Origin of the sequence: Nesterenkonia sandarakina (assembly GCF_013410215.1) — a bacterium.
GTDB lineage: Bacteria > Actinomycetota > Actinomycetes > Actinomycetales > Micrococcaceae > Nesterenkonia > Nesterenkonia sandarakina.
Window position 1 is genome coordinate 2,213,346 of record NZ_JACCFQ010000001.1, and the last position, 225,016, is coordinate 2,438,361.

At 67.9% G+C, this 225,016-nt stretch carries 209 protein-coding genes and 2 tRNA genes (1 of these 211 running past the window's edge); 138 read left to right on the top strand and 73 right to left on the bottom strand.

Annotation, left to right across the window (positions count from 1 at the left end; all coding sequences use genetic code 11):
* Positions 1-136: 136 nt before the first annotated feature.
* Positions 137-355, bottom strand: coding sequence for a DUF5703 family protein (locus HNR11_RS10180; protein WP_058889504.1), 219 nt, complete (start codon positions 353-355; stop codon positions 137-139).
* Between the two features lie 143 nt (positions 356-498).
* Between HNR11_RS10180 and HNR11_RS10185 the strand changes: the two genes are divergently transcribed.
* From HNR11_RS10185 to mshC, 3 genes are all read left to right on the top strand, one after another.
* Positions 499-810, top strand: coding sequence for a primosomal protein (locus HNR11_RS10185; RefSeq protein WP_179442176.1), 312 nt, complete (start codon positions 499-501; stop codon positions 808-810).
* 143 nt (positions 811-953) lie between these two features.
* Positions 954-1,781 (top strand): undecaprenyl-diphosphate phosphatase, encoded by an 828-nt coding sequence (locus HNR11_RS10190; RefSeq protein WP_058889386.1) that lies wholly within the window; start codon positions 954-956, stop codon positions 1,779-1,781.
* Between the two features lie 114 nt (positions 1,782-1,895).
* Entirely contained in the window at positions 1,896-3,266 is a 1,371-nt protein-coding gene (gene mshC / locus HNR11_RS10195; RefSeq protein ID WP_179442177.1) for a cysteine--1-D-myo-inosityl 2-amino-2-deoxy-alpha-D-glucopyranoside ligase, read from the top strand.
* A gap of 126 nt (positions 3,267-3,392) precedes the next feature.
* Here the strand turns inward: mshC and HNR11_RS10200 are convergent, their stop codons facing one another.
* Positions 3,393-4,376, bottom strand: a complete 984-nt coding sequence (locus HNR11_RS10200; protein ID WP_232301809.1) for a PAC2 family protein — start codon at positions 4,374-4,376, stop codon at positions 3,393-3,395.
* 52 nt (positions 4,377-4,428) lie between these two features.
* Here HNR11_RS10200 and HNR11_RS10205 point away from each other — a divergent pair, with 52 nt between their 5' ends.
* The 12 genes from HNR11_RS10205 to tatC all read left to right on the top strand — a co-directional run bounded on the left by HNR11_RS10205 (position 4,429) and on the right by tatC (position 17,341).
* Positions 4,429-5,178: an HAD family hydrolase gene (locus HNR11_RS10205; protein ID WP_246310382.1), complete on the top strand. Its 750-nt coding sequence runs from the start codon at positions 4,429-4,431 to the stop codon at positions 5,176-5,178.
* Positions 5,175-5,933, top strand: a complete 759-nt coding sequence (locus HNR11_RS10210) for a site-2 protease family protein (RefSeq protein WP_179442178.1) — start codon at positions 5,175-5,177, stop codon at positions 5,931-5,933. The genes HNR11_RS10205 and HNR11_RS10210 overlap by 4 nt, the downstream gene beginning before the upstream one ends.
* Before the next feature lie 179 nt (positions 5,934-6,112).
* The gene (locus tag HNR11_RS10215) at positions 6,113-7,117 is read left to right on the top strand and encodes a tRNA (adenine-N1)-methyltransferase (protein ID WP_083505008.1); all 1,005 of its coding nucleotides are present in this window, start codon (positions 6,113-6,115) and stop codon (positions 7,115-7,117) included.
* A complete protein-coding gene (gene arc, locus HNR11_RS10220) occupies positions 7,110-9,014 on the top strand; it encodes a proteasome ATPase (RefSeq protein ID WP_343050649.1) in 1,905 nt (634 codons plus the stop codon). The genes HNR11_RS10215 and arc overlap by 8 nt, the downstream gene beginning before the upstream one ends.
* A complete protein-coding gene (dop, locus tag HNR11_RS10225) occupies positions 9,011-10,750 on the top strand; it encodes a depupylase/deamidase Dop (protein WP_179442179.1) in 1,740 nt (579 codons plus the stop codon). Before arc ends, dop begins: the two co-directional genes overlap by 4 nt.
* Positions 10,751-10,793: 43 nt before the next feature.
* Positions 10,794-10,991 carry a ubiquitin-like protein Pup gene (locus tag HNR11_RS10230; RefSeq protein ID WP_058889380.1) on the top strand — a complete coding sequence of 66 codons (198 nt, stop codon included), beginning with the start codon at positions 10,794-10,796 and terminating at the stop codon, positions 10,989-10,991.
* Between the two features lie 6 nt (positions 10,992-10,997).
* Complete coding sequence (gene pafA, locus HNR11_RS10235) at positions 10,998-12,491, top strand: Pup--protein ligase (protein ID WP_179442180.1); 1,494 nt, start codon at positions 10,998-11,000, stop codon at positions 12,489-12,491.
* Positions 12,492-12,569: 78 nt separating this feature from the next.
* Positions 12,570-13,709 (top strand): FKBP-type peptidyl-prolyl cis-trans isomerase, encoded by a 1,140-nt coding sequence (locus HNR11_RS10240; RefSeq protein ID WP_179442181.1) that lies wholly within the window; start codon positions 12,570-12,572, stop codon positions 13,707-13,709.
* A complete protein-coding gene (locus tag HNR11_RS10245) occupies positions 13,709-14,113 on the top strand; it encodes an FKBP-type peptidyl-prolyl cis-trans isomerase (protein WP_058889377.1) in 405 nt (134 codons plus the stop codon). The genes HNR11_RS10240 and HNR11_RS10245 overlap by 1 nt, the downstream gene beginning before the upstream one ends.
* Positions 14,114-14,122: 9 nt before the next feature.
* On the top strand, positions 14,123-16,180 hold the full coding sequence (locus HNR11_RS10250) for a WYL domain-containing protein (protein ID WP_179442182.1): 2,058 nt from the start codon (positions 14,123-14,125) through the stop codon (positions 16,178-16,180).
* A gap of 37 nt (positions 16,181-16,217) precedes the next feature.
* Entirely contained in the window at positions 16,218-16,532 is a 315-nt protein-coding gene (gene tatA, locus HNR11_RS10255) for a Sec-independent protein translocase subunit TatA (RefSeq protein ID WP_058889375.1), read from the top strand.
* Positions 16,533-16,537: 5 nt separating this feature from the next.
* On the top strand, positions 16,538-17,341 hold the full coding sequence (tatC, locus tag HNR11_RS10260) for a twin-arginine translocase subunit TatC (RefSeq protein ID WP_246310383.1): 804 nt from the start codon (positions 16,538-16,540) through the stop codon (positions 17,339-17,341).
* A gap of 21 nt (positions 17,342-17,362) precedes the next feature.
* On the opposite strand, the gene HNR11_RS10265 is transcribed toward tatC, so the two are convergent.
* The 3 genes from HNR11_RS10265 to HNR11_RS10275 form a co-directional block, all read right to left on the bottom strand.
* A complete protein-coding gene (locus HNR11_RS10265; protein ID WP_179442183.1) occupies positions 17,363-18,436 on the bottom strand; it encodes a sugar-transfer associated ATP-grasp domain-containing protein in 1,074 nt (357 codons plus the stop codon).
* 281 nt (positions 18,437-18,717) lie between these two features.
* Positions 18,718-21,420: an aminopeptidase N gene (gene pepN, locus HNR11_RS10270; RefSeq protein ID WP_179442184.1), complete on the bottom strand. Its 2,703-nt coding sequence runs from the start codon at positions 21,418-21,420 to the stop codon at positions 18,718-18,720.
* Between the two features lie 108 nt (positions 21,421-21,528).
* Positions 21,529-23,592: an acyl-CoA dehydrogenase family protein gene (locus tag HNR11_RS10275; protein WP_179442185.1), complete on the bottom strand. Its 2,064-nt coding sequence runs from the start codon at positions 23,590-23,592 to the stop codon at positions 21,529-21,531.
* 196 nt (positions 23,593-23,788) lie between these two features.
* Between HNR11_RS10275 and HNR11_RS10280 the strand changes: the two genes are divergently transcribed.
* The 8 genes from HNR11_RS10280 to hemW all read left to right on the top strand — a co-directional run bounded on the left by HNR11_RS10280 (position 23,789) and on the right by hemW (position 32,864).
* Positions 23,789-25,081 (top strand): acetyl-CoA C-acetyltransferase, encoded by a 1,293-nt coding sequence (locus HNR11_RS10280; RefSeq protein WP_179442186.1) that lies wholly within the window; start codon positions 23,789-23,791, stop codon positions 25,079-25,081.
* A gap of 7 nt (positions 25,082-25,088) precedes the next feature.
* Positions 25,089-26,450 (top strand): 3-oxoacyl-ACP reductase, encoded by a 1,362-nt coding sequence (locus HNR11_RS10285; RefSeq protein WP_179442187.1) that lies wholly within the window; start codon positions 25,089-25,091, stop codon positions 26,448-26,450.
* Positions 26,451-26,453: 3 nt separating this feature from the next.
* Positions 26,454-27,452 carry a MaoC/PaaZ C-terminal domain-containing protein gene (locus tag HNR11_RS10290; protein WP_179442188.1) on the top strand — a complete coding sequence of 333 codons (999 nt, stop codon included), beginning with the start codon at positions 26,454-26,456 and terminating at the stop codon, positions 27,450-27,452.
* 124 nt (positions 27,453-27,576) lie between these two features.
* The gene (locus HNR11_RS10295; protein WP_179442189.1) at positions 27,577-27,864 is read left to right on the top strand and encodes a hypothetical protein; all 288 of its coding nucleotides are present in this window, start codon (positions 27,577-27,579) and stop codon (positions 27,862-27,864) included.
* Positions 27,865-27,951: 87 nt separating this feature from the next.
* Positions 27,952-28,980 carry a DNA polymerase III subunit delta gene (gene holA, locus HNR11_RS10300; RefSeq protein ID WP_179442190.1) on the top strand — a complete coding sequence of 343 codons (1,029 nt, stop codon included), beginning with the start codon at positions 27,952-27,954 and terminating at the stop codon, positions 28,978-28,980.
* A gap of 286 nt (positions 28,981-29,266) precedes the next feature.
* Positions 29,267-29,527 (top strand): 30S ribosomal protein S20, encoded by a 261-nt coding sequence (gene rpsT / locus HNR11_RS10305; protein WP_036475968.1) that lies wholly within the window; start codon positions 29,267-29,269, stop codon positions 29,525-29,527.
* A gap of 184 nt (positions 29,528-29,711) precedes the next feature.
* Positions 29,712-31,574, top strand: coding sequence for a translation elongation factor 4 (lepA, locus tag HNR11_RS10310; RefSeq protein ID WP_179442191.1), 1,863 nt, complete (start codon positions 29,712-29,714; stop codon positions 31,572-31,574).
* Between the two features lie 3 nt (positions 31,575-31,577).
* Complete coding sequence (gene hemW, locus HNR11_RS10315) at positions 31,578-32,864, top strand: radical SAM family heme chaperone HemW (protein ID WP_179442192.1); 1,287 nt, start codon at positions 31,578-31,580, stop codon at positions 32,862-32,864.
* Positions 32,865-32,996: 132 nt separating this feature from the next.
* Here hemW and HNR11_RS10320 read toward each other — a convergent pair whose 3' ends face one another.
* The gene (locus HNR11_RS10320) at positions 32,997-33,377 is read right to left on the bottom strand and encodes a DUF4870 domain-containing protein (protein WP_179442976.1); all 381 of its coding nucleotides are present in this window, start codon (positions 33,375-33,377) and stop codon (positions 32,997-32,999) included.
* Between the two features lie 222 nt (positions 33,378-33,599).
* Positions 33,600-34,490 (bottom strand): DUF3097 domain-containing protein, encoded by an 891-nt coding sequence (locus HNR11_RS10325; RefSeq protein ID WP_179442193.1) that lies wholly within the window; start codon positions 34,488-34,490, stop codon positions 33,600-33,602.
* A 68-nt stretch (positions 34,491-34,558) separates the two neighbouring features.
* On the opposite strand from HNR11_RS10325, the gene hrcA reads away from it, so the two are divergent.
* The 9 genes from hrcA to HNR11_RS10370 all read left to right on the top strand — a co-directional run bounded on the left by hrcA (position 34,559) and on the right by HNR11_RS10370 (position 44,219).
* Positions 34,559-35,584, top strand: coding sequence for a heat-inducible transcriptional repressor HrcA (gene hrcA, locus HNR11_RS10330; protein ID WP_179442194.1), 1,026 nt, complete (start codon positions 34,559-34,561; stop codon positions 35,582-35,584).
* 12 nt (positions 35,585-35,596) lie between these two features.
* Complete coding sequence (dnaJ, locus tag HNR11_RS10335; RefSeq protein ID WP_179442195.1) at positions 35,597-36,718, top strand: molecular chaperone DnaJ; 1,122 nt, start codon at positions 35,597-35,599, stop codon at positions 36,716-36,718.
* A gap of 30 nt (positions 36,719-36,748) precedes the next feature.
* Positions 36,749-37,576: a 16S rRNA (uracil(1498)-N(3))-methyltransferase gene (locus tag HNR11_RS10340; protein ID WP_179442196.1), complete on the top strand. Its 828-nt coding sequence runs from the start codon at positions 36,749-36,751 to the stop codon at positions 37,574-37,576.
* An 11-nt stretch (positions 37,577-37,587) separates the two neighbouring features.
* Entirely contained in the window at positions 37,588-38,655 is a 1,068-nt protein-coding gene (locus tag HNR11_RS10345; protein WP_058889359.1) for a PhoH family protein, read from the top strand.
* The gene (gene ybeY, locus HNR11_RS10350) at positions 38,652-39,143 is read left to right on the top strand and encodes an rRNA maturation RNase YbeY (protein WP_179442197.1); all 492 of its coding nucleotides are present in this window, start codon (positions 38,652-38,654) and stop codon (positions 39,141-39,143) included. Before HNR11_RS10345 ends, ybeY begins: the two co-directional genes overlap by 4 nt.
* 110 nt (positions 39,144-39,253) lie before the next feature.
* On the top strand, positions 39,254-40,240 hold the full coding sequence (gene era, locus HNR11_RS10355; protein ID WP_058889357.1) for a GTPase Era: 987 nt from the start codon (positions 39,254-39,256) through the stop codon (positions 40,238-40,240).
* 318 nt (positions 40,241-40,558) lie between these two features.
* Positions 40,559-42,319 carry a 2-isopropylmalate synthase gene (gene leuA / locus HNR11_RS10360; RefSeq protein ID WP_179442198.1) on the top strand — a complete coding sequence of 587 codons (1,761 nt, stop codon included), beginning with the start codon at positions 40,559-40,561 and terminating at the stop codon, positions 42,317-42,319.
* Positions 42,320-42,483: 164 nt separating this feature from the next.
* Positions 42,484-43,230: a DNA repair protein RecO gene (gene recO, locus HNR11_RS10365; RefSeq protein ID WP_179442199.1), complete on the top strand. Its 747-nt coding sequence runs from the start codon at positions 42,484-42,486 to the stop codon at positions 43,228-43,230.
* A 173-nt stretch (positions 43,231-43,403) separates the two neighbouring features.
* Positions 43,404-44,219, top strand: coding sequence for an isoprenyl transferase (locus HNR11_RS10370; protein WP_179442200.1), 816 nt, complete (start codon positions 43,404-43,406; stop codon positions 44,217-44,219).
* Here the strand turns inward: HNR11_RS10370 and HNR11_RS10375 are convergent.
* Positions 44,165-45,268 (bottom strand): alpha/beta hydrolase, encoded by a 1,104-nt coding sequence (locus tag HNR11_RS10375; protein WP_179442201.1) that lies wholly within the window; start codon positions 45,266-45,268, stop codon positions 44,165-44,167. The genes HNR11_RS10370 and HNR11_RS10375 overlap by 55 nt on opposite strands.
* Before the next feature lie 54 nt (positions 45,269-45,322).
* Between HNR11_RS10375 and HNR11_RS10380 the strand changes: the two genes are divergently transcribed.
* Positions 45,323-46,396 carry a quinone-dependent dihydroorotate dehydrogenase gene (locus tag HNR11_RS10380; RefSeq protein ID WP_179442202.1) on the top strand — a complete coding sequence of 358 codons (1,074 nt, stop codon included), beginning with the start codon at positions 45,323-45,325 and terminating at the stop codon, positions 46,394-46,396.
* A gap of 179 nt (positions 46,397-46,575) precedes the next feature.
* On the opposite strand, the gene HNR11_RS10385 is transcribed toward HNR11_RS10380, so the two are convergent.
* Positions 46,576-47,190, bottom strand: a complete 615-nt coding sequence (locus HNR11_RS10385) for a DUF3043 domain-containing protein (RefSeq protein WP_058889351.1) — start codon at positions 47,188-47,190, stop codon at positions 46,576-46,578.
* Between the two features lie 130 nt (positions 47,191-47,320).
* Here HNR11_RS10385 and HNR11_RS10390 point away from each other — a divergent pair, with 130 nt between their 5' ends.
* The 5 genes from HNR11_RS10390 (at position 47,321) to def (ending at position 51,905) form a co-directional block, all read left to right on the top strand.
* Positions 47,321-47,737 (top strand): HesB/IscA family protein, encoded by a 417-nt coding sequence (locus HNR11_RS10390; protein ID WP_058889350.1) that lies wholly within the window; start codon positions 47,321-47,323, stop codon positions 47,735-47,737.
* 423 nt (positions 47,738-48,160) lie between these two features.
* The gene (gene ctaC, locus HNR11_RS10395) at positions 48,161-49,036 is read left to right on the top strand and encodes an aa3-type cytochrome oxidase subunit II (RefSeq protein WP_343050651.1); all 876 of its coding nucleotides are present in this window, start codon (positions 48,161-48,163) and stop codon (positions 49,034-49,036) included.
* A 2-nt stretch (positions 49,037-49,038) separates the two neighbouring features.
* Positions 49,039-50,763, top strand: coding sequence for an aa3-type cytochrome oxidase subunit I (ctaD, locus tag HNR11_RS10400; protein ID WP_179442204.1), 1,725 nt, complete (start codon positions 49,039-49,041; stop codon positions 50,761-50,763).
* On the top strand, positions 50,763-51,164 hold the full coding sequence (gene ctaF / locus HNR11_RS10405; protein ID WP_179442205.1) for an aa3-type cytochrome oxidase subunit IV: 402 nt from the start codon (positions 50,763-50,765) through the stop codon (positions 51,162-51,164). Before ctaD ends, ctaF begins: the two co-directional genes overlap by 1 nt.
* 117 nt (positions 51,165-51,281) lie before the next feature.
* A complete protein-coding gene (gene def / locus HNR11_RS10410; RefSeq protein ID WP_179442206.1) occupies positions 51,282-51,905 on the top strand; it encodes a peptide deformylase in 624 nt (207 codons plus the stop codon).
* A 36-nt stretch (positions 51,906-51,941) separates the two neighbouring features.
* Here def and trpD read toward each other — a convergent pair whose 3' ends face one another.
* Entirely contained in the window at positions 51,942-53,024 is a 1,083-nt protein-coding gene (gene trpD, locus HNR11_RS10415) for an anthranilate phosphoribosyltransferase (RefSeq protein ID WP_179442207.1), read from the bottom strand.
* 200 nt (positions 53,025-53,224) lie between these two features.
* Here trpD and ctaE point away from each other — a divergent pair, with 200 nt between their 5' ends.
* The 4 genes from ctaE (at position 53,225) to qcrB (ending at position 57,577) form a co-directional block, all read left to right on the top strand.
* On the top strand, positions 53,225-53,872 hold the full coding sequence (gene ctaE / locus HNR11_RS10420) for an aa3-type cytochrome oxidase subunit III (RefSeq protein ID WP_425488263.1): 648 nt from the start codon (positions 53,225-53,227) through the stop codon (positions 53,870-53,872).
* A gap of 59 nt (positions 53,873-53,931) precedes the next feature.
* Entirely contained in the window at positions 53,932-54,729 is a 798-nt protein-coding gene (gene qcrC, locus HNR11_RS10425) for a cytochrome bc1 complex diheme cytochrome c subunit (RefSeq protein WP_179442208.1), read from the top strand.
* 62 nt (positions 54,730-54,791) lie between these two features.
* Entirely contained in the window at positions 54,792-55,844 is a 1,053-nt protein-coding gene (gene qcrA / locus HNR11_RS10430; RefSeq protein WP_058889342.1) for a cytochrome bc1 complex Rieske iron-sulfur subunit, read from the top strand.
* A gap of 5 nt (positions 55,845-55,849) precedes the next feature.
* Entirely contained in the window at positions 55,850-57,577 is a 1,728-nt protein-coding gene (gene qcrB / locus HNR11_RS10435) for a cytochrome bc1 complex cytochrome b subunit (protein WP_179442209.1), read from the top strand.
* A 219-nt stretch (positions 57,578-57,796) separates the two neighbouring features.
* Here the strand turns inward: qcrB and HNR11_RS10440 are convergent, their stop codons facing one another.
* The 3 genes from HNR11_RS10440 to hisS all read right to left on the bottom strand — a co-directional run bounded on the left by HNR11_RS10440 (position 57,797) and on the right by hisS (position 62,617).
* A complete protein-coding gene (locus HNR11_RS10440) occupies positions 57,797-59,311 on the bottom strand; it encodes a replication-associated recombination protein A (protein WP_343050652.1) in 1,515 nt (504 codons plus the stop codon).
* A 67-nt stretch (positions 59,312-59,378) separates the two neighbouring features.
* Entirely contained in the window at positions 59,379-61,223 is a 1,845-nt protein-coding gene (gene aspS / locus HNR11_RS10445; RefSeq protein ID WP_179442210.1) for an aspartate--tRNA ligase, read from the bottom strand.
* A gap of 53 nt (positions 61,224-61,276) precedes the next feature.
* Entirely contained in the window at positions 61,277-62,617 is a 1,341-nt protein-coding gene (gene hisS / locus HNR11_RS10450; protein WP_179442211.1) for a histidine--tRNA ligase, read from the bottom strand.
* Between the two features lie 90 nt (positions 62,618-62,707).
* Here hisS and HNR11_RS10455 point away from each other — a divergent pair, with 90 nt between their 5' ends.
* From HNR11_RS10455 to metK, 20 genes are all read left to right on the top strand, one after another.
* Positions 62,708-64,138: a DUF349 domain-containing protein gene (locus HNR11_RS10455; protein ID WP_179442212.1), complete on the top strand. Its 1,431-nt coding sequence runs from the start codon at positions 62,708-62,710 to the stop codon at positions 64,136-64,138.
* A gap of 95 nt (positions 64,139-64,233) precedes the next feature.
* Entirely contained in the window at positions 64,234-66,159 is a 1,926-nt protein-coding gene (locus HNR11_RS10460; RefSeq protein WP_179442213.1) for an endolytic transglycosylase MltG, read from the top strand.
* A complete protein-coding gene (locus HNR11_RS10465; RefSeq protein WP_179442214.1) occupies positions 66,156-67,139 on the top strand; it encodes a shikimate dehydrogenase in 984 nt (327 codons plus the stop codon). The genes HNR11_RS10460 and HNR11_RS10465 overlap by 4 nt, the downstream gene beginning before the upstream one ends.
* Positions 67,140-67,147: 8 nt before the next feature.
* Positions 67,148-68,395 (top strand): chorismate synthase, encoded by a 1,248-nt coding sequence (aroC, locus tag HNR11_RS10470; RefSeq protein WP_179442215.1) that lies wholly within the window; start codon positions 67,148-67,150, stop codon positions 68,393-68,395.
* The gene (locus HNR11_RS10475; RefSeq protein ID WP_058889333.1) at positions 68,395-68,952 is read left to right on the top strand and encodes a shikimate kinase; all 558 of its coding nucleotides are present in this window, start codon (positions 68,395-68,397) and stop codon (positions 68,950-68,952) included. The genes aroC and HNR11_RS10475 overlap by 1 nt, the downstream gene beginning before the upstream one ends.
* The gene (gene aroB, locus HNR11_RS10480; protein WP_083504966.1) at positions 68,949-70,106 is read left to right on the top strand and encodes a 3-dehydroquinate synthase; all 1,158 of its coding nucleotides are present in this window, start codon (positions 68,949-68,951) and stop codon (positions 70,104-70,106) included. Before HNR11_RS10475 ends, aroB begins: the two co-directional genes overlap by 4 nt.
* Positions 70,107-70,215: 109 nt before the next feature.
* Entirely contained in the window at positions 70,216-70,779 is a 564-nt protein-coding gene (gene efp, locus HNR11_RS10485; RefSeq protein ID WP_058889332.1) for an elongation factor P, read from the top strand.
* 8 nt (positions 70,780-70,787) lie between these two features.
* Entirely contained in the window at positions 70,788-71,213 is a 426-nt protein-coding gene (gene nusB, locus HNR11_RS10490) for a transcription antitermination factor NusB (RefSeq protein ID WP_179442216.1), read from the top strand.
* Positions 71,214-71,352: 139 nt separating this feature from the next.
* Positions 71,353-71,949 (top strand): bifunctional pyr operon transcriptional regulator/uracil phosphoribosyltransferase PyrR, encoded by a 597-nt coding sequence (gene pyrR, locus HNR11_RS10495; protein ID WP_179442217.1) that lies wholly within the window; start codon positions 71,353-71,355, stop codon positions 71,947-71,949.
* Positions 71,949-72,944: an aspartate carbamoyltransferase catalytic subunit gene (locus tag HNR11_RS10500; protein ID WP_179442218.1), complete on the top strand. Its 996-nt coding sequence runs from the start codon at positions 71,949-71,951 to the stop codon at positions 72,942-72,944. Before pyrR ends, HNR11_RS10500 begins: the two co-directional genes overlap by 1 nt.
* Entirely contained in the window at positions 72,941-74,320 is a 1,380-nt protein-coding gene (locus tag HNR11_RS10505; RefSeq protein ID WP_179442219.1) for a dihydroorotase, read from the top strand. The genes HNR11_RS10500 and HNR11_RS10505 overlap by 4 nt, the downstream gene beginning before the upstream one ends.
* Positions 74,317-74,868 (top strand): PH-like domain-containing protein, encoded by a 552-nt coding sequence (locus tag HNR11_RS10510; protein ID WP_246310384.1) that lies wholly within the window; start codon positions 74,317-74,319, stop codon positions 74,866-74,868. The genes HNR11_RS10505 and HNR11_RS10510 overlap by 4 nt, the downstream gene beginning before the upstream one ends.
* The gene (gene carA, locus HNR11_RS10515) at positions 74,865-76,169 is read left to right on the top strand and encodes a glutamine-hydrolyzing carbamoyl-phosphate synthase small subunit (protein WP_179442220.1); all 1,305 of its coding nucleotides are present in this window, start codon (positions 74,865-74,867) and stop codon (positions 76,167-76,169) included. Before HNR11_RS10510 ends, carA begins: the two co-directional genes overlap by 4 nt.
* A complete protein-coding gene (carB, locus tag HNR11_RS10520; protein WP_179442221.1) occupies positions 76,162-79,539 on the top strand; it encodes a carbamoyl-phosphate synthase large subunit in 3,378 nt (1,125 codons plus the stop codon). The genes carA and carB overlap by 8 nt, the downstream gene beginning before the upstream one ends.
* Positions 79,536-80,483, top strand: a complete 948-nt coding sequence (gene pyrF / locus HNR11_RS10525) for an orotidine-5'-phosphate decarboxylase (RefSeq protein WP_179442222.1) — start codon at positions 79,536-79,538, stop codon at positions 80,481-80,483. Before carB ends, pyrF begins: the two co-directional genes overlap by 4 nt.
* A 125-nt stretch (positions 80,484-80,608) precedes the next feature.
* The gene (gene mihF / locus HNR11_RS10530) at positions 80,609-80,929 is read left to right on the top strand and encodes an integration host factor, actinobacterial type (protein WP_058889326.1); all 321 of its coding nucleotides are present in this window, start codon (positions 80,609-80,611) and stop codon (positions 80,927-80,929) included.
* A 25-nt stretch (positions 80,930-80,954) separates the two neighbouring features.
* Entirely contained in the window at positions 80,955-81,560 is a 606-nt protein-coding gene (gene gmk, locus HNR11_RS10535; RefSeq protein WP_058889325.1) for a guanylate kinase, read from the top strand.
* The gene (rpoZ, locus tag HNR11_RS10540) at positions 81,557-81,820 is read left to right on the top strand and encodes a DNA-directed RNA polymerase subunit omega (protein WP_058889324.1); all 264 of its coding nucleotides are present in this window, start codon (positions 81,557-81,559) and stop codon (positions 81,818-81,820) included. The genes gmk and rpoZ overlap by 4 nt, the downstream gene beginning before the upstream one ends.
* Positions 81,821-81,852: 32 nt before the next feature.
* Entirely contained in the window at positions 81,853-83,148 is a 1,296-nt protein-coding gene (locus HNR11_RS10545) for a bifunctional phosphopantothenoylcysteine decarboxylase/phosphopantothenate synthase (RefSeq protein WP_179442223.1), read from the top strand.
* A gap of 44 nt (positions 83,149-83,192) precedes the next feature.
* Complete coding sequence (gene metK, locus HNR11_RS10550; RefSeq protein WP_179442224.1) at positions 83,193-84,410, top strand: methionine adenosyltransferase; 1,218 nt, start codon at positions 83,193-83,195, stop codon at positions 84,408-84,410.
* A gap of 108 nt (positions 84,411-84,518) precedes the next feature.
* Here metK and HNR11_RS10555 read toward each other — a convergent pair whose 3' ends face one another.
* Positions 84,519-85,214: a TVP38/TMEM64 family protein gene (locus HNR11_RS10555; protein WP_232301808.1), complete on the bottom strand. Its 696-nt coding sequence runs from the start codon at positions 85,212-85,214 to the stop codon at positions 84,519-84,521.
* Positions 85,215-85,312: 98 nt separating this feature from the next.
* On the opposite strand from HNR11_RS10555, the gene HNR11_RS10560 reads away from it, so the two are divergent.
* The gene (locus HNR11_RS10560; RefSeq protein ID WP_179442225.1) at positions 85,313-87,331 is read left to right on the top strand and encodes a primosomal protein N' family DNA-binding protein; all 2,019 of its coding nucleotides are present in this window, start codon (positions 85,313-85,315) and stop codon (positions 87,329-87,331) included.
* A 39-nt stretch (positions 87,332-87,370) separates the two neighbouring features.
* On the opposite strand, the gene HNR11_RS10565 is transcribed toward HNR11_RS10560, so the two are convergent.
* The gene (locus HNR11_RS10565; protein ID WP_179442226.1) at positions 87,371-88,414 is read right to left on the bottom strand and encodes an alpha/beta fold hydrolase; all 1,044 of its coding nucleotides are present in this window, start codon (positions 88,412-88,414) and stop codon (positions 87,371-87,373) included.
* 77 nt (positions 88,415-88,491) lie between these two features.
* On the opposite strand from HNR11_RS10565, the gene leuS reads away from it, so the two are divergent.
* The 5 genes from leuS (at position 88,492) to HNR11_RS10590 (ending at position 97,093) form a co-directional block, all read left to right on the top strand.
* Positions 88,492-91,044 carry a leucine--tRNA ligase gene (gene leuS / locus HNR11_RS10570; protein WP_179442227.1) on the top strand — a complete coding sequence of 851 codons (2,553 nt, stop codon included), beginning with the start codon at positions 88,492-88,494 and terminating at the stop codon, positions 91,042-91,044.
* Complete coding sequence (locus tag HNR11_RS10575) at positions 91,044-92,045, top strand: DegV family protein (RefSeq protein WP_179442228.1); 1,002 nt, start codon at positions 91,044-91,046, stop codon at positions 92,043-92,045. Before leuS ends, HNR11_RS10575 begins: the two co-directional genes overlap by 1 nt.
* A gap of 167 nt (positions 92,046-92,212) precedes the next feature.
* Positions 92,213-93,163, top strand: a complete 951-nt coding sequence (locus tag HNR11_RS10580) for a ComEA family DNA-binding protein (RefSeq protein ID WP_179442229.1) — start codon at positions 92,213-92,215, stop codon at positions 93,161-93,163.
* The gene (locus HNR11_RS10585; protein ID WP_179442230.1) at positions 93,160-95,673 is read left to right on the top strand and encodes a ComEC/Rec2 family competence protein; all 2,514 of its coding nucleotides are present in this window, start codon (positions 93,160-93,162) and stop codon (positions 95,671-95,673) included. Before HNR11_RS10580 ends, HNR11_RS10585 begins: the two co-directional genes overlap by 4 nt.
* 430 nt (positions 95,674-96,103) lie before the next feature.
* On the top strand, positions 96,104-97,093 hold the full coding sequence (locus tag HNR11_RS10590; protein WP_179442231.1) for an NAD(P)-dependent alcohol dehydrogenase: 990 nt from the start codon (positions 96,104-96,106) through the stop codon (positions 97,091-97,093).
* A gap of 139 nt (positions 97,094-97,232) precedes the next feature.
* On the opposite strand, the gene HNR11_RS10595 is transcribed toward HNR11_RS10590, so the two are convergent.
* Positions 97,233-97,976 (bottom strand): LysM peptidoglycan-binding domain-containing protein, encoded by a 744-nt coding sequence (locus HNR11_RS10595; protein WP_179442232.1) that lies wholly within the window; start codon positions 97,974-97,976, stop codon positions 97,233-97,235.
* 463 nt (positions 97,977-98,439) lie between these two features.
* Here HNR11_RS10595 and HNR11_RS10600 point away from each other — a divergent pair, with 463 nt between their 5' ends.
* Both HNR11_RS10600 and HNR11_RS10605 read left to right on the top strand, forming a co-directional pair.
* Positions 98,440-98,913: an Lrp/AsnC family transcriptional regulator gene (locus tag HNR11_RS10600; protein WP_058889497.1), complete on the top strand. Its 474-nt coding sequence runs from the start codon at positions 98,440-98,442 to the stop codon at positions 98,911-98,913.
* Positions 98,914-98,920: 7 nt separating this feature from the next.
* Positions 98,921-100,282 (top strand): MFS transporter, encoded by a 1,362-nt coding sequence (locus HNR11_RS10605; protein WP_179442233.1) that lies wholly within the window; start codon positions 98,921-98,923, stop codon positions 100,280-100,282.
* 123 nt (positions 100,283-100,405) lie between these two features.
* Here HNR11_RS10605 and HNR11_RS10610 read toward each other — a convergent pair whose 3' ends face one another.
* Positions 100,406-101,944, bottom strand: a complete 1,539-nt coding sequence (locus HNR11_RS10610; RefSeq protein ID WP_179442234.1) for a CitMHS family transporter — start codon at positions 101,942-101,944, stop codon at positions 100,406-100,408.
* A 241-nt stretch (positions 101,945-102,185) separates the two neighbouring features.
* Between HNR11_RS10610 and HNR11_RS10615 the strand changes: the two genes are divergently transcribed.
* The 3 genes from HNR11_RS10615 to HNR11_RS10625 are packed head-to-tail and all read left to right on the top strand — an operon-like array spanning position 102,186 to position 105,493.
* A complete protein-coding gene (locus tag HNR11_RS10615; RefSeq protein WP_218849688.1) occupies positions 102,186-103,808 on the top strand; it encodes an ATP-binding protein in 1,623 nt (540 codons plus the stop codon).
* A complete protein-coding gene (locus HNR11_RS10620; RefSeq protein ID WP_179442235.1) occupies positions 103,805-104,539 on the top strand; it encodes a response regulator in 735 nt (244 codons plus the stop codon). The genes HNR11_RS10615 and HNR11_RS10620 overlap by 4 nt, the downstream gene beginning before the upstream one ends.
* Positions 104,540-104,599: 60 nt before the next feature.
* Positions 104,600-105,493: an oxidoreductase gene (locus HNR11_RS10625; protein WP_179442236.1), complete on the top strand. Its 894-nt coding sequence runs from the start codon at positions 104,600-104,602 to the stop codon at positions 105,491-105,493.
* A gap of 98 nt (positions 105,494-105,591) precedes the next feature.
* Here HNR11_RS10625 and HNR11_RS10630 read toward each other — a convergent pair whose 3' ends face one another.
* The 3 genes from HNR11_RS10630 to HNR11_RS10640 form a co-directional block, all read right to left on the bottom strand.
* The gene (locus HNR11_RS10630) at positions 105,592-105,897 is read right to left on the bottom strand and encodes a transcriptional regulator (protein ID WP_058889307.1); all 306 of its coding nucleotides are present in this window, start codon (positions 105,895-105,897) and stop codon (positions 105,592-105,594) included.
* On the bottom strand, positions 105,890-106,357 hold the full coding sequence (locus tag HNR11_RS10635; RefSeq protein WP_179442237.1) for a hypothetical protein: 468 nt from the start codon (positions 106,355-106,357) through the stop codon (positions 105,890-105,892). The genes HNR11_RS10630 and HNR11_RS10635 overlap by 8 nt, the downstream gene beginning before the upstream one ends.
* An 88-nt stretch (positions 106,358-106,445) precedes the next feature.
* Complete coding sequence (locus HNR11_RS10640; protein ID WP_179442238.1) at positions 106,446-107,714, bottom strand: phospholipase D-like domain-containing protein; 1,269 nt, start codon at positions 107,712-107,714, stop codon at positions 106,446-106,448.
* Between the two features lie 159 nt (positions 107,715-107,873).
* Between HNR11_RS10640 and HNR11_RS10645 the strand changes: the two genes are divergently transcribed.
* From HNR11_RS10645 to HNR11_RS10660, 4 genes are all read left to right on the top strand, one after another.
* Positions 107,874-108,278 (top strand): phage holin family protein, encoded by a 405-nt coding sequence (locus tag HNR11_RS10645; protein WP_218849690.1) that lies wholly within the window; start codon positions 107,874-107,876, stop codon positions 108,276-108,278.
* Between the two features lie 58 nt (positions 108,279-108,336).
* Positions 108,337-109,611 carry an ion channel protein gene (locus tag HNR11_RS10650; RefSeq protein WP_179442240.1) on the top strand — a complete coding sequence of 425 codons (1,275 nt, stop codon included), beginning with the start codon at positions 108,337-108,339 and terminating at the stop codon, positions 109,609-109,611.
* 64 nt (positions 109,612-109,675) lie between these two features.
* On the top strand, positions 109,676-111,166 hold the full coding sequence (locus HNR11_RS10655; RefSeq protein ID WP_179442241.1) for a solute carrier family 23 protein: 1,491 nt from the start codon (positions 109,676-109,678) through the stop codon (positions 111,164-111,166).
* Between the two features lie 80 nt (positions 111,167-111,246).
* A complete protein-coding gene (locus tag HNR11_RS10660; RefSeq protein WP_179442242.1) occupies positions 111,247-111,759 on the top strand; it encodes a flavodoxin family protein in 513 nt (170 codons plus the stop codon).
* 23 nt (positions 111,760-111,782) lie between these two features.
* Here HNR11_RS10660 and HNR11_RS10665 read toward each other — a convergent pair whose 3' ends face one another.
* Positions 111,783-112,292, bottom strand: coding sequence for a DUF805 domain-containing protein (locus HNR11_RS10665; protein WP_179442243.1), 510 nt, complete (start codon positions 112,290-112,292; stop codon positions 111,783-111,785).
* Positions 112,293-112,565: 273 nt separating this feature from the next.
* Here HNR11_RS10665 and HNR11_RS10670 point away from each other — a divergent pair, with 273 nt between their 5' ends.
* Positions 112,566-112,916 (top strand): hypothetical protein, encoded by a 351-nt coding sequence (locus tag HNR11_RS10670; RefSeq protein ID WP_058889299.1) that lies wholly within the window; start codon positions 112,566-112,568, stop codon positions 112,914-112,916.
* Entirely contained in the window at positions 112,799-116,317 is a 3,519-nt protein-coding gene (locus HNR11_RS10675; RefSeq protein WP_425488264.1) for a DNA polymerase III subunit alpha, read from the top strand. Before HNR11_RS10670 ends, HNR11_RS10675 begins: the two co-directional genes overlap by 118 nt.
* On the opposite strand, the gene HNR11_RS10680 is transcribed toward HNR11_RS10675, so the two are convergent.
* Together HNR11_RS10680 and HNR11_RS10685 are read right to left on the bottom strand one after the other, a co-directional pair.
* Positions 116,235-116,819, bottom strand: coding sequence for a methylated-DNA--[protein]-cysteine S-methyltransferase (locus tag HNR11_RS10680; RefSeq protein ID WP_179442245.1), 585 nt, complete (start codon positions 116,817-116,819; stop codon positions 116,235-116,237). The two genes, HNR11_RS10675 and HNR11_RS10680, sit on opposite strands and share 83 nt — an antisense overlap.
* Positions 116,816-118,561, bottom strand: coding sequence for a DNA-3-methyladenine glycosylase 2 family protein (locus HNR11_RS10685; protein ID WP_179442246.1), 1,746 nt, complete (start codon positions 118,559-118,561; stop codon positions 116,816-116,818). The genes HNR11_RS10680 and HNR11_RS10685 overlap by 4 nt, the downstream gene beginning before the upstream one ends.
* Before the next feature lie 208 nt (positions 118,562-118,769).
* On the opposite strand from HNR11_RS10685, the gene HNR11_RS10690 reads away from it, so the two are divergent.
* Positions 118,770-119,612 carry a formate/nitrite transporter family protein gene (locus tag HNR11_RS10690; protein ID WP_179442247.1) on the top strand — a complete coding sequence of 281 codons (843 nt, stop codon included), beginning with the start codon at positions 118,770-118,772 and terminating at the stop codon, positions 119,610-119,612.
* Positions 119,613-119,639: 27 nt separating this feature from the next.
* On the opposite strand, the gene HNR11_RS10695 is transcribed toward HNR11_RS10690, so the two are convergent.
* The 3 genes from HNR11_RS10695 to HNR11_RS10705 form a co-directional block, all read right to left on the bottom strand.
* A complete protein-coding gene (locus HNR11_RS10695) occupies positions 119,640-120,101 on the bottom strand; it encodes a hypothetical protein (RefSeq protein ID WP_179442248.1) in 462 nt (153 codons plus the stop codon).
* Between the two features lie 90 nt (positions 120,102-120,191).
* Positions 120,192-121,340, bottom strand: coding sequence for an ATP-grasp fold amidoligase family protein (locus HNR11_RS10700; RefSeq protein WP_179442249.1), 1,149 nt, complete (start codon positions 121,338-121,340; stop codon positions 120,192-120,194).
* A gap of 245 nt (positions 121,341-121,585) precedes the next feature.
* A complete protein-coding gene (locus HNR11_RS10705) occupies positions 121,586-121,945 on the bottom strand; it encodes a nuclear transport factor 2 family protein (protein ID WP_179442250.1) in 360 nt (119 codons plus the stop codon).
* 476 nt (positions 121,946-122,421) lie between these two features.
* Between HNR11_RS10705 and HNR11_RS10710 the strand changes: the two genes are divergently transcribed.
* The 3 genes from HNR11_RS10710 (at position 122,422) to HNR11_RS10720 (ending at position 124,111) form a co-directional block, all read left to right on the top strand.
* On the top strand, positions 122,422-122,637 hold the full coding sequence (locus HNR11_RS10710) for a hypothetical protein (RefSeq protein WP_179442251.1): 216 nt from the start codon (positions 122,422-122,424) through the stop codon (positions 122,635-122,637).
* Positions 122,638-122,710: 73 nt separating this feature from the next.
* Positions 122,711-123,487 carry an SOS response-associated peptidase gene (locus HNR11_RS10715; protein WP_179442252.1) on the top strand — a complete coding sequence of 259 codons (777 nt, stop codon included), beginning with the start codon at positions 122,711-122,713 and terminating at the stop codon, positions 123,485-123,487.
* Positions 123,488-123,559: 72 nt separating this feature from the next.
* Positions 123,560-124,111: an SgcJ/EcaC family oxidoreductase gene (locus HNR11_RS10720; RefSeq protein ID WP_246310387.1), complete on the top strand. Its 552-nt coding sequence runs from the start codon at positions 123,560-123,562 to the stop codon at positions 124,109-124,111.
* Here HNR11_RS10720 and HNR11_RS10725 read toward each other — a convergent pair.
* Entirely contained in the window at positions 124,089-124,895 is an 807-nt protein-coding gene (locus HNR11_RS10725; protein ID WP_343050653.1) for an ion transporter, read from the bottom strand. The genes HNR11_RS10720 and HNR11_RS10725 overlap by 23 nt on opposite strands.
* A 123-nt stretch (positions 124,896-125,018) precedes the next feature.
* On the opposite strand from HNR11_RS10725, the gene HNR11_RS10730 reads away from it, so the two are divergent.
* Both HNR11_RS10730 and map (HNR11_RS10735) read left to right on the top strand, forming a co-directional pair.
* Positions 125,019-125,327, top strand: a complete 309-nt coding sequence (locus tag HNR11_RS10730) for a hypothetical protein (RefSeq protein ID WP_179442253.1) — start codon at positions 125,019-125,021, stop codon at positions 125,325-125,327.
* Entirely contained in the window at positions 125,324-126,109 is a 786-nt protein-coding gene (gene map, locus HNR11_RS10735; protein ID WP_179442254.1) for a type I methionyl aminopeptidase, read from the top strand. The genes HNR11_RS10730 and map (HNR11_RS10735) overlap by 4 nt, the downstream gene beginning before the upstream one ends.
* Here the strand turns inward: map (HNR11_RS10735) and HNR11_RS10740 are convergent.
* Positions 126,106-126,732: a class I SAM-dependent methyltransferase gene (locus HNR11_RS10740; protein ID WP_343050654.1), complete on the bottom strand. Its 627-nt coding sequence runs from the start codon at positions 126,730-126,732 to the stop codon at positions 126,106-126,108. The two genes, map (HNR11_RS10735) and HNR11_RS10740, sit on opposite strands and share 4 nt — an antisense overlap.
* Positions 126,733-126,971: 239 nt before the next feature.
* Here HNR11_RS10740 and HNR11_RS10745 point away from each other — a divergent pair, with 239 nt between their 5' ends.
* On the top strand, positions 126,972-127,391 hold the full coding sequence (locus HNR11_RS10745; RefSeq protein ID WP_179442256.1) for a DUF302 domain-containing protein: 420 nt from the start codon (positions 126,972-126,974) through the stop codon (positions 127,389-127,391).
* Positions 127,392-127,504: 113 nt separating this feature from the next.
* Here HNR11_RS10745 and HNR11_RS10750 read toward each other — a convergent pair whose 3' ends face one another.
* Both HNR11_RS10750 and HNR11_RS10755 read right to left on the bottom strand, forming a co-directional pair.
* Positions 127,505-128,329, bottom strand: coding sequence for a cytochrome c oxidase assembly protein (locus HNR11_RS10750; RefSeq protein ID WP_179442257.1), 825 nt, complete (start codon positions 128,327-128,329; stop codon positions 127,505-127,507).
* A 31-nt stretch (positions 128,330-128,360) separates the two neighbouring features.
* Complete coding sequence (locus HNR11_RS10755; protein WP_343050655.1) at positions 128,361-128,825, bottom strand: DUF2243 domain-containing protein; 465 nt, start codon at positions 128,823-128,825, stop codon at positions 128,361-128,363.
* A 79-nt stretch (positions 128,826-128,904) separates the two neighbouring features.
* Here HNR11_RS10755 and heR point away from each other — a divergent pair, with 79 nt between their 5' ends.
* Complete coding sequence (gene heR, locus HNR11_RS10760) at positions 128,905-129,750, top strand: heliorhodopsin HeR (protein ID WP_179442258.1); 846 nt, start codon at positions 128,905-128,907, stop codon at positions 129,748-129,750.
* 79 nt (positions 129,751-129,829) lie between these two features.
* Here the strand turns inward: heR and HNR11_RS10765 are convergent, their stop codons facing one another.
* Together HNR11_RS10765 and HNR11_RS10770 are read right to left on the bottom strand one after the other, a co-directional pair.
* Positions 129,830-130,114, bottom strand: coding sequence for a DUF1540 domain-containing protein (locus HNR11_RS10765; RefSeq protein ID WP_179442259.1), 285 nt, complete (start codon positions 130,112-130,114; stop codon positions 129,830-129,832).
* A 100-nt stretch (positions 130,115-130,214) separates the two neighbouring features.
* On the bottom strand, positions 130,215-130,889 hold the full coding sequence (locus tag HNR11_RS10770; RefSeq protein ID WP_179442260.1) for a GyrI-like domain-containing protein: 675 nt from the start codon (positions 130,887-130,889) through the stop codon (positions 130,215-130,217).
* 297 nt (positions 130,890-131,186) lie between these two features.
* Here HNR11_RS10770 and HNR11_RS10775 point away from each other — a divergent pair, with 297 nt between their 5' ends.
* Positions 131,187-132,218: an aldo/keto reductase gene (locus tag HNR11_RS10775; protein WP_179442984.1), complete on the top strand. Its 1,032-nt coding sequence runs from the start codon at positions 131,187-131,189 to the stop codon at positions 132,216-132,218.
* Positions 132,219-132,248: 30 nt separating this feature from the next.
* On the opposite strand, the gene HNR11_RS14200 is transcribed toward HNR11_RS10775, so the two are convergent.
* Positions 132,249-132,383, bottom strand: a complete 135-nt coding sequence (locus HNR11_RS14200) for a hypothetical protein (protein WP_281366239.1) — start codon at positions 132,381-132,383, stop codon at positions 132,249-132,251.
* A gap of 268 nt (positions 132,384-132,651) precedes the next feature.
* On the opposite strand from HNR11_RS14200, the gene HNR11_RS10780 reads away from it, so the two are divergent.
* The 4 genes from HNR11_RS10780 (at position 132,652) to HNR11_RS10795 (ending at position 135,271) form a co-directional block, all read left to right on the top strand.
* Positions 132,652-133,164 (top strand): DUF805 domain-containing protein, encoded by a 513-nt coding sequence (locus HNR11_RS10780; RefSeq protein WP_179442261.1) that lies wholly within the window; start codon positions 132,652-132,654, stop codon positions 133,162-133,164.
* Between the two features lie 322 nt (positions 133,165-133,486).
* Complete coding sequence (locus HNR11_RS10785; RefSeq protein WP_179442262.1) at positions 133,487-134,059, top strand: GNAT family N-acetyltransferase; 573 nt, start codon at positions 133,487-133,489, stop codon at positions 134,057-134,059.
* 169 nt (positions 134,060-134,228) lie between these two features.
* Positions 134,229-134,741 carry an RES family NAD+ phosphorylase gene (locus HNR11_RS10790; RefSeq protein WP_179442985.1) on the top strand — a complete coding sequence of 171 codons (513 nt, stop codon included), beginning with the start codon at positions 134,229-134,231 and terminating at the stop codon, positions 134,739-134,741.
* Positions 134,702-135,271: a cysteine hydrolase family protein gene (locus tag HNR11_RS10795; protein WP_179442263.1), complete on the top strand. Its 570-nt coding sequence runs from the start codon at positions 134,702-134,704 to the stop codon at positions 135,269-135,271. The genes HNR11_RS10790 and HNR11_RS10795 overlap by 40 nt, the downstream gene beginning before the upstream one ends.
* Positions 135,272-135,321: 50 nt before the next feature.
* Here HNR11_RS10795 and HNR11_RS10800 read toward each other — a convergent pair whose 3' ends face one another.
* The 7 genes from HNR11_RS10800 to HNR11_RS10830 all read right to left on the bottom strand — a co-directional run bounded on the left by HNR11_RS10800 (position 135,322) and on the right by HNR11_RS10830 (position 140,361).
* A complete protein-coding gene (locus HNR11_RS10800; RefSeq protein ID WP_218849691.1) occupies positions 135,322-135,780 on the bottom strand; it encodes a pyridoxamine 5'-phosphate oxidase family protein in 459 nt (152 codons plus the stop codon).
* A gap of 151 nt (positions 135,781-135,931) precedes the next feature.
* Positions 135,932-136,333, bottom strand: coding sequence for a DoxX family protein (locus tag HNR11_RS10805; protein WP_179442264.1), 402 nt, complete (start codon positions 136,331-136,333; stop codon positions 135,932-135,934).
* A 35-nt stretch (positions 136,334-136,368) separates the two neighbouring features.
* Positions 136,369-137,022 carry a hypothetical protein gene (locus HNR11_RS10810; protein ID WP_179442265.1) on the bottom strand — a complete coding sequence of 218 codons (654 nt, stop codon included), beginning with the start codon at positions 137,020-137,022 and terminating at the stop codon, positions 136,369-136,371.
* 117 nt (positions 137,023-137,139) lie between these two features.
* Positions 137,140-137,215, bottom strand: a tRNA-Val gene (locus HNR11_RS10815).
* 67 nt (positions 137,216-137,282) lie between these two features.
* Complete coding sequence (gene ppgK / locus HNR11_RS10820; RefSeq protein ID WP_083504956.1) at positions 137,283-138,146, bottom strand: polyphosphate--glucose phosphotransferase; 864 nt, start codon at positions 138,144-138,146, stop codon at positions 137,283-137,285.
* A 41-nt stretch (positions 138,147-138,187) separates the two neighbouring features.
* Positions 138,188-139,090: a type I methionyl aminopeptidase gene (gene map / locus HNR11_RS10825; protein ID WP_179442266.1), complete on the bottom strand. Its 903-nt coding sequence runs from the start codon at positions 139,088-139,090 to the stop codon at positions 138,188-138,190.
* Positions 139,091-139,125: 35 nt separating this feature from the next.
* Entirely contained in the window at positions 139,126-140,361 is a 1,236-nt protein-coding gene (locus HNR11_RS10830; RefSeq protein WP_179442267.1) for an MFS transporter, read from the bottom strand.
* A 60-nt stretch (positions 140,362-140,421) separates the two neighbouring features.
* Between HNR11_RS10830 and HNR11_RS10835 the strand changes: the two genes are divergently transcribed.
* Positions 140,422-140,634 carry an SPOR domain-containing protein gene (locus HNR11_RS10835; protein WP_179442268.1) on the top strand — a complete coding sequence of 71 codons (213 nt, stop codon included), beginning with the start codon at positions 140,422-140,424 and terminating at the stop codon, positions 140,632-140,634.
* Between the two features lie 18 nt (positions 140,635-140,652).
* On the opposite strand, the gene panB is transcribed toward HNR11_RS10835, so the two are convergent.
* Positions 140,653-141,471 carry a 3-methyl-2-oxobutanoate hydroxymethyltransferase gene (gene panB / locus HNR11_RS10840; protein WP_179442269.1) on the bottom strand — a complete coding sequence of 273 codons (819 nt, stop codon included), beginning with the start codon at positions 141,469-141,471 and terminating at the stop codon, positions 140,653-140,655.
* A gap of 140 nt (positions 141,472-141,611) precedes the next feature.
* Between panB and glnA (HNR11_RS10845) the strand changes: the two genes are divergently transcribed.
* Positions 141,612-142,952, top strand: coding sequence for a type I glutamate--ammonia ligase (glnA, locus tag HNR11_RS10845; protein ID WP_058889273.1), 1,341 nt, complete (start codon positions 141,612-141,614; stop codon positions 142,950-142,952).
* A 2-nt stretch (positions 142,953-142,954) separates the two neighbouring features.
* Positions 142,955-146,071 (top strand): bifunctional [glutamine synthetase] adenylyltransferase/[glutamine synthetase]-adenylyl-L-tyrosine phosphorylase, encoded by a 3,117-nt coding sequence (locus tag HNR11_RS10850; RefSeq protein WP_343050656.1) that lies wholly within the window; start codon positions 142,955-142,957, stop codon positions 146,069-146,071.
* 94 nt (positions 146,072-146,165) lie between these two features.
* Here HNR11_RS10850 and HNR11_RS10855 read toward each other — a convergent pair whose 3' ends face one another.
* The 3 genes from HNR11_RS10855 to HNR11_RS10865 all read right to left on the bottom strand — a co-directional run bounded on the left by HNR11_RS10855 (position 146,166) and on the right by HNR11_RS10865 (position 148,472).
* Entirely contained in the window at positions 146,166-146,846 is a 681-nt protein-coding gene (locus tag HNR11_RS10855) for a type 1 glutamine amidotransferase domain-containing protein (RefSeq protein ID WP_179442271.1), read from the bottom strand.
* Positions 146,847-146,964: 118 nt separating this feature from the next.
* A complete protein-coding gene (locus HNR11_RS10860; RefSeq protein ID WP_179442272.1) occupies positions 146,965-148,011 on the bottom strand; it encodes an LLM class flavin-dependent oxidoreductase in 1,047 nt (348 codons plus the stop codon).
* Between the two features lie 29 nt (positions 148,012-148,040).
* A complete protein-coding gene (locus tag HNR11_RS10865; protein WP_179442273.1) occupies positions 148,041-148,472 on the bottom strand; it encodes a hypothetical protein in 432 nt (143 codons plus the stop codon).
* A 59-nt stretch (positions 148,473-148,531) separates the two neighbouring features.
* Between HNR11_RS10865 and HNR11_RS10870 the strand changes: the two genes are divergently transcribed.
* Positions 148,532-148,963: a VOC family protein gene (locus HNR11_RS10870; protein ID WP_179442274.1), complete on the top strand. Its 432-nt coding sequence runs from the start codon at positions 148,532-148,534 to the stop codon at positions 148,961-148,963.
* A 126-nt stretch (positions 148,964-149,089) separates the two neighbouring features.
* On the opposite strand, the gene glnA (HNR11_RS10875) is transcribed toward HNR11_RS10870, so the two are convergent.
* A complete protein-coding gene (glnA, locus tag HNR11_RS10875; RefSeq protein WP_058889266.1) occupies positions 149,090-150,514 on the bottom strand; it encodes a type I glutamate--ammonia ligase in 1,425 nt (474 codons plus the stop codon).
* 238 nt (positions 150,515-150,752) lie between these two features.
* Between glnA (HNR11_RS10875) and HNR11_RS10880 the strand changes: the two genes are divergently transcribed.
* Genes HNR11_RS10880 through HNR11_RS10895 form a run of 4 tightly spaced genes read left to right on the top strand, consistent with a single transcriptional unit; the run spans position 150,753 to position 153,158 of the window.
* On the top strand, positions 150,753-151,184 hold the full coding sequence (locus HNR11_RS10880; protein WP_179442275.1) for an RDD family protein: 432 nt from the start codon (positions 150,753-150,755) through the stop codon (positions 151,182-151,184).
* 20 nt (positions 151,185-151,204) lie between these two features.
* Positions 151,205-152,077, top strand: coding sequence for an EamA family transporter (locus HNR11_RS10885; protein WP_343050657.1), 873 nt, complete (start codon positions 151,205-151,207; stop codon positions 152,075-152,077).
* 56 nt (positions 152,078-152,133) lie between these two features.
* On the top strand, positions 152,134-152,778 hold the full coding sequence (locus HNR11_RS10890; RefSeq protein WP_058889264.1) for a hypothetical protein: 645 nt from the start codon (positions 152,134-152,136) through the stop codon (positions 152,776-152,778).
* Positions 152,779-152,783: 5 nt separating this feature from the next.
* Positions 152,784-153,158 (top strand): hypothetical protein, encoded by a 375-nt coding sequence (locus HNR11_RS10895; protein WP_179442276.1) that lies wholly within the window; start codon positions 152,784-152,786, stop codon positions 153,156-153,158.
* 25 nt (positions 153,159-153,183) lie between these two features.
* Here the strand turns inward: HNR11_RS10895 and HNR11_RS10900 are convergent, their stop codons facing one another.
* Entirely contained in the window at positions 153,184-154,518 is a 1,335-nt protein-coding gene (locus HNR11_RS10900) for an ASCH domain-containing protein (RefSeq protein ID WP_179442277.1), read from the bottom strand.
* Positions 154,515-156,038 carry a succinyl-CoA:acetate CoA-transferase ScpC gene (scpC, locus tag HNR11_RS10905; protein WP_179442278.1) on the bottom strand — a complete coding sequence of 508 codons (1,524 nt, stop codon included), beginning with the start codon at positions 156,036-156,038 and terminating at the stop codon, positions 154,515-154,517. The genes HNR11_RS10900 and scpC overlap by 4 nt, the downstream gene beginning before the upstream one ends.
* Before the next feature lie 107 nt (positions 156,039-156,145).
* Between scpC and HNR11_RS10910 the strand changes: the two genes are divergently transcribed.
* Entirely contained in the window at positions 156,146-156,703 is a 558-nt protein-coding gene (locus HNR11_RS10910) for a flavin reductase family protein (RefSeq protein ID WP_179442279.1), read from the top strand.
* Here HNR11_RS10910 and HNR11_RS10915 read toward each other — a convergent pair.
* Positions 156,700-157,929, bottom strand: a complete 1,230-nt coding sequence (locus tag HNR11_RS10915; RefSeq protein ID WP_179442280.1) for a saccharopine dehydrogenase family protein — start codon at positions 157,927-157,929, stop codon at positions 156,700-156,702. The genes HNR11_RS10910 and HNR11_RS10915 overlap by 4 nt on opposite strands.
* Entirely contained in the window at positions 157,929-159,488 is a 1,560-nt protein-coding gene (locus HNR11_RS10920) for an APC family permease (protein ID WP_179442281.1), read from the bottom strand. Before HNR11_RS10920 ends, HNR11_RS10915 begins: the two co-directional genes overlap by 1 nt.
* 107 nt (positions 159,489-159,595) lie before the next feature.
* Between HNR11_RS10920 and HNR11_RS10925 the strand changes: the two genes are divergently transcribed.
* The gene (locus tag HNR11_RS10925; protein ID WP_179442282.1) at positions 159,596-160,138 is read left to right on the top strand and encodes a TetR/AcrR family transcriptional regulator; all 543 of its coding nucleotides are present in this window, start codon (positions 159,596-159,598) and stop codon (positions 160,136-160,138) included.
* A gap of 5 nt (positions 160,139-160,143) precedes the next feature.
* On the opposite strand, the gene HNR11_RS10930 is transcribed toward HNR11_RS10925, so the two are convergent.
* The 3 genes from HNR11_RS10930 to HNR11_RS10940 all read right to left on the bottom strand — a co-directional run bounded on the left by HNR11_RS10930 (position 160,144) and on the right by HNR11_RS10940 (position 164,081).
* The gene (locus HNR11_RS10930) at positions 160,144-160,887 is read right to left on the bottom strand and encodes an MBL fold metallo-hydrolase (RefSeq protein WP_179442283.1); all 744 of its coding nucleotides are present in this window, start codon (positions 160,885-160,887) and stop codon (positions 160,144-160,146) included.
* A gap of 180 nt (positions 160,888-161,067) precedes the next feature.
* The gene (locus tag HNR11_RS10935) at positions 161,068-162,534 is read right to left on the bottom strand and encodes a DEAD/DEAH box helicase (protein ID WP_179442284.1); all 1,467 of its coding nucleotides are present in this window, start codon (positions 162,532-162,534) and stop codon (positions 161,068-161,070) included.
* A 161-nt stretch (positions 162,535-162,695) separates the two neighbouring features.
* Entirely contained in the window at positions 162,696-164,081 is a 1,386-nt protein-coding gene (locus HNR11_RS10940) for a cryptochrome/photolyase family protein (protein WP_179442285.1), read from the bottom strand.
* Between the two features lie 94 nt (positions 164,082-164,175).
* On the opposite strand from HNR11_RS10940, the gene HNR11_RS10945 reads away from it, so the two are divergent.
* From HNR11_RS10945 to HNR11_RS10955, 3 genes are read left to right on the top strand one after another with little or no spacing between them, the layout of a single operon-like run.
* Positions 164,176-164,520, top strand: coding sequence for a biopolymer transporter Tol (locus HNR11_RS10945; protein ID WP_179442286.1), 345 nt, complete (start codon positions 164,176-164,178; stop codon positions 164,518-164,520).
* A 40-nt stretch (positions 164,521-164,560) separates the two neighbouring features.
* Complete coding sequence (locus tag HNR11_RS10950) at positions 164,561-164,896, top strand: metalloregulator ArsR/SmtB family transcription factor (RefSeq protein WP_179442287.1); 336 nt, start codon at positions 164,561-164,563, stop codon at positions 164,894-164,896.
* Positions 164,893-165,060, top strand: coding sequence for a zinc transporter permease (locus tag HNR11_RS10955; RefSeq protein WP_179442288.1), 168 nt, complete (start codon positions 164,893-164,895; stop codon positions 165,058-165,060). Before HNR11_RS10950 ends, HNR11_RS10955 begins: the two co-directional genes overlap by 4 nt.
* A 42-nt stretch (positions 165,061-165,102) precedes the next feature.
* Here the strand turns inward: HNR11_RS10955 and HNR11_RS10960 are convergent, their stop codons facing one another.
* Positions 165,103-165,738, bottom strand: a complete 636-nt coding sequence (locus HNR11_RS10960; protein ID WP_179442289.1) for a hypothetical protein — start codon at positions 165,736-165,738, stop codon at positions 165,103-165,105.
* Positions 165,739-165,819: 81 nt separating this feature from the next.
* Here HNR11_RS10960 and HNR11_RS10965 point away from each other — a divergent pair, with 81 nt between their 5' ends.
* The gene (locus tag HNR11_RS10965) at positions 165,820-167,814 is read left to right on the top strand and encodes a primary-amine oxidase (protein WP_179442290.1); all 1,995 of its coding nucleotides are present in this window, start codon (positions 165,820-165,822) and stop codon (positions 167,812-167,814) included.
* Positions 167,815-167,948: 134 nt separating this feature from the next.
* On the opposite strand, the gene HNR11_RS10970 is transcribed toward HNR11_RS10965, so the two are convergent.
* Together HNR11_RS10970 and HNR11_RS10975 are read right to left on the bottom strand one after the other, a co-directional pair.
* Positions 167,949-168,566, bottom strand: a complete 618-nt coding sequence (locus HNR11_RS10970) for a TetR/AcrR family transcriptional regulator (RefSeq protein WP_179442291.1) — start codon at positions 168,564-168,566, stop codon at positions 167,949-167,951.
* A 27-nt stretch (positions 168,567-168,593) separates the two neighbouring features.
* Positions 168,594-169,592, bottom strand: a complete 999-nt coding sequence (locus tag HNR11_RS10975; protein ID WP_179442292.1) for an AraC-like ligand-binding domain-containing protein — start codon at positions 169,590-169,592, stop codon at positions 168,594-168,596.
* Between the two features lie 298 nt (positions 169,593-169,890).
* Here HNR11_RS10975 and HNR11_RS10980 point away from each other — a divergent pair, with 298 nt between their 5' ends.
* The 9 genes from HNR11_RS10980 to HNR11_RS11020 all read left to right on the top strand — a co-directional run bounded on the left by HNR11_RS10980 (position 169,891) and on the right by HNR11_RS11020 (position 181,435).
* The gene (locus HNR11_RS10980; RefSeq protein WP_179442293.1) at positions 169,891-171,372 is read left to right on the top strand and encodes an APC family permease; all 1,482 of its coding nucleotides are present in this window, start codon (positions 169,891-169,893) and stop codon (positions 171,370-171,372) included.
* Positions 171,373-171,608: 236 nt separating this feature from the next.
* Positions 171,609-173,096, top strand: a complete 1,488-nt coding sequence (locus tag HNR11_RS10985) for a fumarylacetoacetate hydrolase family protein (RefSeq protein WP_179442294.1) — start codon at positions 171,609-171,611, stop codon at positions 173,094-173,096.
* Positions 173,093-173,755 (top strand): GntR family transcriptional regulator, encoded by a 663-nt coding sequence (locus HNR11_RS10990; protein WP_343050658.1) that lies wholly within the window; start codon positions 173,093-173,095, stop codon positions 173,753-173,755. Before HNR11_RS10985 ends, HNR11_RS10990 begins: the two co-directional genes overlap by 4 nt.
* Positions 173,756-173,770: 15 nt before the next feature.
* On the top strand, positions 173,771-175,276 hold the full coding sequence (hpaE, locus tag HNR11_RS10995) for a 5-carboxymethyl-2-hydroxymuconate semialdehyde dehydrogenase (protein WP_179442295.1): 1,506 nt from the start codon (positions 173,771-173,773) through the stop codon (positions 175,274-175,276).
* Positions 175,277-175,328: 52 nt separating this feature from the next.
* Positions 175,329-176,438, top strand: a complete 1,110-nt coding sequence (gene hpaD / locus HNR11_RS11000; protein ID WP_179442296.1) for a 3,4-dihydroxyphenylacetate 2,3-dioxygenase — start codon at positions 175,329-175,331, stop codon at positions 176,436-176,438.
* Between the two features lie 31 nt (positions 176,439-176,469).
* Positions 176,470-177,255, top strand: coding sequence for a 2-oxo-hept-4-ene-1,7-dioate hydratase (gene hpaH / locus HNR11_RS11005; protein WP_179442297.1), 786 nt, complete (start codon positions 176,470-176,472; stop codon positions 177,253-177,255).
* Entirely contained in the window at positions 177,240-178,025 is a 786-nt protein-coding gene (locus tag HNR11_RS11010) for an HpcH/HpaI aldolase family protein (protein WP_179442298.1), read from the top strand. The genes hpaH and HNR11_RS11010 overlap by 16 nt, the downstream gene beginning before the upstream one ends.
* Positions 178,026-178,035: 10 nt before the next feature.
* Positions 178,036-179,970, top strand: a complete 1,935-nt coding sequence (locus HNR11_RS11015) for an FAD-binding monooxygenase (RefSeq protein ID WP_179442299.1) — start codon at positions 178,036-178,038, stop codon at positions 179,968-179,970.
* A complete protein-coding gene (locus HNR11_RS11020; RefSeq protein ID WP_179442300.1) occupies positions 179,960-181,435 on the top strand; it encodes an NAD-dependent succinate-semialdehyde dehydrogenase in 1,476 nt (491 codons plus the stop codon). Before HNR11_RS11015 ends, HNR11_RS11020 begins: the two co-directional genes overlap by 11 nt.
* Positions 181,436-181,507: 72 nt before the next feature.
* On the opposite strand, the gene HNR11_RS11025 is transcribed toward HNR11_RS11020, so the two are convergent.
* Positions 181,508-181,858 (bottom strand): DUF2200 domain-containing protein, encoded by a 351-nt coding sequence (locus HNR11_RS11025; RefSeq protein WP_179442301.1) that lies wholly within the window; start codon positions 181,856-181,858, stop codon positions 181,508-181,510.
* Between the two features lie 158 nt (positions 181,859-182,016).
* On the opposite strand from HNR11_RS11025, the gene HNR11_RS11030 reads away from it, so the two are divergent.
* Positions 182,017-182,472: a BON domain-containing protein gene (locus HNR11_RS11030; RefSeq protein WP_179442302.1), complete on the top strand. Its 456-nt coding sequence runs from the start codon at positions 182,017-182,019 to the stop codon at positions 182,470-182,472.
* 78 nt (positions 182,473-182,550) lie between these two features.
* Positions 182,551-182,808 (top strand): PLD nuclease N-terminal domain-containing protein, encoded by a 258-nt coding sequence (locus HNR11_RS11035; protein ID WP_179442303.1) that lies wholly within the window; start codon positions 182,551-182,553, stop codon positions 182,806-182,808.
* A gap of 22 nt (positions 182,809-182,830) precedes the next feature.
* On the opposite strand, the gene HNR11_RS11040 is transcribed toward HNR11_RS11035, so the two are convergent.
* Both HNR11_RS11040 and HNR11_RS11045 read right to left on the bottom strand, forming a co-directional pair.
* A complete protein-coding gene (locus tag HNR11_RS11040; protein WP_179442304.1) occupies positions 182,831-183,289 on the bottom strand; it encodes a pyridoxamine 5'-phosphate oxidase family protein in 459 nt (152 codons plus the stop codon).
* A gap of 13 nt (positions 183,290-183,302) precedes the next feature.
* Positions 183,303-184,370: a universal stress protein gene (locus HNR11_RS11045; protein WP_179442305.1), complete on the bottom strand. Its 1,068-nt coding sequence runs from the start codon at positions 184,368-184,370 to the stop codon at positions 183,303-183,305.
* 238 nt (positions 184,371-184,608) lie between these two features.
* Here HNR11_RS11045 and HNR11_RS11050 point away from each other — a divergent pair, with 238 nt between their 5' ends.
* From HNR11_RS11050 to HNR11_RS11060, 3 genes are all read left to right on the top strand, one after another.
* Positions 184,609-184,842, top strand: a complete 234-nt coding sequence (locus HNR11_RS11050; RefSeq protein WP_179442307.1) for a zinc-binding dehydrogenase — start codon at positions 184,609-184,611, stop codon at positions 184,840-184,842.
* 99 nt (positions 184,843-184,941) lie between these two features.
* Complete coding sequence (locus tag HNR11_RS11055) at positions 184,942-185,949, top strand: universal stress protein (protein WP_179442309.1); 1,008 nt, start codon at positions 184,942-184,944, stop codon at positions 185,947-185,949.
* A gap of 10 nt (positions 185,950-185,959) precedes the next feature.
* The gene (locus tag HNR11_RS11060) at positions 185,960-186,490 is read left to right on the top strand and encodes a DUF1697 domain-containing protein (RefSeq protein WP_179442311.1); all 531 of its coding nucleotides are present in this window, start codon (positions 185,960-185,962) and stop codon (positions 186,488-186,490) included.
* Between the two features lie 105 nt (positions 186,491-186,595).
* Here the strand turns inward: HNR11_RS11060 and HNR11_RS11065 are convergent, their stop codons facing one another.
* Positions 186,596-187,198: a response regulator gene (locus HNR11_RS11065; protein ID WP_179442313.1), complete on the bottom strand. Its 603-nt coding sequence runs from the start codon at positions 187,196-187,198 to the stop codon at positions 186,596-186,598.
* Positions 187,195-188,340, bottom strand: a complete 1,146-nt coding sequence (locus tag HNR11_RS11070; RefSeq protein ID WP_179442315.1) for a sensor histidine kinase — start codon at positions 188,338-188,340, stop codon at positions 187,195-187,197. Before HNR11_RS11070 ends, HNR11_RS11065 begins: the two co-directional genes overlap by 4 nt.
* A gap of 148 nt (positions 188,341-188,488) precedes the next feature.
* Here HNR11_RS11070 and HNR11_RS11075 point away from each other — a divergent pair, with 148 nt between their 5' ends.
* Together HNR11_RS11075 and HNR11_RS11080 are read left to right on the top strand one after the other, a co-directional pair.
* Positions 188,489-189,373 carry an ABC transporter ATP-binding protein gene (locus tag HNR11_RS11075; RefSeq protein ID WP_179442317.1) on the top strand — a complete coding sequence of 295 codons (885 nt, stop codon included), beginning with the start codon at positions 188,489-188,491 and terminating at the stop codon, positions 189,371-189,373.
* A gap of 64 nt (positions 189,374-189,437) precedes the next feature.
* The gene (locus HNR11_RS11080; protein WP_179442319.1) at positions 189,438-190,160 is read left to right on the top strand and encodes an ABC transporter permease; all 723 of its coding nucleotides are present in this window, start codon (positions 189,438-189,440) and stop codon (positions 190,158-190,160) included.
* Positions 190,161-190,364: 204 nt separating this feature from the next.
* On the opposite strand, the gene HNR11_RS11085 is transcribed toward HNR11_RS11080, so the two are convergent.
* The 4 genes from HNR11_RS11085 to HNR11_RS11100 all read right to left on the bottom strand — a co-directional run bounded on the left by HNR11_RS11085 (position 190,365) and on the right by HNR11_RS11100 (position 194,334).
* Positions 190,365-192,194 carry an AMP-binding protein gene (locus HNR11_RS11085; RefSeq protein ID WP_179442321.1) on the bottom strand — a complete coding sequence of 610 codons (1,830 nt, stop codon included), beginning with the start codon at positions 192,192-192,194 and terminating at the stop codon, positions 190,365-190,367.
* Between the two features lie 170 nt (positions 192,195-192,364).
* Positions 192,365-192,724 carry a hypothetical protein gene (locus tag HNR11_RS11090; RefSeq protein WP_179442323.1) on the bottom strand — a complete coding sequence of 120 codons (360 nt, stop codon included), beginning with the start codon at positions 192,722-192,724 and terminating at the stop codon, positions 192,365-192,367.
* Positions 192,725-192,947: 223 nt separating this feature from the next.
* On the bottom strand, positions 192,948-193,283 hold the full coding sequence (locus HNR11_RS11095; protein ID WP_179442325.1) for an MmcQ/YjbR family DNA-binding protein: 336 nt from the start codon (positions 193,281-193,283) through the stop codon (positions 192,948-192,950).
* A 145-nt stretch (positions 193,284-193,428) separates the two neighbouring features.
* On the bottom strand, positions 193,429-194,334 hold the full coding sequence (locus HNR11_RS11100; protein ID WP_179442327.1) for a DUF4190 domain-containing protein: 906 nt from the start codon (positions 194,332-194,334) through the stop codon (positions 193,429-193,431).
* Between the two features lie 493 nt (positions 194,335-194,827).
* Between HNR11_RS11100 and HNR11_RS11105 the strand changes: the two genes are divergently transcribed.
* Positions 194,828-195,046: a hypothetical protein gene (locus HNR11_RS11105; RefSeq protein ID WP_179442329.1), complete on the top strand. Its 219-nt coding sequence runs from the start codon at positions 194,828-194,830 to the stop codon at positions 195,044-195,046.
* A gap of 100 nt (positions 195,047-195,146) precedes the next feature.
* Here the strand turns inward: HNR11_RS11105 and HNR11_RS11110 are convergent.
* A tRNA-His gene (locus HNR11_RS11110) sits at positions 195,147-195,222 on the bottom strand.
* A gap of 105 nt (positions 195,223-195,327) precedes the next feature.
* Entirely contained in the window at positions 195,328-195,942 is a 615-nt protein-coding gene (orn, locus tag HNR11_RS11115) for an oligoribonuclease (RefSeq protein WP_343050659.1), read from the bottom strand.
* 70 nt (positions 195,943-196,012) lie between these two features.
* Between orn and mptB (HNR11_RS11120) the strand changes: the two genes are divergently transcribed.
* From mptB (HNR11_RS11120) to HNR11_RS11130, 4 genes are read left to right on the top strand one after another with little or no spacing between them, the layout of a single operon-like run.
* Positions 196,013-197,875: a polyprenol phosphomannose-dependent alpha 1,6 mannosyltransferase MptB gene (gene mptB, locus HNR11_RS11120; protein WP_179442331.1), complete on the top strand. Its 1,863-nt coding sequence runs from the start codon at positions 196,013-196,015 to the stop codon at positions 197,873-197,875.
* On the top strand, positions 197,865-199,508 hold the full coding sequence (gene mptB / locus HNR11_RS14105; RefSeq protein WP_343050660.1) for a polyprenol phosphomannose-dependent alpha 1,6 mannosyltransferase MptB: 1,644 nt from the start codon (positions 197,865-197,867) through the stop codon (positions 199,506-199,508). The genes mptB (HNR11_RS11120) and mptB (HNR11_RS14105) overlap by 11 nt, the downstream gene beginning before the upstream one ends.
* Positions 199,505-200,947 (top strand): glycosyltransferase family 87 protein, encoded by a 1,443-nt coding sequence (locus tag HNR11_RS11125; protein ID WP_343050661.1) that lies wholly within the window; start codon positions 199,505-199,507, stop codon positions 200,945-200,947. The genes mptB (HNR11_RS14105) and HNR11_RS11125 overlap by 4 nt, the downstream gene beginning before the upstream one ends.
* Positions 200,948-201,002: 55 nt before the next feature.
* Positions 201,003-202,040, top strand: coding sequence for an AEC family transporter (locus HNR11_RS11130; protein ID WP_179442335.1), 1,038 nt, complete (start codon positions 201,003-201,005; stop codon positions 202,038-202,040).
* On the opposite strand, the gene HNR11_RS11135 is transcribed toward HNR11_RS11130, so the two are convergent.
* From HNR11_RS11135 to HNR11_RS11145, 3 genes are read right to left on the bottom strand one after another with little or no spacing between them, the layout of a single operon-like run.
* Positions 202,006-203,688, bottom strand: a complete 1,683-nt coding sequence (locus HNR11_RS11135; protein WP_179442337.1) for an amino acid ABC transporter ATP-binding/permease protein — start codon at positions 203,686-203,688, stop codon at positions 202,006-202,008. The two genes, HNR11_RS11130 and HNR11_RS11135, sit on opposite strands and share 35 nt — an antisense overlap.
* Positions 203,685-205,526, bottom strand: a complete 1,842-nt coding sequence (locus HNR11_RS11140; protein WP_179442339.1) for an ABC transporter ATP-binding protein — start codon at positions 205,524-205,526, stop codon at positions 203,685-203,687. The genes HNR11_RS11135 and HNR11_RS11140 overlap by 4 nt, the downstream gene beginning before the upstream one ends.
* A 23-nt stretch (positions 205,527-205,549) precedes the next feature.
* Positions 205,550-206,713, bottom strand: a complete 1,164-nt coding sequence (locus HNR11_RS11145; protein ID WP_246310389.1) for an SGNH/GDSL hydrolase family protein — start codon at positions 206,711-206,713, stop codon at positions 205,550-205,552.
* 127 nt (positions 206,714-206,840) lie between these two features.
* On the opposite strand from HNR11_RS11145, the gene chrA reads away from it, so the two are divergent.
* The 4 genes from chrA (at position 206,841) to HNR11_RS11165 (ending at position 212,173) form a co-directional block, all read left to right on the top strand.
* The gene (chrA, locus tag HNR11_RS11150) at positions 206,841-208,085 is read left to right on the top strand and encodes a chromate efflux transporter (RefSeq protein ID WP_179442343.1); all 1,245 of its coding nucleotides are present in this window, start codon (positions 206,841-206,843) and stop codon (positions 208,083-208,085) included.
* A 98-nt stretch (positions 208,086-208,183) separates the two neighbouring features.
* Complete coding sequence (locus HNR11_RS11155; RefSeq protein WP_179442345.1) at positions 208,184-209,344, top strand: DUF418 domain-containing protein; 1,161 nt, start codon at positions 208,184-208,186, stop codon at positions 209,342-209,344.
* A 12-nt stretch (positions 209,345-209,356) separates the two neighbouring features.
* Positions 209,357-211,141, top strand: a complete 1,785-nt coding sequence (locus tag HNR11_RS11160) for a gamma-glutamyltransferase (protein WP_179442347.1) — start codon at positions 209,357-209,359, stop codon at positions 211,139-211,141.
* 96 nt (positions 211,142-211,237) lie between these two features.
* Positions 211,238-212,173, top strand: a complete 936-nt coding sequence (locus HNR11_RS11165) for a bifunctional hydroxymethylpyrimidine kinase/phosphomethylpyrimidine kinase (RefSeq protein ID WP_179442349.1) — start codon at positions 211,238-211,240, stop codon at positions 212,171-212,173.
* A gap of 1 nt (position 212,174) precedes the next feature.
* Here the strand turns inward: HNR11_RS11165 and HNR11_RS11170 are convergent, their stop codons facing one another.
* Complete coding sequence (locus tag HNR11_RS11170) at positions 212,175-213,170, bottom strand: GTP pyrophosphokinase (RefSeq protein WP_246310390.1); 996 nt, start codon at positions 213,168-213,170, stop codon at positions 212,175-212,177.
* Positions 213,171-213,675: 505 nt separating this feature from the next.
* On the opposite strand from HNR11_RS11170, the gene nrdH reads away from it, so the two are divergent.
* The 5 genes from nrdH to HNR11_RS11195 all read left to right on the top strand — a co-directional run bounded on the left by nrdH (position 213,676) and on the right by HNR11_RS11195 (position 218,414).
* A complete protein-coding gene (nrdH, locus tag HNR11_RS11175; protein ID WP_058889217.1) occupies positions 213,676-213,927 on the top strand; it encodes a glutaredoxin-like protein NrdH in 252 nt (83 codons plus the stop codon).
* A gap of 7 nt (positions 213,928-213,934) precedes the next feature.
* On the top strand, positions 213,935-214,363 hold the full coding sequence (gene nrdI, locus HNR11_RS11180) for a class Ib ribonucleoside-diphosphate reductase assembly flavoprotein NrdI (RefSeq protein WP_232301795.1): 429 nt from the start codon (positions 213,935-213,937) through the stop codon (positions 214,361-214,363).
* 41 nt (positions 214,364-214,404) lie between these two features.
* Complete coding sequence (gene nrdE / locus HNR11_RS11185; RefSeq protein ID WP_083505000.1) at positions 214,405-216,549, top strand: class 1b ribonucleoside-diphosphate reductase subunit alpha; 2,145 nt, start codon at positions 214,405-214,407, stop codon at positions 216,547-216,549.
* Positions 216,550-216,625: 76 nt separating this feature from the next.
* A complete protein-coding gene (nrdF, locus tag HNR11_RS11190; protein WP_058889215.1) occupies positions 216,626-217,600 on the top strand; it encodes a class 1b ribonucleoside-diphosphate reductase subunit beta in 975 nt (324 codons plus the stop codon).
* Positions 217,601-217,619: 19 nt separating this feature from the next.
* A complete protein-coding gene (locus HNR11_RS11195) occupies positions 217,620-218,414 on the top strand; it encodes a lipoate--protein ligase family protein (RefSeq protein ID WP_246310391.1) in 795 nt (264 codons plus the stop codon).
* A 101-nt stretch (positions 218,415-218,515) separates the two neighbouring features.
* Here HNR11_RS11195 and HNR11_RS11200 read toward each other — a convergent pair whose 3' ends face one another.
* From HNR11_RS11200 to HNR11_RS11210, 3 genes are all read right to left on the bottom strand, one after another.
* Positions 218,516-219,172, bottom strand: coding sequence for an MBL fold metallo-hydrolase (locus HNR11_RS11200; RefSeq protein ID WP_179442351.1), 657 nt, complete (start codon positions 219,170-219,172; stop codon positions 218,516-218,518).
* 8 nt (positions 219,173-219,180) lie between these two features.
* Complete coding sequence (locus HNR11_RS11205; RefSeq protein WP_179442353.1) at positions 219,181-220,290, bottom strand: S-(hydroxymethyl)mycothiol dehydrogenase; 1,110 nt, start codon at positions 220,288-220,290, stop codon at positions 219,181-219,183.
* Between the two features lie 86 nt (positions 220,291-220,376).
* The gene (locus tag HNR11_RS11210) at positions 220,377-220,988 is read right to left on the bottom strand and encodes a vitamin K epoxide reductase family protein (protein ID WP_058889211.1); all 612 of its coding nucleotides are present in this window, start codon (positions 220,986-220,988) and stop codon (positions 220,377-220,379) included.
* 382 nt (positions 220,989-221,370) lie between these two features.
* On the opposite strand from HNR11_RS11210, the gene HNR11_RS11215 reads away from it, so the two are divergent.
* Both HNR11_RS11215 and rplU read left to right on the top strand, forming a co-directional pair.
* On the top strand, positions 221,371-224,538 hold the full coding sequence (locus HNR11_RS11215) for an Rne/Rng family ribonuclease (RefSeq protein WP_179442355.1): 3,168 nt from the start codon (positions 221,371-221,373) through the stop codon (positions 224,536-224,538).
* Positions 224,539-224,747: 209 nt separating this feature from the next.
* A protein-coding gene (gene rplU / locus HNR11_RS11220) for a 50S ribosomal protein L21 (protein ID WP_058889479.1) crosses the window boundary here: on the top strand, positions 224,748-225,016 show its 5' portion. The gene runs 40 nt beyond the window's last position; 269 of the gene's 309 nt are visible here — the first part of the coding sequence; the start codon lies at positions 224,748-224,750; its stop codon lies off the right edge, out of view.

Genomic DNA, 225,016 nt, shown 5'->3' on the forward strand with positions numbered 1-225,016 from the left:
TACCTTGACTGCAATACAAGCTGTCGAGACGGTCTTGTGTCAAGGACGCGATACAAGCTGCTGGGGGCAGTCCCTCGGATCAGAGAGACGCAGCCCGCCCGGAAGACAGGTCTGATCGTCGCGCGCGCCGGATGAGCTACAGCGTCCGCTGGACCCGCATCACGCGGCGGCGCAGCCAATAGCGACGCAGCCCACCGGTGTAGATCATGGACCGGCGCAGCTCCCACTTGCCATACTCCGCGTGGTCGGTGACCCGACGCCGCACCTCTTTCAGCGACTCCCGCGGCTGGCAGGTGATGACCATGTATTCCCACGTGGGGCCGGCGTCGTCGGTCGTGGTGTAGAGCTCGGCCATGGGCTGGGACCACCGGTTCTGCTGGGTCATCAGAGGTTCACCTTCACTTTCGTGGGGAGGCTCCAGCCTACGTCGGACGGAGTCTCAATCCGAGATCAAGACCAAGACTTACTGAAGTGGTGTCTCGTTGGTACGGTGAGCCTATGACTATGGATCCTCGCGTGGCACTGAACGCGCTGACGAACGCTCTCGAAGAGCATCTCTCCGCTTCGCTGAACCGCCGCGGGGATGAGGATCCGTCGGTGGAGTCCGCGTTCTACAACATCTCCGACGCGTTCGAGGCCTATGAGGACGCGCTCTTCGCCGCCAGCGGCGAGGTCACCCCGCTGGATCTCTACGACGAAGATGACGACGAGGACGACCTCGACGAAGACGACGATGATGATGATGAGCCTGACCTCGACGGTGACGAAGAGATCTACGAGGACGAGGACGAGGACGACGACGACCGCTGATCCCGTCCAGGCCGGACCCGCCCGGAGGCCCACGGATCAACAGGCAAATCCCAGGGGTCGCTCAGGCGACTGACAGCCTGGAGTGATCCGCGCCACCGTTGTCGGTGACCGGGAAGCGCCCTCGGATGCTCTAGGCTCGGCCTGTGCAGTGGATAGAAGCGATCATTCTTGGCCTGGTGCAAGGCCTGACAGAGTTCCTCCCCATCTCATCCTCCGCGCATCTGCGGATTGTGGGGGAGTTCCTGCCGGGAGCAGCCGACCCCGGCGCAGCCTTCACCGCGATCACCCAGCTCGGCACGGAGCTGGCGGTGCTGGTCTACTTCTGGCGCGACATCGTCCGGATCCTCAAGGCCTGGTTCGCCGCCATCCTGGGCAAACTGCCGCATTCCGACGCCGACGTGCGCATGGGCTGGCTGATCATCGTGGGCACCATCCCGATCGTGGTGCTCGGGCTGCTGCTCGAGGACATGATCGAATCCGTCTTCCGCACGCTCTGGCTCACCGCCACCATGCTCGTGGTCTTCGGCGTGCTGCTGGCCTTCGCCGACGCCTACGGCAAACAGCGCAAACCCCTGGATGAGCTCAGCGTCCGCGACGGCATCCTCTTCGGCTTCGCCCAGGCCATGGCCCTGATCCCCGGCGTCTCCCGCTCCGGCGGCACCATCACCGCCGGGCTGCTGATGGGCTACACCCGTGAAGCCGCGGCCCGGTACTCCTTCCTGCTGGCGATCCCCGCGGTCTTCGGCTCCGGGTTCTATAAGCTCTTCGGCTCGCTGGGCGAGCAGACCGGCCCCTACACGATGGGACAGACGCTGGTCGCCACCGCCGTCGGGTTCTTCGTGGCCTACCTGATCATCGGCTGGTTCCTGAAATATGTCTCGACGAACTCTTACACCTTGTTCGTGAACTACCGGATCCTGCTGGGCCTCTTCGTCTACGTGATGCTCGGGCTCGGAATCATCAACGCCTGACCGGCGTTGCCTCAGTAACGACTTCCTTCCCGGCAGGGGATGCCTCGGCGACCGCGCGGTCGCTGAGGATCCTTCGATGACTGCTGGCTGACCCACTGGTGAAAGGACCGCCGCGTGAAATCGTGGACCTCCCCGGATGTTCCCTCCCTGCCTGCGCTGCCGGAGAACCTGCAGCTGCACGACACCTCGGCGGACACCCTGGTTCCGGTGAAGTCCGCCGACGGCGTGGGGTCCCTCTACGTCTGCGGGATCACCCCGTATGACGCCACCCACCTGGGTCACGCGAACACCTACATCCAGTTCGACCTGCTGGTGCGCTATTGGCGCGCCGCGGGGCTGGAAGTGAACTACGTGCAGAACGTCACCGATATCGACGATCCGCTGCTGGAACGCGCCACCGCCACCGGCGTGGACTGGTTCTCACTTGCTGAAGAACAGACCGAGCTCTTCCGCGAGGACATGGCCGCCCTGGGCGTGATCGCCCCGAACACCTATCTCGGCGCCGTGGAGACCATCCCGGTGGTCGCCCAGGACGTGGCCGCGCTGGTGGAGCTCGGCATGGGCTACCCGGTCCCGGTGCCGATGGAGGAACTCGCCGAGGGGGTCACCCCCGGGGAGCAGGAGTCCTTCGACATCTACTTCGACATCAGCGCCGCACAGGCCACCACGCCCTGGACGCTGGGAAGCATCGGCAACTACAACCGGGCCGAGATGGAAGAGCTCTTCCCGCAGCGCGGCGGGGACCCGGAACGGCCCGGCAAGCGCGACCCGCTGGACCCGCTGCTGTGGCGGGCCCGCCGCAACGGAGAGCCGCACTGGGACGGTGCGAGCCTGGGCCGCGGCCGTCCCGGCTGGCACATCGAATGCTCTGTGATCGCCCGGCGCCACCTGCCGGCCCCGTTCATGGTCCAGGGCGGCGGCTCGGATCTGCGCTTCCCGCACCACGAGTTCAGCGCCGCGCACGCGACCGCCGCCGACGGCGTGGCCCTGGCCGAGACCTACCTGCATGCCGGGATGGTCGGGCTGGACGGTGAGAAGATGTCCAAGTCCAAGGGCAACCTGGTGCTCTCCTCCCAGATGCGGGCCGAGGGCGTGGACCCGCAGGTGATCCGCACCCTGCTGCTGAGCCATCACTACCGGGCGGACTGGAGCTACACCCCGGAGCTGCTGGAGACCGCCACGCAGCGCTGGCAGCGCTGGAACGCTGCTCTGGCCGAAGCCCCGGAGACCGATGGCTACGGTGAGCTCGGCACCGCCGACGCCGTGCCGGAGGACCTGCAGTACGCGCTGCACTCGGCGCTGTCGCAGAACCTCAACGCCCCCGCGGCCCTGGACACCTTGGACATGTGGGCCAGCGGTCAGCTGGCCGGCGGCACCAGCCGAACCCGGGTCATCGCCGTGGTCCAGGCGATGCTGGGCATCGAGCTCCAGGCCGTCGCCGCAGCCCCGCGAGTCCATGCCGGCTCGGTGGAGACCGCCGGCTGAGCAGCTTCACCAGGTGTTGAGTCCACGCGCTGAGACCCGGCCCCGAGGCTCAGCTCGCAGCCCCGGCCCTGTGGTCAGGTGCTCAGATCAGGCGCAGCCGCCTGGTCCTCCGGCGTCTCGTCGGGCTCAGTTTTCCGGGCGCTTGCGACGGCGCAGGTATCGCTCGAACTCCTGGGCGATCGCCTCGCCGCTGGCCTCGGGAAGGTTCGAGGTGTCCGTGGCCTCTTCCAGACGCTTGACGTAGTCCGCGATCTCGGTGTCCTCCTCGGCGAGATCATCGACGCCGCGCTCCCATGCCTCGGCGTCCTCGACCACCTCGCTCTCATCCAGGGTCAGACCCAGCAGGTCCTCCAGCTCACGCATGATCGCCAGCTGCGCCTTCGGTGAGGGCGCCTGACCCACATAGTGCGGAATCGCGGCCCAGAGCGAGACCGCGGGCAGCCCGGCCTGCGCGGCGGTATGCGCCAGCACCCCGACGATCCCGGTGGGACCCTCGTAGCTGGGCTCGTCGATGTCCAGGATCTCCTGCAGCGCGACATCCTCACTGGAGAGCGAGGCCGGGATCGGCCTGGTGTGCGGGACATCGGCGAGCAACGCGCCCACCAGGATGATCCCGGAGACGTCGTTCTCGGCGGCCCGGGTCAGGATGTCCGCGGTGAAGGCCTGCCAGCGGAAGCTCGGCTCCACCCCGTGGACCAGCAGCAGGTCCACTGCGGCGTGGGCCGGTCGGGCGCGGTAGATCTTGGTGGAGGGCCAGACGATCTCCCGGTGCCCACCGTTGGAGCGCACCTTCGGGCGCGAGAACTGGTAGTCGTAATATCCGTCATCTTCGACCTTGCCGATCAGCTCCGCCCCGCAGGCCTGCCCGACCGCGCGCACCGCGGAGGAGGCGGCGGCGCCGGCGTCGTTCCAGCCCTCGAAGGCCAGCACCATCACCGTGGGCCGAGACCGTGGATCCTCGCCCCGTCCGGTGGCGGCGGCGGTCTGGCTGGCCCTCAGGTGCTCGGCGAAGCGCTGCGCGAAGCCCTCAGGCAGCGCGGGATCGCCGGCCTCCGGGGAATCGCCGGGGCCCTCGGGGGAGGAGTCCTGAGACGGTGTTTCTTCGCTCACGCTTCTCACACTATCCCGGTGGCGATCCCACGGGAAGCGTACGATTGGGCCCATGCCTTCGACCTCCTCCACCACTGTCATGCCCTCCACCGCGGACGCCGCGCGCCCCTCCGAGGAGCTCTCCGGGGAACTCCAGGCGGTGTTCTGGGACATGGACGGCACCCTGGTGGACACCGAGCCGTATTGGATCGCCGAGGAGCGCGCCCTGGTCGAGGCCCACGGCGGCACCTGGTCCCAGGAGCAGGCGCACAGCCTGGTCGGGCAGGCGCTGAGCCACAGCGCCACGGTGCTGCGCGAGGCCGGGGTGGACATGACGGTGCGCGAGATCATCGATCACCTGATCACCCGGGTTGCCGCGCGAGCCGCCGCGGAGATGCCATGGCGTCCCGGAGCCCGGGAGCTGCTGGCAGACCTGCACGCCGCCGGGGTGCGCTGCGCCCTGGTCACCATGAGCGAGAAGCCGCTGGCCGAGGCGGTGGTCGCGGCCCTGCCCGCGGGCCAGCTGGAGTTCCTCGTCACCGGAGACATGGTCAGCCGCGGCAAGCCCGACCCGGAGGCCTACCTGCAGGCCTTCCGCACCATGTCCGATGACCACGCGCAGCGCAGCGGCGAGCCGTTGCAGATGAGCCGCTGCATCGCCATCGAAGACTCGGTCCCCGGGGTCACCGCCGCCGCGGACTCCGGGCTGGTCACCATCGCGGTCCCGCACTACACCCCGATCCCCTCCGATGCCCGCTGGCAGACGCTGGACGGGCTGGCCGGTGTCAGCGCGGCGGATCTCGAGCGGCGCCTGCCCCGATGACCGAAGGTCCGCAGGGCAGGTCGCGCAAGGCGATGACGCTGATCCGGGTCGCCGGGGTTCCGGTGCGCTTCCGCGCCTCCTGGTTCCTGATCAGCGCCGCGATCGTGGCGCTCTTCGGACCTCAGGTGCAGCGGATCTTCCCGGAGCTCGGCGCCCTGGCCTACCTGGTGGCGCTGGGCTACGCCGTGCTGCTGATGGTCTCGGTCCTGGCCCACGAACTGGCGCATGCCCTGGCGGCCCGCTCCTTCGGCTGGCCCACCACCGAGATCGAGCTGAACCTCTGGGGCGGACACACCGAGTTCCTGGCCCACCGCGCCACCCCCGCGAAGTCCCTCGCGGTCTCTCTGGCCGGACCCGCGGCAAATCTGGTCATCGCCGGCGTGGGCTTCTACCTCTCCGGGGCGCTGGACCTCACCGGGGTCACCGCGATGCTGGTCCAGGTCACCGTGCTGGTGAACTTCTTCGTCGGGATCTTCAACCTGCTGCCCGGGCTGCCGCTGGATGGCGGGCGGATCGTGGAGTCCGCGGTCTGGGCCGCCACGGGCAACCAGGACCGCGGGATGCGCGCCGCCGGGTGGGCCGGGCGCGTCGTCGTCGTCCTGCTGCTGGCAGGACTGGCAGCAGTGGTGATCTCCGGAGCGCGGGAGGTGAGCCTGGTGGTGGTCGTGGTGACCGTGATGGTCAGCTTCTTCCTCTGGCAGGGCGCCTCAGAGACCGTGCGGGTGGCCAACGCCCGGCTGGGCCGGGCCCGCTGAGACTCAGCTCGCGCTGATGCCCAGGGCCTGACGGGGATAGGCTGAACCCAGACGATACGTCCGCACGCACCGGATCACGGGCGGCGGAGCCGCAGCACCTCAGAGAGCGAGTTTCAGTGACCTCCAGCACCTCCGGCGAGTCCCAGGCGAGCACCCCCACCGGTCCCATCGGGGCGCATATGCGCTCTGGTCCGCTGCGCGCGGGCCAGCGGGTGCAGCTCACCGACCGTAAGGGCCGGCCCAGCACCATCACCCTGCAGCCCGGCGGGGAATGGCACACCCATCAGGGGGTGCTGCGCCACGATCTGCTCATCGGTGCCAGCGAAGGCATCCTGGTGGCCAACGACGCCGGCCACGAGTACCAGGTGCTGCGCCCGCTGCTGAACGACTTCGTGCTCTCCATGCCGCGCGGGGCCACCGTGGTCTACCCGAAGGACTCCGCGCAGATCGTGCAGGTCGCGGACATCTTCCCTGGGGCACGCGTGGTGGAGGCCGGTGTGGGCTCCGGCGCGCTGTCCATCTCGCTGCTGCGCGCGGTGGGGGAGAGCGGGGTGCTGCACTCCTATGAGCGCCGGGCCGACTTCAAGGAGATCGCCGTGGGCAACGTCGAGGCCTTCTTCGGCGAGCCCCACCCTGGCTGGGAGGTCTACCTCGGGGACATGCAGGAGGAGGTCCTCACCGTGGAGGCCCCCGGAAGCGTGGACCGGGTGGTGCTGGACATGCTGGCCCCCTGGGAATGCCTGGACGCGGTGAAGACCGTGCTGGCACCCGGCGGGGTCTGGGTGAGCTACGTCGCCTCAGTCACCCAGCTCTCCCGCCTGGCCGAGGAGATCCGCGCCTCGCAGGGCTTCACCGAGCCTGAGGCGCACGAGACCATGCTGCGCACCTGGCATCTGGACGGGCTCGCGGTGCGCCCGGACCACCGGATGGTCGCCCACACCGGGTTCCTGCTCTCGGCCCGCCGACTCGCCGATGACCAGACCCCGCTGCAGCTGAAGAAGCGGGAGAAGGTCTCGGTGGCCAGCGAGGAGGACCGCGCCGCCTGGCCCGCCAACGACCCGGAGGCCGTCTGGGACGAGGCCAGCCTGAAGACCCGCACCGTCTCCGGGAAGAAGGCCCGCAAGGCTGCGGCCTATTCACAGAAGATCGCCGCCCAGGCCAAGGAGGTGTTCACCCGTGAGTGAGCAGACCGGCAACCCTGACAACACCGCCCAGTCCAGCCCTGCCCAGTCCAGTCCCGCCCAGTCCCGTGAGGCGCAGCAGCAGCTGCAGCGGCTTCAGCAGGCGCACCGTCAGCTGGACACCATGCGCAGCCGCGCCAAGACCCTCGAGGAGCAGCTGAAGACCGCCGGGCGGAACAACCAGCGGATGGCTGACCTGCTGGAGACCACCCGGAATGAGATCTCCCAGCTGCGCAACGCGCTGCAGGCCGACGGGCAGGCGCCGTTCACCTTCGGCACCGTGATCGGCTACCGGCCCGAGCACCCGCAGTCCGAGGGCCGCGAGATCCAGGCCGCGACCGTGGCCGGAGTCGACATCCTGCAGGCCGGGCGCAAGCTGCGGGTCAGCCTGTCCCCGCTGATCAGCCCGGAGCAGCTGCAGGCCGGGGATGAGGTGCTGCTGAATGAGAACTTCACCGTGGTCGCGATCCTCGGCGCCGAGCGCACCGGGGAGCTCGCCCGGGTCAAGGAGGTGCTGCCCGACTCCCGGCTGGTGATCATCTCCCGCGGCGAGGATGAACGAGTGGTCACCCTCACCGAGGCCGCCACCGCCGCCGCGCAGCGCGAAGGACTGCACAGCGCCCGCGTGGGCGACGCGGTGATGGTGGACCTGCGCACCGGGACCGCCACCGAGATCGTGCCGCTCTCCGAGGTCGAGGACGTGGTGCTTGAGGAGTCACCGGATGTCTCCTATTCCGACATCGGCGGCCTGGCGGAGCAGATCGAAGCGATCCGCGACGCCGTGGAGCTGCCCTTCCTGCACGCGGACCTCTACCGCGAGCACGGGCTGCGCGCGCCCAAGGGAATCCTGCTCTACGGGCCTCCTGGCTGTGGCAAGACCATGATCGCCAAGGCGGTGGCCAGCTCGTTGGCCTCCAGCGGCCTCCCCGCGCGCGGGGAGACGGGCGCCGGCGTCACGGCGGCCAGTGAGAAGCCGGCCGGTGAGAAGGGTGCCTTCTTCCTGAACATCAAGGGCCCGGAGCTGCTGAACAAATACGTGGGCGAGACCGAGCGGCACATCCGGGTGATCTTCTCCCGGGCCCGCGAACGGGCCTCCGCCGGGCAGCCCGTGGTGGTCTTCTTCGATGAGATGGAGGCGCTGTTCCGCACCCGCGGCTCGGGAGTCTCCTCCGATGTGGAGACCACCATCGTGCCCCAGCTGCTCGCCGAGATCGACGGGGTGGAATCCCTGGAGAATGTGATCGTGATCGGCGCGTCCAACCGGGAAGACATGATCGACCCGGCCATCCTGCGCCCGGGCCGGCTGGACGTGAAGATCCGGGTCCAGCGCCCCGGCCGCGAGGGCGCCGGGGAGATCCTGGGCATCCACCTCGGCTCGGAGGTCCCGCTGCACCCAGACCTGCTCGCCGCCCACGGGGACCGCAGCGCCGCCGTCGCCGCTCTGGTCGACGCGCTGCTGGACCGGCTCTTCCCGGCGACCCCGCAGGCACGGCTGCGCCTGATCCACGCCGATGGCAGCCAGACCGGCTTCCAGGCCGCGGACTTCATGTCCGGTGCGGTGCTCAGCAACATCGTGGACCGGGCGAAGAAGGCCGCGATCAAGGACTTCCTGCGCGCCGGCACCGACCCGAGCCAGAAGGGCCTCACGCGCGAGCACCTGCTCGCCGCGGCCGAGGAGGAGCTGCGCGACCAGGAGGACCTGGTCAACACCGCAGACCCGCAGGCCTGGGCCCGCGTGGTGGGGGCCTCCACGTCCCCGGTGGTCCGGATCGAGCGTCCCGGAGAGGCCGCGACCCACGCCGGAGCCGGGTCTGAGGACGCCGCCGGAGCCGGGCCTGAGGTCGCAGCCGGAGCTGCCGACGCCTCCGGATCCTCCCAGGACGCCGAGGTGCGCGGATGAGCGTGCGCCGGCTGATCGGGATGGAGACCGAGTACGGGATCCACGCTCCCGCCAACCCCCGGGCCAGCCACGTGGCGCTCTCCATCGAGCTGGTCAACGCCTACGCGGCCCACGTCACGGAGAGCGGCGGGGCGGTGGCCGGCACCGAATGGGACTACCAGTCCGAATCCCCGCTGGTGGACGCGCGCGGGTGGGTGCTGCCGCGTTCCGCCGCGCACCCCTCCCAGCTCACAGACACCGGTGAGTCGCTGCGCCATGCGGAGCACGACGACGCGCTGACCCACGCCACCGAACAGGAGCCCGGCCAGGGCCCGGTCCGCGACGCGCTGGGCAACGTCAGCGGGGGAGACCCCAGCCCGGCCGATGCCGCCGGTTCTTTCCACGCCCCCGGCTCGCCGCACTGGCGCGGAGAGTTCTTCCAGGCCGAGGAGGGCGCCCCGCAGCTGCTGATGAACCTGGTCCTGGGCAACGGGGCCCGGTTCTACGTGGACCACGCCCACCCGGAGTACTCCGCGCCCGAGGCCGTGGGAGCCCGCCGCGCGGTGCTCTACGACGTGGCCGGGGATCGGGTCGCGCTCGCCGCCGCCCACCGGCTCAGCCAGGAGCAGCACGCCCCGCAGGTGCTGCTGTATAAGAACAACACCGACAACAAGTCGGTCTCCTACGGGGCCCACGAGAACTACCTGGTCCCGCGCAGCGTGGACTTCGACGCGCTCGTGGCCGGACTGCTGCCCTTCTTCACCACCCGACAGATCCTCTGCGGCGCCGGCCGGGTGGGGCTCGGACAGACCAGCGCACAGCCCGGGTATCAGATCTCTCAGCGCGCGGACTTCTTCGAAGAACAGGTCGGCCTGGAGACCACGGTGCGCCGCCCGATCATCAACACCCGGGATGAGCCGCACGCCGATCACGACCGGTTCCGCCGGCTGCACGTGATCATCGGCGACGCCAATATGAGCGAATACTCCGCCTGGATGCGGGTGGGCAGCACCGCGCTGGTGCTGGACCTCATCGAATCCGGACGTGCCCCGGAGCTGAGCCTGAATGATCCGGTGGCGGCGCTGAAGACCATCTCGCATGACCCCACGCTCACCGCCACGGTGCCCACCTCCCGCGGGGAGCTCACCGCGGTGCAGATCCAGCGGCTCTACCTGCAGGCCGCCCTGGACTGGGAACGGGAGAAGACCGGCCTCGCCGCCGGCCCGGCAGTGCCCGACGCCGAGACCGCCGAGGTCCTCGAGGCATGGGAGGAGCTGCTGGTCGACCTTCACCAGGACCTCTACCGCGCCGCGGACCGGGTGGACTGGATCGCGAAGCTGAGCCTGCTCGAGTCCTACCGGCGCCGCGACGGACTGGCCTGGGACGCTCCGCTGCTGGGCATGGTGGATCTGCAGTACGCGGACCTGCGCCCGGAGAAGGGGCTCTATCACAAGCTGGCCCGCGCCGGCCGGATGCGCCGGCTCTTCACCGATGAGCAGATCGACTGGGCCGCGGAGCACCCGCCCGAGGAGACCCGCGCCTGGCTGCGCGGTGCGCTGGTCAGCGGCCACGCCGACGTCGTCGTCGGAGCCAGCTGGGACCAGATCCTGCTGCGCGCCGACGAGGTCTCCCCGGTGGTGCGGCTGGGGCTGCCGGATCCCTACACCGGGACCCGCGCCGCGACGGAGAATACACTGAGCAGCGCGGCGCGCCCCGAGGACCTCATCACCGGACTCCAGCGGCTGCTGGGTCAATAGACTGCTGAGTCGCTGAACCGCAGGGCTCAGAGAAGGAGAGATCATGTCCACTCAACCGCAGAAGCGCCCCCAGGGCGGAGACGACGACGGCGCGGCCCCCGATCAGTCGGCGGTCGGCGGCAACGCGCAGGCCCAGAAGCGCGCCGGGGAGCTCGACAGCCTGCTCGATGAGATCGATTCGGTGCTGGAGTCCAACGCCGAGGAGTTCGTCAAGGGCTACGTGCAGAAGGGCGGCGAGTAGCCGCCCATGGATCGGCGCGTCATCGGGGTCGAGACCGAGTTCGGCATCACCCACCACGGCCGCACCCGCCGTGGCCTGCCCCCGGACGAGGTGGCCCGCTACCTCTTCCGCCCGGTGCTGCGCTGGGGGAGAAGCTCGAACGTCTTCATCCCCAACGCCTCCCGGCTCTACCTCGACGTGGGCTCCCACCCGGAGTACGCCACCGCGGAATGCGACGACCTGCTGGACCTGATCGCCTCCGACCGCGCCGGTGAGCTGATCATGCACGACCTGGCGCAGCGCGCCGAGGCGGCGATGACCGAGGACGGCTTCGACGGCAGCGTCTACCTGTTCAAGAACAACGTGGACTCCCAGGGCAACTCCTACGGCAGCCACGAGAACTACCTGATCCCGCGCACCACCCATTTCCGGCGGCTCTCCACGATCCTGCTGCCCTTCCTGGTCACGCGGCAGATCATGGTCGGCGCCGGCCGGCTGGTCCCGGCCACGGACGAGTCCCCGGCGCACTACGCGTTCTCCCAGCGGGCGGACCACATGTGGGAGGGCATCTCCTCGGCCACCACCCGCTCCCGGCCGATCATCAACACCCGCGACGAGCCGCACTCCGACGCCGCGGTGCACCGCCGGCTGCATGTGATCGTGGGCGACTCCAACATGTCCGAGACCACCAGCCTGCTGCGCTACGGCGCCACCGACCTGGTGCTGCGGATGGTCGAGTCCGGGGTCCCGGTGGGAGACTTCGAGCTGGAGAACCCGATCGGGGCGATCCGGCACATCAGCCACGACATCACCGGGAAGGCCGCCGTGAAGATCCGCAACGGGGGCCTGCAGACCGCCGTGGAGATCCAGGCCCGGCTGCTGGACCGGGCGCGGCGCTTCGTCCGCGAGAACGGCGCGCACCATGCGGGCGTGGAGCAGATCTTCGAACTCTGGGAGCGCACCCTGCAGGCGGTCTCCAGCGGCGACCACACCCCGATCGAGCGCGACATCGACTGGGCGATCAAGAAGCGCCTGCTCACCGACGTCGCCGAGCGCGGGAGCCTGCCCATGGGGCACCCGAAGCTGGAACAGCTCGACATGGCCTACCACGACGTCCACCCCACTCGCGGGGTGTTCAACCTGATGGCGGCCCACGGGCGGGTCAGCACACAGCTGGCACCCGAGCGGATCCAACGCGCGATCGTCGACCCGCCGGCCACCACCCGGGCGGCGCTGCGCGGGCGCTTCCTCTCCACTGCCCGGGCGCTGGGTGCCGAGCACACCGTGGACTGGGTGCACCACAAGCTGGTGGACCGGCCGCTGGAGGCGCTGATGCTCAAGGACCCGCTCAGCGCCGAGGATCCCCGGATGGACGCCCTGCTGGATCGGCTCGGAGACCGGGTGGCTTCGCTGAGCGAGCAGACCCTGTCCGAACGCCGCGCCCAGGAGCTCCCGCTGGCGCTCAGCGAACGCTACAAGCTGGGGCGCGCCCCGGAGCTTGCTGAGCCTCCGCTGATCTGACGAACCCGGTACCCGGCCTGTACAGTGCTGGTCAGGCCCAGACCATCTCGCCTCGCCGTTCAAGCTGAAGGAAACACCGTGCATTCTTCGTTCCGCCGCACCTGCGTGGCTCTGTCCGTCCCAGCAGTTCTGCTGCTCACCGCGTGCTCCGACGACGGGCTGGGCGACACCGACGCACTCTCCGGGGTGGACCTGCACTTCACCGAGGAGGGCTCCCCGGAGGTCATCCTGCGCAGCCCGCTCGAGCTCGAGGAGGAAGCCTCCCGGGTGCTCGATCGCGGCGACGGCGAGGACCTCGACGAGGAGCAGATCCTCGAGGTCTCCCACGCCGTGGCGGACCCCTCCACCGGTGAGGTCCAGGAGGAGAGCTTCAGCGAGGACAACCCCTCGATGATCTACCTGCCGCAGATGCAGGAGCAGAGCGAATTCATCTACGACTCGCTCACCGACACCGACCTCACCATCGGGTCCGAGATCGCGCTCTTCGAGCCCGCCGACGCCGAGACCGGCGCCCAGGCCACGCTGCTGGTGCTGCGCGTGGAGGGCCAGTCCCCGGCCTTCGCCGAGGGCGAGGTCCAGGAGCAGGACGGCGAGCTGCCCGAGATCGAGAACGAGGAAGGCACGCTCCCGGAGCTGCTCGGCGGCAATGAGGGCGACGCGCCCGAAGAGGTCAGCACCGAGGTGCTCATCCAGGGCGACGGCGAGGAGGTGGCCGCCGACGATCAGGTCGTGGTGCGCTACTCCGGCTGGAAGTGGTCCGACGGCGAGCTCTTCGACTCCAACTGGCCCCAGGATGAGGACGAGGACGACGCCGGACCGGCCGGCTTCCCGCTGAGCAACCTGGTCCCCGGATGGGCCGAAGGCCTGGAAGGTCAGCAGGTCGGCTCCCGGGTGCTGCTGGTCATCCCACCGGAGTCCGGCTACGGAGAGAGCGACGAGGACGCCGAAGAGGGCACCGAGCATGAGCTGGCAGGGGAGACCCTGATCTTCGTCGTCGACCTGATCGCCTCCGCCGAGGCGCCGCAGGCCGCCGCGCCCGCCCCCCAGTCCGGCCAGCCCGAACTCTCCGAGGAGGAGATCCAGGAGATGATCGAGCAGATGGAGGCCGAGCAGGGCGGCGGCGAGGGTGCCGAAGGCGGCGAGGACGCCGGCGGCGAGGGCGCCGAGAACAACAACGATGCAGACAGCGACGAAGCAACTGATGAGGAGACCGACTGATGTCTTTCGGCCAGCGCAGCTATGACCGCACCCGCCCCGAGGTGGACTTCCCCGGCGACACCCCGCCCGAGGAACTGGTCATCGAGGAGCTCATCGCCGGCGGCGGACACGCCGTGGAGCCCGGCGACTCCATCTCCTGCCACTACGTGGGAGTCTCCTGGTCCACCGGCGAAGAGTTCGACGCCTCCTGGAACCGCGGGCAGACCCTGGACTTCACCGCGGGCATCGGTCAGGTCATCCAGGGCTGGGACCAGGGACTGATCGGGATGAAGGAGGGCGCTCGACGTCGCTTCGAGATCCCGCCGCACCTGGCCTACGGCGAGCAGGGCGCCGGCGCCGCCATCGGACCCAACGAGACCCTGATCTTCGTGGTGGACCTGGTCAGCGTCCGCAAGGCCTCCTGATCCGGCTCGGTGACTGAACAGATCGACGAGGAGCCGGAGGCGGAGCAGGACGTCTACGCCGACTACGGCGTGGCACGGGCCTTCTCCCTGGCCGCGAGCATCCTCGACGCCGGCGCCGGCGGGCTGACCAGGGCGGAGATCCGGGACCGGGTCGAGCACTACCGCACCCAGGCCCAAGGCCAGTCCGCCGACGCCTGGGAGCGGCTGTTCAGCCGCGACAAGGATCATCTGCGCAGCTGCGGCATCGCGATCGAGGAGCCTCCCACAGGCCGGGAGGACTACCGCTACCGGATCGATCCTGCGGACTACGGGCTGCCCCCGGTGCCGCTGAGCCAGGCCGAGACCCTGGTGCTCTCCCGCGCCGGGCAGCTCTGGGCCGGAAGCCGCACCCGATCCTGGCTGGACCAGGCCAGCTGGGCGCTTGCCGGGCCCGGCGAGGCGTCGTCCTCAGTCTTCGCCGCGGCCGGACCTGCCGGCGGTGCGCTGAGCTTCAACCTGGGCAGCGACGACGAGTTCGAGCGGCTCACCGAGCTGGCGGCCCTGCCGCCGCGGGCCGTGCTCGGCTTCGACTACACCGGCAGGGGAGCGGCCCAGCCCGCGCCGCGCCGTGTGGTGCTGCTGGACTTCGCCGCCCGCGGCCACTGGTACCTCATCGGGTACGACCTGGACCGAGGCGCCCGCAGGACCTTCCGACTGGATCGGGTGCACGGCGTCATCAGCCCGCTGCGCCCGGCGCCGGCGTTGAGCGAAGCCGACCGGGCCGGAATCGAGTCAGTCGACGCCGGGTCCGCGCTGCAGGGACTCACCGGCGAGGAGGACCCGGCCCGGCTGCTGCGCGGCGTGCTCGCCGCCCACCAGGGGCCCGCGCAGAAGCCGCCTCGGCTGGCTGCCACCGCGGCGCCGCGCCGGGCAGATCCCGCCCACCGCAAGGTGGAACGCGTGCTCTCCATGGCCGCCTACCTGCTCAGCGCCGACGGGGTCCGCCCCTCGGAGCTGCTCGCCCGGCACCAGATCACACCGAAGCAGCTGCTCAAGGACCTGCTCTCGATCCAGCAGTCCGGCAGCTTCGGCCCGGGCCAGTTCGGCGAGTTCATCGACATCCACCCGTCCCCGCCGCTGAACCTGGACGCGTTCACCCAGGAGTACCTCACCCGAGATGCCCCGATCACCCTGGAGATGCCCTCGGCGCGCACCGGGGAGGTGCTGGCGCGCCCACTCACACTGACCAAACCGGGGGCCCTCTCGCTGCTGATCGCGCTGAACACCATGATCGGCGCGGCCAGCCCCTGCACCGACGGCGACGCCAAGACCAGCCGCACCGGCGCCGATACCACTGGCGCCGATACCGCCGCCACCGATACCGCCGGCACCGCTGGTGAGCCCGCCGGCACCGATACCGCCGGCACCGCTGGTGAGCTCGCCGAGGACTGGGTCTCCGCGGCCGAATCGCTGCGCCGGAAGATCACCACCGTGCTGCCCGAGGGGCTGCAGGAGGCCGCCACCAAGGTTGCCGCCAGCGCCGGAGTGGGCAGCGAGGCCACCGCTGAGCTTCGGGCCGCTGTGTCAGGCGGTTACTGCCTGGCGCTGCGCTATGAGGACGCCTCCGGGACCATCACCGAACGGGTGGTCGAGCCCACCCACGTCTATCTCGACGGTCCCCGCACCTACCTGCAGGCCTGGTGCCGGGTGGCCCAGGGGCCACGGAACTTCCTCAGCTCCCGGATCCGGGAGCAGCGACCGCTGCCCCAGGAGCCGATCGGCGAGACCGCCCGCCAGCTCGCCCAAGCCCCGGCGGAGCCGCCGCGTCCGCCCCGGGACAGCGGAGCGTTCGACGTCGTGCTGCGCTTCTCCCCAGCCGCCGCCGCGCTGGCGGATCGTTACTCGCCGCAGAAGCAACGCACCCAGCCCGACGGGACGAGATTCATCAGCACCTGGTTCCAGAGCCGCGAGGCGCTGATCAGGCTCTGCCTGCAGCTCGGCGGGGATCTCACCGTACTTGCGCCGGCCCAGATCCGTGAGCAGATCACGGCGCGGGCCCGCGAGGAGCTGTCCGCCCTGACGCAGTGAGTGGCGTACGATTGGCCTCAAGGAAAGGACCTGTGCCATGAATATCTCCGGCTGGCAGATCGCGATCATCGCGCTGCTGATCATCCTGCTCTTCGGAGCGCCGAAGCTGCCCAAGCTGGCCAAGTCGCTGGGCCAGTCGATGCGCATCTTCCGGTCTGAGGTGCGCACCATGGGCGAGGAGTCCAAGCGGAACTCCACCGACCCGGACGCCCCAGACGTCTCCGCCGAGCCCAGCGAAGACCCCCGCACGGACGAGCGTGCCCCGGTCGAGGGCCGCGTGCTCAACTCCAATGACCCCACCGCCGAGCAGGCCCGCCGCACCGAGCGGGAGCAGCGGGGAGACCACCGCTAAGCCGCATGGCCACCTCGAAGAAGCGGCGGCGCGATCCCGAGCGCACCATGGCGCTGAAGGATCACCTCCGGGAGCTGCGCAACCGCCTGATCAAGGCCGCCATCGGCATCCTGCTCGGGGCGACCGCCGGATTCTTCCTCTACGACTGGCTGGTCCAGGTGCTCGCCGAGCCGATCCTGGCCTTCGAGTCCGAGGGTCAGCTCGCGGAGATCGCGTTCAACACCGTGGGTGGACCGCTGGATCTGATGATCCGGCTCTCACTCTTCGTGGGCATCGTGATCTCCTCCCCGATCTGGCTCTATCAGATCTGGGCGTTCATCATGCCCGGGCTGAAGAAGACCGAGAAGCGCTACGCCATCGGGTTCATCGCCGCCTCGGTGCCCTTGTTCCTGGGCGGGATCGCCGCGGCCTACAGCGTGCTGCCCCAGGCGGTGGGCTTCTTCCTGGCGCTGAACCCGGAGGGCACCTCCAACGTCATCAACCCGGATGTCTACTTCTCCTTCGTGCTGACGCTGTTCCTGGCCTTCGGGATCGCCATGGTGATCCCGGTGGTGCTGGTCGGGATCAACATGATGGGACTGGTCACCGGCAAGCAGGTGCTCAAGGCCTGGCGCGGGGTGATCATGCTGATCGCCGTGATCTCCGCACTGGCGGCCCCCGGCGGCGACGCGGTGAGCATGTTCTTCCTCGCCCTGCCGCTGACTGTGCTCTTCGGCATCGCGATCCTGCTGTGCATGCTCAATGACCGCCGCCGCGCCAAGCGCGAAGCCGCCACCGATGCCGAGATCGACGAGCTGCTGCGCGACTGAGCCGCGCCGTCGTCGGGCGGCTCAGGCGAGGATCGGGCTGGCAGCGGTGTTCCGGCCCAGGTGTTCCCATCCCAGCCCCTGGAAGCATGGCCCCGAGGTCGCCTCGGAGAACTTGATGTCGTTGTGCCCGCTGTTCCACTCCAGCACCTGGACCGAGCCGTCGCGGGCCACCGCCAGATCCCAGCCGATGGAGGGGACCATCGGTATGCGCCGATGCAGCCGTTCCACGGCTTCCCGGCAGGCGGCATAGCTGGGCACCTGGTGGCCGGCGAAGACGAAGCCGGAGTCAGGGTGCCGGTCGATCTCGAGCCAGTCCACCGAGTATCCGACCGGGCTGAAGGCGCCCGTCGCCGTGTCCAGGACCACTCGGATGTTCGACTCTGATGCGACGTGGTCCTCCGCGTCCCGTCCGAACCGCAGATAGGCACTCCTGACGGAGGCCCTTCCGTCAGGCTCCAGGACAGTCGTCATCCGCAGCGTCCCGACCGAGCTGGCGGCGACCTGCGCGAAGACCTCATGCTGGTCGATGAACGGCTGGATCACCCCGTCGGGGAGACCCGCGGCCGTCTGGAGGAAGCGATCCCGGTCCAAAATATGCACGCCTCGGCCGCGATCGCTGGCGTCAGCCTTGAAGGCCACCTGTTCACCGCCGGCAAAGATCAGGTCAGTGAACTCCTGCAGTGACGAGACCGGTTCCAGGGAGGCGTTGTACAGCTGGCCCTTGACCACGTATCCGGAGTCGGGGATCTCCTTCTCCTGCCCGAAGATGCAGGCGGTCATCGAGCGCATGTCGGAGAGCCCGCCATAGCGGCCTTCGATCGCTGGCAGGACCACCGACATGTAGTAGTTGTCCGGGATCCACCCCTGACGGAACTCGCCGGCCACCGCGCAGTAGACATAGAGCCAGGGCGCATAGCTCCTGGAGCCGAGGACCTCGACGGCGTACTGGTCGGCCTGGGACTGGAGCTGCTTCGGAAGCGGGCCCTTGGCGGTCTCGATCGAGCGGAGCACCTTCGCCGCCGTCCGACTGTTCAAACGGGAGCGGACTTTCATCCGCAACCCATCCTCTGCCTGCTCGATCGTGTCCAGGTTCACGCCAGCTCCTCGGAGTTCAGCTGTCCCACGGTGTGTTCATCGGGCGTCAATCTAACAGGGCACTGCTCCGCCGACCAGGGTTCCCGGAGTCCCTCTCGCAAATCCGCCGGCCGCCCCCTCTGTCGCATGCCTATGCCGTGTCCCATGGCTTTGGCGCGATATATCGATGGGACATGGCATAGCGATGCGACAAACCAGGGAGGGTGGGGAATGCCCCGGGGCGCGGTGGCCCAGCCCCGCTCTGGCCTCCCGCTCTGGCCTCCCGCCCCGGCCGCTCCGGATCAGCCCCGGGCTGCGGCCTGGGCGCGGAGTCCGCGCAGCAGCTGATCGTGTTCCTCGATGAGCAGCCGGCGCAGTGCGGCCGGGGCGTCGCCGTTCTCCTGGAGCCAGGCCTCGGTGCGCTGCGCCAGGGGATCCTGCTCGGGGTCCTGTCCGGGATCCAGGTCCTGGGCTCCGGGGTAGAGCCCGGAGACCACCCGGGTGGCCTGGCCCTGACTCATCCGCTCCCACACGTCGCTCAGCGCCTCGAAGTACGCCGGGGTGTGCCGCTCGATCACCGCAGCGGTCTCTGGATCCCCGGCCACGGTGAAGCCTTCCACGGTGGCGGTGAGGTGATCGTTGGAGAGCTCCTGGCCGGCGTCGTCGGTCCCGGCCAGCGCCTGCCCGAAGGCGTCCTGCTTGATCCGCCGGTCCGGACGCGCCGCAGCGGCCAACCGGTGTGCGATCTTCGCCCGGGCGGTGGTCTTGGCGGCCAGCTCCGCGTCCAGCTGCTCCCGGCTCACCCGGCCGTGCGCGGCGAGGGCCTGCAGGAACGCCCAGCGCAGCTCCTCGTCGATCGCCAGCCCGGAGATTCCGTGGTCCTCGGCGCCGCCGTCGAGCAGCGCCTCGAGCAGCTCCAGCTGCGAACCTTCTTCGCGGGAGAGTGTGGCCAGGCACCGGGCGATCGCTCGCTGATGGTCCCCACCGGTGCGGCGGGTCAGCTCCCCGGCGAGCGTCGCCGCGAGGTCCCGCTGCAGCCCGGCGCGCTCCTTGGCCGGGGTGTAGCGCTCAAGCGCGGTCAGCGACTGCCGCAGCAGCCCCTGGACGACGACGATCTCTTCGATGCCCAGGCCCAGCTGCTGCACGGCGGTGAGGAACCGGCGGGCGGGCAGCTCACCGTCGCGCACCATGGACCACAGCGCGGCCCAGACGGTGGCCCGCGCCAGCGGGTCCGCCACCGGATAGGTCAGCACCGCGGCCACCGACTCTGCGTCCAGGCTGAGCTTGGCGTAGGTCAGATCCTCTTCATTGGGCAGCAGCAGCCGGGGGCGCCCCTCGGGGACGTTGAGCTCGGGGACCTCGGTGACGCCGTTGGGGGCGGCCGGGTCCACAAAGACCTCCTGGGCGGCGTGCAGCACCAGGGTGTCGTTCGAGGGAGCGAGCAGGTGCACGCCGACGCGGATCTTATGCGGCCGGGACACCGACTCACCCGTGGCCGGATCGATGCCCTGCTCGCGCACCAGCACACGACCGGACTCGTCGAGCTCGGCGGAGAGCACCGGGACCCCGGCGGTCTGCAGCCAGGCCCGCGCCCAGTCGTCCATGTTCGCCCCGGTGACCTCCTCCAACACGGCGAGGAAGTCTCCCAGTGAAGCGTTGCCGAAGGCGTGCCGGGTGAAGTAGCGCCGCGCGGCCTCCCGGAAGGCCTCCCGACCGGCGTAGGCGGCGAGCTGCTTGAGCACCGAGGCGCCCTTGGCGTAGGTGATCCCGTCGAAATTCTGGTCGGCGGCCTCGAGGTCCTCGATGTCCGCGACGATCGGGTGCGTGGTGGGCAGCTGGTCCTGCACATAGGCCCAGGCCTTGCGCCCGTTGGCGAAGGAGATCCAGGAGGTCTCCCAGTCGGTGGCCTCGTCCACGGCCAGGGAACCCATGTAGTCGGCGAAGGACTCCTTGAGCCACAGGTCGTCCCACCAGTGCATGGTCACCAGATCGCCGAACCACATATGCGCCATCTCATGCATCAACGTGTTGGCCCGGGTCTCATACTGGGCGTCGGTGGCCGCGGTGTCGAAGACGTACTTCTCGGTGAAGGTCACCAGTCCCGGGTTCTCCATCGCGCCGAGGTTGTACTCCGGGACGAAGACCTGGTCGTACTTGCCCCAGGGATAGGGGTAGGCGAACTCGGTGTGGAAGAAGTCCAGCCCGCTGCGGGTGAGCTCCAGCAGCGCCTCGGCGTCGAAGTGCTTGGCCAGCGATGCCCGGCAGAGCACGCTCAGCGGCACCTCGCGGGCCTCTCCGCCCGGGACCCCGCCCTGGTAGCGGCCCTCCACGTGGTGGTAGGGACCGGCCAGCAGCGCGGTGATATAGGAAGACATCCGGGGAGTCTCAGCGAACTCCACCCGGACCAGCGGGTGAGCATCGGCGTCGTCACCGGTGGTGGTCTCCACGGTCTCCAGGGGCGCCCGGGTGATCGCCGGGCTGTTCGAGCGCAGCTGCCAGGCCTGGGGCCCGATGATCGAGAAGCTGAATCGGGCCTTCAGATCCGGCTGCTCGAAGACCGGGAACACCCGGCGGGAATCGGCCGGCTCGTACTGGGTGTAGAGATAGACCTGGTCATCCACCGGGTCCACGAACCGGTGCAGGCCCTCCCCGGACCGGGAATAGCGCGAGGTGGACCGGATCTCCACTGTGTTCTGCGCCTGCAGCTCCGGGAGCAGGATCCGGGCGGGCCCCACGTGGCTGGCCACGTCCAGGTCCACACCGTTGAGCACCAGGGACTCCACCGAGGCTCCCAGGTGGTCCAGGAACGTGCTGGCACCGGCCTCCGCCGCGGAGAACGTGATCGAGGTCTGCACCGGGTAGGTGGCTGCCGCCGGGGCGGGGGCCCCGCGCAGATCCACCTCGACGCGGTAGTGCGTGACCTCCAGCAGGGTGCCGCGCCGGGCGGCCTCCTCGCGGGTCAGGTTCTCGACATCGGCACGGGGGAAGGGCAGCTGAGCAGTCATCCTGCCATTCAAGCAGACACCTGCTCAGCCGCCCGTCAGCGGCTCAGCCGCTCACCAGAAGCTCAGCCGCCCATCAGCAGCTCAGCCGCCCATTCCCGCGCGCCCGGCTCACTTCCGGCGCGAATGCAGCAGCTTCTCCTTCACCGGTGCCTCGGGAGAGGCCCGCAGCGTGCGGTAGTACTCCATGGACTCATCCTGGCGCTGCTGCTCGGTGCCGGAGGTGATCTCCATGCGCACGTGTTCGGGGGAGTAGCCGAAGGAGTCCACGATGTCCTGAGCGTGCGGGCGCAGCCGGGCCAGCAGCCGGTTCACATAGGGGCTGAGCGTGCGGGCCCGCTGCGACGAGATCCGGCCGTGCAGCAGGTACCAGTCCAGCGTGTCTTCGATCTTGGTCAGCGCGTAGAGGTCACGCAGCCAGGTCATGATCTGCTTGGTCCCGGGATCGCTGACCCGTTCCAGGGCCTCGGTGAAGGACTCCCAGAGCAGCAGGTCCGCGTGGGCCTTCGCTGCGTTGATGATCTCGTACTGGTGTTCGTTGAAGATCTCCGCCTGCTTCGCCGCGGGCAGCTTCGACGCCGAGCGCAGCTCCCCGGCGACGTCGATGACCATCTGCCGGGAACGCTCGGTGAGCAGCTGACGCTGCACCTCGGGCTGCTTGAACCAGTTCGCGCTGCGGCGCTCGTCCCCGGTGTCCTGCACTGACTGCACGGCACGGCGCAGCCCGAACCGGTTCATCACGGTGGACTGGGCCTGGTTGGCCACATAGCGCGAGAGCACCCCGAAATCGGCGCCCTTGAACTCGGCGGCGTAGTCGCTGAGCAGCCGCTTGGCCACCAGCTGGAGCAGCACGTTGTTGTCCCCTTCGAAGGTGACATAGACATCGAGGTCGGCGCGCAGCGAGACCAGCCGGTTCTCCGAGATGAACCCGGCACCGCCGCAGGCCTCGCGGGCCTCCTGCAGGGTGTCCAGCGCGTGCCAGGTGGTGACCGACTTGATCGCCGCGGCGAGGGTCTCCAGCTCCTGCCGGTTGGCGTCTGAATCGTCCTTCCCGGAGAACACGTCATCCAGCTTGACCAGCAGGTTCTCGTGGGCGAAGTTCGCCGCGAAGGTGGTGGCCAGGCGGGGAAGCAGCCGGCGCTGGTGCAGCTGGTAGTCCAGCAGCACCTCCTCCTCGATCGGGGAGGAGGCGTTGAACTGGCGGCGCTGGTTGCCGTAGGTGATCGCACCGATCAGCGCCAGCTTCGAAGCCGCCACCGAAGCGCCGGTGAGCGAGACCCGTCCCTGCACCAGGGTGCCGAGCATCGTGAAGAAGCGCCGGCCGGGGGAGTCGATCGGGGAGCTGTAGGTGCCGTCGGCGGCGACGTCGCCGTAGCGGTTGAGCAGGTTGGTCCGGGGCACCCGGACCTGGTTGAAGGTGAAGCAGCCGTTGTCGACCCCGTTCAGGCCGCCCTTCTGGCCCTCATCGGTGATCGTGATGCCCTCCAGCGCCTTGCCGTCCTCGCCGCGGATGTTGGTGTAGAGGCAATGCACCCCGTGGTTGACCCCGTTGGTGATCAGCTGGGCGAAGACGACGGCGTCCTTGGCGTGGTTCGCCGCATTGCCCAGGTAGCGCTTGGTGGCCGCGGGGAACGGGGTGTGCAGGATGAACTCTTCGGTGGCCGGATCATAGGTCGCGGTGGTACCGATGGAGGCGACGTCGGAGCCGTGGCCGAACTCGGTCATGGCGAAAGCGCCCGGGGCCCTGAGGTCCATGGTCGCGGGGAGGAAACGACGGTGATGATCCTCCGAGCCCAGGTGCAGCACCGCGGCGGCGAAGAGTCCCCACTGGACCCCGGCCTTGATCTGCAGCGACGGGTCCGCGGTGACCAGTTCCTCGAAGGCGGCGATGTTCGCCCCGTGGGCGTCCTGACCGCCGAACTCGGTGGGGAAGGCCCGGTGCACGGCGCCGCCGTCGACCAGCAGCGCCAGCTGCTTGAACACCCGCTCGCGGTGGTCCTCCTTGGACATGCCCTCGATCTTGTGGAACGCCGAGTCCTTCAGCAGCTCCCGGGCCTCACGCCGGGTCTCTGCCCAGTGACCGAGCAGCACCTCCTCCATCACCTTCTTGTCCACGCGGGCGGAGTCGGCGGGGTCGATGGCCTCGATCGGGTCGGTGACCGGGTGGTGTGACATGAGGTCTCCTCAGACTGGTGTTGAGCGTCAGGCGCACGGGGTGATCGGCACCGGTTCTTCGGTGTGGGGTGATCAGTGATCCTGCACACAAAATAGTCTATGATACTGACCAGTAACAAATGCAAGACCCGGCGCACCTGCTGACCCAGCGGGGGTCGCGCCGGGGGCTGCAACCCTCGACCCAGGAGTCAGTTCCATGAGTGCACAGAACATCCGCGACGCCGTCATCATCGGTGGAAATCGCATCCCCTTCGCCCGGGCGCACACCGCCTACGCCACCGCCGGGAATCAGGACATGCTCACCTCCACGCTGAACGGCCTGGTGGCCCGCTTCGGGCTGCAGGGGGAGCAGATCGGCACCGTCGCCGCCGGGGCCGTGATGAAGCACTCCAAGAACTTCAACCTCACCCGGGAATCGGTGCTGGGCACCCCGCTGGACCCCAAGACCCCGGCCTTCGACGTGCAGATGGCCTGCGCCACCGGCATGGAGGCGATCGGCTCGATGGCGAACAAGATCAAGCTGGGCCAGATCGACTCGGCCATCGCCGGGGGAGTCGACTCCATCTCTGACGCCCCGATCGTGGTCACCGACGAGCTGCGCGGGATCCTGATGGAGGCCAACCGGGCCAAGACCCTCAGCCAGCGACTCAAGGCGCTGTCCAAGATCCGCCCGGCCCACCTGGCCCCGCAGGCCCCCGGCGTCAACGAGCCGCGCACCGGGATGTCCATGGGCGAGCACATGGCGATCACCGCCCACGCCTGGGGCATCACCCGCGCGGAGCAGGACGAGCTCGCCCTGGCCAGCCACAAGAACCTCGCCGCCGCCTATGACCGCGGCTTCTTCGACGACCTGATCACCCCGTTCAAGAACGTCAGCCGCGACACCAACATGCGCGCCGACTCCACCCTGGAGAAGCTGGGCAAGCTCTCCCCGGCCTTCGGCAAGGACCTCGGCGCCGAGGCCACCATGACCGCGGCGAACTCCACCGCCCTGACCGACGGCGCCTCCGCGGTGCTGCTGGGCTCCGAGGAATGGGCGGACCAGCACGACCTGCCCAAGCTGGCGAACTTCATCGACTACGAGGAGGGCGCAGTGGACTTCGTCGACGGCGCCGAAGGCCTGCTGATGGCACCGGCCTACGCCGCCGCCCGGATGCTCAAGCGCAACAACCTCAGCTTCTCCGACTTCGAGTACCTGGAGATCCACGAGGCCTTCGCCTCCACCGTGCTGGCCCAGATCAAGGCCTGGGAGTCCGAGGAGTTCTGCAAGAACAAGCTCGGCCTGGACTCTGCACTGGGCACCATCGACCGCAGCCGGCTCAATGTCAACGGCTCCTCGCTCGCCGCCGGGCACCCCTTCGCGGCCACCGGTGGACGGATCGTCGCCTCACTGGCCAAGGCGCTGCACGGCAAGCCCGGCAAGCTCGGCTTCATCTCGGTCTGCGCCGCCGGCGGCCAGGGCATCACCGCGATCATCGAAGGGCGGTGAACGCTTCATGGCTCGAGACACCTACACGGAATTCGCCAACACCGGCTTCGGCCGCACCCTGACCAAGAACCTGGGCCTGCCGCAGCCGGCGAAGCTGCGCCGGCACCGGCCCGGCCGCCCGCTGATCGACGGACCCGTCGTGGTGCTGGGCAGCTCCGAGGCCGCCTCGGCGCTCGCGGATCGGCTGCTCAGCTGGGATCTCGATGTGCGCCGGCACCTCGGGCCCAAGGAGAAGGTGGCCGGCGTCGTCGCCTGCTTCGACTCCGCCTCCAGCCCTGCGGACCTCAGCGAGACCGTGCTGGAGATCGGGATGCTGCTCAAGCAGCTCAAGCCCTCCGGCCGGGTGATCACCGTCTCCCGGGACCCGCAGGGCACCTCGGACCCCAGCGTCCGCGCCGCCCGCAGCGCGGTTCAGGGCCTGACCCGCTCCACGGCCCACGAGATGCGAGCCGGGGGCACCGCCAACGGAATCGTGCTCGCCGATGAGCTGGATCCCTCCGCACCGGGTGTCGCCGGGGCGCTGCGCTTCCTGCTCTCCGGACGCTCCGCGTTCGTCTCGGGTCAGTTCATCTCGGTGGACAGCGTCAACGGTGCACTGCCGCAGAACTGGGACCGCCCGCTGCAGGGCCAGGTCGCCGTGGTCACCGGCGCCGCCCGCGGCATCGGTGCGTCCATCGCCCGGGTGCTGCACCGCGACGGCGCCTCCTTGATCCTGGTCGACATCCCCGCGGCCGGCGAGCAGCTGGCCGCGGTGGCCAATGAGGTCTCCGGGACCGCGCTGCAGCTGGACATCACCGCCGAGAATGCGGGGGAACGGATCCTCGGCCACGCGAGGCAGCACCATGGACGGCTCGACATCGTGGTGCACAACGCCGGGATCACCCGGGACAAGCTGCTGGCGAATATGGACGAGTCCCGCTGGAACTCGGTGATCGCGGTGAACATCGAGTCGCAGCTGCGGATGAATCGGGCCTTCCTGGCCTCGGACCTGTTCAACTCCGATGCTCGCGGAGCGATGGGCCCGCGGATCATCTCGCTGGCCTCGACCTCCGGGATCGCCGGGAACCGCGGCCAGACCAACTACGCCGCCTCCAAGGCCGGGGTCATGGGCATGGTCTCGGCGACCGCCGATCAGCTGGCCGCCCGGCACGGCACCATCAACGCCGTCGCCCCGGGATTCATCGAGACCGAGATGACGGCGAAGATCCCCTTCGCCACCCGGGAGGTCGCCCGGCGGCTGAACTCGCTGAACCAGGGCGGACTGCCGGTGGACGTGGCGGAGACCATCTCCTTCCTGGCCTCACCGCAGGCCGGCGGGACCTCGGGGCTGACCCTGCGGGTCTGTGGACAGAATCTCGTGGGGGCCTGAGCCATGGAGATTGAATCCCGGAATACGGAATCTGTGATCACGGAGATCGAGAGGCCCTCCCTGAGCAGCCTCTACGGGCGCGCCGCTCTGGGTGCCGCACGCTCGAAGCTACGCCCCGGCGCCGGACCGCGCTCCCTGCCGAAGCAGACCCTGCTGGCCCAGCATCCCGGGGTCAGCGCGGAAGAGGCCGAGAGCTACCGTCGGCTCTTCGGCGGGGAGGGGTTCGACGGCGTCCACCGCGCCTCGCTGCCCTCGGTTCTGGTCCACATCATCGGGTTCCCGGTCCTGATGGCCCTGATGAGCCAGGACGCGTTCCCGCTGCCGCTGATCGGGCTGGTGCACGTGTCCAACGAGGTCGAACACCTGCGTCCGGTCCGCGTGGGTCAGCCCGTGCAGATCCTGGTGAGCGCCGAGAATCTCCGTCCGCACCGCCGCGGCACCCAGGTGGACATCAAGGTCACCGTCCTTGAAGCCGGGACAGACCCGCAGGCCGCCCTCGGAGCAGCTGGCGCAGAGGAGTCCGCGGTGCTCTGGCGCTCGGTCTCGACCTACCTCAGCAAGGGCGCCCAGCTCGGCACGGAGATCTCGGCGGCGTCCGGGACCGCGGAGAACGGGTCCACCGCCGTGGCCCGCTCCGAGGATCCGAAGTCCTTCGTCCCACCGACCAAGACCGCCACCTGGCGGCTGGGCTCGGATGCCGGTCGGGCCTACGCCGCGGTCTCAGGCGACTACAACCCGATCCACGTGTCCCAGCTCACTGCCAGGTCGCTGGGCATGCCCGCCGCGATCGTGCATGGCATGTACTCGGCCGGGCGGATGCTGGAGGGACGGGAGCCGGAGAACGCCGGGCACCGCTGGTGGATCCGTTTCGAGGCTCCGGTGACCCTGCCCGGCACCGTGGCCTTCGCCGCACAGCCGCAGGGGGCGAACACCATGCGTTTCACCGGGTGGAACCCGCGCAAGGCCCGGCGGCACTTCGACGCCGGGCTGCAGCTGCCCTGATCCAGCACGGCTGGGTGAAGTACGGCAGGGTTCAGCACTCCTGAGTCCAGCACCCCCGAGTCCAGCACCCCCGAGTCCAGCACCCCCGAGTCCAGCACCCCCGAGTCCAGCAGAGACGAGCACCATGAGAGAGACTCCCGCAGAGCCTGGCCCACTGATCAGGCGCGGGAGTCTCCTCTTCGGTGTCGGCTTCCTCCTGGCCAGCGTCGCATCGATGATCTCGCTTCTCGATCTCAGCGGCCAAGGTGATCCCGCCGGGCTGCGGGTGCTGCTGCCAGTGGTGTTCGCGGCAGCGTCGGCGGGCAGCTTCGCCGCCGGGGGATACCTGGGCACAGCGGTGGTCTCCGGGTTCGGATGTGTGGCGCTCTACGTTGCGCTGATCTTCGGGGCGACCCTGTTCTTCGGCCCCTGAGCACCACTGCACCAGATGCGTGTGCGGACCCCCTGCCGAGGTGTGCAAAGGGTCATCGTTGCTGCGTCGGGCCGCTAGGATGAGCCCATGGCTTCACAGCGGACCGGCACCCAGCGCGGCGGCACCGGCCGTGGTGCAAAGAAGGCCGAGGGCCAGGACTTCCGCGGTGTGGAGCCGGCGCCGCTGATCCTGCTCAAGGGCAACGAGGACTACCTCGCCAGCCGCGCGCTGGACCGGATCAAACAGGCCCTGCGTGCCGAGCACCCAGATCTGGAGTTCAGCCGGCTCGACGTGGCCAACGCGGCCCCTGGCGAGCTCTTCACGCTCACCTCGCCCTCGCTCTTCGGCGAGGCGCGGCTGGTCCTGGCTGAGGACCTTGCGGCGATGAATGACACCTTCCTCACCGACGCCCTGGCCTACCTCGAGGAGAAGCCCGAGGATGTGACCCTGGTGCTGCGGCACAGCGGAGGCAACCGGGGCAAGAAGCTGCTCGACGCGCTGGCCAAGCGCGCCGTCGTCGTCGACTGTGCCGGGGCTCGGAACGACAACGAGAAGCTCGACTTCGTGCGTCGTGAGTTCCGCGCCGCGGGGCGCGAGATCCACGCCGACGGCGCCCGGGCGCTGGTCGCTGCGGCGGGTTCCACGCTCTCGGACCTCGGCGGAGCCTGCCAGCAGCTCATGGCCGACATCTCCGGGGACATCACCGAAGAAGACGTGGACCGCTACCACGGCGGCCGCGTCGAGGCGAGTGCGTTCAAGGTCGCCGACGCCGCCTTCGAGGGTCGCCGCGAGGCCGCCACCAGGCTCTACCGCCACGCCATCGCCACCGGGGTCTCACCGATCGCGGTCACCGCCGCGCTGGCCCGCAAGGGTCGGCACATCGCGGCGCTGGTGGACCACCGCGGCAGCCCCGCTGCGCTGGCCTCCACCCTGGGTGCTGCGCCCTGGCAGCTGCAGCAGGTCGCAGAGACCGCCCGACGCTGGCACCCGCTGCGCGCAGCCGAGGCCATCGAGGCGATCGCCCGGGCCGACGCCGAGGCCAAGGGCGCCTCACGGACCCCGGAGTACGCGGTGGAACGTGCCATCACCGCCATCGCCTCCTCGGTGGGTCGCTGAGCACCTGCCCGAACCTTCCTGCAGCCCCGGTCAGGGGCCCGGACACGGGCCTGATGGCAGGTCTCTGCGCTGGCTGGAGTGCGGCTTCTCTGCTATCGTCTATAGGCAGTGTCTAGGGTTCGAAAGAGCCCCAAACCCCTGCGGCAGCAAGTCTCGCGCAGTTCTGGGCCCTCTACCTCAAAGGGCTGCGCAATCGCTATGGCAACCCCACGCCACTGAAGTTTGTCTGCTGCCGGCCGACAGGGACGTACCTCACGACCAGTGACCTCAGACAGAAAGACAACTCGTGGCAAACATCAAGTCTCAGAAGAAGCGCATTCTCACCAACGAGAAGGCGCGCCAGCGCAACCAGGGCGTCAAGTCCCAGCTGCGGACCGCCATCAAGAAGGTCCGCAACGCTGTTGCCGCCGGCGACAAGGACGCAGCGATCGCGGCCAACCGCGAGGCCGCTCGCAAGCTGGACAAGGCCGTGTCCAAGGGTGTTCTGCACAAGAACAACGCCGCCAACCGCAAGTCCGGTCTGGCCGCCACCGTCAACGCTCTCTGAGCTTGACTCTCTGACACCTCCGCTCCCTGGAGCGCGAGCAACGGGGCCCTGCGCGCTGCGCGGGGCCCCGTTTGCGCAATACGCCACCGCGCCAGGCAGTCTTGGAACAGCAGTCATGGAACAATGAAGTGCCAGGTGCACCACACCGCCCGGCGTCTCGACGAAGCAAAGGACCCCCACCACCGTGTCACCGAAGGCCCGCAGCTCGCAGGTGCCCGCCGCCACTGACCCCAGTGTCATCAGGAACTTCTGCATCATCGCGCACATCGACCACGGCAAGTCCACGCTTGCAGACCGGATGCTGCAGCTCACCGGGGTGGTCCAGCCCCGTGACATGAAGGCTCAGTACCTGGACCGGATGGCCATCGAGCGCGACCGCGGCATCACCATCAAGTCCCAGGCGGTGCGCATGCCCTGGGAACTGGACGGGCAGACCTACGCCTTCCACATGATCGACACCCCCGGGCACGTGGACTTCTCCTATGAGGTCTCCCGCTCGCTGGCCGCCTGCGAAGGGGCGCTGCTCCTGGTCGACGCCGCCCAGGGCATCGAGGCACAGACCCTGGCCAACCTGTACCTCGCCATGGAGCACGAGCTCAAGATCATCCCGGTGCTGAACAAGATCGACCTGCCCTCGGCCCAGCCGGAGAAGTACGCCGAGGAGATCGCCTACCTGATCGGCTGCGAGCCCGAGGACGTGCTGCGCGTCTCCGGCAAGACCGGCGACGGCGTGGAGGAGCTGCTGGACCGGATCGTCGCTGAGATCCCGGCCCCGGAGGGCGACGCCGACGCTCCGGCCCGCGCGATGATCTTCGACTCCGTCTATGACACCTACCGCGGCGTGGTCACCTTCGTGCGCGTGGTCGACGGCAGGCTCGGACACCGCGAGAAGATCAAGATGATGTCCACCGGCGCCACCCACGAGCTCCTGGAGATCGGCGTCTCCTCTCCGGAGCCCGAAGCCACCAAGGGCCTCGGCGTCGGAGAGGTCGGCTATCTGATCACCGGGGTGAAGGATGTGCGGCTCTCTAAGGTCGGTGACACCGTCACCTCGCAGAACCGTCCTGCTGAGCAGATCATCGGTGGCTACGACGATCCGTCCCCGATGGTCTTCTCCGGGCTCTTCCCGCTGGACGGCTCCGACTTCCCGGTGCTGCGTGAGGCGCTGGAGAAGCTGCAGCTCAACGACGCCGCGCTGAACTTCGAGCCCGAGACCTCCACCGCGCTGGGCTTCGGCTTCCGCGTGGGCTTCCTGGGCCTGCTGCACCTGGAGATCACCCGGGAGCGCCTGGAGTCCGAGTACAACCTCGACCTGATCTCCACCGCCCCCAACGTGGTCTACGAGGTCACCGCCGAGGACGGCGAGATCCACCGGGTGACCAACCCATCGGAGTTCCCCGAGGGCAAGGTCACCGAGATCCGTGAGCCGGTCGTGGACGCCACGGTGATCGTCCCCGCGGAGTTCATCGGCCCGGTCATGGAGCTCTGCCAGTCCCGGCGCGGCACCATGGAAGGCATGGACTACCTCTCCGCCGAGCGTGTGGAGATCCGCTACAAGATGCCGCTGGCCGAGATCGTGTTCGACTTCTTCGACCAGCTGAAGTCCCGCACCAAGGGCTACGCCTCGCTGAACTGGCAGGGCGTCGGCCAGCAGGCCGCGGACCTGGTGAAGGTGGACATCCTGCTCCAGGGCGACCAGGTGGACGCGTTCTCCGCGATCACCCACCGGGACTCGGCGTACGCCTACGGCGTGAAGATGGCCTCCCGGCTCAAGGAGCTGATCCCGCGCCAGCAGTTCGAGGTCCCGATCCAGGCCGCGATCGGCTCCCGGATCATCGCGCGTGAGAACATCCGCGCGATCCGCAAAGACGTGCTCTCCAAGTGCTACGGCGGCGACATCAGCCGCAAGCGCAAGCTGCTGGAGAAGCAGAAGGAGGGCAAGAAGCGGATGAAGATGGTCGGCACCGTGGAGGTCCCGCAGGAGGCCTTCATCGCCGCGCTGTCCTCGGATGAGGACGCCGGCAAGGAGAAGGCGGGGAAGAAGTAGGCCTTGCCCTCCACCCTTCCCCTGGGCGACCCGGTCCCTGCCGACGGCGGCTTTCCGCCCGCTGTGCAGCAGGCCCTGCCGGGACGCGCCGAGGTGCCCTTCGGCCTCTACGTGCACATCCCGTTCTGCAGCGTGCGCTGCGGCTACTGCGACTTCAACACCTACACCGCTGAGGATCTCGGTCCCGGGGCCTCGCAGGTCACCTACCCGGACACGCTGATCTCGGAGCTGGTCTTCGCCCGCGGGGTCCTGGACACCATGGGCGCCCCGGAACGGCTGTTCTCCACGGTGTTCTTCGGCGGCGGCACCCCTACGCTGCTGCCTCCCGAGGAGCTGGCCCGGATCCTCACCCGTGCCCGTGAGCTCTTCGGCTTCCGCGTCGACGCGGAGATCACCACCGAGGCGAACCCTGACACCATCACCGAGGCCACCGCGCAGGTCTTGGCCGAGGCCGGGTTCACCCGACTCAGCTTGGGCATGCAGTCCGCGGTGCCGCATGTGCTGGGGACCCTGGACCGCACTCATGACCCGGCCAACGTGGAGCGTGCCGTCCACGCCGCCCGTGCCGCGGGCCTGCAGGTCAGCCTGGATCTGATCTCCGGGACGCCGGGGGAGAGCCTCGAGGACTGGCGCGCCAGCCTGGACCACGCGGTCGCGCTGCAGCCAGACCACATCTCGGCCTACTCGCTGATCATCGAGGAGGGCACCGCCATGGCGGCGAAGATCAAGCGCGGAGCGCTGCCCGACATCGACCCCGATGACCAGGCGGACAAGTATCTGATCACCGATGAGGTGCTCGGCGCCGCCGGGCTGGACTGGTACGAGGTCTCGAACTTCTCCACCAGCCGCGGCACCCGCTCCGAGCACAACCTGAACTACTGGCTGGACTCGGACTGGTGGGGCGCCGGTCCCGGTGCGCATTCGCATATGGCGGGCCTGCGCTGGTGGAACGTGAAGCACCCGGCCGCCTACGCGCAGCGTCTTTCCGGCGGCGCCACCCCGGGCCACGGCCGGGAGCTGCTGGCCGATGAGGACCAGACCCTGGAGCACCTGATGCTGCGGCTGCGGCTGGCCGAGGGACTGGACGTGGCAGAGTTCAACGCGCTGCCGCAGCTTCGCCGCAGCCAGGGCGAGAAGATCAGCGCCAAGAGCCTGCAGTCCCTGGTCCATGACGGGCTCATCGACGACGTCGCCGCGCAGCCGGGCACCGCGTACCCGCAGGGGCGAGCGGTGCTCACCCTGCGCGGACGGCTGCTGGCGGATGCGGTCACCCGCCGACTCGCCCCCTGAGGCCGACGGCCCCACGGGGTGATCTCGCCTGAGTCAGGTCATCCCGCGCAGGTCAGGGCATCGCGCTCAGGTGACGCCATCCCGGCCATGTCAGGACTCAAGCCCGGCTCACGGTCTCTCGGCCGGGTGGGCTCAGTGGATGAGGCGGAGATTCAGCGGGTACCGGTAGGGCCGGCCCTTATTGCACTGGATCCCGGCGACGAGCCCGGAGAGGGTCATATAGACCCAGAGCAGCACGGCAAGGATCCCGAAGATCCAGCCGATGGCCGGGAGCAGCGCAAGGATGTAGCAGGCCAGCATGACCACGGTCAGCGGCAGGGTGAAGTTCAGCGCTTCCTTGGACTCCTGGGCGGTGAACGGGCCGCGGTCGCGGTAGACCAAGTACACCGCAAGGGAGGGCAGGCAGCCGATGAGTGCCCCGAAGTGCGAGAGCGTCGCCCAGCGGCGATCCTCGGCGGGAGTCAGCGGTGCCGCGGCGGCGGAGGAGCCCCTCAGGCCTGCAGAGGAGTCCATCCGAGCATCCTGGCTCGAGCGGTCACCCTGGGGCTTCTGATTCTGCGCCACTGCACCTCCATGATTGCGGCTCCGCTCACACAGCACCGAGCTGTCCTATGCCTCGATTCTATCGACTGAGCCTGAACATTGAACCGGCCGCGCGGGCGTGTCGGGGACCGGGTTCGGCAGACTCTTGCGCGGGGCTGAGAGTCAGGGCTGGCGCCGCGGGCAGAAGCCGGCTCAGGGCTCGACAGTGACGAAGTCGATGAGCTCCTCCACGCGTCCCAGCAGCGAGGGTTCCAGGTCGGCGTAGCTGGTCACCTGGGCCAGGATCCGCTTCCAGCCGTGGGCAATGTCACGCTGGTTCGCGTGCGGCCAGCCAAGCGCCTGCAACGTGCCGACCTTGATGTCCTGGCTGCGCGGGATGTCCGGCCAGCGGGTGAAGCCCAGCAGGTGTGGCTTCACGGCCTGCCAGACGTCCACGTAGGGGTGGCCAAGGACCGCCACATTGCCCTGGGCGCCCTGCTGCTGCATGACCTCGCGGGCGATGCGGGACTCCTTGGAGCCCGGGACCAGGTGATCCAGCAGCACTCCGACGCGCCGCTGGGGACCGGGCCGGAATGCGCGGATGGCGCCGAGCAGGTCATCGGCGCCGTGCAGCGGTTCCACCACGATGCCCTCGATCCTCAGGTCCTCGCCCCAGACCTTCTCCACCAGCTCCGCGTCATGAGTGCCCTCGACCCAGATCCGTGAGGCGCGAGCCACGCGCGCTGGCGCGTCGTGGACCGCCACCGAGCCCGAGGCGGTGCGTGCGGGCTTCGGCGCGGCGGCGCGGGGAGTCGGGGGAGTCAGCTCCACCGGCTGACCCTCGTGCAGGAACCCGTGCCCCAGCGGGAAGGAGCGGACCTTGCCGCGGCGATCCTCCAGGCTGACCACCGCGACGCCGCCGGAGGCCTCCACCGAGATGATCGCCCCGACCCAGCCGGATTCGACCTCCTCGATCACCGCCCCGTGGTCTGCGGGCATGGCGGAGACCTTGCGCAGCTGGCTCTGGCGCAGCTGGGATAGGTCCTGGGCGCCCCAGCTCGAGGGGGAGGAGGGACGCCATTCGGGAAGGTGCGGAGCGCTCATGATCACCCATTGTAGAATTAGCACTTGTACTCGAAGAGTGCCAGATGGTGAGGAGGCGCCACACTTACATGTCAGACACCCGTCGACTGCAGGTCCTGCGTGCCATCGTGGAGGACTATGTCCACACCCGGGAGCCGGTCGGATCCCGGGCCCTGGTGGAGCGCCATGACCTCGAAGTCTCACCCGCCACGATCCGCAATGACATGGCCCACCTCGAGGAGGAGGGGCTGATCGCGGCTCCGCACACCTCAGCGGGCCGGATCCCCACCGACCTGGGGTATCGGCGGTTCGTGGACAAGATCACCGAGGTCCGACCGCTCTCAGCCGCCGAGCGCCGCGCCATGGACACCCTGCTGGAGACCGCCGACGACCACGACGCGATGCTCGAGCACACGGTGCGGCTTCTGGCGATGCTCACCAACCAGGTCGCCGTCCTGCAGCACCCGCAGCGTTCCACGGCGAAGATCCGGCACGTCGACGTCGTCTCGATGTCCTCGCACAAGGTGCTGACCATCGTGATCCTCTCCTCCGGGAAGGTCGAGCAGCGCATGGTCACCCTGGCCGAGGCGATCGGTGATGATTCGCTGCACCGGATCGCTCAGGTCCTCTCCACGGAGCTGCACCAGCGCACCATCTCGGCCCTGCCGCTGCCCAATGACACCTTGATCAGCCGGGTGGAGCCGGTGCTTCGCCCGTCGATGGCGATCATCGCCCAGGCCGTGGAGACGATCCTGGAGTCCTCCCGGGTGGATCGCATCATCATGGCCGGGACTGCTAACCTCGCCAGGTCGGGCCGCGACCTGGGTCCCTCCATCGGACCCATCCTCGAGGCGCTTGAGGAACAAGTCGTGCTGCTTCGGCTGTTGACAGAGATGGAGCAGGATCGGCGTGGCCTCTCCATCCGCATCGGTCACGAGACCAGCCATGATTCGCTGATGGAGACCGCCGTCGTCGCAGCCCAGTACGGCTCCCAGGTGGGAGCCGAGGGCGCCAAGCTCGGCGTCGTCGGTCCGACTCGCATGGATTACGGCTCCACCATGTCCGCGGTGCGCGCAATGGCGCGTTACCTCTCCCGAATTCTTTCCGAAGGGTGAACGTCCACGAAGATGACGACTGACTACTACGAGGCGCTCGGCGTCAGCCGCTCGGCGTCCACCGAAGAGATCAAGAAGGCCTACCGCAAACAGGCCCGCAAGCTTCACCCCGACGTGAATCCCTCCGAGGACGCCGCCGAGCAGTTCAAGGTGCTCGGCCACGCCTACGAGGTGCTCTCGGACCCGCAGAAGCGGCAGAACTACGACGCCACCGGTGACGCGAACGGCCGCGCCGGATTCCCCGGCGGGGGAGCAGGCGGCGGCTTCGGCGGCTTCGGGGACATCTTCGAGACCTTCTTCGGCGGCGGAGGCGGCGGCCCCGCCTCACGCACCCGCCGCGGTCAGGACTCACTGATCCGGGTCCGGATCGACCTGCGCGACGCCGTGTTCGGCACCACCAAGGAGGTGGAGCTGGAGACCGCGGTGACCTGCACCGTCTGTGACGGTTCCTGCACCCGCAAAGGCACCTCGCCGACCACCTGCCCGGACTGCCACGGTCAGGGCCAGGTCCAGCGTCCGATGCGGTCCATCCTGGGCACCGTGATCCAGACCCAGACCTGTGCACGCTGCGCCGGCTTCGGCAACATCATCGAAGACCCCTGCCAGGAGTGCGACGGCCAGGGCCGGGTGCGCGAACGGAAGTCCCTGAAGGTCAAGGTCCCGGCAGGCGTGGACCGCGGCAACCGGATCCACCTGGCCGGCGAGGGCGAGGCCGGGCTGGCCGGCGGGCCCTCCGGGGACCTGTTCATCGAGGTCGAGGTCAAGCCGCACGAGGTCTTCACCCGCCGCGGCAATGACCTGCACGCCACCGTCTCGATCCCGATGACCGCCGCCGCCCTGGGCACCATGGTCGCCCTGGACACCTTCGACGGCGCCGAGGAGCTCACCGTGAAGCCGGGCACCCAGTCCGGTGAGGTGCTCACGCTGAAGGAGCGCGGAGTCACCCATCTGCGCGGCGGCGGACGCGGCGCGCTGAAGGTGCACCTGAAGGTGGAGACCCCCACCAAGATCTCCGATCGCGAGGCTGCGCTGCTGCGCGAGCTCGCCGTGGAACGCGGCGAGGAGCGCGGGGAGTCCACCACCGAGCACCGCGGCGTCTTCGCGAAGCTGCGCGAACGCTGGGACGCGCTCTAGAGATGACGCCGATCAGATGCGCAGACTGAGATGACGGCACCGCTGTTCCACCTCGCCCCGGGGGCGCTCGACGCCGCCGGGGTGGGCGAGCTGATCACGCTCACCGGGCGCGAGGGTCACCACGCCGCCACCGTGATGCGGCTTCAGCCCGGGGAGTCGGTGCTGCTCTCCGACACCGTGGGACGCCGAGCCGAGGGTCTGGTGCGCGCAGCCGGGGACGGGCAGCTCCAGGTAGAGATCCTCTCGGTCACCCAGGAGCCGGTGCTGCTGCCCCGGCTGGTGCTGGTCCAGGCGCTGGCCAAGGATCGCCGTGACCTCCAAGGCGTGGAGTCCGCCACCGAGCTCGGCGTGGATGCGGTCATCCCGTGGCAGGCGGAACGCTCCGTCGCGCGCTGGAAGGCCGGGCGCGAGGCCAAGAAGCACGCGGAATGGGTCGCCACGGTCACCACAGCGGCGAAACAGACCCGCCGCACCACCATCCCCGAGGTCCGTCCGCTGCAGAGCACCGCGGCCTACCTGCGCGCGGTCGAGTCCGCAGGCGCCGGAGTCGGCGTCGTCGTCCTGCACGAAACCCAGGAGACCTCGCTGGCGGAGGCGATCGCCGCGCTGCAGGCCGGTATGGGACAGGAGAGCTCCGGGCAGCAGCTGCAGGAGCTGCATCTGGTGGTCGGGCCGGAGGGCGGGATCACTGACCGCGAGATCGAGCTGCTCACGGCGGCCGGGGCGCGGATCGCTCGGCTCGGACCTACCGTGCTGCGTTCCTCCACCGCTGGCCCCGCAGCCCTGGCGGCCACTCAGCTGCTCCTGGGGCGCTGGGACTGGGACACCGGGGCTGGTCCCCTCGAACAGAGCGCATAGACTGAGGATCAATGACTGAGACTTCGCAGAACCCGAGCACATCCACCATCTCCGGAGCGGCCCGCGGCGCCACCGCCGCCGCCCTGGGCAACATCGAGCGTCAGGTCTACTTCGCCGATGCCGACACCATGTTCCGCAGCCTCGGCGCCGGGGATCTCGCGCTGCGGATCCTGCAGGGGATCTACCCGGCCTCCTCGATCGGGCTGCGGGATCAGCTGATCACGGTGGGCGGTCCCACCGAGGAGGTCACCGGGATCGTGGAGATCCTGACCCAGCTCAAGACCCTTGCCGCCTCGGGCACCACGGTCACCGAGGAGATCATCGAGCAGGTCGCCACCATGGTGCGCGCCGACGCCGCACAGGACTCGGCCCGGATCGTGACCACGAACATCCTCTCGCACCGGGGCCGCACCATCCGGCCCAAGACCAAGAACCAGCAGAGCTACGTGGACACCATCGACGAGTCCACCGTGGTCTTCGGCATCGGACCCGCCGGCACCGGCAAGACCTACCTGGCCATGGCCAAGGCGGTCCAGGCGCTGCAGGCCCGGGAGGTCAACCGGATCATCCTGACCCGCCCCGCGGTGGAGGCCGGAGAGAAGCTCGGCTTCCTGCCGGGCAGCCTCAACGACAAGATCGACCCCTACCTGCGCCCGCTCTACGACGCGCTGCACGACATGATCGACCCGGACTCCATCCCGCGGCTCATGGAGTCCGGGATCATCGAGGTGGCTCCGCTGGCGTATATGCGCGGGCGCACGCTGAATGATTCGTTCATCATCCTGGATGAGGCGCAGAACACCACCGCCGAGCAGATGAAGATGTTCCTCACCCGGCTCGGATTCAACTCCAAGATCGTGGTCACCGGGGACATCACCCAGGTCGACCTGCCGCGCGGCACCGATTCCGGGCTGCGCACCGTGATCGAGATCCTCGACGGCGTCGAGGGCATCGAGATCGCCCGCTTCGGCTCCGAGGACGTGGTCCGCCACGCCTTGGTCGGCCGGATCGTGGACGCCTATGAGCGCCACCAGGACCGGGCCCCCGCCCAGGGAACCCGACGCGGAGGTCGACGATGACCGAGGTCCAGGTCACCGTGGAGGACAGCTCCGGGTCCGGTCTGATCTCCGGAGAGCACCTGGCCGAGCTGTTGGACCTCACCGGGTTCCTCTACGCCAGGCTGCACCTGGGACCAGCGGTGGCGCTGTCCATCACACTGGTGGACGAGGCCACGATCGAGGGGCTGCACCTGGACTGGATGGACCTGCCCGGCGCCACCGATGTGATGAGCTTCCCGATGGACGAGCTGATCGCCGGCACCGCTGAGGACCCGGTCACCGAGGGCGTGCTGGGCGACATCGTGATCTGCCCCGCGGTCGCGGCGACGCAGGCGCAGGCCAACGGGCACCCGCTGAGCGCCGAGCTGGCGCTGCTGGCGACCCACGGGGTGCTGCACCTGCTCGGACACGACCACGCCGAGCCGGCCGACCGCGAAGAGATGTTCACCCTGCAGCGGGCGCTCCTGGAGGAGTTCCTCGGTCACGCCGCCCCCACGCCGACGGTCTGACACCCAGGCCACCACGCAGAGCGCACCAGGCACAGCGCACCAGGCACAGCCCAGCAGGACGACCGGACCGCAGCCGCGGCCCCGGCGCAGGAGAGGATCGGAACCCCACGATGACCCCAGCACAGATGCCGCCGCAGCAGGAGGGCTTCGCGAGCTTCGATGAGAACTTCCGCGCAGGGTTCGCCAGCCTGGTCGGGCGGCCCAACGCAGGAAAGTCCACGCTGACCAACGCCCTGGTGGGGGACAAGGTGGCGATCACCTCCTCGAAGCCGCAGACCACCCGGCACACCATCCGCGGGATCGTGCACCGCAGCGACTTCCAGCTGGTCCTGGTCGACACCCCGGGGCTGCACCGCCCGCGCACCCTGCTGGGCAAGCGGCTCAACGGTCTGGTCATCGACACCCTCTCCGAGGTCGACGTCGTCGGGTTCTGCATCCCGGCCGATGAGAAGGTCGGTCCCGGTGACCGCTTCATCGCCGCCCAGCTGACCAAGCTCCCGCATAAGCGGGTGATCGCGCTGGTCACCAAGGTGGACAAGGTCTCCCGCGAAGACCTCGCCGAGCAGCTCATGGCAGTGGACCAGCTCGGCCGGGAACACCTCGCCCAGGAGGGCAATCAGGCAGGCGGCTTCGCCGAGATCATCCCGGTCTCCGCCGTGGAGGGGGAGCAGACCGAAGTGGTGGTGGAGCAGCTCGCGGCGATGATGCCGAAGTCTCCGCCGCTGTACCCCGAGGGCGAGCTCACCGATGAGCCCGAGGCTGTCATGGTCGCGGAGCTGGTCCGGGAGGCCGCGCTGGAGGATGTCCGCGACGAGCTGCCACACTCCATCGCGGTGGTGGTCGAGGAGATGGTGCCCCGCGAGGATCGCCCCGAAGATCGTCCGCTGCTGGACGTGCGGGTCTCCATCCACGTGGAGCGCGACTCGCAGAAGGCGATCATCATCGGCAAGCGCGGCGCCCGGCTCAAGGCCATCGGCACCGACGCCCGGGAAGGCATTGTCAAGCTGCTGGGCACCCCGGTGTACCTGGACCTGCACGTGAAGGTGACCAAGGAATGGCAGCGCGACCCCAAGAAGCTGGGACGGCTCGGCTTCTAGCCCACCGCCCGAGGTGGGGCCTCGCCGCCCTGCCCGCTCGGGGCGGATGGTCCACATGATGAGAATCAGGGTGACCCACCGCACAGGCCGGGGACGCATGCTAGTTTGTGAGTTGTGCAGACGATACGCCAGCGAGCGCTACTACTAGAGCTTCTCCGCCGCAGCGGGGAAGAGCTCGCACGCGCCTGATCCCAGCTCACCGAATCCGGTCCAGCTCGTAGATCCAGCAACGCGCAGCACTTCCAGGTCGAATCCCCGCTGCGGAGCTCCTCCGCCTCGACCGTTCGCCCTCAGCTCGTCCACAGCAAGGAAGCTCCCATGCGCAAGCTCCAGAAGACCTCCCCGATGCCCTTCCAGCGGTATGTGCCCTTCGAGGACCAGATCACCGTCTCGCTCCCGGACCGCACTTGGCCGGACAAGACCATCCGGAGCGCCCCGCGCTGGTGCGCGGTGGATCTGCGGGACGGAAACCAGGCGCTGATCGACCCGATGACCCCGGACCGCAAGCACCGGATGTTCGAACTGCTGGTGAACATGGGGTTCAAGGAGATCGAGGTCGGGTTCCCCTCGGCCTCCCAGACCGACTACGACTTCGTCCGGCAGCTGATCGAGCAGGACAAGATCCCGGATGACGTCTACATCCAGGTGCTCACCCAGGCCCGCGAGGCGCTGATCGAGCGCACCTTCGAGGCCATCGCCGGAGCCCCGCGCGCCATCGTGCACCTGTACAACTCCACCTCGGTGCTCCAGCGCGAGGTCGTCTTCAAGGCCGACCGGGACGGAATCGTGGACATCGCCACCCAGGGTGCGCGGCTGTGCAAGAAGTACGAGGAGGCGATGCACGCCGCCTCCAAGACGCCCACCGAGATCGTCTACCAGTACTCTCCGGAGTCCTTCACCGGGACTGAACTCGACTTCGCCGCGCTCATCTCGGACGAGGTGGTCGAGGTCTTCGGCGCCACGCCGGAGAAGCCGGTGATCATCAACCTGCCGGCCACCGTGGAGATGGCCACCCCGAACGTCTACGCAGACTCCATCGAATGGATGCACCGGAACCTGCGCAACCGGGAGTCGATCGTGCTCTCGCTGCACCCGCACAACGACCGCGGCACCGGCGTGGCCGCCGCGGAACTGGGCTACATGGCTGGGGCTGACCGGATCGAAGGCTGCCTCTTCGGCAACGGTGAGCGCACCGGCAACGTCGACCTGATCACCCTGGGCATGAACCTGTTCAGCCAGGGAGTGGACCCGGAGCTGGACTTCCGGGACATGAGCACGATCCGCAGCACCGTGGAGCACTGCAACCAGATGGGCGTCCCGGAGCGTTCCCCCTACGGCGGAGACCTGGTGTTCACCGCGTTCTCCGGCTCGCACCAGGACGCGATCAAGAAGGGCTTCGAGCATATGGACGCCCGCGCCAGCGCGGCGGGCACCTCCCGCGAGGAGATCACCTGGGCCGTGCCCTACCTGCCGATCGACCCCAAGGACATCGGCCGCAGCTACGAGGCGGTCATCCGGGTGAACTCGCAGTCCGGCAAGGGCGGGGTCTCCTACCTGCTCAAGGCCGAGCGCGGCATCGATCTTCCGCGCCGCGCCCAGGTCGAGTTCTCCGGAGTCATCCAGCGCCGAGCCGACGACGGCGGCGGCGAGGTCTCCGGAGACGAGATCTGGCAGATCTTCCAGGACGAGTACCTCCCCGTGGACACCACGGATCACCAGTGGGGGCACTACCGCCTGGATGAGGTCAACACCTCGTCCAACGCGGAGGGGGTCTTCCACATGGAGGTGGAGCTGCAGGCCGGCGGTCGCACCAGCTCGCAGTCCGCCCACGCCAACGGCCCCATCGCGGCGCTGCTGAAGATCCTCGCCGCAGACGGCGTGGACGTGCGGCTGCTGGACTACACCGAGCACGCCATGAGCCAGGGCGGAGACGCTCAGGCGGCGTCCTTCGTGGAGCTGGCGATCGGCGAGCGGGTGCTCTGGGGCGTGGGGCTGGATCACAACACCACCCTGGCCTCGCTACAGGCCGTGATCTCTGCGGTGAACCGGGCGCTGCGCGACGCCGCCCCGGTGACGTGACGGCTCCTGGTGGGCTGAGCCAGCTCCGATCGCGGGCCCGGACCGTCCCGAGCCGAGGTTGCGCGGCCTGGGGCCGGCGCGGCCCCAATCCGGCGCGGGACAGTTCCGGGCTGCCGCGGGGCAGTTCCGGGCTGGCGCCCATGCCGCTGTAGTACTCTGCCAGCATGGCCGGATCCACCTTCGCGTCCCGCTCCTACCGGGACGCCGCGATCGTGCTGCGCACCCAGAACCTGGGTGAGGCGGATCGCATCATCACCGCGCTGACCTCAGCGAACGGGCTGGTGCGGGCGGTCGCGAAGGGAGTGCGTCGCACCTCCTCGAAGTTTGGCGCCACGGTCGAGCCGTTCATGGTGGCTGATGTGCAGTTCGTCCACGGCCGCTCCCTGGACATCGTCACCCAGGCCACCTCGCGGCACACCTACGGTCCGGCGATCGTGGCCGACTACGAGAAGTACATGGCGGCGAGCACCATGGCCGAGACCGCGGAACGGCTGATGGACGTGGAGTCGGATTCCGGCTTCGGGGGTGCCCAGTTCCGGCTGCTTCACGGCGGGTACTCCGCGCTGGCCCGCGGGGTGCACCCGGCCGACGTCGTGCTGAACTCCTACCTGCTGCGCGCCCTGTCCGCGGCGGGCTGGGCGGTGACCTGGACCGCCTGCGTGGCCTGCGGCAGACCCGGCGCGCACACCGGCTTCCATCCGGCGGCCAGCGGACCGGTGTGTGTCGACTGCCGCCCCCCGGGCACCCGCACCCTGGACCCGGCCACGGTGGAGCTGCTGCACGCGCTGCAGCACGGCCACTGGGAGCAGACCCGCTCCTTCCGCAGCGACATCCGGCATGAGGCGACGAACGTGGTGATCGGCTACGCCCAGCACCACCTGGAGCGCAGACTGACCTCGCTGGGTCTCTGAGCCGCCCCGTCCCGCAGACCCGCGCCCGCGACACCCGCAGACCGGCGCCAGCGACACCCGCAGACCCGCGCCAGCGACACCCGCACCGATAGGACCCTGGCCGTGTCGGAGGCCAAGGTGCCGGAGAGACCGATGCCGCGGCCGTACCGCGCTGATCCGGGCGGCATGGAAGAATGAACGCCATGTCCTCGTCGAGTCATCAGGATCCAGCCCCACACCGCGAGGGCGTCACCGCACCACAGCTGCCCCCGGAGCTGGTGCCGGACCACGTCGGGATCGTGATGGACGGCAACGGGCGCTGGGCGAATCAGCGCGGACTCCCACGCACCGAAGGCCACCGAGCCGGTGAGGCCGCGCTGATGGATGTGATTGCCGGCGCCATCGAGATCGGCGTGAAGCACATCAGCGTCTATGCCTTCTCCACCGAGAACTGGAAACGCTCACCCGATGAGGTGCGGTTCCTAATGGGCTACTCCCGCGAGGTGCTGCGCCGGCAGCGCGATGTGCTGCATTCCTGGGGCGTGCGGATCCGTTGGAACGGACAGCCTGGTCGGCTCTGGCGCTCGGTGATCAAGGAGCTGGAGACCTCCGAGGAGCTCACCGCTGGGAACACCCGGTTCACGCTGACCATGTGTGTGAACTACGGCGGTCGCGCGGAGATCACCGACGCGGTGAAGCTGATCGCCGCCGAGGTCGCCGCCGGCCGGATGGACCCGCGGAAGATCACCGAGAAGACCGTGGCGGCCCACCTGGACGAGCCCGACCTTCCCGACGTCGACCTCTTCCTGCGCAGCTCCGGGGAGCAGCGGATCTCGAACTTCCTGCTCTGGCAGTCCGCCTACGCCGAGCTGGTGTTCATGGACGTGCTCTGGCCCGACGTGGACCGCACCACGCTGTGGGAGGCGGTGGAGATCTACGCCCGGCGGGATCGCCGCTATGGGGCGGCCGTGGACAGGTTCTCGCTGGGACGCTCGGCGTCGGGGGCATAGGCCCGCAGCCAGCGGTGCACCTCGTCCAGCGCACGGGTGCGCACGGACTCCTCTGAGGCGAACACGTCGTGGATCGCCCGGTGCACCCGGACCACCGTGACCTGATCCCCGAGCTTGACCGAGCGCCGCGCCAGCAGCTCCACATCGAGCACGGAATCTGATTCCTGGAGCTCCTCGGTCCAGTGCCGCCGGTAGGCGGTGGCGCCGGAGAGCAGCACCAGGATCGGCAGCTGCAGCCCCAGTCCCTCGTGGACCCTGCGGTGACCGGCCAGCACTGCCCGCATCCACCCCACCCGGATCGGGAAGGAGGTGCGCGGACGCCACTGCGGGTGCAGGGTCCACTCGCCCTGCGCCTGGTCCGAGAGGGTCTGCCAATAGTTGTCGATGGCGGGCAGCTTCAACGCCCGGGTGGGGGAGAACTGTCCCAGCGGTGCCAGGATCCCTTCGGTGGCGGTGCGCGCCGCCACATCGCCGGAGAGTTCCAGCCACGGGCTGTTGAGCACCAGGGCGCTGATCTCACCGGGGTTGCGCTGCGCCCACAGCGCCGCGACCAGACCGCCGGTGGAGTGCGCCTGAAGAATCGGCGCCGGGGCGTCCGGGTGCAGCGCACGGATCTCTGCCAGCGCGGCCTCGATGTCGGCGTCGTAGGTGGCCAGGTCATCGACGTAGCCCGGGGTCTGCCAGCTTCGCAGGCTGCGACCGTATTTGCGCAGGTCCAGGGCGTAGAAGGGACGTCCCCAGCTCTGCCAGCGGCGAGCCATGGGGATGTTGTAGAAGTAGTCCGCCCAGCCGTGGATGTGCAGCACCGGGGCCAGCTCCGGGGGGTGCTCGGGCTCGGCGGGGGAGTTCTTCGCCGCAGCCACCGCCTCGGCCTCTCCGGGACGCTCGTCCTGGACCGACTGCTGCTCGGGATCTGGTGAGTAGCTCACCAGCGTCGCGCTCACCGGGCCCTCCTCATCCTCGCCCAGCGGCAGGGTCAGTCGCTTGCAGCCAGGCAGATGATCAGGTGACCAGACTCCGACCGGGGAGTCCTCGAGCAGTTCGTCCATGGACTCCATCTTATGAGGCAACGTCGAGCGCGCCGGCATCCTAGGATGGGAGCCATGTACCGCTTCGTCTTCCAGACCGTCTTCACCCGGATCGATCCCGAGCAGGCCCATCGCCTGGTCGTCTCCGGCCTGCGGCTCGGTCACCGGGTCGGTGCCGGTCGGGTCCTGGAGCGGCTGTGCCGCCCGGAGGAGTCGCTGCGGGTCCGTGCCCTGGGACTGGACTGGCCCTCACCGTTCGGGCTGGCCGCGGGCTTCGACAAGGGCGCCACCTCCGTGCTCCCGCTGGCCGCCATGGGCTTCGGGCACATCGAGATCGGCACGGTCACCGCGGCCGCGCAGCCGGGGAATCCGCGCCCTCGGATGTTCCGTCTGGTGAAGGACCGCGCGCTGATCAACCGGATGGGCTTCAACAACGACGGCGCCGAGGCGGTCCGCCCGCGGCTGGAGCAGATCCGAGACCGGATCTCCCGGATGAAGCGCGACCGTCGGCACGCCCCGGTGATCGGGGTGAACATCGGCAAGACCAAACTGACCCCGCTGGAGAACGCCACCGAGGACTATCTGGTCTCCACCCGGATGCTGGCGCCGGTGGCGGATTATCTGGTGGTCAACGTGTCCTCGCCGAACACCCCGGGGCTGCGTGCGCTCCAGGACATCGACTCGCTGCGCCCGCTGCTGAGCGCGGTCGGGGCCGCGGCCGACGACGCCGCGCAGCGCCACGTGCCGCTGCTGGTGAAGATCGCCCCGGACCTTGCCGACGACGACGTCGACGCGGTGGGTGCCCTGGTCACCGACCTCGGGCTGGACGGGGTCATCGCGACCAACACGACGATCTCCCGGGAGGGTCTACACAGTGACGACGAGCAGGTCCAGGCCGCGGGGGCCGGCGGGCTCAGCGGTCCGGTGCTTGCAGAGCGCTCGAAGCAGGTGCTGGTCCGGCTGCGCGCCGCACTCCCGCGCACCACAGCGATCATCTCGGTCGGGGGAGTGACCTCAGGAGACGACGTCGCGGAGCGGCTCGCGCTCGGCGCGGACCTGGTCCAGGGCTACACGGCCTTCGTCTACGAAGGCCCGTTCTGGGTGCGCCGGATTAACCGCCGCCTGGCCGAACTCCTGCGAAGCGGCTGATGTGACTGCTGCGAAGCCGCTGACGTGGGTACTGCGAAGCCGCTGAGGTGACTGCCGCGAGCCGGCGGTTGTGAGCATGCAGAACAGGGCCCCGCCGTCATGGCGAGGCCCTGTTCTGGAAGCGGACTGGTGCTCAGTCGGCGCAGCGCCGCTGAATCGCTGAGTCGGTGGGGTGCTGCTCAGGCGGGGAAGTGGCCGCGGGCCACCTGAGGCTTGGGCAGGCGCAGCCGGCGGATCTGCAGCGCGCGCATCGCGGCGTAGAACGGCAGACCTCGCTCCCGGTTCTCCACGCCGAACTTCGCGTCGACCTTCTTGCGCACGAGCCGTCCGACCCAGACGGCCTCGACCAGGACCGCGAGCACGAAGAGCCACAGGATCTGGCTGACGATGATCCGCATCTCCTCGTTCATCACAAAGGAGGCGAAGAGGAACACCAGCACCAGGATGAGCATCCATTCACCGATGCCGAATCGGGCGTCGACGTAGTCACGCACGAAGCGGCGCTGCGGTCCACGGTCACGCGGTGGGAGGTACTTCTCCTCACCGGTCTCCATCGCCCGGCGCATCTTCACCCGCTGGTCAGCCATCTGCTGCCGCTGGGCGGCACGGGCGACCTTGCGGTCGTTCTGCACCAGGGGACGCTTGCGGGCCGCCTGCTGCTGGCTGCGCTTCGGGGTCGGCACACCCTTCTTCTCAGGCTGGCGCCTGGTGTTCTGGGCCTCGGCCCGGGCAGCCGCAGCCTCAGCTTCGGCTTGGGCGGTCTTCTCGGCATTGTTCTTCTTACGTCCTAGCACCCCGCCAGTGTAGCGGGAATAATGGACCCCAAGCCTGGCAGCGTTTCCGTGTGCGGGAATGAACCCAGCAGCCCCATGCGTTGTTACCGTAGAGCACAGGCCTGCCGCTACAACGAGAGAGGTGTATGCCATGAGCACCACCACCCAGGACACCGCCGCCGGGTCCGCCGCCCAGACCGAATCCGCGGAGATCGGCGGCTCCGCCGTCGATGGTTTCAAGACCCACCAGGTCGAACTGAGTGAGACCGCAGCGCAGAAGGTCTCCTCGCTGCTGCAGCAGGAGGGCCGTGAGGACCTGCGACTGCGTGTGGCCGTGCAGCCCGGAGGCTGCTCGGGTCTGATCTATCAGCTCTACTTCGACGAGCGGGTCCTCGACGGCGACGCGCTGCGGGACTTCAGCGGCGTCGAGGTCGTCGTGGACAAGATGAGCGTGCCCTACCTCGAGGGCGCGAAGATCGACTTCGAGGACTCCATCTCCAAGCAGGGGTTCACGATCGATAACCCCAACGCAGGCGGTTCCTGCGCCTGCGGCGACTCCTTCCACTGACCGACCCGCCGCTCCACGCCAGGATCGACCCGGAATCCTCCAAGCATCCGCCTGACGAATCAAGCGCTGCGGGATTCCCGGCCGGTCAGGGCGCGGATCACGGCACGGTTCGAGGAGTCACAGCGTCACAAAGCAGACATATCGGCGGCGAATCTAGGCGCTGCCTGAGACGAGCAGAACTCCGCTTCCCCCGTTTTCTACACGGGGTAGAAGCGGAGTTTTCTCGTCTCTAGGACCCTCCGTCCGCCGTTGAAGAAGCAGATCAGATGCGACCGGCGCGGGTGTCCGTCCTCCCGGTGCTCTACAGGACGTAGTAGTCTTGAGCGCGAAGCGTCCATGGTGGTCCGAACTCTGCGCACAGCGCGGCCAGAGGCCCACGAACGGGTGCAACATTCGCACATCGAGATAGAGGAAGGGCCGTCTGTGAGTTCGCATAAACGAACCGGCAGCCGAGGCCGTGCATTGAAAGTTACTGCACTGGCCAGCGTGGCGGCACTGGCGCTCAGCGCCTGCTCCGGGGATAACCCAGCATCGAGGGGTTGGCTGCCAGGCAGCCGAGACACCACCAGCAACACCGCGGAGTTGACGGACCTGTGGGTCAACTCCTGGATCGCGGCGTTGATCGTAGGGCTGATCACCTGGGCGCTGATGCTCTGGTGCATGATCGCCTACCGTCGCCGCAAGGGTGAGACCGGCTACCCGCGTCAGATCGCGTACAACGTGCCGCTGGAGATCATGTACACCATCGTCCCGCTGGTCATGGTGGGCGTGCTGTTCTTCTACACCAACGAGGTGCAGCGCTCGGTGGACGAGCCCTATGAGGATCCCAATCTGGTGATCGATGTCCGTGGCAAGCAGTGGGCCTGGGACTTCAACTACAACTACGAAGGCGAAGAGCGTTACTTCGCCGGCGTCCAGGCGGAGCTTGACGGAGAAGAGGGCGTGCGTGAGACGCTGCCCACCCTCTACCTTCCGGTGGATGAGCCCGTCACCTTCGAGCTCAACGCCCGCGACGTCATCCACTCCTTCTGGATCCCCGCCTTCCTGCAGAAGCGCGACATGGTGCCAGGGCGGACCAATGAGATCCACCTGACCCCGCAAGAGCTGGGAAGCTTCGACGGCAAGTGTGCCGAGCTCTGCGGCGAGTACCACTCAGAGATGCTCTTCAACGTGGAGGTGGTCACGGATGAAGAGTTCCGCGACTATCTACAGACCCTGCCCGAAGGTCAGCTCGGTGACGAGTACGACCGCAACCCGAACCTCCACGAAAACGTGGCCGGAACCGAAGGGGACGACTGACTGTGGCGACCCTCGAATACACCGCCGACGAATCGCGTGAAGTCTCACGCGTCGTTCCCCGCTCCAAGGGGAAGGTCGTCGTCAACTGGCTGACGACCACCGATCACAAGGTGATCGGCTACATGTACCTGATCACCTCTTTCCTGTTCTTCTGCGTGGGCGGCGTGATGGCGCTGCTGATCCGCGCTGAGCTCTTCGAGCCAGGGATGCAGCTGCTGCAGACGAAGGAGCAGTACAACCAGCTCTTCACCATGCACGGCACGGTGATGCTGCTGATGTTCGCGACGCCGCTCTTCGCCGGCTTCGCCAACGTGATCATGCCGCTGCAGATCGGTGCACCAGATGTGGCCTTCCCGCGTCTGAACGCGCTGGCCTTCTGGTTCTTCCTCTTCGGAGCCCTCGTGGCCATGGCCGGATTCCTCACCCCGCAGGGCGCGGCCTCCTTCGGCTGGTTCGCCTACGCGCCGCTCTCGGACACCACATACTCACCGGGAGTCGGTGGAGACCTCTGGGTGTTCGGACTCGCGCTGACCGGCTTCGGCACGATCATGGGTGGCGTGAACTTCATCACCACCATCATCTGCATGCGCGCCCCGGGCATGACCATGTGGCGGATGCCGATCTTCGTGTGGAACACCCTGATCACCTCGATCCTGGTGCTGATGGCCTTCCCGCCCCTGGCGGCGGCGCTGTTCGGGCTCGGCCTGGACCGGCGCTTCGGCGGCCACATCTTCGACCCTGAGGCCGGCGGCGCGATCCTCTGGCAGCACCTGTTCTGGTTCTTCGGTCACCCCGAGGTCTACATCATCGCCCTGCCCTTCTTCGGCATCGTCTCGGAGATCCTCCCGGTGTTCAGCCGCAAGCCGATCTTCGGCTATAAGGGCCTGGTCTACGCGACGATCGCCATCGCTGCGCTCTCGGTGACCGTGTGGGCGCACCACATGTACGTCACCGGAGCGGTGCTGCTGCCGTTCTTCGCGCTGATGACCATGCTGATCGCGGTGCCCACCGGGGTGAAGTTCTTCAACTGGATCGGCACGCTCTGGCGAGGGTCGCTGACCTTCGAGACGCCGATGCTCTGGAGCCTGGGATTCCTGGTGACCTTCCTCTTCGGCGGTCTCACCGGCATCATTCTGGCCGCCCCGCCGCTGACCTTCCACCTCTCCGACACCTACTTCGTGGTGGCGCACTTCCACTACGTGGTGTTCGGCACCGTGGTCTTTGCGATGTTCGCCGGATTCTATTTCTGGTGGCCGAAGTGGACCGGCAAGATGCTCAACGAGCGTCTGGGCAAGATCAACTTCTGGATGCTCTTCATCGGCTTCCACGGGACATTCATGATCCAGCACTGGCTCGGCGTCATGGGCATGCCGCGTCGTTACGCGGACTACATGGTCGAAGACGGGTTCACCACGATGAACCAGTTCTCCACCGTGTTCTCCATCCTGCTGGGCGCCTCGCTGATCCCGTTCTTCTGGAACGTCTGGATCACCTCGCGCAACGGCAAGAAGGTGCTCGTGGACGATCCCTGGGGCTTCGGCGGCTCCCTGGAGTGGGCGACCTCCTGCCCGCCACCGCGGCACAACTTCTACTCGCTGCCGCGGATCCGCTCCGAGCGCCCCGCGCTGGATCTGCACCACCCAGAGCTCGCTGACCGGCATACCCTGCAGACACCTGCAGGCAAGATCTTCGGACCAGCGGATCAGCAGGACAAGGAAGGCGTCTGATGAAAGCAAATATCGGCCTGTTCCTCGGGCTGGGCGTCTTCGTCCTGATCGTGGCCTTCATCTACGGGTTCTGGAGCGGATTCTCGGACCTCGCCGGATTCCCGCTGCTGCTGCTCACTGCCGGCATGGGGTTCATGCTGTGGTTCTACCTGCGGATGGTCGCGAAGAACCACGACGTGCTCGACGGGGACAACCCTGAGGGCGAGATCGAGCACATGGCCGGCAACTACGGCGAGTTCGCGCCGTGGAGCTGGTGGCCGCTGGGCCTCGGGTTCTCCGCCGCCTTCGCGTTCTTCGGCCTGGCCTTCGACTGGTGGGTGTTCTTCATCGCGCTGATCCCTGGCCTGTTCTTCGTCACCGGCTGGGTGCTGGAGTTCAACCGCAAGCGCTACGCGCACTGACCCTGCCGCTCGCAACAAGCGACTGATCCCAGGGTCTCAGAAAGCCCGCCGTGAGCATCGACTCACGGCGGGCTTTCGCGTACCCGGGACGCCTTGGCGGTGCGTAGAATCCTTGCTATGACGATCCGCCCCATCACCATCCACGGAGAACCCGTGCTCCACCGACGCGCGCAGGAGGTGGAGAGGATCGATGACTCCATCCGCGAGCTCGTGGCCGATATGGTCGAGACCCAGGACGCCGCGCATGGCGTTGGCCTGGCGGCGCCGCAGGTCGGGGTGGGACTGCGCATCTTCACCTACAGCTTCGCCGACTCCGGTGATCAGCCCTCCCGGGGAGTGATCATCAACCCGCGGCTGCGCCTGATCGGCAAGGTCTCCAAGGAGGCCGCCGACCCCGAGGAGGAGTCAGAGGGCTGCCTCTCGGCACCGGGATACAACTACCCGCTCAAGCGCAGCGAGCATGTGGAGATCACCGGGCTGGACCTCGACGGCGAGCCGCTGCGGTTCGAGGCCACCGGCTGGTTCGCCCGGATCCTGCAGCACGAATACGACCACCTGGACGGCTACCTCTACGTCAACCGTCTGGACCCCAAGTGGGCTCGGCGCTGGAAGAAGGTCGTGAAGAAGGAGGGCTGGAATCAGCCCGGTCTGAACTGGCTTCCCGGAGTCGACCCGGACCCCTTCGGCCATGACGAGTCTGAAGCTGCCGAGGAGCCCGTGGGGACCCGGGAGAGCCCCTGAGTCTGTGCGCTCAGGGCACCGGTCATTCTGAGCGCCTCAGCCCACACTGCGGCTGAACGCCACCCAGCGGCGCAGCACCTCTGCGGCGGCCCCGGAATCGATGGACTCCTCGGCGCGGCGCATGTTGCTGGCGAGCCGGTCCACCAAGGGGCCCTCCGCCTGCTCATCGAAGCTGGTGAGCCCAGCGGCGGCATTGAGCACCACGGCGTCCCGGACAGGTCCTGGCTCGCCGGAGAGCATCCGCTGGACGATCTGGGCGTTCTGCGTCCCGGATCCGCCGCGCAGGTCCTCGACCGCCACCCGGGGCAGGCCGACATCCTCGGGCTCCAGGACGGTTTGGGTGACCTCTCCGGAGCGGACCTCCCAGATGTCGGTGGCGGCAGAGGTGGTGATCTTGTCCCGACCGTCCTGTCCACGGAACACCAGGCCGCGGGTGCCTCGCAGCGCGAGGACCTCTGCCATCCTCGGCGCCAGGGTGGGGCTCGCGCAGCCCAGCGCCTGGGCCGTGACCCGCGCCGGGTTCGAGAGCGGGCCCAGGAAGTTGAACACGGTGCGGATGCCCAGCTGGCGACGCACCGGTCCCACATGGCGCATCGCGGGGTGGAAGCTCTGCGCGAAGAGGAAGGTGATCCCGACCTCCTCGGCGGCGCGGGCCACGTCCTGGGTGCTCATGCTCAGGTCCACTCCGAGCGCCTCGATCACGTCTGCGGCTCCGGCGGTGCTGGAGGCGCCCCGGTTGCCGTGTTTGACGACCCGGGCTCCTGCGCCCACCGCGGTCAGCGATGCCATGGTCGAGATGTTCACGGTGCCCAGCATGTCCCCGCCGGTCCCGACGATGTCCAAGGTGGGCCCCGGAATGCTCAGCGGGACGGCCTTGTCCAGCATCGTGGCGCTGAGTCCGATCAGTTCCTCGGCGACCTCGCCCTTGGCGCGCAGCGCCACCAGGAACGCCGCGATCTGGCCGTCGCTCAGGGACCCGCCCATCAGCTGCTCCATGGCCCAGGCGGAGGTCTCCGAGGGGAGGTGCTCGCCGCCGAGCAGGGTCTCCAGCAGCTCGGGCCAGCTCGCGGGCAGGGGAGTCGCGCGGGAGAGTGCAGCAGCGGTGTTCTGAGGATTCACAGCCCCAGACTATCGGCCCACCGGCCCGCCGTTCCGTCCAATTTCGACACGCTGTAGAAATATTGTCGACTTTTTTGACCGGCTCCACCTTGGCGGATCCTGGGAATGGCGCGGAATCCGCCCGCTGACAAGGATCTGGAACCACGCCGTAAGAGTCATCGGTGTCGCAAACCGTTGGGGTTTCAGGACATAATGAATGCGTGACGTCTGCAACCCAAGCCCCCATCGCCCCGGCGCGCACGCTGCCGAACCGTCCGAACATGGTGTCCGTGGGCACCATGGTCTGGCTCACCAGCGAGCTCATGTTCTTCGCCGGCCTGTTCGCCATGTTCTTCACGCTGCGTTCCACGCAGTCTGAGATGTTCGCCGAGGGTGCCAGCGAGCTGGACATCCCACTGGCCACCACGATCACGGTGATCCTGGTCGCCAGCTCGGTGACGGCTCAGTTCGGTGTCTTCGCCGCCGAGCGGCACCAGCCGCGACGCACCGGGGGCGCACTGCAGGTCCAGCACTGGGGCATGGTCGAGTGGTACATCCTCTCGTTCATCATGGGCGCCATCTTCATCGGTGGTCAGACCTATGAGTTCGCCGTGATGGTCTCCCATGGGATCACCGTCTCCTCGAACGCCTTCGGCTCGGCCTTCTACATCACCACAGGCTTCCACGGACTTCACGTGATCGGCGGTCTGATCGCCTTCCTCTACGTGGTGGCGCGGGCGTACTTCAGCGTGAAGTTCACCCACAAGGAGGCTCACGCCGCCGTCGTCGTCTCGTACTACTGGCACTTCGTCGACGTCGTGTGGATCGCGCTGTTCGGCATCGTCTACCTGCTGCCGCTGTTCGCCTGATCACAGCACCAGCTGAAGCACACCAGCTTGTATCGCATCGAAAAGTTAGGAACCGGCACGTGAAGGCACTCTCACAGAAGCGTCGCCACCCGCTCGCGGCAGTGGCGCTGCTCCTCCTGGGCCTCTTGCTCACCGGAGGGCTCTACGCCGCGGCGACCTCCATCAACGAGGCTCAGGCGACCAACACTGCAGACGTCTACTCCGCCTCAGACGTGGAGGAGGGCGAACGCCTCTTCGTGGCCAACTGCGCGACCTGTCACGGGATCAATGCACAGGGCTCCGACGCCGGTCCCTCGCTGATCGGCTCCGGTGCGGCCTCGGTGGACTTCCAGGTCGGCACCGGGCGCATGCCGATGCAGATGTCCGGCCCGCAGGCCCAGAAGAAGCCGGCTCAGTTCAACGACGAACAGACCATGCAGCTCTCCGCCTATGTCGCATCCCTGGGTTCGGGCCCTGCCGTTCCGTCCGAGGAGTACCTCGACGTGGAGCAGGGCAACATCGCCCGCGGTGGTGAGCTGTTCCGCATCAACTGCGCCATGTGCCACAACGCCGCCGCCGCCGGCGGTGCGCTGACCGAGGGCAAGTACGCGCCCTCCCTGGACGGCGTGGAATCCCGGCACATCTACTCGGCCATGGTCACCGGCCCGCAGAACATGCCGGAGTTCAACGACTCGAACATCCCGCCGGAAGACAAGCGCGACATCATCGCCTTCTTGAAGAACAACGAATCTCAAGGCGTGCCGGGCGGGTTCTCGCTGGGCTCGCTGGGACCGGTCTCGGAGGGTCTGCTGATCTGGACCCTCGGCCTGGCCCTCCTGATCGGCTCCATGGTCTGGCTGACCTCACGGTCCTCCTGAACCCCACTGGCAGCTGAAAAGCACCCGCACACCTCAACACTGAAGCAAAGGACGAGAACCATATGGGCGAGCACGGTAACGGCGGTCCGAACTCGGGCGCCGTCATCAAAGCAGGCGACGGAAGGTCGAGCGGCTATGCCATCGACAATCCCGGCCTGCCCCCGCACCGCCCGCGGTTGACAGACGCGGACGAGAAGGCCGCCAAGCGCGCTGAGCGGCAGGTCTCCGCGCTCTTCCTGATCTCGATCATCGGCACGGTGATGTTCTTCATCGGCTACTTCGCGGTCGGGGTGACCGACGGTGATCTCCAGATGCTGCGGCTGCAGAACACCCTGCTCGGCATCGGTGTGGCCTTCGCGATGCTCGGCATCGGACTCGGCGTCGTGCAGTGGGCCCGTGCGCTCATGCCGGACCACGAGGTGATCGAGGACCGCAAGCCGCTTCGCAAGGAGGCAGAGCGCGCCGAGGCTGCCCAGACGGTCAACGAGATCGTCGACGAGACCCAGATCAAGCGTCGCCCGCTGCTGCGCAACACGCTCATCGGTGCAGCGCTGCTGGCCCCGCTTCCCGCCGTCGTCGTCTTCCGCGATCTGGATCGCTCCGAGGACTTCGGCGTCGAGCGGATGCGTCACTCGCTCTGGGAGGAGGGGGTGCGCCTGGTGCGTGACCCCACCGGCACCCCGATCCGCGCCTCCGACCTCACCGTGGGCTCCGCAGTCCACGTGGTCCCTGAGACCCTGCGTGAGGTCTCCGGGCACGGCGACCGCCTGGCCGAGAAGGCCAAGGCCGTCGTGCTGCTCATCCGGATGAACCCAGAAGACTTCCAGGACGTGACCCCGGGCCGTGAGGACTGGAAGTACGAGGGGATCATCGCCTGCTCCAAGGTCTGCACACATGTGGGCTGCCCGGTGGCGCTCTACGAGCGCCACACCCACCACCTGCTGTGCCCCTGCCACCAGTCGACCTTTGACGCCGCTGAGGAGTTCAAGGTCATCTTCGGTCCGGCAGGCCGCCCGCTGCCCCAGCTTCCTATCACGGTGGACGATGAGGGCTTCCTCATCGCGCGCAGCGACTTCACTGAACCCGTCGGCCCGACCTACTGGGAGCGTGGCTAAATCTCATGAGCACTCAGTCTCTAGAATCCAAATACACCGAGGAGCAGTACTCCGAGGTCGACCAGTACCAGCCGGGGACCCGCACCGGAAAGATCGCGAACTATGTCGATCAGCGTGTGGGCGGCACCGGCATGGTCCGGGAGTTCGGCCGCAAGGTCTTCCCAGACCACTGGACGTTCATGTTCGGCGAGGTCGCGCTCTACAGCTTCGTCATCACCGTGATCTCCGGGGCCTTCCTGACCTTCTGGTTCGATCCCTCGATGACCAGCACCCAGTACGACGGGTCCTACGCCCCGATGCAGGGCGTGGAGATGTCCACCGCATACGCCACAGCGCTCGAGCTCTCCTTCGATGTGCGCGGCGGGCTCTTCATGCGTCAGCTGCACCACTGGGGCGCGCTGATGTTCGTCATGGCGATGTCGATCCACATGCTCCGGGTGTTCTTCACCGGCGCATTCCGCAAGCCCCGTGAGCTGAACTGGGTCGTCGGAGCCACGCTGCTGGTCGCCGGTCTCGGGGCTGGCTTCACCGGCTACTCGCTGCCCGATGAGGTCCTCTCGGGCAACGGTCTGCGGATCATCGACGGCATGCTCAAGGCCATCCCGATGGTCGGCACCTACATCTCCTTCTTCCTCTTCGGCGGGGAGTTCCCCGGCGACGAGGTCATCCCGCGGCTGTACTCGCTGCACATCTTCATCATTCCCGCAGTGATCCTGATCCTGATCGCGGTCCACCTGTTCATGGTGGTCGTGCACAAGCACACCCAGTACCCCGGCCCGGGCCGCACCGAACGCAATGTGGTCGGCTACCCGGTCGGACCGGTCTACGCAGCCAAGGCCGGCGGGTTCTTCTTCGTGGTCTTCGGCGTGCTGGCGCTGCTCGCCGGCACGTTCCAGATCAACGCGCTGTGGAACTACGGGCCCTACGATCCGTCACCGGTCCAGGCCGGCACCCAGCCCGACTGGTACATCGGATGGTTCGACGGCGTGCTGCGCCTGATGCCCGGCTATATCGGGGACATCCCGCTGGAGTTCGTCCTTCCCACGCCGTGGGGCGGGAACAGCGTGGCGCTGCCGGTGCTGATCCCGATGCTGCCGATCACGGTGCTGCTGCTGGGCATCTTCGTGTGGCCCTGGATCGAGGCATGGATCACCGGGGACAAGAAGGAACACCACATCCTCGACCGACCGCGCAACGTCCCCGGACGCACCGCCTTCGGTGTGGCCATGGTGGTCTGGTACCTGATCATGTGGGGTGCTGCGTCCTCGGACCTGATGGCCACGCACTTCGCGCTCTCGCTCAACGACGTGATCATCTGGCTCCGGGTGCTGTTCTTCGCCGGTCCGATCCTGGCGTTCATCATCACCAAGCGGATCTGCCTGGCGCTGCAGCGCAAGGATCGCGAGATCGTGCTCCACGGCAACGAGGCAGGCGTGATCGAGATGCTGCCGCACGGTGAGTTCCGCGAGAAGCACACCCGGGTCAGTGACTACGAGCTCTACACCCTGGTCTCCTACGACTCACCCGAGGTCACCCCGGCCCGCCCGAACGCCAAAGGCAAGGTCGGCCTGCTGGAGAAGTCCCGAGTCCGACTGAACCGGACCTTCTTCGAGGATCGGGTGGCCCCGGTGAGCCGGGAGGAGTACCTCGAGGCGCTCTCCCACGATCACCACGAGACCGCCGCCGAGCTGCCAGCCGGCTCGGTCGGAGCGATCGAGTCCAAGAAGCGCTGAGAACCTTGAGGTCCTGATCAGCCCCAGCCAGTGCTGACCCAGGGCTGAACACGAGAAAGCGGCTGTCTCCCTCTGGGGAGGCGGCCGCTTTCTCGTGGCGCCCGGCGCTGCCGTGGCAGAGCTTGCCGCCCTGGCTCTGGACCCAGACCCGGGAGCCTGGAGCCCGGACCCCGGAGTCTTGCCCAGGACCCTGGCTCAGCTCTTGCCGGTGTGGGGCCGCTAGCCCTTCTGCGCGCCCCGGATGATCGAACGCAGCTTCTCCAGACGCTCGCCGAGCGCCCGCTCCGCTCCGTTGCCCGTGGGCTTGTAGTAGTCCACGCCGATCAGCTCGTCGGGGACATACTGCTGGGCGGCGACGTGGTGCGGGGCATCGTGGGCATAGACGTAGCCCTTGCCGTGTCCCATCCGCTGCGCGCCGGCATAGTGCGCGTCGCGCAGATGAAGCGGGACCGCACCAGACCTGCCCGCCCGCACATCGGCGATGGCGGCGTCCAGAGCCTTATAGGAGGCATTGGACTTCGGTGCGGTGGCGATGTGCACCGTGGCCTGGGCGAGCAGGATCCGCGCCTCCGGCATGCCGATCAGCTGCACGGCGTCAGCGGCGGCCATGGCGGTCTGCAGCGCTGTGGGATCGGCCATGCCCACCTCCTCGCCTGCGGCGATGACCAGCCGGCGGGCGATGAACCGTGGATCCTCCCCGGCCACCACCATCCGGGCCAGGTAGTGCAGCGCCGCGTCCGGGTCCGAGCCGCGCAGCGACTTGATGAACGCCGAGACGATGTCATAGTGCTGGTCCCCGTCCCGGTCATAGCGCTGGACGGCGAAGTCCATGGCCTGCTCGGCGTCCCGGGCGGTGATCACCACAGTGGAGCCCGGCTGGGCCTCAGCCTCGGGAAGAGCGCCCTCGGAGGAGGTGTCCTCCCCGGCAGCCTCGGGGGTCTCGTGGCCGGCTCTCGCGGCGGGCTCGGTCGCATCCTCGGGGGAGCGGCCCATGGCCACCGCGGCAGCTGCCTCCAGGGTGGTCAGCACCCGGCGCGCGTCACCTCCGGCCATGCGCAGGATATGGTCCCGCGCGGCGTCCTCGAGCTCGAAGGCCGAGTCCAGCCCCCGGGTGTCCTCAAGCGCTCGGGTGATCAGCCCGGAGAGGTCATCCTGGGTCAGCGGGCGCAGGGTGAGCATCAGCGAGCGGGAGAGCAGCGGAGCGATGATCGAGAAGGAGGGGTTCTCCGTGGTCGCCGCGACCAGGATCACCCAGCCGTTCTCCACACCGGGCAGCAGGGCGTCCTGCTGCGCCTTGTTGAACCGGTGGATCTCATCGAGGAAGAGCACCGTGGTCTGCCCCCGCAGGTCCCGGTCCTCCAGCGCGCGGTCCATCACCTGGCGGAGGTCCTTGACGCCGGCTCGAATGGCGGAGAGCTCCACGAACTTCCGCGAAGCGCCGCGGGCGAGCACATGGGCCAGGGTGGTCTTGCCCGTGCCCGGGGGCCCGTAGAGGATCACCGAGGAGGCCCCGGCCGGGCCTCGGTTGCCCTCGACGAGGACCCGCAGCGGGGACCCCTGTTCCAGCAGGTGCTGCTGGCCCAGGACCTCGGTCAGGGTGCGCGGTCGCATCCTGACCGCCAGCGGGGTATGACGACGACGCGCGCCCGCCTCACCCGTGGAGGGCGAGGCGGGCGCGTCGTCGTCACCGAAGTCGTCGGAGGCGAAGAGGTCCCCCGTGGTGGGATCGGCCACTGCGCCTCCTTCAGCTGGGTTCGTAGATAGATTCGAAAGGAATCCGTCCTAGATTACCCGGTGCGGTTCAGCCCTGGGACTTTCCCTCAGCCGCCGCCTCACCCTTGTCCTGCTTCTTCTCCTGTTTCTTTCCCTGCGGCGTGGTGTCCGCCGCCGGCTCCGGCTTGGCGTCCACCCCAGCCTCCTTGCGCTGCTGCGCGGTGATCGGAGCTGGCGCCGCGGTCAGCGGATCGTAGCCGCCACCGGACTTGGGGAAGGCGATGACTTCGCGGATCGAGTCCTCACCGGCGAGCAGCGAGACCACCCGGTCCCAGCCGAAGGCGATGCCGCCGTGCGGGGGAGCTCCGAACTTGAAGGCATCGAGCAGGAAACCGAACTTCTCCTGGGCCTCATCCTCGGGGATCCCCATGACCTTGAAGATCCGCTCCTGGACGTCGCGGCGATAGACGCGCAGTGAACCACCCGCGATCTCGTTGCCGTTGCAGACCAGGTCATAGGCGTTGGCCAGCGCGGAGGCCGGGTCGGTGTCGAAGCTCTCGGCGAACTCCGGCTTCGGTGCGGTGAAGGCGTGGTGCACCGCGGTCCAGGCACCCGAGCCCACTGCGACGTCGCCGGCGGCCTGGGCCTGGGCGGCGGGTTCGAACATCGGGGCGTCGACCACCCAGACGAAGGACCAGGCCGATTCGTCGATGAGTCCGACACGGTGCGCGATCTCATTGCGGGCGGCACCAAGGAGTCCGCGGGAGGGGGAGACCTCTCCGGCGGCGAAGAAGATGCAGTCACCGGGGGAGGCCCCGGTGGCGGCGGCCAGTCCGGCCTTCTCCGCGTCCGAGAGGTTCTTCGCCACCGGTCCGCCGAGTTCTCCGTCCTCGGCGATGAGCACATAGGCCAGGCCCTTGGCGCCGCGCTGCTTGGCCCATTCCTGCCAGGCATCGAGGGTCCGGCGGGGCTGGGAGGCGCCTCCGGGCATCACCACGGCGCCGACATAGGGGGCCTTGAAGACCCGGAACGGGGTGTCCTTGAAGTACTCGGTGAGCTCGGTGAGCTCCAGGTCGAAGCGCAGGTCCGGCTTGTCCGATCCGTAGCGGGCCATCGCCTCGTGGTAGGTGATGTGCGGGATCTGCGCGGGCAGCTCGACGTCGATGAGCTTCCAGAGCCGACGCACCAGCTCCTCGGAGAGGGCCAGGATGTCCTCCTGGTCCACGAAGCTGGCTTCGATGTCGAGCTGGGTGAACTCGGGCTGGCGGTCGGCGCGGAAGTCCTCGTCGCGGTAGCAGCGGGCCAGCTGGTAGTACTTCTCGAAGCCGCCGACCTGCAGCAGCTGCTTGAACAGCTGCGGAGACTGCGGCAGCGCGTACCAGGCACCCGGAGCCAGGCGGGCCGGGACCAGGAAGTCGCGAGCCCCTTCGGGCGTGGAGCGGGTCAGCGTGGGGGTCTCGATCTCGGTGAAGGTCTGCTCATGCAGCAGCTCACGGGCCACCCGGTTCGCCTCCGAGCGCAGTCGCAGCGCACGCTGCGGGCCCTCTCGGCGCATGTCGAGGTAGCGGTGACGCAGCCGCGCCTCTTCGCCGATCTCGACATGCTCGTCGATCTGGAAGGGAAGCGGCGCTGCGGTGTTGAGCACGGTGACGGTCTCGGCGAGGACCTCGACCTCACCGGAGGGCAGGTTGGGGTTCTCGTTGCCTGCCGGGCGGCGTTCCACGGAACCGGTCACCTGCAGCACGAACTCGTTGCGCAGCGGATCGAAGTCGGCCTCCTCGCGCACCACGACCTGGGCCACGCCGGAGGAGTCACGCAGATCGAGGAAGGCCACTCCGCCGTGATCTCGGCGTCGCGCCACCCATCCGGTGAGGGTGACGGTCTGGCCTATGTTCTCGGCGGTGAGGGAGCCGGAGGTGTGTGTGCGAAGCACGGTGTCCTTCCTGGGGGATCAGTTGCTCGGATGCGGGCCAGCGGCCCGGCGAGTCAGTCGGTGGCCGATTCTACTATCCGCGGGAGCAGGTCCTGGGCCGCTGGGACCCAGCTCTGGGGGTCGGCGGAGGTCTGGTCGCCGGAGCGGATGTCCTTGACCTCGTGGGCGCCGTCGCCCTCGGTGAACCAGACGTAGGGGATCCCGCGGCGATCAGCGTGGCGAATCTGCTTGCCGAACTTCTCTGCCTGCAGAGCGACCTCGACGTTGATCCCTCGGGTGCGCAGCGCGTCGGCGACGTCCTGGGCGGCACCCCAGTCGGCGTCGGAGCGCAGCGCCACGAACACCGCCGCCGGGACCTTGCGGCTGGCGGAGAGCCCGCCCTCGGCCAGGATCCGCGAGACCAGCCGGGTCACCCCGATGGAGAGCCCGACCCCGGGGAAGGAGCGCCTGCCCTTGGAGGCCAGCGACTCGTAGCGGCCGCCGGAGCAGATCGAGCCCAGGGACTCGTGGCCGAGGAGCACCGTCTCATAGACCGTGCCGGTGTAGTAGTCGAGTCCGCGGGCGATCGAGAGATCGGCGGTGACCCGGCCGGGCACCCGCTTGTTCAGCTCTGCGACGACCTCTTCAAGCTCGGCCAGTCCGGCCTCGAGCAGCTCATCGGCTTGCTTCTCGCCCAACAGTGCGCTCACTGCGGGGACGAAGGAGGTGTCGGTGGCGCGGATCGCGGCGAGCTGGAGCGCCTGCTGCGCCTGTTCCGGAGTGGCCGCGCCGGAGGAGACCAGCTCCTCGCTGACCTTCTCCGCTCCGATCTTCTCCAGCTTGTCGATCGCGCGCAGCACCGCGGTGGTGTCGGTGACTCCGATGGAGCGGTAGAAGCCCTCGGAGAGCTTGCGGTTGTTCACCCGCAGCATGAAGTCACCGATCGGCAGCGCCTCGAGCGCCTTGGCCATGACCACGCCGATCTCGACATCGCTGCGGAACGGCAGTGCGCCGTCGCCGACCAGGTCGATGTCGGCCTGGGTGAACTCGCGGTAGCGCCCATCCTGCGGGCGCTCACCGCGCCAGACCTTCTGGATCTGGTAGCGCCGGAACGGGAAGTCGAGGTGACCGGCGTTCTCCACCACGTAGCGCGCGAAGGGCACGGTCAGGTCGAAGTGCAGCGCCAGCCGGGCGTCCCGGCCTGCCTCCTCCTGGAGCCGGGAGACCGCGTAGATCTCCTTGTCGATCTCACCCTTCTGCAGCAGGGTGTCGATGGTCTCCACCGCCCGGGATTCGATGGAGGCGAAGCCGTGGCGTTCGAACACCTCACGAAGCGTGTCCAGCACGTGCAGCTCCACCAGGCGCTCCTCAGGGAGCCATTCGGTGAAGCCGGAGAGAGAGGTGGTTCGTGCCATGGGTGTGCGCGCAGTCCTTGGATCGTCGGGGAGTCATGGGCGGCCCGGAATCGGGCCCGTTCAGCATAACGGCTCCGGTAGGCTGGTGGCATGAGTCCTGCAGTCAAGCCCGACCACCATGAGACCTCACTCGATGACGCCCGCCGCTTTGCCCGGGTGGACGAGGAGGGCCATGTCTACGCCCTGACCCCTGCACAGCCGGAGGCCGACGGCGCTGCCGCTGACTCCGCGCCGGCTCAGGCCGACGGCGCTGCCGCTGACTCCGCGCCGGCTCAGGCCGACGGCGCTGCCGCTGTCCCCGCTGCTGCGGAGACCGAGGTTGCGCCCTCGACGGCGGCCTCTCAGGCTCAGCCCGGGGAGACCTACGTCGGGCAGTTCTCCGGGGCCAGCGCAGATGAGGCGCTGCACTACTTCACCCGGAAGTTCGACGAGCTCTACAACCGGGCGCTGCTGCTGCGGGCACGCGCCGCGGCCGGCGCGGACTCCGCCAAGGCGCTGCATGACTCGCTGCGCCATATCCGCCAGGAACTCACCGAGGGCACCTGGGTCGGCGACGTCGCCGCTCTGAGCTCGCTCACCACGGAGATCTCCGCAGAGATCGACCAGCGCGCCGCAGCCGAGAGCCGGGAGGCCGAAGCGCTGCTCGCCGCGCATCTGGTCACCCGGGAGCAGATCGTCGCCGAGGTGGAACAGCTCGCCGAGGCTGATCCGAGCACTCAGCACTGGAAGAGCGCCCAGGCGCGGATGAACGAGCTCTTCGAGGCGTGGAAGGCGGAGCAGAAGAAGCCGCCACGGCTGACCAAGTCTCAGGAAGATCCCTTCTGGAAGAGGTTCCGCGCCGCTCGGAACCTCTTCGAGAAGAACCGGCGCGCCTTCTTCGCCTCCCGGGACAAGGAGCACGGGGACATCAAGGCTGCCAAAGAGGCGCTGATCGCCGAGGCCGAGAAGCTCAAGGACTCCGAGGACTACGGGGCCACCACCAAGGCCTACCACCGGCTGATGGACGACTGGAAGGCGCTGGGCCGCGGTGCTCGCAAGACCGACGACGCGCAGTGGGCCCGCTTTCGGGCCGCCCAGGACGTGTTCTTCGGCGCCCGGGACCAGGCCAACGCCCAGACGGACGCGGAGTACGCCGAGAACCTCACGGTGAAGCTGGCGCTGCTGGAAGAATTCGAGGCGCTGCTGCCGATCGAGAACCCGGACGCGGTCCGCGAGAAGTACCAGGGTCTGCTCAACCGCTGGGATGAGGCCGGGCGGGTGCCGCGCGCGGACATGAAGTCCACCGAGAACCGGCTCAAGCGGGTCCAGGACGCCTTCCGTGACGCCGAGCAGTCACACTGGCGCAAAACCGATCCTGAGACCATTGCGCGGCAGAATTCGATGCTCACCCAGCTCGATGACGCCATTGCAGAACTCGAGGCCGCATTGGAGACCGCCCAGGCCAGCGGCGACGCTGCATCGATTGCGGCAGCGAAAGAAGCATTGGACGCCCGAAGAAGCTGGCGAGATATGTTGAAGTAACGAATGGATTACACTCGTCAAAGATTCGGTGACCCGTTCGGCTTCGCAGGTGGGTCACCGACGTTGTGCCGTCGACATCCAGTGAGGACCCCCGCGTGAGCGATCAACAGCCGCATGAGTCGGGCGCCCCGCGCAGCCGTCGCGAGATTCGCGAAGCGCGGGACCGCGAACTCGCTGCGCAGCGCGAGCGGCAGAGCGCCGCACAGAAGCGCGCCCTGGATGAGACGCTGCGCACTGTGCGCGCCCGCTCGGCCGCCTCCGCCGAGGCTGCTGCCGAGGACCCGGCAGTGCCGGCACAGGACACAACCCACAGTTCCGAGCCGCGGCGGACTCCCGGGTCTGCGGACATGCCCGCCCCACGACCGGCCAGCAGCCCCTCCAGCCCCGCCTCTGATCTGCCGAGCACCGGGCTCCCCGCCATCGCACCACGCCAGGGATCGGTGATCTTCAACCAGGAAGACGTGCCCCAGGGCAAGCTGGAGCGCGAAGACCCGCAGCACCGAGCACACCCGTACCGGTCCCAGCAGCCCGGATCCCCGCACACCCCCTCTCCGCAGACCCCCTCTCTGCAGACCCCTGACGATTCGGCCCCGGCTGAGCCCTCCGCAGCACAGCCCGCCCCCGGCCCCATGGCTCCCTCAGCGTCCACGCCTTTCGACCAGGTGGTGACCGGGGCGGACCAGGTGCGCCCGGAGGACGAGATCGACGAGGACTCCGAAGCGGCGCTCGAGGACGAGTCCGGCTTTCCGCTGGAGGATGACTATGAAGAGGACTACGCGCAGGACCTCGGGGACGACTACTACGAAGGCACCCGCATCGAACACGACGACGACGGCACACCGCTGCTGATCTCATCCTCCACCCACGGCCGCGGCTACCAGACGGTCTCCGCCGTCGAGGGGGGCGCCACCCAGGCGGTGCTGGAGAAGCGTCGCAGCAAGCGTCGACGCCGCAACCTCACCCTCAGCGTGGCCTTCGGGCTCTTCGCGGTGTTGCTGGTCGGCTTCGTGGTGGTGCTGCAGTCCCTGTTCGGCGGGGGCGGCCCGGAAGACTTCGAGACCCAGGCGGGGGAGGTCGTGGAGTTCACCGTGGAACAGGGCGACGGGCCCGCGCTGGTGCGCAGCCGGCTGCTGGAGGCCGGGATCATCGCCAGCGACGACGCCTTCGACGACGCGTTCGCAGAGCTCGAGGACGCCCCCGAGCTGCAGCCCGGGGAGTTCCAGCTGCGTGAACAGATGCCGGCTGCCGACGCTCTGGCGGTGATCTTCGAAGAGGGTGAGGCGCTGCACTACATCTCGCTGCAGGACAACACCCGCATCGATGCGGCGCTGAACTCGATCGCCGCACAGACCGGTATCCCGGAGAGCGACATCCGGGCCGCCGCCGATGACCCCAGCGCCTATGGCCTGCCCGAGGAGGCGGAGACCCTCGAGGGATACCTCGCGGCCGGGGAGTATCAGCCCAGCCTGGAGGCATCGCCCCAGGAGATCCTGCAGCAGATGGTGGACACCACCTTCGAGCGGCTCGAGGAGCTCGGGATCACCGAGGAGGAGGAGCAGTGGCGCACGGTGATCGTCGCCTCCCTGCTCACCGCCGAGGGCCTGCCGGGAGACTATGAGGAGATCGCCGGGATCATCGAGAATCGGTTGGACCCCGGCAACTCCGAGACCGATGGGCTGCTGCAGATCGACGCCACGGTGATCTATGGGCTCGGCACCCAGAGCGTGCACTTCACTGAGGAGGAGCGCGCCGACGCCTCCAACGAATACAACACCTACCAGAACCCAGGCCTTCCCCCCGGCCCGGTGGCCGCTCCGAACATGGCGACCCTGGAAGCCGCCGCGAACCCGGACGAGAACGACTACTTCTACTGGGTCACCGTGGACCTGGAGACCGGTGAGACGAAGTTCGCCGAGGACTACCAGGAGCACCTGGGCTACGTGGACGAGTTCAACGCCTACTGCGAGGACAACCCCGGGATCTGCGACGGGGAGCCCGCTCAGGACAACGCGGCCCCGTGACGCTTCAGGCCGCCGTACTGGGCCACCCGATCGCCCACTCACTCTCCCCGGTGCTGCACGCCGCAGCCTATGAGCACCTCGGCCTCGACGCCGAGTACCGGCGCATCGACGTTCCCGAGGAGTCCCTGCAGGATTTCCTGCGTGGGGCGGGCGCCGCCGGTGACTGGATGGGATGGTCGGTGACCATGCCGCTGAAGGCCGCCATGGTCAGCGTCGTGGACCGGCCCTCGGCCCGGGTCCGCGCGCTCGGGGTGCTCAACACCGTCATCCACCGCCCCGCCGCGAACGGCGAGGCATCACCGAAGAGTGCCGGGCTGCTGCTGGGTGAGAACACCGACGTGGACGGGATCGTCGCGGCCCTGGGTGAGGCCGGGCTGCACCAGCGGACGTCGTCGTCGGGCACCTTCGGGATCATCGGAGCCGGGGCCACCGCCACCGCGGCACTTGCCGCCGCCGCCGAGCTCGGCTTCACCGAGGTGCGCAGCTATGCACGCTCACGGCCCCGGGCGCTGGAACTGGCGCCGGTCGCCGCGGCGCTGGGTCTGCAGTTCAGCGTCTCTGAGCTCGCCGCCCTGCCGGGGGACCTGGTCCCCGCCGTGCAGCCGGCGGAGGCGGCGGGTCTGGACGCGATGGGGTCTGATGTCGCGGATCTGGACGGCGCGAATCTGAAGGGTGTGGGTCTGCGGGCTGTGGTCTCCACCCTGCCGCCGCGCGCCGCCGACGAGCTCGCCGCCACGCTTCCTCGACTCTCCCACCCGGTGCCGCTGCTCGACGTCGCCTACGACCCCTGGCCCTCCGCGCTGGCGCAGGCCTGGGCGACCGCCGGAGGCCAGGTGGTCAGCGGTCTGGTGATGTTGCTGCACCAGGCGGTGCGGCAGGTCGAGCTGTTCAGCTCCGGCACCTCGACCCCCGCCGAGGCCCTCTCAACGGGGTCCCACGCCGAGATGGTGGCGAAGATGCGGCGCTCCATCGGTTTATGATGGACCCCATGTTGCGCTGGCTCACCTCCGGAGAATCACACGGCAAATCCCTCGTCGGAATCCTGGAAGGGCTTCCTGCCGGCGTCACGCTGGACACCGCGGCGGTGCAGGAGAAGCTCGCCCGCCGCCGCCTGGGCTATGGGCGTGGTGCCCGGATGAAGTTTGAGAAGGACCAGGTCGCGCTGCTGGCCGGGGTGCGCCACGGCGTGACCATCGGCGGTCCGCTGACCATCGAGGTCGGCAACACCGAGTGGCCCAAATGGGAGAAGGTGATGTCGGCCGATCCGGTGGATCCTGCCGAGCTGGAGAACCTGGCTCGCAACGCCCCGCTGACCCGTCCCCGCCCAGGTCACGCCGACTACACCGGGATGCAGAAGTACGGCTTCGGCGAGGCCCGCCCGGTCCTGGAGCGCGCCTCGGCGCGGGAGACCGCCACCCGCGTGGCCCTCGGCGCCGCCGCCCAGTCCTTCCTGGACGAGCTGGGGATCACCACGGTCTCGCACACCACCGCGATCGGACCGGTGCAGGTCCCAGCCGACGCACCGCTGCCCGGCGCGCTCGACGCCCAGGCCCTGGACGCCGATCCGCTGCGCTGCTTCCACGCCGAGACCTCAGAGCGGATGGTCGCCGAGGTCGACGACGCCCACCGAGCAGGGGAGACCCTCGGCGGGGTCGTCGAAGTGATCGTGGAGGGGCTTCCGCCGGGCCTGGGCAGCTACGTGCACTGGGACCGCCGGCTGGACTCCCGGCTGGCCGGCGCGTTGATGGGCATCCAGGCGATCAAGGGGGTCGAGGTCGGCGACGGCTTCGAGACCACCCGCCGCCGCGGCTCCGCCGCCCATGATGAGATCGCCCTGGATGAGGACGGACAGATCACCCGCACCTCCAACCGCGCCGGCGGCATCGAGGGCGGCATGAGCATCGGCGGCCCGCTGCGGGTCCGCGCCGGGATGAAGCCCATCGCCACCGTCCCGCGCGCCCTGCGCACCGTGGACACCGCCACCGGGGAAGCCACCACCGCCCACCACCAGCGCTCCGACGTCTGCGCGGTCCCCGCTGCCGGCGTCGTGGCAGAAGCCATGGTGGCACTGGTCATCGCCGAGGCCGTGCTGGAAAAGTTCGGCGGAGACTCGGTGGCCGAGGTCCAGCGCAATCTGCGCAGCTACCTGCAGAACCTTCCCGAACTCGGCGGCGACCCCTCCGGCGCCGGCGCGGATGGAGACCCGCTGCAGGCTCCCGCCGCGATGCAAGACTGATGCGCCAACCGGCACCCGCCGAGCGCGGCGAGAGCCGCAACATCGTGCTGATCGGCCCCATGGGCTCGGGGAAGTCCACTGTGGGCGCCGCCCTGGCGCGCAGGCTCCACCGGCCCCACGTGGACAGCGACCACTTCTTCGTGGCCCGGCACGGCGCCATCCCGGCGTACTTCTCACTCCACGGCGAACAGGACTTTCGTGCCGAGGAGGAGAGCATCGTCGCCGAGCTCCTCGACTCCCCACGTCCCTCGGTGATCAGCCTCGGTGGCGGGGCGGTGCTCAGCGCCACCACCCGCGCCCTGCTGCGAGAGCAGCTGGTGATCATGCTGGACCTCACCGAGGACCAGGCGGCGCTGCGCCTCGGTGACGGCTCCACCCGACCCATCCTCGGCGAGGATCCCGTCGGGTCCTGGAGACGCATCTACGCCGAGCGCGAGCAGATCTATCGAGACTGCGCTGATATCGTCATGACCCCGGACGATGCCCACATCGACGCCCGCGTCGAGAACATCGTGCGAGCCCTCAACCACACCCCCAGGAGAGACCCAAACGTATGAGCCACCAGGCCGAGACCGAGGCTTCTGCCCCTGAGCCCACGATCATCACCGTCGGAGAGGGCGCCGGAACCGGCGGTCAGGAGCTGGGATATGACGTCATCATCGGCAACGGGCTGCTCTCCCGGCTGCCATCCCTGGTGGGCCCGCAGGCCGAACGCGTCCTGGTGATCCACCCGCGGGCGCTGCGCGCCACCGGCGACGTGGTCCGTGAAGACCTGGAGAAGGCCGGATACCAGGCGCTGGTCGCCGAGATCCCCGACGCCGAGGAGGGCAAGCACATCCAGGTCGCCGCCTTCTGCTGGCAGGTCCTGGGACAGAACGACTTCACCCGCTCCGACGCCATCGTCGCCGTCGGCGGCGGTGCGGTCACCGACGCCGCCGGTTTCGTGGCAGCCACCTGGCTGCGCGGGATCCGGGTGGTCCACATGCCCACCACGCTGCTGGGCATGGTCGACGCCGCCGTGGGCGGGAAGACCGGGATCAACACCTCCGAGGGCAAGAACCTGGTGGGCTCCTTCCACCAGCCCGCCGGAGTCCTCGCCGATCTGGACACGCTGCTGACCCTGCCGCGCAATGAGCTGGTCGCCGGCCTGGCCGAAGTCGTCAAATGTGGCTTCATCGCCGACGAGCGGATCCTCGAGATCATCGAGGCGGCCCCGGAGCAGGCGCAGAACCCCCATTCCTGGCAGATCCGTGAGCTCATCGAGCGCGCCATCTCGGTCAAGGCCGAGGTGGTGGGGCAGGACGCGTTGGAGTCCGGTGTCCGCGAGTCCCTGAACTACGGCCACACCCTGGGTCACGCCATCGAGCTCGCCGAGCGCTACCAGTGGCGCCACGGCGCGGCCATCTCGGTGGGCATGATCTTCGCCGCCGAGCTGGCGCGCAGCCTGGGACGGCTCGACGACGCGACCGCCGACCGCCACCACGCGGTGCTCAACCTGCTCGGGCTGCCCACCAGCTACCGCGACGACCGGTGGAGCCAGCTGCTCGAAGGCATCCGCCGGGACAAGAAGAACCGCGGGGACCAGCTGCGCTTCGTGCTGCTCGGCGGCCAGGGACAGCCGGTCACCGTAGAGATCCCGGACGCCTCGATCCTCTTCGCGACCTACCAGGAGATCGCCCAGCCCGAGACCGGCAGCATGATCTCGCTCTGAGCCGCGCCGGGGAGCCTGTACAATCGATTGGCGCCGCGTGGAGCGCCCGCCGCGCAAGAGTGCGGCGCGCCAAGCACTCCGTGCCCTCAACACCCAGGAAAGGCAGACTGTGGCCAGCTCGAATGACATCAAGAACGGCTCCGTCCTCAAGCTGGAGGGACAGCTGTGGAACACGCTCGAGTTCCAGCACGTCAAGCCGGGCAAGGGCGGCGCCTTCGTGCGCACCAAGCTGAAGAACATCCGCACCGGCAAGGCCGTGGACAAGACCTTCAACGCCGGAGCCAAGGTGGAGTTCGCCACGGTGGACCGCTCGAACTACCAGTACCTCTACCAGGACGGCGACGACTTCGTCTTCATGGACCTGCGCGACTTCGACCAGATCACCGTGCCCGCCACGGTGGTCGGTGATGCCGCGAACTTCCTGCTGGAATCACATGAGGTGACCATCGCGCTGCACGACGGCACCCCGCTCTACCTGGACCTGCCCCCCTCGGTGATCCTGGAGATCACCTACACCGAGCCGGGCCTGCAGGGCGACCGCTCCAATGCCGGCACCAAGTCCGCCACCCTGGAGACCGGCCACGAGATCCAGGTCCCGCTGTTCGTGGACCAGGGCACTCGGGTCAAGGTCGACACCCGGACCTCGGACTATCTCGGCCGAGTCACGGACTGATCCCCGCAGTGGCAAAGCGAAGCAAAGCCCGCCGCAGGGCCCTGGAGATCCTCTTCGAGGCTGAGCAGCGCGATATGGACCCCTTCGAGGTGCTGCGGGTCCGGCGCGAGCGCAACGACCTGATCGTCAACGACTACGTCCTGGAGCTCATCGACGGGGTGAAGTCCGAACAGTCGCACATCGACGAGATCCTGGCCACCTACGCCAGGGGCTGGACCCTGGAGCGGATGCCCCGGGTGGACCTGATGGCGCTGCGCATCGGGGCCTGGGAGCTGCTGTGCAACACCGAGATCCCGGACAACGTGGCGGTCGCCGAGGCGGTCGCGCTGGTCAAGGAGCTCTCCACCGATGATTCGCCCAGCTTCGTCAACGGCCTGCTCGGCAGGCTCCAGCAGCTCAAGCCCACGCTGGTCGAGGTCGATGACGTAGAGTGAGCACAGCGTCGCGGCCCGGAAACCTCGCGCCGCGATGATCGTTGCGCAGGCTCCGCCGAGAGCGGGTGTGCGCAGCGGATAACTGAAGATCCAGACTTCCTTTAAACATCGTCCAGTGAGGCGAGGAAGGAGTCATACGGTGACACCCTCACCCGAGACCTCTCATGTGATGTCCGCCGCCGACATGGACCGGGCACTCACACGCATAGCCCACGAGATCGTCGAATCCCATCGCGGGGTCGAAGGTCTCCTGCTGCTCGGCATCCCACGCCGCGGGACCATTCTGGCCCGCCGCCTGGGCGAGCGACTGGCCCGGATCGACCCCGGCTTCGACCCGGCCCAGGCCATCGGATCCCTGGACATCACGCTCTACCGCGATGATCTGCGCGCCCACGGCGCCCGGACCCCAGAGCCGACCACGATCCCCGGAGCCGGGATCGACGGCGCCACGGTGGTCCTGGTCGATGACGTGCTCTACTCCGGACGCACCGTGCGCGCCGCGCTGGACGCACTGCAGGCCCTGGGCCGCCCCGCCGTGGTCCGGCTCGCCGTGCTGGTGGACCGCGGCCACCGTGAACTGCCGATCCGCTCCGACCATGTCGGAAAGAACCTGCCCACCTCCCGCGACGAGCGGGTCTCGGTGCTCCTCGACGAGATCGACGGGGTTCCGCGCAGCGAGGAGGCCGTGGTCATCCAGCGCGGCCGCAGCGTGAAGTCCCCGGCGGGTGAGCGCTGATGCGGCACCTGCTCTCCACCGCAGACCTCAGCCACACCCAGGCGCTGAGCATCCTGGACACCGCCGAGGAGATGGCCGCGGTCTCCACCCGGGAGGTCAAGAAGCTGCCCACGCTGCGCGGACGCACCGTGGTGAACCTGTTCTTCGAAGACTCCACCCGCACCCGGATCTCCTTCGAGGCCGCCGCCAAGCGGCTCTCCGCCGATGTCATGAACTTCTCCGCCAAGGGCTCCTCGGTCTCGAAGGGGGAGTCGCTGAAGGACACCGTGCAGACCCTGGAGGCGATCGGGGCCGACGCGATCGTGATGCGGCACTGGGCCTCCGGGGCCGCCGCGCAGCTCGCCGCCTCGGACTGGACCGACTGCGCGGTGATCAACGCCGGGGACGGCACCCACGAACACCCCACGCAGGCGCTGCTGGACGCCCTCACGCTGCGCCGCGGATTCTCCGCCGCCCAGGGACAGGACCCGCGCGGCACCGACCTGACCGGCATGCGGGTGCTGATCGTGGGCGACATCCTGCACTCGCGGGTGGCCCGGTCCAACATCTGGCTGCTGCGCACCCTGGGCGCCGACGTCGGACTGGTCGCCCCGGCCACGCTGCTGCCGGTAGGCGTGGAGAAGTGGCCGGTGAGCGTGTTCTACAGCCTCGACGAGGCGCTGGGCTCCGGGCCCGACGCCGGACCCGACGCGATCATGATGCTGCGGGTCCAGGCAGAACGGATGGGCGGCGCGTATTTCCCCACCGCTGCGGAGTACACCCGCCGCTGGGGACTCACCGATGAGCGGCTGGCCCGTCTCCAAGCCCACCGCGGAGCACTCGGTCAGACCCCGATGATCCTGCACCCCGGGCCGATGAACCGCGGCGTCGAGATCTCCGCCGCCGCCGCCGACTCGCCGATGAACCAGGTCCTGGACCAGGTCTCCCACGGAGTCTCCGTCCGCATGGCCGTGCTGCACCTGCTGCTGAGCAGCTCAGAGAGGAACACTGCATGAGCACCACCCCCACTGCCACCCTGATCCTTCAGGCGCAGCCCTACGGCGAGACCCCCGTGGATGTGCTGCTCGCCGAGGGCAGGATCGCCGCGCTCGGCCCCCAGGCCCGGGTCGAGGCCGACCGGCTGCGGTCCGAGCCAGACAGCCAGGTCACCACGATTGAGGCTGAAGGCCTGGTCCTGCTCCCGGGCATGGTGGATCTGCACACCCACCTGCGCGAACCCGGCCGCGAGGACGCTGAGACCGTGGAGACCGGCAGCCGCGCAGCCGCCAAGGGCGGGTTCACCGCGGTCCACGCGATGGCGAACTCCTCCCCGGTGGCCGACTCCGCCGGCGTCGTGGAACAGGTGCACCGGCTGGGCCGGGCCTCGGGCTGGACCGAGGTCTACCCGGTGGGCGCGGTCACCGTCGGGCTCGCCGGGGAACGGCTCGCCGAGCTCGGAGCCATGGCGGAGTCCTCCGCGCAGGTGCGGATGTTCTCCGACGACGGGATGTGCGTGCACAACCCGGTGCTGATGCGCCGGGCACTGGAATACGTGAAGACGGTGGACGGGTTCATCGCTCAGCACGCCCAGGAGCCGCTGCTCACCGAGGGTGCCCAGATGAACGAGGGCGACGTCTCCGCGATCCTCGGGCTGCCCGGCTGGCCCGCGGTGGCCGAAGAGTCGATCATCGCCCGCGACGTGCTGCTGGCCCAGCACGTGGGGGCTCGGCTGCACATCTGCCACGTCTCCACGGCAGGCTCGGTGGAGATCATCCGCTGGGCCAAGGAGCGCGGGATCGACGTCACCGCCGAGGTCACCCCGCATCACCTGCTGCTCACCGACGAGCTGGTCCGCGGCTATGACCCGGTGTACAAGGTCAACCCGCCGCTGCGCACCGGCGCCGACGTCGAGGCGCTGCGCGCCGGGCTGGCCGATGGCACCATCGACATCATCGGCACCGACCACGCCCCGCACCCGACCCAGGCCAAGGAGTGCGAATGGTCCGCCGCGGCCATGGGCATGACCGGACTGGAGACCGCGCTGCCGGTGGTGATCAAGACCATGATCAACACCGGGCTCATGGACTGGCGACGCTTCGCGGAGGTCACCTCCAGCGTCCCGGCGCGGATCTACCGACACGCCCAGCAGGGCCGCCCGATCGAGACCGGCGAGCCGGCCAACCTGGTCCTGGTGGATCCCGAGGCCATCCAGATCGTGGACCCCGCCGATCACGCCAGCAAGGGCCGGAACTCGCCGTTCCGCGGCATGGAGCTGCCCGGCGCGGTGCGCGCGACCTTCCTGCACGGGCACCCGGTGGTGCTCGACGGCGAGCTCAACACCCCGCTGCCCCGCCCCGCCGCCGAGGCGACGGCCACAGGGGTGGGCGCATGACACTGGCGACCACCGCCGCGGACATGACCGGCACCTATCTGAACTACCTGTGGATCGCCCTGGGCATCATCGTGGTGCTGCTGGGCCTGCTCCGGCTGGGCTGGCGCGGCCGCAAACGCCGCCAGGCCGGTCTCCCGGCGCCCGAGGAGGTCCCCGCCGCGCTGCTCGAGGAGCAGCCGCGCGCCGCCGCGGAAGGCATGGTGGTCGGCACCGTCAAGGCCGGGGACTACCTGGACCGGATCGCCGTCCACGAGCTGGGCCTGCGCACCAACGGGCGCCTGGAGGTGCACCCCCAGGGCGTCGCCGTCTTCCGCTCCGGCGCCCGGAACTACTTGATCCCCGCCGCCTCGCTGGAGCACGTGCGCACCGACCGAGGGGTGGTGGGCAAGTTCGTGGAGCGCGACGGCGCCGTCATCATCGGCTGGCGGCTCGGCGAGGAGTCTGTGGAGACCGCCTTCCGGGCCCGCCGCGCCGAGGCCCATCAGGAGCTCCTCGACGAGCTCACATCCGTCATCCGTCCCTCCGACGAGGAGTCAACACCAACATGACCCAGCACACCACCGCCACACTGGACACCGGCAGCTCTGCCACACCAGCCGCCACACCCGTGACCGCCCCAGCCCCTGCTGTGCTCGTCCTCGAGGACGGCACCGTGCACCGCGGCGCCGCCTACGGGGCCCGGGGCGCCCGCCTGGGCGAGGCGGTCTTCGCCACCGGGATGACCGGCTATCAGGAGACGCTCACCGATCCGTCCTACGCCCGGCAGATCGTGGTGCAGACCGCCCCGCACATCGGCAACACCGGGATCAACGACGAGGACGCCGAGTCCCGCAAGATCTGGGTCGCCGGCTATGTGGTGCGCGACGCCGCCCGCCGCCCCTCGAACTGGCGCTCCCGGCGCACCTTGGACGAGGAGCTGGAGGTGCAGGGAATCGTCGGGATCAAGGACGTGGACACCCGATCGATCACCCGGCACCTGCGCAGCGCCGGGGCGATGAAGGCCGGGATCTTCTCCGGTGACCAGGCAGCCCGCCCCATCGCCGAGTTGATCACCGAGGTCAAGGCCCAGCCATCGATGGCCGGGGCGCGGCTGGCCGAAGAGGTCTCCACCGACACCGCTTACGTGGTGGAGCCGCACGAGCACGGCTGGTCCGATGAGATCGTGGCGACCGTTGCCGCCATCGACTTAGGCATCAAGACCATGACCCCGGTGCGGATGGCCGAACGCGGGCTGCGCGTGCATGTGCTGCCCGCCGCCAGCAGCTTCGCCGAGATCCAGGCACTGGGCCCCGACGGGGTCTTCCTCTCCAACGGGCCCGGTGACCCGGCGACCGCGGCGAACCAGATCGAGCTTCTGCGCGAGGTGCTCGAGGCCCGGACCCCGTTCTTCGGGATCTGCTTCGGCAACCAGATCCTGGGCCGAGCCCTGGGTTTTGGGACCTATAAGCTGCCGTTCGGGCACCGCGGGATCAACCAGCCGGTGATGGACCACGCCACCGGCAAGGTGGAGATCACCTCGCAGAACCACGGCTTCGCCGTGGACGCACCGGTGGGCGAGGTGCTCACCGCGCCGCAGGAGCGCTTCGGCCGGGTCGAGGTCAGCCACTCCAGCCTCAACGACGGCGTCGTGGAGGGCCTGCGCTGCCTGGACATCCCGGCGTTCAGCGTCCAGTACCACCCCGAGGCCGCCGCCGGCCCGCATGATTCGGCCTACCTCTTCGACCGCTTCGTCGAGCTGATGACCGATGCCAGCACCCAGACCGGCGCAGACACCGTGACCCCGATCAGCCACGACCCTGCCCTCACCCCAGCCCCAGAGACCCGCGGAGGGAACCCACTCAATGCCTAAGCGTCAAGACCTCAAGTCCGTCATGGTCATCGGCTCCGGGCCGATCGTGATCGGACAGGCCGCCGAGTTCGACTACTCCGGCACCCAGGCCCTGCGAGTGCTCAAGGAGGAGGGCCTGCGGGTCATCCTGGTCAACTCCAACCCGGCCACCATCATGACCGACCCGGAGTTCGCCGACGCCACCTACGTGGAGCCGATCAGCCCCGAGGTGGTCGCGAAGATCATCGAGAAGGAGCGCCCCGACGCGCTGCTGCCCACCCTGGGCGGGCAGACCGCGCTGAACACGGCGATCGCGCTGGACAAGGACGGGGTGCTGGAGAAGTTCGGCGTGGAGCTGATCGGCGCCAACATCGCCGCCATCGAGCTCGGCGAGGACCGGCAGAAGTTCAAGGGCGTGGTGGAGCGCTCCGGGGCGGAGTCCGCCAAGTCGCTGATCGTGCACTCCATGGAGGAGGCGCTCTCCGCCGCCGAGGAGCTGGGCTACCCGATGGTGGTGCGCCCCTCCTTCACCATGGGCGGACTGGGCTCCGGGATGGCCTATGACGAGGAGGACCTGCACCGGATCGCCGGTGCCGGGCTGCAGTACTCACCGACCACGGAGGTGCTCCTGGAGGAGTCCATCCTGGGCTGGAAGGAGTACGAGCTTGAGATGATGCGCGACTCCAAGGACAACGTGGTCGTGGTCTGCTCCATCGAGAACTTCGACCCGGTGGGCGTGCACACCGGGGACTCGATCACCGTGGCCCCGGCCATGACGCTGACCGACCGGGAGTACCAGAGGCTGCGCGACATCTCGATCAACGTGATCCGCGAGGTAGGGGTCGCCACCGGTGGCTGCAACATCCAGTTCGCCATCGAGCCCGGGACCGGCCGCGTCGTCGTCATCGAGATGAACCCCCGGGTCTCACGCTCCTCGGCGCTGGCCTCGAAGGCCACCGGCTTCGCGATCGCGAAGATCGCCACCAAGCTCGCCCTGGGCTACACGCTGGACGAGATCCCCAACGACATCACCCAGAAGACCCCGGCCAGCTTCGAGCCCGTGCTGGACTACGTGGTGGTGAAGGTCCCACGCTTCGCCTTCGAGAAGTTCCCCGCCGCGGACCCCACGCTGACCACCACGATGAAGTCCGTGGGCGAGGCGATGGCCTTCGGCCGGAACTTCACCGAGGCGATGCAGAAGGCGCTGCGCTCCCTGGAGCAGCGCGGCAGCGAGTTCGACTTCACCCGGGCCGAGCCCGAGGAGCTCGAGCAGCTGCTGAGCAAGATGGCGACGGCGACCACCGATCGGCTGCACCAGGTGCAGCGGGCGCTGCTCTCCGGAGCCTCTATCGAGCAGGTCCACCAGATCACCGGGATCGACCCCTGGTATCTGGATCAGCTGCAGCTGATCAACGAGACCGCGACGGCGGTGGCCTCCGCGCCGGAGCTCGACGTCGAGGCGCTGCGCCTGGCCAAGCGGCACGGCTTCTCCGATGAGCAGATCGGCGCGCTGCGGCATATGGACGCCGCAGTGGTCCGCGGGGTCCGCCACGCGCTGGGCATCCGCCCGGTGTACAAGACCGTGGACACCTGCGCCGCGGAGTTCGAGGCCTTCACCCCGTACCACTACTCCTCCTATGACCTCGAGGACGAGATCGTCCAGCACGAGGCGCCCTCGGTGATCATCCTGGGCTCCGGACCCAACCGGATCGGTCAGGGCATCGAGTTCGACTACTCCTGCGTCCACGCCACCATGGCGCTGCGCGAGGCCGGCTATGAGACCGTGATGGTCAACTGCAACCCGGAGACCGTCTCCACCGACTACGACGTCTCCACCCGGCTCTACTTCGAGCCGCTGACCCTGGAGGACGTGCTCGAGGTGATCGCTGCCGAGGAGCGCACCGGGGGAGTGGCCGGGGTCTTCGTCCAGCTCGGCGGTCAGACCCCGTTGAAGCTCGCCCAGCAGCTCGCCGACGCCGGGGTCACCATCCTGGGGACCTCCCCGGAGGCGATCGACCTCGCCGAGGACCGCGGCGAGTTCGACCAGGTGCTCCAGCGCGGCGGGCTCATCGCGCCGAAGAACGGCACCGCGGTCAGCTTCGAGGACGCCAAGCGGGTCGCGGACTCCATCGGCTACCCGGTGCTGGTGCGGCCCAGCTACGTGCTCGGCGGACGCGGCATGGAGATCGTCTACGACGAGCCCGGGCTGGAGCGCTACATCGCCAACGCCACCGAAGTCACCCCGGAGCATCCGGTGCTGGTGGACCGGTTCCTGGAAGACGCCATCGAGGTCGACGTCGACGCGCTCTACGACGGCGAGCAGCTCTTCGTGGGCGGCATCATGGAGCACATCGAGGAGGCCGGGATCCATTCCGGGGACTCCGCCTGCGTGCTCCCCCCGATCACGCTGGGACCCGACGTCCTGGAACGCGTCCGGGTCGCCACCCGGGCCATCGCCGAGGGAGTCGGGGTGCAGGGACTGATCAACATCCAGTTCGCCCTGGCCTCGGACATCCTCTACGTGATCGAGGCCAACCCGCGCGCCTCCCGCACCGTGCCCTTCGTCTCCAAGGCCACCGGGGTGCAGATGGCCAAGGCCGCCGCGCACATCGGCACCGGGGTCAGCATCGCGGCGCTCCGGGAAGGCTCCGGCCACCCGCTCTCCGGTCTGCTCCCGGCCACCGGCGACGGCTCCGAGCTGCCCCCGGGTGCCCCGGTCTCGGTGAAGGAGGCGGTGCTTCCCTTCGCACGCTTCCGCACCCCCGAGGGTCGCGTGGTCGATTCCCTGCTCGGCCCGGAGATGCGCTCCACCGGCGAGGTCATGGGCATCGACAAGCACTTCGACACCGCCTTCGCCAAGGCCCAGCAGGCGGCGAACAACCCGCTGCCCACCGCCGGGAAGGTCTTCGTCTCAGTGGCCAACCGGGATAAGCGGGCGATCATCATGCCGGTCAAGCGGCTGGCCGACCTGGGCTTCTCCATCGTCTCCACCGGGGGCACCGCCGATGTGCTGCGCCGGAACGGGGTCGAGACCACCACAGTGGCCAAGATCGCCGACGCCGACACCCAGGGCGGGACCATCCTGGAGCGGGTGGAGAGCGGGGAGATCGCCCTGATCATCAACACCCCCTCCGGCGGTGACGCCCGCAGCGACGGCTACGAGATCCGCGCCGCCGCCACCTCGGTGGGCACCCCGGTGATCACCACGGTGGCCGAGTTCGGCGCCGCGGTGCAGGCCATCGAGGCGCTGGGCCAGTTCAGCTGGTCCGTAGCATCGCTGCAGGAACACGCCGAGCGGCTGCAGCAGGCAGCGCAGCGTCACCAGGCTGAGCGGTCAGAGCGGGGAGAGCTGCCGAAGCAGGCGGAACTCATCGGTCAGGGCGGGGCATGAGATCGGTCCCGGCCGGCGCGGGGGAGCCGAGCGCGCCTGCCGTTGCGGGGGAGCAGAGCGTCTCGGCCGGCGTGGCCGCCGGGGCCACGTTCGGGAGCCGGCTCGCCGCCGCGATGCGAGTCCACGGTCGGCTCTGTGTGGGTCTGGACCCGCACCCGCAGCTGCTCACCGACTGGGGACTGACCCAGGACGCCGCGGGACTGCGCGAGTTCAGCGCCCGGGTGCTCGAAGCCTGCACCGGTCGGGTCGGTGTGCTCAAGCCCCAGGTCGCGTTCTTCGAGCGGTTCGGGGTCTCAGGCATGCAGGTGCTCAGCGAGGTCCAGCACCAGGCCCGCGCGGCCGGACTGCTGGTGATCGCCGACGCCAAGCGCGGGGACATCGGCTCCACCATGGCCGGCTACGCCGAGGCGTGGCTGAACCCGGAGGCTGACTTCGGCGCCGATGCGCTCACCGTGAGCCCGTATCTTGGATTCGGCTCGCTGCAGCCCGCGGTCGAGGCCGCCGCCCGGCATCAGGCAGGTCTCTTCGTGCTGGGGCTGACCTCGAACCCGGAGGGTCAGCAGGTGCAGCTGGCCCGCGACGCCCAGGGAGTCACCGTGGCCGGTCAGATCGCGGCCGAGGCTGCCGCCGCCTCCGCAGCACTGACCCGTGCCGCGGGCGAAGACCCCGGCGCGGCCGAGCTGGGCAGCATCGGGCTGGTCGTGGGGGCCACGACGGCGCGGCTCGCCGCCGAGCATCGGATCGATCTCAGGGCCGGCCGGATGCCGCTGCTGGCACCCGGCTACGGAGCCCAGGGAGCCGATGCCCAGGCGCTGCGCACCGGCTTCGGCGCCAGCTACCCGAGCCAGGTCCTGGTGAACTCCTCCCGGGGCGTGCTGCGGCACGGACCCGACCCGGTTTCGCTGACCAGGGCCATTGAGTCAGCGACGGCGGATCTGGGCTGAGAACTCCGCAGGCCGTTCTCTATTGCTGTTCCACCTTCCAACCACTAGATTCTGCTCCATATCACCTGGTGCCGTCCGCAGAAAACCGTTCCGAGCGACTGCACCACGGAAGTTGGGGGAGAATCGTGGCACTGCGAGAACTGACCAAGGAAGAGCGGGACACCGCCCGCCGCAAGGCACTTGCCGCGCGAGTCGAGCGGGCCCAGCTGAAGAAGGAGTTCGGCAACGGGGGCCTGAGCTTCGATCAGGTCCTGGAACGAGCGAGCAGCTCAGAGGCGGTCGCTCGGCTGAAGACCCTGGAGCTGTTGGAATCCCTTCCCGGTGTGGGCCGGGTCACCGCCACCAAGGCGCTGGAAGACCTGGGGATCTCGGTGAACCGGCGGCTCGGTGGGCTCGGGGTCAAGCAACGGCGAGCACTGAAGGAGTTTCTGGCAGAATTGGGGTGACCATCCATCCCAAGGAGCCAGTGCATTGTCAGCAGTCCCCGGCAGTCCCGCCGTCACCGTGCTCGCCGGACCGACCTCCGTCGGGAAGTCGACGCTGAGCCGATTCATCCGCACCCACTACCCAGAGGTGCACTTCTCGGTCTCCGCGACGACCCGCCCGCCGCGGCCCAGCGAGGTCGACGGTGTCGATTATCACTTCATCGAGCCTGCACGCTTCGATGAGCTCGTCGCGCAGGGGGCGTTCCTGGAATGGGCGACCGTGCACGGCACGCACCGCTACGGCACGCTGCGCTCCACCGTGGACGCCGCTCTCGCCGCAGGGAAGCTGGTCCTGCTCGAGATCGACCTGCAGGGAGCACGCCAGGTCAGAGCCACCATGCCGGAGGCGCAGTTCGTCTTCCTGGCGCCCCCGTCCTGGGAGGACCTGGTGTCCCGACTGGTCGGTCGAGGCACCGAATCCGAGGAGGAACAGCAGCGCAGGCTGGAAACGGCTAAGATAGAGCTTGCTGCCGAGCAGGAATTCGACGTCTCGATCATCAACGACGAGCTCGACCGGGCCGCAGCCGAACTCGTAGCGCGCATGGGGTTCACCCATGCATCACCCCAATCTGAAGGACAACTCCCCAAGTGACTGAGCAGACCGAAGGCATCATCTACCCGTCGATCGACTCCCTCCTGGAGAAGAGCGACTCGAAGTACTCGCTGGTCCTCTTCGCCTCGAAGCGCGCTCGCCAGATCAACGCGTACTACGCTCAGCTGCACGAGGGACTCTTCGAATACGTCGGGCCGCTGGTGGACACCAAGCTCAACGAGAAGTCGATGTCCATCGCGCTGCGCGAGATCAACGAAGACCTGCTGGTCAACCACCCCGCGGTCAACCCCGCCTCCTGATCCCGCAGCACCCCGCGAGGTAATCTGGCCGGATGCGCATCGTTCTAGGAGTCAGTGCCGGCATCGCCGCCTATAAGGCGGTCCACCTGCTGCGACTCATGCGGGAAGCCGGCCACCAGGTGGACGTGATCCCCACTCCCGCGTCGGAGAAGTTCGTCGGGCGCGCCACCTGGGAGGCGATCAGCGGTCGGCCGGTCACCACCTCGGTCTTCTCCGGAGTCGATGAGGTCCGCCATGTCCGGCTCGGTCAGGAGGCCGACCTGATCGTCGTCGCCCCCGCCACCGCCGACCTGCTGGCCAGGGCCCGTGCCGGCATGGCTGATGACCTCCTCACCACCACGTTGCTGGCCACCGAGGCGCCGGTGCTGCTGGTGCCCGCCATGCACACCGAGATGTGGAACAGCGTGGCCACCGCCGAGAACGTCGAGGTCCTGCGCGGCCGAGGAACAGAGGTCATGGAGCCCGCGACAGGCAGGCTCACCGGCAAGGACACCGGGCCCGGTCGACTGCCCGAACCCGAGCAGATCTTCGAACGGGTCAGCGAGCTGATCGCCGAGATCCAAGGCCCGACCTACGCCTACGCCCCCCGTGCCGGGATCTTCTACGCCCCGGACCCCCAGGCGCAGCCCGCGCTGCAGGGTCGCAGCGTGGTGGTCACCGCCGGCGGCACCCGGGAGCCCCTGGACCCGGTGCGCTACCTGGGCAACCGATCCTCCGGCAAGCAAGGGATCGCCCTGGCCGAATCCGCCGCCGCCGCCGGGGCGCAGGTGCATCTGATCGCCGGCATCATGGACGTCGAAGCACCGGAGCACGTCGCGAACATCACCGTGGAGCGCATCGAGACGGCCGAGCAGCTGCAGGCCGCCGTCGGACGCCGCGCGCCGGAGGCCGACCTGCTGATCATGGCCGCCGCCGTCGCCGACTTCCGCCCCACCTCCTACGCGGCGCAGAAGATCAAGAAGACCGAGGACGGCGAGAACCCGGTGATCACCCTGGAGCGCAACCCCGACATCCTCGCCGAGACAGTCCAGAACCGGCGGTCCGCGGGCACCGGGCCAGGCGTCGTCGTCGGCTTCGCCGCAGAGACCGGCAGCGCCGAGGCCGATCCGCTCCAGCTTGCCCAGGCCAAGCTGCTGCGCAAGGGCTGTGACCTGCTGGTGCTCAACCAGGTGGGGGAGACACTGGTCTTCGGTCAGGATGAGACCGAGATCCACATCCTCACCTCGCCGACGCTCGCCGAGTCTTCCGCGCCGGTGACCACCCTGCGCGGAACCAAGCACCAGGCGGCCGAGGCGATCATCTCCGCGGCCGCCGCTTACCTCGTGTGAAGCAGGCTTCTCAGGTGCCGATCGGCCTGCCGTAGGATGACCGGGTGACGAATTCCAACACCCCCGCGGCTGGGTCCTCGCTGCGCCTGTTCAGCTCCGAATCTGTGACCATCGGGCACCCGGACAAGATCTGTGACCAGATCTCCGATGCGATCCTCGACGCGATGCTCGCCGAGGACAAGAACTCCCGGGTGGCGGTGGAGACGCTGACCACCACCGGACTGGTGCATGTGGCCGGTGAGGTCACCACCTCCGGCTACGTGGAGATCCCGCAGATCGTGCGCAACACGCTGCTCGACATCGGCTACGACTCCTCGGCCAACGGGTTCGACGGCGCCCGCTGCGGCGTCTCGATCTCGATCGGCCAGCAGTCCCCGGAGATCTTCGCCGGAGTGTTCAACTCCATGGAGGCCCGCGGCGGGGCAGAGGACCGCCGCGACGCCCAGGGCGCCGGTGACCAGGGCATCATGTTCGGCTACGCCACCAACGAGACCCCCAGCTACATGCCCAGCGCCATCTCGCTGGCCCACCAGCTCTCCGCCCAGCTGACTAAGGTCCGGCAGGACGGCCAGCTGGCCTATCTGCGGCCCGACGGCAAGACCCAGGTCACCATCGGCTACGACGGCGACCGCCCGGTCAGCCTCGACACCGTGGTGGTCTCCACACAGCACACCGCAGAGACCTCCCAGGAGCAGCTTCAGGCCGAGATCAGCGATCAGGTCATCGCGCCGGTGCTGGAGCACACCGGGCTGGACCTGGGCGCGCTTTCGGAAATCATCAACCCCTCGGGTCCGTTCGTGGTCGGCGGCCCTGTGGGCGACGCCGGACTGACCGGACGCAAGATCATCGTGGACACCTATGGCGGATTCTCCCGCCACGGCGGCGGTGCCTTCTCCGGCAAGGATCCCTCGAAGGTGGACCGCTCCGCCGCCTACGCCATGCGCTGGGTCGCGAAGAACGTGGTCGCCGCCGGACTGGCCGACCGCGCCGAGATCCAGATCGCCTACGCGATCGGACGCGCCCACCCGGTGGGCATCTACGTGGAGACCTTCGGCACCGAGAAGGTGGATCCGACGCAGATCTCGGCCGCGATCGACGCCGTCTTCGACCTGCGCCCACTGGGCATCATCGAAGACCTGGACCTGCTGCGTCCGATCTACCGTGAGACCTCCAGGAACGGCCACTTCGGCCGCGACGGCGAGAACTTCCCCTGGGAGCGCCTAGACCGGGTCGAGGCGCTGAAGTCCTTCTTCAACGCCTGACCCGGCTGAGTCCGCCCCGGGATCACTCAGCGCTGACCTGACTCAGTGAAGATCTCAGTCAGCAGGCGCTGCAGCGCCGCTTCCCGGGGGCCACGACGGACCAGCCACTCAGTCAGCGGTTGATTCAGCGCCCGGCAGGCGGTGGTTGGAGCTGCCGCGCCAGCTGCGGTAGGCCCAGATGGTCATAGCGATCACCACGGCCCAGGACACGCCGATCACCACGCCGTTGACGATGGTGCGATCAGCGATGAACGCTCCCAGCGCCACGAGCGAGACCTGTCCCGGCACGGTGGAGATCATGCTGGCCACCACGAAGTCGCGCTGGGAGACGCCGAAGGCACCGCTGCCGTAGTTCACCGGCCAATAGGGGACCCCCGGGGTGAGCCGCAGAGCGAAGACGGCCTCGAACCCGGCGTCGTGAAGATGGGACTCCACCTTCTCGCCATGGGAGCCCAGCAACTTCCGCACGGCCTGGGTGCCAAGGAGTCGGGCCAGGTGGTACGCGGCGAAGCAGCCGATGAGCACTCCGATCACCGAGAGCAGGCTTCCTTCCAGCGTGCCGAAGATCAGTCCGCCGCTGACCGCCATGACGGTGACCGGGATCGGCGTCATCGCCACCACGGCGTAGAGCGCGATGAACACCATCCAACCGGCCCAGCCGTAGTCCTCGATGCGCTGCTGGAGCTCATCCAAGGGAGGCAGTCGCAGGTTGAAGGCGGCATAGATCATGCCTGCCAGCACTGCCACGAGCAGCGCGTTGCGGATGAAGGAGCCCCAGGCGGGACCGAGGGCTTTCTGACTCATTAGCGCAACTCTACGCATCTGTGCGTGTCCGTGCCGAGCGATACGATCGCAAGGCAGCAGAAATCTCGTGAAGATCTCGGTGAAAGGGGTGGATCAGCGTGGGTCAGGAGCCGGCATCCCAGGCAGGGCAGCCGTCGAACCAACCTGCCCTGCTGGACTCGCTGGCGCCCCAGCCGGCTCCGCAGCTGCCCGCCGGGGCCACGGAGGACCTGCCCGTGGCCGAAGTCCTGCTGGAATCCGCCGTTCCGCACCTCGACCGTCCCTTCGACTACGTGGTGCCCATCGATCTGGCGGAGAAGATCGTGCCCGGGTCCCGGGTCAAGCTGCGGTTCTCCGGACGGGAGATGACCGGTTACGTCCTGCGCCGGAAGCAGGAGCCCTCCACCGCCTCCCGGCTCTCGCTGATCACCAAGCTCGTCACCGCCCTGCCGGTGCTCTCCGAGGACATTCTCCAGCTCTCGCAGCAGGTCGCGGAACGTGGAGCCGGGGTCACCGCAGACGTGCTGCGCGCAGCCATCCCGCCACGGGCAGCGCGGGTGGAGAAGGACTTCGCCGGCCTGCGCGTCCCCGAGGTCCAGCTTGACCCGGGAAACCCGCGACCCCGCAGCGCCGCACTGGCGCTGAAGTCCTACGGCGAGCAGTCCTGGACGGCGCAGGTCTTGGACCGGGTGCGGGAGTGTGTTGCGGGGGAGGGGGACGCCGTCGTCGTCGTTCCGGACCAGCGCGACGTCGAAGCCCTCATGGAGGTGCTCACCGGCTCACTGGGCAGCGGGGTCGCGGTCCAGCTGACCGCAGAGATGGGCCCTTCGGCGCGCTACCGGTCCTTCCTGCAGCTGCGCTATGGACAAGCCCGGGTGGCAGTGGGCACCCGGTCCGCCGTCTTCGCTCCGGTGGCTCGGCTCCGGCTGCTGATGGTCTTCGAAGACGCCGAGCAGACCCACGCCGCGCCCCGGGCTCCCTACCACCATGTCCGCGAGGTGGCGCTGCTGCGCACCGTGCAGACCGGTGCGGAGCTGGTGTTCCTCTCCACCTCCCGGAGCCTGGAGGTGCAGCGACTCGTCGAACGCGGCTGGCTGACCGAGGTGGCACCCGAGCGTGAGGAGCGCCGCGGCGTCGCGCCCCGGATGATCGCCACGGCAGACTCCTATGAGCAGGAGCGCGAACCGGCCTTCCGGCAGGCCCGACTCCCCGCTGCCGCGTATAAGGCCGCCAGGGACGGTCTGCAGCACGGGCCGGTGCTGGTGCAGGTCGCGCGCAGCGGGTTCATCCCAGCGGTGCTCTGTGAGCGGTGCCGCAGCCGCCAGCAGTGCCCGCAGTGCCATGGACCGTTGAGCCTGCCGGCCCACCACGGGCAGTCCCGGACGCTGAAATGCCGCTGGTGCGGGCTGCACCATCGGGATCACCGCTGCACCGAGTGCGGGTCCACCACCTTCCGTGCCGGCACTCGCGGGGCCGATCGCACCGCCCAGGAGCTGGGCCGCGCCTTCCCGAACACCCCGGTGATCTCCTCCACCTCTGATCACCCGATCGCCGAGGTCGGCCAGGAGCCGGCCCTGGTGGTCAGCACCCCGGGGGTGGAGCCGGTGGCGCAGACCGGCTATGCCACAGCCCTGCTGCTCGACGGAGACACCCAGCTCAGCCGCGAGGGTCTGGACGTGCCGCGCCGGGTGCTCTCCCGCTGGTTCCGCGCCGCCTCCCTGGTGCGCCCGCACAAGACTCACGGTGGCACCGTGGTGATCACCGCCGAGGCGGAGGACCTCACTGCCGCACTGGTGCGCTGGGACCCCGTGGGCTATGCCCGCAGAGAGCTCTACAACCGTCTGGAGCTCGGGCTGCCCCCGGCGCAACGGATGCTCAGCCTCACCGGTGACCCCGCAGAGGCCGAGGCGTTCCTGGTCCAGGTGCAGCTGCCGGAGGGACGTTCCTGGATCGGCCCGGCCCCGCTGGAGGATGGTCGGCACCGGTATCTGTTGTTCTTCGGCTATGCCGAGGCCGCCAACGTGGTCACCGAGATCCGAAGGATCCGGCGCACACACAGCGCCGCACCCCCCGGCGCGGCGCGCGGCGGCCGGGGCCTGCGGATCGCGCTGGATGACATCGAGAGTCTCCAGTTCTGATCGGCACATCAGTGCGGCAGCAACGGATCTTGCCGGCGCTCAGTCCAACCCGGCGACGAAGCGGCGCAGCGCCCGGCCCGCCTGGGCCGGCTTCTCGTAGTGCAGCAGATGACCGGTGCCGCGCAGCACCTCGGAGGAAGCCTGCGGCAGCATCCGGCGCAGACGCCGCTGCCCAGCGGGAGTGCTCAACTGATCCTGTGCGCCCGGCACCAAGAGCACCGGCAGATCCAGACTGGGCGCGAACTCCGTGACGGTGTGCCTGCTGGAGGCTCGATACGCCTGCAGCAGGGTGCCGGGATCCGAATAGCCGCTGAAGTACCGCCGGTGCTGGTCCTTGATGTAGGCCACCTGTTCCGGGGCGCGGGCGAGAATCATCGACGCGTTGGTGACCGCCTGCGCCGCCGAGGATCGCAGCAGGACCTGCGCCCACGGTGCAGGCAGCCTGCCGCTGGCGCGGTAGTAGAGGTCCACTGCGGCCGCCCCCGGCAGCAGGGAGCCGGTGAAGATGTCATTGCTGATCGGGGCGAAGAGGACCAGACCCGCCCAGCGTCGGGACTGCGATGACCCTGGCGCCGGATCGGCCGGCAGGGTCTGCGCAGCGTGCGCCGCTGGGTTGGTCTGCGCAGCGTGCGCCGCGACGATGATCGAGCCGAAGGAGTGGCCGACCAGCACATCGCTGGGTCCCAGGTCCAGCGCCTGGGCCAGCGCCTCCACGCAGGCGGCGTAGGCTCCGAGGGTATGCTCCGCGAGGTCCCCCGCGCCGCGTCGCAGCGGCGGCGTCGCGCCGAAGCCCGGCAGATCTGGGACGAAGATCTCGAACTCGGGCAGCGCGTCGACGATCAGCGCCATCCCATGATGATCCCCGCGGAACCCGTGGATCAGCAGCAGCCGCCGGGCGGGTCGCGCCGAGTTTACCGGTGCGGACACCTGGGCGGGGTAGTGCCAGACTGCCGCGGCGGTGCTCAGCCGGGCCGCGCCGTCGTCCTCGGGGGCCTGGCCGTCAGACTGGGGGCAGGCAAAGTCCAGCGCGACGTCTCGTCTGATGCCACTTCGGGCTGGGTGCTCGGTCCAGGTGCGGATCACTGGCCCAGCCTAGCGGGGAACTCAATTAGACTGGCGGGGTCCAAGATACGACCCGACGACGACGAGGTGCCCCCCAGGTGAGCCACGCGAGCGAAACCGCTGTAGCCGATACCACTGCGACGCAGCCCAGCAGCCCTTCGGCTGACTCCCAGGGCGAGAAGAAGCAGTACTCCTTCCAGGAGATGGAGGCCCGCTGGCAGCCCCTCTGGGAGGAACAGGGCACCTTCGTGGTGGACCCGGCCGATGACCGGGAGAAGAAGTACGTGCTGGACATGTTCCCGTACCCCTCCGGGGACCTGCACATGGGCCATGCCGAGGCCTTCGCCATCGGGGACATCCCGGCACGGTATGCCCGGCTGCGCGGCTACAACGTGCTGCACCCGATCGGCTGGGACTCCTTCGGGCTGCCCGCGGAGAACGCCGCGATCAAGAACGACGCCCACCCGGCGGACTGGACCTACGCGAACATCGAGACCCAGGCGGCGTCTTTCAAGCGCTACGGGATCAGCACCGACTGGACCCGCCGGCTGCACACCTCCGACGAGTCCTACTACCGCTGGACCCAGTGGCTGTTCCTGCAGTTCTACAGCAAGGGCCTGGCGTATAAGAAGGACTCCCCGGTCAACTGGTGCCCCAAGGACCAGACCGTGCTGGCCAACGAGCAGGTCGTCGACGGCGCCTGCGAACGCTGCGGGACCGCGGTGATCAAGAAGTCGCTGAACCAGTGGTACTTCAAGATCACCGACTACGCCGACCGGCTCCTCGAAGACATGGACGAGCTCAAGGGCCACTGGCCCGACCGGGTGCTCTCCATGCAGCGCAACTGGATCGGCCGCTCCACCGGCGCCTCGGTGCGCTATGAGATCCGCTCTGCTCCCGACGCCGCCGACCACCCTCCGGTGGAGGTGTTCACCACCCGCCCGGACACGCTCTACGGGGTCACCTTCATGGTGGTCGCCGCCGACGCCGACCTGGCCATGGAGCTGGTCACCGAGGGCCAGCGCGCCGAGCTCCAGGCCTACCGGGATGCTCTGGGCAGCGTCTCGGACATCGAGCGCCAGTCCGCCGAGCGGGAACGCACCGGTGTCTTCCTGGGCCGCTACGCGATCCACCCGATCACCGGCGAGGAGCTCCCGCTGTGGGCCTCGGACTATGTGCTCGCCGACTACGGCACCGGCGCCGTGATGGGCGTGCCCGCCCATGACCAGCGCGACCTGGAGTTCGCCCGCACCATGGGGCTCAACGTCCGCGTCGTCGTCGACACCGGCGAGGAGGACCCGGCGGAGACCGGCATCGCCACCGCCGGTGCGGGCACCGCGATCAACTCCCCGGCCTGGGAGGGCCTGGACAAGGACGCCGCGATCGCCCGCGCCATTGAGGTGCTCGCAGAGAACACCGTGGGCGAGGCCAAGGTCAACTACCGGCTGCGCGACTGGCTGCTCTCCCGGCAGCGCTTCTGGGGTGCCCCGATCCCGATCATCCACTGCGCCGACTGCGGCGAGGTTCCGGTGCCCGAGGACCAGCTGCCGGTCAAGCTGCCCACCGGGATGCGCGGGGAACAGCTCGCGCCCAAGGGCAAGTCCCCGCTGGCCGGGGCCAGCGACTGGGTCAATGTGGACTGCCCGTCCTGCGGCGCCCCCGCCACCCGGGACACCGACACGATGGACACCTTCGTGGACTCCTCCTGGTACTACCTGCGCTATATCGACCCCACCAACGACGCCGAGATCTTCCCCAGCGAGGAGATCAACAAGTGGCTGCCGGTGGACCAGTACGTGGGCGGGGTGGAGCACGCCATCCTGCACCTGCTCTACTCCCGGTTCTTCACCAAGGTGCTCTTCGACCTGGGACTGGTGAACTTCACCGAGCCGTTCAAGGCGCTGCTGAACCAGGGCCAGGTGCTCAACGGCGGCAAGGCCATGTCCAAATCTCTGGGCAACGGGGTGAACCTGGGTGAGCAGCTCGACATCTACGGGGTCGACGCGGTCCGGCTGACCATGGTCTTCGCCTCCCCGCCGGAAGACGATGTGGACTGGGCCGACGTCTCACCCTCGGGCTCGGCGAAGTTCCTGGCCCGCGCCTGGCGACTGGCCCAGGACGTCTCCTCCGAGGCGGCAGCGGACCCGGCCAGTGGCGCCACGGCGCTGCGCGCAGTCACCCACCGCACCATCCAGGACGCCGCGCAGCTGATCGAGGACAAGAAGTTCAACGTGGTCATCGCCCGCACCATGGAACTGGTCAACGCCGCCCGCAAGGAGATCGACTCCGGCGCTGGCGCGGCCGACCCGGCGGTCCGCGAGGCCGCGGAGGTCACCGCGCAGATCCTTTCCCTGGTGGCGCCCTACACCGCTGAAGACATGTGGGAGATGCTCGGCCACGAGCCATCAGTGGCGAACTCCGCCTGGCCCTCGGTGGACGAGTCCCTGCTGATCCAGGACACCGTCACCGCGGTGGTCCAGGTCAAGGGGAAGCTGCGCGACAAGCTGGAGGTCGCCGCAGACATCAGCGAGGCAGACCTCGAGGCACAGGCGCTGGCGCTGCCCCGGATCCAGAGGTACATCGCCGACGGCGGCGGGGTGCGCAAGGTGATCGTGCGCGCACCGAAGCTGGTCAACGTCGTGACCGGCTGATGAACCCCCGGCCGGCAGAACGCTGCCAGCAGAGTCTGGCCCGATGGCGCAGCGCCCTCGAGGCCGACCTGCTGGCACGGCGGGCTGCCGTGCCGGGGCGCAGACCCCACCTGCGCCGCAGGAAGGGGCGCATCGCGGTGGTCACGGACTCCTCCTCCTCACTTCCGGTGGATCGCGGCACCCAGGAGGTGCTGCTGGGTCCCGTCGGGACGAACATCATCTCGGTGCCGATCCCGGTGATGATCGGGGACCAGATCTACCCGGAGACCAGCCCTGACCTGGACCGGGATCTTCCGATGGCGTTGGCCGTGGGCAGTCCGGTGCGCACGTCTCGGCCGTCCCCGGGACGATTGATGCAGGCCTATCAGGCCTTGCAGGCTCAGGGCTACGCCGGGGTCGTGTCGATCCACCTCTCGGCGAAGCTCTCGGGCACCGTGGAGGCGGCTCGGCTCGCTGCGGGTCAGCTGGACTTCCCGGTCACCGTGATCGATTCCGGACAGGCAGGTCTGGGACTAGGACACGCGGTGATCGACGCGGCGATCACCGCCCAGCTCGGCGGGTCCCCGGCGTCGGTGGCGGAGGCCGCCACGCGCAGCGCCGAGCAGGCCGAGTCGCTCTTCGTGCTGCCGAACCTGGACCAGCTGCGCCGCGGCGGCCGGATCAATGCGATGTCCACGCTGATCGGCGGGCTGCTCTGGGTCAAGCCGCTGCTGCAGCTCGTCGAGGGGGAGATCCACCCTGTCGAGCGACCCCGCACCATGCCACGGGCGCTGGAGCGGCTCCAGGACCGGGTCGCGCAGCAGGCCCACGGCATGACCGCCCCGCGCCTCGCCGTGCACGGGTTCGGCAACCAGGCCCAGGCCTTGGAGCTTGCCGAGGCGCTGGGTCCGCTCTCGGCCAGCCCGATACCAGTGGTGGACCTTCCCCCCGTGCTCGCCGCCCATCTCGGTCTGGGTGCTCTCGCGGTGTCACTGAACCCGGAACTTCCCGGCACCCGCTGACTCACCCATAGGCCCGGCTGTTGGCCCGGTGGCGCCGGGCCGGCTTGGCGCCCAGCGGGGCCCGGGGGTTTGCCCCAGCCATCCGCCGACGACCCCGTGGCCCTCCGCTGCGCACAGCAGAGGTCCTTCCGGGCCGCCCAGCGGTGAAGGCTTCTAGCGTGTCCGTCATGGAGGTCTGGCCTGAGGATCAGTTGACGAGGCGCGAGCGGCTGCGCGCGGACCGGGAGCGTGAGCACTCCGCTCCGGCGCGCATCCGGTTGAGACTTGCCGGAGTGCTCGTGATCGTCATCGGTCTGCTGACCTGGCTGGCGGTCTCCTGGCTCGCGGGTCTCTCGGAGCACTCAGCTGTGCCGGATCCACCACAGCCAGGGCAGGGCCAGCCCGGCCTCGGCGCATCTGAGAATCCCGCGCAGGCCAGCGGGCCCCGGCAGCCGCAGGGCGCAGGGGTCGCTGACCCGGGTCAGGGCGCTGGGTTGTCGCAGACACCGGATGCGCCCGGGAACGCTCGGACCCCGCTGGGAGCACCTGAGGCGCAGGACGCGAGCCCGGTAGTGGTCCACGTCGGCGGAGCCGTCGAGTCCCCGGGTGTGGTGGAGCTCAGCGCCGGTGCGCGAGTACATGAGGCGATCGAGGCTGCCGGCGGGATGACCTCCAAGGCAGACCCCGGTGGTTTGAACCTCGCCACGCCGGTCCAGGACGGTGCGCTGATCTGGGTGCCCACACCGGAGGAGCTCAAGGCGGGGACAGGGCCACCGGCGGCTGGAGCGACAGGTGCTCCCGGGCCGAACGTGGGAGCAGGTGATGGGGCCGGTCAGGGGACCGGGCCGGAGGTCGGGCAAGGGGCGCCGCCCGGGTCTGGGCAAGGGGCTGGAGATGGCTCGGGGAAAGGTTCTGGAGAAGGGGCAGCGGTCGGGGCGGGGGCTGGGGAGCTGATCAACCTCAATACGGCCGATGCGGCGACCTTGGATGAGCTGCCGGGGATCGGCCCCGCGCTCTCGCAGCGGATCATCGACCACCGCGAGACCAACGGGGCCTTCGGCTCCTTGGAGGAGCTCGCGGGGGTCAGCGGGATCGGGCCGGTGATCTTGGCAGATGTGGAGGGTCTGGTGACCTGGTGACCGCGGGGAAACCCTTGGATCTGCGGCTGCTTCCGGCCGCTCTGTCCTCTTGGGCGGCAGCACTGGCGGCGGTGCATCTTCCCTGGCAGCACGCGCTGCACCTGGGGTGGACCCTGCTGGGTGTTGGGGCGCTGGCCACCCTGGGGGCCTGGCTCCTGCACCGCCTGAGCACTGCGGCCGCGCCGCTGCATATCTTGCTCTGCTGCGTCCTGGCCGGCGCCGTGGCGTTCCAGGCCGGGACCGAAGCCCGAGAGCATCACAGCAGCGGGTGGGTCTCGGCGGTGGAGAGTGACGTCCCGGTCATGGTCACGCTGCGGGTCTCGGCCCAGCCGGAGGTGCTCAGCACCCCGGGGTTCGACGGCCAGACTCGAATCGCGGCTGCGGCGACGGTGGAGACCGCGGTCCTCTCCGGCGAGGACCGCCCACGGCCCCTCGACGCTTTCGTGGTGATCATCCAAGACTCCGCTGCGGCGCCGACTGGCCACCCCTCCGCGGAGCCGACTGGTCAGCCTCCCGGCGGGCCTGCCGGGGAGCATATCGGTCAGCCCGAGGGTCACCCTTCGGCGGCGTCCAGGGTGGGCACGCTGTCATTGGTCACCGGCCATCGGTACCAGGGGCTGGTGAAGCTCAGCCCGACGGGCCCGGGCCAGCGGGAGACCGCCCTGGTCTTCCCCTTCGGCGAGCCCCTGCAGCGGCTGCCCGCCGATCCGCGCACCGAATTCACCGAGGTCTTCAACGGCCTCCGCTCGGCCACCGCGGCGGCCTCTGCTCCCGCGGTCGGTGATGCCCCGGCGCTGCTGCCGGGTCTGATCCTGGGGGACCGCACACACCAGGACCAGGAGCTCAGCGAGGCGATGCGCGCTGCGGGTTTGAGCCATCTGACCGCGGTGAGCGGCGCCAACTGCGCCCTGGTCATGGGGGCGCTGATCGGTCTGGTGCGGCTGTCGCGCGCTCCGCGCTGGACGAGCGTCCCGGTCTCACTGATCGGTCTGCTGCTCTTCGTGCTGCTGGTCCACCCGGAGCCCAGCGTGATCCGTGCCGGTGTGATGGGCAGCATCGCCGCGGTCTCCCTCTTCGCCGGTCGCGGACGGTCTGCCTTCGCGCTGCTGTGTCTCTGTGTGTTGGGCCTGTTGGTGTTTGACCCGTTCTACGCGATGGAACCGGCGTTCCAGCTGAGTGCGGCTGCCACCGCGGGGATCGTGGTGCTGGGAACCAGGATCCGTGAGCGGCTCGAAGGCTTCCTGCCGATGGTGCTGGCGGCTCCGCTGGCTCTGGCGTTCTCGGCGCAGCTCTTCGTCACTCCGGTGCTGCTGCCGCTCTCGGCGTCGATGAGCACCTACGCCATTCCTGCCAACGTGTTGGCCGCCCCGTTCGTGCCGTTCATCACCGTCCCGGGCACCTTCGCGGCAGTCATCTCCACGACGCTGCCCTGGTTGGCGGTGCCGATCCTCTGGTGCTGCGGCTGGGCGGCAGCCTGCCTCGGGCTGATCGGGCGGGTGGCCTCGGGGCTGCCGCAGGCCACCGCCCCATGGCCCGAGGGGTGGCTGGGCTGGGCGCTGGTGGTGCTCTACGTCTTCGCGGCAGTGGTCCTGGCCTGGGGCCTGGTGGAGCGTTTCCGTCTGTGGCAGGTGCTTCTGCTCGCCGGCATGGCGGGTGCTGTGCTCGCGCTGGTGCTGCCGGTGACCGCGCTGACGCCCACCCGGGGTATCGATCAGTGGCAGGTGGCGCTGTGTGATGTGGGCCAGGGAGACATGCTGGTGGTGCGAACCCAAGAGGCCGCCGGGGTCATCGTGGACACCGGAGAGGACCCGCTGCTCGCGGACCGATGTCTTGAGAAGCTCGGAGTGGACACTGTCGAGGCGCTGCTGCTCACCCATGAACACCGCGACCACTATGGCGGGACTCCGGGGGTCCTCCAAGATCGGGAAGCGGGGTTGGTCCTGCATGCCGGCAGCGCAGACTGGGACGTGGGCACCGAGGTGGAGTCCGTCGCGGAGCTGCCGGTGGATGTGCCGGTGCACCGCCCGGAGGCTGGGGAGACCTTCGAGTTCCTGGGCGGGGTCCAGGTCCGCCTGACCGTGTGGGCCGCCGAGGCCCATCACGCCGAGGCCAATGACAATTCATTGGTGGCGCTCTTCGAGATCGCCGATTCCCGCCTGGAGCCGGGAGTCATCGGCTCCGCGGAGCAGCCGCTGCGGCTGCTCGCCATGGGCGATATGGAACAGGAGGTCGCTGCGTCGCTGCTGCGTCGGGTGGGTCCACCAGAGGGGGTTCATCTGCTGAAGGTCTCTCATCACGGGGCGTCCAACGGGGGCACGCAGGTGCTGGAGGCGACCCGGCCGGCGGCGGCCCTGATCGGGGTGGGGGAGGAGAACTCCTATGGGCACCCTTCAGCGGAGATCATCGGCACCTTGGAGGGACTAGGCGCCGCGGTCTACCGCACTGATCTGCACGGCACAGTGGTGTTCACTGTGGATGCAGATGGTCTGGAGGCGGACGCTGTTCCCTGACTCGAGCCGATCCCGGCGACCCGCACGTTCGAAGTCCTCGAGGAGCCGGGGGACCAGGTCTGGCCCACAGCGTCGCACTGCGCTGGCGGCCACCGGATGACCTCCCGTGGCTTCCATTCTGCGCTCCGCCTGGACCCCACCCGGCCGCACCGGAGCCCTGGCGATAACACCAGCAGATCCTGGCCCCGCGTTATAGCAGCCCCGCATCAGCAGGACGTACGTTGTGCACGCGGCGTGTGGCCGAGCCCTCAGAGCCTCCATCGGTGAGACGTGCTGGTCCGGCAGACCCGTTCCTTGAACAACTTCAGCACCAGGGCTCGGCATCCACAGGCGCAGCCCGTCATCACACTGGGAAGACATCATGAGAATGCAGAGACAGCACAGCACCAGGCGCGGTGCGCCACGCGCTACACCGCAGGAGAAGCCCACGATGCAGGCGATCGTGCAGGCCGGGTACGGCTCCAGCAGCGTCTTCGGTCTCGCCAGGATCCCCCGACCCGTGATCGCCGAGAACGAAGTGCTGGTGCAGGTTCGCGCGGCTGGCCTGGACCGCGGAACGTGGCACATGATGGTTGGCCGACCCTATCTCTTGCGGGTCATCGGCTTCGGCTTCCGAGGCCCGAAGAATCTGGTGCCGGGAATCGATGTCGCCGGAACGGTCGCGGAGGTTGGTTCTGCGGTGACCAGGTTCGCCGTGGGCGAGCCGGTCTACGGGATGTCCCGAGGCTCCTTCGCCGAGTACGCCGCGGTCTCAGAGACCAAACTGGCCCAGAAGCCGGGGGACCTCAGCTTCGAGCAGGCCGCAGTCGTCCCCATCTCCGCCGGAACAGCCCTGCAGGCGTTGCGTGACGTGGGTGAACTGCAAGCGGGGCAGAAGGTCTTGATCCTCGGTGCCTCCGGCGGTGTGGGCAGCTTCGCAGTGCAGCTGGCCAAGGAGCTTGGAGCGGAGGTGACAGGCGTCTGCAGTACTGGCAAGCAGGACTTCGTCCGATCCCTCGGCGCGGATCATGTCATGGACTACACCCGGGAGGACTTCGCTGACGGAAGCTCCCACTACGATCTGATCCTCGATATTGCAGGCAACCCCACGCTTGCCCGGCTGCGGCGCGCACTGACACCGAAGGGGACCGCCGTCATCGTCGGCGGTGAGGGAGGCGGTGACTTCACCGGAGGGTTCGGCAGAAACCTGCGAGCGCCGCTGCTGTCTCGGTTCGTGAGCCAGCGGCTGAGCATGCTCGCGGCCAAGGAACGCGGGAGTGACCTGGATCGACTCGCCGGCTATCTCCAGAGCGGGCGGATCGTGCCCAGCCTGGAGAGGACCTTCTCGCTGGGGGAGGTCCCAGACGCGATGCGGCATCTCGAAGCCGGGGAGGTGCGCGGGAAGGTCGCGATCACGATTGCCCCCGATGCAGAAGGTTGAGGGCTGCTCACGGCAGCGATCCCGGGCAGGGCGGGCCCGGTCCATCGCGCTGGCGCTGAACCCGGATGATCAGACAGCTTGGGGGCGTCAGCTCTGCGCTGACGCCCCCAAGTGATGTGCCTGACGGCACCGCGTTGAATCAGCCTGCGACGGGCAGCTTCAGCTGGTCGCCGACGAAGATCAGGTTGGGATCCTGGACGGTGTCGGTGTTGGCGTTCCAGATGTCCTTCCAGTCGAGACCCAGAGCGTTGGCGATCTTGGAGAGCGAATCGCCGGACTGCACGGTGTAGGTCTCGCCCGAGGTCTGCACCTGGGTCTGCTGCGGTGCCTGCTCGACGGGCGCCTGCTCCACAGGTGCCTGCTCGACCGGTGCGGGCTCGGGGGCCGGAGCAGGAGCGGGTGCTGGCTCAGGGGCTGGCTCGGGAGCGGGTGCTGGCTCAGGGGCCGGCTGAGGAGCCGGAGCAGGAGCTTCCTGCTGCGGAGCGGACTGCTCGGAGGTCGAGCCGCTCTGAGCAGCGCTGGTGGAGCCGCCGCCGCCGGGGTTGCCGGAGAGGCCGAGCTGGGAGGAGCAGGAGGGCCATGCGCCCCAGCCCTGGATCTCCCAGAGTGCGTGCGCGCGGCTGATCTGCTCGGACTTGCTGGCCTCGCTGGGCAGACCGGAGCCGCCCACTGCCTGCCAGGACTGCTGGGAGAACTGCAGGCCGCCGTAGTAGCCGTTGCCGGTGTTGATCGACCAGTTGCCACCGGACTCGCACTGCGCGAGCTGGTCCCACTGGCCCGAGGCGCTTGCAGCAGGAGCCTGAGCCACAACGGCTGCACCGGCCAGCGTGGCAGCAGCAAGTCCGCCGCCGAGAACCTTCTTGAAAGTCTGCTTGGTCTGCATGAGAGTTGAGTCCCGAAGTCCCTGCACTCGTGACCCTCCCGGGCCGTCCTCGTGCCACCGTCCGCCTTCATGATGTGTAGCGGTCAAGTTTCACCTGAGTCGGCATGGACGGTGGTGGGCAGCCGACTCCGGTGCTTCCGGGACGCCGTGTGCGGGCCTGGGAACGGAGGCCCAGTCGTCACGGCGGCATCACAGAAGATGTCCGATAACCAGTAAAAGGTCTCGGTTTGATTGCGTCAACCGGGGTTCAGGGACCCTGAGGCCCACAAGAACCCCGGAATCACGGGGAACAGGCTTCGTTATCTACCCGTTATCAACGTTTCTGTGAATAACATGTGAGTGACGCGAGTCGGTGGCTCTCCCCGCGCTTCGGTGCTCTCGCTGCGCGCAGAGCCACTTCCACAATGTGGGAATTTTGGTGCTGCAGCCGCCATCGCGGCTGATCTGGTGCAAGAATCGGGTGATGGACGGTGTGGATCGCGCAATCATTTCGGCGCTGCGGGAAGATGGTCGAATCTCCAACGCGGCCCTTGCCCAGAAGGTCGGGCTCACTGCTGGACCCTGCCTGCGGCGGGTGCAGCGGCTGGAGGCCGAGGGTGTCATCCTTGGCTACACCGCGGACATCAACCCGGAATCGCTGGGGCAGTCCTTCGAAGTCGGACTGGACATCGAGCTCAAGTGGGGGGACCGGGAGACCGTAGAACGCTTCGAGAACACGATGGCCGGGTACGAGGAGGTCCTGGAGCTGCTGCGACTCTTCGGCTCCCCGGACTACTTCGTCCGCGTCGCCGTAGCCGACCTCCACGCCTACGAGCGGTTCCTCACCAAGAAGGTGCTCACCATCCCTGGGGTGCAGGGCACAGATTCCGCCTTCCCGATGAAGATCATCAAGAGCCAGCGCCCGCATCTGAACACCGGGAAGTCCTTCGACGAGTGAGCCGGGGGTGAGCGCAGCCGAGCCGTCCCCGCCCACGCGACTGCCGCACCTGCTGATGGTGGTCACGGTGCTGATCGTGGCGGCGAACCTGCGTCCTGCCATCACGGTGGTGGGCCCGCTGATCGAACGGATCGGTGAAGACACCGGTCTTGGTCCGGCGGCGCTGGGGCTCTTGGGCGCGATTCCCGCCCTGGGCTTCGGCGTGGTCGCGCTCTTCGTGGCAGCGCTCGGGCGCCGCTGGGGACTGGAGCGGACGATCTTCGTCTCGTTGCTGCTGCTGGGGGTGGGCACGGCACTGCGGTCGCTGCCGCTGGGCGGGTTCTCCCTCTTTGCGGGAACGGTGATCCTCAGCGCAGCCATCGGGGTGGGCAACGTGCTGGTCCCGGCAGTGGTCAAGCGAGACTTCCCCGCTCGGGTCCCGGTGATGACCGGGCTCTATACGGCGGTGCTGGTCGGATGTGCGGCCATCGCGTCGGGCAGCGCGGTCCCGGTCGCAGCGGCCACCGGGTGGGAGTTCACCTTGGGGGTCTCCGCGATCTTCGCACTGATCTCTGCAGCGCTGTGGGGAGTCCGGCTCGGAGCCCCTCGCCGCCGCGGCGCATCACCGCGACCAGCGGCTGGCGCAGCGTCCAGGCCGGAGCTGGGTTCCACTGACGCTCCGGAGCACCATGATGCGAGCCCGGCAGCTCCCGACGCCGGGGCAGCACCTGCCGCACCCGAATCCACCGAGGGCCTCGACCCTGCCCCCAGGGACGACGTCGGCTCGCTCCCCGAGGCCCCTGCCCCGGGCACCCCAGGCCGATCCATGTGGCGCTCCGCCGTGGCCTGGCAGGTCACCGCCTACTTCGCCCTGCAGTCCGGGATCTTCTACCTGATGCTGACCTGGTTCCCGGCCATCCAGACCTCCCACGGAGTCACCGACGCCGCGGCAGGGTTCTGGCTCGGCGCGTATCAGGCCATCGGGATCCTCGCGAGCCTGGTGACGGGGCCGATCATGCAGCGTGCCGCGGATCAACGTGCGGTGATCGTGGCGCTGGCGGGCATCATGTTCTTCGGCGTGCTGGGAATCATCCTGCTCCCCGCGGCGATGCCGGTCTGGGCGCTGGTGGTCGGCTTCGCCTCGGGTGGGAACCTGCTGGCCGGGCTGACCCTGATCAGCATGCGCGCCCGGACTGCGGGGGAGGCCGGTCGCCTCTCCGGGATGGCGCAGGGGGTGGGGTACCTGCTCGCCGCGGTGGGTCCGCTGCTCGCCGGCAGCCTGTTCGAGCTCTCCGGGTCCTGGTCGCTGGTGCTGTGGATCATTGCCGGCGCCGTCGTCGTGATGGCGCTGGTGGGACTGCTCGCCGGTCGCCGGGTCGACGTGCTCTGAACTGCGCGCATCAGGGCCGAACGCGCTGACCCGGCGAGTGCGCTGACCCGGTGAGTGCGCTGGCATGGCCGTGTAGTGAACAGCTCAACGGTCAGCACCTCCGCACCCCAGCACCTCCGCACCTCAGCTCCAGGGGATCAGGCCCAGCGCCAGTGCGAGCACCAGGGCGACCACCGAGAAGATCCACATCGGCACGAAGGAGTACCGGATGTGTTTGCCGATGTCACAGCCGGCCAGGCCCAGCGCCAGCCACAATGCTGCGGAGAACGGGCTGATGAAGGTGCCGATGATGTTTCCGACCAGCACGGCGTAGACCACTGCGAGGGTGCTCACGCCGGCCTGCGTGGAGACTCCCTCCACCACTGGAAGCAGCGCGAAGTAGTGGGCATCGGTGCTCAGCAGCAGTTCCAGGGGCAGGCCGAACACTCCGACGATCAGGTGCAGGTAGGGGATCAGCGCACCAGGGAGGATCGCCACGGCGTCGGTGGCGAGCGACTCCAGCATCCCGGACTCCTCCAGGATGCCCAGGAAGCAGCCTGCGGCCAGCACGATCGCGCCGGTGGTGATGGCAGCGCCGCCGTTGATCTTCAACGTCTCCATCTGGTCGCTGACCTTGGGATGGTTGATCACCAGGGCCGCGCTGAGGCCCAGCATGAACGCCAGCGGGGCTGGCAGGATGTCCGAGATCAGCAGCGCCAGCATCCCGAAGACCAGCAGCGTGTTCACGATCATCCGCCACCGCGGGGTCGCCGCGGCGTTCTCGGTCCCGCCCCAGAGGTCATCGGCCTCGCCGGTGAATTCGTGAGTCCGGGCGCTGTGAGTGGTCTCCGCAATCTCGCCAGAGCCTCCCGCGCTGCCCTTGTCCCCTGAGTCGCCCGAGCCTCCGGTGCTGCCAAATCTTCCGGTGCTGCCGCGGCTCTCGGCGCCGGGTGTCGAGCCCTGGGCTGAGCCGAGGGTCGAGGCGGAGACGAGCTCGTGCTCCTCGATCCGCTCCTGCGTCTGGTCACCGGACAGGGTCTCAGCGTGCACCGGGGACCCGGCGCGGGCGGCGATGCGGCGCTGCTCGCGCAGCCCCAGCAGGACCGCGGTGACCACCAGCATCACCAGGCAGAGGACCTGTACCGGGATCAGTCCACGCCACAGCTCGATCGGGTCCATGCCCACGACGGCGGCGGAGCGCGCCACGGGTCCGCCCCAGGGGAGCATGTTCAACACCCCCATGCTCATGCCGGCCAGCAGCAGCAGCAGGTAGGGGCTCATCCCGAGGTGCCGGTAGAGCGGCAGCAGGGCCGGGATCACGATCAGGAACGTGGAGGCCCCGGCGCCGTCGAGGTGGCACACCGCCGCCAGGAGCACCGTGCCCACGCAGACCGCGATCACGTTTCCGCGGGTCAGTCTCACGGTGAGCCGCACCAGGGGTTCGAAGAGCCCGGCCTGGTTCATGATCCCGAAGAACAGGATGGCGAAGATCAGCATCACCGCGACGTCGAGGACCGCGCCGATGCCCTCTCCGAAGAAGTCGCCGATCTCCGTGAAGCTGAAGCCGGCCAGCAGCGCGCCGGCGAACGGGATCACGGTCAGTCCGACGATCGGCGCGATGCGCCCCATGATCAGCAGCGTCGTCATGGTGACGATCACCGCCAGGCCGATTAGGCTGAGCATGATTTTTTCTCCTCGATGCGCGTGGGGGATCGATCAGCGGCACGAATGTGAGCCAGATGACAGCATGGAACGGCTGTGATCGGGCCCACAGTTTTGTGCAGGTCCACGCAATATTGGTCATATTGGTCTCAGTGTCGGCGGAGACCGGCTCTCCCGGGCCAGACAAAGTCTCAGGCCCAGACCATGATCCAATTCCGGATCCCGATTCAGACCCACACCCGCATCCGAAGGAGCAGCAGCCGTGCCCGTGGCCTCATCCGGAGCCTCAGCCGCCCCAGGCGAGGTCTCGCTGGTCCGCCGGCTCTTCCGATGGAACATCGGGCTGCTGGTCGGGGCGGTGACTCTGGTGAGCCTGCTGTGGGGAGTGAATCAATACCTGGAGGTCCGCGCCCAGTACCAGGAGCGAGTGCTCACCATGGCGGAGTCTGTCGCGGTGATGTCCACCGTCCAGGACGCGCTGGAGACCGAGGACCCAGCCGAGATCCTGGCCCCGTGGGCCGAGACGCTGCGTCAGGCCAGCGGCTACGAATACATCATGATCGCCGACGCCGACGGGCTGCGACAGTCCCACCCGGACCCCGACGCGATCGGTGGCTCGCCCGAGCTGGACCCGGCGCCGGTGCTGGCGGGGGAGAGCTGGACCGGCGTGGAGCACGGGCACGCGGGTCTGACGATGCGCGCCAGGGTGCCGATCGCCAATGAGGCCGAGGAGATCATCGGATTCGTCTCGGTCGGCGTGCAGGCCTCCGAGGTCCGGCTGGCCTCGGTGCGTGAGCTCCCGCTGATCCTGGCCGCCGCGGCGCTCGCCGTGGGCATCGGCGCGCTGGGAGCCCGGATGCTGGCCCGTCGGCTGCGCGCAGACACCCACGGTCTGGAACCGCGGGAGATCACCGCACTGCTCGATGACCGTGAGGCGCTGCTGCATGCCATCGGCGAAGGGGTGATCGGCCTGGACCGCGACGGGCGCGTCGTACTGGCCAACACCCCGGCCCGCGAACTGCTGCGTCTGCCGGCCGACCACCTGGGACGCACCCCCGCGCAGCTGGGCCTCAGCCGGGACGCTCAGAAGGTGCTCACCGGACCAGAGCCGGGGGAGGATCTGCTGCTCAGCGTGGACGGGCTGATCCTGGTCTGCAACCGCAGGCCGGTGCGCATGCGCCAGGCCGACGGCGGCGTCGTCGTCACGCTGCGCGATCGCACCGAGCTCACCCGGCTCAGCGACCAGCTCGACGGGGCGCGCACCGTCACCGACGGGCTGCGCGCACAGCGCCACGAGTTCGCCAACCGGCTGCACACGGTCTCCGGGATGCTGGAGCTTGGCGGTGTGGACCAGGCCCAGGACTACCTCTGCGAGCTCTCACTGGCCACCTCCGGGGCCGATGCCGAGATCGCCGCCCGGATCGAGGACCTCACCGTCGCTGCCCTGGTCCTCGCCAAGTCGGTCCAGGCCGCCGAGCGCGGCGTGGAGTTCAGCCTCTCCGAGCTCTCGGCGCTGCCCGCCGGCAGCCCCCACGACCTGCGCGATGATCTGTTGCTGGTGATCGGGAACCTGGTGGACAACGCCATGGACGCGGCAGGCGTGGACGGGGCGGTGGAGCTGATGGTCAGACAGCACGGCGAGGTCACCGAGGGTCTCGTCGAGGTCCGCGTCATCGACTCAGGCCCAGGTCTGGACCCCGGGATCGCCCAGGAGATCTTCAGCATCGGGCGCTCCACCAAGGACTCCGCAGGTCGGCGCGGCCTGGGCCTGGCCCTGGTGCACCAGGCCTGCCGCAGACGCGGCGGCTCGGTCACCGTGGAGCAGGACCCAGAGACCAGCTTCTGCGCCTACCTGCCGATCCGAGCTGAGGTGCGCACGCCATGACCCGCTCGCCAGCCCCGAGCTCCCGCGGACCGGCGGGCGCCGCCCAGGTTCCCGTGCTGATCGTCGACGACGACGTCCGCGTGGCCCGGAATCACCAGGAGCTGGTCGACTCGATGCCCGGCTTCACGGTGGTGGCCACCGCCCACACTGCCGCCGAGGCCCTCGAGGCGGTCCGCCGCCACCGTCCAGGCCTGGTGCTGCTGGATCTCTTCCTGCCCGACCGCACCGGGCTGGCGGTGCTTGAGGAGCTCCGGAGCTCCACCTGGCTGCGCGAGGTCGGTGTGGTCGACGTCCTGCTGATCACTGCGCTGCGCGATGTCGAGCATGTGCGCACAGCCATGGCGATGGGTGCGCTGCACTATCTGATCAAGCCTTTCCCGCTGCGCCAGCTGCGCGATCAGCTGGAGCGCTATGCGGCGGCCCGCCAGCGAATGTCCGGACTGGCCACCGTCACCCAGAACGACGTCGACGCGCTCTTCGGGATGATGCGACCGATGGCGTCGCGCTCCATGGCCAAGGGTCTCACCGCGGCCACTGCCGAACGGGTCGCCCGTGAGCTGCGCTCGCGGCAGGGCGATGTCTCCGCCGTCGAGGTCTCGGAGAGCACCGGGATCGCCCGGGTCACCGCCCGCCGCTATCTCGAGCACCTGTGCGCGGAAGGTCGCGCTGAGCTCACGCTGCGCTACGGCCAGGCGGGACGACCAGAACACCGCTACCGCTGGGTGCCCTGAGCCGAGGCCGCAGGGCAGGCCGTGCTCCGCCGTCGGTGCCGCATTGACTAGGCTCATGCCATGAGCAGGCGCACCTGGACCGCAGCAAACCTCCCGGACCTCCACGGCCGCACCGCCGTGGTGACCGGGGCCAACAGCGGGGTCGGTTTCGCGACGGCGAGCGCGCTGGCCCGTGCCGGGGCGCATGTGGTGCTCGCGGTGCGAGATGAACAGCGCGGGCACACCGCCGCGGCGGCCATGTCCGGGCGCACCGAGGTGCGTCGGCTGGACCTGGCGGATCTGGGCTCGGTCCGGGACTTCGCGGCCGCCTGGAGTGGGCCGCTGGATCTGCTGATCAACAATGCCGGGGTCGCCGGAGGCCGAGGGTCCCTCACCAAGGACGGTTTCGACCTCCAGTTCGGCACCAACCACCTGGGGCATTTCGCGCTGACGAATCTGCTCCTGCCGCAGGTGTGCGATCGGGTGATCACCCTGGCCTCGGGGGCGCACCGCGCCGGAGACATCTACTTCGAGGACCTGGCGCTGCGCACCCGCCGGTACTCCCTGGCAGAGGCCTATGGTCAGTCCAAGCTCGCCAACCTGCTGTTCACCCTGGAGCTCGAGCGCCGACTGCGCCGCGGCGGATCCCGGGTGCAGTCCTTCGCCGCCCACCCCGGGTACTCCGCGACGAATCTCGGCACGCAGGGTCGCAGCAAGCCGCTCATCGCCACCGTCGATCTCGCCGGACGGCTGCTGGCGCAGACCAGTGAGCAGGGTGCGCTGCCGAGCCTGTTCGCCGCCACCCATGAGCTGCCGGGCGCCAGCTATGTCGGTCCGGACGGGCGCTGGGAGCTGCACGGCAGCCCGTCCCTGGTCGGTCGCTCAGCAAGGGCCAGCGATCCCGACCTTGCCCGGCGACTCTGGGAGGTCTCGGAGGAGCTCACCGGGATTCGCTTCGGCCTCGGGTCCGAGTAGCCGCCCCAGCTGCCTCGGATCTGTGGCGGGCTTCGGCACTGGTCGTGGGCGGCTGCCAAAGGGTGCGCGCTGCGACTGGAGGGTGCGGGCGGCGGCCCTCAGCCCGCTGCCCCGGCGATCTCCTGCAGCGCTTGGACATGAGCGGCGAAGGCGGAGCGCCCGGTGCGGGTGAGGCGAAGCCAGGTGATCTGCCGGGAGTCTCCGCGACCGGCCGAGGCGGCTTTGCTCGAGGACACATAGCCGGCGGCGGAGAGGGTCTTCAGGTGCTTCGAGAGCGTGGCGTCCGAGACCTGGAGCGTGTCACGCAGCACCGCGAAGTCCAGGTGATCCACCGGTCGCAGGAGACCGCAGATGCGCAGCCGTACCGGCGCGTGGATGGTCTCGTCGAATCGGGCCTCAGTCACGCCGCAGCTCCTCCAGGGCGCTGCGGTAGGCGAGTCCGGCAAGCCACGTCGTCGTCACGAAGGCGACCAGGGCAGTCAGCGCCACCGCCCAGGGAAGACCGAGGGAGACCAGGCCCAGGGAGACGCTGAAGAGCGCCAGACATGCCGCCAGGATCCCGGCGAGGGCCCAGCCCGCGCGGGCTCCCACGCTGCGCAGCCGCAGGCCGGTCTCGCGCTGGAGGAGGTGGGTGATGATCAGTGCGCCGACCAGGGCCAGCCACCCCGAGGTTGGGGGTTCATAGTGCTCCCCGGGAGAGATGCTCGCCGCGGAGGCCACCCACCACGCCGCCACACCTCCGAAGGTGGCCATGAGCGTCCGCGGGACTGCGGTCCGGGACGCCAGGCGTGCTCGGTCCTCGGTGAGCGTGTCCAGGGCAGAGGCGGCCTCGGTGGGAGAGACGCCCGAAGAGTTCTTTTCCATGCCGGAAAGTCTAAGTGTGGTTTTCCATAGCGGCAAGTGAAATCTGGTGCCGGTGTTCCGGACGGACTGGGCGAGGGGGAAGGGGTGCTCAGAGCACCGGCCGGAACGGGATCAGCGCCCACTCGGTCAGCCGCGCCATGGGGCGCCGTTCGCGCCACCTGTCGGTGCTGACGATCTCGCAGTGCTCCCGGTCGCTGAGAAAGACCTTCTCCATCTCTGCGGCGAACCCCGGGTCGATGACCTCCACGTTGGATTCGTAGTTGAAGGACAGCGACAGCCGGTCGATGTTGGCCGTGCCGATCGTGGACCATTCACCGTCGATCGTGGCGGTCTTGGAGTGCATCATGCTGCTGGCATAGAGCAGGATCGAGATCCCTGAGTCCAGCATCTCCCCGAAGAACCCGCGGGAGACCCAGTCGGCGAGGACGTGGTTGGAATCCTTGGGCACCATGACCTGCACGTCGACCCCGCGTTCCGCGGCGAGCTTCAGGGCGCGCAGGATCTGCTGGTCCGGGATGAAGTACGGGGTCGAGATCCAGATTCGGTCCTTGGCCCGCTCGATGGCCTTCAGATACATGTTCCGGATCGGGTAGACCAGGTCCACGGGAAGATTCGCGACCACGCGGACCGCGGGGTTCCAGTTATCCGGTGCGATCCAGGGGATCTGCTGGTCCGCGGGGCGGTCCTCGTTCCAGAGCCGGGCGATCGTCTGGCGCAGGCCCCAGACCGCGGGGCCGACTTCGCGCAGGTGGGTGTCGCGCCACTTCTGCGCGTAGAGCGATCCGATGTTGTATCCCCCGACGAAGCCGACGGTGTCATCGGCGACCAGGATCTTGGAGTGGTTGAACCCGGTGGACCGGATAGGGGCCTTCCAGAAGCTGCGACCGGCTGCGGGCATGCGATAGACCTGGACCTCGTCCGAGAGCTGGGCGTAGAAGCTGCGCGGCACGACCAGGTTCGCGAAGCCGTCGTAGATGATGAAGACCCTGACCCCGCGACGAGCCGCCGCGTTGAAGGCGTCGATGAACTTCTGACCTACCTCATCGTTCTTCCAGATGTAGGTCTTCATCAGGATCGTGTCCTGGGCGGTGTTGATCGCCTCGAGCATGTCCCCGTAGAGCGCTCCACCGTCGGTGTAGATGTCCATCGGCGTCTCGTCGATCCGGGCGGTGAACGTCCCGGGGCGCTGCGCGTCACGATCCTTCCGGCCGCGGTGCTTGATCAGATCCAGCGCCACCACCGAGACCGCGGTGAGCGTGGGCACGGCCAGCGCCGAACCGGCGACGACGAGCGGAAGAGTCCGCCGCGGAGGCCGCAGGCTGATCAGGCGGGTCTGGCGGGTCGTGAAGAGGCTCATGGAGTCACTCTAATCGGGTGAAGCCCCCATCTCTTGACCCCCGGTGTCTCGAGGATTCTCATGGAGGTACCGGATGCATCTCGTCCATCTCAACACGCTGGCGCTGGCCGGTGATCGCCGGTCAGCGAAGCTCCTGGAAGAGGGATCGCCATGATTCGCATGTTGCTTCAAGCCGCCATCAACGTGGCGATGGCCTCCCTGGGGCTGTTGCTCGCTCAGACCCTGGTCGATGGGGTCACGCTGCAGGCCTCGGGGTTCATCACCGCCGTCCTGGTCTTCGTCCTGGCGCAGGCCGTGCTGGGGCCGTTCGTGTTCAACATGGCACGGCAGTACGCCTCCGCCATCCTCGGAGGCGTGGGTCTGATATCAACCTTCCTGGCACTCTGGATCGCGACCCTGGTGCCGGACGGGCTGACCATCTCGGGGGTCACCGCGTGGGTCTTCGCCCCGCTCCTGGTCTGGATCGTCACCGCACTGGGAACCTGGATCCTGGGATATCTCGTGCTCAAACGCTGGTGGGACAAGCGCAAAGAGGAGAAGAACATCCGGCAGGCCATCGCCTGAGCCTGGGTGCGCCCGACCACGTCGTGCACGGTGATCCAGGACAGAGGCTCTGACGCCCATGCCATCCGGACAGGCACAGGAAGCACCCACGGCTGGCACACTTCTGCGGCTCTGCGTCCCCGCGATCCTCGTGGGCGTGGTCTCCGCCCTGGGACTTCTCCTCGTGGAGGGCGCAGCTCACCTGCTGGAGCAGCTCCTCTGGGAGAGGCTGCCTGAGGCCTGGGATGTGGATCCCGGCTCGGGCTGGTGGATCTTCGGGGTGCTGACTGCCGTGGGGCTGGGCGTCGCACTGATCGTCTCGTTCTTTCCAGGCGGTGCCGGGGAGGACTCCGCCACCGTGGAGCTGATGGGGCCCCCGCTGGCCCTGACGGCGCTGCCGGGACTGGTGCTGGTGAGCGTGCTGGTCCTGGCTGGTGGGGTGAGCCTCGGCCCCGAATCGCCGGTGATCGCGATCAACACCGCGATCCTGGTGGCGCTGCTCGCGCGGTTCCGGCCCGCACTCGAGGTGCGGCTGATCGTGATGCTGGCGGCCGCGGGCACCATCGGTGCATTGTTCGGCACTCCGGTGGCCGCGGCGCTGGTGCTCACCGGTGTGGTGGCGAAGGCCCCCGGCGCTGGCGCACTGTGGGACCGGCTGTTCCTGCCGCTGCTCGCCGCCGCCTCGGGGTCGCTGACCATGAGGCTGCTCCACGGACCGCAGCTGGGACTCACGGACGTGCCGCCGCTGGGCGTGCCAGAACCCTCGGATCTCCTGATCGGGGGCCTCGTCGCCTGCGCCGCGGCACTGGTGATCCTCGCCGGGGCCTCCGTGTTCGGACGGTTGCATGGGCTCTTCCGCCGGCTTCGCCACCCGCTGCTCTACACGACTCTGGGAGGCGTCATCCTGGGCGCCCTCGGGGCGCTGGGTGGTCCGATCACGTTGTTCAAGGGAGGTCAGCAGATGGCCGAGCTGGTCGCTCATGCGGAGGACTACACCACCTCTGAGCTGCTGCTGATCGTGGCCGTGAAGCTCACCGCACTGCTCATCGCGGCCACAGCAGGCTTCCGCGGCGGCCGGATCTTCCCGGCGGTGTTCATCGGGGCAGCGGTGGGCCTCCTCGTTCAGACGGTGCTCCCCGGGACACCACTGGGCCTTGCCCTGGCCTGTGGAGTGCTCGGCGCCGTCCTGGCCGAGTGTCGGGACGGGTGGATCGCCCTGTTCATCGCGGTCCTGGTGGCGGGGGACATCTCCCTGCTCTCCCTGCTCTGCGTGGTGGTGCTTCCGGTCTGGCTCCTGGTCATGCGGGCTCCGAAGATGCTGGTGCGCAAGGAGCAGGAGCAGCTCCCAGCGTGACCCCGGTCTCCTCGGGTGAATTCCGTTGGTCGGAACTCCTTGCGGGGCCATAAGGTAGTGCTCCGTGAGCACTCAGAGCCCCGCCTCCCAGACCTCCGCGCCCCAGCAGCTCGGCTTCCTCGACCGGTATTTCCACATCACGGCCCGCGGATCCAGCCTTGGCCGCGAGGTGCGTGGTGGTCTGGCGACCTTCTTCGCGATGTCCTACATCATCGTGCTGAACCCGCTGATCATCGGCGCCTCAGCCGACTCCACCGGCAACTTCCTGGGCGGCGGCTCGGAGCCGAACCTGCCCGCCGTCGCCGCGGCGACCTCGCTGATCTCCGGTCTGATGACCATCCTGATGGGGGTCATCGGCAAGTTCCCGATGGCGGTCTCCTCCTCCCTGGGGCTCTCGGCCTTCATCACCTACGGCATCGTGGTGCTTCCCGGGATGACCTGGGCTGATGCCATGGGTCTGGTGGTCATCGAAGGTGTCATCCTGCTGCTCCTGGTGCTCACCGGCTTTCGCTCCGCGATCTTCAACGCCGTTCCGGGGGCGCTGAAGATCGCGATCAGCGTGGGCATCGGACTCTTCATCGCGCTGATCGGCATGGTCAATGCCGGCTTCATCCAGAACAACGGCAGCACCGGACTGGAGCTCGGCGTCGGGGGATCCCTCTATGGCTGGCCGATCTTGATCTTCCTGATCGCCATGTTCGCCCTGTTCGCCATGTGGGCCGCGAAGGTCCGGGGCGCGATCCTGTACTCGATCGTCGGGGCCACAGTGCTCGCCATCACCCTGGAGTCGGTCTTCCGGATCGGCCCGCAGGTCGCCCAGGACGGTACCGAGAACCCCTACGGCTGGGGCCTGACGGTGCCGACCCTGGACCAGGACTGGCTGACCATGCCGGACCTGAGCCTGATCGGTGACTTCAACCTGCTGGGCTCCTGGGAGAGCATCGGCGTGGTCGCTGCGACCCTGGCGATCTTCACCTTGCTGCTGGCGAACTTCTTCGACCTGCTGGGCACCATGGTGGGCGTCTCCAACGCCGGGGGGATCAAGGACGACGACGGCGAGATCCCGCACTCCCGCCGGATCATGGTCGCCGACGCGGTGGGCACCATCGGTGGCGGCGTGGGTTCGACCTCGGTGAACTCCGGGTTCATCGAGTCCACCGTGGGTGTGGGCGACGGCGCGCGGACCGGTCTGGCCAACGTGGTCACCGGAGTGCTCTTCCTGGCCACCATCGTGCTGGCTCCGCTGGCAGCCGTGATCCCCACCGAGGCCGCCTCCGCCACTCTGGTGCTCGTCGGGTTCCTGATGATGCAGCAGATCGTGCGGATCGACTGGACCGATGTGGAGATGGCGATCCCGGCCTTCATGACCATCGTGGTCATGCCCTTCTCCTACTCGATCACTAACGGGATCGGGGCCGGCTTCATCAGCTACGTGGCGATCAGGGTCTTCCGCGGAAAATGGCGTGAGGTGCACCCGCTGATGTACATCACCGCGGCGCTGTTCGTGCTCTACTTCGTCTCCGGTCCCATCCAGGAGGCCCTGGGGGTCGGCTGATCGACACCTGTGGGACCTAAGGTCCTGGTGTGCTGCTGAGCGGCGGCGAGACGATGGTGCCTCGAGAGGAGGACGACACCATGGATGCTGTGATCGTCTACGAGTCCGCGTGGGGAAACACCAAGATCATCGCCGAGGCGGTCGCCGAAGGTCTGGCCGCCACCGTCGATGTCGGCAAGATCCTCGACGTCGGCTCCGCCGCCCCCTTCGAGAGGCGTGAGGCTGACCTCCTCGTTCTGGGCGCCCCGACCCATGCCTTCGGACTGAGCCGGCCGCAGACCCGTGAAGAGGCCGCCCGGCGTGGCGGGCACCCCGGGGATCTCGGAGTGCGGGAGTGGATCGGCGCCGTCGGCGAGCTGAACCTCCCGGTCGCGGTGTTCGACACCCATGTCCGCCGTCCGGACCTCCCCGGGACGGCCAGCAAGAAGGCCGCCAAGCTGCTGCGCAGTCATGGCGCCCGGCTGCTGGTGAAGCCGGAGAGCTTCTATGTGGCGGGATACGAGGGCCCGGTTCTGCCCGGAGAGATCGATCGCGCCACGAAGTGGGGCGCCGAACTTGCGCGACTGCTGCCAGAGCGTTCCCGCGCTGCCTGAGGGCGCAGCCGGGTATCCGGGGCTCAGTACCAGGCGGCCGAGAACTCCGGACGGTGCTTCTGAGGGGCGGAGGGTCGTGCGAGGAGAAGAAGCAGCACCAGCCATCCCACCAGGGGGATGAGTCCCAGGAGAGACATCGACCCGGGAAGTCCAGAATCGTGGAGCCGGCGCCAGGTGAGCGCGAGCAGCGGGATGACGGTGAGCGCCGCGATGAGCAGATGCAGACCGAGGATCGCCGCGGCGAACACGGCGCCGAAGCCTTCGAGCCAGATGCCGGGGGAGAACCCAGCGACTCCGAAGAGGTCCTGCGCGTCGGTGACCATATCTTCGGCGAAGAGCGTGCTGATGGTGATGATCGCTGTCACGCCGATGGCGGTGTGCACGAGGATCAGGAACAGGAAGGGCCACCAGAACTCCGGACGGGTGGAGTAGCCCCGGAACTGGATGTAGTTCTCCAAGAAGGAGGAGAGCGTGGCGTCTGGTCCGGAAGCATCGATCATCGGCGAGGTGATCTCGCCGGCGTAGAGCTGCATGAGATATCCCCGTTCTGATCGCGCGGAGGCGGTTCAAAGACCGCATCGATCAAGCACACTCTGGTCGTGTTTCGTCATGGCATGAAGGGGCCTTGGTCCTATCGGATTCCGGCCCGCGCTCCTGTACGTTCCTCGGCGTGCAGTCAGTCGTGTCCGTGCCCAGCCCTAAGCTCACCTCTGTTGCTATCGAATGTATGTTCGAATACGATGAGGCTCCCGGGCTTCCCATCGGCTTCGTCATACCTCTTAGAGACACGAAAGAGGAGCCTGCCCATGTCCACCGTTATTCGTCCCGAAGCCGACCGAGCACCCCGCCGCGGAGCGGTGACGCTCACCGAATCCATCGATATTGAATGCGACGAGCAGTTCCTGCCCCATCGGGTGATCTGGAAAGAGCGGAGGCACCTCGTGGTCGAAGCACCGGTCCGCTGGTACCAGCGGCGCAGCTGGTGGGTGGAGGAGCCTCGCGCAGAGCGCGGTCGCCCTGGACTGGTGGCCCATGAGATGTGGCGGCTGCAGGTCCAGCTCGAAGCCACCTCCCGCACCGAGGTCCCCGAGGTGCAGACCATCGATGTCAGCCGGCATCTGGCCTCCGGGCGCTGGCGTCTGGTCCGGGTCCATTGACCTTCACCCACCTGAACGTGGCCAGCTCCTTCAGCAGCCACTACGGCACCAATCGCCCCCAGGAGCTGGTCGCGGCCGCTGCGGCAGATCAGATGACGGCGCTGGCCCTCACCGATCGGGACGGCCTCTACGGGGCGGTCAAGCACATCGGTGCCTGCATCGACTTGGGCATCGCACCGATCCTCGGGGTCAGTCTTGTGGTGGAGGACCGCGGCCGTGCCGTGGTCCTGGCCAGCAACGCCTCCGGCGGGTATGCGGCACTGTGTCGGCTGATCTCCCGGGCTCATGAACGCCCGCAGGGTGAGGCGGCCCGGGTGAGCCTGCAGGACCTGGCCGAGTGTGCTGCCCCCGGGGAGGGTGAGGTGCGCCGTCGTCTGTTCGTCCTGGCCGGACCGGAGAGTGAGGTCGGCGCTGCGGCGGCCTCTCGGGACTACCGCAGCACGCGGGCGCTGCTGCGCCAGTGGCGTGAGGTGCTCGGCGAGGCGCTGCGGGTGGAGGTCGTCTCGCATCTGGCGCCGCCGGGGGAGGCGCTCTCCACTGCGCACGCCGTGCGGATGCTCAGCGCGGCTCAGGTCAGCCGGGTCACCCCGGTGCTGACCAATGCGGTGCGGCTGCTGAGCACCGATGAGGCGGCCACCGCCGATGTGCTCGACGCCGTGCGGGTGCTCTCCGACCTGCACAGCACCTCCGCGCTGCAGCCCACCGATCAGGGCTGGCTCAAGCCCGCCGCCGCGATGAAGGCGCTGGCCGCGGAGATCTGCGCGGCGAGCACCACTCCGATCTCGGCTGAGGAGCTGCTGGCCCACACCGAGGCGCTGGGCCGGCAGTGTCAGCTGGATCCGGTCCAGGACATGGGCTGGGGTCAGCCCAAGGTGCCCGAGACCTCCGTCATCGGGATCGAAGGTGATCCGGATCAGGAGCTGCGTGCCCGCTGTGAAGCCGGTCTGGCTGAGATGCTCGCCCAGGAGGAGATCGAGCGGCAGGCCGAAGAGAGCCGCGCCCCTGGAAGCGCGGGAAGCTCAGAAGGCCCGGTGAACCCGTCGGGCGCGGGGAGCCCGGGAAGCTCAGAAGGCCTGGGAGGCCCAGAAAACCCCGCGGGCAGGGGAGTCGCCCGGGCGCGCCTGGAGCATGAGCTGAGCATCATCGCCGATCTCGGCTTCGCCCCCTATTTCCTGACCGTGGCCGAGGTGGCCCGGCTGATCCGCGAGATGGGGGTCCGTGCCGCGGCGCGCGGCTCGGCGGTCTCCTCGCTGGTGGTCCACGCGCTGGGGATCAGCCCCATCGATCCGTTGCAGCACGGCCTGATCTTCGAGCGTTTCCTCTCTCGGAGGCGCTCCACCCTGCCCGATATCGACATCGATGTGGAGTCCTCTGAGCGGCACCGGATCTACCGGGCCGTGTTCAAACGCTTCGGTGCCCATCGGGTCACCTTGATGAGCATGCAGAACGCGTACCGGATCCGCGGCGCGGTCCGGGATGCCGGGCTCGCACTGGGACTCCCTGAGGAGGAGATCGATCAGCTTGCGGAGATCATGTGGCGTTTTCCCGCCCGGGAGTTCCGCCGCGCGCTCGAGGAGAAGCCCGAGCTGCAGAGCCTGGCCGAGCGGATCGAGACCGAGCGCAGCTCCGGGCGTCAGCAGCTGGACCTGCTGGTGGATCTCTCAGAGCGGTTGGACCGGCTGCCCCGGCACATCTCCACCCATCCCTGCGGGGTGATCCTGGGCAACAACGATCTGCTCAAGCTCACCCCGGTGGAACGCTCCGGGGTCAACGGGCTGCCGATGAGCCAGTTCGACAAGGACGACATGGACCCGATGGGGTTCATCAAGCTTGATGTCCTGGGGGTGCGGATGCAGTCGGCGATCGCATACGCCCTGACCGAGCTCGAACGCACCACCGGGGAGGTCATCGACATGGTCAAGGACGTGGACTATGCCGATCCTGCGACCTTCGCGATGATCCAATCCACCCATACTCTGGGCTGTTTCCAGATCGAGAGCCCGGGGCAGCGCGAGCTGATCGGGAAGCTGGTGCCCAAGACGCTCAACGACCTGGTGGTGGACATCTCGCTGTTCCGTCCCGGACCTATGGGATCGGGCATGGTCAAGCCCTATCTGGAACGCCGTCACGGCTATGAGGCGGTGAGCTACCCGCACCCTGATCTGGCGCCGATCCTCGATGAGACCTACGGGGTGGTGGTCTTCCACGAACAGGTGCTGCGGATGTTCGACACGATGACCGGGTGTGGTCTGGACGTCGCCGATGAGCTGCGCCGGGCGATGAGCAAGGACAAGTCCGGGCCGGTGGAGATCTTCTTCCGCGAGGAGGCGGCCAAGCGTGACTACTCCGCTGCGGTGATCGATCGCGTCTGGGAGATTCTGCTCAGTTTCGGCAGCTTCGGCTTCTGCAAGGCCCATGGGGCGGCGTTCGCGGTGCCCACCTACCAGTCGGCGTGGCTGAAGACCCACCACCCGGCCCACTTCCTGTGCGGTCTGTTCGAACACGACCCGGGCATGTACCCGCTGCGGCTGCTGGTCTCCGAGGCCCGCCGGCTGAAGATCCCGCTGCTGCCGATGGACGTCAACCGTTCCACCAGCAGCTATCACGTGGAGGCGACCTCGGTGGCGGGGCTGCCGGTATGGGGGATCCGGATGTCGCTGGTCGGGCTGAAGGGGATCTCGAAGGCCGAGCTGCGCCGGATCGAGGCGGAGCAGCCCTTCGCCTCCCTGGCGGATCTGCGCGACCGGGCCCGGTTGAAGCGCTCCACGCTGCGAGATCTGGCCAAGGTGGGGGCCCTGGACGCGCTGCTGCCGGAAGGGCGGAAGCACCGGAAGGACCTCATCCAATGGGTGGAGTCCACCAACCTGGAATACGCCAAGAAGCTGCCGGCCCGCCAGGTCCAGGGCCAGCTGCCCCTGCCCATCGGGGATGTGGAGATCGCGAACCTGCCCACCGGAGCAGGGGAGCTCGCGGTCCAGGAGATCGTCACCACTGAGCTGGACCTGACCTCGCTGGACACCAGCGGGCATGTGATGGATATCCACCACCCGGTGCTTCAGGGGGCCGGGGTCAGCTTCGCTGAAGACCTGCTCTCCCTGCGCAACGGCGCCACCGTCCGGGTGGCCGGCATCCGGGTGGCCACCCAGACCCCGCCGATGGCTTCGGGCAGGCGGGTCGTGTTCATCACTCTCGACGACGGCACCGGCTGCGTGGATCTGAGCTTCTTCGAAGAGGCGCAGCGCAACACCGGGGAGTGCCTCTTCGCGGCGAAGATGTTGATGGCCGAAGGCACCATCCGGCGCACCGGCCCCCGGGCGGTCACCGTGCAGGCGACTCGAGCCTGGGATCTGCGAGGGGAGACGGTGCCGGGGCGGCTTCCCGCCGCAGCAGGCTCTCTTTGATCTGAACCCCGTAACGGAAGCCACCGAGCCCGCCGTCGGTGCGGATGACCCGATGACAAGGCACGAAGAGCGCCGCTGCGTTCATCGCACAGGCCCCGGCCGCTGCGCGGACGGCCGCCGGGCGTCCCGCGCGCTGCGCGTAGCTGGCGTAGGTCAGCGGGGCGCCCGGTGCCACCTGGCGCAGCACTTCCCAGGCCTGTTCCCGGAACGGACCGGAGCGCTGTGCCACCGGCACGCTGTCCAACGCCGCGGTGTCCCCGGCGTAATAGTCCGCCACCGCCTCAGCGGCATGGGTGAGCACCGACCCTTGCCCCGGCACGGCAGCCTGGTCGCCCGGTGCAGGGTCTGCCGCGCGCAGCGTCGGGTGGATCAACTCGATCAGGGACGCGATGTCCCAGGTCCAACCCGAGGCCAGGACATGGCTGTCATTGGCCACCACGCTGAAAGGTCCATCGGGTGTGCTGAAGCTGGCGTAGTGCAGGGAGTTCTGTGGGGGTGTCATGGAGCGGTGTCCTTTCGGGTATGTCCTGGCTGGCGCTCGGCTGCAGTGGCTGCGGCGTGCCAGAGGTGCATTGCGGCGTAGGAGCGCCACGGGGACCAGCGTTGGGCATGGATCTGGAGCCTGCGGTGCGCGGCGGTCTTCTTCAGCTCCGGGTCCAACAGACCGAGCATCTTCGCGCTGCTCAGCAGGACGACGTCGCCGCTCATCCAGACATCGGGGTCACCGAGCACGCGCAGCATCAGGTAGGACGCGGTCCAGGGTCCGATGCCGGGCATGGCGGTCAGTGCCTCGTGGAGCTGCCGGGTGTCTGCCCCCTGGTGCAGATTGAGTTCACCGCTGGCCGCCGCGGCCGCGGCGCGGCGGACAGTGGCGATGGAACGAGCGGGAAGCCGCAGCGGTCGCTGCGGATCCAGCGCGACCGGGTGTGTCGAGTCGGTGCGCGAGGGCGGCGCCGGGACCCCGGCGAGGATCTCCTCCGGGGTGGGGAAGAGCCGGTACAGGCCGGCGAAGGATGATTCCTGCGCTGTGCCCAGCGCGTCGACCAGCCGGGTGAGGTGGGAACGGGCCGCCGCCACCGAGATCTGTTGACCTACGATGGCGCGGATCAGGTACTCGGGACCGTCTGCGGTGCCCGGGATGCGCAGTCCCGGGGCCCGGGCGACCAGGGGAGCCAGCACGGGGTCAACGGAGAGGGCGTCCTGGACAGCGAGCGGGTCTGCGTCGAGATCGAAGAGCCGCCGCGCCACGGCGACGGCGACCGGAATGTCCGTCCAGGCGCTGAGCTCGCACTCCAGGTGCAGCTGCCAGTCCAGGCTTCGCGGCGCTGGTTCCTGCCCGGCGGGGACTGCTGAGGGCACGGTCGCTGGTGCTGGCTCTGGTGAGAGTGCCGGGCCCGGTGACGGTCTGCGCTGAGCCGGGGAGGTCTGGACTGGAGTCGCGGTGACCTGGATCGCGGCCGGGCCATGGGCCAGCCGCAGGGTCCGCGCGTAGACCAGCGTCTCTTCGTGGAACTGGACGGCCTCCACGCCCGGGATCACGCGCTCGGCGAGGAATCTGAAGACTTCGATCGCATTGAACGGGGCCCGCACCGGCAGGTCCAGGCGCAGCGCGAAGGGCTGACCTGGCGAGGACTCCGTGGTGCCGGGCCCAGGGGGTCCTGCGGGCACGCCAGCGCGATGTGCCCGCCGACGGATCTCACCCGGTGCTGCACCTAAGACGGTGCGGGCGGTGTCGTTGAACTGGCGGACCGAGGAGAACCCGGAGGCGAAGGCGATCTCGGTGATCGGCAGAGACGTGCTGACCAACAGACTCCGCGCCAGGTGGACCCGGTGGGCACGGGCAAGGGCCAGCGGACCGGCGCCTAGTTCAGCACGCAGCGTCCGGTGCAGGTGCCGGCTGCTGTAGCCCAATGTCGCACTCAGGGCGGCCACGCCGCCGTCGTTCATGGTGCCTTCCCGGATCAGTCGCATGGCCCGCCCGGCCAGGTCCTGTCGGATGTTCCACTCCGGGGTGCCTGGGGCTGCCTCGGGGAGGCAGCGTTTGCAGGCCCGGTATCCGTTCTCATGTGCGGCGGCGGAGGTGGAGTAGAAGGTGACATTCTGCGGCTGAGGGGTCTGCGCCGGGCAGGATGGGCGGCAGTAGATCATCGTGGAGGACACAGCGGTGAAGAACTGCCCGTCGAAGCGGCGATCCCGAGACATCACGGCCCGGTAGCGGCGCTGAAACTCGTCCTCCTGGTCCATGCCTCTATTCCACCTTTCACCGGGGCGGAAAGCTAGCGGGAATCGGACGTGGCGGTCACCCGGGGGAGGAACCCCCGGCATCCCACGCCGCTCAGCATCCGGTACGCCTGAGAACCGGTGAGGCCCGAGAGATGGTAGACCGTGCCGTCGCGGGTCCTAGACTCGCAGCTACCAGGTGCAGGACCCTACAAGCTCGGAGATCAGGCACATGAGCGAGGAACGTCGTCGAGAACTCGGTGAGAATGACACCCCGGTGGAAGAGGCCCTGCAGCATTCCTTCGACAACACGGTGACCGAGGGTGCAGAGCGTCTCCACCGCACCTTCCGGGCCATGTTGATCACGGGGTTCTTCGGCGGCATGGAAGTCGGGCTCGGCGTGATGGCCTACCTGGCCGTGCTGCATGAGACCGACAATCACCTGTTGGCAGGTCTCGCGTTCAGCGTCGGGCTGATCGCGATCCTGTTGGCGCACAGTGAACTATTCACCGAGGACTTTCTGATGCCGGTCGCAGCCGTGGTCTCGCGGGAGGGCAGCATCGGCCAACTGGGCAAGCTCTGGGGCGGGACCCTGGTGGCGAACCTGGCCGGTGGGTGGCTGTTCATGTGGCTGGTGATGCAGGCCTTCCCGGAGTGGGAGTCCACAGTGCGCGAGTCCGCCGCACACTTCATCGACGCGCCGTTCTCCCTGCAGACGATCTGCCTGGCCATCCTCGGTGGCAGCACCATCACGCTGATGACGCGGATGCAGCAGGGCACGGATGCCGATATCGCCCGGATCATGGCGGCCGTCGTCGGAGGCTTCCTGCTCGCAGGTCTGCAGCTGTTCCACTCGGTCTTGGATTCGCTGCTGATCTTCGGCGCGATCCAGACGGGTGCGGACATCTCGTTCCTGGAGTGGCTGGGCTGGTTCAGCTATACCCTGCTGTTCAACATCCTCGGTGGGATTGCGCTGGTGACGGTGCTGCGGCTGCTGCGGACCAAGGAGCTCGTCCAGCAACGGCGCCGTGAATCTCCTGCTGATCCTGATGCGCCGCGAGGGCGGAAGGCCTGAGGCGCTGGACTCACCGGGGAGTCGCCCTCAGGGCCTCGCATCCGAGAGGTGCCGGCGAATCTGCTGCACGGCCTGCTGTGAATCGCTGACGCTGAGCAGATAGGTCTTGCGTGCATCACGGACCTCGACGCTTGGACCACCGACCAGGAGGCCCACTTTTCCACCGGGGAGAATCCGATAACCGGCCCCTTCCAGGACCCCGGTATCGGGGCCCTCCTCGACCGAGAGGATCTCATCCCAGGCGAAGCTCACATGGAAGATTCCCATGCACCGGGCGCTCAGGTCCGTATCACTGGCGATGATCCTGACCCGAGAGAACGCGACGGCGGCGCCGATCACCGCCACCAGAGCGAGCACGCTGATGCCGACCCCGATGGGGGCGAAGAGGAGTGCCGGCAGCGCGCCGAAGACCAGGAGCACGAACAGCGGGATCCACACGCGCCGGCTCAGGCCGACCTCGGAGATCGTCTGTGCTGTGGAATGTGTCATTGTTCCAACCCTATAGATCTCCCTGGTGTGAAGATATGCCTCGACGAGATCGGCATATCCTCTCCGGGGTGCGGCCGGAGCTGCTATCGACTATCTGCGGAGCCTTCTCTTGACTCGCCGCGTGACCTTGTACAGAGCGGAAGGGATCTGAGGTCGTCGAGCCAAAGCCCGGCGTCCTGCTGACTTATGCGCCTGGGCAAGGTACTCATTGACCGCAGCATCTCCGCCCTCTTCCAGCAGCTTCTCCTGAGCGCGCGCCAGTTGAAATCCGCCGAAACTGCCACGGGTATAGAGGAAGTCGGCGATGCGCTGATAGCGCGCGCGACTGATCCGGGGGTGTGAGGCCAGCACCTCAGCGTCGGTGGACTGCAGCAAGGTGCTCCAGTTCTGCGGTGGTTCCACGACCTCCCCCCGAAGGGTCTTCTCCGCGTCGGCGAACAAGGCATCGAAGTAGTCGAGCACCTCGTCGCTGTAGGTGACGGTCTTCTTGAACTCCGCTCCCGAGGAGAACGTGAACTCACCGAAGTAGGGTCCGTCTTCTGTGTCGTAGAGGTCCACGCGCACGAACGGCGCGTCGGTCATCTTGGCGAGTTCGATCGCCCACCGGGAGAGCATCACCGCCGAGCGCGGGACCACGGGGACGCCGGGCTGGATGTCTGAGGGACGGAACTTATAGTCCCGCCCGGGGACGAACGGCTTCAGATCGCCATCGAGTTTCACCATCCGTGGAGGTGAGAAGTTCCGGTCGATCTGGGCGACCATCCCGATCTGGCCCTGGAACATATAGAACTTGTAGTCGAAGGGCACCGCGCCGGGCTGCATCCCGCGGAGCAGCTCTTCCACGATCCATTCGGCCTTCTTCCCGGGAAACTTGGCCGCCACCGCGTCCTGCTTCTCGCGGATCCCTTCGAGGGTCCATTCACGCTTGGCCATGTGGTCGTAGTAGCGATCATCGCCGCGGCGTTCCAGCAGCATCACACCCTTGGCCGACCAGCCATTGGCGAACTTCAGCGCGATGCGCTCACCCAGCAGCTCCGGGGTGATCTCCGCGGTGGAGCTCAGCACTGCGTACTGCTGAGGCAGTCCAATGCGTTCTCCGCCGAGGGTCTTCTCCGAGAGCAGCCGGTGCACGTAGGTCTTGTTCGACAGGTCGCGTCGATGCTGGGAGCCGCGTTTACGAAACTCGGCCGCCACGAAATTCAGGAAGGCAGATTTCGTATCGGGTGTGGCGGATGTCATGTGGGGATACCGGTTCTTCGCGCGTCGTAATGAGTCAGCTCTGCGGGCTGCTGGTCGATTTCTGCCACTTGCGTGGTGAAAGGGGCCTTGGTCTTGTCCAGGTGTGGTCGAAGCATCAGTGCTCAGATGCCCAAAAGCCTCTGGTCTGCGTTTTTCGCAGTTTCAAAGGTATATGGCTGCGAGTGTCTGGGGCGATCTGTGACGCGCAGGTGCGGCTCCCGGGGACCCGGGCTGGCAGGCGAAGATCAGCTCTCCGAGATGAACGTTCCCTGATGAAACCTCAACACCAGGTCCGGGACCTCCCAGAGGGATGTGTGGCGGCTGTCGTCTGCGGAGCCGTGGATCCGGTAGTTCACCAGGACGAGCTCGGGGCTGAGTCGGTTGAACAACCACTCTGAGGTCTGCGGGTCCTCCCGCGGGGCCTCCCGACGCAGACTTTCGGCCAACTCCGCAGCGGTCCAGCGCCTGCCCCAGCGGCCGATCTCCGCGAAATCGGTCGAAAGCAGCCTGGAGAGCTCGTCGTCGTCCTGTCTCACGGCCGATGACAACAGAGCCAGCTCTGCGGCCTTGACCGGGGCGAATGCCTGCGAATCCGGTTCCCACATAGGGTCACCGTAACCTGCGCCCAGGCTACGCTCATCCGCGTCACCTTCGCTGTGGGTGGGATCTGTGCGAAAAGGTCTCAGCCAGGCTGGACGCCCGCCGGCTCACCTGGGTCGGGCTCACTGCAGAGGGCAACAAGGCGCTGGACGCCCATCTGGCTGCTCTCACCGAGATCGCCGAAGGTGCCCCCGGCGTCGTCGGCGAATAGACGCCCCCGATCTCGACGGGCCGGCTGTTCAGGCTGCCCCGGCTCTTCCGCACACCCCTGCCCGGCTCTGTCGCACCTCTGTGCCAAGTCCCATGGCTATGGACGGAAATACGGATGGGACATGGCAAAGCGGTGCGACGAACGGGCCCCCGTCGCCGCCGTGAGGGGCTTGTCCGAGGCTGGTTGACCTCCGATGCCTGTGACGGTACTTCCTCCTCAGATGGAGGACGCTCCTTGTGGGACCCGTGGGCTCCGCGCAGAATGGGGCAGATGAGTGAAAAGACTCCGGCACAGATCGTCATCGTCGCTGTCATCTTCGGGCTGGCGCTTACGGCTTCGGCCCTGATGTTGCTGATCCCGCAGCTCTTCGACGCCCCATCGTCGGCGCAGATCTGGGCGGCCGTCATCCTGGGGACTCTGACCGCCGGATTCGCTGGCTGCGCTCTCGCCCTGAGGCGCGCAAACCCCGGCTCCGCTCGGCGTTGAGACGGCGAGCCTAAGCCACCCGAGGGGATCCACGACGATTGCCCTGTGACCCGGCATCTGCCAAGCTCACATCATGTGTGGACGCTACGTCATGGCCAAGGACACCGGGGATCTGGCCGATGATCTGAACCGGGCGCGCCTTGGCCCCGTCCAGCCCCCGGCCTTCGAGCTGGCACCCAACTGGAACATCGCCCCGACCTCCACGGTGCCGATCCTGGTGGAACGCTATGACGACGCCGGGGAGCTGCTGCGCGAACTCCACCCCGCCCGCTGGGGCCTGCTGCCGATCTGGGCCAAGGACATGACCTTCAGCTCCCGGACCTTCAACGCCCGCTCCGAGACGGTGGCCTCTAAACCGAGCTTCCGGTCGGCGGCCAAGGCGCGGCGCTGTGCGGTCCCCGCTGAGGCCTACTACGAGTGGAAGGCTGGCGGAGCAAAGAAGCGCCCGCACGCCATCCACGCCGCCGACGGGTCCCCGTTGATCTTCGCCGGACTCTACGAATGGTGGAAGGACAAGGACGCCGAGGCCCGTGGCGAGCCCGAGCCCTGGATCCTCTCCTGCACCATCCTCACCGGACCCTCGCCGGAGGTCTCCGAGGACGGGGTGCTCAGCGAGCTCGGCGCGCTGCATGACCGTATCCCGCTGGCGATGACCAAGGATTTCGCGGCCGACTGGATCCACCCGGGAGAGAGAAGCCTTCAGGAGCTTGAAGTCCTGTTGGAGCGGCTGCGAGGCGAAGTCCCGTCGGTCGCCGCAGGTTGGGAGGTCTATGAGGTGGACCCGGCAGTCGGCAACGTGCGCAACAACGGACCCCAGCTCCTGGATCCCGCGCCCACCCTCTGGGAATGACCCTTAGCCTTCCGTCCGCGCAGTGGTGGAGCATCGCGCCTGCGCCGGACCCCACCTCCCGTGGAGCCGACCATGACCATGCAGGATCCATCCGATCTCACCGAGGAGCCGGGGACCGCGGACCAGCTCAACCACCCCGAAGGTATCGCCGAGGGCTTTGCCCGGGCCTGGAACAACGCCGACGCCGAGGCCCTGGCGGCGCTGTTCGTCGAGGACGCGGACTTCGTGAACGTGGTGGGTCTCTGGTGGAACAGCCGGATCCGGATCCGCGCCGCGCATGACTACGGGTTCCGTCGGATCTTCGGCGGCTCGCAGATGCAGCTCGAGCAGATCCGGGTCCGCGAGCTGGGGGAGAGCGTCGCCGTCGTCCACGCGCTGTGGACGCTCACCGGCCAGACCCCGGCCCCCGGGGAAGATGGCGAGACCAGCGCCGGCGCCAGACAGGGAGTCCTGAGCTTCACCGTACAGCGGCAGCGGAAAGCAGCAGAGAACGACGACGGCGGCTGGCTCGCCGTCAGCGCGCAGAACACGGATCGGGTGCCCGGTGCCGAGACCCTCAGCGCCGACGGTGAGTCTCTGCAGCCGGCGGCCTACCAGGACCTCAGTGGGAGCGCTCCCCACTGACCCGGACCGGCTCTGGCCCGCCGGAATGGTCCGAAGTCTGCACCGGCTCGGGCTGATGGTCCTCTGAGGTGCTGTCCTCCGAGGTGCTGTCCTTCGAGGTGCTGGCCACCGGGTCCGCGCCGCGCAGGAAGAACGCGCCCACGGACCCGGCGAGTGTGGCGAAGACGCCCACGGAGTACACCGCCAACACCAGCTGCACGCCCTTTGAGAACGGGTCCTCCGTGGTGATGCCGGTTCCGGTGACCGTGGCCAGGGCCGCCTCGTAGAGTGCGGTGGAGTAGTCGGTGTGAGCCTCGAAGGCGTAGAGCAGCTGACTGGCCGCCAGGATCACCACGAGAGTCACTGCGGCGAGCCACCCGATGCGACTGGAGAGCAGCCTCCCGGCGGAGCGCGAGCCGCGCACCCCTGCGGAGAGGATCCCGCCCACTCGGGCGACCCGCGCCACGCGCAGCACCCGCACCGCCTGCAGAGCCCGGACAAACCGCAGGAAGGGCACCAGCAGGAAGATCACCTGCCACCAGTTGCGCCGCCAGAAAGCCCTCTGGAAGCCGGCGATATACGCGCGGAGCAGGAACTCGGCCACGAAGACGCTCCAGAACACCCAGCCAGCAATGCTCAGCGCGCGGCTCCAACCCGGTTCGGTGACCAGCATCTGACCGAGGAAGACGAACAGGAAGGCCACGCCGAGCAGGCCCATGGGACGGTCGAGCCGGGCGGCCAGACGTTCCGCCGCCGCTTCCTGTTCGGCCTCCAGCGCGGGTGCGTGCGTGGATTCGGTGCTCACGCTCTGTCGACCTCCGAGGCTGAGATGGGGGGGAGTCCTTGGGCCACTCTACGAGGGCCCAGGGGCGCCACGCTTGTTGTGCGGAAGATTGACGGGAGCACCCCTGGAGGGTGGAATGATCCGATGGAGCTCATCGCGATCGTTCTGTGGGTTGTGGCAGCAGTGCTGTTCACCGCGTCCTTCGACATGCTCCGGAGTGTGAATCCCGACTCGCGGCTGCCGTTCTTCTTCGGAAAGCCGCCGAACAACCCTCCGCAGGTCGCGATGGTGCGGCTGCTGGCGTTCATCTTGTTCCTGGTCAGCGCATGGATCTTCAGCGACGCGTACGGCCGCGCCATGGGTCCGCTTGTGATCGTGATCGGGGCGCTGCCCGGGTGTCTGCGGAACTACCTGCACAACCGTCGGATCGCCGCCGCAGAAGGAACCTCATGATCGAGATCCTCAGCGCTGCGTCACTGGCCCGGGCCCGCGTCACCGGAGCCTTGGTCGCGGACATCCTGCAGTCCATGAAGCGTCGCGCCACTGTGGGCACCAACCTGCTGGAGATCGATGCCTGGACCAGGGAGATGATCTTCGAGGCTCGGGCCGCCTCCTGCTACGTCGCCTATGAGCCATCCTTCGGGCGGGGTCCGTTCGGTCACTACATCTGCACCTCGGTGAACGACGCCGTCCTGCATGGCAAGCCCCACGACTACACCTTGGCCGACGGCGACCTGCTCACCCTTGACCTCGCCGTGTCCCTGGACGGGGTCGTCGCGGACTCAGCGATCAGCTTCCTCATCGGGGACACCGCGCACCCCGAGAGCCTGGCGATGATCCAGACCACCGAGCGGGCGCTGGCGGCGGGGATCGCTGCGGCAGGCCCAGGTGCCCGCATCGGGGACCTCTCCCACGCGATCGGCTCGGTGCTCAGCGAAGCCGGGTATCCGATCAACACCCAGTTCGGCGGTCACGGGGTGGGCTCGACCATGCACCAGGACCCGCACATCGTGAACACCGGCCGCGCCGGCCGCGGGTACAAGCTCCAGCCGGGTCTGCTGCTCGCGCTGGAACCGTGGATCATGGCAGACACCGATGAGCTGCGCACCGACCCCGATGGATGGACGCTGCGCAGCGCCACCGGAGCCCGAACCGCGCACAGCGAGCACACCATCGCCATCACCGAGGACGGGGCCGAGATCCTCACCGTCCCGACTCCCGGGACCGCCGCTTAGCGCAACCTCTGAGCCAGGATGACCAGATCCTCCAGGGTGGCAGCTTCGCCGTGCGGGCCCGCCGCCGACCGGGTCCGCAGCTGACCGACCGGCACGTCCCACGCCTCCCGGGGAGCCAGGGCGGCCAGGTCGCCGTCGAGGGTGGGCATCTCCTCGGGTCCGTGCTGATGCGCGGACCAGGGCGGCGGGGCCGCGTGGGAGATCACCAGCAGGTGCCCGCCCACTGCGACCCTCGCTGCCGCTGCCCGCAGTATCCGTTCCCGATCCAACGCCACGGGGGACTGCAGGAAGGAGGCGGTGATCAGGTCGAAGGGGCCCTCGGGCATTCCATCCGGGAGCTCCGCGGTGCGGAACTCAGCGCTGCCCTCCGTGAGATCCTGGGTCTGCGCGGCTGCCCGGGCTCGGGCCACGGCCGTGTCCGAGATGTCTACTCCCATCGCGTGCCAGCCCCGAGCGGCCAGCCAGAGGACATCGCCGCCCTCCCCGCAGCCGAGGTCCAGCGCCCGTCCAGCAGGAAGGTCCGCGACCAGTGAACTCAGCGTCGGATTGACCCGACCGGACCAGACGCGGTCGGCGTCGGCGTAACGGGTTTCCCAGAAGTCTCTTGGGTTCTGATCACTCACAGTGGCACCTTTCTCTGGCCGGTATGAGGGTCTCTCATCGAGCGGTTCTCTCATCCGGTGGATGGTTCTCTCGCGTCTAGTCTTCCGCAGAACCCGACCGAGCTCACCTTCTGGGCTAACTGCTGCATAGCCGGGCGTGTCGCCCCCGGGGCGGGCGGGCAGGGCAGCTCATCGCTGCGGGGAGCCCGCCATGTCATGCTGGGAGTGACGCCGATTGCCGCGATCCGAGGGAGCACTCCATGAGCTACACGCACAGCATCACCGTCCCGATGTCCTACGAGCACGCAGTGGAGGCGACCCGGGCGGCGCTCGCCGAGCAGGGCTTCGGGATCTTGACGGAGATCGATGTCAAAGCCACCTTCACCAAGAAGCTCGGTGCTGAGTCCGGCGAGGCCGTGGGGGACTACATCATCCTTGGCGCCTGCAACCCGACCTTGGCCAGCAGGGCGCTGGCAGCTGAGCCCGAGCTCGGGGCGCTGCTGCCGTGCAACGTGGTGGTCCGGCGCGGAGCCGACGCGCAGACCAGCGTGGTCGACGCGATCGACCCGCAGACCATGGTCCAGCTCAGCGGTGCGCCCGCGGTTCGGGAGGTCGCCGAGGACGCCGAGCGGCGACTGCAGGCGGCGCTGGCAGCGCTGGGCGAGACCCCTGCGGGGTGAGTGAAGCACTGGTGACTGCGGCACTGTTGACTGCAGCACTGCTGAGTACGGCCCTGCCGCACTGAGCGGATCCTGCTGCGCCGCGAGTGATCGCGGTCCGCGGGAACGCATAGTCACCCCCGGCTGAGCACCGGCCGCGGCGCAGCGCGGGGACGCGTCGCGGAGTACCAGCCGGCAAAGAGCAGCACCAGCACGGCGAGGTCAACGGCGTCCCCGCCGTAGTACATCAGCTGGGCGCCGGCCTGCCCGTCACCGGTTTCCACCCCCTGCGGCGGGTGCGCGTAGAGCCACTTGGCCAGGGCCGAATGCGCCGCGATGAAGAGGATCAGCACTGCTGATCGCATCGGCATCGAGGCCCGGTGCGGGTCAGGGTCCACCCCGACCACTGAAGCGGTGAAGAGGTATCCCGCAGCGAAGATGTGCAGATGGACCACGGCGTAGGCCAGCGGGGAGACGTGCATGACCTGGTAGAGGTCCGTGGTGTAGAGCAGCCAGAGCCCACCCGCGTTCAGTGCGCCGGCGGTGATCGGATGGCTGACCACCCGGACCCCAGGGCTGCGCAGAACCCGGGTCAGCACCCGAGCGGCGTGGACCGGCAGAGCGCGCAGCGCCAACGTGACCGGTGCGCTGCGGACCAGCAGCACAGGTGCGACCATGCCCAGGAACAGATGTCCGAGCATATGCGCGGTGAAGCTGCTGTGCGCCGCGGCTGGTATCGGCCCGAGCAGCCCGGCGGCGGCGCAGATCAGCCCGAGGTAGAAGAGGAGGCTGCGGTGCCGCGGCCAAGGGCTCCGAGAACGCGCGGCCCACAGCCCGGCCGCGTGAGCGAGCGCAGCGACCAGAAGAAGCAGGACCACGACGACGTCGAGCCCTGCCCAGATCAGCGGGTCCGCCGCCTGCGGTCCAAGACCCTCCAGGGGTTCTCCGTGATGATCCATCAGCCGGTTGGAGGCAGCGCGGGTGTGGGGCTCACGCCGGGACCTGCGCTGGACGGGTGCGGCGCAGGATCAGCAGCCCGATCAGCAGCAGCGCCACGGCTGAGCCGATCCAGGCCAGGTCATAGAGGAACAGGTCCACCCCGTAGCGGATCTGGTGGATCCCCAGCACCTTATGACTGAGCACCCCGTCGAGGAGCTGGAAGAACCCGACCCCGGTGAGCACCGCCCCGGTCCAGCGCGTCCACGGGACTGCCGCGCGGCGTCGGATGTCAGCGAGCAGGAACAGACCCCAGATGGTGATGAACCAGCCGAAGGCGTGGAAGAACCCGTCCGCGGTGAGCGCGACCTCGGTGGTCGAGAGGTCATAGAAGTGGTGCCACTGCAGCGCCAGGTGAAAGATGAACAGGTCGATCATCGACGCGGCGATCCCGCAACCGAACAGCACCCCTGAGAGCACGATTCGCCGGGCCGACGGGGCATCAGAGGGAGTACGCACAGGACACAGCGTAGCCCTGCAGGTCGGTGAGCCGAAGGACCCTGGTCAGCGGCGTAGGGCCGGGAGGACACTGGTGTACATGAGCGCCTATCCGTTAGAGCTGCACACCGCATCCGTTGACGTGCCGCGCCGCTCCGCTCGTCGGCTGCGCAGCTTCAATCTCATCATGGGGGTCTTGCATCTCGTCTCGGGATCGGCGATGGTCGCCCTCAGCAACGACTTCAGCCTGCAGGTCTCGACCTTTGCGCTGAACGGTCCACCCGGGACGCCGGTGTCCCAGGGCTCGGCGAATGTCGTCTTCGACGTCCCGCTGGGATACGCCACGGCCTCCTTCCTGCTGCTCTCCGCCCTCTTCCACTTCCTGATCGCCTCACCGTGGGGTTTCCGGCGCTACATCGGCGAGCTCTCGAAGGGGCGCAACCGGTTCCGCTGGGTGGAGTACAGCCTGTCCTCCACCCTGATGATCCTGCTGATCAGCCTGCTGCTGGGCATCTCCGACATTGCCGCGCTGATCGGGCTGGGTCTGGCCAACGTGGCCATGATCCTTTTCGGCTGGCTGATGGAGATGAGCAACAACGGACTGATGCATGGCGCCTCCGGAGGGTCGATCCGTGGCGGGAGCGCGTGGTGGACGCCGTTCTGGTTCGGCTGCATCGCGGGCATCGGCCCGTGGCTGGCCGCGGCGGTCTACCTGATCGTCAACGTCGGCATCGAAGGTGGGGAAGGACCGCCGGGATTCGTCTACGGCATCATCGTGTCACTGTTCCTGTTCTTCAACAGCTTCGCCGTCAACCAGTGGCTGCAGTACCGGCAGGTCGGCCGGTGGAGGAACTACCTGACGGGGGAGCGCACCTACATCGTGCTCAGTCTGATCGCGAAGAGCCTGCTGGCCTGGCAGGTCTTCGCCAATGTTCTGGTGGGCTGAACACCGGCGGACGTAAGACTCGTCGATTGGACCCCGGCGGGCCCGGCGCGGTCTGGGTGCGAAGGGAAAGGATCGGAGCTCAGCGGTGGCTGTAGGTGAGGCAGTCTGCGTCGTCGAGTCCGGGCCCGACCCGCACCTCGGAGGCGTTGCACATCAGGTGATCGTTGTGGACGCACTCGCTGCGCTGGCAGGCTCCGACACCGGCAAGCACCTTGGGCAGTCCGCCGTGGACACCGATGTCGATGAATGTGGCGCAGGAGGCGTGGTCCTCTTGCCCGCCCACCGTGATGGCAGCCGCATTGCAGTGGGAATGATCATTGAACGAGCAGGCTTCGACGCTGCATTCCGAGACTTGGGTAGTCATGACCAACAACCTCCTGGGTTCAGCCGCCCGATCGGGCCGCTCCATGCCTCCACGGTAAGCCCGATCCGTGCAATCAAAAAGGGCCAGACATATGACCTATTCAGGCCCGCGGGGGCACTTCCGGCGGTGCCGCGCCGGGTTGGAGGCCCCGGGGTTTCGCCTGCCCGACCGGTTGCCGGAGGATGGTGCGCAGCTTCCTCGCCGCGGTCCTGCGAGGGTCGCTGAGATAGATCTCATGATGCTTGCCGGTGGGCTCCAAGCCGTGGCTCGGTATGAAGTCCCGGTGCATCGGTTCGAGGGTTCTGGCCTCCTCTTCGAAGGGCCCAAGATGCAGAGTCTGCACACACCGACCCTCGACGAGGGTCTCCAGGCGCAGGGCATCAAGACGCTGCGGAGAAGACTTCGCCCGAACTGCTGCGATCGCGGCAAAGATGCTCTCGTCATCGATCCAGTCCGGTACCAAGAGCATGAGTGTCCACTGCCATTTCGAGGTGTCCCGGGAACTGGTGAACACGCTCATGTCCTCGGCCCACCACAATCCCTCCAAGGGCGGGACCACGTAATCGCGGTCCAGCTCGCGTTTGCTGGCGAACTTCAGCGCGTACGCCACGGGGTACAGGGCTGCCAACGAGGCTGGGTACTCCTCGGAGGTGTTCGGATCGCCCTGTCCATCGATCATCAGGTAACGCCGGTCGGGGATGTCCACGATCTGGTATTTCCCGGTCGGGGCCTGGTAGCCGCGCAGACTCTTCTTGAAGTCGATCTTCTGGCTCACATGCTGCTCGCTTCCCGAGGTGGCGAATAGGCAACAACCTAGGTACCTGGGCCCAGAGTCTCAAGAGCGGCCCACTCGCCGGGCACGCACAACTCCGTGCACACAGGCCAGCGCCGTAGTCTGCAGGAATCTGAGGTTCCCAGGGTCTGCTCAGGCAACGCTCTGTCTCTGATCGGGAGTGACTGTTGCAGTCAGAGAGTTGCGAAACTCAACTACCGGGTACGCACTCAGCTCGCCGGGCATCTCGGTTCGGCGATACGCACACTCTTCTAAGGATGTGGCATGACTCAGACCGATCTGACCTACCGAACATTGGGACGCAGCGGTGCAGTGGTCTCTGCTCAGGCGCTGGGCACGATGACCTTCGGCGCGGAGGCCGACGAGGCGACGTCGCACGCTCTCCTCGATGCCTATGTCGCGGCAGGCGGAAATTTCATCGACACCGCCGACGTCTACACGGCCGGCACCAGTGAGGAGATCATCGGGCGGTGGCTGGCCGCACATCCCAGCGAGGCTCAGCAGGTGGTCCTGGCGACCAAGGGCAGGTTCCCCATGGGGCAGGGTCCCAATGATCTAGGCACCTCACGCCGGCATCTGCGTGCCGCCCTGGATGCTTCCCTGCGGCGGCTCGGAGTCGAGCACATCGACCTGTACCAGCTGCACGCCTGGGATGCGATCACTCCGCTGGATGAGACGCTGCGCTTCCTCGACGACGCCGTCACCGCAGGGAAGATCGGGTATTACGGATTCTCCAACTTCACGGGGTGGCAGCTGACGAAGGCGGTCCACCTGGCTGAGCGGCATGGCTGGTCTCTCCCGGTGACCCTGCAGCCGCAGTACAACCTGCTGGTCCGGGGCATCGAACAGGAGATCGTCCCGGCAGCCCTCGACGCCGGACTCGGCCTCCTGCCGTGGTCACCGCTGGGCGGCGGGTGGCTGAGCGGGAAGTACCGTCGAGACCAAGCACCCACCGGAGCGACCCGTCTGGGCGAGAACCCGCAGCGCGGCATGGAGGCGTGGGAGAAGCGCAACGCCGAGGAGCGCACCTGGCGAATTATCGATGCGGTCTCCGCCGTGGCCCAGGAGCACGGTGCCTCCGCCTCGCAGGTGTCCCTGGCCTGGTTGAAGGCCCAGCCCGCCGTCACATCGGTCATCCTTGGGGTCCGTACTCTGGAGCAGCTTCAGGACAACCTGGCCGCGGACTCGCTGGAGCTGAGCACCGAGCAGCTGGAGCAGCTGACTGCCGCAAGCGCGCCTGAGATCGAGGACTATCCCTATGGGACGGCGGGCGTCCAGCAGCGCCATCGCAAGCTCAGCGGCGGACGTTAGGACCGGGGTGGTGATGGTCTTGAACCGCGGCTACCTGGCCCGGTTCAGGACCACCACCGCCGTCAGCCCCAGGACCAGCCCGTGGATCAGGTACCCCAGCAAGCTCCACAGGGCTGCCACATCTACAGCGAACACCGGCATGCCCACCATCAGGGGCATCAGCATCAGGCTCCTCACTGTCCCCAGCAGTGGTAGCTGAAACGGTGCCCGCAGCGCTTGCGCAAGTGTGGACTTCTCCGATGGGAACCGAGCGGGTGTGTTTGGAATTCCTCAAGCGCTGCGGGGGTGCTTGGGCCCCAATGGTTGCATCGCCGCAGGTCCAGGGGTTGGTGTGGCGCGTCACGGCGGGTAATGTCTTTGGCATTAGTCGTGAACAATACGATTCGCGCACCGTTAATCAACAATCATCATGTCCAGGACGGGATCGTAGAAGATGACATATTCAGACGTCGGGGTGCCCCGTACGGGCCTGAGCCAGCCGCTGTACGGGGCCGGGATGGGCCAAGCGATTTCTCGGTTCTTCAAGAAGTACGCTCGCTTCAAGGGGTACGCCTCCAGGAGTGAATACTGGTGGGTTGCTCTGGCCCAGTTCGTGCTCTACATGGTGCTCGGCGGGATCTACGGGGTGGTCTTCGCGAGCCTTATGGAGAACTCACCGAATATGGACACCTACAACACCGGGATGAGTGCTGGATTCGAGGCGGAGGGTGGGGCCGCCGTGGCCCTGATGGCGGTGAGCCTGGTCAACCTGGCCGTGGCTCTGGCGCTGCTGATTCCCACCTTGGCACTGATCTGGCGGCGCCTCCACGATGCCGGCTTCCCCGGTCCGTTCTACTTCCTGGGCTTCATCCCGGTCGTCGGCCCGATCCTGCTGCTGGTCCTCCTGGCGATTCCCACCCGACAGGAGAAGCACCAGACGATCTGGGCAGACCCGACCAACGACTGATCCGGCCTCCGTACAGCTTTCCTTTGCTCATAGGGGTAGGTCACATGGCAGCACCGCAACAACCGACGCGTCGCCAGCGAGGTGCCAGGCCTTTTGCCTGGTTCCTCGCTCTGTTGAGCGTGGCCGTGACGGTGGGGCTTTATCTCTACCTGATCGGCTCCAATTGCGAATCCACCGGGGTCGGTTCGTTACTCCGAGACGTACAAAATTTCCACACCGCCGAGGGTTGTTAGACCCGTGGGAGCTCGGCTGCGTGAACTCGGCCAACTGGCCCATCAGCTGATGAGCCCGAACAACCCGCTGGTGGCGCTCGGAGGCGATCATGAGGCTTGAACTGCGTCCGTGGCGCGAGGACGACGCTGCCGCTCTCCACGAGGCGTACCGGCACAGCCCAGACCTCAACCTGCAGCTCGGGGGAGCCGACCTCGCCACGGTCGACCTCGCCCGTGGCCATATCAGCGAGCACCTGCTGTGCACGGAGTCTTCGCGCAACTGGGCCGTGGTCGCGGACGGTTCAGCGGTCGGCAATGTTGGACTTGCGGCGATTGAACGGCGTCACGGTACCGCCTGGGTGCATTATTGGCTCGCTGCCGAAGCACGTGGCTACGGTCATGCCTCCCGCGCGCTCGCTGCTGTCGCGGATGACGCCTTCAAGGACGGTCTCTTCCGACTGGAACTGGGGCATCGGGTGAACAACCCGGCGTCGTGCGCAGTTGCTCTGCGCGCCGGATTCCTTCGGGAGGGACTCGAGCGGCAGAAGCTGCGGTACGGGCCGGCGCGCTACGACGTGGAGACTCATGCCCGACTTCGCACTGATCCGCCCCCCGATCTGCGCCCCGTGCGCCTTCTGGCCCGGGTCACCCCAGCGGCTCGCGGGAACACCCCGAGGACATAGAAGAGGACATAGACGCAGAACCGACGCGCGGATCAGACTCTCTTGAGTGAGATTGTGGGCCCTTGCGATGCAAGAAAGGAATCACCAGCGGCGACGGTGTCCGCCGACCAGACATGCGGGAGGGGCGATGGTCCAAGAGGACCCGGTGGTCCGATCAGAGGGCGGGTTGATGCGCACGGTGGCGGGCACCTTCTTCCGAGCCGTCCTCCCGGCTCACCGCGAGGCGGCGCTGGCGGGCTCTCGGGCTGCGGGTCGGTATTCACGCCCCGGGGTGCCCACGCTCTACCTCAGCTCGTCCCCGGCCGGTGTTGCCGCCGCAATGATCTCCCATACGCGCACCGGCGACCCCGATCGCGAAGTGCTGCGATTCCATGTCGAAGCCAGACACATCGCTGACCTGCGCGATCACCAGGCCCTCCGGGCGTGCGGCATCGACCCTGCAGAGGCCGCGGCGGAATGGCAGAATGTGGTCGCCGCCGGCGGATCCCCCTCCTCCTGGAGAGTCCGAGAAGCACTCGAGCGCATGGGCGCCCACGGTCTGATCGACCCGTCACGCAGAGGACCCGGACTCTGGCACCTCGCGCTCTTCACCTGGAACACCGACGGCGCCCCCACGGTCCGAGGACTCGATAGGCTGGGACCATGTCGCCCACCCCTACACTTTTGGATCGACCGGCCCTGATCGTCATCGACGTCCAACGAGGCTTCGACGCCTCCACGTTCTGGGGCCCACGCGATAACCCCGCCTGCGAGGCCAACATCTCCACCCTTGTGGAGCATTGGCAGAACAACCACTGGCCTCTCGTGTTCGTCCAGCACGAGTCCGAGAACCCGGAGTCTCCACTCGCCTCAGCAAGCCCTGGTGCTGACTTCAAAGACTGCCTCTCCGGCGCCCCAGACCTCTTGGTGCGCAAGAGCGTGAACTCGAGCTTCTATGGCAGCCCGGATCTGGATGCCTGGCTGCGCGCGCAGGATATCGATCAGGTGGTGATCTGCGGCATCACCACCAACCACTGCTGTGAGACCACCGCGCGAATGGCTGGGAACCTCGGCTACGACACCTACTTCGTCATCGACGCCACGCATACCTTCGACCGCACAGCTCCCGACGGGAGCACCGTGCCCGCCGAAACGCTGTCGATGGTCACGGCGACCAACCTCCACGGTGAGTTCGCGACCGTGCTAGACACCGCTTCCCTGCTGAGCTGCTGATCCACGCGCACATCGCGTCCCAGCGATTGCCTCCGCCTCCACGGGTGGCCCTAGCGCTGATAGGACTGGTCCCGGACCACCCCAGTTTCAGGGTGGAACCGCAGCAGGACCCAGCTCGGGTCACCAGGGACTGCCGAGAAGCGCGGATCCCAGGCTGATTCCTCTGGACCCAGGTAGCGACGGAGCAGACGCCGGGCCCGCGCCGCATCGTGTGCGGTGAGCGACGCCGTCCCGCGGAATCCCACATGGAGCACACGACCCTTGGCCACGTCGAAATCCACGACTCCGACCGCGCAGCGATCATCGGCCTCGACCCGTCGAGGGAAAGAGTCCGCTTCGTAATTGCCGAGCATCCAGAGCGCCTCGTCTTCCCAAAGGAACCACACCGGTGAGTCCCGCGGACCGTCTCCGGAGGCTGTGGCAAGGTGCGCAAATAATGGGCGCTGCAAAACCTTCTGAGCCAGATCCGCTGAGCCCGGATCCTGGCTTTCCCAACGCAGTGCATGCACCGTCGATCTCCTCGCCTAGCTGCCCCTGGAAAGAGCCCTGTCACTGGACTTGCCCACCACGCTGGCGAGTGGTGAAGCCTCTCGCCCAATTTCCTGAGGGTGCTCGTCCAGTCGTCTCACCAGACTAGAAGATATGCCAGGAAACTGCAGGTCAGAGGGTGATCTGCGGGTTTCCCCGGCGGGTGGACCATACCGCCAGGCCGATCAGTGCCGGCTGGAAGAACAGCCGCACCAGCCGCTTGCGATCAGTGTCCAGGCCGAACCCGTCTCGCTGGTGCAGGTACTGCGCAATGTTGCCGGGGAACACCGCGGCGAAGAATACCCCGGTGGCGTTGCCGACCAGCGGCCGGTGCCTCCGCGAGAACAACAGCGCGGTGCCCAGCCCGATCTCGGCCACTCCCGAGGCCAGCACGGTGGTGTCGGGATCCAGCGGGACGAATTCCGGCACCTGGGCGCGGAACTCCTTGCGAGCCCAGGCCAGATGCGAGACCCCGGCGAAGGTCAGAGCGGAGCCGAGAAAGATCCGGCCGGTGGTGCGTGCATGCGAAGACATAGGAACAGGGTAGCTTCAGCACGCGCACTCGCTGCTCACGGCTCAGACCTGGCGTCAGCGCCAGGTCGGCTCTCCGAGTCGGAGAGCGCCGCGACGACGCCGCTTCGCCATCCCGGCGCATCCCCGCGTCCCGGTGGCAGGAGCCGGCGGGCGTCGATTCCATTCGATTGCAGGACCCAGGCGATCAGCGAGTTGGAGTTCCACATGTCTGCGATTCCGAAGGCATCCCGGCCCCAGGTGAGCCGCGGAACCAAAGGGACCCGCGTGATCAGCGCGTGGACCTCGGAAGAGGTGAGCGGGAATCTCACGGGCGGGCCGACCGCCCAGTCTCGGTCAGGGATGCTGCCACCCGCCCAGCACCGAACCTCGTACTGGAAGAACCGGGAAGCACCGAGCCACCTCAGCCCCACAGGCCCACGGACGATGACCCCGCGCGGTCCGGGCGGCTGCCCCCACACGGGAGTCATCTCCAGCACATACTGGAGGTCGCCGTCCGAGACCTCCAGCGCGGCATGGAACAGGGGCCGGGGGCGCCTGTGTGCTCGCAGCGCCAGCAGCCATTCCCAGCACCTGCTGGTATGCACGACGACGTGCCCGCCTGCTCCCACCGGGATCCACCAGAGGATCACGGCGGGACTGCTGTTGCCAGCGGGGGACGGGTCATCCGGGCTCTCCGACGAGGACGCCATGATGGCAGGATAGACCGGCTGCCGAGCGAGCTCCAGGACCCGATCACCGGGTGACGGCCCGCCCGTTTGTTAGCGGCGCAGGGCTCCGATCGAGGCTCTGGTCAGGTGTGCTGAGAATGGTGGGCCCTGCCGGGATCGAACCGACGACAACCGCGGTGTAAACGCGGTGCTCTACCAGCTGAGCTAAAGGCCCGTGCCCAGACCCAGCCGTGATGGCGCGATCTGGTGCAGCAAGAAGTGTAGCAACCCGGCGGGGACGCTCAGGACCGCCCGCGCGCCTGGTTCAGCCTGGTCTGCTCGGCCGCGTACAGCGCCGCGCCGACGATTCCGGCGTTGTTCTGCAGCGCCGCAACCTCCACTTTCGCCCGGAGGTCCTTGACCTCGGGGAGGAAGTCCTCGCTGCGCTTGGAGATCCCTCCGCCGATGATGAACAGCTCCGGGGACTGCAGCCGCTCCACGTGCTTCAGGAATCGGTTCAGCAGCTGACCGTACTCATCCCATGGCATGTCTGCGCGCTCCCGGGCAGCGGCAGAGGCCTTCTTCTCCGCCACTTCGCCCTCGAACTCCAGGTGGCCCATCTCGCTGTTGGGGACCAGCACGCCGTCGTGGACCAGGGCGGAGCCGATCCCGGTGCCCAAAGTAATCGTCATGACTGTGCCCTCCAGGCCCTTGCCCGCGCCGTAGCGAGCCTCGGCCAGGCCGGCGCCGTCAGCGTCGTTGAGGGTGTGGATCTGACCTGGCAGGTGGCGCAGCAGCTTCGCGGCGTCGGTGTTGATCCAGGACTCATCGATGTTCGCCGCCGAGAGCACGATGTTCTTGTCCACGATCGCGGGGAAGAGCACCCCCACGGAGAGCTCCTCCAACGCGGGGGCCTTCTCCCGGCTGAGCAGCTCGTCGAGGATCTCTCCGATCACGTCGGCAACCGCCTCCGGCGTCGCCGGCTTCGGGGTGGGGATCCGAAAGCGGTCACCGCTCAAGCTGCCCTTGTGCAGGTTGACGATCCCGCCCTTGATCCCGGTGCCGCCGACGTCGATGCCGATGGCCCGCTTGGGGAGATCGCCGATGGTCTCGCTGGCGGAACCGATGGCCTGGGCAGCCAGCGGCTGCTCGTGAGAAGAGCTCATAGTGGTGCAGTATCTCCGTGCTGTGGGGGAGGGGACCGGACTCAGGCGCCTGAGGGCAGCGTGAGGATCTCGGCGCCGTCATCGGTGACGACCAGAGTGTGCTCGAACTGCGCGGTGCGCTTGCGGTCGCGGGTCACGGCTGTCCAGCCGTCTTCCCACATGTCCCAGTGGCGCGTGCCCAGGGTGAGCATCGGTTCGATCGTGAACACCATTCCCGGCTCCAGCAGGCGCGCATGGTCCGGTGCCGCGTCGAAGTGCGGGATCACCAGGCCGGTGTGAAATGCCTTGCCCACGCCGTGGCCGATGAACTCGCGTACCACACCATAGCCGAAGCGCTTCGCGTAGGACTCGATGGCGCGGCCGATCACGTTGATCGGACGGCCCGGCTTCACTGCCCGGATCCCGCGCATCATGGCTTCCTCGGTGCGCTCCACCAGCAGCCGCGACTCCTCGTCGACCTCGCCGACGAAGAACGTCCGGTTGTGGTCTCCGTGCACCCCGTCGATGTAGGCGGTGATGTCGAGGTTCACGATGTCACCCTCGGCGAGCACGGTGGAATCCGGGATTCCGTGGCAGATGACCTCGTTGACCGAGGTGCAGATGGCCTTGGGGAACCCGCGGTAGGACAGGCAGGACGGGTAGGCGCCGCGCTCGGTCAGGTACTGGTGAGCGTAGGCGTCGAGCTCCTCGGTGGTGACCCCGGGCCGGATCAGCTCAGAGGTCGCGACCATCGCGTCCGCTGCGAGCTGGGCTGCCCGGCGGATCTTCTGCACCGTGGCCGCGTCGTAGACGTCCTCACCGGTGTACTCCGGCGGCGCTTCGAGTCCCACATAGTTGGGGCGTTCGATGTGGCCCGGGACCGGACGCTCGGGAGAGACCCGGCCCTTGGTGAGCGTGCCCACGGGGGCGCGGGAGGACAGGGGAGCGGACTGCGGGGTAGGCATGGCAGTCATCCTATCGGTCAGTCGCCGGGGCAGTCTCAACCCGGTCTCGACGCCGGGCGCGGCCGCAGCTGCAGCGCCAGCGCCACCACCGCGATGCCCACGATCACGCTGATCGCCACCGGCAGCGAGGAGCCCTGGGTCATCACGCCGATGGCGGGGGAGAGGCTCAGCATCACCGCGCGCATCGCCCAGCTGATCCAGGTCACCCCGCTGTGCGCCGGCAGCCCGGGCACCCGGTCGGCCCGGGCGAAGGCGAGCGGGACGGTCACTGCGCAGCCCAGTCCGGCCAGCGCCAGGCCGATGAGTGTCAGCGTGACCCCGGGGGCCCAGGCAGCCCCGAGCAGGCCCAGGATCACCAGGGTCAGGCTCAGGATCAGCGCGGTGCGCTCGCCGAGCCGGTCGATCACCCGATCACCAAGCATCCGCCCGATGAACTGTGCGGTGAGCAGCACGGTCAGGCCGACCCCGGCCGAGGCCGGGTCCATTCCGCGCTCGGTGGAGAGCAGCACGGCGGACCAGTTGTTCCCGACATCCTCCACCGATATTCCGGCCAGCGCGATCAGCGCCAGCGGGAGCAGGATCCTCGCCGTGGACCACCCTGAGGGCCTCGCCGGGGTCTCAGCATCCACCGGCTCGGCCTCGGGTTCGGGCAGGAAGGCCCGCGCTGAGCAGGTCATCGCCAGCACGCAGAGCGCTGCCCAGACCGCCATATGGGTCACCAGGGGCACTCCGAGCACCGCGGCGAGGGTACCGACGGCGCCGCCCAGGGCCGCGCCGATGCTCCACCCGGCGTGCATCGAGTTCAACAGCGAACGTCGATACGCCGCCTGGACCCGCAGCCCCTGAGAATTCTGCGCCACGTCCACCGCGGCATCGCCGAACCCGGTGAGCAGCAGTCCAGCGACGACCAGCCACGGACTGCCCAGGGCGACGCCTGCCGCGGCCAGGGTCAGTGCGGCACCCATCCAGAGCGTGCCCAGGCTCGCGGTGCGCGCCACCCCCAGCCACCGGTTGAGGACTCCGGGCATGTGCAGCGCCAGTGCCCCACCCAGACCGAAGCCCACCACGACCAGGCCGAAGACCGCTGGACTCAGGCCCAGCGCGTCCTTGACCTCCGCATAGCGGGCCAGCAGCGAGGCGGGAAGGGCCCCGTTGGTGGCGAAGGCGGCCATGGTGGCCAATCGGCTGCGCCGCAGCGACGGAGCCTCGCGCCGTCGTCCCCGACCCGGGGCAGCTCCAGGTGAGGGCGAGGGTGATCCGCTTGAGTGCATGGCTAGCAGTTTCCCACGGCGAGACTGACCTGAGGACGGCCCGGGGCGTATTCTGAGGCCATGAGCACCGAATATTGGTTCAACGTTCGCACCGGGCAGGTCGAGGAGGGCGCCCAGTCCTCCTGGAGTCAGCTGCTGGGCCCGTACCCCACCCGCGAAGCCGCCTCAGAGGCGCTCAAGCGGGTCAAGGAGAACAACGAGGCCTGGGAGGATGAGGACTCCAGCGAGCATTGGGACGACGACGGCGGACACGCGCGCAAGCCCACCCGCTGATCCTGGCGCAGCGCCGCGCTAACCTTCGAAGGTGTGCTCCGGTGCCGGGAAGCTCCCGGCGCTGACATCGCTGCGGTACTGCGCAGCCGCCTGCGAGACCACCTCCCGCAGGTTCGCGTACTGCTTCACGAAGCGCGGCACCCGCCCGGAGCCCAGACCCAGCATGTCCTGCCAGACCAGCACCTGACCGGTGGTGCCGTTGCCGGCGCCGATGCCGATGGTCGGCACACGCAGCGCCCGGTCCACCTGGGTGGCCAGCTCTGCGGGGACCATCTCCATCAGCACGCAGAACGCCCCCGCCGCCTCCAGGGCCAAGGCGTCATCGATCAGCGCCTGCGCGCTCTCACCGCGTCCCTGCACCCGGTAACCGCCGAGGGCGTGCTCGGCCTGCGGGGTGAAGCCGATATGGGCGATCACCGGAATGCCGGCGGAGACCAGGGCGTGGACGTGATCGGCCATCGCCGCGCCACCTTCGATCTTCACCGCCTGGGCGCCGGCCTCCTTCATGAAGCGCACCCCGGTGGCCACGGCCTGGGCAGGGGAGCCCTCGTAGCTTCCGAAGGGAAGATCCGCGACCACCAGTGCACGGTTGGCACCGTTGACCACCGACTTGGTGAAGACCAGCATCTCTTCGGTGGTGATCGGCAGCGTGGAGGAGTGGCCCATCATCACGCTGGAGGCGGAGTCGCCCACCAGCAGCAGCTCAATCCCGGCTTCGTCGAAGATGGACGCGATCTCGGCGTCGTAGGCGGTCAACATGGAGAATTTCTGGCCGGCATCCTTGAACTGCTGAAGGTGCACGGTGCGGACCCGTTTCGGGCTGATCGGCTCTGACATGTGATCAGGCTACCCAATCGCGGACCGACCCTGCCCCCCAGCTGGCTGCGTCCCGGACCTGACAGCGGCACTATGGGCTGGAAGGGAGTTGGGTAGAGTGGTCCCGGCGACACCCACTGCATTTCAGGAGGCTTCAACGCATGGATCGACAGCAGGAATTCGTACTGCGCACCATCGAGGAGCGCGACGTCCGCTTCGTGCGCCTGTGGTTCACCGATGTGGTGGGCTCATTGAAGTCTGTCGCCCTGGCTCCGGCTGAGGTCGAAGGGGTCTTCAACGAGGGCCTGGGCTTCGACGGATCCTCGATCGAAGGACTCTCCCGGGTCTTCGAATCAGACATGCTCCTGAAGCCGGACCCGTCCTCCTTCCAGATCCTGCCCTGGCGCGGGGAGGAGGAACCCACCTCCCGGATGTTCTGCGACATCCTGACCCCGGACCAGGAACCGGCTGCCGGGGACCCGCGCAACGTGCTGCGCCGGCAGCTCGATGTGGCCGGGGAGATGGGCTTCACCTGCTACACCCACCCGGAGATCGAGTTCTATGTGCTCGAATCTCAGGACCTCGACGCCGACGGCGCCCCGATCCCGGTGGACCGGGCCGGATACTTCGATCACGTCACCGGAAGCGTCAGCCAGGACTTCCGCCGCCACACGGTGAACATGCTCGAAGCGGTGGGGATCTCCGTAGAGTTCAGCCACCATGAGGCCGGGCCGGGCCAGAACGAGATCGACCTGCGCTATGCCGACGCGCTGACCACTGCGGACAACATCATGACCTTCCGCACCGTGATCAAAGAGGTCGCGATCATGCAGGGCAAGTACGCCAGCTTCATGCCCAAGCCGTTCTCCGAGCACCCCGGCTCAGGCATGCACACCCACTTCGGGCTCTTCGAGGGGGACACCAACGCCTTCTTCGCGCCGAACACCGAATACAACCTCTCCACCACCGCCCGGCAGTTCATCGCCGGAGTGCTGCGCCACGCCCCCGAGTTCACCGCGGTGACCAACCAGTTCGTCAACTCCTATAAGCGGCTCTGGGGCGGGGGAGAGGCTCCCTCGCATGTCTCCTGGGGCCACAACAACCGCTCCGCGCTGGTCCGGGTGCCGCTGTACAAGCCGACCAAGGGCGGCTCTGCACGGGTGGAGTTCCGCGGCATCGACTCCGGGGCGAACCCCTACCTGGCCTACGCCGCGGTGCTCGGGGCTGGCCTGAAGGGCATCCGCGAGGGCTACGAGCTGATGGAGCCGGTCGGCGAGGACGTCTGGTCGCTGACCACCTCCGAGCGCAAGGCCCTGGGCATCAAACCGCTGCCGGGGACCCTGCACGAGGCGCTGCGCCAGATGGAGGACTCCGAGCTGATGGCCGAGATCCTCGGCGAGCAGGTCCTGGAGAACTTCCTGCGCAATAAGCAGCAGGAATGGGACGAGTACCGGGTCAACGTCTCGCCCTTCGAGATCAAACGGTACCTCGGCCTGATCTGATCGTGGACGCCGTCGCACCGACCCGCCGAGAACTGATCTCCGCTGGCTTCCAGGAGCTGGATCGGGCATCGGGTTTCCTCGCCGACGAGCAGCTCGCCGGCCTGGACCCGGCGGTCCTGCTGCGGACCCTGCACTACGCGCCGAATCCGGATCAGGCGCTGCTGCTGCTCATCCGGCTGGTGGAACGTGCCGGGGAGGTCTGTGACCTCTTCCAGGTGGTCACCGACGGGGTCTATCTGCGCGCGGTCCCGCTGCTGAGGCTGCTCGGGGCGTCCCAGGCGCTGGGCGAATTCCTGGTCCGGCGCCCGGAGAACTGCGATCTGGTGTTCTCCGTGGCCGACGCTTTGGAGTCCGAGCGGGATCAGCACCAGCACAACCACGCCCCCGATGACGCCGCAGCCCTCGACGCCCCGGAGGTCACCGAACCCGAGGTGCTGCGATCCCGACTGATGCAGGCGGTGCACGCCGACGCCGCGGCGGAACCGCCCACTGCGGCACTGGGCCCGGAGTTCACGGCTAAGGACGCCGGCGTCGCGCTGCGCCGGGCCTACCGGCGCGAACTGGCCGCCCTCGCCCTGCGCGACCTCAGCGCGGCAGACCCCGCGAACTACCAGCCGCTGGTCTCCCGGCAGCTCTCGGACCTCGCCGCCGCAGCCATCGATGCCGCGCTGGCGGTCAGCCGCGCCGAGCTCACCGAACGCAACGGGCGCACCGCAGAGACCGTGGAGCTCGCCGTGATCGGGATGGGCAAATGCGGTGCCCGCGAGCTGAACTACATCTCCGACGTGGACGTGATCTTCGTGCACCGCGCCGGCGCAGAGGTGGATTCCGCCGCCGCGCGAAACACCGCGGTGGCGATGGCCTCCGGGATCTCCAAGGTCATCAATGGTGCAGGTCCGGAGCCCGGACTCTGGGAGGTGGACGCGAACCTGCGCCCCGAGGGCCGCGACGGAGACCTCTCCCGCACCCTGGAATCCCACCTGGAGTACTACAAGCGCTGGGCCCACGGCTGGGAGTTCCAGGCGCTGCTCAAGGCCCGCCCCATCGCAGGCAGCCGCAGCCTGGGTGCGGACTACATCCAGGCGATCTGGCCGCAGGTCTGGACCTCCTCGGCGCAGGAGAACTTCGTCGAGAATGTGCAGCGGATGCGCCGGAGGGTCTTCGAGAACATTCCCGCTGACGAAGTGGACCGAGAGATCAAGCTCGGGCGCGGCGGGCTGCGAGACATCGAGTTCACCGTGCAGCTGCTGCAGCTGGTCCACGGACGGGTCGACGAGTCCCTGCGGGTGCGCGACTCACTCTCGGCCATCGAGATGCTCGAGGCCGGGGAGTACGTGGCACGCGCGGACCGCGACGCGATGTCCCGGTGCTACCGGCTGCTGCGCCTCTACGAGCACCGGATCCAGATGAGCAGCATGCGACGGACCCACCTGATGCCGGTGAAGACCGATGAGATCCGCGCGCTGGCCCACGCCGTGAAGCCACCGAACCGGCGTCGTCGTCCGGCGGGGGACGAGGTGCTCAGCCAGTGGCGAGAGGTCGCCCGGGAGGTCGCGAGCTTCCACGAACGGATCTTCTACCGCCCGCTGCTCTCCACCACCGCGGTGCTCTCCGACGACGAGGTCCGGCTCACCGCGAAGGCGGCGCAGGATCGCCTGGCCGCGCTGGGCTACCACGACCCGGCCGGCGCCATGCGGCACATCTCCGCGCTGACCGGGGGCGTGTCCCGCCGGTCGAAGCTGCAGCGGCACATCCTGCCGGTGATGCTCGGTTGGTTCGGCGAAGGCGTGGACCCCGACGGCGGGCTGCTCGCCTTCCGGCGGCTCAGCGAGTCGCTGGGGCAGAGCCCCTGGTATCTGACCATGCTGCGCGATTCCTCGGTGGCGGCGGAGCGGCTCTGCCTGGTGCTCTCCGGCTCCCGGTTCATCGCGGACATGCTTGAGCACTCCCCGGAGTCCACCCGATGGCTCGGGGACAACTCCGCGCTGGTGCCGCGCAGCTTTGACGCATTGTGGAAGGAGATCGGGAACAAGATCGCCCGGCACCGGAACGATCTTGAAGCCGCGATGCGACTGACCCGACTGGTGCGCCAGCGTGAGACCCTGCGGGTGGCGATCGGCGACGCCGTGGGCCTGCTGGAGATCTCGGAGGTCGGCACCGCACTCTCCGATGTGGACCGCGCCGCCACCCTGGGCGCGATGCGCGTGGCCGAATCCGAGGTCTGGACGGCCGAGGGTCGGCACGCCGACCTCGCGGTGATAGCGATGGGTCGCCAAGGGGGCCGGGAGATCGGCTACGGCTCTGATATGGACGCGATGTTCGTCCACGACGTCGCCGAGGGCGGAGACCCGACCCGCACCGACGCCCAGGCACAGAAGCTGGCCATGCGGGTCAGCGCGCAGCTCTCCAAGCCGCTGAAACCCGCGATCCGCGGTGAGTTCCCGCTCAAGCTCGACGCCGATCTTCGCCCTGAGGGCAAACAGGGTCCGCTCTCCCGGTCTCTGGAGTCCTACACCGAGTACTACCGGCGATGGATGGACGTCTGGGAGCGGCAGGCCCTGCTGCGCGCCCGCCCGATCGGCGGCGACGACGACCTGCTGGCCGGGTTCATGGAGCTCGCCGACACGGTGCGCTACGGGGCCCCGCCGAGCTCCTCGCAGATCCGTGAGATCCGCCGGATCAAGGCCCGGGTGGAATCCGAGCGGCTGCCCCGCGGGGCCGACCCGTCCCGGCATGTGAAGCTGGGCCGCGGTGGGCTCAGTGACGTGGAGTGGCTGGTGCAGCTCTTCCAGCTCCAGCACGCCCACCAGATGCCGCGGCTGCGCACCAGCTCCACGCTGCTGGCGCTGGACGCGATGGTCGATGAGGAGCTGATCAGCCCGCTCGACGCGGAACAGCTCAGCGAGGCGTGGAAGCTCTGCACCCGGGTCCGCTCTGCCACCACGGTGTGGAGCGGGAAGACCGCCGATGTGCTGCCCTCGGCACGCCGGGACCTCGACGCGGTGGCCCGCTGGTGCGGGTTCCCCTCCGGGGGCAGCGCCGATTTCGAGGACCACTACCTGCGCACCACGAGGCGCTGCCGACAGGTCTACGAGCGGCTGTTCTACGACGAGGCCTGAGGCCAGGGACGCACCGAGCATGTGCTGAGCTTCTGCTCGGTGCGTGTCGGGCTGCGCTGTGGCACCCGCCCGAAGGTGGGCGCCACAGCAGAGATCATGCGGAGAGCTTGGCGATCAGCGCCTGAGCGGTCTCCGCGGAGGACTGCGGGTTCTGCCCGGTGATCAGCAGTCCATCCTCGACCACGTAGGAGCTCCAGTCCTCTCCCTTGGAGTACCTGCCGCCGAGCTTGCTGAGCTCATCCTGGACCAGGAACGGCACGACGTCGACCAGGTCCACCCCGGCCTCCTCGGTGTTGGTGAAACCGGTGACCAGCTTGCCGTTCACCAGGGGAGTGCCGTCCTCGTTCTTGGCGTGGCGCAGCGCACCGGGGGCGTGGCAGACCAGCCCCAGCGGCTTGCCGGCGCGCAGCGTGGACTCGATCAGCCGGATCGAGGTGGAGTCCTCGGCCAGGTCCCACAGCGGGCCATGGCCGCCGGGGTAGAAGACAGTGTCGAAGTCCTCCACGGAGACCGAGTCCAGGCGCACGGTCTCTGCCAGCGCGGCAGTGGCCTCGGCGTCGTCCTCGAACCGATGGGTGTCCTCGGTCTGGAAGTCGGGCTGGTTGCTCGCCGGGTCCAGCGGCGGCTGTCCACCCTGCGGGGAGGCCAGGGTGATCTCGTAGCCGGCCTCCTGGAAGCGGTAGTACGGCGCGGCCAGCTCTTCGAGCCAGAAGCCGGTCTTCTTGCCGGTGTCACCGAGCTCGTCGTGGGAGGTGAGAACGATCAGGACCTTCATGGGAATCTCCTTGCTGTTGGTCATTTTCGGGCATGGAACGGAACGCCGGTCTTGGGGGCGGTCACGGGCGTGGTTGCCGCGTCAGGGGTGGCTGGGTGTGGCGAGGGGTGTAGCGCGCTCAGGCCAGCTGCGCGGCCGCAGATGCGGCGTCGGCAGTCTGGGGATCGGCCATGCTGGGGGCCAGCAGCTCCAGGGTGCGGTGCTGCACGGACTCCTCGGGTGCCAGGTTGACCAGCATCAGCTCATCGGCCTGGACCTCCTCGGCGAAGGCGTCCAGCCAGGAGACCACCTCCTCCTGGGTGCCCACGGCGGCGCGGGAGAGCATGCTCAGCACCTGCTGGCCGGCGGGGTGATCGCGCAGGATCACCACATCCTCGTCGGTGATCTGACGGTTCCGGCCCAGGTGGTTCTTGATCCAGGCGTTCTCCGCCAGGGTCTTCTGCGCCTGCGCGGTCTCAGCGTCGTCATGGGCGATGACATTGGCCGCGGCGATGAAGTGCGGCTTCGCGCCCGGGCCCTGCAATGAGTTGCTGGCGTCGAAGTGCTCACGGTAGACGTGGGCGGCCTGGTTGAGCATCTGTGGGGCGAAGTGCGAGGCGAAGGCGTAGGGCAGACCCAGCTGCGCGGCGAGCTGCGCTCCGAACAGCGATGACCCCAGGATGTAGAGCGGCACCTCGGTGCCCCGACCGGGGTAGGCGTTGACCCCGGGGATCCGGCTGTATCCGGTGAGGTAGCCGCTGAGCTCCATCACGTCGGACTGGAAGCGATCGGCCTCGGTGCCGTCCCGGCGCAGGGCGCGCATCGTGGCGCCGTCGGTGCCCGGGGCGCGGCCCAGCCCCAGGTCGATCCGTCCCGGGTAGAGCGTCTCCAGGGTGCCGAACTGTTCGGCGATCATCAGTGGGGCGTGATTGGGCAGCATGATGCCGCCCGAGCCCACACGCACATTCTCGGTGGCCGCGGCGACGTGCTGGATCAGCAGGGCGGTGGCGCTGGAGGCGATATTGGGCATGTTGTGGTGCTCGGCGAACCAGATGCGGGTGTATCCCAGGGCGTCAGCGGTCTTGGCGAGCCGGACGCTGCGTGCGATGCCATCGGCGACGGTCTCCGGCGGGCGCACGAAAGCCAGGTCAAGCAGGGAGAGGGGGCGCGAAGCGGTGTTGGCCATACCCAGTGCAACAGCCCATGCGGCCGTTCTCATTCCGCAGCCCGGCGCGCCGGTGCGGCATCCGCCGCGACCGGCGAGGAGCGGAAGAGCCGGCGCGTGCCCCTACGGGCCAACATCAGCACCAGGATCAGCCCGGTCACCAGGAAGAAGCCGCCGAGCTGGACCTCACCTCGGAAGACCAGCGCGGTCAGCTCCAGGACCAGGAGCTTGCTGCCGGGCAGCACCAGGATCAGCATCGCGAGGTTGAGACCGCGCCGGACTCCGCGGCGCGCCCGACGCCGGGCCAGCAGCGACTTCTTCACCCAGGTCACCAGTTCCAGCACCAGCTTCAGCAGCACCGCGGTCAGCAGCGTGATCAGAAACGACTCCGAGATGACCTCGGGAAAGAACTGCACGAAGAGCCCCAGCACCACGGTGTACACGAACACGTCGACCACATCCAGCGGTCCTATCCGGGTCATGAGCGCAGTTTATTCAGCATCGGGTGGTCAGGTAAGGGTCTACCGGCTACGGTGAGGTGATGGCTCTCATCAACAGCAATGGATTGGCACACGTCCGGCTCACGGTCACCGATATCGCCCGGTCGAAGGCGTTCTACGACGAAGTCTTCGGCTGGCCCGCCGTGGTGGACACCTCGGCCCAGGCCGATGACCCCTCGGTACGCGCCTCCCAGGAGCAGTTCTACGGCGGCGTGATCTACCAGACTCCGCAGGGGACGCTGGTGGGTCTGCGGCCCGTGGGCGAGACCGGATTCAACCCGGACACCACTGGGCTGGACCACGTGAGCTTCGCGGTGGACTCCCGGGGTGCGCTGCAGGACGCAGCGCAGGCGCTGGCCGAAGCCGGAATCGAGCACGGGGAGATCAACGATCTCAGCGACTCCGGGCTGGCGATCCTCTCCTTCCAGGACCCGGACGGCATCAACCTGGAGCTCACCGCGCCCCTGGGCTGAGCTCCGCGGCGGTGAAAGACACCATCGCAGGGCAGGCCGTCTGGGCGTAGATGTCCCGGACATGACAGCGGCCCCGCACCAATCACTGGTGCGGGGCCGCTGCTCTGTCTCAGACGTGACGCGAGATCAGACCGAGTAGTACAGCTCGAACTCGTAGGGGTTCAGCCGCAGGTTCAGCGGGGCGATCTCTTCTTCACGCTTGTACTCGATCCAGGCCTTGACCAGATCCTCGGTGAAGACGCCGCCCTCGAGCAGGAACTCGTAGTCACCTTCGAGTGCCAGCAGCGCCTCCTCCAGGGAGCCCGGTGCCTTCTGGATGTCGGCGAGCTCTTCGGCGGGAAGCTCGTAGAGATCCTTGTCCACCGGGTCGGCAGGCTCGATCCGGTTCCGGATGCCGTCCAGACCTGCCATCAGCTGCGCGGCGAAGGCGAGGTAGGGGTTCGAGGAGGGATCCGGTGCGCGGAACTCCAGACGCTTGGCCTTCGGGTTGGCACCGGTGATCGGGATGCGGATCGCCGCGGAGCGGTTGCCCTGCGAGTACACCATGTTGACCGGGGCCTCATAGCCCTTGACCAGACGCTTATAGGAGTTCACCGTCGGGTTGGTGAAGGCCAGCACGGCCGAGGCGTGCTTGAGCAGGCCACCGATGTACCAGCGAGCGGTGTCAGAGAGGTTCGCGTAGCCCTTCTCATCGAAGAACAGCGGCTTGCCATCGGTCCAGAGCGACTGGTGGCAGTGCATGCCGGAGCCGTTCTCGCCGAAGATCGGCTTCGGCATGAAGGTGGCCGACTTGCCGAACTGGTCCGCGGTGTTCTTCACGATGTACTTGAACTTCATCAGGTCATCGGCTGCGTGGGTCAGCGTGTTGAACTTGTAGTTGATCTCCTGCTGACCGGGGCCGCCGACCTCATGGTGGGAGCGCTCGACCTCGAGGCCGACCGCGTCCAGAGCCACACAGATCGCGTCGCGCAGATCGGCGCTCTTGTCCTGCGGGCTGACCGGGAAGTAGCCGCCCTTGGTGGCCATCTTGTGGCCCAGGTTGCCGCCGGGGATCTCCTCGGCGGACTGCCAGGAGGCCTCGTCGGAATCCAGTGAGTAGAAGGAGGCGTCCGGGCTGGACTGCCACTTCACGTCGTCGAAGAGGAAGAACTCAGCCTCGGGAGCGAAGAAGGCGGTGTCGGCGATGCCTGAGGCTTCCAGGTACTCCTCGGCCTTCTGCGCCACGCCGCGCGGATCGCGGGCGTAGGGCTCCCCGGTGCGCGGGTTCACGATCGAGAACGTCATCACCAGGGTCTTCTCCACGCGGTACTCATCGATGTAGGCGGTGGCCACATCCGGGATGAGCTGCATGTCAGACTCGGCGATGCCCTGGAATCCGCGGATCGAAGAGCCGTCGAAGAGCTGTCCGTTCTCGAAGAAGTCGAGGTCGACGGTCTTGGCCGGAACATTGAAGTGGTGCTGAAGGCCGGGGAGGTCGGTGAAGCGAACGTCGACGAACACGACCTCCTCTTTCTCGATGAACTTCAGAACTTCATCAGGGCTTGTGAACATACGTCCGTGCTCCTCGTCAGGTGTCTGGGCTTGCGCGCGTAACAGTGGTGAACGCTCTGCTCCACGCTATGGTCCGGGCATTTCCCGGCCATCACGCAAATGTTTCCGTCATGTAACTTAAGTTGCTCATGGGCCGGTGGCGAGGCCGCTCCGGTCGGGAGAATAGACTGACCGGGGCCGTGCTCGCGCGGCCACATGCTCTACATCACCCTCTCATATCCGAACCCGAAGGAGATCTGTGGCGAAGCACGACGGCGGACCCCCCGGCGCCTCTGAGCCGGGGTCTGGAGAGCCGCGCTGGGCCGGTGACCAGCTGGGTCTGCCGGAGACTGGTCCTGGCAGCATGGCCCCCTGGAGCAGGCGGGTGATCGCCCTGTTCATCGACTGGGGGATCGCCACGCTGATCTCGATGGCCTTCTTCGGCGGCGACGAGCTGGTGACCCTGGGGATCTTCGTGGCCATCCACGTGATCCTCGTCGGTCTGCTCGGTGTCACCATCGGCAAGCGTCTGATGCGGATCCAGGTGGTGCGCGGCAACAACGTCCCCGGCCCGATCTGGTCCACGGTGCGCACCCTGCTGCTGTTGCTGCTGCTCCCCGCCATCCTGATCGGCGTCGACGGTCGCGGCGCCCACGACCGGGCGGCCGGCACCGTCCAGCTGCGCATGTGAGCGCGCCCGGCGCTCCACCGGTGAGCCGGCTCGCAGACCGCCCGGGACGCGGGCTGGCGGTCATCTGCGCGAGCGCGGTGAGCACCCAGTTCGGCGCCGCCGTCGGCTCCCTGGCCTTCTCCGGACTGACCCCGGTCGGGGTGGTGGCGGTTCGCCAGGTGGTGGCCTCCACAGTGCTTCTCGCGCTGACCCGCCCCAGGTTCTGGCGCTTCACCCGCAGCCAGTGGTCCCCGGTGCTGCTGCTGGCGCTGTTCTTCGCCGGCATGAACACCGCGCTCTATGCCGCCTTGGAACGGGTGGGGCTCGGGACTGCGGTGACCATCGAGTTCCTCGGGCCGCTGGCCGTGGCGGTGCTGGCCTCCCGGCGACTCCGCGACGGAGTCTGTGCCGCGACGGCGCTGATCGGGGTGGTGCTGCTCACCCGACCCGGACCCACCAGCGATCTGCTCGGGCTGGGCTTCGCAGTGCTGGCTGCGGGCTGCTGGGCCGGCTACATCCTGACCAATCGAGTCGTAGGTCAACGCCTGGACGGCGTCCAAGGCGTCGCGATGGGCACCGCCATCTCCGCGCTGGGCCTGCTGCCGATCGCCGCCGTCCTCGTCTGGCACCTACAGCCTCCTCTGGAGGCCTTCCTCTTCGCCGCGGTGGCCGGTGTCCTGGCCTCGGTGGTGCCATACTCGCTGGACCTGATCGTGCTGCGGCACATCAGTCCGGTGATCTTCGGCCTGGGCATGTCCCTGCACCCGCTCTTCGCGGCGCTGATCGGCGCCGTGTTCCTCGGGCAGCTGCTGCCATGGCTGGCCTGGGTCGGGATCCTGCTGGTGGTGCTGAGCAATGCACTCATCCTCGGTGGTCCGGCCCGGCCCCGAACGGCTCCGCGACCGGCAGCTTAGAAAAGAATCAAGGCTATAGCCTTGAAAGTATCAATTGAAGGATATAACCTACATTCATGTTCGTCCTGACCGCAGATCAGCACCGCAGCACTGAATCCGGGGAACGGGTGCAGGAGCTGCTCGAGGAGCTGACCCCCTGGAGCGCACGGTGGGAGTCAGAGATCGTCCTGCCGCTGGAGCGCACAGTCGGCGATGAGGTCCAGATCCTGCTCCGGGGCGCGGAGGCGGCGGTGGACCTCGCCCTGACACTGTGCCGCACCGAGCAGTGGGCGGTGGGCATCGGGGCCGGAGCGGTGGAGCAGCCCCTGGGCGCCAGTGCCCGGGCCAGTTCCGGCAGCGCGTTCATCCAGGCCCGCTACGCCGTGGAACGCGCCCGCAGCCGCACCGAGCCGGTGCCGCTGGTGGTCCAGGGGGACCGACCCGAGGCCGCGACAGCCGCCACCGCCGTGCTGCAGCTGCTCGGCGGGGTGGTGCGCCGGCGCGCAGACACCGGGTGGGAGGTCAGTGACCTCACGGACCGGGGACTCACCCGGGCAGAGATCTCCGCTCGGCTGGGCATCACCGTGTCTGCGGTCAGTCAGCGCGCGCGCTCTGCGATGCTGGAGGAGGAGCGGCGCAGCCGCCCGGTGCTGGCGGCCCTGATCTCCGCCGCGGCCGCCGAAGGCAGCTGGCAGATCCCCACTGCGGCGAAGGAGGACTGAGAACCATGACATGGCTGTGGATCACCGCGGTGGTGCTGATCGCCCTGGCGCTCTCGGCCTTCTTAGGCGCTGCGCTGGTGGGCTGGCTGCTGCGCCGGGTGGAGCCCGAGGGCTATGGGCCCGGGATCCTGCGCGGGGGCACCTGGATCGGGATCCTGGAGCGGCTGGCGATCACTGGCGCGGTCTTCGGTGGATACCCCGAAGCGATCGCGGTGGTGCTTGCAGTCAAGGGCCTGGGCCGCTATCCCGAGCTGCGCTCCTGGCAGGCCGAGCAGCGCGCGAAGGCCACCGAACGGTTCATCATCGGCACGCTGGCCAGCTACATCTGGGCCGGAGCGGTCGGGCTCATCGGGGTGGCAGTGGTCGCGGCGATCAACTGACCGCACGCTCTTCAGACCAGCAGGATCAGCCGACCATGGCGTTCGCGGCCTGGTGCTCGGAGAGCCGGGACTCGATGCTGCGGGCCAGCGCCAGCGCCGCTGAGGGGGCCAGGTGCAGATTCAGCGCCGGCTCGAACAGCTCGGCCTCCAGCAGCGCGGTGCCGAACTGCGCGGAATCGACCAGGTCGACCCGGCCATAGAGCGGCATCAGCGTCTCAGTCCGCCGTTCCGCGGCAGCCAGCACATGCTCCCCAAACTCCACCTCGGCCGCGCTGGCCTGCACCAGCTGCGGATCCTCCTGATAACTGCCGCCGCGCAGACCGCCGCCGCGAGCCAGCAGCGCCCCCTTGGCGATCGAATGCGAGTGCTGCCCGTCGATGAAGTACAGCGCCTTCTCCCGGCCCTCGCTGAGCTCCGGGACCTCCGGCTGGATCATGACCGTCAGGCCGCGGGCCAAAATCCGCTCGCCCAGGGCCAGCGCGGCGGCGGAGTCGGCGCGCAGCAGCCCGGTGTCAAAGGACCCGGCGGAGATGCTCGGCTTGATCACGACCCATCCCTCCGCGTGCGCGGCCAGGCCGTGGCGCAGTGCGGCGTCGTCGTCGGCCCACCGGGTGGGCACCACGGCGATCCCCTCGGCCTCGAGCTCGCGCAGGTAGACCTTGTCCAGGTTCCAGCGGATCAGCGCGGGCTGGTTGAGCACCTGAACCTGCGCCTCAGCCCGCTCCAGCCAGTCCAGGAACTCCTCGGTGCGCGAGGCATAGTTCCACGGGGTACGGATGACCAGCAGGTCATAGTCCGGGCGAGGCGTCCACTCGTGCCAGATGACCGGTTGGGCCGCGATCCCGAGCAGCTGCAGCTGCGCGATCAGCGGAGCGGTGTCCCGATCGGGGGCCTCCGAGTAGTCATCGGTGACCACGATCCCGACCCGGCGCGGCTCTGGCGTCGGGACCAGCGCATGCTCGGGCAGCCAGCGGAAACGTTCGACGACGATGATCTCGTTCTCGTCCCATTCATCCTCGCCGAGCTCACCCGTGCTGCGCCAGAAGCGCTCATGAGCCTCGCGCCAGGCCGCCACGGAGTCGAATCCCTCACCCTCGCCGCGGGCGATCTCCTGGGTGATCTCACCCAGCGGCAGCAGCGTCACCTCGAGCACCTCGACGACGCCGAGGCTCTCCTCATGCAGACCCACAAGGCGCTGGAGCCCCGGGACGGGCAGCGGCTCGGAATCCGTCAGGTAGGACCGGTGCAGGCTCGTGGTCATCGTCTTGACCCCGGTGATGACGGCGGTGGTCAGCCCGGTGCGCAGCGCGTCGTCGCCGAGCTCCATGGCGGGGAGGTCGCGGATCTCCTCGGGGGTCATGGCCTCATGCTGCCGGTGCTCTGGTAGTTCCCGTGCCAGCTCAGCGCCTCGCCCAGCAGGTGCGGGGTGTGCCGTCCGCGCGGGTTCTGCGCCACCGCGCGGTCGAAGTAGTCCTGGAGCAGGTCTGCGTAGTCCGGGTGCGCGCAGTTGGCGATGATGGTGCGTGCGCGGGCGGCGGGGGAGAGCCCGCGCAGGTCCGCCAGGCCCTGTTCGGTGACCAGGATCTGGGTGTCGTGCTCGGTGTGATCGACGTGGCTGGCGAAGGGCACGATCGAGGAGATCGCGCCGCCCTTGGCCACTGAGCCCGAGACGAAGAAGTTCAGGTAGGCGTTGCGGGCGAAGTCTCCGGAGCCGCCGATCCCGTTGATGATGGAGCTGCCCATCACGTGGGTGGAGTTCACGTTGCCGTAGATGTCTGCCTCCACCATGCCGTTGATGGAGATCACCCCGAGCCGGCGAATGGCCTCCGGGTGGTTGGAGACCTCCTGGGTGCGCAGCAGGATCCGCCCCTTGTACTCCTCCGCGCGGGCGTTGAACGCCTCGGCGCGCTCGGCCGAGAGGGAGAAGGAGGTGGCGGAGACCGCGGTGAGCTTCCCGGTGTCGATCAGGTCCAGCATGCCGTCCTGGATCACCTCGGTATAGGCCAGCAGCTCCTCGAACTCGCTGTGCGCCAGCTCTGCCATCACGGCGTTGGCCACATTCCCGATCCCGGACTGCAGGGGGAGCAGGTTCTTGGGCAGCCGGCCGTGATTGATCTCATGGCGCAGGAAGTCCACCACATGGTGGGCCATGGCCTTGGACTGCTCGTCGGCGGGCTTGAACGGCAGGTTCCGGTCCGGGGCGTCGGTGTGCACCACGGCGAGGACCTTCTCGGGGTCCACCCGCAGGTAGGGGTCACCGATGCGCTGCAGCGGGTCGGTCAGCTGGATCGGGCGGCGCTCCGGGGGCAGCTTGGTGCCGTAGTAGATGTCGTGGAAGCCCTCGTAGGCGCGGGGGTGCCAGTCGTTGACCTCCAGGATGACCTTGTCCGCGAGCTGCAGCCAGCTCTTGTTGTTGCCCACTGAGCTGCCAGGGACCAGGAGCCCGTTGGGCAGGATCGCGGCGACCTCGATCACCGCGACGTTGAGCTGGCCGTAGAAGCCGAACCAGGCCTGCTGGGCGGAGTGGCTCAGGTGGGTGTCGACGTACTCGGTCTCCCCGGTGTTGATGGCTTCACGCAGCGTCGGGTCCGACTGGAAGGGCAGTCTCTTGCGCACAGCTCCGGCCTCGGCGAGCACACCGTCGAGCTCAGGGGCGGTGGAGGCCCCGGTCCAGAGGTCGATCCCGAACTCCTCGCCACGGTCGTGGGCGTCCTTGGCGCGTTCGGCCAGGGCGGCGGGCACCGCTTTGGGGTATCCGGCGCCGGTGAAGCCGCTCATCCCGACCCGGTCGCCGTCGTGGATGTGGGTGGCCGCCTCGGCGGCGGAGGTGACCTTGCCGGCCAGGACGGGGCAGGTGATTCGAGGGGAAGCAGCGCTCATTGCTCCAGCCTAGGCGAACGCCGACCCTGACGAGATTCCTCGACGCAGCGCTACGCTGGGTGACACGACACAGGCTGATCGCAGCACCTGACGAGGGAGGACGCATCATGAATGGATTCGTGCCCTATCCGGTCCGGGAGACCTACCGGCTGATCGAGCCGGGACCCACGGTGCTGATCTCCACCTCCGACGGAGTCCGGGACAACATCATGACCAACGCGTTCAACATGCCGGTCCGGCACGACGGCATCCTGGCGGTGATCGTGGGGACCTGGGACACCAGCTTCGCGACCCTGCAGGCCACGCGGCAGTGTGTGATCGGGATCCCCGGGGCGGACCTGATGCGCACCACGGTGCAGGTGGGCAACTCCTCCAGCCAGGACATCGACAAATGGGAGCATTTCGGACTGACCCGGGTCCCAGGTGTCAGCGTCGCGGCGCCGCTGATCGGGGAGTGCGTGGCGAACATCGAGTGCAAGGTCGAGGACGACTCCCTGGTGGAGGACTACTCGCTGTGGCTGCTGCGCACCACGGCCGCATGGATCCGGCCCGACGCCGCGCCGGCCCCGGAGTTCCACCACCGCGGCAACGGGACCTTCACCACCAATGGGGAGCTGCACGACCTCAGCGATGAGATGACGAAGTGGAAGTACTTCACCGACTAGGAGCGCTCTTCCAACCCCCACGGTGAGCCGTAGCCGGAGTCCGCGGCGAGCAGCTCCAGGAACGGCCGGGAGTCGAAGGCCTCCGGACCCAGCACCCCGGTGCCCTGCCAGGTGCCGTTGGCCAGCAGCTCCAGGGCCACCACCGGGTTCACCGCGGTCTGCCACACCACCGCCTGCGAGCCGTACTCCGCCATCGACCACTCATTGTCCACCACGTGGTAGAGGTACACGGCACGGGGCGCACCGTCCTTGCCGATCCCGGTCACATACACCCCGGCGCAGGTCTTCCCGGTCATCCGCTCACCGAGGGTGGCAGGATCCGGCAGCGCCGCGGCGACCACGTCGCGTGGAGCCACCGGCATGCCTTTGACCAGCACGGGCTCGGTGGAGTCCAGGCCCAGCTTGTGCAGGGTCTTGAGCACGTCGATGAACTCGTCACCGAGTCCGTACTTGAAGGTGACCCGCCGGGCCTTGGTCCAGCGCGGCATCAGGATCACCTCCTCGTGCTCCACGTTGACGCATTCCACCTCGCCGATCCCCTCGGGGAACCGGAAGACCTCGGATTCGCTGAACGGCTCGGTGGTGTGCCAGCCGGTCTCGCGTTCGAAGACCACCGGGGGGTTCAGGCACTCCTCGATCGTGGTCCAGATCGAGAAGGACGGGGCGAAGGCCGGTTCGCCGTCGGCCCCCGCGACGACCAGGTTGGCACCGTCGCGCACCCCCAGCTCATCGATCGAGCTGAACAGCTCGTCCTCGGCGTAGCGGGCGAAGACATCGGAGAGCCCAGGCTCCACGCCCATGCCCACAAGCGCGAGCCGGCCGGCGTCCTCCCATGCCCGGGCCTGGGCGAACTGCTCGTCGCCGAGCATCACACCGGTCTTGGTGAAGGGCTCCTCCGGGTGTCTGACCGAGAGGCTCATCGCCATGTCCAGATAGGTCGCTCCGGCGGCGAAGCAGCCATTGAAGATCGGCATCACGAACCGCGGGTCCACCGCGTTGAGCACATGGGTGATCTGGTGGTCTGTGATCACAGCGGCCACCGCCTCCGCGGAGGAGGCATCGACCTGGGCGGCCAGCAGACGATCGTCGCCCAGCGAGTCGACCAGGGTCTGCGGCCGGGCCGGATCGTAGTCCGCGACCACCAGCAGGTCGAAGAAGTCACGGCGGACCGCGATCCGGACCGCGGCAGATCCCACGCCGCCAGCTCCAAGGATGAGAATACGCATCAGGTCAAGCCTCCATCAGGTGAACGAGGTGAATCCTCGGGGGAGTCAGGCACCAGCACGGCCGTCTCGGCGTTCAGGCTCTCCCCGCGGAAGAACGGCCGCGCTCCGGACCGGGTCCACCAGAGCAGCATCAGCACCAGGCCCAGCGAGAGCGAGCCGATGCCCACCACGAAGGTCCCGCCGATGCCCAGCAGCACGCTGTAGCCGTAATCCACGCTGGCCATGTCGAAGGCCGATTTGATGAACGCGGCGGTGAGGATCAGCGCGCCCAGCAGGGGCAGCAGGAAGCGGTAGATCACATGGTGTGCGGAGCTGAAGAGCTCCCGGCGGAAGTACCAGACGCAGGCGTAGCCGGTGATCGAATAGTAGAAGGCGATCGCCAGTCCCAGGGAGAGGATGGAATCAGCCAGGATGTTCTCGCTGATCATGGTCATCACCACGTAGTAGGCGATCGCCGCGATTCCCATGACCAGCGTGGAGAACGAGGGGGTCTTGAACCGCGGGTGCACGGTGCTGAACCGGCGGGGCAGCGCCCGGTAGACAGCCATGGACAAGGTGCCGCGGGCGGTGGGCAGGATCGTGGTCTGCGTGGAGGAGACCGCGGAGACCAGGACCGCGACCACCAGCAGCCAGGCGGCCGGTCCCAGGACGACGTCCTTCAGGGCGAAGAACACGTCCTCCGCGTTGTTCTCATTGCCCAGGCCGGACCCCGCCTCGCCGACCCCGGCGTACATCATCGCCGCGACGGTCACCCCGACGTAGGTCACCAGGAGCAGCACCGTGGAGATCAGGGCTGCACGTCCGGGGATCCGGCGGGCATCCCGGGTCTCCTCATTCAGGGCGAGGCAGGCGTCCCAGCCCCAGTAGATGAACAGCGCCAGCAGCACCGCCTCGGTGAAGCCTTCCACGCTCTCGAAGGCGAACGGGTTGAACCAGTCCCAGGACGGCGTGGTGGCGTTCTCAGCGGTCCCATTCGCGATCCCGATGAGGCAGAAGACCACGAAGAGGATCAGCGCGAGGTACTGCACCGCCAACAGCACGTTCTGGAGCTTGGCCCCGATCTCCACGCCGCGATAGCTGACATAGGTCATGGCGGCGATGAAGAAGACTCCGGTGGCGGTCACCAGCACGGAGTTATCCGCCAGCGAGCCGTCGCCGATCAGCAGCCAGAAGTAGATCCCGGCGATCTGGGCCAGGTTCGCCAGCACCACGATGCCTGCGACCGCCACGCCCCAGCCGGCCATCCAGCCCACCCACGGCCCGAACGCCTTCGTGGCCCAGGTGAAGGAGGTGCCGCAGTCGGGGATCTCTCGATTGAGCTCCCGGTAGGCGAAGGCGATGAAGAGCATCGGGATGAACGCCAGGATGAACGCGATCGGAGCCTGGGCGCCGACCGCGAGGACCACGAACCCCAGCGAGGCCGCCAGCGAATAGACCGGCGCTGTGGACGCGAGCCCGATGACCACCGAGCCCCAGACTCCCAGCGTGCCGGCGGAGAGGCCCTTGCCCTGACCGGCTGGCGGAGCGCCGCGATCGTTGCCGAGAGTTGCATGACTCATGCTGTTCCTCCGATGTTCGGCCGGCCGACGTCGGCTCCCCCACACGGTGTGACACACAACACTGTACCGACTGGTCGGTTTTTTGGGTAGGCTCTAAACTCGTCTCCATGGGTCACGCTCCGAGCACAGTGCAGCGGCTGATCGACGCCTACCAGGAGATCCTGATCTCCGACGGCGAGCGCGGTGCGACCTTGGAGCTGATCGCCCGGCGCGCCGGAGTCTCCAAGGGCGGACTGACCTACCACTTCAAGTCCAAGGACGAACTCGCCGCGTCGCTCTTCGACCGGCTGCGCGGCCTGGTGGAGGCCGATCTGGCGATCATGCGGGATGACCCGTCCCAGGCGGCCGTCTACTACGTGAAGAGCTCCCTGGAGATCCAGAGTCCGCTGGAGCGCTGCAACACGGCGGTCACCCGGTTGGCCCAGGGCTCACACCCGGAGGCCAATGAGCTTCTGGCCCAGTGTCGGACCCGATGGTTCGACGTGCTGGTGGACGCCGTGGGGCACGAGGACATGGTGCACCTGGTGATGCTGCTCGGCGATGGGATCTACTTCAACGCTGCGCTCACCGGCACCGGTGCCCTGCCCGCAGAGACCGACCCAGCCACGATCGACCGGATCGTCCGCCTGATCGGGACCATCAAGTACTGAGCGGGTCAGTGGCGACCCACCCCGCGTGCGGCCTCCACGGCGGACTGCGCGCCCTCGGACCAGACGCTGCCATGGCCGGGGAGCAGGTGATCGGCCCCGGTGCGGGAGATGGCCTCGAGTGAGTCGATGGCCTGCGCGGTGTTCTTGGTGGCGGCGCCGGCGACGATCTGGGGACCCGTCTGCCCGGTATAGGGATCCAGGGTCACCAGCGCGTCCCCGGTGAACACCGCGCGGCGATCGGGGAAGTGCAGGATGCAGTGTCCGTCGGTGTGTCCCGGGGTGTGCACCGGCACGGGGAAGCCGGGAACGTCCAGCACCGATCCGGCCGTCATCAGCTGCACGCCGTGGACGCCTTTGACGGTCAGCGCGCCGGCGCCCACCATCCGTCCCAGCAGCGGCAGTGACCGCGGGTGGCCCAACGGGTAGAGCAGCCGGTTGCGCTCGGTGGCGTAGCGATACGGCTTCGTGGCCAGCTCGGCGTCCTCGTGGTGGATGATCACCGGAATCCCCAGGCTCTGCTGGGCACGCAGCGCGAAGCCCAGGTGGTCGAAGTGTCCATGGGTCAGCACCAGCGCCTTCACCTCATAGGGCATCCGGTGGCGCGTCTTGAGCACCTCCATGACCTCGTGCCACATCCGTGGCAGTCCGGCGTCGATCAGGGTGATGCCGTCCTCGGCCTCGACGACGTAACAGTTCACATTCGCCTGCGAGATGAGATGGATGCCAGGGGCTACACCGTATTCGATCATGTGCTGCAGTTCCGTTCCGTGAGGGGTTGCGTCAATCCTGGTTCTCGGAACAGCGGTTGGTCAAGCGTGACCCGGGACCACAGACCTGTGGCCCTCACCCGGATGCGGGTGAGGGCCACAGGTGCTGGACTCGAGAGTCCGACCAGGCGGACAGAGCGATCCGGCCGCCCCAGGAACAGATCAGCGTGCCGGGCGGGAGGACCGTCCGGCTGCGGATGCGCCGCTGCGACCCGAGGGGCGACCGCCGCGGGCGGACCCGGCGCCGCGGGACTGACCCCCGGAGCCTCCCGAACCGCCGCGGGAGGGGCCTCCGCCGCGCGGGGAGGACCCGGAGCGACGGCGGGGCTGCTGCTGCTGGACCGGTGCCCGCGGGGCGGGCTTGACGAACTCGGCGGTGGCGCCGACCAGCTCGCTCACGGCCTCGGATTCGGAGTTGACCCGGATCGGGTGCACCGCGATGGCGGCCTTGCGCAGCAGCGCCTGGGTGTCGCGGCGCTGCTCGGGGAGCATCACGGTGACCACGTCACCGGCGCTGCCGGCGCGGGCGGTGCGACCGGAGCGGTGCAGGTACGCCTTGTGCTCGGCCGGCGGATCCACATGGACCACCAGTTCCACGGAGTCCACGTGGACGCCGCGGGCTGCCACGTCGGTGGCGACCAGGACCTTGATGTCGCCCTCGCCGAAGGCGGCGAGGTTGCGGTCACGCTGGGACTGGGAGAGGTTGCCGTGCAGGTCGACCGCAGGGGTGCCCTGTTCGGTGAGCTGCTTGGCCAGCTTCTTGGCCTGGTGCTTGGTGCGGGTGAAGAGGATGCGGCGTCCGGTGCCGGAGGCGAGCTGCTTCACCAGGTCGCGCTTGTCGTCGTTGTGGACCTCGAAGACGTGGTGGGTCATCGCCGAGACGTGGGAGGTGGCCTCGTCCACGGAGTGCATCACCTGGTTGTTCAGGAAGCGCTTGACCAGCTTGTCCACACCGTTGTCCAGCGTCGCCGAGAAGAAGAGCCGCTGCCCCTTGGCGTCGGTCTTCTCCAGCAGCCGGGTCACCACGGGCAGGAAGCCGAGGTCGGCCATGTGGTCTGCTTCGTCGAGCACGGTGATCTCCACCGACTCCAGGGACAGGGCGCGCTGGTTCAGCAGGTCCTCGAGGCGGCCGGGGCAGGCCACCACGATGTCGACCCCGGACTTCAGCGCGTTGATCTGGCGCGACGCCGCGACGCCGCCGAAGATCGTGGTGGTCTTGAGGTTATAGGAGGCGGCCAGCGGTTCCAGCACCGCATTGATCTGGGTGGCCAGCTCACGGGTGGGGGCCAGCACCAGGCCCAGCGGGCGACCGGGACGACGGCGCCTGGCCGCGTCCTTCTCACCGAGGCGGGCGACCATCGGGATCGAGAAGGCGAGGGTCTTGCCGGAGCCGGTCTTGCCGCGTCCCAGGACATCGCGTCCGGAGAGCGTGTCGGTGAGGGTCTGCTGCTGGATGGCGAAGGCTTCGGTCTTGCCGTCCGCTGCGAGAGCCCGCACCAGGGGTGCGGGGACGTTGAGCTCGGCGAAGGTCTGGGTCTCAGAAATGGCGAGGGCCTTTCGGAAAGCGCCGGACACAGAGAAGGCAGGGATGTACCCGCCGGGGGCTGGTCTGGCATGGGGCGAAGGCATCGGTTGATGCACTCGGTCGCCGCGAGAAAATCACTGCTGAAACGACGACCGGTGGATACACACGGTCGCGTTGATCAAGGCGTTCTTACGACGCAGGCAACCCACAAGGGTGGGCACCAGAATCCCCACTCTACCTCATGGCGCCACCGACAGAATCCGGATCACTTGCCGCTGATCTGGCTGTAGTGCTCCAGGGCCTCCTCGCGGGAGGCCTTGAGATCCACGATCGGGGCGGGGTAGTCCGGGGTGTTCAGCTCCGGGATCCAGGCGCTGACGTAGTGGCCTCGGGGGTCGAAGCGCTCGCGCTGCCGTTCCGGGTTGAAGATCCGAAAGTACGGTGCGGCGTCCATCCCGCAGCCGGCCACCCATTGCCAGTTCGCAGGGTTCGAGGCGGCGTCCGCGTCGACCAGGGTGTCCCAGAACCATGCCTCCCCTTCACGCCAGTCGATGCCCAGATTCTTGATCAGCAGAGACGCCGAGGCCATCCGGACCCGGTTGTGCATATGCCCGGTCTCCCAGAGCTGGCGCTGACCCGCGTCGACCCAGGGGAAGCCGGTCTCCCCTTTGGCCCAGGCGCGGAAGTCTTCGGGCGCCTGATCACGGGTCTTCCAGGGGTAGGCGTCGAACTGGGCGCGCAGATTGGTGTGCGGCAGCTGCGGGAAGTGGAAGAGCAGGTGCCAGCAGAACTCGCGCCAGCCGATCTCGGAGAGGAACTTCTCCACCGCCTCCTCGGTCTCCTGGTGCGCCGCATGCCACACCTGGCGCGGGCTGAGCTGACCGAAGCGCAGGTAGGGCGAGATCCGCGAGGTGTTGTCTCCGGCGGGAACATCGCGTGCGTCGTCGTAGTCCTCGAGCTGATGATTCAGGAACTCGCTCAGCCGAGCGTGACCGCCGGTCTCGGTGGGGGTCCAGTTCTCCCGCAGCCCACCGGCCCAGTCAGGACGGGTGGGCAGCAGCTGCCAGTCCTCGAGGTTCCCTGCGCCCTCACTGATTGTGGGCAGGGCGGCCTCGGCGTCTGCGATCGGGCCCAGGGGAGTGGGGCGCTGAACAGGAGCGCCGGGGTCGCGCACGCTGATCTGCTTCCAGAAAGGGGTGTAGACCTTGTACGGGCCACCGGTGTTGGTCTCCACGGTCCAGGGCTCGTGCAGCAATGAGGCGTTGAAGCTCTCCACCTCCACACGCTGCTCGGGCAGCGCGGCCTTGATCCCGGCGTCCGCTGCTCGTTCCGGCCCGCCGTAGCGCCGCGACCACTGCACCTTCTCTGCGCCGAGCTCCTGGGCCAGTGCAGGCAGCAGCTTCGCCGGGTCTCCGGCGCGCAGCAGCAGCGGGATGCCCAGCTCGGCGAGATCGGCCTTCAGGGATTCCAGCGCGTGGTGCAGCCACCACTTCACGGCGCCTCCGAGTGGGCGCACCCCGGGGCTGACCTCGTCGAGGACGTAGAGTGCGACGACGTCGCCAGGCCCCTCCGCGCGCTGGCAGGCGGTGAGCAGCGCCTCATGGTCTGCGGTACGCAGATCGTCGCGGAACCAGATCAGCGTGCGGGTCATCAGTGCCCTTTCGGCGAAGCGTCGCCGCGCGAGCGGCCGTCCTGGCTGGCACAGTAGCAGGAGAACCCGCTCATCAACTGGGGTAGCTAAGGAGATGTCGTTGACTGAGGAAACACCCTCCGCCGAGGAGGACCGGCGTTGGCTGGTGATCAAGGGGCGACGGTGGCGCCGGACCGATCCTGCGCTGCCCGAGGAGCTGGTCACTGCCCTGAAGTCGCACCTGGGCCGCGGCCGGTCCGGTGTCGCGGCCGGGAAGAAGACCGGCGACGCGGAGCGGGTGACCGCCTCCCGCAAGCGGGTCGGGCTGGCCAAGACCGGACTGGGGGAGCGCGGCCCCTACTGGTGGGAGCTGCCGGAGGCGCAGCGGATCAGTGCCGCGAAGGCGGCTCTGACCGAGCTCGATGCACTGGATCCCGAGGATGAGACTGCGTCGCAATAAATAGATTGCAATCTATTTATATGTGTGGTGTTCTCTACCTGTGAGTGAGAATCAGGCGCTCGTCAGCGCGGCCCAGCTCTTCAAGGTCCTCGGACACGAGTCCAGGCTGAGGCTGCTGTGCCTGATGGCGGAGTCCCCGAGGACGGTGACCGAGCTGGTGATCATCACCTCCATGTCGCAGCCGCTGGTCTCCCAGCATCTGCGGACCTTGAAGCAGGCCGGGCTCGTGCTGGCCGAGCGTCATGGCCGGGAGATCGAGCACCGTCTGGCCGATGACCACGTGGCCCATGTGATCACCGACGCCATCGCTCACGCACAGGAGCCCGTCACCCAGGATCAGGCGGCTGAGTCCGCCCCAGAAGGAGCATCATCATGACTGAGAACCCCACTGCAGAGCACGCTACTGCCGAGCACAAGCTGGAGGATCACACCCACGGCGAGAACTGCGGCCACGAGGCGCTGGAGCACGGCGATCACGTGGACTATGTCCACGACGGACACCGCCATGCGGCTCACGGTGACCACTACGACGAGCACTGAGTCGACGCCGGCGGACTGTTCCGGCGACCACAGCGGCGGCGACTACAGCGGCGACTGAGCCGGCGGCGACAGCGGCGGCGACAGCGGCGGCGACCTTGGCGGCGATACCGCCTCAGGGACGACATCGTGCCGCTGAGGCGGCGTGCTGAGCACCCCGAGATGAGGGGGCCCCGAGCGTGGGGCCCCCTCTTTCGTGCTCTGACGCCGCAGCAGCGCGAGTCCCAGCAGCGCCAGCATGATCTCCAGCAGCGCGAGGCCTGAGGCCACTGGCAGCAGCAGCTGATGCAGTCCCTCCGCGTGAGCTTCGGAGGAGGCGATGGGGGTGGCTGCCCCTGCCCAGGAGTCGTGCGCATGGGCTCCCTGGAGCTCCGGGGCGGTCGTCTGGTCAGGCGTCGCGCCTGTGCCGAGCTGGACTGAGTGTGCCGCCGTGGGCGAGGCGTGGCCGGTGAGCATCCCGAGATGGGTTGCGAGCATCGCGGCGTTCATCACCGCGATCACGGTCCAAGAGCGCATGCTTGCGGCCCGCCACAGATGCCCCGCGCATGGAAGGCAGACGATGGCCATGGCGGCCATCAGCAGGGCGGCTCCCAGGTGGTGACCCTGGCTGAGCATCACCAGGTGCAGCAGCCCAGAGGCGGCAGCTCCAACGGCAGCCACTCGGCGGATCACAATTGTCATGCGCAGCTGACCCTTCCGAAACACATGTGAAATGTGTCATATTTATTGTTGAGCGTGCGCTCAACTATAAGGAGGATCACCATGGCTGACAAGACCCCGGCCCAGCAGTCCCGCCACCCCCTGACCCCGCTGACCGTGCCTGAGATCGAGGTGATGCGCGGCGTCCTGGAACGTGAGTCGCTGCTGCATGAGGCAACCCGCGTGTCCTATGTGACGCTGCGCGAGCCCAGCAAGGCAGACGTCATCGCGTGGACCACGGGCACGAAGCTGCCCCGGGAGGTGTCGCTTCTGCTCACCGACCTGCCCACATTGACCCTGACTCAGCTCGTGGTGGACCTGGACCGCGAGTCCATCGTCGCCCGGCACGAGGTCAACGCGGTGGAGCAGGGATCAGCGCCGAGCTTCGATGAAGACCTCGCCGGCGCGGATCCGATCGTCAAGGCCGATCCGGCCTGGGTCGAGGCGCTCGCCCGGCGTGGGGTGGAGGATCTGGACAAGGTCGTCGTCGTCGGGCTCTCGGCCGGGATCTTCGGCTACGACGACGAAGTCGGTGTGCGCGTGGTCCGCGCCCTGGCCTTCCGGCAGGACTACCCCAGCGACTCCGTCTGGGCGCACCCGATCGACGGCGTGGTCGCGCATGTGGATCTGACCAATAAGAAGGTCCTGCGGGTCGTGGAGACCGAGGTCACCCATGTCCCAGAAGAGTCAGGGGACTACCTGGACCCGGCGGTGCGCGGTGAGCACCGCACCTCGCTGAAGCCGATCTCCATCACCCAGCCCGAAGGAGTCAGCTTCAGCCTCCAGGACGGCGTGCTGGAGTGGGAGAACTGGAAGGTTCGGGTCGGCTTCAACGGCCGTGAAGGTCTCACGCTGCACCAGCTGAGCTTCCACGATCAGGGTGTGGACCGTCCCATCCTCTACCGCGGCTCGATCGCAGAGATGGTGGTCAACTACGGGGACCCCACGCCGACCCACGCCTGGCAGAACTACTTCGACGTCGGGGAGTACCAGTTCGGCCGGCTGGCCAACGCCCTGGAGCTCGGCTGTGACTGCAAGGGTGAGATCAGCTACGTGGACGCCGTCGTCGTCGATGACCTGGGACATCCCAAGACGCTGCGCAACGCGATCTGCATCCATGAGGAGGACTACGGCATCCTCTGGAAGCACAGCGATGACTTCTCCGGCACCAGCGAGGTCCGCCGGCAGCGCCGGCTCGTGGTGTCCTTCTTCGTCACCGTGGGCAACTACGACTACGGCTTCTACTGGTACCTCTATCTGGACGGCAAGATCGAGCTCGAGTCCAAGGCCACCGGGATCGTCTTCACCTCAGGCATGCCGTCGCCGGACTACCCCTACGCCACCGAGCTGGCACCAGGACTCGGAGCCCCGGTGCACCAGCACATGTTCTGCGCCAGGCTGGACATGACCGTGGATGGGACACGCAACTCGATCGATGAGATCGACGCGGTCCAGGTGCCCACCAGTGAGCAGAACCCGTGGGGCAACGCCTTCACCCGCAGCATCACTCGGCTGCGCTCCGAGAAGGAAGCCGTCCGAGACGCCAAGGGCTCGGTGGGCCGGGTCTGGCAGATCAGCAGCGCGGAGAAGACCAACCGCATGGGAGCTCCCACGGCGTATCAGCTGCATCCCGAGGAGAGCCCCACGCTGTTGGCGGCCGAGGACTCCTCGATCCGTCGCCGCGCGGCGTTCGCCGGGCATCACCTCTGGGTGACCCAGCATCATCCGGACGAGCAGTTCCCGGCCGGTGATCAGGTGAACCTGAACCCCGGCTACGGCGGACTGCCCAGCTACATCGCGCAGGATCGTTCGCTGGAGGGTGAGGACCTGGTGCTCTGGCACACCTTCGGGCTGACGCATTTCCCGCGCACCGAGGACTGGCCGATCATGCCGGTGGACTACGCCGGATTCACCCTGACCCCCAACGGCTTCTTCGACCGTAACCCCACCTTGGACGTGCCCCCAGAGCCCTCGGGGCACTGCGCAGCCCCGGCGAGCCCGGCCCGCGAGGCCGATGCCGAGGGTGCGGACAAGTCAAGCGGCTGCGGCTGCAGCTGAGCTGGCGGGGTCAGCCGACGGGGTCAACCGGCAGACTCACGGCGCTCAGCCGCGGGCCGGTGTTGAGTCCGGAGGCGCCTAGGGGCCTTGGGGGGCCTGCGAGTCTGGGGCAGGCGCAGGATCCTTCAGGCGCACTAGAGTCCGACGCCGGTGCGCCCGGTGTCGGTCAGCCAGGGGGAGAGGCAGTGGCGGATCATCCGCCACTGCCTCTGCGTCTGCGCCAGCGGGGTCTTCAGTGCGCATTCCACCTGAAGCCCGGTGATCAGCACCATCAGGACGTCGGAGAGCTCCTGCACAGGTGTTGCGGAGCTGAGCTCCCCGGCATCCACGGCCTGGGTGAGGTGGTCCGTGATCTGCCGGAGCCACATCGCTCCGACCTCGCTCTGGAACCGGCCCAGCTCGGGCTTCGAGGAGGCCCGGCCCCAGAAGTTGGTCACGATCAGCGCCTCGCGCTCGGTCTCCTCACCCACGGGGAGGGCCTCTTCCAGGAGCGCCATCAGGGCGCGCAGGCCGCCGTGGTCTCCCACGTGCGCCGTGATCCTGGCGTTCGTGCGATCAAAGATCAGCTGGAAGGCGCGGAAGACGACGTCGTCGAATCCGGTGAAGTAATGCCACAGGGACCCGGTAGAGACCCCAAGCTCCACGGCGACGGCGCGCGAGGTGGCCGCCTCCAGGCCGTCACGGTCCGCGATGCGCAGGTAGGTGCGGACGATCTGCTGGCGGCGCTCTTCGCGGTCGATCTTCTTGGGCATGTGCCGATTCTCCCGCATCGGGCGAGATCAGGCGGCCATGTCTGCCCGGTTCAGACGCTGGCGGCGGTACAGGCTCGGAGATTGACCGAACTCAGTCTTGAACAGGCGGGAGAAGTGAGCTGCGTCGTGCAGGCCCCAGCGGCCCGCGATCCAGGAGACCGGTCGCAGCGCATGTACCGGGTCGAGGAGATCGCGGCGGATGTGTTCCAAACGCCGTGCCCGGATCCAGGCGGAGACCGTCTCACCATCCTCGGTGAAGATCGTATAGAGATGGCGCAGCGAGATGAAGTGTGCGGCGGCGATCGAAGCTGGGGTCAGCGTCTCCTCACCCAGGTGATTCAGGATGTACTCGCGAATCTCGCGGTGCAGGCCTGAGTTGCCGGAGCCGGTGAGATCCCGGTGCCGGTCCAGCTCTTGAGCGAGCATGGTCACCATCAGATCCAAGGCCGAGTGCACCAGGCGGGTGCCATAGACACCGGGCAGCTGCTCGATGCTATTGCAGAGCTCGACGAAGAACGGGTTGACCAATCTCCCGAACCCCCGGTCGCTGGAGAAGCAGGTGGCGGTCACCTGGGCGATCTGGTCCGCCGTAAGGTCCACCGGCTCGCGGGGGATCACCATCACCATGGTGCGACTGGGCTCCGGGAAGCTCAGTGCGTAGGGGCGATCGGTGTCATAGATCGCGAGGTCCCCCGGTGCCAGGCACGCGCGCCGACCGTCCTGCTCCAGGACGGCGCGTCCCGCGAGCTGCAGGCTGAGCTTGTAGAAGCGGGCGTCGTCCCGAGAGACCAGTTGCGGCGTGCGGCGCACGGTGTGGGCGGTGGTGTGCAGCTCATAGACCCCCACCCCGTCGACCTCCGAACTGCGCAGTGCTCCGGCGAACGTGGTCCCGGGCATCGCCTGGATCTCCAGCGGAACGACGGCGTCCGAGATCATCTCGCGCCAGGAGTGCAGGTCCCAGGACGGTCCAGTCCGGTGCTCCGAGCGATCCCGGAGATCGGCTTCAGACGTATGGATCGAATGCATCGTCTCTCCTGTGAAGAGGGTTGCCCCAATGTTATTGAGCAGATGCTCAACATCGGTGACGCAGGTGTTTCAGGCACGTGAACCTCGAGTGCTTCAGAGTGTGACACCGCTCACCTGCCTTGTAAAGCATGCTCCGATCCACGGCCTCCCCTGGCGCAGAGCGCCGTGGGGCGCGGCTCAGCCCGAATGCGCAAAAGGGCTGCACGTTGATCCAAGACGCCGCGGTGAAGCCAGGGGGATGCTACGGGGTACCGGCGATCGCACCGCGTCGGCACCTGCAAGCAGAGGGAGCACCCTGATGACCGAGCACACTGCCACCTCGAGGCCGCCTGCGGTCCAAGTGTCCACGCTGGCCAAGCGCACATTGGGAGTCCCAGCCCTGGTCTTCCTGATCATCGCGGCCTCCGCGCCTCTGACCGTTCTCGCCGGAGGCGCCACCACAAGCTTCGCGATCACCGGGCAGACCGGAGTCCCCGTGGGGTACCTGCTGCTGGGAGTGATCCTGGGTCTCTTCGCGGTGGGCTTCGGGCGCATGAGCACCTATGTGCACAATGCCGGTGCCTTCTACGCCTACGTCGCCGCGGGACTGGGCACTCGCCTCGGCATCGGCACCTCCTTCCTGGCGCTGATGACCTACAACGCCATGCAGATCGGAATCTATGGCGTCTTCGGATTCACGGCATCTTCGATCATCGCCGACCTCTTCGGGGTCACGCTCGCCTGGTGGGTGTGTGCTCTGGCGGGGTGGCTGCTGGTCGCCTGGTTGGGGGTCCATCGCATCGACCTCTCCGCGAAGCTGCTGGCGATCATCGTCCTGCTGGAGTTTCTGGTGGTCATCATCGTCAGCCTGCTCTCACTGACCACCTCCCCAGAGGGAGTCACTGCGGCGCCGCTGCTTCCCCAGAACTGGCTCAACGGCAGTCTCGGAGCACTTCTGGCTTTCGGCATGGCCGCCTTCATGGGCTTTGAATCCGGCGCCATCTATTCCGAGGAGGCGAAGAATCCCGAACGCTCGGTGGCCAGAGCCACCTACATCGCAGTGGGCATCATCGCCGTGTTCTACGCAGCGTCCTCCTGGGCACTGGCGATCGGGCTGGGGCCTTCCCAGATCGTCGCGCAGGCTCAGGAATGGGGTCCCGATCTGGTCTTCGTGTTCCTCGACGGCAAGCTGTCCGGACTGCTGGTGAACCTCGCCGCGGTGCTCTTCCTGACCAGCATCATGGCGGCGCTGGTGGCATTCCACAATGCGGCGGCCCGGTACTTCTTCTCGATGGGACGCGCCCAGGTGCTGCCCTCGGCGCTGGGGCGCACCGGCCGGGTCAGCGGTGCCCCCGTGGTGGGATCCCTGGTGCAGAGCGCGCTGGGGCTGGTCTTCATCCTGGTCTTCGCGATCGCCGGAGCCGGTTCCGAGCTCGGACCGCTGTTTCCTGTGCTGACCATGTTCCCCTGGTTGACCAACGCGGCCGGTTTCGGTCTGGTGCTGCTGCTGTGCGTCACCTCTGTGGCGGCTCTGCAGTACTTCAACCGCGAGCCTGAGCGGCACCCGCTCTTCGCCCGGACCATCGCACCGCTGCTGGCCGCCATCGGACTGGCCGTGATCGCCGTGCTGATCATGTTCAACTTCGACGTGATGATCGACGCCGAGGGCTCCACCGCTCTGGTGGTCCTGCTGCCGGGGCTGATCCTGGGCTCCGCGGTGGTGGGTCTGATCTGGGGGGAGTATCTGCGAGTGAAGCGGCCAGAGATCTATGACGCCGTCCGGCAGGCGAACATCGGCTGACCACGCGGCCGGTCACGACGCGTCAGGGAACATCGCCGTAGCTGCGGTTCCTGCATCGAGTGTGCAATTCGACCGCCGAAGCCAGGCAAGACGGCCGCAGAACCTGCACAGATTGCACACTCGATGACCGGCGCAGCAGATTCCTGGACCAAGGGTTGTGCCCCACATCACAGACCGTATACGATCTGGAATATCATCCGGGGTGGTGCTCCGGGTCGTCTCGTGGAGGAGAGCATATGAGCGCGCAAGACCTGGGCACGCCCGGCAAGATCATCGCGGTCCACATCAGCTACGAGTCCCGCGCCGCCGAGCGCGGACGACGCCCCGCCACCCCGTCCTACTTCCTCAAGCCCGCCAGCTCGCTGGGTGCCTCGGGGGACCCGGTGCAGCGCCCCGGAGGAACCGAGCTGCTCGCCTTCGAAGGCGAGATCGCGCTGATCATCGGTCGCCAGGCGCGCCAGATCAGTCCCGAGGATGCCTGGTCCCACGTCCACGCGGTCACCGCGGCCAACGACTGGGGGCTCTACGACCTGCGCTCGGCCGATAAAGGCTCCAACCTGCGCAATAAGGGCCGCGACGGGTACACCACTCTGGGGCCGGAGCTGATTCCCGCCGCCGAGGTGAACCCGCTGAAGCTGCGCGTGCGCACCTGGAAGAACGGCCACCTGGTCCAGGACGGCGCCACTGGCTCCATGATCTTCCCCCTCACCCAGCTCATCGCCGATCTCTCCCAGCACCTGACCCTGCATCCTGGTGACGTGATCCTCACCGGCACCCCGGCCGGGGCCTCCGTGGCGGAACCAGGGGACACCATCGCGGTGGAGGTCGACGCCGCCGGGGGGCTCAGCAGCGGACGCCTGATCAGCCCGGTGACCGAGGGCACGGAGCCCTTCGACCCGGCGCTGGGTGCACTGCCCAGCGTGGATGACACCCAGCGCGAGGAGGCCTGGGGATCCCGCAGGGCCGCCGGACTGCCCCCGAAGCCCGCCCCCGGGGTCGACCCCGACCTCTACGACGTGCTGGAACAGGTGCCGGTCGCCGCACTCTCCCAAGAGATGCGCAAGCGCGGCTACCACAACGTCACCATCGACGGCGTGCGGCCGAATCAACCCGGGCAGAAGCTGATCGGCACCGCCCGCACGCTGCGCTTCGTGCCGCACCGCGAGGACCTCTTCGCCTCCCACGGCGGGGGTTTCAATGCTCAGAAGCAGGTGTTCGACTCGGTGCACCCTGGAGAGGTCATCGTGATCGAGGCCCGCGGTGAGCGCGGATCGGGCACGCTGGGAGACATCCTCGCGCTGCGCGCCCAGCTGCGTGGTGCCGCCGGCGTCGTCACCGACGGCGGAGTCCGTGACTATGCCACGGTCGCGGAGATCGGGCTGCCGGTCTTCAGCCAGGGCCCGCACCCGGCCGTGCTCGGACGCAAGCACGTGCCCTGGGACTTCGATCTCACCGTGGCCTGCGGGGGAGCCACCGTCCAGCCCGGTGACATCATCGTCGGCGACGACGACGGGGTGATCGTGCTCCCACCTTCGCTCGCGGCGGAGGTGGCCGAGGCGGCCCTGGTCAAGGAGGCTGAGGACGCCTGGATCGCAGAGCAGGTCAAGGCCGGGCACCCTGTGGACGGGCTGTTCCCGATGAACTCCACGTGGCGCAGCCGCTACCAGGCTGAGCAGGGCCGCGCCGGTGCGGAGGCCCCCGTGATCGAGGGGGAGGGTCCGTGATCCGCATCGATGAGCGGATCAGCAAGTCGGAGCTGACCTACAGCTGGATCCGGGAGCGGATCATCGGTCGCGAGTTCAACCCTGGCTACCGGCTGGTGCTCGGGGCCATTGCCAAGGAGCTGGGCATCAGCGTGGTCCCGGTGCGGGAGGCGGTGCGCCGCCTGGAGGCGGAGGGGCTGGTCGAGTTCGAGCGCAATGTCGGCGCCCGGGTGGCCATGGTGAACCAGGACGAGTACATCGACACCATGCAGACCCTCGGTGTCCTCGAAGGCGCCGCGACCGCGCTGGCGCTGCCCTGGATGGACGACGCCGACCTGGCGCGTGCCCAGGCGATCAACGATTCCATGCGCGCCATGTTGGACGACTTCGACCCGGTGGCCTTCACCTCGCTCAACGAGAAGTTTCACCGGGCGCTGTTCCAGCGCTGCCCCAACCCGCACATCTCCGAGCTCGCCGACCGCGGCTGGAACCGGATGTCCGGGCTGCGCAGCTCCACCTTCGCCTTCGTCCCGGGCCGGGCGCCACGCTCGGTCCAAGAGCACGACGAGATCCTGAGACTCATCCGCGAGAACGCCGAGCCGCTGGAGATCGAGATGGCCGTCCGCCAGCACAAGTGGCGCACCGTCGAGGCCTACCGCCAGCAGCGCACTTCTTCCTAAGGAGACCCACCAGAGATGAACGACTACCAGAGCCCCGTTCCGGCTGACCTGCCGGAGCGGATCCAGCACTACATCGACGGCGAGCACGTCGACTCCGCCGAGGGCGGCAGCTTCGAGGTGCTCAACCCGGTGACCAACGAGGCCTACCTCCGGGCCGCCGCCGGCACCAAGGCCGACGTCGACCGCGCCGTCGCCGCAGCAACCCATGCCTTCGAGACCGGCCCCTGGCGGGAGACCCTGCCGCGGGAACGCTCTCGGGTGCTGCACCGGATCGCGGACCTCGTCGAGTCTCGCGGGGAGCGGCTCGCGGAACTCGAATCCTTCGACTCCGGCCTGCCCATCACCCAAGCACTCGGGCAGGCTCGACGCGCCGCAGAGAACTTCCGCTTCTTCGCGGACCTGATCGTCGCCCAGGCCGACGACGTGTACAAGGTGCCGGGACGGCAGATCAACTACGTCAGCCGCAAGCCCATCGGCGTGGCCGGGCTGATCACCCCCTGGAACACTCCGTTCATGCTGGAGAGCTGGAAGCTCGCCCCCGCCCTGGCCGCGGGCAACTCCGTGGTGCTCAAGCCCGCCGAGTTCACCCCGCTCTCGGCCAGCCTCTGGTCCGGGATCTTCGAAGATGCCGGGCTGCCCCGGGGCGTCTTCAACCTGGTCAACGGGCTCGGGGAACAGGCCGGGGACGCCCTGGTGAAGCACCCCGATGTACCGCTGATCTCCTTCACCGGAGAATCCAGCACCGGGCAGACCATCTTCGCCAACGCGGCGCCGGCCCTGAAGGGCCTCTCCATGGAGCTCGGTGGGAAGTCTCCCGCCGTCGTCTTCGCCGACGCGGACCTCGAAGCCGCGATCAACGCGACCATCTTCGGGGTCTTCTCGCTCAACGGCGAGCGCTGCACCGCCGGCAGCCGGATCCTGGTGGAGCGCAGCATCTATGCCGAGTTCATCGAGCGCTACGCGGCCCAGGCCGCGCGGGTCAAGGTGGGGCTGCCGCACGAGCCAGGCACCGAGGTCGGCGCGCTGGTGCACCCGGAGCACTTCGAGAAGGTGATGCACTACATCGAGATCGGCAAGCAGGAGGCCCGGCTCCTCGCCGGCGGCGGACGCCCAGAAGGCTTCCCCACCGGGAACTTCGTCGCCCCCACGGTCTTCGCCGATGTGGCCCCCGAGGCGCGGATCTTCCAGGAGGAGATCTTCGGCCCGGTGGTCGCGATCACCCCCTTCGACTCCGAGGCCGAGGCGCTCGAGCTGGCGAACAACACCAAGTACGGGCTGGCCGCCTATATCTGGACCAACGATCTCAAGCGATCGCATAACTTCGCCCAGTCGGTCCAGGCCGGGATGGTCTGGCTGAACTCGAACAACGTGCGGGACCTGCGGACCCCCTTCGGCGGGGTCAAGGCCTCCGGGCTGGGCCACGAGGGCGGCTACCGCTCCTTGGACTTCTACACCGACCAGCAGGCGGTGCACATCAACCTCGGCGAGGTGCACAACCCGGTCTTCGGCAACGCCGACTGAGCCGCACGCACCTGATACCCCCACCTTTCACCATCGAGCAAGGACGCTTCAGATGACAGAGAACCCCACCCAGGACCGGATCCCCACTCCCTCCTCCCCGGCGCCGGACATCCTGCGTTGCGCCTATATGGAGCTGATCGTCACCGATCTGCAGCGCTCCCGCGACTTCTACGTCGATGTCCTGGACCTCACGGTCACCGCCGAGGATGAGGACGCGATCTACCTGCGCTCCATGGAGGAGTTCATCCACCACAACCTGGTGCTGCGCCGAGGTGAGACGGCCGCCGTCGCCGCCTTCTCCTACCGGGTGCGCAGCCCTGAGGACCTGGACAAGGCCGAGTCGTTCTACCGCGAGCTCGGCTGCGAGGTCATCCGCAACAGGGAAGGCTTCACCCGGGGGATCGGCGACTCGGTGCGGGTCCAGGACCCGCTGGGCTTCCCATACGAGTTCTTCCACGACGTGGCGCATGTTGAACGCCTCGCCTGGCGCTATGACCTCTACACCCCCGGCGCGCTGGTCCGGCTGGATCACTTCAACCAGGTCACCCCGGATGTGCCCAAGGCCGTGGCCTATATGGAGGATCTCGGTTTCCGGGTCACCGAGGACATCCAGGATGAGCACGGCACCACCTACGCGGCCTGGATGCGGCGCAAGCCCACCGTGCATGACACCGCGATGACCGGAGGAGCCGGCCCCCGGATGCATCACGTGGCCTTCGCCACCCATGAGAAGCACAACGTGCTCGCGATCTGCGACAAGCTCGGCGCGCTGCGGCTCTCCGATCACATCGAGCGCGGCCCCGGCCGGCACGGAGTCTCCAACGCCTTCTACCTCTACATCCGGGATCCCGATGGGCACCGGATCGAGATCTACACCCAGGACTACTACACCGGAGACCCGGACAACCCCGTGGTGACCTGGGACGTGCACGACAACCAGCGCCGCGACTGGTGGGGCAACCCGGTGGTCCCGTCCTGGTACACCGAAGCCTCCACGGTGCTGGACCTGCACGGGCGCCCGGTGCCCGCGGTGGAGCGGACCGAGAGCTCCGAGATGGACGTGACCATCGGCGCGGACGGCTTCTCCTACACCCGCAAGGACGACGAGGACTCCATGCCCTCCTGGAAACAGGGCGAGTACAAGCTGGGCCACCAGCTCTGAGGCTGCTGAGACCAGAGACCAGGAGATGACGATGCTGACACCAGATGAGATCACCACCATTGCCGATGAGCTCGCCGCCGCCGAGGCGCAGCGCAGCATGATCCCGCTGCTGACCACCCGGTACCCGGAGATGACCATCGAGGACTCCTATGCGGTGCAGAACGAATGGCGACGCCGCGCCGTCGCCTCCGGGCGCCGGATGGTGGGCCGCAAGATCGGACTCACCTCCAAGGTGATGCAGGTGGCCACCGGGATCACCGAACCCGACTACGGGGCGATCTTCGATGACATGGTCTTCGAGAACGGCTCGGTGATCGACCATGACCGGTTCTCCAACGTCCGGATCGAGGTGGAGCTCGCCTTCAAGCTGGGCAAGCCGCTGCAGGGTCCCGGGATCACGGTCTTCGACGTGCTCGACGCCACCGACTACGTGGTGCCCGCCCTAGAGATCCTCTCCAGTCGGATCGAGATGACCGGACGGACCATCGTGGACACGATCAGCGACAACGCCGCCATGGGCGGGATGGTCTACGGCGGCAACCCGGTGGCCCCCGACGCGGTGGACCTGCGCTGGGTCTCCGCGCTGCTCTACCGCAACGAGACCATCGAGGAGTCCGGCGTGGCCGCCGCCGTGCTGAACCATCCCGCCATGGGCGTGGTCTGGCTGGCGAACAAGCTTGCCTCCCATGGAGACAGCCTCGCCGCCGGGGAGCTGATACTCGCCGGATCCTTCACCCGACCGATGTGGGTGGAACGCGGGGACACCGTGACCTGCGACTACGGAGAACTAGGAACCCTGACATGCCGCTTCAACTGAACCCCACCCTGGACCGGGTGCTCGACGCCGCTGACCGCCCGCTGATCGGGGGATGGGTCTGCTCCGGCTCCCCGGTGATGGCCGAGATCATGGCCGGCTCCGGACTGGACCTGGTGCTCATCGATACGGAGCACGCTCCCAACGGGCTGGAGTCCGTGCTAGCCCAGCTCCACGCGCTCTCCGGGTACCCGTTGACCCCGCTGGTGAGGGTCTCCTCGGGAGACCCGGTCACCATCAAGCAGGTGCTGGACCTCGGGGTTCAAAACCTGCTGGTCCCGATGATCTCCACCCCCGAGCAGGCTCGCGCGGTCGCCTCCGCCGCTGCGTACCCCCCGGCCGGGCAGCGCGGAATCGGCAACGCACTGGCTCGCTCGGGTCGGTGGAACCGGGTGCAGAACTACCTTCAGGACGCCGCCTCCCAGGTGAGCGTCTACCTCCAGATCGAGACCGCTGAGGGCGTCGAGAACGCCGAGGCCATCGCGGCGGTGTCCGGGGTCGCGGGGATCTTCGCAGGTCCCAGCGATCTCGCCGCCTCGATGGGGCTGCTGGGTCGCCAGACCGACCCCCGGGTGATCGAGGCCGTGAAGACCACCTTCGCCGCCGCGAAGCGCGCCGGCAAGACCGCCGGCGTCAACGCCTTCGACCCAGCCGCCGCCCGGGACTACCTCGAGGCCGGCGCCGACTGGGTGCTCGTGGGCGCCGACGTCTCGCTGGTGGCGCGCGGCTCGGAGCAGCTCGCCGCGGACTTCATCCCACGCACCGCAGACTGAGGAGTCATTCATGCAGTTTCACCATCATGGCTACGTCTCACAGAACCCCCGGGTCCAGGCGCCCGCCGGGGTCGGACTCGACCGGCCGCAGGAGCTTCCGGAGCACATGGACGTGCTCATCGTGGGAACCGGCCCGGCCGGAATGATCGCCGCCGCGCAGCTGGCGCAGTTCCCGCAGGTCCAGACCCGGATCATCGAGAAGCGGCCGGGTCGGCTCGAGGTCGGGCAGGCCGACGGCATCCAGGCCCGCAGCGTGGAGACCTTTCAGGCTTTCGGCTTCGCCGATGAGATCTCCAATGAGGCGTACCACATCACCGAGATGGCGTTCTGGAAGCCCGACCCGGAGGCACCGCAGAACATCGTGCGCACCGCGCGCCCCGCCGATGACCCGCACGGGATCAGTGAGTTCCCACACCTGATCGTCAACCAGGCGCGGGTGCTGGACTACTTCGGGGAGTCCATGGCGAACTCGCCCTCCCGGATGTCCCCCGACTTCGGCTGGGAGTTCCTGGGACTGACCGTGCACGAGTCCGGGGAGCACCCGGTGGAGGTGACCCTGCGCCGCACCGCTGGTGCCGGTGCCGGCTCCACGGCTGGGGCGGGTGCCGAGCGCACCGTCTGGGCGAAGTACGTGCTCGGTGCCGACGGGGCCCGCAGCGGAGTCCGCGCCGCGATCGGTCGTACCCTTCAGGGGGACCGGGCGAATCACGCCTGGGGCGTGATGGATGTCCTGGCCGTCACCGACTTCCCCGATATCCGGCGCAAGTGTGCCATCCAGTCCCGCTCCGGCGGCAGCATCCTGCTGATCCCGCGCGAGGGCGGGCACCTGTTCCGGATGTATGTGGACCTCGGGGAGGTTCAGCCGGGGGAGGGCGCCCAGGTCCGCAAGACCAGCGTGGAGGAGATCGTCGAGAACGCCAACCGGATCATGCACCCCTATACGGTGGAGGTCAAGCACGTCGCCTGGCACAGCGTCTACGAGGTCGGACACCGGGTGACGGACAGGTTCGACGACGTGCCCACCGAGCTTGCCGGTCAGCGTGATCCCCGGGTCTTCATCGCCGGGGACGCCTGTCACACGCACAGCGCGAAGGCCGGCCAGGGGATGAACGTGTCCATGCAGGACGGCTTCAACCTGGGGTGGAAGCTGGGTCAGGTGCTCACCGGTCGCAGCCCCGCCACTTTGCTGAGCACCTACTCCGCGGAGCGTCAGGTCATCGCGCAGAACCTCATCGACTTCGACAAGCAGTGGTCCACCCTGATGGCGCAGAAGCCTGAAGAGATGGAGGATCCCTCCTCGCTGGAGGACTTCTATGTCAAGACCATCGAGTTCCCGGCCGGGTTCATGACCGAGTACACCCCCTCGATGATCACCGGTGAGGCCACCCACCAGGAGCTCGCCACCGGCTACCCGGTGGGCAAACGATTCAAGTCGGCTCTGGTCAACCGGGTCAGCGACGGCAACCCGCTGCAGCTGGGGCACCTTGCCGCCGCAGACGGGCGGTGGCGGATCTACGCCTTCGCCGACGCCCCGGCGCCCGGAGCACCGCACACGGCTGAACCTTCGGCGCTGGCGCACTGGGCGCACTGGGTGCACACCGACCCAGCCTCCCCGGTGCGGCGCCACAGCCCGCCGGCGCAGGACGAGGACTCGCTCTTCGACATCAAGGTCATCTACCAGCAGACACATGAGAAGTTCGACGTCACCGACGCCCCGCGGGCCTTCCTGCCCACGGTGGGTCCCTTCGGGCTCACCGCCAGGGACCGGATCTTCGGGATCAACCCGGAACACGACATCTTCGAAGAGCGCGGGATCAGCCGGGAGGGCTGTGTCGTCGTCGTGCGCCCGGATCAATACGTCGCCCATGTGCTGCCGCTGACCGACACCTCGGCGCTGGCAGACTTCTTCGCCGGAATCTTCCTGGAGGCCACCGATGCACCCTGAGAACACCGCCCAGTCCGCCGCTGACAGCCCGGCCGTCCACCCGCCGGAGCACACCGCGGCGCACACCACGCAGCAGCCAGAGCACCTGGGCCTGCCGGTGCGCAATCCTGCCACCGGAGCCGTGCTGGACCGGGTCCGTGATCACTCTGCCGAAGAGGCCGCCGCCATGGTCGACGCCGCCCAGGCGGGGTTCCGGACCTGGCGCGCCACGGCGCCGCGGCACCGTTCGGAGGTGCTCATGGCCGCGTATCGGGGGATGCAGGAGCAGGCCGAGCGGCTGCGCGACCTGATCGTCGCGGAGAACGGAAAGTCGAAGGCCGACGCCGCTGCTGAGGTCAGCTACGCCGCGGAGTTCTTCCGCTGGTACGCCGAGGAGGCCGTGCGCACCCCGGGTGAGTACACCGAGGCGCCGGCCGGGGGAGTCCGGAACGTGGTGACCCGGCACCCGGTGGGGGTCGCGGTGCTGATCACGCCATGGAACTTCCCGGCCGCAATGGCGACTCGCAAGATCGGCCCCGCCCTGGCGTCCGGCTGCTCGGTGCTGCTCAAGCCCGCCAGCGAGACCCCGCTGACCGCCTTCGCGATCGCCGAGATCCTCACCGAAGCCGGCGTGCCAGAAGGGGTGGTGCAGGTGGCGGCGTCGAGCTCCGCCAGCCGGGTGGTCAGCGCCTGGCTCGCCGATGACCGGGTGCGCAAGCTCTCCTTCACCGGCTCCACCGGCGTCGGGCGGCGGCTGCTGGCCCAATGCGCCGAGCGTGTGGTCAACACCTCCATGGAGCTGGGCGGGAACGCGCCGTTCATCGTGACCGCCGACGCTGACGTCGACGCCGCAGTGGACGGGGCGATGCTCGCGAAGTTCCGCAACGGTGGTCAGGCCTGCACCGCGGCGAACCGCTTCTACGTGCACCAGGACGTGCTGGGGGAGTTCACCGAGAAGTTCGGCGCCCGGATCGCCGCGCTGCGTGTGGGCGACCCGGCCGGGGGCGCCGAGATCGGTCCGGTGATCACCGAGCAGGCGGCCGAGCAGATAAGGGAACTGATCCGCGGTGCCCGGGAGCAGGGTGCGGTGATCGCCGCCGAGGCACACCTGCCGCAGGACCTGAACCGGGCCTTTCTCGCCCCGACTCTGCTCACCGGGGTGCCCACGGACGCCGAGATCCTCCGCGAGGAGATCTTCGGACCCGTGGCACCCGTGGTGGCGTGGACTGATCTGGATGCGGTGATCGAACTCGCCAACGCCGCGGAGGTCGGACTTGCCGGCTATGTCTACGCCGGGAAGCTGCAGGCCGCGATGAAGATCGCCGAGCGGCTGGAGGTCGGGATGGTCGGGGTCAATCGCGGAATCGTCTCGGACCCCAGCGCTCCGTTCGGCGGGGTCAAACAGGCCGGGATCGGGCGTGAGGGTGGCAGATTCGGCATGGAGGAGTTCACCGAGGTGCAGTACCTGAGCGTGGACTGGCCCTGATCCGGGCAGGTTCACCGGGGGTTTCACCGCCGAGAGCTCATCAAGGGTTCTGCCAGAGACTCAGCCGAGAACTCAGCCGCGCAGCACCTTCTCCGTCTTCTTGCCCCGGGCCATCTCGTCGATGAGCTTGTCCAGGTAGCGGATCTCGCGCATCAGCGGCTCCTCGATCTCCTCCACCCGGACCCCGCAGATCACCCCGGTGATCAGGGAGCGGTTCGGGTTCATCGCCGGGGCCTGGGCAAAGAACCTCTCGAAGTCCACTTCCTCGGCCAGCACCGTCTGCAGCTGCTCCGCGGAGTACCCAGTGAGCCAGGAGATGATCTCATCCACTTCGGCCTGGGTATGCCCCTTGCGCTCGGCCTTGGCCACGTAGTGCGGGTAGACGCTGGCGAAACTCATCGTGTAGATCCGGTGCTTCGTCATATCCCAAGCTTCTCATTGCCGAAGCATCCAGTCCCAGCGTTCCTCTCCTGAGCTCGGTGGGACTAATGGCCCTACGACCTTGTGTGACCCACGCAGCACAGTGGTTCCGGGCACGCGATCGCGTGCAGCACCGGTCCAAGGGTGGGAGGACATCGCCGATGCAGACCGCAGCCGTGGCACAGACTGGTACCAGCGCCTTGCTCACAGGCGCAGTAGAGGCAGAGCTCAGACGGATCTCCGAGCTCCCCGAAGGGTCTGTGACCGCGCAGGTCCACGACCGCTGCGTGATCCTGCAGGGTGAAGTCGACTGGATCTACCAGCGCGATGCTGCAGAGCTGGCCGCGCGCCGGGCCACCGGAGTGGAATCGGTGCAGAACCTGATTGCCACCGCCGCCCGGACCCCATTGCGCAACGCTGAAGAGCGGCTGCGCAACGCCTGTTTCCGCGACCCCCAGATCGATGCTGACCACGTGATCGTCACCATCACCGGGCGGATCGCCGTGTTGACCGGCCATGTGAAGTCTCTGGCTGAGAAACGGCAGGCGGGCCTCGCCGCGTGGATCTCCCCAGGTGTGACCGCGATCGAGAACCGTCTCGAGGTACGCCCGTCATGATCTGCGGAGCTTGAGCCTGGCGGGAGCGCGTGTGCCTGCGTAGGAATTCCTGAGTGGAACCGTGAGAAGGAGTGCTTCATGAGCAAGCGGGCGAAGAAACGGCTGAGCAAGAACCAGCACACCAAGAAGCAGTGGAAACAGATGAGCCCCGAACGACGAGCCCTTTCCATGGCGCTCGCCGCGGCGCAGATCTCGCTGGCGGTGACGGCCTGGATCGATCTCGCCCGGCGGCCCGCCCATCAGGTCAACGGCAAGAAGAGCATCTGGGCGGGCATCATCGGGATCAATTACGTCGGCCCGATCGCCTATTTCCTCAAAGGCCGGCGCACTGACTGATCAGCCAGGGATCATCCACTGATCAGCCGCTGCCGGTTCCCTCTCCGAGCTCCCGTTCCGGATGTGGTCCGAACTGGAAATGGCGACCGCTGACCTCGGAAGGGATCACCCGAACGTAGTTGTCCTTATAGGTCGGCACCCAGGGACGCAGCTGAAGCTGCTCGGCCTCCTCGATCTCAGTGGAGCTCTGCAGCCACTGCGCCGTCCCGCGCACCGTCACGGACCAGGCGGTGTCCTCCGAGATCTGATCGGTCTCGAAGAGCACGTCCTCGTTGATGGCGAGCTTGGCGAGCTTCGTACCCGGCGCCGTGCGGAAGATCAGGCTGCGGTCGGGGGCCGTTGCGTAGTTGATCGGAAAGACATCTGCTCGCTGGCCCAGGACGACGATGAGGCGCCCGAATCGACTGCGTTCCAGCAGTGCCCAGATCTGATCCTCATCCAGCACCAGGATCGGGTCGCCGTCGGCGTGTTCCAGGATCACGGCGGGTCCCCCTTCAGCGTCCGCGGGTCGGGACGACGAGGACCGGGCACACTGCGCGATTGAGCACTGCCTGGCTGACCGAGCCCAGGAGCAGTCCGGAGAAGCCTCCGTGGCCTCGCGTGCCCAGCACGACCAGTGCAGCGGTCCGCGAGGCCTCCGAGAGCACCCCGGCCGGGGAGCCGTCGAAGAACTGCCACCGGACAGTAAGTTCCGGGAACTCCGCAGAGACCCGGTCTGCTGATTGCTGCAGGTGCTCGGTGTAGGGGCGTCGCAGGTTGGGGATCTCGAGATTGTGCTCCACGGTGTTCGGGTACCAGTGTCCCTGCGCGTTCAGCGGCGCCGCAGAGACCAGCGTCAGCGGGTTCTGCAACAAGGAAGCGGCCTGTGCCGCCAGGGTCAGGACCTCTTTGGCTTCGGTCTCGACGTCGATCCCGACGACGATCTCAGAGTCGAAGTTCAGGTCCCGCGTCACATTGGCGAAGTGGCGCCGCTCATGGGATCTCGGGTGCGACTCCTCCACCTGACGCAGCGGCTCCGCCGCACCGGACTTCTCCGAAGGGAGGTCCTGGGCGGGAGCAAGCAGCTCGGTGGAAGACTCGTTGTGCCACTTCTCGGGGACCACCAGGGTGGGGCAGTGAGCGTGCGCGGCCAGCTTGGCTGAGACGCTGCCGAGAACTCGGCCGGCAAAGCGATTGCGTCCGCGCTTGCCCGCCACCACCACCTGGGCGGATCGAGTCTCCGCCAGGAGCTCCGAGCTCGGGTCACCCTGTACGGCTCGGGTGGTGACTGTGACCCCGGATTTCTCCGCCTGCGCGGCATAGCCACGCAGCATCTTGTGCACCTCCTGCACCACGGTCTCGAAGTACTCCTCCATCGTCGGGACGTAGTAGGCGTCGGTCACGACGGGACGAGGAAACGTGCCGACCAGGCGCATCGGAAGCCCTCGCTGCTGGGCGATCCTCAGCCCGGCGCGGAAGGCGCGTTCACTGGCGGCCGAGCCGTCCAGGCCGACCAGGACGCCAGGATCCCGGTCGGTGTCTTGCTCGTGTGAAGAGTCGTCGTGCGCATGTGAAGAGTTCATGGCCTCACGGTACGTCCGTTAATCGAGAAATCTAGGGTCTTTAGACCCTGCAGAGAACACCCTTCAGGATCCAGGTGAGGAAACAGCTTAGAGCAGCTTGGGAATGCTGATGAGTCAGGCCAATCTCGAGCAGGATTGCGGGTGATTTGGTCTCTCTCCGCCAGTCAGAAGGACTTTCGGCCCTTCTCGGGTCGGCAACGGCACCAGAGAGTGAACCGAAAGACCGGGAGGGGTCACCATGAAGGCTCTGCAGTATGTGACGATCGGGCAGCCCCCCGATGTGCGCGAGGTTCCGACTCCCTTGGGTGGCCGGAACCGGGGGTCCCGGCCGGAGCTCGTAGAGGTCCTCGAGCTCGCCCGGAACGGTCAGCTGGCGGTGGAGATCGAACTCTACTCCTTGGACCAGGCCCCCGAGGCCTACCGCAAGCTTCACGACGGCGAACTGCGTGGTCGCGCTGTGGTGGTTCCCTGATCTGGGGCACCGGAATAGGATCAAGAATGAGGCGGACGAATTCCAACAGTGGGGGCGTCGCTCGCCTCGATGTCGTCAGACCCCCGGTGGAGGTTGGTCATGGACAACGACGCGTACACAGCACCCCGACCTGTCGCATTCGATCCTGCAACCCGTGACCTGGGGGTGTTGGTCGGATTCGACGGGTCCAAGCAGTCGTTTCTCGCTCTGCACTACGGTGCCCTCGCCGCGCAGCGCAGCGGGAGGGTGCTCACGGTGGTCAGCGCGTTCAGCGTGCCCGCCCGGATCTACACCACCCTGGCCGCGGTGCCGGAGAAGTCTGAGGCCGAGGTCGCCGTCGCTGCGGCCAAGAAGGTGCTCCTCGAGGCCCGAGAGTATCTCCAGCACTATCCGGGGAAGGTGATCTACCGGACCGAACGCGGGGATGCGGCGGGAGTGCTGGTGGATCTCTCCACGGTGGCGGAGCTGGCGGTGGTCGGTGCCCGGGGTCGAGGAGGTTTCCTGGGGCGAGTGCTCGGTTCGGTCTCCACGGCGCTGCCCGCCCACGCCCACTGCCCGACGGTGGTGGTCACCCGGCAGTACGAGGTGAACGAGTCCGAGGGTGCCGAACGTTTCACCGCCGGACGTGACCGGCGTCCGGTGGTCGTCGGGATCGACCTTTCGGCACCGAGTCGGGTCGCAGTGCTCCAGGCGGCGCAGTCGGCGCTGAACCGAGGCGTCACTCTGCACATGCTGCTCGCGCTGCCGTCTCTGGAGGGGTGGCTCGACTGGTACCCGGAGCTGGACTCGACGGATGAGGGTGTCACCGACCGGCGCAAGACGCAGCTGGAGAAGTCCCTGGAAGAGGAGACCCGCTGGGTCAAGACGCACTTCCCCGCGCTGGATGTCACCGCGGCGGTGAAGCCCGGTGACCCCGTGGCCCTGCTGGCCAAGCAGACCCGAGAGGCCCAGCTCACCGTGGTGGGCACCAGAGGGCGGGGCGGATTCACCGGAGCGCTGATGGGCTCGGTCTCGCGAGGTGTGCTGCTGCGCGCAGCCGGACCGGTCATGGTGGTTCCGGATCTGCAGGACAAGCGGCTTCAGGACCAGCCCGTGACCTCCAGGTGAGCTGTCCGCCGTGACTCGCAGGATCATCCTGGTCCGGGCCGTGAACGTCGGTGGCACGGCGAAGCTTCCGATGGCCCAGTGGCGCGCCCTGGCGGAGTCGCTCGGGGCCGCCGAGGTCTCGAGCTACATCGCCTCCGGGAACCTGCTCTGCATCCCGCCCGGCCTGCCTGAGGACTTCGATCGCGCGCTTGAAGCCGCGGTGCAGGCACGGTTCGGCTTCTTCCGCGAGGTGGTCAGTCGATCCCATGATGAAGTGCTCGATGCCCTACAGGCCCACCCCTTCGAAGTGATCGACCCCCGGTTCTCCTACATCACCTTTCTGCAGGCATCACCGACGCCTGACGCGGTGCGGGCAGCCAGTGCGCTGGAGACCGGGGACGACCGGTGGCAAGTGATCGGCCGCGAGATGCACCTGCGCTACGCGCAGGGAGCGGGCGCGCCGCAGATGAAGGAGCTCGCCATCTCCAGGACGCTGGGGGTGACCGGGACCGCGCGGAACCTCAACACGGTGCGCCGGCTCATCGAGCTGGCGGGTGCCTGATGCGGCCGCTCTTGGCCGTGCCGGCTGGCTCCCGGGGTGCGCCGTTCCGCCAGGTGGCCTCGAGCTTCCGGGCGGGGTTGACCCGGGGGGGGGTGGGCTGCAGGCTCAGAGCCACTCCCGGGAGCGTGCGTAGCGCGCGGCCTCCCGGCGATTCGGCGTCTGGGTCTTCTGCATCGCGTTGGAGAGGTAATTGCGCACCGTGCCTTCGGCCAGGTAGAGCCGACCGGCGATCTCAGCCACGGAGGACCCGTGGAGGGTTTCGCGCAGCACGTCGAGCTCCCGCTCGGTCAGGGGAGAGTCATCAACCACCGCCAGCGCGGAGATGTCCGGGTCGATCCAGCGTTTGCCGGCGTGCAGCGTCTCGATCACCTCGGCGATCATCGTCGGGTGTGCGGATTTGCTCACGAACCCACGGACCCCGAGCTTCAGCGCCCGGCGCAGCACCCCGGGACGAGCGTGGCGGGTCAGCATCAGCACCACCTGCTCCGGGTTCTCCGCTCGGATCCGTTCCACCGCGGCGAGACCGTCCATCCCCGGCATCTCCAAGTCGATCACCACCACATCGGGACGATGCTCCAGCACCGCGGCGACGGCGCCCGCCCCGTCAGCGGCCTCGGCCACCACGCTGATCTCGGCCTTCAACGGCAGCAGCGCGGCCAGTGCCGAGCGCAGCAGCGCCTCGTCGTCGACCAGAAGGCCCCGGATCACGTCGCGCTCCGCTGCGGTTCTGACTCAGCCTCGGGGGTGAGTGACCCCGCATCCAGGAAGCTGGCGGAGGTGCTGAACGTCCCGGAGGCCTGCTCGACGCGGAGCCGACCTCCGGCGTCGGCGACACGCTGGCGCAGCACCGAGAGCCCGCTGAGCGGTGGCAGTGGGCCTTCCGCCGCGCCGTCGTTGTACACGACCATCTCGCTTTCGGAGATCCGGATCTGCACCTCGGTGGGATCGGCATGGCGCAGGATATTGGTGGTGGTCTCGCGCAGCACCTGGCCCAGGAGCTCATCCAGACCCGCCCTGATCTGTCCATGCCGACTCATCCGCACCCGGACCCCGACCGCCTCGAGAAGATTCTTCGCGTTCTCCAGCTCGGCGCTGAAGTTCAGCTTGCGCTGGGCGTAGGCGAGGTTCTTGGTCTCTCGGATGGTCTCATCGACCTGGTCATAGACCTCGCGCAGCTCGACTCTTGCCCGTTCCGGATCCCGCGCCAGCAGCTCTTCGGCCAGGGCCACCTTGAGGTTGACCATGTGCAGGGTGTGCCCCTGGATGTCGTGGAGGTCGCTGGCGAAGCGCATCCGCTCCCGCATGATGCCCAGTTCAGCCTCCGCCTCCTGGGCGGTCTCCAGGTCCTGAAGGATCCGCCAGTAGCCCCGCATCATGAGCAGCACGGCGGCGACAAACACGCTCAGCCCGCCCGGCACCAGGACGTATCGGGTGACGTCGATCCAGGTCACGGGTTCACTCAGGAGATAGAGGCAGCCGATCCCAGCGATCAGCACCCCGAGTCCGAAGATCCAGACCAGCTGTCTCTGGCGCATCTGGGGTATCAACACTCCGCTGAGCATCGCGGCTCCGAAGAACGCCACCGGATTCAACGCCAGCACCGCGCAGACGATCCAGACAAGGAACGAGAAGGCGAGCGCCAGGCTGGTGGAGACCGGATGATCCCGCGGGTTCCACTCCAGCAGCACCAGGAACGTGAGGAGGATCCCTAGGCTGAAGCCGATTCCTTCGCGCCACGAGTCTGAGGTCATCGCCACGATCGCCAGAGCCACCGGCGCGATGGCCACCACAGTGGTGAGCACCGTGGCACGGTGCATGCGTCGTTGCGCCTCGACAGAGGTCGATGACATCAGCTCGTTCCTCGCAGTCCGGTCTTATGAGTTCTCATGGTCCTTCATCTTCTCGGATCCGGCTGCCGCCCGGCAGTGACAAAACGTCATGGTCGCTGCTGACAATCTATGACTGCCGCGTCGGCCCGCCCAGGCGTGGAATAGGAGCATGAACACAGACACCGTCATCAACGTCGAACGCCTCAACGTCCGCTACGGCGATTTCCACGCTGTCAAAGACCTCACCTTCGATGTCCGACGGGGCGAACTCTACGCCCTGCTCGGCACCAACGGCGCCGGCAAGACCTCCACTCTGGAGGTCATCGAAGGCCACCGCACCGCCTCCTCAGGCAAGGTCTCGATCCTCGGTGAGCACCCGCGCAACCGCAAGGCCGTTCGCCCCCGAATGGGCATCATGCTCCAGGACAGTGGCTTCGCCGCTGACCTGAGCGCCATGGAGACCGTGACCCTGATCGGGGGCCTGACCGGGCGCCGTGATCATCCCAGCCGGGTGCTCGACGTCGTCGGACTCACCACCAAGGCCGACACCCGGGTCTCCGCCCTCTCCGGTGGTGAGAAGCGCCGACTGGACTTCGCCACCGCCATCTACGGGTCACCAGAGCTGGTCTTCCTGGATGAGCCCACCACTGGTCTGGACGTGGCCTCTCGCGACGACCTCTGGGACGTGGTGGACCGGCTCCGTGAAGACGGCGCGACCATCGTGCTGACCACCCACTACTTGGAAGAGGCTCAGCAGCGTGCGGACCGGATCGGACTCATGCACGAAGGGACCTTCCGGATGCAGGGCACCGTCTCAGAACTGACCCAGACCCTGCCCGGCACGATCACCTTCCAGCTTCCCATGGACGCCCCGCAGCTTCCGTTGGAAAGCTCTCACACCGGCAACGGCACCCTGCTCATCGAGACGCACGGACTCCAGCAGGACCTGCACACCCTGCTGTCTTGGGCTCAGGCGACGGGTACCGAGCTGCGCGACCTCGCCGCGGGACCCACCCGGCTCGATGACGTGTTCCGCTCGATCACCCGCGACTGACCCGCACACCTGTCCTCACTCACGACGCCTCCCTTCACCCACGACGCCATCTAAGGAGTCTCACATGCTCACCATCGCTCGCAGCGAGCTGCGACAGATCATTCGCAACCGGATGGTCTTCTTCAGCGCCACCGTCATCCCCGTGGGTCTGAGCCTGCTCTTCATCGCCCAGCGCGACGCTTTCAGCCAGGTCCCCACCGGCATCGGATTTCTCGCCGGGGCCTTCATGATGATCCTGATCAGCATGGGCCTGTACTCCACCGCCGTGACCACCCTGGCCGCCCGCCGGCAGACTCTGTTCCTCAAGCGGCTGCGCTCCACCGCGGTCAGCGACCCCGTCGCGCTGGCCGGGATCCTGGGACCCCCAGCGCTGATCGGGATCATCCAGGTCACTGCGGTGCTTGCCGTGCTCGCGGTGCTCACCGAGGCACCGGCAGAGATTCCGCTGCTGATCCTCTCCGGGCTGTCCTTGGTGCTGATGATGCTCGGCCTGGCCCTGGCCACCGCCGGGATCACCACCTCACCAGAGCACGCGCAGGTCACCACGCTGCCAGTCACCATGGGCACCTCCGCGATCGCGTTCTGGATCGGGTTCACCGGCACCGAGGACCTGGGCATGCTCAAGCGAGCGCTGCCCGGTGGTGCGGCGACCGAGCTGACCATCAATGCCTGGAACGGCGGCACCGACCTGATCGACAATCTCCTGCTGCTGCCCCCGACCCTGGCCTGGGTCATCATCGGGGTGATCTTGGCCAAGCGATTCTTCCGCTGGGAACCACGGCACTGAGACTCACGCTGAGGCTGAGGGGGAGAGCGGCCCCGCCGTCGTCCTCAGGCGTAGGCACGGGAGCCACCATCACTCCGGTGCCTACGCTCTTGTCATGCCGTGTCATGTGATGGCAATACAGTCGCGGTCCTGACCAACGGGTCCCTCGGATCTTGGAGGCGGACCGTGTCACCAGCAACCCGGGCCGAGCCCGCTGATGCTCTGTTATCCGTGGCGCTTGGCGCGGGCTGCGGCCTTCTCGTAGAGGTTCTCCACGACCCGCTGGAAGTCATGCATGACCTCGGCACGGCGGATCTTCAACGAAGGTGTCAGGTGCCCTGAATCGATGGTGAAGTCGTCCTCGAGCACGGTGAAGCTGCGAATCGACTCTGCCTTTGAGACGCTCGCATTGGTGGAGTCGATGACCTCCTGCAGGTGCGCGAGGACCTCGGGGTGTTCGGTGAGCTCCTTCATCGAGGTGTCTGGGTCCAGTCCTTTGCTGCGCAGCCACGCAGGCATGACATCTCCGTCAAGGGTGATCATCGCGCTGATGAAGGGCTTTCCGTCTCCGACGACCACAGCCTGGGAGACCAGCAGGTCTGCACGGATGGCGTCTTCCAGCTGTGCCGGGGCGACGTTCTTCCCGCCGGCCGTCACCAGGATCTCCTTCTTGCGTCCGGTGATGATCAGCCGTCCCGCCTCGTCGAGGCGTCCGAGGTCCCCGGTGTAGAACCAGCCGTCGGTGGAGAAGGACTCGGCGTTGAGCTCGGGCCGGTTGCGGTAGCCACGGAAGACGCTGCTGCCGCGGACCAGCAGTTCGCCGTCGGCCTCGACCCGGACGGCGTTGCCCGGCAGCGGAATGCCGACGGTGCCGATCCGGTAGACGGACGGGATGTTTCCGGTGACGGGGGCCGTGGTCTCGGTGAGACCGTAGCCTTCGATGATCTGGATGCCGACGCCGTGGAAGAAGTGACCCAGACGTTCACCCAGAGGTGAGCCGCCGGAGAACGCATGGGTGACGTTCCCACCCATCCGGCGACGCAGTTTCGAGTAGACCAGTCTGCTGAACAGCGCGTGCTTCAGGCGCAGGCCCAGTGGGGCGCCGCCGTCTGCGGTGGCCTGGGACCAGGCCACCGCAGTGTCTGCCGCGGCCGCGAAGATCCGCTTCTTGCCGTCGCCCTCGGCCTTCAGCGCCGCAGCGTTGTAGATCTTTTCAAAGACTCGGGGAACCCCGAGCAGGAAGGTCGGACGAATCACACCCAGGTCTTCGATGAGCTGCTTGATGTCGGGGGTGTGTGCGACCCGTCCGCCTGCGGCGATGAAGATCACGGAGATGAACCGGGCGAAGACATGGGCCATGGGGAGGAACAAGACGGTGGAGGAGTGCTTTCCGACCACCCCGTCCATGGCGGCAAGGGTTTGCAGGCTGTGCTCCACGAAGTTTGCGTGGGTCAGCTCGCAGCCTTTGGGACGACCGGTGGCGCCGGAGGTGTAGATGATGGTCGCGAGATCCTCGCCGACGGCGGCGGCCCGCCGGGCTTCCAATACCTGATCTGTGACGGCGCGCCCAGCGTCCCGGAGCTGATCAAGAACACTGGTCTCCATGAGCAGCACGTCCGGAGCTTTCGGGAGTCCCGAGCTCGCCAACCCCTCGAGGATGGTCTCCCGGTGCTCTGGGGTCTCGGCGAAGACCAGGCTGAGCTCGGAGTCCTCGGCGATCCACGCGAGCTGTGACGCGGAGGAGGTCTCATAGACCGGCACCGAGACCGCACCGGCGTACCAGAGCGCGAAGTCCAGCAGGCTCCATTCGTACCGGGTTGCGGACATCAGCCCGACCCGGTCTCCGGCTGCCACGCCGTGCTTCAGCAGGCCCTTGGCCAGCGCCGTGACATCGGCATGGAAATCCTGAGCGGAGACGTCCACCCAGCCACCGGCGGCATCGCGTCGGGTGAACAGGATGTTGTCAGGGTCCTCGCTGCGCTGCTGCTGAAGCAGATCGGTGATGTTCATCTCGGACGGCACGTCGACGAGCGCCGGTATCGCGATTTCCTGCACGGAGTTCCTCCCGGTCTGGTGACGCGTTATCGGGCAAGCGATGCCCAGTTAGTGATCGGTTGCCGATCACCGCCTCGGGAAGCGTATCCTGCCTGGCTTGGCGTGTGCTCACAGCCGAAACCTGACGACGACGTGTGAAGCCGCAGGTCACGGGACGTGACCGGCCCGGGTCAGACCCGGGGGAGGTCCACGTGCTTGATCGCACCGTCCTTCAGCCGCAGCAGCACGTTGCGTGGCGGGCGTTCTGCGGAGGCTGGGTAGGTCAGGGTGAACGGTTCTCCGGCCGTGAGCGTGATCGGAAGCTCCACCGGTTCACGCCGCAGGGCCTCCGCGAGGCTGTCCCGCTCGTTGAGAATGGCGACGACTGTTACGTCGATGCTGCTGGTCAGCGTGATGGTCCCGGGTCGGTGGGAGGCAGTGATCCGGGCGTCCCGACCGAGGTGACCCCGCGCGATGGCCACCACCACGGCAGCAACTGCCAGGATGGTGATCGCGCCAGCAGCCAGCCAGTTCGCAGAGAGAAGGTCCATGGACGCAACCCTACGCAGTCAGCAGAGTTCGGTGAGCACGACGCGAGGTCGATTTGCTGCGAAAGCGAAGCCGACCGGATTCGCATCCGGGTCTTGGGCGGCACGACGGGGGAGCGGTGCCGCACCCTCCAGGGGTGCGCTGCGGGCGTCGCGAAGGTGCCCTGAGAAGGGCTCCGGACGTGAACTCAGCCGGTGAACTCAGCCGGTGGGATCAGGCGGTCGGCTAGCCGAGATGGTCGCGAAGGCGTTTCGGAGCGCGGGCCTCCCATGCCTCCTGCAGCAGTTCTCTCAGCTCCTGCGCATCAACATGATCCAGGCGCACCAGCACACTGGTGTGATCGCGGAAGTGATCCGTGGTGAAGAACTTCACCGGGTCTGACTGGAGCAGGGCTTCACGTTCCTCCAAGCTGCTGCGCCAACAGATCAGGATCCCCGGGGCTTCGTGTATTCGAGCGAAGATCCTGCCCCGGACGTAGAACCCCGGGGTCCCCCAGGAGGGCCGTTCGATGACCTCCGGAAGCTCCAGTGCCAGGCGGCGGACATCCTCTTCGGTAGTCATGCCGAGACCGAATCACAGCGGATCATGTGACCAGTGTGGCGAGTCCGAGGGCATTCAGCCATAACTGGGGACTGGTAGTGCGCAGGGAGACCCCGCTCAGCACGATGAAGCTGAGCGGGGCCTCCGTGGGTTGGAACCGAGCTGACTACTGAACTGCGAAGAAGTGATCCTCGGTGTCCACGAATCCAAGGCGCACACGCAGCGCACCATCCTCATCGCCTTCAGGAACGGCGAGCGCGACGTTGCCCTCTTCGGTGCCCCCGTTGTACAGCTCGGTGGCGGAATCAAACTCATCGGGCGCGATCACCAGCTGGTCAAAGGCGCTGACGGTTTCGCCGCTGCCAGAGACGTAGGCCACTTCGGTTCCCAGCAGGGGGACCTCAGATTCATCGCCCAAGTAGGTGGCGGTCATATTGATGAGAGCGTAGCTAGAGCCCTCCGGGGCCGGATCGCTGAACTCGTTCTCTGCGGCGATCTGGTCGTCGGCATTGAGCGTGACGCTGTTGATCGTCACCTCCCAGTCTTCGTTGGAGACCGTCTCACCGATGGGCAGGGGATTCTCGCGCGAACCTTCATCGCCGGCATCTTCGGCGGGGGTGGGTTCTGCACCCTCATCCTCCTGAGCCTGGGCAGCCTCGCTCTCTTCTTCTGCCTCGGCCGCCTCCTCTTCCGCCACAGTGGCTTCGGCTTCCTCCGAGGTGTCGGCTTCGGCGGTGTCAGAACCTTCGGTGCTCTGCATCTCATCGTCCACAGCCGTCATGAACGCCCCGAATAAAGCAAACCCAATGATGGCGATCAGCACGGCAAGGGCCCCCGTGATCACACCTGTTATACCTTGGCCACGGCCCCGGCGCTTGACAAAGGCAATAGTGCCCAGCACGACGGCGATGGGTCCGAGAATGAAGCTCACACCCGCTATGACAGGAATGAAGCTCAGCACGATGGCGACGATGCCGACCACCATGGCTGCGATCCCCAGTCCTTTGCTGGAAGGCGCGTGCTGCTGCTGCTGAGGTGGTGGATAGGGGTACTCGTGGGTCGGTGCAGACATGATTTCCTCTCGGCGCGAGTGAACGCTCAGATACGGTTTACTTTTCGACAGTTCTGCTCCCCCTGGCTATTCACATTATGGCGCGGGGGAGAGAACTACAAGACTCGAACAAAACAACATCATCAGGCGGCGATTCATCTCTGTAGGCCGGGTCTGATAGCCGCTGAACCCGTGCGGATCACCCTTTGAGCTGCGCCGCCGGACTTCTGAGTTTGTTCTTGCCGCGATAGTAGACAAAGCCTCTGACATGTCCCGCGACACAGCAGCGAGACACCATTGATCTGGAGAGTCGATACAGGATTGAACCGGGATCGATGACACAGAAAGCCCTCAGAGCTCGCTGCGGCCGGAATCTGCGACTGACCTCAGGAGTGACTGTCGACGCGGGCGCAGGGAAGATTTCTGAGAAACTTCGCCCCGGCGTTGAACGCACCCCACCCGAGAGACGTAACCCATAGACCATTTGCAATCACTGGTGGAGGGACGCGACGACATGAGTACTCGGGCCCAACTGGAGAAGCAGGCGCACCTGGCGCTGCTGGACGTGGACAAGTATCGGCTGGAGGCCCACGCCGCGCGGGAGGCGCGAGATCTGGGCAGCTCCTATGCAGCCTTCGAGGACATCATCACTGCCGCGCGTGCAGGCAGGGCCGCCCTGGAAGCCGTGGAAAGCATCAATGAACAGCGGCGCCGCCGGGAACCTGCCGCCTAGTCAGGACCGCGCGTGCGCACGGCAGAGCCCACCAGATGAGGCCCGCCACAGGAAGCGAACAACGGAAAACGGCCCTGGTCAGATGACCAGGGCCGTTCCATGGGGTGAGCGACGGGGCTTGAACCCGCGACCCTCGCGACCACAACGCGATGCTCTACCAGCTGAGCTACGCCCACCATGTGAAGCCGTGACCGGCTTCGGAGTCGCTGCACATCAGCCCGGAAGGGCTGAAAGCAACGCAGATCAGTCTACACAGATCTCCTGGGAATCCGGAAATCGTCTCAGCTCGGTTTGAAGACCGTCCGACGGTAATGACGCAGCTCCTCGATGGAGTCCCGGATGTCGCCCAGTGCCCGATGATTTCCGGTCTTCGCCGGAGCGGACTTCTTCGCCTCCGGGTACCACCGGGCGGAGAGCTCCTTGATCGTGGAGACGTCGATGAGCCGGTAATGCAGGTGCTTTATGAGATCCGGCATGGCCACACGCAGGAAGGCCTTGTCCGCGTGGATCGAGTTTCCAGCCAGCGGGGCGACCCCCGCCTCTGGGATCCACGCCTTGATGTACTCCAGCACGCGCTGTTCCGCGGTCTGCACCGAGACCCCGTGCCGGAGGTCCTCCAACAGCCCGGAGGCGGTGTGCATCTTCTGCACGATCGGGGCCATGGTCTCGATCCGTTCCGCCGGGTCGGGGGTGATGACCACCTGGACGCCCTCGCCGAGGATGTTCAGCTCGGCGTCGGTGACCAGGGCCGCGATCTCCACCAGGACGTCGTGGTCCGGGTCCAGGCCGGTCATCTCGCAGTCGATCCAGACCATCCGGCCGGCCCAGGAGCCGCCGGGGCGGGTCTGCGCGGTGGAGCTGGATGAGGCGTTGGTCTCAGTCTCTTGGGAAGTCACGGTTCGTACTCTACCGACAGCCGTTCAGGCACCGGGGTCAGCCCGGGCAGTGGTGATAAATTCAAAGGCGATGAGCGCTGAGGCTGGAGCCACCGAGAACAGCCCCGCACTGGGAGGTGCTGAGGGTCCCCTCGGGCTCGGCAACCCCGCCCGCACCGCGACCACCGACCCTGTTGCTGGACGGCCGCGCAAGCGGGACATCTGGCTGCACATCCTGCGTTCCTCCACCCGCCCCAAGAGCATCTGGTCCCCGCTTCTCGAAGGCCTGCTCGGCTCGATGCTGGTGCTGCTGGGATCCTTCGGCGTCGGCTGGCTGGTCAGCGTCTCCCCATTGTCCCGTCAGCCGTGGATCATCACCTTCCGCACCGAACCGGCCGGCGTCGTCGTCGCCACGATCGCGCTGACCCTGGGGTGCTGGGTGATGCTGCGCGCCTGGCTGCGGCTGGGTCGCGTCCTGGAGGACCCGGATCAGTCGAAGCACTGGCCCGCAGGATCGCTGCGCACTGTCAACGCCGCCGTCGTGCTCTGGTCGCTCCCGCAGCTGGTGACCATCCCGATCTTCTCCCGCGACGTCTTCGCCTACCTCAACCAGGGACGCCTGGTGCTGGCCGGTCAGGACCCCTACACCACCGGGGTCTCCACCCTGAACAACTGGTTCCAGCTCGGCACAGACATCCTCTGGGCTGAATCTGAGACCCCCTATGGTCCGCTGTTCCTCTGGCTCGAGGCCGCGGTGATGAGCGTCAGCGCAGACAGTCCCGACCTCGCGCTCTTCCTCTTCCGGCTCGCCTGCGTGGGCGGAGTGGTCATGATGATGATCTTCGTGCCCAAGCTCGCCCGGCTGCACGGGGTCGACCCCGCACGGGCACAGTGGATCACGCTGGCGAACCCGCTGCTGATCATCAGCTTCATCTCCAGCGCCCACAATGACGCCATCATGGTCGGCTTCGCGCTGGCCGGGGTCTACGCCGCAGCGCATGGCAGGGGAGTGCTCGCCACGCTGCTGGTGGTGGTCTCGATCGGGATCAAACCGATCACCATCGTGCTGCTGCCCTTCATCGGGCTGCTCTGGGCGGGCCCCGGCGCCTCCTGGTCCCGGAAGTTCCGCTACTGGTTCCTCACCGCCGGCATCGCCGCCGCGGTCATGGTCAGCATCGGCCTTCTGCAGGGCTACGGCTTCGGCTGGCTCGCGGTGCTCGCCGGCACCGGCACCGGCAGCGTCTTCTGGTCCCCGATCGGGATCGCCGACGGCTGGCTGAGCACCCTGCTGCGCTCCTTCGGCCTGGACAGCGGCTGGACCCTGGAGATCTTCAAAGTGGCCGGGCGGATCCTCTCGGTGGCGGTGGTGCTCTGGCTGATGTTCCGCGGGGATGAGCGGTTCGTCGTCCAGCGCATGGTCTGGGCGTTCACCGCCCTGGTGGTGCTCTCACCGATCATCCAGCCCTGGTACCTGCTGTGGCTGCTGCCGCTCTTCGCGATCACCGGGATCCGCAAAGACTGGCAGTTCAAGTGGGTGGTGTTCACCATCGCCTTCTTCCTGGCCTTCGGCGCCTCAGACCAACTCTCGATCTACCAGTTCCTCGGACTGGATCAGCAGATGATCGCGCTTTCAATAGCGGTCTCCTGGATCTGCATCGTCTGGCTGGCCCTGCTGGACCGACAGACCCGCTGGGTCCTCTGGGACGGCTGGGGACTGCCCTCAGTCCGCTGGGAGTGGCCCCGGCTGCGGGGACGACGATCCAGCCCGCGCGAAGACACCACCGAAGACACCACTGAAGACACCGACGACGACGGCGCGGCCGCCAGTCCCGCCGAAGCCGGAAGTCCCGCGGCTGTCACCGCGCCCGCGGCCCGGGGTAAGTCCGGCGGCTCACCGCTGAAGAATCCAGGCGCCGCACCCGCGGGAGAGGAGAGCGCCCCCGGTGCGCGCTAATCCCGTCTCACGCAACGCGCTGCGCGCCCGGTCCTTCCTGGGCCAGTGGCCACCGACCGCCTGGCTGATCGGCGGAGAGGAGGCCGCCGCCTCACACACCGCACGGCAGGGCCTGCTCGCCTCGATCATGATCATGCTCGGGTCCTGGGGGGTCGGCTGGCTGGCCATGACCCCGCAGTCGCTGCTCGCGCTGAACCCGGTGCTGCTGCCGCTGCGCACGACGACGGCGGGAGTCATCACCTGTACGGTGCTGCTGGTCCTGGGAGCGCTGCTGCTGCTGCGATCCTGGCTGCGACTCTCACAGCGGGTGGGCTCCTGGTCCGCCCGGACCACACCGCTGATGCGCCGAACGCTGCTGATGTGGGCCACGCCGCTGATGTTCACCCTGCCGATCTTCTCCCGCGACGTCTACTCCTACCTGGCCCAGGGCCGGGTGCTGCACGCAGGGCTCAATCCCTATGAACATGGCGTCTCGGAGCTGCCCGGCTGGTTCATGGAGGGAGCCGATGGGCTCTGGGCGGAATCTCCCTCGCCCTACGGTCCGCTGTTCCTGGTGCTCGCGCAGCTGGTCTGGTTCCTCTCCGGGGGGATCCCCGAGGTCGCGATCGCGATGTTCCGGGCGCTCTCACTGCTCGGGATCGCGCTGATGCTCTATTGCATCCCGCGCCTGGCGAAGGCCTTCGGCTCGGAGCCCTCCTGGGCGCTCTGGGTGTGCCTGCTGAACCCGCTGACCCTGCTGGTCTTCATCCCGGCGGCGCATAACGACGCCTTGATGATCGGGCTGATGCTCGCCGGCACGCTCGCCGGGCTGCGGAGGAAACGCCTGCTGTGCATCGTGTTCTTGGTCGCGGCGATCGCGGTGAAGCCCATCGCGATGGTGGTGCTGCCCTTCATCCTGCTGCTGCCGCTGCGCGACACCGCCGCGCTGCGAGACCGGTTCCGCGAATGGGCGATCGGCGGCACCGCGGCCGCTGTGCTGCTGATCGCCGGCGGCGCGGCGCTGGGCATCGGGCTGGGCTGGATCGCCTCCGCGCTCGGTGCGGGTGCCGCAGTGCTGCAGGCCGCCCCGGTGGGGCTGCTGGGGATCGGGATCGGCGCCGCCGCGGAAGCACTCACCGGAGTCGAGGCCGCCAGGGTCACGCAGATCATCTACACCCTGGCCCGCGCCGCAGCCGGAGGCGTGCTCGCGTGGATGCTGCTGCGCCGCGCCGTCGGGAACCCGGTCCTCTGGGCCGGCTACGGCCTGACCCTGGTGGTGCTGACCTCCTCGATCATCCAACCCTGGTACCTGCTCTGGCTGCTGCCGTTCTACGCAGTGGTCCATGTCTACCGCGGACGAGTCCTGGTCCTGGTCACCACGGTCTTCACCGTGATGGTGCTGCTCTCCATGGTCGGGCAGCTCTCGGTGGCGCAATGGATCGACGCGGCAGCGATTCACACCATCGCCATCACCGTGGTGACGCTGTACCTGATCTACGTGGTCTTCCTGGACCCCAACACCACCGACTTCTTCGACATGCGGCGCCGCTCCCAGCGCTGGAATGCGCAGCACGGGTGGCAGCGGCTGAGAGGATTGACCCCGCCGCGCACCTCCTGGGCGGCCGAGGACATCTACGAGAAGGACACCCCGTGAAGCTCCCCGGCTCCCGACTGCTCTGGCTGCTGCTCGCCGCCACCACCCTCGGCGCTGCGCTCTCCGTGGTGGCGGTGCAATGGTGCCGGGTCAACGGCTGGACCGACCCTGACCAGCACATCCACATGTGTTACTCCGACTTCTCGCTGCTGTTCAGCCAGCGCGGGCTCGCCGAGGGCCTGTTCCCCTTCGTCGACGACGTCCCAGCCGATCAGGTCATGGAGTACCCGGTGCTGCTGGTGATGGTCGCCGGAGTGCTCGCCCTGCTGGTCCCCGGGGAAGGCATCACCGACGAGCGCATCCTGGCCTTCTACGACCTCAACCACTTCGCCGTGGTCCTGTGCTGGCTCGGGGTGGTGCTGGCCACGGCCTACTCCACCGCTGGGAATCGCCGGCAGGACGCGCTGATGGTCGCCCTGGCGCCGGGGATCATCCTCTCGCTCTCGATCAACTGGGACATGTGGGCGGTGTTCCTGGGCGCGCTCGCGCTGCTGCTCTGGGGCCGGTCGCATCCGATCTGGGCCGGTGTGCTGATCGGCCTGGGCGCGGCGATGAAGCTCTATCCGCTGTTCTTCCTGGGCGCGATCCTGGTGCTCTGCCTGCGCAGCGGGCGGCTGCGCTGCTTCGCCGCGACGACGCTCGCCGCAGCGCTCACCTGGCTGGCGGTGAACCTGCCGTTCATGATCCTGCAGTTCGAGCAGTGGTCCACCTTCTACCGGTTCTCCTCCGAGCGAGACGTCAGCTTCTCCTCAGTGTGGCTGTTCTTCACCTGGCTGCCCTTGGACGGCGCCGGGTTCTCCCTGCTCTCCAACGGCCTCTTCCTGGTGTGCTGCCTCGGCGTGGCCTACCTCGGCTGGGCGGCGCCGACCCGGCCTCGGATGGCGCAGCTGTGCTTCCTGATCGTGGCCAGCTTCCTGCTGCTGGGCAAGGTGTACTCACCGCAGTTCGTGATGTGGCTGATCCCGCTGCTGGTGCTGGCCCGCCCCAAGGTCCGCGGATACCTGGTGTGGCAGGCCGCAGAAGTCTTCCACTGGGTCTCGGTGTGGATGATGAGCGCGAAGATCACCTCCGGCGGAGAGTTCGCCGGGGGCACCGAGCTGATCGACTGGGCCTACCACCTTGGGATACTCGCCCATATGGCCACTTTGATCTACCTGATGGTCCAGGTGGTCCGCGAGATCCTGGACCCCGAGAAGGACATCCTCCGGTCCCCGGCACCGGCCGTGCAGGGACCGGGGCAGGACGACGACGTCGCGCGCAGCGCCCACCAGCCCACCGAGCCGGCGCGGGGTCCGGCGCCGGCCACGGCGGCCACGGCGGCCCCGGTGTTGACCGACCCGGTGTTGACCGACCCGCTGGGCGGAGTCACCGGGGGACACCCCGATGTCTTCGGCCTGCCTGGCCTGGGCCGGAAGACCTCACTGAGGCTGCGCTGGTGAGCCGAGGGCCTGCGCCCTGCGCCGGGCAGGCCAGGCTCCGACGGGGGAGACGCTGATGGTGGCGATGCTCGCCGTGATCGGCCCGATGTTCCTGGTGATCGGCGTGGGCTTCGCCGCGGGGTTCATCCCGCGTTTTCGCAGCGGCCAGGACCACCTCAACGGCTTCCTGTTCTACTTCGCGCTGCCCACCTTCATCTACACCGCCATGGTCACCGCACCGCCCACCGCGGGCTTCCCGGTGCTCGCGGTGCTCATCGTCGCCGTGGTGACCCCGCTGGTCTCCATCGCGCTGTACTACGCCAGCTCGCTCTTCGGGGCCCGCGGCCGGGAAGGCGCCGCGGCCACCTCACTGGCTGGCAGCTTCGGCAACGTCGGGTACTTCGGGATCCCGGTCTCGATCAGCGTGCTGGGGCCCGAGGCCGGCCTGGCCGCCGGAATCGTGCACATGCTGCACAACCTGATCTACCTCAACGGCTACCCGCTGGTCCGCACCGTCGTGACCGCCCGCGCGGAGCGGCGATCTGCCGAGGACCACCGATCTGCCGCCGGGTCAGCGCCTGAGACTCCTGAAAGGATCGGAGGACTCAGCGGGGTCTGGCATCTGCTGCGCACCCAGATCGGACCGATCCTGAAACGGGCGCTGCTGCTCAACCCGGTGTTCATCGCCATGGCGCTGGCGCTGCTGGTGGTCTTCAGCCCGTTGCGGCTGCCGGCGCCGGTCGATGAGTCGGTGAGCCTGCTGGGGCAGACGGCGGTGCCGCTGGCGCTGTTCTGCGTGGGACTCGCGCTGCACCCGGCGATCGAGGGGATCCGCAGCGGAGGCGTGCCCAAACGCCTGATCACGTTGGGAACGATGGGCAAGATCCTGATCCTGCCGGTGCTGACCTGGCTGGCCGTGCTGCCCTTCTATGACCAGCTCGGACCGATCTGGGCCGGAACCCTGATCATCATCGCCGCCATGCCCTCCTCGACCACGGTCTACCTCTTCACCCAGCAGTACGAGGGGGACGGACGACTGGCCGCCTCGATCTTGGTGACCAGCACCCTGGCCTGCCTGCTCACGCTCCCGCTGCTGGCCGAGCTGCTGCTGTGATCTGCCCGGCGTCGATCTCATAGACGCTGTGCACATGGCGCAGGACCGCCGAGCGGTGCGCGATCATGATCACCGTGGCGCTGGTGGCCTCGGGCATCCGGCGCAGGATCTCGGCCTGGGTCAGCGGATCCTGGGCCGAGGTGATCTCGTCGAGGATCAGCACCGGGCTGGCACGCAGGTACCCGCGGGCCAGCGCCAGGCGTTGCGCCTGGCCACCGGAGAGACGCGCCCCCTCAGTTCCCAGCTCGGTGTCCAGGCCCTGGGGCATCGCCTCGATGTCGGTGTCCAGGCAGGCCCAGCGGCACGCGGCGAGCACCTGCTCATCGGTGGCTTCGGGGCTGCCCAGCAGCAGGTTCTCCCGGATGCTGCCGCTGATCATCACCGGGCGCTGCTCCACCACGGTGATCTGCTCGCGCAGCGTGGCCAGGGAGAGCTTTCGGACATCGGTCCCGCCGAGCCGGACCTGGCCCTCCTGCGGATCCCAGACCCGGGTGAGCAGCGCCGCCAGTGTGGACTTCCCTGATCCGCTGACCCCGACGACGGCAGCCACCTGACCCGGTTCGATGTGCAGATCCACACCCTCGAGCACCTCGCGTGAGGTGCCGGGGTAGCCGAACCTGACCCCCTGGAAGGACACCGAGGCCGCGCCGTCGGCTTCGGTGGTCACCGGGGCCGGGCGGGTCGGCTCACGGACCGCCGGGGAGCTCTCTTCGAGCTCGCGCAGGTTCGCCGCCGATGCCAGCGCCGCGGGCAGCGAGATGCCGAGCGCCTCGATGGCGGCAAGGGCCGGTGCGGTGCCGGGCACCAGGGCCAGCACCAGCAGCAGCTCGGTGTAGCCGAACACTGCCTCCTGGGCCTGGGGCAGCCCGAGCAGCAGCAGCACCAGCAGGGCGAGCACCTGCCAGCCCTGCCCGGCCGCCGCACGGAGTCCCTGCAGCACCGAGGCGCCCCGGGAGCCTGCCCCGATGTGTGCGCCGAGACGGTCCACGCGCTGGGCGCGCTGTTCCTGGGCGCCGAATATCGTGATCTCCGAACGGCCGCGCAGATCGTCGCTGATCTCCTGGGCCAACGCACCTCGCGCGCGGACCTGGGCGGTGCTGGTGGCGCGTCCGCCGCGGCGGCCGATGCCGATGAGCATGGCAGCAGCTGCCAGATAGATCACCAGCAGCGCCCCTCCGAGCCCCTGCCCGGTCAGGCTCCAGGTCAGCACGACGGCGGCGGCGGGGATCAGCACCGCTGTCACCACCGGAGCCAGGGTGTGCGCGAAGAAGACCTCCACCCGGTCCACGTCGCGTGTGGCCGCCGAGAGCAGTCGACCGCTTCCTCGGGAGGCGGTCACCGCCGGAGCCAGCGGGATCAGCTTCTCGTAGAGCCGGACCCGCAGCTGCTCCAGCAGCGCGAAGGCCGCGGTGTGCCCGGAGAGCTGCTCGGCGTAGCGGGTGAGCCCCTTGGCCGCGGCCAGCGCGATCATCACCGCGATGACGGTGCCCAGCGGGGGGATGTCCTGATCGTCGGCCAGGCGTCCGACCAGCCAGGCCGGGTAGAGAAGCAGCGCGGCGCCGCAGAGCAGGGTCAACGTGCGGGCAAAGGCGGAGAGCGCCAGCAGCCCCGCCGAGCCCTTGGCCAGTGTCAGCAGGTGGGCGATCATCGGTCTTCTCCTTCTCCTGCAGTGGCCTGCGCGTAATAGCCGGCCTGGGCGAGAAGCTCATCGGGAGAGCCCAGCGCCGCGGTCTCCCCGGCTTCGAGCACCAGCACCTTCTCGGCCCAGCGGGTGGTCGCGAGTCGATGCGCGATGATGATCAGCGTGTGGTCCCCGGCGAGGCTGCGCAGGGACTCATCGACCAGGCGTTCGGCCCGGCGATCCAGGTCAGCCGTGGGCTCGTCGAGGATCAGCAGCTTCGCGCCGGAGAGCAGCGCACGGGCGATCGCCAGGCGTCGGATCTGCCCCCCGGAGAGGGACCCGCCGTCCTCACCGACCTGGGTGTCCAGGCCGTCTGGCTTCGCGGCGATCTCCGCATCCAGGCGCGCTTGGGCGAGCACCTCCCAGAGCTGGTCCTCTGAGGCCTCCGGGCGGGCGAGCCGGAGGTTCTCGGCCACCGTGCCGGAGAAGATGAACGGCTTCTGTGGCACGGTCACCGCCGCCTGCTGCAGCGCCGCGGGATCGGCGGGATGACCTTCCAGCAGCAGCTGACCCGAGGCTGCCGGCAGCAGCCCTTGGAGCACCGCGGCCAGCGTGGACTTGCCCGCACCGGAGGGCCCGACGACGGCGAGGACGGTGCCGCGCGGGACGCTGAGTGTGACTCCGCGCAACACGCCGCGTCCGCCGCGCTCCACGCCGAGGTCCTCCAGGCGCAGGAGCTCGGCGGGTCCGCGGCCTGGCACGAACGCCGCCTCGTCCGGTTGCCCGCTCGGTGTCTCTGTTGACGACTCTGCAGCAGGAGCATCAGCCGCAGGGACAGCTGGCGACGTCGTCGTCGGGGGTGTCCGGCTTGATGCACTTGCCTCCGGCGTCGTGAGCGTCTGGGTGAACAGGCCCTGCTGGGTCCGCCCGGCCATGGCCACGTAGAAGGAACGCCCGAGCTTGTCGATGGGTTCATAGAGCAGCGTGGAGAGCAGCAGCACGGCGAGGAACCCGCCGATGGTGATCATGCCGGCGTCGAACCGCCATAGGGCCAGTCCGACGGCGGCGGTGATCATCACCAGGGAGAAGAGCGCGTCGTTGACCAGGATCATCAGCTGGCTGCGTTTGAGCAGGGCCACCGCCTGGACCCGCAGCGCCGCGGCGGCTTCGGCCACACTGCGCCGACCGGCGTCCTCGGCTCCGAGCAGCACCAGCCCGCCGAGCGAACGCAGCACCTCCTGGAACTTCGCCGTGGCCTGTGCCGCGAGACGGCGATAGGCGGCGGTGGGCCCGCGGAAGCGTGCGAGGAAGAACCTCACCAGCACCGGGACCAGCAGCACCAGGACGAGCAGAACGACCGCGATCACCGGGTCCACGAAGATCCCCAGCAACAGCAGCACCAGCGCCGGGGCGGTGAACGCCGCCAGCGCCGGGCCCAGGAATTCCGCGCGATACTCTGCGATGCGTTCCACTCCTCCGGTGAGCAGCTCCGCCTCACCGGTGCCGGGTCGCCCGCCGGCGCTGGGCCGCCTGCCAGCGGCACCGGGTCGCCCACCGCCGGTGGCCGCATGGCCTGCAGCGCCTGTGGGTGCGGCCTCGGCCGGATCACGGCCCAGGGCCGCCCGAATCCCGCTGCCGCGCCAGCGCATCTCCTCCACGGCGCGCAGTCGCGGCGGGACCGCCGCGGCGACCCCGGCGCAGGTCACCGCAAGGATCCCGGCGACGCCGGCCAGCAGGAGCGCACCGGGGCTCTGCTGCTGGGCGAGCGCGGCGTCGAGGACCTGGCCCAGGGCGAGGAACAGCGTGGCGAGCGCGATCGTGCGGATCCATTGCAGCGTGGTGGCGATCCACGCGCGGGGAGGCATGTCTTGCAGAAGCACGCCTTGAATCATCCCAGGTTCAGCGGGCCCCCGCGGGAGAGTGCAACATTTGCGAAGCGCTGCCCGATCCGCCGCTGCGCCCGGGTCTCGGGGTGCAGCTGATCCGCCATCGGCAGCTCAGCCTCATCGCTGGCCGCGAAGAGCTCCAGGCCATCGAGGAAATGCAGCTGCGGGTCCTGCGCCCGCCGGGACTGCACGATCTCGCGCAGCGTGCTGCGGATCACCTGCAGGGTGAGCTTCCCGGAGGACACCTCGGCCGGGTCGCCCATGGCGGAGAAGCGCGGACCGGAGTCCAGCAGCTGCATCTGCACCGGGCCGGGCCGGGTCTCCTGGATCGCGCAGTGCAATGGGGAGATCAGCAGCAGCGGTGTCTGCGCGTGGCGGCCCTCCCGGATCGTGTCGAGGAAACCGTGCACCGCCGGGACGAAGGTGCGCAGCCGCATGGTGTCCCCGTTGGTGATGTTGATCCCGAGCTTCAGACTGATCACATCGGCCTCCGCGGAGCGGATCGTGCGGGCGGTGAACGGATCGAGCATCGCCTGACCGGCGAGCCCCAGGTTGGTGAGCTGGACCCCGGCCGTCTGAGCCGCGACCACGGGCCAGGTCCCGGTGGGGTGGGAGACCGCGAAGCCGTGGCTGATCGAGCTCCCGTGGTGCAGCCAGCGGGTGGTTCCCGCGGAGTCCGACGGGATCAGCTCGGCGTCCGATTCAAGCGCTGCCAGCTCGGTCCGCTCGTCGTGGGGCAGCCAGATCTGCACGTCGTGGGCGCCGGGCGGAAGCTGCGGCAGCTCGATCCGGGCGTCGGCTCCGACGCTGGTGGAGACCTCACCGGTGAGCGGGTCGCTGCGCCGGGTCGTGCCGACACCCTGCACGGGGGAGTGAAGCTGCGCATAGAGCTCCCCGTCGACTAACACGTCGTAGAGTCCGCCCTTCGGGACCTGATCCCCGGTGACGTCGCGAGTCGGGTGGGTGATCAGCACCAGCGTGGTGGCCTCGGTGCGGAAGGTCAGATGGACTCCGCTGGGCTGGGCGGCCACGCGCTCCACCCCGGGATCGGTGGTCTGACGCCGCGCGGCGGCGGGCAGCCGCCACGGCAGCAGCCCACGGTCGCTGACCTGGTGTTCCAGCGCCCCGCGCAGCAGCGGAGCCAGTTCAGCGGCCGCAATCCTCATATCCGTCTCCATTCTCCAACGGCTCGCAGGCGCCGGTTCCGGCGGCTCGAGTCTCGCTGAAGGGTACCAACCCGGGCATCAGGGCTGTTCAACTGCTGTTAACCTTCCTGCTCAAGTGTGTGCGCTGATGACTCAGCGTTCCCCACACCCCGAGGACGACGGCGCACCGCCGTCGGTCTCCCGCCATCCCGGCACCGTGGGGGAGGTGTTCCTGGTCTTCCTGCGCCTGGGACTGACCTCCTTCGGCGGCCCCGTGGCGCACCTGGCCTATTTCCGCGACGCCTTCGTCACCCACCGTCGCTGGCTCACCGAGAAGGCCTATGCCGACCTGGTGGGGCTGTGTCAGTTCCTGCCCGGCCCGGCGTCGAGCCAGGTGGGCATGGCCCTGGGCCTGCAGCGGGCCGGCTACCCCGGGATGCTCGCTGCCTGGTTCGCGTTCACGATGCCCTCGGTGGTGCTGCTGGTCGCCTTCGCTCTGGGTCTCCAGCAGGCGGGGAATCTCGCCGAGGCCGGGTGGATCGATGGGCTCAAGGCCGCCGCGGTGGCCGTGGTCGCCCATGCGGTGCTCTCGATGGCCAAGACGCTGACCCCGGACGCACCCCGCGCCTCCATCGCCGCCGCCGCGATGGTGCTGGTGCTGCTGGTCCCGAACCCCTTCGTCACCGTGGCCGCGATCCTGCTGGCCGGGATCATCGGGTGGTTCTGGCTCCGTCCCCCGGAGAGCGGAGCCCGCCCCGAGGACGCCTTCCCGGTGCGGGTCTCCCGGCGAGCCGCCTGGACCGCCTCAGGGGTCTTCCTCGGGCTGCTGGCGGGACTTCCGGTGCTCGCCGCCGCCACCGGGGCAGGCTGGGCGACGATGCTGGACTCCTTCTACCGCGCTGGGTCGCTGGTCTTCGGGGGCGGTCACGTGGTGCTGCCGCTGCTCCAGGCCGAGACCGTGCCGACCCTGGTGGACCCGGAGGTGTTCCTCGCCGGCTATGGCGCCGCACAGGCGGTCCCCGGTCCGCTGTTCACCTTCGCCGGATTCCTTGGCGCCTCCAGCACCGGTGAGCCCTCAGGCCTGGTGGGCGCCGCCGTCGCGGTGCTGGCGATCTTCCTCCCCGCCGCGCTGCTGGTGATCGCGGCGCTGCCGTTCTGGGAGCGGCTGCGCGGCAGCACCTCCGCGCAGAAGGCGCTCATGGGGGTCAACGCCGGCGTCGTCGGCATCCTGGCCGCCGCGCTGTACACCCCGGTCTTCACCGCCGGCGTGCTCGAGGTAGGAATCGAGGCGCTGGTGCTCGCAGTGCTGGCCTTCGTCGCTTTGAACAGCTGGCGGGCACCGGCCTGGGCCGTGGTGATCGGCGCCGGTCTGCTCGGCGCGGTGCTGCTCTGAGGCCCGACTGGCCGAAGGGAGGATGTCGAGCCGATGGGCAGGACCGAGAGGTACAGTTCTGAGGTACTTGACCGATCTGGCGAGGAGGACCCTGCCGCATGCTGAGCTCCCAAGCTCGCGGACTGAGTCGTCTGTATGCCCTCGATGTGGCGCGGGCCGCGGCGGTCTTCGGCATGATCATCGTCAATGTCGGCCCGTACAACGACGACGGCTGGGCCTCGTGGATCGTGCGGGCGCTCAACGGTCGGGCCTCGATCCTCTTCGTGGTCCTCGCCGGCATCGGCGTCACGTTTCTGGCTCGCCGCTCGCTGACCAAGGGCATCACCCGGCGCAGCACGCTGCTCTGGCGCGGACTGCTGCTGCTGGGCCTGGGGCTGGGGCTGCAGACCCTGGAGCACGGGGTCAACGTGATCCTCTCCACCTACGCCGCACTGTTCTTCCTGGCCGCCTTCATGGTCAAGATGTCCACCCGGTGGCTGTTCTTCTCCGCCGCCGCCTCGGCGCTGCTGGGCCCGGTGCTGTGGATCCTGGCGCGGCAGAGCACCGATTTTCACATCGAGCCGGCTCAGATCGGTGACTCCCCGTTCCAGATCCTGGGTGCCATCCTGATCTCCGGGCCTTACCCTCTGGTGGTCTGGATCGCGCCGTTCTTCCTCGGGGTCTGGCTGGGCCGTCAGCCGCTGGGCAACGCGAAGGTGCAGCGGCGCCTGGTCTACCTCGGAGCCATCACCGGGTTTGGCGCCTTCGGGGCCTCCGAGGTGCTGGTCCGGGTCCTGGGCGAGCCGGACACCTCTGAGGTCGGCTTCGACCGCCTGATCTCCGCGGTGGGCCATTCTCAGATGCCGCTGTGGCTGATCAGCTCCAGCGGCAGCGCGGTGATGGTGCTGGGGATCCTGCTCATCGTCGTGCCCTATTTCAACCAGCGGATCCGGCTGCTGGTCGCGGTGGGGCAGATGCCGCTCACCGCCTATACCGCGCACCTGGTGATCATCGCGCTGTTGATCTACCCCGGGCCCCAGGAGCCGCTTCAGGGCTTCTTGATCAGCTGCGCGATCATGCTGGGGCTGATCCTCTTCGCCGTGGTCTGGATGGCGAACTTCCGCTACGGCCCACTGGAGACGCTGCTGCGCAAGACGCCGGCCTTCCTGCGAGTCAGCTACCGCCTCCCCGAACGGCACCGTCGCCGTCAGGTCGCCCGCCCCTACCCGCGCCGGGCGAAGCCCGGATCATCCATGGAACAGAAGCCGACGCCTTCCTGAGGGAGACGAAACATGCAGCCGAAGAACCGCCCGCCGCGCCCACATTTGCTCCCGCCGCACCGGACAGGGACCCGACCGGCGCACAGCGCGCGGTTCCGCAGCCAAGCCATCCGAGCCACGGCGGTGCTGGCCAGCTTCGGTCTGCTCTCCGCCTGCGCCGCCGAGGAGGAGCCCCCGCCACCACCGCCGCCGGCACCCAGCGGAACCCCTGAAGAACCCACCAGCACCCCTGAGCCGGTGGAGGACACCCTCACCCAGCAGGGAGTCAGCGCGGGACACCCGCTCGCCGTCGAGGCTGGAGAACAGGTCCTCACCGAGGGCGGGAACTCCGTGGACGCCGCCATCGCCGCGGCCTTCGCGATGTCGGTGGTCGAACCCTTCGCATCGGGTCTCGGCGGCGGCGGATCGGTGGTCATCGCCGGACAGGACGGGGACCCGCTCTTCTATGACTACCGCGAGATGGTCGGTGTGGACGGGGAGATCCCAGAGACCGGCATCGGCGCCCCCGGCTTCGTCGCCGGCATGGGACGCCTGCACCAGGAGCACGGCAGCCTGGAGTGGGACCGATTGATCCAGCCTGCCCAGCAGCTCGCCTCCGAGGGCTTCGAGGTCTATGACTTTCTGGCCACCCGGATGACCGAGGACCTCGGCCCCGAGGCGATCGCCGGAGTCCAACCCTTCGAGGTCGACGGCGAGCCGCTGGAGGCCGGAGACCAGCTGGTCCAGACCGAGCTCGCCGGCACGCTGGAGACCCTCGCCGCCGAGGGCTGGGAGTCCTTCTACACCGGCAGCCTCGCCGAGCAGCTGACCCAGGTCGAGGGCATCGACGCGCAGACCCTGGCTGACTATGAGGTCACCGCCGCCGAGCCGGTCTCCGGGGAGTTCGGCGACTACCAGGTCCTCGCGGCCGCACCGGCGCTGCCCGGCCCGGCCCTGGTGCAGCTGCTCCAGATCGCCGAGTCCCAGGGCGTCGCGGAGCTCGAGCCGGGGTCCGCCGAGTACGTCCAGACCCTCTCCGAGGCCTGGCTGGTCGCGGAGGAGACCGTGCTCACCGAGATTGGGGACCCCGCCTTCGTCGAGGTCCCGGTCGAGGAGATCACCGACGCGGAGTCCAACGCCGCCAGGGAGGTCTCCACACAGTCCGCGGCGCAGGATCCCGGTCAGGATTCCGCGCAGGCTCAGGGGGATGCTCCCCAGGCGCAGGCTGACATCCCCCAGGCGCAGGCGCCGCAGGACGCCAACACCACGCATGTCTCGGTGGTCGACGATGAGGGCATCATGGTCTCGATGACCAACACGCTGACGAACTTCTGGGGCGCCGGTGAGGTCAGCGGAGGGTTCTTCCTGAACAACCAGCTCAGCAGGTTCGAAGCAGTGGACTCTCCGGCGAACCGACCCGAGCCGGGCCGGAAGTCCGTGACCTGGTCGATGCCCACCATCGTCCTGGATGACCAGCAGCGTCCGGTCCTGGGCATCGGCACCCCCGGGGGGCATCAGATCCTGAACATCATGGGCACCGTGCTCACCCAGTGGGGGCTCCAGGACGCACCGCTGCAGGAGGCCGTGGACGGACTGCGTTTCCGGCTCATCGCAGAAGATGAGCTCCTGGTCCTCGACGACGAGCCGGACGAGCAGACCCGGGAGGCACTCGAGGACCTCGGCTGGGAGCTGCAGGTGTGGCCCGATGAATGGGGCGGCTTCGGCTCGGTCCAGGCGCTCGAGGTCGACTATGAGACCGGAGAGGTCGCCGGAGCTGATGATGACCGGCGCGTGGGCAGCCACACCGTGATCGACTGACTGCCCTGCACCTGCACCTGGCTGCACGATCCCGGACCAGCCCTGGACCCGCCCTGGTGGCTGAGCGCGGCCGCGCTGGCCGATTAGCATGGAGCCATGAGCCCTCTGTCACCGCGCAGCATCCCGAACATCCTCTCGATCGCCGGCACCGACCCCACCGGAGGGGCCGGGATCCAGGCGGACCTGAAGAGCATCGCCGCGCATCGTGGCTACGGGATGTGCGCGGTGACCGCGCTGGTGGCGCAGAACACCCAGGGGGTGCGGGAGATCCACCTGCCTCCGGTGAGCTTCCTGCGTGCCCAGCTGGATGCGGTCTCCGAAGATGTCGCAATCGACGCGATCAAGATCGGCATGCTGGGCACGGAGGACACCATCCGCGCCGTGGACGACTGGCTCGACAGCCTCGGTGCGCGCGGTGACGGCGGCGGCAGTGATCTCCTCGGCAGTGCCCACGGCGACCGCGGGGCTGGCACCCGGTCTTTGCCGGTGCTGGTGCTGGACCCGGTCATGGTCGCGACCTCCGGTGACCGACTGCTCGACGCCGCCGCAGAGTCTGCGCTGCTGGAGTTTCTGCACCGGGCGGATCTGATCACCCCGAACGTGCCGGAGCTGGCGCTGCTGGCCGGGGAGGAGCCCGCCGGTGATCCCGAGGGCCTGATCGCCCAGGCTCGCACCGTGGCCGATACGCACCAGGTGGTGGTCCTGGCCAAGGGCGGGCACCTGGATGACGCCTCGGCGCAGGAACTCGTGGTGGACACCCTGGTCTACCCTGCCCAGGCCGGTCTGCGCCCGGATGAGGAGCAGTTCGTCTCGCCCAGGATCCACACCCAGAACACGCACGGGACCGGATGTTCGGTCTCGGCGGCCCTGGCGACCCTGGCAGCCCGGGGCCTTAGCTTCTCGGCCGCGCTGCCGGTGGTCAAGGAGTGGATGACCGAAGCTCTGCAGGACTCTGAACGCCTCGACGTCGGACAGGGCCACGGCCCGATCCAGCATTTCGCGCAGCTCTGGGGCGGCTCAGCCGCGCAATGAATCAGCTCTGGGGCGACTCGTGGGGTCCGCCGGCGTGCTTGGCGATGTCCTCCCACTTCCAGGTGGTCCCCATCGCGTCATCGGAGGGGAACCATGCCCCGGTCGTCGCCCGATCCGGAGGAGTCGGCCCGGTGGCCCCCTGGCCGGAGACCGGCGCCTGATCCTTCAGCGCAGTCACCCGGTCCCGGATGGAGGCCATCTGCGCATCCAGTTCGGCGGCCTTCACGGCGGCGTCGCGGAGCTCATCGAGGATGTCCCCAGGGACCTCGCCGTCGTAGGTGTAGTAGATCTTGTGCTCCAGAGAAGCCCAGAAGTCCATCGCAACAGTGCGGATCTGGACCTCCACGTAGACGAACTCGGTGCGGTTGGAGAGGTAGACCGGGACCTGGACGATCACATGCAGGCTCTGGTACCCGTTGAGCTTGGGGTTGCGGATGTAGTCCTTGACCTCGACCACCCGCAGATCCGGCTGGCTGCAGAGCATCTCCGCGACCCAGTAGGCATCGGAGACGAAGGAGCAGGTGATCCTGATTCCTGCGATGTCTCGGATGGAGTGCCGGATGCTCTCCAGTGTGGGTTCGCAGCCATAGCGCTGCACCTTGTCCAGGATCCGGTCCAGGGACTTCAGCCGGTAGTTCACATGCTCGATGGGGGAGTAGTCGCGGGTGTGTTCGAACTCCTCCCGCAGCACGTTGATCTTGGTCAGCACCTCATCCATGCCGAACTTATAGTGCAGCTGGAACTCGGTGAGCTGACGCCGGATGTCGACCATCCGGACCGCCACCCCGTCGTTCTCCTCCCCGGCGCTGCTGTGCAGCTCTGAGAGCAGCTGCCGGTAGACCTCGGACTCGCTGCGCTGTGGCTTCTTCTCCGCAGGCGCCTGCGGGGCCAGATCCTTCCCGGGCGGCACCCGGAGCCTGGTGTTCAGCGAGACCTCGTCCGGGGCTTCAACGGGCAGAAACTGACTGTCTGTGGCAGGAGCGCGTCCAGCGGACATGGGGGAAGTTCTCCTCTGGGGTCTCAGGATCTCACCACGGTGAGTCGTCGGTCACGGGACCGGTGCTTCGATTCTCGACCCTAAACGCACTGGCTGTGAAGTCCCTCGAAGGCATGCCGGTGCGCGGTGGGTCTGCCCGCCGGATAGGCTGGACGCCGCAGCTCGGGCCCCAGAGGCTGCAGGGGAGACCTCAACCACAACATCTGGTGAAAACCCGAGGACCCAGACGCAACATCTTCTTCTCTGGGGCATCAGACACGCCGAGACACGCGCCGCTCACAGAAACTTCTTCTTGGGAGTATCGGACTCCACAGCTGTGGAGGAACGCCCAGTATGGGTGTCGGTTCCGCGTCATTGCAGGGGAGTCGCGGTCCACAGGTCCTGTGGAGAGCCGGTGGAGAACTACACCGGTGCAAGTACATCATCTAGTGGCTGCTGATATCTGCAGACCCAAGATGTAGTATTGAGGCATAGCCAAAACGTCACGTTCGAATCGGGGAGTCCCATGTCTGTCACTGTCTACACCAAGCCCGCCTGCGTCCAGTGCAACGCCACTTACCGCGCCCTGGACAAGAACGGCGTGACCTACGAGACCGTCGACATCACCCAGGATCCTGAGGCCCTGGAGCGGCTGCGCGGCCTGGGCTACATGCAGGCCCCCGTGGTCATCACCGAGGCCGATCACTGGTCCGGATTCCGTCCCGACAAGATCTCCGAGCTGGCCGTACAGCACGCTGCGATCAGCTCGGTCGCCTGATGCAGCCGTGAACACCAGCGCACGGCTGATCTACTTCTCCTCGGTGTCGAACAACACGCACCGCTTCGTGGAGAAGCTTCAGCGCGGGGCGGGGGAGGTCGCAAGGCTCCCACTGCGCACCAAGGATGAGACCCTGGCCGCGGAGCGCCCCTTCGTCTTGGTGCTTCCGTCCTACGGAGCCGACGCGGGCGAAGGCTCGGTGCCGAAACAGGTCATCAAGTTCCTCAATGTCGAATCCAACAGGAACCTGCTGCGCGGAGTGATCGGCGCGGGCAACACGAATTTTCACGAGAGCTACTGCATCGCCGGGGACATCGTCGCCGCCAAGTGCCGAGTCCCTCACCTCTACAGATTCGAACTGATGGGCACCGCAGAAGACGTGGCCACAGTCGAATCGGGATTGGAAGAGTTTTGGAAACAGCAACCAAGCCATTGAACGCGGCGAGCACCGCACAGACCCAGCAGGGCGGGGCCTCCATGGACGCACCGCTGGCCAAAGTCATGCCCGCCCAGTGGCAGGGCCTGAGCTACCACGAGCTCAACGCGATGCTCAACCTCTACGGCCCCGACGGTGAGATCCAGTTCGAGGCCGATCAGCTCGCGGCGCGGCAGTACTTCCTGGACCACGTGAACACCAACACGGTCTTCTTCCACAACCTGGAGGAGAAGCTCGGCTACCTGGTCAAGAACGACTACTACGAGCCAGAGACGCTCGAGCAGTACTCCCAGGAGTTCATCAGCGCCATCTTCGACCGCGCCTACGCCGCGAAGTTCCGCTTCCCGACCTTCCTCGGTGCCTTCAAGTTCTACACCTCCTACGCGCTGAAGACCTTCGACGGCGATCGCTACCTGGAGCGCTACGAGGACCGGGTCACCATGGTCGCGCTGCACCTGGCCCGCGGCGACGAGCAGCTGGCGATCAAGATGGTCGATGAGATGATCTCCGGCCGGTTCCAGCCCGCGACCCCGACCTTCCTGAACTCCGGGAAGAAGCAGCGCGGCGAGCTGGTCTCCTGCTTCCTGCTGCGCATCGAGGACAACATGGAGTCCATCGCGCGCGCCATCAACTCCTCGCTTCAGCTCTCCAAGCGCGGGGGAGGCGTGGCGCTCTCGCTGACCAACATCCGGGAGAACGGCGCCCCGATCAAGCACATCCAGAACCAGTCCTCCGGGGTGATCCCGGTGATGAAGCTGCTGGAAGACTCCTTCTCCTACGCCAACCAGCTCGGAGCACGCCAGGGCGCCGGCGCGGTGTACCTCAACGCTCACCACCCGGACATCTTCCGGTTCCTCGACACCAAGCGGGAGAACGCGGACGAGAAGATCCGGATCAAGACGCTCTCGCTCGGCGTCGTCGTCCCGGACATCACTTTCGAGCTCGCCAAGAAGAACGAGCCGATGTACCTGTTCAGCCCCTATGACGTCCAGCGCGTCTATGGCAAGGCGTTCAGCGAGATCTCTGTGACCGAGAAGTACCACGAGATGGTCGACGACGCGCGGATCCGCAAGACCAAGATCAACGCCCGTGAGTTCTTCCAGACCCTGGCCGAGATCCAGTTCGAGTCCGGCTACCCGTACGTGATGTTCGAAGACACGGTCAACCGTGCGAACCCGATCGCAGGGCGGATCTCCATGTCCAACCTGTGCTCGGAGATCCTGCAGGTCTCAGAGCCCAGCGAGTTCGCCGACGATCTGAGCTACTCGGAGATCGGCAAGGACATCTCCTGCAACCTGGGCTCGATGAACATCGCCAAGGCGATGGACTCCCCGCACTTCGGGCAGACCATCGAGACCGCGATCCGCACCCTGACCGCCGTCTCGGACATGTCCTACATCAACTCGGTGCCCTCCATCGCCGAAGGCAACCGCCGCTCCCACGCGATCGGTCTGGGGCAGATGAACCTGCACGGCTACCTGGCGCGGGAACGCGTCCACTATGGGTCCGAAGAGGGCATCGACTTCACCAACATCTACTTCTACACGGTGCTCTTCCACGCGCTGCGCGCCTCGAACCAGCTCGCGATCGAGACCGGTCAGAGCTTCGACGGCTTCGAGAACTCGCAGTACGCCTCCGGTGAGTTCTTCGAGAAGTACACCGAGCAGGTCTGGGCACCGGCGACCGAGAAGGTCCGAGAGCTCTTCGCCCACGTGGACATCCCCTCCCAGGCCGATTGGCGTGAGCTCAAGGCTTCGGTCATGGCCCACGGGATCTACAACCAGAACCTGCAGGCCGTGCCGCCCACCGGCTCGATCTCTTACATCAACAACTCGACCTCCTCGATCCACCCGGTGGCCTCGAAGATCGAGATCCGCAAGGAGGGCAAGCTCGGGCGGGTCTACTACCCGGCGCCCTATCTCACCAACGACAACCTGGAGTACTACCAGGATGCCTATGAGATCGGGTACGAGAAGATCATCGACACCTACGCCGCTGCCACTCAGCACGTGGACCAGGGCCTGTCCCTGACGCTGTTCTTCAAGGACACCGCCAGCACCCGCGACATCAACAAGGCGCAGATCTACGCATGGCGCAAGGGCATCAAGACGCTCTACTACATCCGCCTGCGTCAGCTCGCGCTGGAAGGCACCGAGGTCGACGGCTGCGTCTCCTGCATGCTCTGACCCTCGGGCCCATCCGGGTCGTGATCACCACGGCCCGATCCGGAACCCCGCTTCTTCTAGAAAGAGACTCCTGACGTTGACATCATCTAAAGCGCTCCTCGAGCACGTCGAGGCGATCAACTGGAATCGCCTGGAAGACGAGAAGGACAGCGAAGTCTGGAACCGGCTGGTCAACAACTTCTGGCTGCCGGAGAAGGTGCCGCTGTCCAACGACGTCCAGTCCTGGGCCACGCTGACCGAGGAGGAGAAGACCCTCACCATGCGGGTCTTCACCGGACTCACCCTGCTGGACACCATCCAGGGCACCGTCGGTGCCGTCGCGCTGATCCCGCATGCCCTGACCCAGCACGAGGAGGCGGTGCTGACCAACATCTCCTTCATGGAGTCGGTCCACGCCAAGTCCTACTCGCAGATCTTCTCCACGCTGTGCTCCACCAAGGAGATCGACGAGGCGTTCCGCTGGTCCAAGGAGAACGTGAACCTGCAGCGCAAGGCGCAGATCGTCATGGACTACTACCACGGCGATGACGGACTGAAGAAGCGGGTGGCCTCGACCATCCTGGAGTCCTTCCTCTTCTACTCCGGTTTCTACCTGCCGATGCACTGGTCTTCGCGGGCAAAGCTGACCAACACCGCGGACATCATTCGACTGATCATCCGTGACGAGGCCGTGCACGGGTACTACATCGGGTACAAGTACCAGCGGGCCCTGGAGCAGGAGAGCCCGGAGCGTCAGCAGGAGCTCAAGGACTACACCTACGAGCTGATGTACGAGCTCTACGAGAACGAGCTGCAGTACACCCACGACCTTTACGACGGCGTGGGCCTGAGCGAGGACGTCAAGAAGTTCCTGCACTACAACGCCAACAAGGCCCTGATGAACCTGGGCTACGAGGCGATGTTCCCCAAGGAGATCAGCGAGGTGAACCCCGCGATCCTCTCCGCGCTGAGCCCCAACGCCGACGAGAACCACGACTTCTTCTCCGGCTCCGGGTCCTCCTATGTGATCGGCAAGGCCGAGGAGACCGAGGACGACGACTGGGACTTCTGATCCACTCGTGCACCTACCCATGACAGACACAGGGCCGCTCCAGGTCTATCGGCAGAGCGCCAGCCACGGCGCCGAGGCCGATCTGGAGCTGGCCCTGTCTCTGTTGCGACGCACGCGCGCCACGAGTCGAACCCGGGACGATCAGGGGCCGGCTGACCGTGGGATCCCGCCGCTGCTGCGGCTCTACCGGCCGGAACCCACAGTGGCCTTCGGGCAGCGGGACGAGCGGCTTCCCGGTTTCGACGACGCCGCCCAGGTCTGCCGGGACGAAGGTTTCACACCGCTGGTGCGTCGCGCCGGGGGCCGCGCGGCGGCTTATCACCAGGGTTCACTGGTCATCGACCACATCGAGCCGGACCCCGATCCGATCCGGCACTCTCAGAGAAGGTTCACCGAGTTCGGCGAGCTGCTGCGCGAAGCGCTGGAGATCGCAGGCGTCACAGCCCGTCTGGGACCGATCCCGGGGGAGTACTGCCCGGGCGATCATTCGGTCCACGGAATCTCACGGGAGCAACCGGATCTCAGGATCAAGCTCATCGGAACCGCCCAGCGAGTGATCAGCTCCGGCTGGTTGTTCTCTTCCTCGATCATTGTCGAGGACGGAGCCCCGATACGAAGGGTGCTCTCCGGCGCCTACGCGGCGCTCGGGATCCCCTGGGACCCACTCACCGCCGGTGCGATCACCGACCTCGGGGTGCAAACCACTGTGGAGCAGATCGAGGCGGCGGTGCTTGAGGTCTATCGCCGACGCTTCACGCTGGAAGAGATCGACGAGCCCTCGCCGATCCCTTCCAGCGCCGCTGCACACGGCTGAGCAGCGTGTGCCGCTGATCAATCGCCGCCACTGCTCAATTGCTGCAGCCGCTCAGTGGCTGCACCGGATCAGTGGCTGCAACTGATCAGTTCAGCGGATGATCACTCGCCGCGGTCGATCCAATCCTGCAGCTGCGGAGACTCGGTCCCGATCGTGGTTGAGGGGCCGTGTCCGGTGTTGACCAGAGTCTCAGCCGGAAGCTGCTGGAACAGCCGAGTCCGGATCGACTCGATGATGGTCTCGAAGCTGGAGTAGGACCGGCCCGTCGCGCCGGGGCCTCCGGAGAACAGGGTGTCTCCGGAGAACAGCACCGGCTGGGTGGTCCCATCCGGTCCGGTCAGCGACTCGGAGTAGAAGCAGGTGGACCCGGGGGAGTGGCCGGGGGTGTGGATAGCCACCAGGGTGGCGTCTCCCACGGTGAACACGTCGCCGTCGCTGATGTGCACATCCGGCACGGTGCCCTCATGCACCGCGTCCCAGAGCATCTGATCCTCCGGGTTCAGATGGATCCTGCCGCCGAGGCGCTTCTGCACCTCCAGGGCCTGACTGATGTGGTCGTCGTGCCCGTGGGTGAGCAGGATCGCGCTCACGGCGCGCTCTCCCACGGCATTGGCCACGGCGTCGGCGTCGTGCGCCGGGTCGATGATGATCACCTCGTGCTCATCGCCGATGATCCAGATGTTGTTGTCCACATCCCAGGTTCCGCCGTCGAGGGAGAACGTTCCGGAGGTGACGAGATTCTCAAAGCTGGTGCTCATGGGGTTCCTCAATTCTGCGTGGAGGACTGCAGCTCGACCACCGAGCGCAGCACCTCGCCGCGGTTCATCGTGTCGAAGGCTTCCTGGACCTGGTCGAGAGACACCCGTTCGGTGACGAAGGCGTCGAGGTCGAGATTGCCGTTGCGGTAGTGGCTGACCAGCATCGGGAAGTCTCGGGAGGGCAGGCAGTCGCCGTACCAGGAGGACTTCAGCGAGCCGCCGCGGCCGAAGACGTCAGCCAGTGGCAGCTCCAAGGTGTGGGAGGGGTCAGGGACCCCGACCAGCACCACGCGTCCGGCGAGATCGCGGGCGTAGAACGCCTGCTTATAGGTCTCGGGGCGGCCCACGGCGTCGATGACCAGATCAGCGCCGAATCCGCCGGTCAGCTCGCGGATGCTCTCCACGGCGTCGGACTCCTTGGAGTTGATCGTGTGGGTGGCGCCGAGCTCGGAGGCCTTGGTGAGCTTCCGCTCATCCAGGTCCACGGCGATGATTGTGGTGGCTCCGGCCAGCTTCGCACCGAGCACGGCTGCGGTGCCCACCCCGCCGGCGCCGATCACGGCCACGGACTCGCCGCGCTTGACCTCTCCGGTGTTGATCGCAGCACCGATGCCGGCCATGATTCCGCAGCCCAGCAGACCCACCGCAGCATTGGACTCGGCCGGGACATCTTCGATGAGGGTGCACTGTCCGGCGGCCACCAGGGTCTTCTCGGCGAAGGCTCCGATGCCCAGCGCCGCTTCAAGAGGCGTGCCGTCGGTGAGGGTCATCTGCTGCTGCGCATTGTGGGTGTCGAAGCAGTACTTCGGCTCGCCCTTGCGGCAGGCGCGGCATTCCCCGCAGACCGCACGCCAGTTCAAGATCACGGTGTCCCCGACCTTGACGTTGGTCACGCCCTCGCCGATCTCCGAGACCCGCCCGGTGGCCTCGTGGCCGAGCAGGTAGGGGAAGTTGTCTCCCACCTCACCCTGTTGGTAATGCTGGTCGGTCTGGCACACGCCGCAGGTCAGGACATCGACCACCACCTCGCCGGCGATCGGGTCCGGGACGATGATCTGCTCCAGGACGGCGGGACCGTCCTTCTCTTTGACGACGACGGCATTCACGGTCTGGGGCATTGCCAGCTCCTCAATATCTGCAGGTCACACGTTCGGCGCGGGTCCCGCGCCGGTTTCCACGATATCTCAGCGGTGAGCGCTGAACCTCAGCCGGTGAAGGCCTGGGGGAACTGGAGGATGATGCTGCCCACCACCACCAGGTAGATCAGGACGATCGCCACCCACCACCAGTCGGCGGAGAACTTCTGCAGCCCGGGACCCACCGGAAGCGCGCCGGTGGCGATGTTGCGCGCAGTCACGATCACGAACATCGGGATGACCGCCGCCCAGACCACCATGCAGTAGGGGCAGAGGGCGCCGATCACGAACACCGCCTGGGACCACAGCCAGATGCAGAAACCGAGTGCGAAGGTCACTCCGGCCTGCAGACCGAGCCAGTACCAGCGGGGCAGCGGGACCCGGCCGAGGATGGTCACCGCCACCAGGATGGCCAGCGGGAATCCCACGACGCCGAGGAAGATGTTCGGGAATCCGAAGCTCGAAGCCTGCCAGGAGTCCATGACCAGGCCACAGGAGACCCAGGGATTGATATCGCAGGCGGTGGTGTAGTCCGCATCACGCCAGAGCTGGATCCGCTCGTACATCAACAGCCCGCTGGCCACCGCCGCCACGATCGAGGTCAGCAGCAGCCAGACCCCTACCGATCGCGTGGAGGCGACGCGCGGGCGAATCAGCTGATCAGTTCGGTGTGGGGCCATGCGGGGATTCTACGCAAGATATCTGGAGCGGTATGCGATACTGAGTCACATCGGCGCGCGGACCACACCCGCAGACCGAGAAGGCTTGTATGGCATCACCCCAGCCGCAGAGAACCCGCTGTGAGATACCGTCACTGCGGAGGCGAGGGAGCGATGAACAGCCACTGGAAGGCCGCGCAGAGCGCGCTCCGTGAGAATCGGAGCAGCGCCCGGAAAGCCAGTGGAGCTGGGCACAATAGGTTTGAGACAACATCAATATGTGGAATGAGCAGGTCGCACCCTTTGTGAGAGCCAGGGTCAACGCGACCGGCTGAATCCACCTAAGCAGAGCCGCAGATGCGGTGAGTGTGGCACCGTGGGAGCGGTCAGGAGCAACTCCATAATGTCCCACCCCGAGACCCCCGCAGACGACACCGCGGGCAACAACGACATCTTCAATCCGTTCAGTGCACCACAGCCGCCGAAGCAGAGCGCAGAGCCCGCCGCTGAGGCCGATGAGACGGATGCCGCTGGACCCACCGTGCAGGACGACGCCGTCAACGTCCTCTTCCAGGCGCCCGACCTTGCCACCGTCAAGGCTCGCAGCAGCGCCAGAGACGAGTCCACCGGCTCCCGGGAGGGCCGTTCCGGGAAGAACGATCGGTCCGAGCACAACGAGTCATCGCAGTCCGACGCAGGGCAGTCCAACAACCAGCAGTCCGGGAACCAGCAGGACCGGGCCTCGTCAGAGGAAGACTCGCAGGGCTGGGACTCCTCCTCGGATGAGGACCAGGACGGCGACGGATCAGGGCGCCGGTCGCGTCGGAAGCGCCGCCGCGGCGGCCGGAACAAGAATCGCGGCTCCGAGGGTTCCTCGGACTCCGGCGATTCCGGATCCTCGGACGCTGGACGCGGGCAGGATCCGACGGGTCAGCGCGACTCCGAGAGCAAGGACGATTCCAAAGGCTCGGCGTCGAAGAACGCCGACTCCTCTGCCTCCGGTGAGCAGGGCCGCGCTGCCACCGGTGAGAACTCCGCCGAGGATGACTCGCCGGTGATCCGCAAGCGGCGGCGTCGTCGTCGTGGCAGCTCCGACCTTGAGGTGGAGTCCAACGAGGACGATGCTCACACCGTGACCCGGGTGCGCGCCCCGCGCGAAGCCGCAGAGGCTCCGGCGTCGGACAAGGTCACCGGGCTCAAGGGTTCCACTCGGCTTGAGGCCAAGCGGCAGCGCCGTCGCTCCTCCCGAGACACCGGTCGCCGTCGGCAGGTGATCACCGAGGCCGAGTTCCTGGCTCGCCGCGAGTCCGTGGACCGCAAGATGATCGTGCGCCAGCGGGGGGAGCGGATCCAGATCGGTGTGCTCGAAGACGGTGTGCTCGCTGAGCACTACGTCTCGCACACCACCCAGGACTCCTTGATCGGCAACGTCTATCTGGGCAAGGTCCAGAACGTGCTGCCCTCCATGGAGGCTGCCTTCGTGGACATCGGACGAGGCCGCAATGCCGTGCTCTACGCCGGTGAGGTCGACTGGGCCGCGTCCCGCCTCAACGGTGGACCCCGGAAGATCGAGAACGCCCTGAAGTCCGGGGACTCCGTGCTGGTCCAGGTCACCAAGGACCCGGTGGGACATAAGGGCGCCCGGCTCACCAGCCAGATCTCGCTGCCCGGCCGCTACCTGGTATTCGTCCCCGGCGGTTCGATGACCGGGATCTCACGGAAGCTGCCCGACACCGAGCGGGCCCGACTGAAGAAGGTCCTGAAGGATCACATGCCGGACAACGCCGGTGTGATCGTGCGCACCGCCGCCGAGGGTGCCTCAGAGGAGGAGCTGACCAACGACATCAACCGGCTGCGCGCGCTCTGGGAGCAGATCCAGCGCCAGTCCGAGGACAAGAAGGTCCTCGCACCCGAGCTCTTCTACGCCGAACCGGACCTGACCATCAAGGTGGTCCGCGACGTCTTCAACGAGGACTTCTCCTCCATGGAGGTCCAGGGCGAAGAGACCTGGGACAACATCGAGGCCTACGTCACCTATGTAGCCCCGCACCTGCTCGATCGGCTGCAGCAGTGGATCCCAGAGGAGCAGAAGAGCAACGACATCTTCGCCCACCACCGGATCGACGAGCAGCTGAACAAGGCGCTGGACCGCAAGGTCAACCTGCCCTCCGGCGGTTCGCTGGTCTTCGACCGCACCGAGGCGATGACCGTGGTCGATGTCAACACCGGCAAGTTCGTCGGATCCGGCGGAAACCTCGAGGAGACCGTCACCAAGAACAACCTCGAAGCCGCCGAGGAGCTGGTGCGCCAGCTGCGTCTGCGCGACATCGGTGGGATCATCGTGGTCGACTTCATCGACATGGTCCTCGAGGTCAACCGGGACCTGGTGCTGCGCCGCCTCGTCGAGTGCCTGGGCCGTGACCGGACCAAGCATCAGGTCGCCGAGGTGACCTCACTGGGGCTGATCCAGATGACGCGCAAGCGCATGGGCACCGGACTCCTGGAGGTGTTCTCCGAGGACTGCGAGCACTGTGCTGGACGCGGCGTGATCACCCACCCAGAGCCGGTGGAGCACGGCGGATCCTTCACCTCACACGGGGAGCCGCAGAAGGCACGGGCGCCTAAGAAGCGGCGCAAGTCCAAGGGCCGCCGCCCCGAGGATGACCAGGACGCCGCCCAGCCCGCCCAGCAGTCGTCCCCCGAGGTCAGCGCAGAGGAGAAGCAGCGCCAGGAGAAGGCCCGCCAGGCGCTGGCTCAGGTCGCCGCCGCGACCGCCTCCAAGCACGCCGAGGAAGAGCAGCGCTCCACCGAGGGTGAGCGTGCCAAGGCCGAGGAGCCTGAGCAGAACCGCAACGACGGCGGCCGCGCCGGGCAGAACGCGCAGTCCGGCGCCGATTCCGGCACAGGCTCACGTCCGGCCCGCCGCCGAGGCCGCCGCAGCGCCAGCCAGCCCGCGGGCAGCACCGCGCAGAACAACACGGCGCAGAACAACACGGCGCAGGAAAGCACCGCGCAGAACAGCTCCGGACCGGCCGACGCGGCCGCTTCGGACAGCGACGCCGGCACCCGTGCGGGCTCTGCCAAGGCCGAGGCCGGGCAGACCGACGCAGCCAAGGCCGACGCAGCGAAGTCCGGTGCTGCGAAGTCCGAATCCGGGACCTCCAAGGCCCCGGCGGCGTCCACGGATGCTCCGGCCGAGAAGGTGTTGCGGATCGGCGGCGAGGAGGTTCCGCTTCCGCGCGCCGAGAAGCGCGACCAGAAGGCTTCCGCCTCGGCGGGCGCCTCGGGCAAGGACAAGCAGGCCTCGCTGGACACCCTGGGTCAGGCGCTGGACTCGCGTGAACCGCGCAGCCCGGCACCGACCCGCCGTCGTCGTCGTGCCGCCGGATCCGTCCAGGGAGCCTCCGGTGAGGTCCAGCAGATCGCCGCCGCAGAGAAGCCAGAGGGCAAGACCTTCTCTTCGGCTCAGACCGAGCAGGGCGCGGTCGAGACGCCGAAGAAGAAGCCGACCGGCGAGCCGGTGATGTTCGGCGTCGGGGTCAAGGCCGAGGAGATCTCCCGCCCCGAGTAGTCGGTGGGCCGAGCCCGCTCACCTCCTGGCGGGGAGGCGGGCTCGGTCAACTTGCTGTCCCCAGGCTCCTCGCGTAAGGTTGACCCTTGGTGTGATAAGCACCGACATGTCTTCCGCGCAGATCTGCGGAGAGTCTCCCTCGGGGAGATCACCCGCGATCTGCGCGATTGGTTTTAGTCCGAATGATCATCGAGAGAAGTGAGTCCCAAGTGGTGTACGCGATTGTCCGCGCTGGCGGCCGCCAGGAAAAGGTTTCCGTTGGAGACCTCGTGACCGTTGACCGAGTTCCGGGCGCGGCAGGCAGCACCATTAAGCTGCCGGCAGTGATGCTGGTGGACGGGGACAAGGTCACTACCGCAGCAGATGAGCTCGCCAAGGTCTCGGTCGAGGCCGAGGTCCTGGAGAACATCCGCGGTAAGAAGATCGTCATTGAGAAGTTCAAGAACAAGACCGGCTACCGCAAGCGCCAGGGTCACCG

What these genes read in the sequence shown, in the direction of transcription:
- HNR11_RS10180 (WP_058889504.1), bottom strand. Translation starts at nt 355, where the DNA reads ATGGCCGAGCTCTACACCACGACCGACGACGCCGGCCCCACGTGGGAA.
- HNR11_RS10185 (WP_179442176.1), top strand. Translation starts at nt 499, where the DNA reads ATGACTATGGATCCTCGCGTGGCACTGAACGCGCTGACGAACGCTCTC.
- HNR11_RS10205 (WP_246310382.1), top strand. Translation starts at nt 4,429, where the DNA reads ATGCCTTCGACCTCCTCCACCACTGTCATGCCCTCCACCGCGGACGCC.
- HNR11_RS10210 (WP_179442178.1), top strand. Translation starts at nt 5,175, where the DNA reads ATGACCGAAGGTCCGCAGGGCAGGTCGCGCAAGGCGATGACGCTGATC.
- HNR11_RS10215 (WP_083505008.1), top strand. Translation starts at nt 6,113, where the DNA reads ATGCGCTCTGGTCCGCTGCGCGCGGGCCAGCGGGTGCAGCTCACCGAC.
- dop (WP_179442179.1), top strand. Translation starts at nt 9,011, where the DNA reads ATGAGCGTGCGCCGGCTGATCGGGATGGAGACCGAGTACGGGATCCAC.
- HNR11_RS10230 (WP_058889380.1), top strand. Translation starts at nt 10,794, where the DNA reads ATGTCCACTCAACCGCAGAAGCGCCCCCAGGGCGGAGACGACGACGGC.
- pafA (WP_179442180.1), top strand. Translation starts at nt 10,998, where the DNA reads ATGGATCGGCGCGTCATCGGGGTCGAGACCGAGTTCGGCATCACCCAC.
- HNR11_RS10245 (WP_058889377.1), top strand. Translation starts at nt 13,709, where the DNA reads ATGTCTTTCGGCCAGCGCAGCTATGACCGCACCCGCCCCGAGGTGGAC.
- tatA (WP_058889375.1), top strand. Translation starts at nt 16,218, where the DNA reads ATGAATATCTCCGGCTGGCAGATCGCGATCATCGCGCTGCTGATCATC.
- tatC (WP_246310383.1), top strand. Translation starts at nt 16,538, where the DNA reads ATGGCCACCTCGAAGAAGCGGCGGCGCGATCCCGAGCGCACCATGGCG.
- pepN (WP_179442184.1), bottom strand. Translation starts at nt 21,420, where the DNA reads ATGACTGCTCAGCTGCCCTTCCCCCGTGCCGATGTCGAGAACCTGACC.
- HNR11_RS10275 (WP_179442185.1), bottom strand. Translation starts at nt 23,592, where the DNA reads ATGTCACACCACCCGGTCACCGACCCGATCGAGGCCATCGACCCCGCC.
- HNR11_RS10280 (WP_179442186.1), top strand. Translation starts at nt 23,789, where the DNA reads ATGAGTGCACAGAACATCCGCGACGCCGTCATCATCGGTGGAAATCGC.
- HNR11_RS10285 (WP_179442187.1), top strand. Translation starts at nt 25,089, where the DNA reads ATGGCTCGAGACACCTACACGGAATTCGCCAACACCGGCTTCGGCCGC.
- HNR11_RS10290 (WP_179442188.1), top strand. Translation starts at nt 26,454, where the DNA reads ATGGAGATTGAATCCCGGAATACGGAATCTGTGATCACGGAGATCGAG.
- HNR11_RS10295 (WP_179442189.1), top strand. Translation starts at nt 27,577, where the DNA reads ATGAGAGAGACTCCCGCAGAGCCTGGCCCACTGATCAGGCGCGGGAGT.
- holA (WP_179442190.1), top strand. Translation starts at nt 27,952, where the DNA reads ATGGCTTCACAGCGGACCGGCACCCAGCGCGGCGGCACCGGCCGTGGT.
- HNR11_RS10320 (WP_179442976.1), bottom strand. Translation starts at nt 33,377, where the DNA reads ATGGACTCCTCTGCAGGCCTGAGGGGCTCCTCCGCCGCCGCGGCACCG.
- HNR11_RS10325 (WP_179442193.1), bottom strand. Translation starts at nt 34,490, where the DNA reads ATGAGCGCTCCGCACCTTCCCGAATGGCGTCCCTCCTCCCCCTCGAGC.
- hrcA (WP_179442194.1), top strand. Translation starts at nt 34,559, where the DNA reads ATGTCAGACACCCGTCGACTGCAGGTCCTGCGTGCCATCGTGGAGGAC.
- dnaJ (WP_179442195.1), top strand. Translation starts at nt 35,597, where the DNA reads ATGACGACTGACTACTACGAGGCGCTCGGCGTCAGCCGCTCGGCGTCC.
- HNR11_RS10340 (WP_179442196.1), top strand. Translation starts at nt 36,749, where the DNA reads ATGACGGCACCGCTGTTCCACCTCGCCCCGGGGGCGCTCGACGCCGCC.
- HNR11_RS10345 (WP_058889359.1), top strand. Translation starts at nt 37,588, where the DNA reads ATGACTGAGACTTCGCAGAACCCGAGCACATCCACCATCTCCGGAGCG.
- ybeY (WP_179442197.1), top strand. Translation starts at nt 38,652, where the DNA reads ATGACCGAGGTCCAGGTCACCGTGGAGGACAGCTCCGGGTCCGGTCTG.
- era (WP_058889357.1), top strand. Translation starts at nt 39,254, where the DNA reads ATGACCCCAGCACAGATGCCGCCGCAGCAGGAGGGCTTCGCGAGCTTC.
- leuA (WP_179442198.1), top strand. Translation starts at nt 40,559, where the DNA reads ATGCGCAAGCTCCAGAAGACCTCCCCGATGCCCTTCCAGCGGTATGTG.
- recO (WP_179442199.1), top strand. Translation starts at nt 42,484, where the DNA reads ATGGCCGGATCCACCTTCGCGTCCCGCTCCTACCGGGACGCCGCGATC.
- HNR11_RS10370 (WP_179442200.1), top strand. Translation starts at nt 43,404, where the DNA reads ATGAACGCCATGTCCTCGTCGAGTCATCAGGATCCAGCCCCACACCGC.
- HNR11_RS10375 (WP_179442201.1), bottom strand. Translation starts at nt 45,268, where the DNA reads ATGGACGAACTGCTCGAGGACTCCCCGGTCGGAGTCTGGTCACCTGAT.
- HNR11_RS10380 (WP_179442202.1), top strand. Translation starts at nt 45,323, where the DNA reads ATGTACCGCTTCGTCTTCCAGACCGTCTTCACCCGGATCGATCCCGAG.
- HNR11_RS10390 (WP_058889350.1), top strand. Translation starts at nt 47,321, where the DNA reads ATGAGCACCACCACCCAGGACACCGCCGCCGGGTCCGCCGCCCAGACC.
- ctaF (WP_179442205.1), top strand. Translation starts at nt 50,763, where the DNA reads ATGAAAGCAAATATCGGCCTGTTCCTCGGGCTGGGCGTCTTCGTCCTG.
- def (WP_179442206.1), top strand. Translation starts at nt 51,282, where the DNA reads ATGACGATCCGCCCCATCACCATCCACGGAGAACCCGTGCTCCACCGA.
- qcrA (WP_058889342.1), top strand. Translation starts at nt 54,792, where the DNA reads ATGGGCGAGCACGGTAACGGCGGTCCGAACTCGGGCGCCGTCATCAAA.
- qcrB (WP_179442209.1), top strand. Translation starts at nt 55,850, where the DNA reads ATGAGCACTCAGTCTCTAGAATCCAAATACACCGAGGAGCAGTACTCC.
- hisS (WP_179442211.1), bottom strand. Translation starts at nt 62,617, where the DNA reads ATGGCACGAACCACCTCTCTCTCCGGCTTCACCGAATGGCTCCCTGAG.
- HNR11_RS10455 (WP_179442212.1), top strand. Translation starts at nt 62,708, where the DNA reads ATGAGTCCTGCAGTCAAGCCCGACCACCATGAGACCTCACTCGATGAC.
- aroC (WP_179442215.1), top strand. Translation starts at nt 67,148, where the DNA reads ATGTTGCGCTGGCTCACCTCCGGAGAATCACACGGCAAATCCCTCGTC.
- HNR11_RS10475 (WP_058889333.1), top strand. Translation starts at nt 68,395, where the DNA reads ATGCGCCAACCGGCACCCGCCGAGCGCGGCGAGAGCCGCAACATCGTG.
- aroB (WP_083504966.1), top strand. Translation starts at nt 68,949, where the DNA reads ATGAGCCACCAGGCCGAGACCGAGGCTTCTGCCCCTGAGCCCACGATC.
- HNR11_RS10500 (WP_179442218.1), top strand. Translation starts at nt 71,949, where the DNA reads ATGCGGCACCTGCTCTCCACCGCAGACCTCAGCCACACCCAGGCGCTG.
- HNR11_RS10505 (WP_179442219.1), top strand. Translation starts at nt 72,941, where the DNA reads ATGAGCACCACCCCCACTGCCACCCTGATCCTTCAGGCGCAGCCCTAC.
- HNR11_RS10510 (WP_246310384.1), top strand. Translation starts at nt 74,317, where the DNA reads ATGACACTGGCGACCACCGCCGCGGACATGACCGGCACCTATCTGAAC.
- carA (WP_179442220.1), top strand. Translation starts at nt 74,865, where the DNA reads ATGACCCAGCACACCACCGCCACACTGGACACCGGCAGCTCTGCCACA.
- carB (WP_179442221.1), top strand. Translation starts at nt 76,162, where the DNA reads ATGCCTAAGCGTCAAGACCTCAAGTCCGTCATGGTCATCGGCTCCGGG.
- pyrF (WP_179442222.1), top strand. Translation starts at nt 79,536, where the DNA reads ATGAGATCGGTCCCGGCCGGCGCGGGGGAGCCGAGCGCGCCTGCCGTT.
- HNR11_RS10545 (WP_179442223.1), top strand. Translation starts at nt 81,853, where the DNA reads ATGCGCATCGTTCTAGGAGTCAGTGCCGGCATCGCCGCCTATAAGGCG.
- HNR11_RS10555 (WP_232301808.1), bottom strand. Translation starts at nt 85,214, where the DNA reads ATGAGTCAGAAAGCCCTCGGTCCCGCCTGGGGCTCCTTCATCCGCAAC.
- HNR11_RS10575 (WP_179442228.1), top strand. Translation starts at nt 91,044, where the DNA reads ATGAACCCCCGGCCGGCAGAACGCTGCCAGCAGAGTCTGGCCCGATGG.
- HNR11_RS10580 (WP_179442229.1), top strand. Translation starts at nt 92,213, where the DNA reads ATGGAGGTCTGGCCTGAGGATCAGTTGACGAGGCGCGAGCGGCTGCGC.
- HNR11_RS10590 (WP_179442231.1), top strand. Translation starts at nt 96,104, where the DNA reads ATGCAGGCGATCGTGCAGGCCGGGTACGGCTCCAGCAGCGTCTTCGGT.
- HNR11_RS10595 (WP_179442232.1), bottom strand. Translation starts at nt 97,976, where the DNA reads ATGCAGACCAAGCAGACTTTCAAGAAGGTTCTCGGCGGCGGACTTGCT.
- HNR11_RS10600 (WP_058889497.1), top strand. Translation starts at nt 98,440, where the DNA reads ATGGACGGTGTGGATCGCGCAATCATTTCGGCGCTGCGGGAAGATGGT.
- HNR11_RS10610 (WP_179442234.1), bottom strand. Translation starts at nt 101,944, where the DNA reads ATGCTCAGCCTAATCGGCCTGGCGGTGATCGTCACCATGACGACGCTG.
- HNR11_RS10620 (WP_179442235.1), top strand. Translation starts at nt 103,805, where the DNA reads ATGACCCGCTCGCCAGCCCCGAGCTCCCGCGGACCGGCGGGCGCCGCC.
- HNR11_RS10625 (WP_179442236.1), top strand. Translation starts at nt 104,600, where the DNA reads ATGAGCAGGCGCACCTGGACCGCAGCAAACCTCCCGGACCTCCACGGC.
- HNR11_RS10635 (WP_179442237.1), bottom strand. Translation starts at nt 106,357, where the DNA reads ATGGAAAAGAACTCTTCGGGCGTCTCTCCCACCGAGGCCGCCTCTGCC.
- HNR11_RS10640 (WP_179442238.1), bottom strand. Translation starts at nt 107,714, where the DNA reads ATGAGCCTCTTCACGACCCGCCAGACCCGCCTGATCAGCCTGCGGCCT.
- HNR11_RS10645 (WP_218849690.1), top strand. Translation starts at nt 107,874, where the DNA reads ATGTTGCTTCAAGCCGCCATCAACGTGGCGATGGCCTCCCTGGGGCTG.
- HNR11_RS10650 (WP_179442240.1), top strand. Translation starts at nt 108,337, where the DNA reads ATGCCATCCGGACAGGCACAGGAAGCACCCACGGCTGGCACACTTCTG.
- HNR11_RS10660 (WP_179442242.1), top strand. Translation starts at nt 111,247, where the DNA reads ATGGATGCTGTGATCGTCTACGAGTCCGCGTGGGGAAACACCAAGATC.
- HNR11_RS10665 (WP_179442243.1), bottom strand. Translation starts at nt 112,292, where the DNA reads ATGCAGCTCTACGCCGGCGAGATCACCTCGCCGATGATCGATGCTTCC.
- HNR11_RS10670 (WP_058889299.1), top strand. Translation starts at nt 112,566, where the DNA reads ATGTCCACCGTTATTCGTCCCGAAGCCGACCGAGCACCCCGCCGCGGA.
- HNR11_RS10680 (WP_179442245.1), bottom strand. Translation starts at nt 116,819, where the DNA reads ATGACACCCCCACAGAACTCCCTGCACTACGCCAGCTTCAGCACACCC.
- HNR11_RS10685 (WP_179442246.1), bottom strand. Translation starts at nt 118,561, where the DNA reads ATGGACCAGGAGGACGAGTTTCAGCGCCGCTACCGGGCCGTGATGTCT.
- HNR11_RS10690 (WP_179442247.1), top strand. Translation starts at nt 118,770, where the DNA reads ATGAGCGAGGAACGTCGTCGAGAACTCGGTGAGAATGACACCCCGGTG.
- HNR11_RS10695 (WP_179442248.1), bottom strand. Translation starts at nt 120,101, where the DNA reads ATGACACATTCCACAGCACAGACGATCTCCGAGGTCGGCCTGAGCCGG.
- HNR11_RS10700 (WP_179442249.1), bottom strand. Translation starts at nt 121,340, where the DNA reads ATGACATCCGCCACACCCGATACGAAATCTGCCTTCCTGAATTTCGTG.
- HNR11_RS10705 (WP_179442250.1), bottom strand. Translation starts at nt 121,945, where the DNA reads ATGTGGGAACCGGATTCGCAGGCATTCGCCCCGGTCAAGGCCGCAGAG.
- HNR11_RS10710 (WP_179442251.1), top strand. Translation starts at nt 122,422, where the DNA reads ATGAGTGAAAAGACTCCGGCACAGATCGTCATCGTCGCTGTCATCTTC.
- HNR11_RS10715 (WP_179442252.1), top strand. Translation starts at nt 122,711, where the DNA reads ATGTGTGGACGCTACGTCATGGCCAAGGACACCGGGGATCTGGCCGAT.
- HNR11_RS10720 (WP_246310387.1), top strand. Translation starts at nt 123,560, where the DNA reads ATGACCATGCAGGATCCATCCGATCTCACCGAGGAGCCGGGGACCGCG.
- HNR11_RS10730 (WP_179442253.1), top strand. Translation starts at nt 125,019, where the DNA reads ATGGAGCTCATCGCGATCGTTCTGTGGGTTGTGGCAGCAGTGCTGTTC.
- map (WP_179442254.1), top strand. Translation starts at nt 125,324, where the DNA reads ATGATCGAGATCCTCAGCGCTGCGTCACTGGCCCGGGCCCGCGTCACC.
- HNR11_RS10745 (WP_179442256.1), top strand. Translation starts at nt 126,972, where the DNA reads ATGAGCTACACGCACAGCATCACCGTCCCGATGTCCTACGAGCACGCA.
- HNR11_RS10750 (WP_179442257.1), bottom strand. Translation starts at nt 128,329, where the DNA reads ATGGATCATCACGGAGAACCCCTGGAGGGTCTTGGACCGCAGGCGGCG.
- heR (WP_179442258.1), top strand. Translation starts at nt 128,905, where the DNA reads ATGAGCGCCTATCCGTTAGAGCTGCACACCGCATCCGTTGACGTGCCG.
- HNR11_RS10765 (WP_179442259.1), bottom strand. Translation starts at nt 130,114, where the DNA reads ATGACTACCCAAGTCTCGGAATGCAGCGTCGAAGCCTGCTCGTTCAAT.
- HNR11_RS14200 (WP_281366239.1), bottom strand. Translation starts at nt 132,383, where the DNA reads ATGCTGATGCCCCTGATGGTGGGCATGCCGGTGTTCGCTGTAGATGTG.
- HNR11_RS10780 (WP_179442261.1), top strand. Translation starts at nt 132,652, where the DNA reads ATGACATATTCAGACGTCGGGGTGCCCCGTACGGGCCTGAGCCAGCCG.
- HNR11_RS10785 (WP_179442262.1), top strand. Translation starts at nt 133,487, where the DNA reads ATGAGGCTTGAACTGCGTCCGTGGCGCGAGGACGACGCTGCCGCTCTC.
- HNR11_RS10790 (WP_179442985.1), top strand. Translation starts at nt 134,229, where the DNA reads ATGCGCACGGTGGCGGGCACCTTCTTCCGAGCCGTCCTCCCGGCTCAC.
- HNR11_RS10795 (WP_179442263.1), top strand. Translation starts at nt 134,702, where the DNA reads ATGTCGCCCACCCCTACACTTTTGGATCGACCGGCCCTGATCGTCATC.
- HNR11_RS10805 (WP_179442264.1), bottom strand. Translation starts at nt 136,333, where the DNA reads ATGTCTTCGCATGCACGCACCACCGGCCGGATCTTTCTCGGCTCCGCT.
- HNR11_RS10810 (WP_179442265.1), bottom strand. Translation starts at nt 137,022, where the DNA reads ATGGCGTCCTCGTCGGAGAGCCCGGATGACCCGTCCCCCGCTGGCAAC.
- ppgK (WP_083504956.1), bottom strand. Translation starts at nt 138,146, where the DNA reads ATGAGCTCTTCTCACGAGCAGCCGCTGGCTGCCCAGGCCATCGGTTCC.
- map (WP_179442266.1), bottom strand. Translation starts at nt 139,090, where the DNA reads ATGCCTACCCCGCAGTCCGCTCCCCTGTCCTCCCGCGCCCCCGTGGGC.
- HNR11_RS10830 (WP_179442267.1), bottom strand. Translation starts at nt 140,361, where the DNA reads ATGCACTCAAGCGGATCACCCTCGCCCTCACCTGGAGCTGCCCCGGGT.
- HNR11_RS10835 (WP_179442268.1), top strand. Translation starts at nt 140,422, where the DNA reads ATGAGCACCGAATATTGGTTCAACGTTCGCACCGGGCAGGTCGAGGAG.
- panB (WP_179442269.1), bottom strand. Translation starts at nt 141,471, where the DNA reads ATGTCAGAGCCGATCAGCCCGAAACGGGTCCGCACCGTGCACCTTCAG.
- glnA (WP_058889273.1), top strand. Translation starts at nt 141,612, where the DNA reads ATGGATCGACAGCAGGAATTCGTACTGCGCACCATCGAGGAGCGCGAC.
- HNR11_RS10855 (WP_179442271.1), bottom strand. Translation starts at nt 146,846, where the DNA reads ATGAAGGTCCTGATCGTTCTCACCTCCCACGACGAGCTCGGTGACACC.
- HNR11_RS10860 (WP_179442272.1), bottom strand. Translation starts at nt 148,011, where the DNA reads ATGGCCAACACCGCTTCGCGCCCCCTCTCCCTGCTTGACCTGGCTTTC.
- HNR11_RS10865 (WP_179442273.1), bottom strand. Translation starts at nt 148,472, where the DNA reads ATGACCCGGATAGGACCGCTGGATGTGGTCGACGTGTTCGTGTACACC.
- HNR11_RS10870 (WP_179442274.1), top strand. Translation starts at nt 148,532, where the DNA reads ATGGCTCTCATCAACAGCAATGGATTGGCACACGTCCGGCTCACGGTC.
- glnA (WP_058889266.1), bottom strand. Translation starts at nt 150,514, where the DNA reads ATGTTCACAAGCCCTGATGAAGTTCTGAAGTTCATCGAGAAAGAGGAG.
- HNR11_RS10890 (WP_058889264.1), top strand. Translation starts at nt 152,134, where the DNA reads ATGTTCGTCCTGACCGCAGATCAGCACCGCAGCACTGAATCCGGGGAA.
- HNR11_RS10895 (WP_179442276.1), top strand. Translation starts at nt 152,784, where the DNA reads ATGACATGGCTGTGGATCACCGCGGTGGTGCTGATCGCCCTGGCGCTC.
- HNR11_RS10900 (WP_179442277.1), bottom strand. Translation starts at nt 154,518, where the DNA reads ATGACCCCCGAGGAGATCCGCGACCTCCCCGCCATGGAGCTCGGCGAC.
- scpC (WP_179442278.1), bottom strand. Translation starts at nt 156,038, where the DNA reads ATGAGCGCTGCTTCCCCTCGAATCACCTGCCCCGTCCTGGCCGGCAAG.
- HNR11_RS10910 (WP_179442279.1), top strand. Translation starts at nt 156,146, where the DNA reads ATGAATGGATTCGTGCCCTATCCGGTCCGGGAGACCTACCGGCTGATC.
- HNR11_RS10915 (WP_179442280.1), bottom strand. Translation starts at nt 157,929, where the DNA reads ATGCGTATTCTCATCCTTGGAGCTGGCGGCGTGGGATCTGCCGCGGTC.
- HNR11_RS10920 (WP_179442281.1), bottom strand. Translation starts at nt 159,488, where the DNA reads ATGAGTCATGCAACTCTCGGCAACGATCGCGGCGCTCCGCCAGCCGGT.
- HNR11_RS10925 (WP_179442282.1), top strand. Translation starts at nt 159,596, where the DNA reads ATGGGTCACGCTCCGAGCACAGTGCAGCGGCTGATCGACGCCTACCAG.
- HNR11_RS10930 (WP_179442283.1), bottom strand. Translation starts at nt 160,887, where the DNA reads ATGATCGAATACGGTGTAGCCCCTGGCATCCATCTCATCTCGCAGGCG.
- HNR11_RS10935 (WP_179442284.1), bottom strand. Translation starts at nt 162,534, where the DNA reads ATGCCTTCGCCCCATGCCAGACCAGCCCCCGGCGGGTACATCCCTGCC.
- HNR11_RS10940 (WP_179442285.1), bottom strand. Translation starts at nt 164,081, where the DNA reads ATGACCCGCACGCTGATCTGGTTCCGCGACGATCTGCGTACCGCAGAC.
- HNR11_RS10945 (WP_179442286.1), top strand. Translation starts at nt 164,176, where the DNA reads ATGTCGTTGACTGAGGAAACACCCTCCGCCGAGGAGGACCGGCGTTGG.
- HNR11_RS10955 (WP_179442288.1), top strand. Translation starts at nt 164,893, where the DNA reads ATGACTGAGAACCCCACTGCAGAGCACGCTACTGCCGAGCACAAGCTG.
- HNR11_RS10960 (WP_179442289.1), bottom strand. Translation starts at nt 165,738, where the DNA reads ATGACAATTGTGATCCGCCGAGTGGCTGCCGTTGGAGCTGCCGCCTCT.
- HNR11_RS10965 (WP_179442290.1), top strand. Translation starts at nt 165,820, where the DNA reads ATGGCTGACAAGACCCCGGCCCAGCAGTCCCGCCACCCCCTGACCCCG.
- HNR11_RS10970 (WP_179442291.1), bottom strand. Translation starts at nt 168,566, where the DNA reads ATGCCCAAGAAGATCGACCGCGAAGAGCGCCGCCAGCAGATCGTCCGC.
- HNR11_RS10975 (WP_179442292.1), bottom strand. Translation starts at nt 169,592, where the DNA reads ATGCATTCGATCCATACGTCTGAAGCCGATCTCCGGGATCGCTCGGAG.
- HNR11_RS10980 (WP_179442293.1), top strand. Translation starts at nt 169,891, where the DNA reads ATGACCGAGCACACTGCCACCTCGAGGCCGCCTGCGGTCCAAGTGTCC.
- HNR11_RS10985 (WP_179442294.1), top strand. Translation starts at nt 171,609, where the DNA reads ATGAGCGCGCAAGACCTGGGCACGCCCGGCAAGATCATCGCGGTCCAC.
- hpaE (WP_179442295.1), top strand. Translation starts at nt 173,771, where the DNA reads ATGAACGACTACCAGAGCCCCGTTCCGGCTGACCTGCCGGAGCGGATC.
- hpaD (WP_179442296.1), top strand. Translation starts at nt 175,329, where the DNA reads ATGACAGAGAACCCCACCCAGGACCGGATCCCCACTCCCTCCTCCCCG.
- hpaH (WP_179442297.1), top strand. Translation starts at nt 176,470, where the DNA reads ATGCTGACACCAGATGAGATCACCACCATTGCCGATGAGCTCGCCGCC.
- HNR11_RS11010 (WP_179442298.1), top strand. Translation starts at nt 177,240, where the DNA reads ATGCCGCTTCAACTGAACCCCACCCTGGACCGGGTGCTCGACGCCGCT.
- HNR11_RS11015 (WP_179442299.1), top strand. Translation starts at nt 178,036, where the DNA reads ATGCAGTTTCACCATCATGGCTACGTCTCACAGAACCCCCGGGTCCAG.
- HNR11_RS11020 (WP_179442300.1), top strand. Translation starts at nt 179,960, where the DNA reads ATGCACCCTGAGAACACCGCCCAGTCCGCCGCTGACAGCCCGGCCGTC.
- HNR11_RS11025 (WP_179442301.1), bottom strand. Translation starts at nt 181,858, where the DNA reads ATGACGAAGCACCGGATCTACACGATGAGTTTCGCCAGCGTCTACCCG.
- HNR11_RS11030 (WP_179442302.1), top strand. Translation starts at nt 182,017, where the DNA reads ATGCAGACCGCAGCCGTGGCACAGACTGGTACCAGCGCCTTGCTCACA.
- HNR11_RS11035 (WP_179442303.1), top strand. Translation starts at nt 182,551, where the DNA reads ATGAGCAAGCGGGCGAAGAAACGGCTGAGCAAGAACCAGCACACCAAG.
- HNR11_RS11045 (WP_179442305.1), bottom strand. Translation starts at nt 184,370, where the DNA reads ATGAACTCTTCACATGCGCACGACGACTCTTCACACGAGCAAGACACC.
- HNR11_RS11050 (WP_179442307.1), top strand. Translation starts at nt 184,609, where the DNA reads ATGAAGGCTCTGCAGTATGTGACGATCGGGCAGCCCCCCGATGTGCGC.
- HNR11_RS11055 (WP_179442309.1), top strand. Translation starts at nt 184,942, where the DNA reads ATGGACAACGACGCGTACACAGCACCCCGACCTGTCGCATTCGATCCT.
- HNR11_RS11070 (WP_179442315.1), bottom strand. Translation starts at nt 188,340, where the DNA reads ATGTCATCGACCTCTGTCGAGGCGCAACGACGCATGCACCGTGCCACG.
- HNR11_RS11075 (WP_179442317.1), top strand. Translation starts at nt 188,489, where the DNA reads ATGAACACAGACACCGTCATCAACGTCGAACGCCTCAACGTCCGCTAC.
- HNR11_RS11080 (WP_179442319.1), top strand. Translation starts at nt 189,438, where the DNA reads ATGCTCACCATCGCTCGCAGCGAGCTGCGACAGATCATTCGCAACCGG.
- HNR11_RS11090 (WP_179442323.1), bottom strand. Translation starts at nt 192,724, where the DNA reads ATGGACCTTCTCTCTGCGAACTGGCTGGCTGCTGGCGCGATCACCATC.
- HNR11_RS11095 (WP_179442325.1), bottom strand. Translation starts at nt 193,283, where the DNA reads ATGACTACCGAAGAGGATGTCCGCCGCCTGGCACTGGAGCTTCCGGAG.
- HNR11_RS11100 (WP_179442327.1), bottom strand. Translation starts at nt 194,334, where the DNA reads ATGTCTGCACCGACCCACGAGTACCCCTATCCACCACCTCAGCAGCAG.
- HNR11_RS11105 (WP_179442329.1), top strand. Translation starts at nt 194,828, where the DNA reads ATGAGTACTCGGGCCCAACTGGAGAAGCAGGCGCACCTGGCGCTGCTG.
- mptB (WP_179442331.1), top strand. Translation starts at nt 196,013, where the DNA reads ATGAGCGCTGAGGCTGGAGCCACCGAGAACAGCCCCGCACTGGGAGGT.
- HNR11_RS11130 (WP_179442335.1), top strand. Translation starts at nt 201,003, where the DNA reads ATGGTGGCGATGCTCGCCGTGATCGGCCCGATGTTCCTGGTGATCGGC.
- HNR11_RS11135 (WP_179442337.1), bottom strand. Translation starts at nt 203,688, where the DNA reads ATGATCGCCCACCTGCTGACACTGGCCAAGGGCTCGGCGGGGCTGCTG.
- HNR11_RS11140 (WP_179442339.1), bottom strand. Translation starts at nt 205,526, where the DNA reads ATGCCTCCCCGCGCGTGGATCGCCACCACGCTGCAATGGATCCGCACG.
- HNR11_RS11145 (WP_246310389.1), bottom strand. Translation starts at nt 206,713, where the DNA reads ATGAGGATTGCGGCCGCTGAACTGGCTCCGCTGCTGCGCGGGGCGCTG.
- chrA (WP_179442343.1), top strand. Translation starts at nt 206,841, where the DNA reads ATGACTCAGCGTTCCCCACACCCCGAGGACGACGGCGCACCGCCGTCG.
- HNR11_RS11155 (WP_179442345.1), top strand. Translation starts at nt 208,184, where the DNA reads ATGCTGAGCTCCCAAGCTCGCGGACTGAGTCGTCTGTATGCCCTCGAT.
- HNR11_RS11160 (WP_179442347.1), top strand. Translation starts at nt 209,357, where the DNA reads ATGCAGCCGAAGAACCGCCCGCCGCGCCCACATTTGCTCCCGCCGCAC.
- HNR11_RS11165 (WP_179442349.1), top strand. Translation starts at nt 211,238, where the DNA reads ATGAGCCCTCTGTCACCGCGCAGCATCCCGAACATCCTCTCGATCGCC.
- HNR11_RS11170 (WP_246310390.1), bottom strand. Translation starts at nt 213,170, where the DNA reads ATGTCCGCTGGACGCGCTCCTGCCACAGACAGTCAGTTTCTGCCCGTT.
- nrdH (WP_058889217.1), top strand. Translation starts at nt 213,676, where the DNA reads ATGTCTGTCACTGTCTACACCAAGCCCGCCTGCGTCCAGTGCAACGCC.
- nrdE (WP_083505000.1), top strand. Translation starts at nt 214,405, where the DNA reads ATGGACGCACCGCTGGCCAAAGTCATGCCCGCCCAGTGGCAGGGCCTG.
- HNR11_RS11195 (WP_246310391.1), top strand. Translation starts at nt 217,620, where the DNA reads ATGACAGACACAGGGCCGCTCCAGGTCTATCGGCAGAGCGCCAGCCAC.
- HNR11_RS11200 (WP_179442351.1), bottom strand. Translation starts at nt 219,172, where the DNA reads ATGAGCACCAGCTTTGAGAATCTCGTCACCTCCGGAACGTTCTCCCTC.
- HNR11_RS11205 (WP_179442353.1), bottom strand. Translation starts at nt 220,290, where the DNA reads ATGCCCCAGACCGTGAATGCCGTCGTCGTCAAAGAGAAGGACGGTCCC.
- HNR11_RS11210 (WP_058889211.1), bottom strand. Translation starts at nt 220,988, where the DNA reads ATGGCCCCACACCGAACTGATCAGCTGATTCGCCCGCGCGTCGCCTCC.
- HNR11_RS11215 (WP_179442355.1), top strand. Translation starts at nt 221,371, where the DNA reads ATGTCCCACCCCGAGACCCCCGCAGACGACACCGCGGGCAACAACGAC.